The 229,105-nt window shown below is 60.1% G+C and carries 212 protein-coding genes and 3 tRNA genes; 65 read left to right on the plus strand and 150 right to left on the minus strand.

The window, feature by feature from the left end; genetic code table 11:
* Window positions 1-400: 400 nt before the first annotated feature.
* The 5 genes from tyrS to argH form a co-directional block, all read right to left on the minus strand.
* Entirely contained in the window at window positions 401-1,726 is a 1,326-nt protein-coding gene (tyrS, locus tag AB4Y71_RS05410; RefSeq protein ID WP_441718516.1) for a tyrosine--tRNA ligase, read from the minus strand.
* Window positions 1,727-1,927: 201 nt separating this feature from the next.
* Entirely contained in the window at window positions 1,928-4,207 is a 2,280-nt protein-coding gene (locus AB4Y71_RS05415; RefSeq protein ID WP_441718519.1) for a HelD family protein, read from the minus strand.
* A 240-nt stretch (window positions 4,208-4,447) separates the two neighbouring features.
* On the minus strand, window positions 4,448-4,996 hold the full coding sequence (locus AB4Y71_RS05420) for an adenine phosphoribosyltransferase (protein WP_013348509.1): 549 nt from the start codon (window positions 4,994-4,996) through the stop codon (window positions 4,448-4,450).
* A gap of 96 nt (window positions 4,997-5,092) precedes the next feature.
* Entirely contained in the window at window positions 5,093-5,833 is a 741-nt protein-coding gene (locus AB4Y71_RS05425) for a maleylpyruvate isomerase family mycothiol-dependent enzyme (RefSeq protein WP_441718520.1), read from the minus strand.
* Window positions 5,834-5,949: 116 nt separating this feature from the next.
* Window positions 5,950-7,365 (minus strand): argininosuccinate lyase, encoded by a 1,416-nt coding sequence (gene argH, locus AB4Y71_RS05430; RefSeq protein ID WP_134781004.1) that lies wholly within the window; start codon window positions 7,363-7,365, stop codon window positions 5,950-5,952.
* Between the two features lie 254 nt (window positions 7,366-7,619).
* Between argH and AB4Y71_RS05435 the strand changes: the two genes are divergently transcribed.
* On the plus strand, window positions 7,620-8,186 hold the full coding sequence (locus tag AB4Y71_RS05435) for a macro domain-containing protein (RefSeq protein WP_441718523.1): 567 nt from the start codon (window positions 7,620-7,622) through the stop codon (window positions 8,184-8,186).
* Between the two features lie 226 nt (window positions 8,187-8,412).
* Here AB4Y71_RS05435 and AB4Y71_RS05440 read toward each other — a convergent pair whose 3' ends face one another.
* From AB4Y71_RS05440 to argC, 7 genes are all read right to left on the minus strand, one after another.
* On the minus strand, window positions 8,413-10,209 hold the full coding sequence (locus tag AB4Y71_RS05440) for an HNH endonuclease signature motif containing protein (RefSeq protein WP_441718525.1): 1,797 nt from the start codon (window positions 10,207-10,209) through the stop codon (window positions 8,413-8,415).
* 96 nt (window positions 10,210-10,305) lie between these two features.
* Window positions 10,306-10,809 carry an arginine repressor gene (locus tag AB4Y71_RS05445; RefSeq protein WP_013348504.1) on the minus strand — a complete coding sequence of 168 codons (504 nt, stop codon included), beginning with the start codon at window positions 10,807-10,809 and terminating at the stop codon, window positions 10,306-10,308.
* Window position 10,810: 1 nt separating this feature from the next.
* On the minus strand, window positions 10,811-11,770 hold the full coding sequence (gene argF / locus AB4Y71_RS05450) for an ornithine carbamoyltransferase (protein WP_441687571.1): 960 nt from the start codon (window positions 11,768-11,770) through the stop codon (window positions 10,811-10,813).
* Between the two features lie 51 nt (window positions 11,771-11,821).
* Window positions 11,822-13,087, minus strand: coding sequence for an acetylornithine transaminase (locus tag AB4Y71_RS05455; RefSeq protein WP_441718528.1), 1,266 nt, complete (start codon window positions 13,085-13,087; stop codon window positions 11,822-11,824).
* Window positions 13,087-14,040 carry an acetylglutamate kinase gene (argB, locus tag AB4Y71_RS05460; RefSeq protein WP_013348501.1) on the minus strand — a complete coding sequence of 318 codons (954 nt, stop codon included), beginning with the start codon at window positions 14,038-14,040 and terminating at the stop codon, window positions 13,087-13,089. The genes AB4Y71_RS05455 and argB overlap by 1 nt, the downstream gene beginning before the upstream one ends.
* Before the next feature lie 21 nt (window positions 14,041-14,061).
* Window positions 14,062-15,276, minus strand: coding sequence for a bifunctional glutamate N-acetyltransferase/amino-acid acetyltransferase ArgJ (argJ, locus tag AB4Y71_RS05465; protein ID WP_013348500.1), 1,215 nt, complete (start codon window positions 15,274-15,276; stop codon window positions 14,062-14,064).
* Window positions 15,273-16,304 (minus strand): N-acetyl-gamma-glutamyl-phosphate reductase, encoded by a 1,032-nt coding sequence (gene argC, locus AB4Y71_RS05470; RefSeq protein ID WP_013348499.1) that lies wholly within the window; start codon window positions 16,302-16,304, stop codon window positions 15,273-15,275. The genes argJ and argC overlap by 4 nt, the downstream gene beginning before the upstream one ends.
* A 183-nt stretch (window positions 16,305-16,487) precedes the next feature.
* Here argC and AB4Y71_RS05475 point away from each other — a divergent pair, with 183 nt between their 5' ends.
* The 5 genes from AB4Y71_RS05475 to ppk2 all read left to right on the plus strand — a co-directional run bounded on the left by AB4Y71_RS05475 (window position 16,488) and on the right by ppk2 (window position 24,823).
* Complete coding sequence (locus AB4Y71_RS05475) at window positions 16,488-17,456, plus strand: quinone oxidoreductase family protein (protein WP_013348498.1); 969 nt, start codon at window positions 16,488-16,490, stop codon at window positions 17,454-17,456.
* Between the two features lie 2 nt (window positions 17,457-17,458).
* A complete protein-coding gene (locus tag AB4Y71_RS05480; protein ID WP_441718530.1) occupies window positions 17,459-18,379 on the plus strand; it encodes an amidohydrolase family protein in 921 nt (306 codons plus the stop codon).
* A gap of 164 nt (window positions 18,380-18,543) precedes the next feature.
* Complete coding sequence (locus AB4Y71_RS05485) at window positions 18,544-22,479, plus strand: Pls/PosA family non-ribosomal peptide synthetase (RefSeq protein ID WP_441718532.1); 3,936 nt, start codon at window positions 18,544-18,546, stop codon at window positions 22,477-22,479.
* 13 nt (window positions 22,480-22,492) lie between these two features.
* Window positions 22,493-23,794: a M1 family metallopeptidase gene (locus AB4Y71_RS05490; RefSeq protein ID WP_441718535.1), complete on the plus strand. Its 1,302-nt coding sequence runs from the start codon at window positions 22,493-22,495 to the stop codon at window positions 23,792-23,794.
* A 132-nt stretch (window positions 23,795-23,926) separates the two neighbouring features.
* The gene (gene ppk2, locus AB4Y71_RS05495; RefSeq protein ID WP_441718538.1) at window positions 23,927-24,823 is read left to right on the plus strand and encodes a polyphosphate kinase 2; all 897 of its coding nucleotides are present in this window, start codon (window positions 23,927-23,929) and stop codon (window positions 24,821-24,823) included.
* Between the two features lie 23 nt (window positions 24,824-24,846).
* Here ppk2 and AB4Y71_RS05500 read toward each other — a convergent pair whose 3' ends face one another.
* Window positions 24,847-25,485: a 4'-phosphopantetheinyl transferase family protein gene (locus AB4Y71_RS05500; RefSeq protein ID WP_441718540.1), complete on the minus strand. Its 639-nt coding sequence runs from the start codon at window positions 25,483-25,485 to the stop codon at window positions 24,847-24,849.
* 41 nt (window positions 25,486-25,526) lie between these two features.
* Entirely contained in the window at window positions 25,527-27,041 is a 1,515-nt protein-coding gene (locus tag AB4Y71_RS05505; RefSeq protein WP_441718542.1) for a DUF5129 domain-containing protein, read from the minus strand.
* Between the two features lie 294 nt (window positions 27,042-27,335).
* Between AB4Y71_RS05505 and AB4Y71_RS05510 the strand changes: the two genes are divergently transcribed.
* A complete protein-coding gene (locus AB4Y71_RS05510) occupies window positions 27,336-27,857 on the plus strand; it encodes a phosphoribosyltransferase (RefSeq protein WP_134780992.1) in 522 nt (173 codons plus the stop codon).
* Window positions 27,858-27,917: 60 nt separating this feature from the next.
* On the opposite strand, the gene AB4Y71_RS05515 is transcribed toward AB4Y71_RS05510, so the two are convergent.
* Window positions 27,918-28,391, minus strand: coding sequence for a GNAT family N-acetyltransferase (locus AB4Y71_RS05515; RefSeq protein WP_441718545.1), 474 nt, complete (start codon window positions 28,389-28,391; stop codon window positions 27,918-27,920).
* Window positions 28,392-28,869: 478 nt separating this feature from the next.
* Between AB4Y71_RS05515 and AB4Y71_RS05520 the strand changes: the two genes are divergently transcribed.
* Window positions 28,870-29,355, plus strand: a complete 486-nt coding sequence (locus AB4Y71_RS05520) for a GNAT family N-acetyltransferase (protein ID WP_441718547.1) — start codon at window positions 28,870-28,872, stop codon at window positions 29,353-29,355.
* On the opposite strand, the gene AB4Y71_RS05525 is transcribed toward AB4Y71_RS05520, so the two are convergent.
* The 9 genes from AB4Y71_RS05525 to infC form a co-directional block, all read right to left on the minus strand.
* A complete protein-coding gene (locus tag AB4Y71_RS05525) occupies window positions 29,352-29,579 on the minus strand; it encodes a hypothetical protein (RefSeq protein ID WP_441718549.1) in 228 nt (75 codons plus the stop codon). The two genes, AB4Y71_RS05520 and AB4Y71_RS05525, sit on opposite strands and share 4 nt — an antisense overlap.
* A gap of 134 nt (window positions 29,580-29,713) precedes the next feature.
* Window positions 29,714-32,257, minus strand: a complete 2,544-nt coding sequence (gene pheT, locus AB4Y71_RS05530; RefSeq protein ID WP_441718550.1) for a phenylalanine--tRNA ligase subunit beta — start codon at window positions 32,255-32,257, stop codon at window positions 29,714-29,716.
* A gap of 3 nt (window positions 32,258-32,260) precedes the next feature.
* On the minus strand, window positions 32,261-33,340 hold the full coding sequence (pheS, locus tag AB4Y71_RS05535) for a phenylalanine--tRNA ligase subunit alpha (RefSeq protein ID WP_417367519.1): 1,080 nt from the start codon (window positions 33,338-33,340) through the stop codon (window positions 32,261-32,263).
* 142 nt (window positions 33,341-33,482) lie between these two features.
* Window positions 33,483-34,124: an LppM family (lipo)protein gene (locus tag AB4Y71_RS05540; RefSeq protein ID WP_146040944.1), complete on the minus strand. Its 642-nt coding sequence runs from the start codon at window positions 34,122-34,124 to the stop codon at window positions 33,483-33,485.
* A 74-nt stretch (window positions 34,125-34,198) separates the two neighbouring features.
* Complete coding sequence (locus AB4Y71_RS05545; RefSeq protein ID WP_441718553.1) at window positions 34,199-34,639, minus strand: (deoxy)nucleoside triphosphate pyrophosphohydrolase; 441 nt, start codon at window positions 34,637-34,639, stop codon at window positions 34,199-34,201.
* A 25-nt stretch (window positions 34,640-34,664) separates the two neighbouring features.
* The gene (locus AB4Y71_RS05550) at window positions 34,665-35,543 is read right to left on the minus strand and encodes a TrmH family RNA methyltransferase (RefSeq protein WP_441718556.1); all 879 of its coding nucleotides are present in this window, start codon (window positions 35,541-35,543) and stop codon (window positions 34,665-34,667) included.
* Window positions 35,544-35,654: 111 nt separating this feature from the next.
* Complete coding sequence (rplT, locus tag AB4Y71_RS05555; protein ID WP_013348481.1) at window positions 35,655-36,302, minus strand: 50S ribosomal protein L20, sunset domain variant; 648 nt, start codon at window positions 36,300-36,302, stop codon at window positions 35,655-35,657.
* Between the two features lie 104 nt (window positions 36,303-36,406).
* Window positions 36,407-36,601 carry a 50S ribosomal protein L35 gene (rpmI, locus tag AB4Y71_RS05560; protein WP_013348480.1) on the minus strand — a complete coding sequence of 65 codons (195 nt, stop codon included), beginning with the start codon at window positions 36,599-36,601 and terminating at the stop codon, window positions 36,407-36,409.
* A 166-nt stretch (window positions 36,602-36,767) separates the two neighbouring features.
* Window positions 36,768-37,418 carry a translation initiation factor IF-3 gene (gene infC / locus AB4Y71_RS05565; protein ID WP_441718559.1) on the minus strand — a complete coding sequence of 217 codons (651 nt, stop codon included), beginning with the start codon at window positions 37,416-37,418 and terminating at the stop codon, window positions 36,768-36,770.
* Between the two features lie 330 nt (window positions 37,419-37,748).
* Here infC and AB4Y71_RS05570 point away from each other — a divergent pair, with 330 nt between their 5' ends.
* Complete coding sequence (locus AB4Y71_RS05570; RefSeq protein WP_013348478.1) at window positions 37,749-38,114, plus strand: DUF1844 domain-containing protein; 366 nt, start codon at window positions 37,749-37,751, stop codon at window positions 38,112-38,114.
* A gap of 97 nt (window positions 38,115-38,211) precedes the next feature.
* The gene (locus tag AB4Y71_RS05575) at window positions 38,212-38,763 is read left to right on the plus strand and encodes a GNAT family N-acetyltransferase (RefSeq protein WP_441718561.1); all 552 of its coding nucleotides are present in this window, start codon (window positions 38,212-38,214) and stop codon (window positions 38,761-38,763) included.
* Here the strand turns inward: AB4Y71_RS05575 and AB4Y71_RS05580 are convergent.
* The 8 genes from AB4Y71_RS05580 to AB4Y71_RS05615 form a co-directional block, all read right to left on the minus strand.
* Window positions 38,760-40,097, minus strand: a complete 1,338-nt coding sequence (locus AB4Y71_RS05580; protein ID WP_134780984.1) for an MFS transporter — start codon at window positions 40,095-40,097, stop codon at window positions 38,760-38,762. The genes AB4Y71_RS05575 and AB4Y71_RS05580 overlap by 4 nt on opposite strands.
* Before the next feature lie 41 nt (window positions 40,098-40,138).
* A complete protein-coding gene (locus tag AB4Y71_RS05585) occupies window positions 40,139-41,020 on the minus strand; it encodes an SseB family protein (RefSeq protein WP_013348475.1) in 882 nt (293 codons plus the stop codon).
* Between the two features lie 223 nt (window positions 41,021-41,243).
* Window positions 41,244-41,981: a bifunctional 1-(5-phosphoribosyl)-5-((5-phosphoribosylamino)methylideneamino)imidazole-4-carboxamide isomerase/phosphoribosylanthranilate isomerase PriA gene (gene priA, locus AB4Y71_RS05590; protein ID WP_441718565.1), complete on the minus strand. Its 738-nt coding sequence runs from the start codon at window positions 41,979-41,981 to the stop codon at window positions 41,244-41,246.
* A 27-nt stretch (window positions 41,982-42,008) separates the two neighbouring features.
* Entirely contained in the window at window positions 42,009-42,158 is a 150-nt protein-coding gene (locus AB4Y71_RS05595; RefSeq protein ID WP_013348473.1) for a hypothetical protein, read from the minus strand.
* Between the two features lie 2 nt (window positions 42,159-42,160).
* A complete protein-coding gene (gene hisH, locus AB4Y71_RS05600) occupies window positions 42,161-42,796 on the minus strand; it encodes an imidazole glycerol phosphate synthase subunit HisH (RefSeq protein WP_134780983.1) in 636 nt (211 codons plus the stop codon).
* Window positions 42,797-43,417, minus strand: a complete 621-nt coding sequence (gene hisB / locus AB4Y71_RS05605) for an imidazoleglycerol-phosphate dehydratase HisB (protein ID WP_013348471.1) — start codon at window positions 43,415-43,417, stop codon at window positions 42,797-42,799.
* Between the two features lie 22 nt (window positions 43,418-43,439).
* Window positions 43,440-44,546 (minus strand): histidinol-phosphate transaminase, encoded by a 1,107-nt coding sequence (locus tag AB4Y71_RS05610; RefSeq protein WP_013348470.1) that lies wholly within the window; start codon window positions 44,544-44,546, stop codon window positions 43,440-43,442.
* Between the two features lie 81 nt (window positions 44,547-44,627).
* Window positions 44,628-44,981 carry a LysM peptidoglycan-binding domain-containing protein gene (locus AB4Y71_RS05615; protein ID WP_441718568.1) on the minus strand — a complete coding sequence of 118 codons (354 nt, stop codon included), beginning with the start codon at window positions 44,979-44,981 and terminating at the stop codon, window positions 44,628-44,630.
* A gap of 257 nt (window positions 44,982-45,238) precedes the next feature.
* On the opposite strand from AB4Y71_RS05615, the gene lexA reads away from it, so the two are divergent.
* Complete coding sequence (gene lexA / locus AB4Y71_RS05620; protein ID WP_013348468.1) at window positions 45,239-45,958, plus strand: transcriptional repressor LexA; 720 nt, start codon at window positions 45,239-45,241, stop codon at window positions 45,956-45,958.
* 56 nt (window positions 45,959-46,014) lie between these two features.
* Here the strand turns inward: lexA and AB4Y71_RS05625 are convergent, their stop codons facing one another.
* From AB4Y71_RS05625 to hflX, 3 genes are all read right to left on the minus strand, one after another.
* Window positions 46,015-47,070, minus strand: a complete 1,056-nt coding sequence (locus tag AB4Y71_RS05625; protein ID WP_441718571.1) for a glycoside hydrolase family 76 protein — start codon at window positions 47,068-47,070, stop codon at window positions 46,015-46,017.
* 138 nt (window positions 47,071-47,208) lie between these two features.
* Complete coding sequence (locus tag AB4Y71_RS05630) at window positions 47,209-49,203, minus strand: ATP-dependent DNA helicase (protein ID WP_441718574.1); 1,995 nt, start codon at window positions 49,201-49,203, stop codon at window positions 47,209-47,211.
* Window positions 49,196-50,857 (minus strand): GTPase HflX, encoded by a 1,662-nt coding sequence (hflX, locus tag AB4Y71_RS05635; protein WP_396231220.1) that lies wholly within the window; start codon window positions 50,855-50,857, stop codon window positions 49,196-49,198. Before hflX ends, AB4Y71_RS05630 begins: the two co-directional genes overlap by 8 nt.
* A 326-nt stretch (window positions 50,858-51,183) precedes the next feature.
* On the opposite strand from hflX, the gene AB4Y71_RS05640 reads away from it, so the two are divergent.
* Window positions 51,184-51,789: a class I SAM-dependent methyltransferase gene (locus AB4Y71_RS05640; protein WP_441718577.1), complete on the plus strand. Its 606-nt coding sequence runs from the start codon at window positions 51,184-51,186 to the stop codon at window positions 51,787-51,789.
* A gap of 302 nt (window positions 51,790-52,091) precedes the next feature.
* Here the strand turns inward: AB4Y71_RS05640 and dapF are convergent, their stop codons facing one another.
* The 3 genes from dapF to miaB are packed head-to-tail and all read right to left on the minus strand — an operon-like array spanning window position 52,092 to window position 55,496.
* A complete protein-coding gene (dapF, locus tag AB4Y71_RS05645) occupies window positions 52,092-53,027 on the minus strand; it encodes a diaminopimelate epimerase (RefSeq protein WP_441718580.1) in 936 nt (311 codons plus the stop codon).
* 32 nt (window positions 53,028-53,059) lie between these two features.
* Entirely contained in the window at window positions 53,060-53,962 is a 903-nt protein-coding gene (gene miaA, locus AB4Y71_RS05650) for a tRNA (adenosine(37)-N6)-dimethylallyltransferase MiaA (RefSeq protein WP_441718583.1), read from the minus strand.
* A 4-nt stretch (window positions 53,963-53,966) separates the two neighbouring features.
* The gene (gene miaB, locus AB4Y71_RS05655) at window positions 53,967-55,496 is read right to left on the minus strand and encodes a tRNA (N6-isopentenyl adenosine(37)-C2)-methylthiotransferase MiaB (protein ID WP_441718586.1); all 1,530 of its coding nucleotides are present in this window, start codon (window positions 55,494-55,496) and stop codon (window positions 53,967-53,969) included.
* 175 nt (window positions 55,497-55,671) lie between these two features.
* On the opposite strand from miaB, the gene AB4Y71_RS05660 reads away from it, so the two are divergent.
* Window positions 55,672-55,980: a hypothetical protein gene (locus tag AB4Y71_RS05660; RefSeq protein WP_441718589.1), complete on the plus strand. Its 309-nt coding sequence runs from the start codon at window positions 55,672-55,674 to the stop codon at window positions 55,978-55,980.
* On the opposite strand, the gene AB4Y71_RS05665 is transcribed toward AB4Y71_RS05660, so the two are convergent.
* From AB4Y71_RS05665 to dapA, 22 genes are all read right to left on the minus strand, one after another.
* Window positions 55,974-56,861 carry a regulatory protein RecX gene (locus AB4Y71_RS05665; RefSeq protein ID WP_441718592.1) on the minus strand — a complete coding sequence of 296 codons (888 nt, stop codon included), beginning with the start codon at window positions 56,859-56,861 and terminating at the stop codon, window positions 55,974-55,976. The two genes, AB4Y71_RS05660 and AB4Y71_RS05665, sit on opposite strands and share 7 nt — an antisense overlap.
* Window positions 56,861-57,913, minus strand: coding sequence for a recombinase RecA (gene recA / locus AB4Y71_RS05670; protein WP_417367478.1), 1,053 nt, complete (start codon window positions 57,911-57,913; stop codon window positions 56,861-56,863). The genes AB4Y71_RS05665 and recA overlap by 1 nt, the downstream gene beginning before the upstream one ends.
* Before the next feature lie 241 nt (window positions 57,914-58,154).
* Window positions 58,155-58,379, minus strand: a complete 225-nt coding sequence (locus AB4Y71_RS05675; RefSeq protein ID WP_013348454.1) for a DUF3046 domain-containing protein — start codon at window positions 58,377-58,379, stop codon at window positions 58,155-58,157.
* Between the two features lie 110 nt (window positions 58,380-58,489).
* Window positions 58,490-58,903 carry a helix-turn-helix domain-containing protein gene (locus AB4Y71_RS05680; RefSeq protein WP_041649480.1) on the minus strand — a complete coding sequence of 138 codons (414 nt, stop codon included), beginning with the start codon at window positions 58,901-58,903 and terminating at the stop codon, window positions 58,490-58,492.
* A gap of 196 nt (window positions 58,904-59,099) precedes the next feature.
* Window positions 59,100-59,582 (minus strand): CinA family protein, encoded by a 483-nt coding sequence (locus AB4Y71_RS05685; protein ID WP_013348452.1) that lies wholly within the window; start codon window positions 59,580-59,582, stop codon window positions 59,100-59,102.
* A 10-nt stretch (window positions 59,583-59,592) separates the two neighbouring features.
* Window positions 59,593-60,195: a CDP-diacylglycerol--glycerol-3-phosphate 3-phosphatidyltransferase gene (gene pgsA / locus AB4Y71_RS05690; RefSeq protein WP_441718595.1), complete on the minus strand. Its 603-nt coding sequence runs from the start codon at window positions 60,193-60,195 to the stop codon at window positions 59,593-59,595.
* Between the two features lie 5 nt (window positions 60,196-60,200).
* Window positions 60,201-63,182, minus strand: coding sequence for a DNA translocase FtsK 4TM domain-containing protein (locus AB4Y71_RS05695; protein WP_441693589.1), 2,982 nt, complete (start codon window positions 63,180-63,182; stop codon window positions 60,201-60,203).
* A gap of 359 nt (window positions 63,183-63,541) precedes the next feature.
* The gene (locus AB4Y71_RS05700) at window positions 63,542-64,027 is read right to left on the minus strand and encodes a hypothetical protein (protein WP_441718598.1); all 486 of its coding nucleotides are present in this window, start codon (window positions 64,025-64,027) and stop codon (window positions 63,542-63,544) included.
* A gap of 54 nt (window positions 64,028-64,081) precedes the next feature.
* Complete coding sequence (mtr, locus tag AB4Y71_RS05705) at window positions 64,082-65,485, minus strand: mycothione reductase (RefSeq protein WP_441718601.1); 1,404 nt, start codon at window positions 65,483-65,485, stop codon at window positions 64,082-64,084.
* A gap of 87 nt (window positions 65,486-65,572) precedes the next feature.
* Window positions 65,573-66,358 (minus strand): ABC transporter ATP-binding protein, encoded by a 786-nt coding sequence (locus AB4Y71_RS05710; RefSeq protein ID WP_441718604.1) that lies wholly within the window; start codon window positions 66,356-66,358, stop codon window positions 65,573-65,575.
* A 30-nt stretch (window positions 66,359-66,388) separates the two neighbouring features.
* Entirely contained in the window at window positions 66,389-67,495 is a 1,107-nt protein-coding gene (locus tag AB4Y71_RS05715; protein ID WP_441718606.1) for a FecCD family ABC transporter permease, read from the minus strand.
* Window positions 67,492-68,754: an MFS transporter gene (locus AB4Y71_RS05720; protein WP_441718609.1), complete on the minus strand. Its 1,263-nt coding sequence runs from the start codon at window positions 68,752-68,754 to the stop codon at window positions 67,492-67,494. Before AB4Y71_RS05720 ends, AB4Y71_RS05715 begins: the two co-directional genes overlap by 4 nt.
* Window positions 68,751-70,046 (minus strand): opine metallophore biosynthesis dehydrogenase, encoded by a 1,296-nt coding sequence (locus AB4Y71_RS05725; protein WP_441718612.1) that lies wholly within the window; start codon window positions 70,044-70,046, stop codon window positions 68,751-68,753. The genes AB4Y71_RS05720 and AB4Y71_RS05725 overlap by 4 nt, the downstream gene beginning before the upstream one ends.
* A 3-nt stretch (window positions 70,047-70,049) precedes the next feature.
* On the minus strand, window positions 70,050-70,886 hold the full coding sequence (locus AB4Y71_RS05730) for a class I SAM-dependent methyltransferase (protein ID WP_441718613.1): 837 nt from the start codon (window positions 70,884-70,886) through the stop codon (window positions 70,050-70,052).
* A complete protein-coding gene (locus tag AB4Y71_RS05735) occupies window positions 70,879-71,787 on the minus strand; it encodes a hypothetical protein (RefSeq protein WP_441718615.1) in 909 nt (302 codons plus the stop codon). Before AB4Y71_RS05735 ends, AB4Y71_RS05730 begins: the two co-directional genes overlap by 8 nt.
* Window positions 71,784-72,803: an ABC transporter substrate-binding protein gene (locus AB4Y71_RS05740; protein ID WP_441718618.1), complete on the minus strand. Its 1,020-nt coding sequence runs from the start codon at window positions 72,801-72,803 to the stop codon at window positions 71,784-71,786. The genes AB4Y71_RS05735 and AB4Y71_RS05740 overlap by 4 nt, the downstream gene beginning before the upstream one ends.
* Window positions 72,804-73,041: 238 nt before the next feature.
* Complete coding sequence (locus AB4Y71_RS05745) at window positions 73,042-73,944, minus strand: glycine betaine ABC transporter substrate-binding protein (protein WP_441718621.1); 903 nt, start codon at window positions 73,942-73,944, stop codon at window positions 73,042-73,044.
* Window positions 73,941-74,672, minus strand: coding sequence for an ABC transporter permease (locus tag AB4Y71_RS05750; RefSeq protein WP_441718624.1), 732 nt, complete (start codon window positions 74,670-74,672; stop codon window positions 73,941-73,943). The genes AB4Y71_RS05745 and AB4Y71_RS05750 overlap by 4 nt, the downstream gene beginning before the upstream one ends.
* Window positions 74,669-75,355 carry an ABC transporter permease gene (locus AB4Y71_RS05755; RefSeq protein ID WP_441718627.1) on the minus strand — a complete coding sequence of 229 codons (687 nt, stop codon included), beginning with the start codon at window positions 75,353-75,355 and terminating at the stop codon, window positions 74,669-74,671. Before AB4Y71_RS05755 ends, AB4Y71_RS05750 begins: the two co-directional genes overlap by 4 nt.
* Window positions 75,352-76,179 carry an ABC transporter ATP-binding protein gene (locus tag AB4Y71_RS05760; RefSeq protein WP_441718630.1) on the minus strand — a complete coding sequence of 276 codons (828 nt, stop codon included), beginning with the start codon at window positions 76,177-76,179 and terminating at the stop codon, window positions 75,352-75,354. The genes AB4Y71_RS05755 and AB4Y71_RS05760 overlap by 4 nt, the downstream gene beginning before the upstream one ends.
* 531 nt (window positions 76,180-76,710) lie before the next feature.
* Window positions 76,711-78,417, minus strand: a complete 1,707-nt coding sequence (locus AB4Y71_RS05765) for a ribonuclease J (RefSeq protein ID WP_441718633.1) — start codon at window positions 78,415-78,417, stop codon at window positions 76,711-76,713.
* 19 nt (window positions 78,418-78,436) lie between these two features.
* The gene (gene dapA, locus AB4Y71_RS05770) at window positions 78,437-79,348 is read right to left on the minus strand and encodes a 4-hydroxy-tetrahydrodipicolinate synthase (protein ID WP_134780957.1); all 912 of its coding nucleotides are present in this window, start codon (window positions 79,346-79,348) and stop codon (window positions 78,437-78,439) included.
* Between the two features lie 67 nt (window positions 79,349-79,415).
* Here dapA and AB4Y71_RS05775 point away from each other — a divergent pair, with 67 nt between their 5' ends.
* Entirely contained in the window at window positions 79,416-80,588 is a 1,173-nt protein-coding gene (locus tag AB4Y71_RS05775; protein ID WP_441718636.1) for a heparan-alpha-glucosaminide N-acetyltransferase domain-containing protein, read from the plus strand.
* A gap of 54 nt (window positions 80,589-80,642) precedes the next feature.
* Here AB4Y71_RS05775 and AB4Y71_RS05780 read toward each other — a convergent pair whose 3' ends face one another.
* A complete protein-coding gene (locus AB4Y71_RS05780) occupies window positions 80,643-81,098 on the minus strand; it encodes a tetratricopeptide repeat protein (RefSeq protein WP_134780955.1) in 456 nt (151 codons plus the stop codon).
* A complete protein-coding gene (gene dapB, locus AB4Y71_RS05785; RefSeq protein WP_441718640.1) occupies window positions 81,095-81,853 on the minus strand; it encodes a 4-hydroxy-tetrahydrodipicolinate reductase in 759 nt (252 codons plus the stop codon). Before dapB ends, AB4Y71_RS05780 begins: the two co-directional genes overlap by 4 nt.
* A gap of 195 nt (window positions 81,854-82,048) precedes the next feature.
* On the opposite strand from dapB, the gene AB4Y71_RS05790 reads away from it, so the two are divergent.
* On the plus strand, window positions 82,049-82,459 hold the full coding sequence (locus AB4Y71_RS05790) for a hypothetical protein (RefSeq protein ID WP_441718643.1): 411 nt from the start codon (window positions 82,049-82,051) through the stop codon (window positions 82,457-82,459).
* Between the two features lie 173 nt (window positions 82,460-82,632).
* Complete coding sequence (locus tag AB4Y71_RS05795; protein ID WP_441719206.1) at window positions 82,633-83,283, plus strand: alpha/beta fold hydrolase; 651 nt, start codon at window positions 82,633-82,635, stop codon at window positions 83,281-83,283.
* Window positions 83,284-83,353: 70 nt separating this feature from the next.
* On the opposite strand, the gene AB4Y71_RS05800 is transcribed toward AB4Y71_RS05795, so the two are convergent.
* The 3 genes from AB4Y71_RS05800 to AB4Y71_RS05810 all read right to left on the minus strand — a co-directional run bounded on the left by AB4Y71_RS05800 (window position 83,354) and on the right by AB4Y71_RS05810 (window position 85,914).
* On the minus strand, window positions 83,354-84,724 hold the full coding sequence (locus tag AB4Y71_RS05800; RefSeq protein ID WP_441718646.1) for a M16 family metallopeptidase: 1,371 nt from the start codon (window positions 84,722-84,724) through the stop codon (window positions 83,354-83,356).
* Window positions 84,725-84,900: 176 nt separating this feature from the next.
* Window positions 84,901-85,293 carry a hypothetical protein gene (locus AB4Y71_RS05805; RefSeq protein WP_441718649.1) on the minus strand — a complete coding sequence of 131 codons (393 nt, stop codon included), beginning with the start codon at window positions 85,291-85,293 and terminating at the stop codon, window positions 84,901-84,903.
* A gap of 129 nt (window positions 85,294-85,422) precedes the next feature.
* Window positions 85,423-85,914: an S-ribosylhomocysteine lyase gene (locus tag AB4Y71_RS05810; RefSeq protein ID WP_441718652.1), complete on the minus strand. Its 492-nt coding sequence runs from the start codon at window positions 85,912-85,914 to the stop codon at window positions 85,423-85,425.
* 123 nt (window positions 85,915-86,037) lie between these two features.
* Here AB4Y71_RS05810 and AB4Y71_RS05815 point away from each other — a divergent pair, with 123 nt between their 5' ends.
* From AB4Y71_RS05815 to AB4Y71_RS05825, 3 genes are all read left to right on the plus strand, one after another.
* Complete coding sequence (locus AB4Y71_RS05815) at window positions 86,038-86,598, plus strand: phosphorylase family protein (protein ID WP_441718653.1); 561 nt, start codon at window positions 86,038-86,040, stop codon at window positions 86,596-86,598.
* A gap of 241 nt (window positions 86,599-86,839) precedes the next feature.
* A complete protein-coding gene (locus AB4Y71_RS05820) occupies window positions 86,840-88,207 on the plus strand; it encodes a short-chain fatty acid transporter (RefSeq protein WP_441718656.1) in 1,368 nt (455 codons plus the stop codon).
* Between the two features lie 252 nt (window positions 88,208-88,459).
* Entirely contained in the window at window positions 88,460-89,719 is a 1,260-nt protein-coding gene (locus tag AB4Y71_RS05825) for a DUF2254 domain-containing protein (RefSeq protein ID WP_441718659.1), read from the plus strand.
* 72 nt (window positions 89,720-89,791) lie between these two features.
* Here the strand turns inward: AB4Y71_RS05825 and AB4Y71_RS05830 are convergent, their stop codons facing one another.
* Window positions 89,792-92,029, minus strand: a complete 2,238-nt coding sequence (locus AB4Y71_RS05830) for a polyribonucleotide nucleotidyltransferase (RefSeq protein ID WP_441718661.1) — start codon at window positions 92,027-92,029, stop codon at window positions 89,792-89,794.
* A 558-nt stretch (window positions 92,030-92,587) separates the two neighbouring features.
* Here AB4Y71_RS05830 and AB4Y71_RS05835 point away from each other — a divergent pair.
* The gene (locus AB4Y71_RS05835) at window positions 92,588-93,631 is read left to right on the plus strand and encodes an NAD(P)-dependent alcohol dehydrogenase (RefSeq protein ID WP_441718664.1); all 1,044 of its coding nucleotides are present in this window, start codon (window positions 92,588-92,590) and stop codon (window positions 93,629-93,631) included.
* A 95-nt stretch (window positions 93,632-93,726) separates the two neighbouring features.
* Here AB4Y71_RS05835 and AB4Y71_RS05840 read toward each other — a convergent pair whose 3' ends face one another.
* A complete protein-coding gene (locus AB4Y71_RS05840) occupies window positions 93,727-94,329 on the minus strand; it encodes a hypothetical protein (RefSeq protein WP_441718667.1) in 603 nt (200 codons plus the stop codon).
* A 473-nt stretch (window positions 94,330-94,802) separates the two neighbouring features.
* On the opposite strand from AB4Y71_RS05840, the gene AB4Y71_RS05845 reads away from it, so the two are divergent.
* Window positions 94,803-95,114 (plus strand): DUF1883 domain-containing protein, encoded by a 312-nt coding sequence (locus AB4Y71_RS05845; RefSeq protein WP_166650648.1) that lies wholly within the window; start codon window positions 94,803-94,805, stop codon window positions 95,112-95,114.
* A 22-nt stretch (window positions 95,115-95,136) separates the two neighbouring features.
* Here the strand turns inward: AB4Y71_RS05845 and AB4Y71_RS05850 are convergent, their stop codons facing one another.
* Both AB4Y71_RS05850 and AB4Y71_RS05855 read right to left on the minus strand, forming a co-directional pair.
* Window positions 95,137-96,111, minus strand: a complete 975-nt coding sequence (locus tag AB4Y71_RS05850; protein WP_441718669.1) for an ADP-ribosylglycohydrolase family protein — start codon at window positions 96,109-96,111, stop codon at window positions 95,137-95,139.
* An 826-nt stretch (window positions 96,112-96,937) separates the two neighbouring features.
* On the minus strand, window positions 96,938-98,257 hold the full coding sequence (locus tag AB4Y71_RS05855; protein WP_417365987.1) for a YjiH family protein: 1,320 nt from the start codon (window positions 98,255-98,257) through the stop codon (window positions 96,938-96,940).
* Between the two features lie 417 nt (window positions 98,258-98,674).
* Here AB4Y71_RS05855 and AB4Y71_RS05860 point away from each other — a divergent pair, with 417 nt between their 5' ends.
* Genes AB4Y71_RS05860 through AB4Y71_RS05870 form a run of 3 tightly spaced genes read left to right on the plus strand, consistent with a single transcriptional unit; the run spans window position 98,675 to window position 103,292 of the window.
* Window positions 98,675-99,700: a 3-oxoacyl-ACP synthase III gene (locus AB4Y71_RS05860; RefSeq protein WP_013348415.1), complete on the plus strand. Its 1,026-nt coding sequence runs from the start codon at window positions 98,675-98,677 to the stop codon at window positions 99,698-99,700.
* The gene (locus AB4Y71_RS05865) at window positions 99,697-102,285 is read left to right on the plus strand and encodes an alpha/beta fold hydrolase (protein ID WP_441718671.1); all 2,589 of its coding nucleotides are present in this window, start codon (window positions 99,697-99,699) and stop codon (window positions 102,283-102,285) included. The genes AB4Y71_RS05860 and AB4Y71_RS05865 overlap by 4 nt, the downstream gene beginning before the upstream one ends.
* Window positions 102,282-103,292, plus strand: coding sequence for an NAD-dependent epimerase/dehydratase family protein (locus AB4Y71_RS05870; RefSeq protein WP_441718674.1), 1,011 nt, complete (start codon window positions 102,282-102,284; stop codon window positions 103,290-103,292). The genes AB4Y71_RS05865 and AB4Y71_RS05870 overlap by 4 nt, the downstream gene beginning before the upstream one ends.
* A gap of 120 nt (window positions 103,293-103,412) precedes the next feature.
* Here AB4Y71_RS05870 and AB4Y71_RS05875 read toward each other — a convergent pair whose 3' ends face one another.
* The 4 genes from AB4Y71_RS05875 to AB4Y71_RS05890 form a co-directional block, all read right to left on the minus strand.
* Complete coding sequence (locus AB4Y71_RS05875) at window positions 103,413-103,646, minus strand: biotin/lipoyl-containing protein (protein WP_413455865.1); 234 nt, start codon at window positions 103,644-103,646, stop codon at window positions 103,413-103,415.
* Window positions 103,643-104,668, minus strand: a complete 1,026-nt coding sequence (locus AB4Y71_RS05880) for an alpha-ketoacid dehydrogenase subunit beta (RefSeq protein ID WP_417365979.1) — start codon at window positions 104,666-104,668, stop codon at window positions 103,643-103,645. The genes AB4Y71_RS05875 and AB4Y71_RS05880 overlap by 4 nt, the downstream gene beginning before the upstream one ends.
* Window positions 104,669-104,685: 17 nt before the next feature.
* Window positions 104,686-105,660, minus strand: coding sequence for a thiamine pyrophosphate-dependent dehydrogenase E1 component subunit alpha (locus AB4Y71_RS05885; protein WP_441718677.1), 975 nt, complete (start codon window positions 105,658-105,660; stop codon window positions 104,686-104,688).
* Window positions 105,661-105,726: 66 nt separating this feature from the next.
* A complete protein-coding gene (locus tag AB4Y71_RS05890) occupies window positions 105,727-106,443 on the minus strand; it encodes an IclR family transcriptional regulator (protein ID WP_417366035.1) in 717 nt (238 codons plus the stop codon).
* Between the two features lie 217 nt (window positions 106,444-106,660).
* Here AB4Y71_RS05890 and AB4Y71_RS05895 point away from each other — a divergent pair, with 217 nt between their 5' ends.
* Window positions 106,661-107,521 carry a prephenate dehydratase gene (locus tag AB4Y71_RS05895; protein ID WP_441718679.1) on the plus strand — a complete coding sequence of 287 codons (861 nt, stop codon included), beginning with the start codon at window positions 106,661-106,663 and terminating at the stop codon, window positions 107,519-107,521.
* An 81-nt stretch (window positions 107,522-107,602) separates the two neighbouring features.
* Here AB4Y71_RS05895 and AB4Y71_RS05900 read toward each other — a convergent pair whose 3' ends face one another.
* A complete protein-coding gene (locus AB4Y71_RS05900; protein WP_441718681.1) occupies window positions 107,603-108,277 on the minus strand; it encodes a response regulator in 675 nt (224 codons plus the stop codon).
* Between the two features lie 10 nt (window positions 108,278-108,287).
* On the minus strand, window positions 108,288-109,868 hold the full coding sequence (locus AB4Y71_RS05905; RefSeq protein WP_441718683.1) for a sensor histidine kinase: 1,581 nt from the start codon (window positions 109,866-109,868) through the stop codon (window positions 108,288-108,290).
* Between the two features lie 260 nt (window positions 109,869-110,128).
* Between AB4Y71_RS05905 and AB4Y71_RS05910 the strand changes: the two genes are divergently transcribed.
* The 4 genes from AB4Y71_RS05910 to AB4Y71_RS05925 are packed head-to-tail and all read left to right on the plus strand — an operon-like array spanning window position 110,129 to window position 113,675.
* Complete coding sequence (locus tag AB4Y71_RS05910; RefSeq protein WP_441718686.1) at window positions 110,129-111,142, plus strand: Bug family tripartite tricarboxylate transporter substrate binding protein; 1,014 nt, start codon at window positions 110,129-110,131, stop codon at window positions 111,140-111,142.
* A complete protein-coding gene (locus AB4Y71_RS05915; RefSeq protein ID WP_441718689.1) occupies window positions 111,139-111,642 on the plus strand; it encodes a tripartite tricarboxylate transporter TctB family protein in 504 nt (167 codons plus the stop codon). The genes AB4Y71_RS05910 and AB4Y71_RS05915 overlap by 4 nt, the downstream gene beginning before the upstream one ends.
* Window positions 111,643-113,277 carry a tripartite tricarboxylate transporter permease gene (locus AB4Y71_RS05920; RefSeq protein WP_441687552.1) on the plus strand — a complete coding sequence of 545 codons (1,635 nt, stop codon included), beginning with the start codon at window positions 111,643-111,645 and terminating at the stop codon, window positions 113,275-113,277.
* Complete coding sequence (locus AB4Y71_RS05925) at window positions 113,274-113,675, plus strand: universal stress protein (RefSeq protein WP_441718692.1); 402 nt, start codon at window positions 113,274-113,276, stop codon at window positions 113,673-113,675. Before AB4Y71_RS05920 ends, AB4Y71_RS05925 begins: the two co-directional genes overlap by 4 nt.
* A 69-nt stretch (window positions 113,676-113,744) precedes the next feature.
* Here the strand turns inward: AB4Y71_RS05925 and AB4Y71_RS05930 are convergent, their stop codons facing one another.
* Window positions 113,745-114,143 carry a DUF4282 domain-containing protein gene (locus AB4Y71_RS05930; RefSeq protein ID WP_102598039.1) on the minus strand — a complete coding sequence of 133 codons (399 nt, stop codon included), beginning with the start codon at window positions 114,141-114,143 and terminating at the stop codon, window positions 113,745-113,747.
* A 180-nt stretch (window positions 114,144-114,323) separates the two neighbouring features.
* Between AB4Y71_RS05930 and AB4Y71_RS05935 the strand changes: the two genes are divergently transcribed.
* Window positions 114,324-115,340, plus strand: coding sequence for a S66 family peptidase (locus tag AB4Y71_RS05935; protein ID WP_441718694.1), 1,017 nt, complete (start codon window positions 114,324-114,326; stop codon window positions 115,338-115,340).
* 92 nt (window positions 115,341-115,432) lie between these two features.
* Here AB4Y71_RS05935 and AB4Y71_RS05940 read toward each other — a convergent pair whose 3' ends face one another.
* A complete protein-coding gene (locus AB4Y71_RS05940; protein ID WP_441718696.1) occupies window positions 115,433-116,530 on the minus strand; it encodes a pyridoxal-phosphate-dependent aminotransferase family protein in 1,098 nt (365 codons plus the stop codon).
* Between the two features lie 408 nt (window positions 116,531-116,938).
* Here AB4Y71_RS05940 and AB4Y71_RS05945 point away from each other — a divergent pair, with 408 nt between their 5' ends.
* Both AB4Y71_RS05945 and AB4Y71_RS05950 read left to right on the plus strand, forming a co-directional pair.
* On the plus strand, window positions 116,939-118,105 hold the full coding sequence (locus AB4Y71_RS05945; protein WP_441718699.1) for an MFS transporter: 1,167 nt from the start codon (window positions 116,939-116,941) through the stop codon (window positions 118,103-118,105).
* A 105-nt stretch (window positions 118,106-118,210) separates the two neighbouring features.
* The gene (locus AB4Y71_RS05950) at window positions 118,211-118,939 is read left to right on the plus strand and encodes a type 1 glutamine amidotransferase domain-containing protein (protein ID WP_193058422.1); all 729 of its coding nucleotides are present in this window, start codon (window positions 118,211-118,213) and stop codon (window positions 118,937-118,939) included.
* A gap of 803 nt (window positions 118,940-119,742) precedes the next feature.
* On the opposite strand, the gene AB4Y71_RS05955 is transcribed toward AB4Y71_RS05950, so the two are convergent.
* The 8 genes from AB4Y71_RS05955 to truB all read right to left on the minus strand — a co-directional run bounded on the left by AB4Y71_RS05955 (window position 119,743) and on the right by truB (window position 124,880).
* Window positions 119,743-120,300: a hypothetical protein gene (locus AB4Y71_RS05955; protein ID WP_441718701.1), complete on the minus strand. Its 558-nt coding sequence runs from the start codon at window positions 120,298-120,300 to the stop codon at window positions 119,743-119,745.
* A gap of 73 nt (window positions 120,301-120,373) precedes the next feature.
* Window positions 120,374-120,721 (minus strand): hypothetical protein, encoded by a 348-nt coding sequence (locus AB4Y71_RS05960; protein ID WP_441718703.1) that lies wholly within the window; start codon window positions 120,719-120,721, stop codon window positions 120,374-120,376.
* A gap of 193 nt (window positions 120,722-120,914) precedes the next feature.
* Entirely contained in the window at window positions 120,915-121,184 is a 270-nt protein-coding gene (rpsO, locus tag AB4Y71_RS05965; protein WP_013348393.1) for a 30S ribosomal protein S15, read from the minus strand.
* A gap of 107 nt (window positions 121,185-121,291) precedes the next feature.
* Window positions 121,292-122,077 (minus strand): class I SAM-dependent methyltransferase, encoded by a 786-nt coding sequence (locus tag AB4Y71_RS05970; RefSeq protein ID WP_441718706.1) that lies wholly within the window; start codon window positions 122,075-122,077, stop codon window positions 121,292-121,294.
* Between the two features lie 4 nt (window positions 122,078-122,081).
* Window positions 122,082-123,035 (minus strand): bifunctional riboflavin kinase/FAD synthetase, encoded by a 954-nt coding sequence (locus AB4Y71_RS05975; RefSeq protein WP_013348391.1) that lies wholly within the window; start codon window positions 123,033-123,035, stop codon window positions 122,082-122,084.
* A 63-nt stretch (window positions 123,036-123,098) separates the two neighbouring features.
* The gene (locus AB4Y71_RS05980) at window positions 123,099-123,566 is read right to left on the minus strand and encodes a hypothetical protein (protein WP_013348390.1); all 468 of its coding nucleotides are present in this window, start codon (window positions 123,564-123,566) and stop codon (window positions 123,099-123,101) included.
* A 10-nt stretch (window positions 123,567-123,576) separates the two neighbouring features.
* Window positions 123,577-123,939, minus strand: coding sequence for a hypothetical protein (locus tag AB4Y71_RS05985; RefSeq protein WP_441718709.1), 363 nt, complete (start codon window positions 123,937-123,939; stop codon window positions 123,577-123,579).
* A gap of 17 nt (window positions 123,940-123,956) precedes the next feature.
* Entirely contained in the window at window positions 123,957-124,880 is a 924-nt protein-coding gene (gene truB, locus AB4Y71_RS05990; protein ID WP_441718712.1) for a tRNA pseudouridine(55) synthase TruB, read from the minus strand.
* 313 nt (window positions 124,881-125,193) lie between these two features.
* Here truB and AB4Y71_RS05995 point away from each other — a divergent pair, with 313 nt between their 5' ends.
* The 4 genes from AB4Y71_RS05995 (at window position 125,194) to AB4Y71_RS06010 (ending at window position 129,111) form a co-directional block, all read left to right on the plus strand.
* On the plus strand, window positions 125,194-125,856 hold the full coding sequence (locus AB4Y71_RS05995) for a fasciclin domain-containing protein (protein ID WP_441718715.1): 663 nt from the start codon (window positions 125,194-125,196) through the stop codon (window positions 125,854-125,856).
* A gap of 193 nt (window positions 125,857-126,049) precedes the next feature.
* Window positions 126,050-126,607, plus strand: coding sequence for an ECF RNA polymerase sigma factor SigK (gene sigK, locus AB4Y71_RS06000; protein WP_441719209.1), 558 nt, complete (start codon window positions 126,050-126,052; stop codon window positions 126,605-126,607).
* Window positions 126,607-127,428 (plus strand): anti-sigma factor, encoded by an 822-nt coding sequence (locus AB4Y71_RS06005; RefSeq protein WP_441718718.1) that lies wholly within the window; start codon window positions 126,607-126,609, stop codon window positions 127,426-127,428. The genes sigK and AB4Y71_RS06005 overlap by 1 nt, the downstream gene beginning before the upstream one ends.
* A gap of 198 nt (window positions 127,429-127,626) precedes the next feature.
* Complete coding sequence (locus AB4Y71_RS06010) at window positions 127,627-129,111, plus strand: molybdopterin-dependent oxidoreductase (RefSeq protein WP_441719212.1); 1,485 nt, start codon at window positions 127,627-127,629, stop codon at window positions 129,109-129,111.
* Between the two features lie 32 nt (window positions 129,112-129,143).
* Here AB4Y71_RS06010 and AB4Y71_RS06015 read toward each other — a convergent pair whose 3' ends face one another.
* Window positions 129,144-129,701, minus strand: coding sequence for a maleylpyruvate isomerase family mycothiol-dependent enzyme (locus tag AB4Y71_RS06015; RefSeq protein WP_441719214.1), 558 nt, complete (start codon window positions 129,699-129,701; stop codon window positions 129,144-129,146).
* A 161-nt stretch (window positions 129,702-129,862) separates the two neighbouring features.
* Here AB4Y71_RS06015 and AB4Y71_RS06020 point away from each other — a divergent pair, with 161 nt between their 5' ends.
* Window positions 129,863-130,318 carry a MarR family winged helix-turn-helix transcriptional regulator gene (locus AB4Y71_RS06020; protein ID WP_013348383.1) on the plus strand — a complete coding sequence of 152 codons (456 nt, stop codon included), beginning with the start codon at window positions 129,863-129,865 and terminating at the stop codon, window positions 130,316-130,318.
* Between the two features lie 523 nt (window positions 130,319-130,841).
* On the opposite strand, the gene AB4Y71_RS06025 is transcribed toward AB4Y71_RS06020, so the two are convergent.
* The 6 genes from AB4Y71_RS06025 to rimP form a co-directional block, all read right to left on the minus strand.
* Window positions 130,842-131,309 (minus strand): YdeI/OmpD-associated family protein, encoded by a 468-nt coding sequence (locus AB4Y71_RS06025; RefSeq protein WP_013348382.1) that lies wholly within the window; start codon window positions 131,307-131,309, stop codon window positions 130,842-130,844.
* Window positions 131,310-131,498: 189 nt separating this feature from the next.
* Window positions 131,499-131,933: a 30S ribosome-binding factor RbfA gene (gene rbfA / locus AB4Y71_RS06030; protein WP_013348381.1), complete on the minus strand. Its 435-nt coding sequence runs from the start codon at window positions 131,931-131,933 to the stop codon at window positions 131,499-131,501.
* A gap of 101 nt (window positions 131,934-132,034) precedes the next feature.
* The gene (infB, locus tag AB4Y71_RS06035; protein WP_441718721.1) at window positions 132,035-134,989 is read right to left on the minus strand and encodes a translation initiation factor IF-2; all 2,955 of its coding nucleotides are present in this window, start codon (window positions 134,987-134,989) and stop codon (window positions 132,035-132,037) included.
* Window positions 134,990-135,165: 176 nt separating this feature from the next.
* Window positions 135,166-135,486, minus strand: a complete 321-nt coding sequence (locus AB4Y71_RS06040) for a YlxR family protein (protein WP_013348379.1) — start codon at window positions 135,484-135,486, stop codon at window positions 135,166-135,168.
* A gap of 140 nt (window positions 135,487-135,626) precedes the next feature.
* A complete protein-coding gene (gene nusA, locus AB4Y71_RS06045) occupies window positions 135,627-136,610 on the minus strand; it encodes a transcription termination factor NusA (RefSeq protein WP_013348378.1) in 984 nt (327 codons plus the stop codon).
* Window positions 136,611-136,612: 2 nt separating this feature from the next.
* Window positions 136,613-137,179, minus strand: a complete 567-nt coding sequence (rimP, locus tag AB4Y71_RS06050) for a ribosome maturation factor RimP (RefSeq protein WP_013348377.1) — start codon at window positions 137,177-137,179, stop codon at window positions 136,613-136,615.
* A gap of 175 nt (window positions 137,180-137,354) precedes the next feature.
* Between rimP and AB4Y71_RS06055 the strand changes: the two genes are divergently transcribed.
* Together AB4Y71_RS06055 and AB4Y71_RS06060 are read left to right on the plus strand one after the other, a co-directional pair.
* Window positions 137,355-138,428, plus strand: coding sequence for a hypothetical protein (locus AB4Y71_RS06055; RefSeq protein WP_441718724.1), 1,074 nt, complete (start codon window positions 137,355-137,357; stop codon window positions 138,426-138,428).
* 459 nt (window positions 138,429-138,887) lie between these two features.
* Window positions 138,888-139,319, plus strand: a complete 432-nt coding sequence (locus tag AB4Y71_RS06060) for a hypothetical protein (RefSeq protein WP_441718727.1) — start codon at window positions 138,888-138,890, stop codon at window positions 139,317-139,319.
* Here AB4Y71_RS06060 and AB4Y71_RS06065 read toward each other — a convergent pair whose 3' ends face one another.
* From AB4Y71_RS06065 to AB4Y71_RS06135, 15 genes are all read right to left on the minus strand, one after another.
* Complete coding sequence (locus tag AB4Y71_RS06065) at window positions 139,320-140,135, minus strand: TSUP family transporter (RefSeq protein ID WP_013348373.1); 816 nt, start codon at window positions 140,133-140,135, stop codon at window positions 139,320-139,322.
* A 36-nt stretch (window positions 140,136-140,171) separates the two neighbouring features.
* Window positions 140,172-141,959, minus strand: coding sequence for a proline--tRNA ligase (locus AB4Y71_RS06070; protein WP_441718730.1), 1,788 nt, complete (start codon window positions 141,957-141,959; stop codon window positions 140,172-140,174).
* Window positions 141,960-142,777: 818 nt separating this feature from the next.
* Window positions 142,778-144,574 (minus strand): flavin-containing monooxygenase, encoded by a 1,797-nt coding sequence (locus AB4Y71_RS06075; protein ID WP_441718732.1) that lies wholly within the window; start codon window positions 144,572-144,574, stop codon window positions 142,778-142,780.
* Between the two features lie 119 nt (window positions 144,575-144,693).
* Window positions 144,694-145,860 carry a GAF domain-containing protein gene (locus AB4Y71_RS06080; RefSeq protein WP_441718735.1) on the minus strand — a complete coding sequence of 389 codons (1,167 nt, stop codon included), beginning with the start codon at window positions 145,858-145,860 and terminating at the stop codon, window positions 144,694-144,696.
* Window positions 145,861-145,971: 111 nt separating this feature from the next.
* On the minus strand, window positions 145,972-146,712 hold the full coding sequence (locus tag AB4Y71_RS06085; RefSeq protein ID WP_441718738.1) for a hypothetical protein: 741 nt from the start codon (window positions 146,710-146,712) through the stop codon (window positions 145,972-145,974).
* Window positions 146,713-147,047: 335 nt separating this feature from the next.
* Window positions 147,048-147,797, minus strand: coding sequence for a hypothetical protein (locus tag AB4Y71_RS06090; protein WP_441718741.1), 750 nt, complete (start codon window positions 147,795-147,797; stop codon window positions 147,048-147,050).
* 52 nt (window positions 147,798-147,849) lie between these two features.
* The gene (locus AB4Y71_RS06095) at window positions 147,850-148,542 is read right to left on the minus strand and encodes a hypothetical protein (protein WP_441718743.1); all 693 of its coding nucleotides are present in this window, start codon (window positions 148,540-148,542) and stop codon (window positions 147,850-147,852) included.
* A gap of 102 nt (window positions 148,543-148,644) precedes the next feature.
* Entirely contained in the window at window positions 148,645-149,457 is an 813-nt protein-coding gene (locus AB4Y71_RS06100) for a GNAT family N-acetyltransferase (protein ID WP_441718746.1), read from the minus strand.
* 37 nt (window positions 149,458-149,494) lie between these two features.
* A complete protein-coding gene (ispG, locus tag AB4Y71_RS06105) occupies window positions 149,495-150,661 on the minus strand; it encodes a flavodoxin-dependent (E)-4-hydroxy-3-methylbut-2-enyl-diphosphate synthase (protein ID WP_013348362.1) in 1,167 nt (388 codons plus the stop codon).
* Between the two features lie 140 nt (window positions 150,662-150,801).
* Window positions 150,802-151,356: an NAD(P)H-dependent oxidoreductase gene (locus tag AB4Y71_RS06110; RefSeq protein ID WP_441718749.1), complete on the minus strand. Its 555-nt coding sequence runs from the start codon at window positions 151,354-151,356 to the stop codon at window positions 150,802-150,804.
* A 121-nt stretch (window positions 151,357-151,477) separates the two neighbouring features.
* Entirely contained in the window at window positions 151,478-151,900 is a 423-nt protein-coding gene (arfB, locus tag AB4Y71_RS06115; protein ID WP_441719217.1) for an alternative ribosome rescue aminoacyl-tRNA hydrolase ArfB, read from the minus strand.
* Between the two features lie 114 nt (window positions 151,901-152,014).
* Window positions 152,015-152,314: a YciI family protein gene (locus AB4Y71_RS06120; RefSeq protein WP_013348359.1), complete on the minus strand. Its 300-nt coding sequence runs from the start codon at window positions 152,312-152,314 to the stop codon at window positions 152,015-152,017.
* Window positions 152,315-152,337: 23 nt separating this feature from the next.
* Window positions 152,338-153,687, minus strand: coding sequence for a M50 family metallopeptidase (locus tag AB4Y71_RS06125; RefSeq protein WP_441718751.1), 1,350 nt, complete (start codon window positions 153,685-153,687; stop codon window positions 152,338-152,340).
* Window positions 153,684-154,907, minus strand: a complete 1,224-nt coding sequence (gene dxr, locus AB4Y71_RS06130; protein WP_134780908.1) for a 1-deoxy-D-xylulose-5-phosphate reductoisomerase — start codon at window positions 154,905-154,907, stop codon at window positions 153,684-153,686. Before dxr ends, AB4Y71_RS06125 begins: the two co-directional genes overlap by 4 nt.
* Before the next feature lie 81 nt (window positions 154,908-154,988).
* On the minus strand, window positions 154,989-156,143 hold the full coding sequence (locus AB4Y71_RS06135) for an acyl-CoA dehydrogenase family protein (RefSeq protein WP_441718754.1): 1,155 nt from the start codon (window positions 156,141-156,143) through the stop codon (window positions 154,989-154,991).
* Window positions 156,144-156,379: 236 nt separating this feature from the next.
* Between AB4Y71_RS06135 and AB4Y71_RS06140 the strand changes: the two genes are divergently transcribed.
* Window positions 156,380-157,003, plus strand: a complete 624-nt coding sequence (locus tag AB4Y71_RS06140; RefSeq protein WP_134780907.1) for a TetR/AcrR family transcriptional regulator — start codon at window positions 156,380-156,382, stop codon at window positions 157,001-157,003.
* A 69-nt stretch (window positions 157,004-157,072) separates the two neighbouring features.
* Window positions 157,073-157,534: a GNAT family N-acetyltransferase gene (locus AB4Y71_RS06145; RefSeq protein ID WP_134780906.1), complete on the plus strand. Its 462-nt coding sequence runs from the start codon at window positions 157,073-157,075 to the stop codon at window positions 157,532-157,534.
* Window positions 157,535-157,603: 69 nt separating this feature from the next.
* On the opposite strand, the gene AB4Y71_RS06150 is transcribed toward AB4Y71_RS06145, so the two are convergent.
* The 13 genes from AB4Y71_RS06150 to pdhA form a co-directional block, all read right to left on the minus strand.
* Window positions 157,604-157,798, minus strand: coding sequence for a hypothetical protein (locus AB4Y71_RS06150; protein WP_441718757.1), 195 nt, complete (start codon window positions 157,796-157,798; stop codon window positions 157,604-157,606).
* 30 nt (window positions 157,799-157,828) lie between these two features.
* Entirely contained in the window at window positions 157,829-158,320 is a 492-nt protein-coding gene (locus AB4Y71_RS06155; protein WP_441718760.1) for a hemerythrin domain-containing protein, read from the minus strand.
* 132 nt (window positions 158,321-158,452) lie between these two features.
* Complete coding sequence (locus AB4Y71_RS06160; protein WP_134780902.1) at window positions 158,453-160,150, minus strand: ABC transporter ATP-binding protein; 1,698 nt, start codon at window positions 160,148-160,150, stop codon at window positions 158,453-158,455.
* Entirely contained in the window at window positions 160,147-161,217 is a 1,071-nt protein-coding gene (locus tag AB4Y71_RS06165) for an ABC transporter permease (RefSeq protein ID WP_441718762.1), read from the minus strand. Before AB4Y71_RS06165 ends, AB4Y71_RS06160 begins: the two co-directional genes overlap by 4 nt.
* A 51-nt stretch (window positions 161,218-161,268) precedes the next feature.
* Complete coding sequence (locus tag AB4Y71_RS06170) at window positions 161,269-162,786, minus strand: ABC transporter permease subunit (RefSeq protein ID WP_102598059.1); 1,518 nt, start codon at window positions 162,784-162,786, stop codon at window positions 161,269-161,271.
* A 142-nt stretch (window positions 162,787-162,928) separates the two neighbouring features.
* A complete protein-coding gene (locus tag AB4Y71_RS06175; protein ID WP_441718765.1) occupies window positions 162,929-164,731 on the minus strand; it encodes an ABC transporter family substrate-binding protein in 1,803 nt (600 codons plus the stop codon).
* 528 nt (window positions 164,732-165,259) lie between these two features.
* Entirely contained in the window at window positions 165,260-166,810 is a 1,551-nt protein-coding gene (locus AB4Y71_RS06180; protein WP_441718769.1) for an ATP-binding cassette domain-containing protein, read from the minus strand.
* Window positions 166,811-166,813: 3 nt separating this feature from the next.
* The gene (locus tag AB4Y71_RS06185; protein WP_257997941.1) at window positions 166,814-167,836 is read right to left on the minus strand and encodes an ABC transporter permease; all 1,023 of its coding nucleotides are present in this window, start codon (window positions 167,834-167,836) and stop codon (window positions 166,814-166,816) included.
* Complete coding sequence (locus tag AB4Y71_RS06190) at window positions 167,829-168,755, minus strand: ABC transporter permease (protein ID WP_441718772.1); 927 nt, start codon at window positions 168,753-168,755, stop codon at window positions 167,829-167,831. The genes AB4Y71_RS06185 and AB4Y71_RS06190 overlap by 8 nt, the downstream gene beginning before the upstream one ends.
* Before the next feature lie 192 nt (window positions 168,756-168,947).
* The gene (locus tag AB4Y71_RS06195; RefSeq protein ID WP_441718775.1) at window positions 168,948-170,579 is read right to left on the minus strand and encodes a peptide ABC transporter substrate-binding protein; all 1,632 of its coding nucleotides are present in this window, start codon (window positions 170,577-170,579) and stop codon (window positions 168,948-168,950) included.
* A 196-nt stretch (window positions 170,580-170,775) separates the two neighbouring features.
* Complete coding sequence (locus AB4Y71_RS06200) at window positions 170,776-172,125, minus strand: dihydrolipoamide acetyltransferase family protein (protein ID WP_441718778.1); 1,350 nt, start codon at window positions 172,123-172,125, stop codon at window positions 170,776-170,778.
* Window positions 172,125-173,114, minus strand: coding sequence for an alpha-ketoacid dehydrogenase subunit beta (locus AB4Y71_RS06205; RefSeq protein WP_441719220.1), 990 nt, complete (start codon window positions 173,112-173,114; stop codon window positions 172,125-172,127). The genes AB4Y71_RS06200 and AB4Y71_RS06205 overlap by 1 nt, the downstream gene beginning before the upstream one ends.
* Before the next feature lie 14 nt (window positions 173,115-173,128).
* A complete protein-coding gene (gene pdhA, locus AB4Y71_RS06210) occupies window positions 173,129-174,244 on the minus strand; it encodes a pyruvate dehydrogenase (acetyl-transferring) E1 component subunit alpha (protein ID WP_013348340.1) in 1,116 nt (371 codons plus the stop codon).
* A 150-nt stretch (window positions 174,245-174,394) separates the two neighbouring features.
* Here pdhA and AB4Y71_RS06215 point away from each other — a divergent pair, with 150 nt between their 5' ends.
* Entirely contained in the window at window positions 174,395-174,868 is a 474-nt protein-coding gene (locus tag AB4Y71_RS06215) for an Lrp/AsnC family transcriptional regulator (protein WP_441718781.1), read from the plus strand.
* An 84-nt stretch (window positions 174,869-174,952) separates the two neighbouring features.
* On the opposite strand, the gene AB4Y71_RS06220 is transcribed toward AB4Y71_RS06215, so the two are convergent.
* Window positions 174,953-176,578 carry a solute symporter family protein gene (locus AB4Y71_RS06220; protein ID WP_134780895.1) on the minus strand — a complete coding sequence of 542 codons (1,626 nt, stop codon included), beginning with the start codon at window positions 176,576-176,578 and terminating at the stop codon, window positions 174,953-174,955.
* Window positions 176,579-176,923 (minus strand): DUF485 domain-containing protein, encoded by a 345-nt coding sequence (locus AB4Y71_RS06225; protein ID WP_102598065.1) that lies wholly within the window; start codon window positions 176,921-176,923, stop codon window positions 176,579-176,581.
* A 196-nt stretch (window positions 176,924-177,119) separates the two neighbouring features.
* Between AB4Y71_RS06225 and AB4Y71_RS06230 the strand changes: the two genes are divergently transcribed.
* From AB4Y71_RS06230 to AB4Y71_RS06245, 4 genes are read left to right on the plus strand one after another with little or no spacing between them, the layout of a single operon-like run.
* Entirely contained in the window at window positions 177,120-178,301 is a 1,182-nt protein-coding gene (locus AB4Y71_RS06230; protein ID WP_134780894.1) for a sensor histidine kinase, read from the plus strand.
* 29 nt (window positions 178,302-178,330) lie between these two features.
* Window positions 178,331-179,047, plus strand: a complete 717-nt coding sequence (locus AB4Y71_RS06235) for a LytR/AlgR family response regulator transcription factor (protein WP_134780893.1) — start codon at window positions 178,331-178,333, stop codon at window positions 179,045-179,047.
* A gap of 17 nt (window positions 179,048-179,064) precedes the next feature.
* Window positions 179,065-179,472, plus strand: a complete 408-nt coding sequence (locus AB4Y71_RS06240; RefSeq protein WP_102598068.1) for a hypothetical protein — start codon at window positions 179,065-179,067, stop codon at window positions 179,470-179,472.
* Window positions 179,438-180,940 carry a sodium/solute symporter gene (locus AB4Y71_RS06245; RefSeq protein ID WP_441718784.1) on the plus strand — a complete coding sequence of 501 codons (1,503 nt, stop codon included), beginning with the start codon at window positions 179,438-179,440 and terminating at the stop codon, window positions 180,938-180,940. Before AB4Y71_RS06240 ends, AB4Y71_RS06245 begins: the two co-directional genes overlap by 35 nt.
* On the opposite strand, the gene AB4Y71_RS06250 is transcribed toward AB4Y71_RS06245, so the two are convergent.
* Complete coding sequence (locus tag AB4Y71_RS06250; protein ID WP_441718787.1) at window positions 180,937-181,887, minus strand: DMT family transporter; 951 nt, start codon at window positions 181,885-181,887, stop codon at window positions 180,937-180,939. The genes AB4Y71_RS06245 and AB4Y71_RS06250 overlap by 4 nt on opposite strands.
* Before the next feature lie 39 nt (window positions 181,888-181,926).
* Here AB4Y71_RS06250 and AB4Y71_RS06255 point away from each other — a divergent pair, with 39 nt between their 5' ends.
* The gene (locus tag AB4Y71_RS06255) at window positions 181,927-182,430 is read left to right on the plus strand and encodes a MarR family winged helix-turn-helix transcriptional regulator (RefSeq protein ID WP_441718790.1); all 504 of its coding nucleotides are present in this window, start codon (window positions 181,927-181,929) and stop codon (window positions 182,428-182,430) included.
* A 99-nt stretch (window positions 182,431-182,529) separates the two neighbouring features.
* Here AB4Y71_RS06255 and AB4Y71_RS06260 read toward each other — a convergent pair whose 3' ends face one another.
* The 6 genes from AB4Y71_RS06260 to rpsB form a co-directional block, all read right to left on the minus strand.
* Complete coding sequence (locus AB4Y71_RS06260; protein WP_038989718.1) at window positions 182,530-183,102, minus strand: DivIVA domain-containing protein; 573 nt, start codon at window positions 183,100-183,102, stop codon at window positions 182,530-182,532.
* Between the two features lie 159 nt (window positions 183,103-183,261).
* Complete coding sequence (locus AB4Y71_RS06265) at window positions 183,262-184,899, minus strand: phosphatidate cytidylyltransferase (RefSeq protein ID WP_441718793.1); 1,638 nt, start codon at window positions 184,897-184,899, stop codon at window positions 183,262-183,264.
* The gene (gene frr / locus AB4Y71_RS06270) at window positions 184,899-185,456 is read right to left on the minus strand and encodes a ribosome recycling factor (protein ID WP_102598073.1); all 558 of its coding nucleotides are present in this window, start codon (window positions 185,454-185,456) and stop codon (window positions 184,899-184,901) included. The genes AB4Y71_RS06265 and frr overlap by 1 nt, the downstream gene beginning before the upstream one ends.
* A gap of 78 nt (window positions 185,457-185,534) precedes the next feature.
* Window positions 185,535-186,257 carry a UMP kinase gene (gene pyrH / locus AB4Y71_RS06275; protein WP_102598074.1) on the minus strand — a complete coding sequence of 241 codons (723 nt, stop codon included), beginning with the start codon at window positions 186,255-186,257 and terminating at the stop codon, window positions 185,535-185,537.
* Between the two features lie 204 nt (window positions 186,258-186,461).
* Window positions 186,462-187,298 carry a translation elongation factor Ts gene (tsf, locus tag AB4Y71_RS06280; RefSeq protein WP_102598424.1) on the minus strand — a complete coding sequence of 279 codons (837 nt, stop codon included), beginning with the start codon at window positions 187,296-187,298 and terminating at the stop codon, window positions 186,462-186,464.
* Between the two features lie 145 nt (window positions 187,299-187,443).
* Window positions 187,444-188,295: a 30S ribosomal protein S2 gene (gene rpsB / locus AB4Y71_RS06285; RefSeq protein ID WP_102598075.1), complete on the minus strand. Its 852-nt coding sequence runs from the start codon at window positions 188,293-188,295 to the stop codon at window positions 187,444-187,446.
* Between the two features lie 397 nt (window positions 188,296-188,692).
* Here rpsB and AB4Y71_RS06290 point away from each other — a divergent pair, with 397 nt between their 5' ends.
* Window positions 188,693-189,226 (plus strand): M23 family metallopeptidase, encoded by a 534-nt coding sequence (locus AB4Y71_RS06290; protein WP_441718796.1) that lies wholly within the window; start codon window positions 188,693-188,695, stop codon window positions 189,224-189,226.
* A gap of 323 nt (window positions 189,227-189,549) precedes the next feature.
* Window positions 189,550-189,903: a hypothetical protein gene (locus tag AB4Y71_RS06295; protein ID WP_441718799.1), complete on the plus strand. Its 354-nt coding sequence runs from the start codon at window positions 189,550-189,552 to the stop codon at window positions 189,901-189,903.
* A gap of 117 nt (window positions 189,904-190,020) precedes the next feature.
* Here the strand turns inward: AB4Y71_RS06295 and AB4Y71_RS06300 are convergent.
* The 7 genes from AB4Y71_RS06300 to AB4Y71_RS06330 form a co-directional block, all read right to left on the minus strand.
* Window positions 190,021-190,097 (minus strand) — tRNA-Ile (locus tag AB4Y71_RS06300).
* A 100-nt stretch (window positions 190,098-190,197) separates the two neighbouring features.
* Window positions 190,198-191,385 (minus strand): glycosyltransferase, encoded by a 1,188-nt coding sequence (locus tag AB4Y71_RS06305; protein ID WP_441718802.1) that lies wholly within the window; start codon window positions 191,383-191,385, stop codon window positions 190,198-190,200.
* Window positions 191,386-191,437: 52 nt separating this feature from the next.
* Window positions 191,438-192,349 carry a DMT family transporter gene (locus tag AB4Y71_RS06310; protein WP_441718805.1) on the minus strand — a complete coding sequence of 304 codons (912 nt, stop codon included), beginning with the start codon at window positions 192,347-192,349 and terminating at the stop codon, window positions 191,438-191,440.
* A gap of 86 nt (window positions 192,350-192,435) precedes the next feature.
* Window positions 192,436-193,281 carry a phage holin family protein gene (locus AB4Y71_RS06315; RefSeq protein WP_441718808.1) on the minus strand — a complete coding sequence of 282 codons (846 nt, stop codon included), beginning with the start codon at window positions 193,279-193,281 and terminating at the stop codon, window positions 192,436-192,438.
* 272 nt (window positions 193,282-193,553) lie between these two features.
* Window positions 193,554-193,629, minus strand: a tRNA-Asn gene (locus tag AB4Y71_RS06320).
* Window positions 193,630-193,767: 138 nt separating this feature from the next.
* A complete protein-coding gene (locus AB4Y71_RS06325; RefSeq protein WP_441718810.1) occupies window positions 193,768-194,841 on the minus strand; it encodes a glycosyltransferase family 4 protein in 1,074 nt (357 codons plus the stop codon).
* A 42-nt stretch (window positions 194,842-194,883) separates the two neighbouring features.
* Window positions 194,884-196,137 (minus strand): MFS transporter, encoded by a 1,254-nt coding sequence (locus AB4Y71_RS06330; RefSeq protein ID WP_441718812.1) that lies wholly within the window; start codon window positions 196,135-196,137, stop codon window positions 194,884-194,886.
* 328 nt (window positions 196,138-196,465) lie between these two features.
* Here AB4Y71_RS06330 and AB4Y71_RS06335 point away from each other — a divergent pair, with 328 nt between their 5' ends.
* From AB4Y71_RS06335 to AB4Y71_RS06345, 3 genes are read left to right on the plus strand one after another with little or no spacing between them, the layout of a single operon-like run.
* Window positions 196,466-197,986: a pyridoxal phosphate-dependent decarboxylase family protein gene (locus AB4Y71_RS06335; protein ID WP_441718815.1), complete on the plus strand. Its 1,521-nt coding sequence runs from the start codon at window positions 196,466-196,468 to the stop codon at window positions 197,984-197,986.
* Window positions 197,983-199,329, plus strand: a complete 1,347-nt coding sequence (locus AB4Y71_RS06340; RefSeq protein WP_441718817.1) for a lysine N(6)-hydroxylase/L-ornithine N(5)-oxygenase family protein — start codon at window positions 197,983-197,985, stop codon at window positions 199,327-199,329. The genes AB4Y71_RS06335 and AB4Y71_RS06340 overlap by 4 nt, the downstream gene beginning before the upstream one ends.
* Window positions 199,330-199,342: 13 nt before the next feature.
* Entirely contained in the window at window positions 199,343-201,691 is a 2,349-nt protein-coding gene (locus AB4Y71_RS06345; RefSeq protein ID WP_441718820.1) for a GNAT family N-acetyltransferase, read from the plus strand.
* 67 nt (window positions 201,692-201,758) lie between these two features.
* Here the strand turns inward: AB4Y71_RS06345 and AB4Y71_RS06350 are convergent, their stop codons facing one another.
* The gene (locus AB4Y71_RS06350) at window positions 201,759-202,388 is read right to left on the minus strand and encodes a maleylpyruvate isomerase family mycothiol-dependent enzyme (protein WP_441718823.1); all 630 of its coding nucleotides are present in this window, start codon (window positions 202,386-202,388) and stop codon (window positions 201,759-201,761) included.
* A gap of 250 nt (window positions 202,389-202,638) precedes the next feature.
* On the opposite strand from AB4Y71_RS06350, the gene AB4Y71_RS06355 reads away from it, so the two are divergent.
* The 6 genes from AB4Y71_RS06355 to bioD all read left to right on the plus strand — a co-directional run bounded on the left by AB4Y71_RS06355 (window position 202,639) and on the right by bioD (window position 209,023).
* Window positions 202,639-203,211: an NADPH-dependent F420 reductase gene (locus tag AB4Y71_RS06355; RefSeq protein ID WP_441718824.1), complete on the plus strand. Its 573-nt coding sequence runs from the start codon at window positions 202,639-202,641 to the stop codon at window positions 203,209-203,211.
* A gap of 150 nt (window positions 203,212-203,361) precedes the next feature.
* Window positions 203,362-204,594, plus strand: a complete 1,233-nt coding sequence (bioB, locus tag AB4Y71_RS06360) for a biotin synthase BioB (RefSeq protein WP_441718826.1) — start codon at window positions 203,362-203,364, stop codon at window positions 204,592-204,594.
* Window positions 204,591-205,955 carry an adenosylmethionine--8-amino-7-oxononanoate transaminase gene (bioA, locus tag AB4Y71_RS06365; RefSeq protein ID WP_441718828.1) on the plus strand — a complete coding sequence of 455 codons (1,365 nt, stop codon included), beginning with the start codon at window positions 204,591-204,593 and terminating at the stop codon, window positions 205,953-205,955. Before bioB ends, bioA begins: the two co-directional genes overlap by 4 nt.
* Window positions 205,948-207,120, plus strand: coding sequence for an aminotransferase class I/II-fold pyridoxal phosphate-dependent enzyme (locus tag AB4Y71_RS06370; protein WP_441718830.1), 1,173 nt, complete (start codon window positions 205,948-205,950; stop codon window positions 207,118-207,120). The genes bioA and AB4Y71_RS06370 overlap by 8 nt, the downstream gene beginning before the upstream one ends.
* Window positions 207,120-208,298 (plus strand): cytochrome P450, encoded by a 1,179-nt coding sequence (locus AB4Y71_RS06375; RefSeq protein ID WP_441718833.1) that lies wholly within the window; start codon window positions 207,120-207,122, stop codon window positions 208,296-208,298. Before AB4Y71_RS06370 ends, AB4Y71_RS06375 begins: the two co-directional genes overlap by 1 nt.
* The gene (gene bioD, locus AB4Y71_RS06380) at window positions 208,295-209,023 is read left to right on the plus strand and encodes a dethiobiotin synthase (protein ID WP_013348309.1); all 729 of its coding nucleotides are present in this window, start codon (window positions 208,295-208,297) and stop codon (window positions 209,021-209,023) included. The genes AB4Y71_RS06375 and bioD overlap by 4 nt, the downstream gene beginning before the upstream one ends.
* Here bioD and map read toward each other — a convergent pair.
* Entirely contained in the window at window positions 209,020-209,802 is a 783-nt protein-coding gene (gene map / locus AB4Y71_RS06385) for a type I methionyl aminopeptidase (RefSeq protein WP_013348308.1), read from the minus strand. The two genes, bioD and map, sit on opposite strands and share 4 nt — an antisense overlap.
* 46 nt (window positions 209,803-209,848) lie before the next feature.
* Here map and AB4Y71_RS06390 point away from each other — a divergent pair, with 46 nt between their 5' ends.
* From AB4Y71_RS06390 to AB4Y71_RS06400, 3 genes are all read left to right on the plus strand, one after another.
* Window positions 209,849-210,133 (plus strand): helix-turn-helix domain-containing protein, encoded by a 285-nt coding sequence (locus AB4Y71_RS06390; RefSeq protein WP_441718836.1) that lies wholly within the window; start codon window positions 209,849-209,851, stop codon window positions 210,131-210,133.
* A 56-nt stretch (window positions 210,134-210,189) separates the two neighbouring features.
* Complete coding sequence (locus tag AB4Y71_RS06395) at window positions 210,190-211,212, plus strand: LLM class flavin-dependent oxidoreductase (protein WP_441718839.1); 1,023 nt, start codon at window positions 210,190-210,192, stop codon at window positions 211,210-211,212.
* A gap of 111 nt (window positions 211,213-211,323) precedes the next feature.
* Window positions 211,324-211,761 (plus strand): 6,7-dimethyl-8-ribityllumazine synthase, encoded by a 438-nt coding sequence (locus AB4Y71_RS06400; protein WP_441718841.1) that lies wholly within the window; start codon window positions 211,324-211,326, stop codon window positions 211,759-211,761.
* Window positions 211,762-211,857: 96 nt separating this feature from the next.
* Here AB4Y71_RS06400 and AB4Y71_RS06405 read toward each other — a convergent pair whose 3' ends face one another.
* Window positions 211,858-212,514: a DUF6308 family protein gene (locus AB4Y71_RS06405; protein ID WP_134780870.1), complete on the minus strand. Its 657-nt coding sequence runs from the start codon at window positions 212,512-212,514 to the stop codon at window positions 211,858-211,860.
* A 136-nt stretch (window positions 212,515-212,650) separates the two neighbouring features.
* Between AB4Y71_RS06405 and AB4Y71_RS06410 the strand changes: the two genes are divergently transcribed.
* On the plus strand, window positions 212,651-213,025 hold the full coding sequence (locus tag AB4Y71_RS06410; protein ID WP_013348303.1) for a PH domain-containing protein: 375 nt from the start codon (window positions 212,651-212,653) through the stop codon (window positions 213,023-213,025).
* A 44-nt stretch (window positions 213,026-213,069) separates the two neighbouring features.
* Here AB4Y71_RS06410 and AB4Y71_RS06415 read toward each other — a convergent pair whose 3' ends face one another.
* The 5 genes from AB4Y71_RS06415 to AB4Y71_RS06435 all read right to left on the minus strand — a co-directional run bounded on the left by AB4Y71_RS06415 (window position 213,070) and on the right by AB4Y71_RS06435 (window position 218,709).
* Window positions 213,070-214,296 (minus strand): glycerate kinase family protein, encoded by a 1,227-nt coding sequence (locus AB4Y71_RS06415; protein ID WP_441718844.1) that lies wholly within the window; start codon window positions 214,294-214,296, stop codon window positions 213,070-213,072.
* A 58-nt stretch (window positions 214,297-214,354) separates the two neighbouring features.
* Complete coding sequence (locus AB4Y71_RS06420) at window positions 214,355-215,914, minus strand: SLC13 family permease (RefSeq protein ID WP_441718847.1); 1,560 nt, start codon at window positions 215,912-215,914, stop codon at window positions 214,355-214,357.
* On the minus strand, window positions 215,911-217,431 hold the full coding sequence (locus AB4Y71_RS06425; RefSeq protein ID WP_441690671.1) for an ATP-binding protein: 1,521 nt from the start codon (window positions 217,429-217,431) through the stop codon (window positions 215,911-215,913). The genes AB4Y71_RS06420 and AB4Y71_RS06425 overlap by 4 nt, the downstream gene beginning before the upstream one ends.
* Window positions 217,424-217,615, minus strand: coding sequence for a hypothetical protein (locus tag AB4Y71_RS06430; protein WP_133833006.1), 192 nt, complete (start codon window positions 217,613-217,615; stop codon window positions 217,424-217,426). The genes AB4Y71_RS06425 and AB4Y71_RS06430 overlap by 8 nt, the downstream gene beginning before the upstream one ends.
* 284 nt (window positions 217,616-217,899) lie before the next feature.
* Window positions 217,900-218,709 (minus strand): DUF4352 domain-containing protein, encoded by an 810-nt coding sequence (locus tag AB4Y71_RS06435; protein WP_441718850.1) that lies wholly within the window; start codon window positions 218,707-218,709, stop codon window positions 217,900-217,902.
* Between the two features lie 337 nt (window positions 218,710-219,046).
* On the opposite strand from AB4Y71_RS06435, the gene AB4Y71_RS06440 reads away from it, so the two are divergent.
* The gene (locus AB4Y71_RS06440) at window positions 219,047-219,874 is read left to right on the plus strand and encodes a hypothetical protein (protein WP_388024002.1); all 828 of its coding nucleotides are present in this window, start codon (window positions 219,047-219,049) and stop codon (window positions 219,872-219,874) included.
* A gap of 162 nt (window positions 219,875-220,036) precedes the next feature.
* On the opposite strand, the gene AB4Y71_RS06445 is transcribed toward AB4Y71_RS06440, so the two are convergent.
* From AB4Y71_RS06445 to dusB, 4 genes are all read right to left on the minus strand, one after another.
* A tRNA-Asn gene (locus AB4Y71_RS06445) sits at window positions 220,037-220,109 on the minus strand.
* A 53-nt stretch (window positions 220,110-220,162) separates the two neighbouring features.
* The gene (gene dnaG / locus AB4Y71_RS06450; RefSeq protein WP_441690666.1) at window positions 220,163-222,046 is read right to left on the minus strand and encodes a DNA primase; all 1,884 of its coding nucleotides are present in this window, start codon (window positions 222,044-222,046) and stop codon (window positions 220,163-220,165) included.
* Between the two features lie 9 nt (window positions 222,047-222,055).
* Window positions 222,056-223,339: a deoxyguanosinetriphosphate triphosphohydrolase gene (locus AB4Y71_RS06455; RefSeq protein ID WP_013348296.1), complete on the minus strand. Its 1,284-nt coding sequence runs from the start codon at window positions 223,337-223,339 to the stop codon at window positions 222,056-222,058.
* A gap of 77 nt (window positions 223,340-223,416) precedes the next feature.
* Complete coding sequence (dusB, locus tag AB4Y71_RS06460) at window positions 223,417-224,619, minus strand: tRNA dihydrouridine synthase DusB (protein WP_226910902.1); 1,203 nt, start codon at window positions 224,617-224,619, stop codon at window positions 223,417-223,419.
* A gap of 85 nt (window positions 224,620-224,704) precedes the next feature.
* Here dusB and AB4Y71_RS06465 point away from each other — a divergent pair, with 85 nt between their 5' ends.
* Window positions 224,705-225,169 carry a hypothetical protein gene (locus AB4Y71_RS06465; RefSeq protein ID WP_013348294.1) on the plus strand — a complete coding sequence of 155 codons (465 nt, stop codon included), beginning with the start codon at window positions 224,705-224,707 and terminating at the stop codon, window positions 225,167-225,169.
* Window positions 225,169-226,815, plus strand: a complete 1,647-nt coding sequence (locus AB4Y71_RS06470) for a DUF5671 domain-containing protein (RefSeq protein WP_441718854.1) — start codon at window positions 225,169-225,171, stop codon at window positions 226,813-226,815. Before AB4Y71_RS06465 ends, AB4Y71_RS06470 begins: the two co-directional genes overlap by 1 nt.
* On the opposite strand, the gene chrA is transcribed toward AB4Y71_RS06470, so the two are convergent.
* Both chrA and AB4Y71_RS06480 read right to left on the minus strand, forming a co-directional pair.
* Complete coding sequence (gene chrA, locus AB4Y71_RS06475) at window positions 226,812-228,017, minus strand: chromate efflux transporter (RefSeq protein WP_441718857.1); 1,206 nt, start codon at window positions 228,015-228,017, stop codon at window positions 226,812-226,814. The genes AB4Y71_RS06470 and chrA overlap by 4 nt on opposite strands.
* Before the next feature lie 66 nt (window positions 228,018-228,083).
* Window positions 228,084-229,085, minus strand: coding sequence for a DMT family transporter (locus AB4Y71_RS06480; protein ID WP_441718859.1), 1,002 nt, complete (start codon window positions 229,083-229,085; stop codon window positions 228,084-228,086).
* Between the last annotated feature and the right edge of the window lie 20 nt (window positions 229,086-229,105).

A 229,105-nucleotide genomic window follows, 5' to 3' on the forward strand; every position in this document is an offset into this window, starting at 1 on the left:
ACCAAATAAAATAAATATTCGGTATCAACAAACTTGGCACACTATTGAGTTCTCAAACAACAAACACTCTCGACACCACAACCACCAGACCTTCGATGGCTGCTTCGCTCCGGAGCAACTTTACAAGCTTACCACCAAGTTGACCGTTGCCAACTCGACGTTTCCGTCTTGTTCACCCCGCCGACTCCTTCGCGCCTTTTCAGGCCGTCCGGATCAGCGGTGCGAGATAAAACTGTACACGGATTCCAGAGGCACGCAAAATCGGCCAACCAACCTACTTTCTTCCACTAATCATTGGTTGACTAGGCAGTTTTGGATTTAGGTACAACAAAACCGCCAGAAAAGTGTCTTGCTTCACAAGTTTTTCTGGCGGTTTCGTGTATTGGGCAGTGCCCGTGGCTTACTTGGCTAGTTCAACTACTGCCATGTTCTTCTTGCCTCTGCGCAAGATCGCATAACGACCGTGCAGGAAATCTGCCTCGGCCAGTTCGGTGTCGATGCCGGCCACCTTTTCGTTATTCACGTAGGCGCCACCTTCATTCACGGTGCGACGAGCTTCGGACAACGACTTGCTCAAGCCCGAGGCAACCAAGACATTGAGAATGCCCAGGTTATCTGCCTCGACCTTCGCCGTTGGCAGCTCCGCGATTACAGATTCCAGGGTCGGAAGATCGATCGCAGCCAGATCGCCGTTGCCGAAGACTGCAGCCGAAGCGGCAATGACCTGCTCTGTCGCCTGCTGACCATGGACCAGAGAAGTCACTTCCCAAGCCAGGGTGCGCTGGGCGATGCGCTTGAACGGACGCTCGGCAACTTCGGTTTCCAGTTCCGCGATCTGCTTGCGGGTCAGGAAGGTGAAGACCTTCAGGCGGTCGATCACGTCGGCATCCGAAGCGTTCAACCAGAACTGGTAGAAGGTGTACGGGCTGCACATTTCAGCATCCAGCCAAATGGCGTTGCCCTCGGACTTGCCGAACTTGGTGCCATCGGAGTTGGTGATCAGCGGGGTGCCGTAGGCGTGTACCGAGTTGCCCTGGACCTTGCGGATCAGGTCGGTGCCGCTGGTCAGGTTGCCCCACTGGTCCGAACCACCGGTCTGCAGGGTGCAGCCGTACTGGCGGTTCAGCTCCAGGAAGTCGTATCCCTGCAACACCTGGTAGGAGAACTCGGTGTAGCTGATGCCCTCGTCGGAGTTCAGGCGCGCGGCGACGATCTCCTTCTTGACCATGGTGCCCACACGGAAGTACTTCCCCACGTCGCGCAGGAAGTCCAGTGCCGAAAGCTGCTGCGTCCAGTCCAGGTTGTTCACCAGCTGCACCGCGTTCTCGCCCTCATTGGACAAGAAGCGCGAGACCTGTGCTTGGAGCTTGGAGACCCATTCGGTCACCGTCTCCTTGGTATTCAAGGTGCGCTCAGCGGTTTGGCGTGGATCGCCGATCAAACCGGTGGAACCTCCCACCAATGCCAGCGGCTTGTGGCCGGCCAGCTGCAGGCGGCGCATGTTCAGCAACTGCACGAGGTTGCCCAGGTGCAGCGACGGCGCGGTGGGGTCGAACCCGCAATAGTAGGTCACAGTCTCTTCGGACAGGGCACGTTCCAGCTCGGCTTCGTCGGTGGACACGTGCACCAGGCCGCGCCACTTCAATTCTTGCCAGACGTTCTCGAAAGATGCGTCGTTGCCCTGTCCCGCAATCACGGGATTCTGCTTCGTATCAGAGATGCTCACTGTGACCATTTTCTGTCTTCGATCTGCCCCGAGTGCATGGTGCGATGGCACTTGCACCTTAGTTCGCGCCGCTAGTTGGGGTTGCCTACCGGCGCATAGCTTCAAGGTTATCGCTTGGCAGCGGGCAAGTGCTACTCGCCCGGCTTCGCCCTTGGTCACATTGGCAACGCCCCGTAATGGGCGCGGGCCAAAGCGATGAGGCTACTGCTCCAAGCCTTCGGGAAGCTGGCGGGTGTGGACCACGTGCAGGCGCTGGGTAGTACGGGTCATCGCCACGTACAGATCGCCGACACCGCCATCGACCTCGTCCACCAGCTCTGCCGGCTCCAGGATCAGCACGCCGTCGAACTCCAGGCCCTTGGATTCGCGGGCGGTGATCACCACGATGTCCTGGCTCAGTCCGCCCGAACCGGTACCCACCCGATCCCCATGCACTGCGGTGACCGCGGCACGCACCCGGTGCAGGTCCTGCTGCGGAACGATGACCGCCTGCAGCCCCCCGACCGAGTACTCCAGCTCCTGGGCCAAGGCGTCGAGCAAGGTCGCCTCAACCTGCGCTTCGGTGGTCTTGGTCAGGACCGGTGGCCAGTCGCCTTCGCGCACCGCTTGCGGGGTGGTGATGCGCAGGCCAGCGGCCTGGGCAACGCGCACTGCCGCGTCGGCGATCTGTGCCGGGGTGCGGTAGTTGACCGTCAGCTCTTCAAGCTCGAAGCGGTCGCCGAAGAACGGTTCCAAGGCCTGGGACCAGCTGCTGGCCCCCGAAGCGGCCGAGGTCTGCGCGATATCGCCCACGATGGTGAAGGACTTCATCGGGCAGCGGCGCACCAGCAGGCGCCACTGCATCGGCGAGAGCTCCTGGGCTTCATCGACGACGATGTGCCCGTAGGCCCAGGTACGATCCGAAACCGCACGTTCGGCCGCCGTCAAACGCGCCGCGGTCTCCTGGTTCACTCCGGCGACCTGTTCTGCGGTCACTACCCCGTCGATGCCGGCGTTTTCCAGCATGGTGTGCATATTGAGCAGCGCGGCCTTCGCGTTTTCCACGTCGGCTTCGTACTGGGCGGTGTGCGCCCCGGCCAGCGGGTCCGCAAATTCGCCCAGCAGCTGCGCGGCCTCATCAAGCAGCGGCACATCGGCCTCGGTGAACGGCGAGTTGGCCCGGCGGTACAGGGCGTCGCGGTCCTTTTCCTTCAGATGCGGGGCCGCGGCGGCCAAAAGGTGCGGGGTGGCGAAGAGCTCGGCAACCAGCTGCCGCGGGGTCATCGGCATCCAGCACAGGTTCAGCGCCACGCGCACGTCGTGGGACTCGCGTACTTCCTGCGGCAGGTAGGAGCGGTCGGTGGTCGAGGACTGCCCGGCCGATTCCTCCAGCTTGCGGCGCAGCTGTTCAGCCAGGTCCCCCACCAGCACCTTCACGAAGGTCTCGCGGGCCTCGTTGTAGGGCTTGTGGGTGTGGCGGGCCCGTTCGCGCGCATTCTTGACCATTTTCGGGGTCAGCGACAAGCGGGTTCCCTCCACCACCACAGTGCGGGTTTCCGGAATCAGCCGCTGGCGGTTGCGCACGGTATTGGCGATCACCTTGGCCATGGACAGCTGGCCCTTGAGGCGTGCCACGGTGCGGTTGGTTTCCGGCACGGCATGCAGCCCGTGGTACAGCTCGCCCACCGAGGACATGACCACGCCGGTTTCACCCAGCGAAGGCAGCACGCGCTCGATGTAGCGCATGAAGGAGTTCGACGGGCCCACGATCAGCACGCCGGCGTTCTTCAGCCGTTCGCGGTATTCGTAAAGCAGGAAGGCCGCGCGGTGCAGCGCAACGGCGGTCTTGCCGGTGCCCGGACCACCCTGGACGACCACGGCGCCGGGCAGACCGGCACGGATGATCGCGTCCTGCTCGGCCTGGATGGTGCCCACGATGTCGCCCATGCGGCCGGTGCGCTTCTCACGCAGGGCCGCCATCAGCGCGCCTTCGCCGTGGTGGGTGTGGCCCTCATCGAGCCAGGTTTCATCGAGCACGTCGTCTTCGATGCCGGCCACGGTGCGTCCGGAGAGCATCAGGTGGCGGCGGCGGCGCACCCCGCGCGGATTCAGCGCGGTGGCCTGGTAGAACGGAGCAGCCTCGGAAGCGCGCCAGTCGATCATCATCCGGTTCAGCTCGTCATCCGAGAGCCCGATGCGCCCGATGTAGCGCGGGGAGCTGCCGGTTCCAGGATCTTCGGCCTGCTCCTGGCCGTTGCCGGCCATGTCCAGGCGGCCGAAGACCAGGCGGTCCTCGACGGCATCGAGCTGGGCGATCCGGTCCTCATAGAGGGTAGCGAACGAGTCGCGCTCGGACATGTTCTGGAAGGTGCCGATGGCACCCTGTGCCCGGGTACGTTCGAGCTGCTGCACCTTTTCGGCGCGCAGCTCATCAAGCCGTGCGTACAGCCGGCCCACATAATCGGATTCAGCTAACAGATCGGCATGGATCGTATCGGTCAACCTAGATTCCCCTCGCGCTCGAAATGTGCCGCTGCGCAAAGCACCGGACCCTACGAAAAAACGGTTCCCACGTAAAAACACAGGACAGATAATGATACGCGCCTTTAACCCGGCGCAGGTAATCGCGCGCCGGGCTCCCAGCGTTGCCCGGCATGCACCCACCAGCGGTTCGCCAGCTGTTCGCCAGCGGCGTGGAATCATGGCGGATTATTACCGCCACCGATGCGCCAGAAGGCTGGTTTAGGAGTGGACGACCTGCAGCGACACGACGTTCTGCCCTGGCAGCTTGTCCCGGCCGTTCAGGCCATCAAGTTCCAGCACCACGCCGACGCCGGCGATTTTGGCGCCGGTCTGCTCCAGCAGGCGCACCGAGGAGCTGACTGTACCGCCGGTGGCCAGCACATCGTCCAGGATCAGCACGCGGGTGCCCGGGGCGATCTCGTCCTTATGCACTTCAAGGCAGCCGGTGCCGTATTCCAGGGTGTACTCGTCGCGGTAGACCTCGCGCGGCAGCTTGCCGGCCTTGCGGATGGTCAGCATGCCCTTGCCCGAGGCGTAAGCCGCGGCGGCAGCCAGCACGAAGCCGCGCGCTTCGAGGCCAGCGACAATGTCGAACTGCCCTTCGAAGGGAGCGATCAGTGCGTCGACCATGCGGCGCAGGCCACTCGCGTCGGCAAAGACCGGAGTGAGGTCCTTGAAGGAGATGCCCGGCTGCGGGTAGTCGGGAACGATCTCGCACAGTCGGTCCAGCAGGTCGCTAATGCTCTCAGAAGTAGTCACGGCTACCAATTTTAGTCCCTTTGGCCGCGGGAAGTTGCATGATCGTGCATAATCATGAGCACATTTTCGCCGCTTCCCATGCAGCTGCGCTGATAAATTTCCAGCCTAGCGGTTCATCAAGCGGTCACTTGGCCACGGCAGCAGCTTCGGATCCGCTGCTCCGTCGGCGGCCGCGGTGACCTGGACCGGGCCGGATGCCGGACGTCCGGCCATCCAGGCGGCCAGATCGAAGTCGGTCCCGGAGAGCACCCAGGACTTCGCACCTTCGCCCAAGACAATCGGGGTCTTGCCATGCGGCTGAAGCACCAGACGAGTACCCTGCGGCACACGGGCGGACAGCGCACGGAACAGGTGTTCGCTGAAGGCCGGTGGCCAGCTGGCGGCCGGGCGCACGAATTCATCCAAGTCGGTGGCGTGGATCAGCATCTCGCGCCAGGTCGCGTACATCATGTCCGCAGCGGTGGCCGTGGGGCGGTAGCCCACCGGGGCCTCCCATTTGGCTTCCACCCCGGGCAGGGCGGCGCGAAGCTGCGCGAGTGCGTCGGAGGCCAGGGCCCGCAAGGATTCTGGACGCATCAGCGCGGTCATGTTGATCGCCTCGATCCGGCCCTCCGCTCCCCCGTCGTACATGGCAGGAGGCTGCTCAGCGCCGGCATTCTCGAATTGGCGCACCGCGGCCTTGGCGAAAGAAGCCAGATGCGCGATCAGCTGGGCAGTACTCCAGCCCGGCAGCGAACTTGGCTTGGGGTACTGCGTGTCCGGAACGTCGCGAAGCTGTACGGACAGTTCGTCCAATGCGGTGGTGACCTGTGCGATAAGTTCACCCGGCGCCAAAAGTTGTGTCATGAAGCACACTTTATCGCGAACCGGGGATAAAAGCGCAAGGGTCGATTGAACGCCGCTAAAGCGCACAGGGCCACCGGCAAGAGTTCTTGCCGTTGGCCCTGTGAAACTAACTGGTGCTACTTGGCCCAGTCCTTGATCTGCGCCAGCTGGCGCTCGAACTCGACCAGCTGTGCCGCCACGGCACTCGGAGCGGTACCACCCTGGCCGTTGCGGGCGTTCAGCGAGCCCTCGGTGGAGAGCACTTCGCGAACCTGAGGGGTCAGGTGCTCGGAGATGCCGGCGTATTCTTCGTCGGTCAGATCCCACAGCTCCACGCCGCGCGATTCAGCCAGCTGCACGGCAGCGCCGGACAGCTCGTGGGCGTCACGGAAGGGCACTCCCTGGCGGACCAGCCATTCGGCGATGTCGGTGGCCAAGGCGAAGCCCTGTGGCGCCAGTTCGGCCATGCGCTCGGTGTTGAAGGTCAAGGTACCCATCATGCCGGCCATTGCTGGGAGCAGCATTTCCAGGGTGTCCGCGGCATCGAAGACCGGTTCCTTGTCTTCCTGCAGGTCGCGGTTGTAGGCCAGCGGCAGTGCCTTGAGGGTGGCCAGCAGGCCGGTCAAGTCGCCGATCAGGCGTCCTGCCTTGCCACGGGCCAGCTCGGCGATGTCCGGGTTCTTCTTCTGCGGCATGATCGAGGAGCCGGTGGAGAAGGAATCGTGCAGCTTCACAAAGCTGAACTCCTTGGTGGCCCAGAGGATGACTTCTTCCGAGACGCGCGAGAGGTCCACGCCGATCATCGCGGCGATCCAGGAGAACTCGGCGAAGACGTCGCGGGCGGCGGTGCCGTCGATGGAGTTGTGCACGGCCGAGTCGAAGCCCAGTTCAGCGGCGACGAAGTTCGGGTCCAGGCCCAGCGTCTGGCCGGCCAGTGCGCCGGAACCGTATGGGGACACCGCGGCGCGCTTGTCCCAGTCGACCAGGCGCTGCACGTCGCGCAGCAGCGGCCAGGAGTAGGCCAGCAGCAGGTGCGAGAGCAGGATCGGCTGGGCGTGCTGCAGGTGGGTGCGGCCCGGCATCGGTGCGTATGGGTGAGCCTTGACCTGTTCGACCATGGCCTCAAGGGTGTCGATGATGCCACGGGCGATGATCCGGGCGTGATCGCGCAGGAACATACGGCCCAGGGTGGCGATCTGGTCGTTGCGCGAACGGCCGGCGCGCAGCTTGCCACCCAGTGCGGTGCCGGCGCGTTCCAGCAGGCCGCGTTCCAGCGAGCCGTGGACGTCTTCGTCGGTTTCAGCTGCGACGTAGGCTTCGGAAATGACGTCGGCTTCGAGCTGGTCCAGCGCGGTGATCATGTCAGCCAGTTCGGCATCGGTGAGCAGACCGGCACGGTTCAGGACCTTGGCGTGGGCGCGGGAACCGGCAATGTCGTAGCTGGCCAGGCGCCAGTCGAAGTGGGTGGACTTGCTCAGCGCTGCCATTGCATCCGCTGGGCCGCCGGAGAAGCGACCGCCCCAGAGCGATCCTTCATTTGTTGACGAGGCCATGGCCCGTTCCTTTCTGCCGGAGAAAAACTTAAGCTGATCCCTACTCTAGCAAAGCTTTATGCAATGAACCTCATAATTATGCAAACTTGCGCCGATTCATGCATCACAGGCCTTGGCTGGGCCGCCGGCACCCACCGGCAAGCCAGCTGACCGAACACGCAGCAAACCTTAGGTTTTCCCTCTTCCGGTCCGGTGCGCCCCGGCGTATGGTGTGAACTACAGAGCCGATACGGAACGTTCTTCGGAGGTCCCAAATGGAAATCCAGTTGTACCGGGGTGACATCACCACCCTGCATGTTGATGCCATTGTCAATGCCGCCAATCCTTCGCTACTCGGCGGCGGTGGCGTCGATGGGGCCATCCACACCGCCGCTGGCCCTTCTCTGCTGGCTGCCTGTCGAGAAATCCGGGCCAACCGCTACCCCGATGGAATCCCTTCCGGCATAGCCGTGGCTACCAAGGCCGGAAACCTGCACGCCAAGTGGGTCATCCATACGGCTGCACCGAATCTGGCACTGGCCACCGCGAACCCGGTCAAGCCGAACCCGAAGATCCTGGACGACTGCTTCGTGAACTCGTTGTACGTAGCCGCACGCCATGAGGCGCACTCGGTCGCGTTCCCGGCCATCGGTGCCGGAGCATTCGGCTGGGATCCCGGGCAGGTTGCCGATATCGCCCACGTAGCGATCAGCCGGTGGGTCGAGACGAACAAGCATATTTCGCCGATCCACAAGATCATTCTGGTCGCGCATACCGATGAGGTGCAGGCCGCCTTCGAGCGGGCCTTCTCCTTGGCTGCCGTGGAGGACATCGCCGCCTGATCACGCAGCCTGCCTCCAACCACCGCACAACTGCCGCGCTCTCCTAGTGGAGGGCGCGGCAGTGATGCTTGGGTCCTGTTGGTTGGGCAGGCTGGTTTGATTCCCGCTCGAGGGATGGCGCCGGCTAGGCGCGGGCGAAGTAGGTATTGCGCCGAGGCAACTGCTGCGGATCCAAGTGCTTGGGCAAGATGACATAGGGCAGTCCCTTGATCTTGACCAACTTGAGCTAGCCGGCATGGACCATGGTGTGGTGCAGCGAGCACAACGGACAACAGTCCTGGAGCCTGGTTCGGCCTCCCTTGGCCCACGGTTCGAAGTGGTGGAATTCGATCAGGGCCGGATCCATGGTGCAGCCCGGGACCAGGCAGCCGCCGTCGCGGTCGCGGGCGGCCAATTTCATCCAGCGCGGGAAGAGCCTGGAGTCGCGGCCGATATCCATGATGACCCCGTCGGCGTTGTAGATCGGGCTGAGCACTTTGGCTTCGCAGAGCATGGTGCGCAGCTGCGGCGCGGAGAGCTTGATCCCGTGGGCAGTAATTCCGGTGAGCGATCCCAGATCCTGGAGGTCTTCGTATCGCGCGTGCACCACGATTTCCGGGGTGATGCGTTTGCCGCTGCTCCCGGGGCCGATATTCCGCAAGATGGCGTTCAGCGCGTTGAGCCGCCGTTCGGGCACCGTGCAGGTATCCGGCGTGCCCAGGACGGGCGGGGCCAGCAGCTTCGAATCCGGCGGATCCGCGTTCCGCGAATCTTGGGACTGGGCACCGGCCCACGGCGGTGGCGGTTGGTCGCTGCTCCACAGCTCGTCGGTGAGCATTTGCTGCTCCCCTTCGGCTTGTTCGCCGGACTGCTCTTCATCGGGTGATTCCTCGTGCGATGAGTCTTCCTCGGATGCGTGGTTGCTGGCTGCTTCGTCGCCGGCGCAATTGTCATCGCCGTCGAAATTTTCGGGGTGCGGCTGATCTTCCGCAGACTCCTGCTCCTGGCTGCCGGTGCCGGTACCGGTGTCCAAGCCTGCGGCCTTGCGTGCGGCTGCTCCGGCCTGGGTGCGCTTGTTATCGGCCTGGGCAATCAGCGATTCCCAGAGTTCTGCATCAAGTTCGCGGACCCGGATGATGTATTCATGCACGCCGTTGACTACTTTGCCGCGGAACAGCCCCAGCTTGGGAGTCTTGGTCTGCTGATGCGCGTCCTTGTAGTCCTTGATCAATCCATTGATGCGTTTCTGGCGGATGCTGATCTTCTCGTCGCGCAGGTGCGCCGCGGCCTGGTCTTCGAGCAAGCTGCCGTCGGCGGCTTTGGCGGTGGCGTAGCTAGGCAGCCCGTCGAAGGTGGCGTCTTCGGGCTCGAATTTATCCAGCGCGCGGGCAGTTTTGAGCACTTCGCGTGGATCGGGCAGCTGGTGCAGATCCGGCAGGGCCCAGCCGCCAGGTGCGGTGGAGGCTGCGGCGGTTGCCGGGGCATCGTGCGGGGATTGGAGCGGTGAGCCGGCGAAGCATTGGGCCAGCTTGGTGAACCGGGGAGCGCAGGCCGCGCCGGAGATGTCCTTGCGGGCGTAGAGCAGATGGGCGTCCTTGACCCGGCGGTCGGCCTCGAAATAGTTCAAATCCAGCAACGCGGCCAGCACGGTGGGTGCGTCGCGGTAGACGGTGCGGCCCGGGGCAAAACACGGAGGGGCGCTGAAATCAGTGGTGCCTGCGTGCAGGTTCTCGAATTCTTGAAGATCCAGAGCGTGGGCCGCAGTGGTTTCCACGAGGCTGGCGGCGGCGATATTCGCGGCGGTGGCCCGCTGGCCGAAGGCTTGGGCGAAGATTGCATGAGCCAGGGCCAGACGGGGATCGGTGCTCTGTGCGGCCTGGGCGCCCAAGGTTGCGAACAAGTCCAGGCAGGTTCCTTCAGCGCGCAGCAGCTGTTGCGCGCTCAGTGCGGTGCCTGAGCAAAGCTGCTGTGCCACGGTGGCCAGCGCTGTGCCAAGGTCCACCAGGCTAGCTGGCTGGATGCGGGCGCTGCGTGCTTGTTCCATGCATCGAGAATGGTGCTGATCGTGCGTGGAGACGGCGAAACCGCCACGGACTGTGGATAAGTGCGTAGCGGTTTCGATTGCTGCAGGCCGGGGCGGCTAGCGCGGTTCGGCCAGCTGCAGGAAGCGGGCGGCAACATCCGCGCCGCCGTCCACCGCACGGGTGGTCACCATGATGGTGTCATCCCCGGCGATGCAGCCCAGGATCGAGGGCATCTGCGAGTGGTCGATGGCCAGGGCCAGCAGGTTGGCGGCCCCTGGCGGGGTGCGCAGCACCACGATGTTCCCGGAGGCTTCGGCGGTGACCAGCTGCTCGGCGCAGATCTTGGCCAGGCGCGCGTCGAGCACTTCCTGGGTGATGGCGGTCTTCGGGGAACGGTCCCCGCCTTCCTGGCGCACCGCGTAGATCAGCTGCCCGGAATTGTCGCGGATGCGCACCGCCCCGATTTCCACCAGGTCGCGCGAGAGCGTGGCCTGGGTGACTTCCAGCCCGTCGTCCTTGAGCAGCCCGAGCAGTTCGGCCTGGGATTTGACCGAGTTGTTGCCTAGGAAGGCTCGGATGCGGGCCTGGCGGGCGGTTTTCGTGCTGGGTTGGGAGGACATGCTAGAGCTCCACTCGTGGGTCTTCGGCAAGGCCGGAGGCGACCATCAGCCAGGTCATCACGGCCTTCTGCGCGTGCACGCGGTTTTCGGCTTCGTCGAACACTACTGATTGCGGGCCGTCGATCACCTCGGCGTCGATTTCGTAGCCGCGGTAGGCAGGCAGGCAGTGCAGCACGATCGCGTCGTCCTTGGCTAGCTTCATCGCTTCGGCGGTCACCGAGTAGTCGGTGAACAGCTTCAGGCGTGCTTCCTTCTCGTCTTCCTGGCCCATCGACACCCAGGTGTCGGTGACCACGACGTCGGCATCAGCCAGTGCGGCGGCGGCATCGGTGGTGATCATGATCGACGCGCCGGTGGTTTCGGCGCGGATTTCTGCGGCGGCGATGATTGCGGCGTCCGGCAGGTAGCCTTCGGGGCCGGCGATGCGCACGTGCATGCCGGCGGTGACTCCAGCCAGCAGGTAGGAGTTGGCCATGTTATTCGCCGCGTCGCCCAGGTAGGCCATGGTCAGGCCCTGCGTTTTGCCCTTGTGCTCGCGCACGGTGAGTAGGTCGGCGATCAGCTGGCAGGGGTGGTAGTCGTCGCTCAGCGCATTGATCACCGGCACCGCCGAATTCGCGGCCATTTCTTCCAGGCCCGACTGCGCAAAGGTGCGCCACACGATGGTGGAGACCATGCGCGCAAGGACCTTGGCCGAGTCGGAGATGGACTCCTTGTGGCCCAGCTGCGAGTCCAGCGAGTTGATGATCAGCGGGGAGCCGCCCAGCTCGGAGATGCCGGCGTGGAAGGAGACACGGGTGCGCGTGGAGGTCTTGTCGAAGAAGACCGCGACGGACTGCGGGCCGGCGTAGGGCTTGAAGCCGTACTTGTCGGCCTTCATCTTGGCAGCCAGGTCCAGGACCTTGGACTGCTCGTCGGGGGTGAAATCAAGGTCGGTCAAGAAGTGGCGGGTTGCGCTCATGTTGTTAATCCTTAGGGGTCGCAGGGGTGACGCGAAAGTTCTCGGGGGCCTCTAGCTGGCGGCGCTGATCAGCTGCGGGAGGGCGGTGACCAGGGTGGCCAGCTGCTCGGTGGTGATCACCAGCGGCGGGGCCAGGCGGATGGTCTTCTCATCGGTGGCGTTCACTATGAATCCGGCATCCAGTGCGGCGGTGACCAGCTTCGGGGCGTTGGCGCTTTTCAGTTCGAAGGCGGTGAGCAGCCCGGCACCGCGTACCGCGCCGATGCCCTGGATGCCGGCCAGCTGCTCGCGCAGCCAGTCACCGGTGGCGCGCACATGGGCCAGCAGGTTTTCCTTCTCGATGGTGTGGATGACCGCCAGGCCGGCGGCGCAGGCCACCGGGTTCCCGCCGAAGGTGGTGCCATGATCGCCCGGGGTCAGCCAGGCAGTGTTTTCCTGGCCGAAGACGATCATCGCGCCGATCGGGAAGCCGCCGCCCAGGCCCTTGGCCAGGGTCATGACATCCGGGATCACCGGTGCCGAGGCGAAGAATTGGCCGGTGCGGCCCATGCCGGTCTGCACCTCGTCCAAGACCAGCAGGGCGCCGGAGTCGCGGGTGATCTCGCGGGCGGCCTGCAGGTATTCGGTGCTCAGTTCCAGCACGCCGGCTTCGCCTTGGATTGGCTCGATGAAGACTGCGGACACGGTCTCGTCTACCGCAGCACGCAGCGCCTCGATGTCCCCGGCCGGGATCCAGCTGACATTCTCAGGCAGCGGGGCGAAGGGTGCGCGGTACTTTTCCTTGTAGGTCAGCGACAGTGCGCCCAGGGTGCGGCCGTGGAAGGAGTGTTCCAGGGCGATCACCTTGGTGCGCGGGGCAGCTTCGGTGCCGGCGTTGCGGCGGGTGAGCTTCAGTGCTGCCTCATTGGCTTCGGTGCCGGAGTTGGCGAAGAAGACCTTGGAGCCAGCCGGTGCGGCGGAGATTTCCAGCAGCTTTTCGGCCAGTGCGATCTGGCTGGGGCTGGTGAAGAAGTTCGACACGTGCCCCAGGGTGGCCAGCTGGCTGGTGATCACAGAAGTGAGCAGCGGGTGCCCGTGGCCCAGGGTGTTCACCGCGATGCCGCCGAGCAGATCCAGGTACTGGTTGCCATCCGCGTCCCAGACGTGGCAGCCGGCCCCGCGCACCAGCACGCGCTGCGGGGTGCCGAAGACACCCAGCAGCGACTTGGAGTAGCGTTCCGACAGCGCCTTAGAGGAGAGCCCGGTCAGTTCGGTGACTTCCGGGGCCGGGTTGGCGGCCAGCTGTGCGGCGGTGGTTTCAGCGGCGTTCTGGCTCACTATGCATCCTTCTTTGCGGTGTTCGCAGCGCAGTTCGGTTTTCCGGCGGGCAGCACCTGGGTGCCCACGCCGGCGGTGGTGAAGATTTCCAGCAGCATCGAGTGCGGGGCGCGGCCATCGACGATGTGGGCCTGGCCCACGCCTTCGTCCACGGCCTTGAGGCACGCACCCATTTTCGGGATCATGCCCGATTCCAGCGATGGCAGCATCTGCCGCAGCTCGTCGTTGGTGATCGAGCTGATCAGCGAGGACTTGTCCGGCCAGGCCGCGTACAGGCCCTCCACGTCGGTGAGGATCACCAGCTTGGTGGCGCCCAGCGCGCTGGCCAGGGCCGCGGCGGCGGTGTCCGCGTTGACGTTGAGCACCGCACCGGTCGGTTCGCCGTGCTCGTCGAATTCCGGGGCGACGGTGGAGATGACCGGGATCATCCCGGCATCCACCAGCGAATCCACCTGGTCGGTGCGCACGGTGGTGACTTCGCCAACCAGTCCCAGGTCCACCGGCAGCCCGTCGACGATGGTACCGGTGCGCACTGCCTGCAAGGTGGCGCCGTCCTCGCCGGACATGCCCACCGAGTAGGGGCCGTGCGAGTTGATCAGGCCCACCAGATCGCGCTGCACCTGGCCGGTGAGCACCATCCGCACCACGTCCATGGCCTCGGGGGTGGTCACGCGCAGCCCGCCGCGGAATTCTGATTCGATCCCCAAGGTGTCGAGCATCTTGTTGATCTGCGGGCCGCCGCCGTGCACTACGACCGGGTTGACCCCGGCGTGGCGCAGGAACACGATGTCTTCGGCGAAGGCGCGGCGCAGCTGGTCATTGACCATTGCGTTGCCACCGTACTTGATGACCATCGTGGTCCCGGCGAAGCGCTGGATCCAGGGCAGCGCCTCGATGAGCGCTTCGGCCTTGGACTGGGCGATATCCAGGTTGGTGCGAATGGTTTGGGCCATGGGAGTGTTCCTTGTTTCTGCCTAGGAAGAGTAGGCGGAGTTCTCGTGGACGTAGTCGTGGGTCAAATCGTTGGTCAGCACGGTGGCTTGCTCGGTGCCCGCATTCAGGTCGATCTCGATGGATACGTTGCGCTCATCGAGGTTGACCAGGTTGCGGTCTTCGCCGACCCCGCCGTTCTTGCAGACCATGACGCCGTTGATCGACACGTTCAGCTCATCGGGTTCGAAAGCGGCTTTGGTGGTGCCGACCTCGGAGAGCACTCGGCCCCAGTTCGGGTCCTTGCCGAAGACCGCGGTCTTGACCAGGTTGGAGCGCGAGACGGCCTTGGAGACTTCCAGGGCGTCGGCTTCGGTGGCGGCGTTGTAGGTGCGGATCGCGATGGTGTGATCGGCGCCCTCGGCGTCCTCGATCAGCTTCGCGGCCAGCTCGCAGCAGGCATCGGTCAGCGCGGCGGTGAATTCTTCCATCACCGGGGCGGCTCCCGAGGCGCCGGAGGCCAGCAGCAGCACGGTGTCGTTGGTGGACATGCAGCCATCGGAGTCCGCGCGGTCGAAGCTCATCGCGGTGGCCGCGCGCAGTGCGTCATCGGCCTGTTGACTGGTGAGCACCGCGTCGGTGGTGAGCACTACCAGCATGGTGGCCAGTGCCGGGGCGAGCATTCCCGCGCCCTTGGCCATGCCGCCGATGATGACCTGGCCGGAGCCGGACTCGCCGACGATGCGCGAGACCAGCTTGGGCACGGTGTCGGTGGTCATGATGCCGGCGGCAGCCTGGTCCGAAGCGTTCTGGTCATCGGCCAGCGTATCGGCAGCGGCCTTCACGCCGGGAAGCAGCTTGTCCATGGGCAGCTGTTCGCCGATCAGGCCGGTGGAAGCCACGGCCACGTCACCTGCGGACACTTCGAGCAGCTGCGCCACGTATTCGGCGGTCTTGTGGGTGTTGGCGAAGCCTTCGGCGCCGGTGCAGGCGTTGGCTCCCCCGGAGTTGAGCACTACGGCGTCGATGCGGCCATCGGCGAGCACCTGCTTGGACCAGTGCACCGGAGCGGCGGCCACGCGGTTGGAGGTGAAGACACCGGCGGCGGTGAATTCCGGTCCGTGGTTCTTGACCACGACCACGTCGTTCTTGCCGGTGGACTTCAGGCCCGCTGGCACGCCGGCGGCGCTGAAGCCTGCCGGGGCGGTGACGCCGGTGGCGGCGGCCGATGGGTGGGTGTTGGTGTGGGCAAGACTCACGGTGCAACTCCTTGCATGAGCAATCCGGTGTTTTCTTCCAGGCCCAAGGCGATGTTCATCGACTGGACGGCGGCACCTGCGGTGCCCTTGGTGAGGTTATCCAGTGCGGCGGTGACGATCACGCGGTTGGCGTGGGTGTCGAAGGCCAGCTGCAGCTGGACATGGTTGGAGGCCTGCACCGCTCCGGTGGTGGGCCACTGGCCTTCGGGCAGCAAGTGCACGAACAGCTCGCCGGCGTAGGCCTCGGTCCAGGCCTCGCGCAGCATCGCTTCGGTGACTCCTGCCTTGACCTTGGCGGTGGCGGTGGTCAGGATGCCGCGCGGCATCGGGGCCAGAGTCGGGGTGAAGGAGACGGTGACCGGTTCGCCGGCCAGCTTGGAGAAGCCCTGCTCCATTTCCGGGATGTGGCGGTGGGAGCCGCCCACGCCGTAGGTGCTCATCGAGCCCATGACTTCACTGCCCAGCAGGTTGGGCTTCAGCGACTTGCCCGCGCCCGAGGTGCCCGAGGCCGAGACGATCACTACGTCGTCGGACTCCAGCAGTCCTGCTCCAAAACCCGGGGCCAGGGCCAGCTGCGCGCCGGTCGGGTAGCAGCCGGGAACCGCAACGCGCTTGGTGCCGACCAGCTTTTCGCGCTGCCCGGGAAGTTCAGGCAGGCCATAGGGCCAGAAGCCGGCATGCTCGGAGCCATAGAATTTCTTCCACGCAACGGCTGATTCCAGGCGGTGGTCCGCACCGGCGTCGATGACCAGGGTGGATTCGGGAAGGGCTGCGGCCACGGCGGCCGAGGCTCCGTGCGGCAGGGCCAGGAACACGACGTCGTGCCCGGCGAGGTTTTCCACGGTGGTGTCCACCAGTACGCGATCGGCGAGCGCATGCAGGTGCGGTGCGATCGAGCCGAGTCGCTGCCCGGCCTGTGAATGGGCGGTGATCGCGCCAATCTCTACTTCGGGGTGGGCCGCGAGGATGCGCAGCACCTCGCCACCGGCGTATCCGCTGGCGCCGGAAACAGCTACTGAAATCGTCATGACCAGATTCTACCGCGAAATATTCACGCGCGCTAATAAATATTCATAAAATTATTTGTCACGTAACCCGACATCCAGCCCAGGTGGCCCCGTGCAACAACGCAAAGTCCTACACTTGCCGTAGAGACCAACCCGGGAACCGTTCCCCCGGATCCCCCGCACGCACGCCAGGAGTACCGCGCCATGCAGCAGCAAGCCATTGTGGTTAATGAACCAGCAGATGCCAACGGATTGGAACTGGGCCAGGTGCCCGTTCCCGCCCCGGGACCCGGCCAATTGCTGGTGAAGGTCGCCGCCACCGGAGTGAACTTCATCGAGACCTACCAGCGCAGCGGCGTCTACAAGGTGGATTACCCCTTCACCCCGGGCAGCGAATTCTCCGGCGTAGTGGAGCAGATCGGCGACGGGGTGCAGAACTACAAGATCGGCGACCGGGTGGCCACTGCCTCGGGCACCGCCGGCTACGCACAGTATGCGCTGGTTGAGGCCAAGCGTGCGGGCAAGGTCCCGAATGCGGTGGACCTGCGCATTGCCGCTGCCCTGCCGCTGCAGGGCATGACCGCGCACTACCTGGTGCATTCGAGCTACATGGTGCACTCCGGAGATGTCGTGCTGACCTACGCCGGCGCCGGCGGCGTGGGGCTGATCCTCACCCAGCTGCTCAAGCTCAAGGGCGCCACGGTAATCACCACCGCCTCCACCCAGCAGAAAAAGGACCTGGCCAAGGCTGCCGGCGCCGACTACGTGGTGGACTACGACCAGGTCGCCGCCACCGTCGAGCAGGTCACCGGCGGGGCCGGCGTGCATGCGGTGTACGACGGCATCGGCAAGGACACCTTCGAAACCTCGCTGGCCGCCCTGCGCCGCCGCGGCACCCTGGTGCTCTTTGGCGGAGCCAGCGGCCAGGTCCCGGATTTCAACCTGCAGCGGCTGAACGCCGGCGGGTCGCTGAGCGTGACCCGTCCGAAGCTCGATGACTTCCTGGCGACCGAAGAAGAGATGCACTGGCGCTTCGGCGATATCTTCGGCTGGGTGGCCGCCGGGGACATCGATGTGCGCATCGGCGCGCAGTTCGAGCTGGCCGAGGCCGCCAAGGCGCACGCCGCACTGGAATCGCGGGCCACCACCGGCAAGGTCATCCTGGTTCCTTGATCATGGCTGACCTGTTGAGCGGGCATGCCGGCACCGGCCCCCAGAATGATGCGGCCCTGCCGGCCTATCTGCAGGCGCTGGGCATTCCCGGGCTGATCGACCTGCATGTGCACTTCATGCCGCAGAACGTGCTGGACAAGGTCTGGGCGTTCTTCGATTCCGCGGGCGAACGCAGCGGTGCGCCCTGGCCGATCAACTACCGGCTGGGCGAAGCGCAGCGCGTGGCGACGCTGCGCGAGCTGGGCGTGATCGCCTACGGCACGCTGAACTATGCACACCGCCCTTCAATGGCGGCCTGGCTCAATGCCTATTCGCGGGATTTTGCCGCCGGACATCCCGAGGCGATTCGTTCGGGCACCTTCTACCCGGAACCCGGGGTCACACAATTGGTGCGCGAAGCGATCGCCGACGGGGTGGAAATTTTCAAGGTGCATGTGCAGGTGGGCGGGTTTACCCCGCTGGATCCGCAGCTGGATCAGGCGTGGGAGCTGCTCGCCGAAGCCCGCACGCCGGTGGTGATCCATTGCGGCAACGGGCCGCATCGCGGTGAATTCACCGGGATCGAACCGATCCGGGAGTTGATTGCCCGGCACCCTTCGCTGGTGCTGGTGATCGCCCATGCCGGATTGCCCGACTACCTCGATTTCGCGCAGCTGGCCGCCGAGCACCCGAATGTGTATCTGGATACCACCATGGTGGGCACCGAATTCATGAACCGCATCGCCCCGCTGCCAGCGGACTATCCGCAGGTCGTGGCCGGGCTGGGGCACAAGATCGTGCTCGGCTCCGACTTCCCCAATATTCCCTACTCCTACAGCCACCAGATCCAGGCCTTGGCGGCATGGGGCCTGGGCGGGCAGTGGATGCGCGAGGTCCTGCACGACACCCCGCTCAAATTGCTGCAGGCGGTGCGCAACCGGTGAGATACATGACACTTCAACCATAATTTTGACCGCAACGGCAGGCGGCACGCTTTAATGGTTGCAGGAGCCTTGAGCTCCTACCCCTCCAGGATCCACTTCACGTCAAGGATGCACTCCCCCAGCATCCCGGCACGCTCTTTAGTGAAGGGACGGATCCGAACAGCATGGATACCGAACAGGCTCCTACCCCGGATGCACCGATCCACCAGCCGCAGTTCCCCTCCGGAGACCGGGCACCAAATGCACGCACCCTGATGGACATCGTGCAGGCCACCGCGCTGGCACACCCCGACGCACCGGCCATCGACGACGGCGAACGCATCGAAAGCTACGCCGAGCTGATCGAAGAGGTCAAGGCCAAAGCCCTCCGCCTGCATGAACAGGGACTGGGCGCCGGCGACCGGATCGGCCTGCGCGTCGAATCAGGCACCCGGCACCTGTACGAATGGATCCTGGCGATCATGTGGGTGGGCGCCGCCTACGTACCGGTGGATGCCGATGACCCCGATGAACGCGCCAAGACCGTATTCACCGAAGCCCAAGTCGCCGGCATCATCAAGGGCCGGGACACCATCGTTGCCGATGCGCAGCGCCCCAAGCCCTTCGCCAACCCGCGCATGCCTTCGCTGCAAGACGACGCGTGGATCATCTTCACCTCCGGATCCACCGGCAAGCCCAAGGGCGTGGCGGTCACCCATCGTTCGGCAGCCGCCTTCGTGGACGCCGAAGCAAAGATGTTCCTTCCCGGAAACCCCCTGAACACCTCCGACCGCGTGCTGGCCGGACTCTCGGTAGCCTTCGACGCCTCCTGCGAGGAAATGTGGATCGCCTGGCGCAATGGCTCCTGCCTGGTCCCGGCCCCGCGCGCCTTGGTGCGCAGCGGCATGGACCTGGGACCCTGGCTGATCTCGCGCTCCATCACCGCGGTCTCCACTGTGCCCACCCTGGCCGCGCTGTGGCCGGCCCAGGCCCTGGATTCGGTACGCCTGCTGATCTTCGGCGGCGAAGCCTGCCCGCCAGAACTGGCCCGGCGCCTGGCCACCGAAGGCCGTGAAGTCTGGAACACCTACGGTCCTACCGAGGCAACCGTGGTCGCCTGCGGCGCCACCATGGACGGCAGCGTGCCGGTGCGCATCGGATTGCCGCTGGATGGCTGGGATTTGGCCGTGGTGGACCCCGACGGGATCCCGGTGGCCGAGGGGGAATCCGGGGAGCTGATCATCGGCGGCGTGGGCCTGGCCCGCTACCTGGATCCGGAAAAGGACGCCGAGAAGTACGCGCCGATGCCCACCCTGGGCTGGGAACGCGCCTACCGCTCGGGCGATATGGTCATCAACGATCACTTGGGCCTGATCTTCGTGGGCCGCGTGGATGACCAGGTGAAAATCGGCGGACGGCGCATCGAACTGGGTGAAATCGATGCGGCGCTGAACTCGCTGCCCGAGGTGTCCGCTGCCGCGGTGGCGGTGCGCGAAACCGCCACCGGAAACAAGATCCTGGTCGGCTACCTGCAGGTCGACCCCGGCTACGACCTGGCTGCCGCGCGCACCGCGCTGCTGGCGGACCTGCCGGCCCCGATGGTGCCGATCCTGGCGGTGATGGACAGCTTGCCGATGAAGACCAGCGGCAAGGTGGACCGCAACGCGCTGCCGTGGCCGCTGCCCGGCGCCGCGCAGGATGCCGACGCCTCCGATCTGCCCCAGCTCGATGGCACCGGCCAGTTCATCGCCGATTGCTGGAAGGGCGCGCTCGGCGCCACGGCCGCCGGATGGGATGCGGACTTCTTCGCTTCCGGCGGCGGATCGCTGGCCGCCGCGCAGCTGGTCTCCGCACTGCGTGCCCGCTACCCGGATCTGACCGTCGCCGAACTCTACGACTACCCGCGCTTCGGCGCCCTGGTCGAATACCTGGGCGGACAGCAGCAGTCCGCCGCCCCGGCGCAGCCGCGCACCGTGGTGCGCACCCAGCGCGGAACCCAATGGGTCCAGAGCCTGCTGGCCGTTGCGCTGTTCATCCTCTCCGGGTTGCGCTGGTTCACCTATCTGATGTTCGGGCACCTGTTCATGGTGGCATTGGGCGTCTTCGACGCACCGCTGCCAGCCCCTTGGTACGTGCTGGGCGGATTGTGGCTGCTGTTCGTCACCCCGCTGGGACGCATGTCGCTATCCATCGCGGCCAACAAGCTGCTGCTGCGCGGGCTGCAACCGGGCACCTACCCGCGTTCCGGATCGCTGCACCTGCGGTTGTGGCTGGCCCAGCACATCGCCGACGTGGTGGATCCCATCTCGCTGGCCTCCGCTCCCCTGCTGCCTTGGTATGCGCGGATGCTCGGAGCGAGAATCGATGCCACCGCCACCTTGCACACCCTGCCACCGGTCACCGGTCTGCTCACCGTCGGCCCCGGTGCCACCATTGAACCCGAGGTCGACATTTCGGGCTACTGGATCGACGGCGACAAGCTGCATGTGGGCGCCATCGAAGTCGGGGCGCACGCCTCGGTCGGCGCACGCAGCACCCTGGCCCCCGGTGCGGTCATCGGCGAGCGCACCATCGTAGAGGCCGGTTCGGCTCTCTACGGCCAGGCGCGCAGCCATTCGCGCTATGCAGGCTCCCCCGCCCAGCGCGAAGGCCGGGCGAAGCCGAAATGGCCGGAGCACGAACCCGAGCACAAGCTGCTGCCCCGGTTCCTGGGCGCCGTGGGTTCCATCGCGTTGAACCTCGCGCAGTGGATCCCGGTGATCGCGGCTTTGCTGGCCATCGCCCCGGTGCTTGGCACCGTGCAATCGCTGACCGGCATCGGCTGGCGTTTCATCCCCGCCGTGCTGCTGGGTGCCACCGTATGGTTCCTTTCCACCATGGTGCTGACCATCGCGGTAGTCCGGTTGCTATCCATTGGACTGGTCGAAGGCTGGCATCCGGTGACTTCCCGGGTGGGCTGGCAGGCGTGGGCTACCGAACGCGTGCTGGATACCGCCCGCGATCTGCTCTTCCCGCTCTATGCTTCGCTGTTCACCCCGATCTGGCTGCGCCTGCTGGGCGCCAAGGTGGGCCGAGATGTGGAGATCTCCACGGTGCTGCTGATCCCGAAGATGACCACTATTTCCTCCGGCGCATTCCTTGCTGACGACACCATGGTCGCCTCCTATGAGCTGGGCGGCGGCTGGATGCACATCGCCCCGGTCCGCGTGGGCAAGAAGGCGTTCTTGGGCAACTCCGGGATCCTGCATGCCGGACGCCGGGTACCCAAGCGCTCGCTGATCGCGGTGCTCTCGGCGACCCCCAAGAAGATGAAGGCCGGCACCTCGTGGATCGGCTCGCCTCCGCACATGCTGCGCCGCACCACGGTGGAAGGCGAATCGGATCTGACCTATCGCCCTACCCTCAAGCTCAAGATGCTGCGCGCCGGGTGGGAGCTGACCCGCGCGTTGGCCGTGTTCACCACGGTGGGAATTGCCGGCGGCGTGCTCTGGACGCTGTCCGCGCTGACCACCTACTTCAGCCCATTGGCTGCGATCCTGCTCTCCGGCGCGGTGCTGGTGGCTGCCGGTGCGATCGCCGCGCTGGTGGCGGTGGCCGCCAAGTGGCTGGTGATCGGAGTGATCCGCCCGGGCGAGCACGCGCTGTGGAGCTCGTTCATCTGGCGCACCGAAATGGTGGATTCCTTCACCGAGCTGGTGTGCGCGCAGTGGTTCGCCCGCTTGGCCTCGGGCACCCCGGCTCTGGTCTGGTTCCTGCGTGCCCAGGGCGCGCGGATCGGCCATGGCGTTTGGTGCGAAAGCTACTGGTTCCCGGAAGCGGATCTGGTGACTTTGGAAGACCATGCCACGGTGAACCGCGGCTGCGTTTTGCAGACCCACCTGTTCCACGACCGCATCATGTCCATCGATGCGGTCACCCTCGGTGCTGGCGCAACCCTGGGCCCGCACAGCGTGATCCTTCCCGCTGCGCGGATCTCGGAAGGCACCACCACCGGACCTGCCAGCCTGGTGCTGCGCGGCGAGGTGCTGCCGGCCAATACCTACTGGCGGGGCAATCCGGCGGTACGCTGGAACATCGAAGAAGAGCCCGAATCCGAACTGCCAGTTGACCAACAAGCCTGAGGAATCCCCACCGATGCCCCACACCATACTCGACGAGTACACCAAGCACCATGGGTCCCCGAAGTACACGGTGGAGCACTATGACCTGGCGCTGGTGATCAAGCTAGCCAGCAATCTGCTCGATGGCCGGGCCACGCTGCGTATCCGCGCGCTGGAGGATCTCCACGAAGTGGCGCTGAACCTCAGCGGCTTGAAGATCATCAAGGCCACCTGCCAAGGACGCAAGGTGCAGGTGTCCAAGAAGCACCACCGCATGGTCATCTCCCTGCCCACTCCGGTGCCAGCCGGGGAGCATGTGGAGCTGAACCTGCGCTATGCAGGCAGCCCGCAAGCTGAAGACGGGCTGTGGGGCGAGCTTGGCTGGGAGGAGCTCACCGACGGCATCTTGGTGTCGGGCCAACCGGTGGGCGCTTCCACCTGGTACCCGTGCAATGACCACCCGAGCCACAAGTCCACCTACCGTTTCGAAATCTCCACGGATGCCGGCTATCGGGTGGTGGCTAATGGCCAGCTGGTGGATCATCGACGTTCAGCCAGCCGCGAGACCTGGGTCTACGAGCAGCGCGAACCGATGGCCAGCTACCTGGCGACCTTGCAGATCGGCCGCTACCAGGAGATCCCCTTCGACCAGGGCGGGCATTTGCTGGCCTATGCCGTGCCGGGCAGCGATCTGCCGGTGCGTGGCGCGTTCGCGAAACAGGCCGCCATGGCGCAGCTGTTCGAGCGGAAGTTCGGGCCCTACCCGTTTGAGAGCTACAAGATTGTTGTGGTCGATGACGAGCTGGAGATCCCGCTCGAAGCCCAGGGGCTGAGCATCTTCGGCAAAAACCACCTGTCCCTCCATTGGGAGGCGCAGCGCTTGATCGCGCACGAGCTCGCGCATCAGTGGTTCGGCAATTCGCTGACTCCTGGACGCTGGAAAGATATCTGGCTCAACGAGGGCTTCGCCTGCTTCAGCGAATGGGTCTACTCCCAGGAAGCTGGCTTGATGCCGCTGGCCGAACGCGCCCGCACCGCGTGGCAAATGCTCAAGGACCTGCCGCAAGACATTGTGGTTGGCGACCCGGGACCCGCGGACATGTTCGATGACCGGGTGTACAAGCGCGGTGCACTGGCGCTATATGCGCTGATGGTGCAGCTCGGTGAAGCGCAGTTCTATGCGATGCTTCGCGAATGGACGGCAACGCATAAGCATTCAACGGTCAGCACGCAGATGTTCGCCGAATTGCTCTGCCGCTACGCCCCGGAAAGCCAAATCCAGCCGATCTTGGACGCTTGGCTGTTTGCTGAAGACCTTCCGCCGTTCCCCGGCTAATCTTTGCACGGCCTGTTCCGTGGCCGGCGCAGCTCGGGTGCTTTGTTGCTCTTGGTCACAAATAGCCGTGAGTCCGCGCCATGTTCAGCTGTTGTTCATGTGCTGTTCATCGGATAATTCTACGGTCAATGCATGACTGTAGAGACCCCGCTGCTCGATGAATCCTTCCTCGGCTACTCCGTCCTGGACAACGACGATGACGACCCGGTGCTGGTCCGCGCCGATGGAAGCATCGTGGATACCTGGCGGGAGAACTACCCCTACACTGAAAAGCTCGACCGGGCCACCTATGAGCTCCAGAAGCTGGCGTTGCAGATCGAGCTGCTGAAACTGCAGAAGTGGGCCAAGGCGAACGGCCGCCGCATCATGATCGTCTTTGAAGGCCGTGACGCCGCCGGCAAGGGCGGCACGATCAAGCGTTTCACCGAGCACCTGAATCCGCGCGGCGCCCGGGTAGTGGCCTTGGAGAAGCCCAGCGAACGCGAGTCGACGCAGTGGTACTACCAGCGCTACGTGCAGCATTTCCCTTCGGCGGGCGAGATCGTGCTCTTCGACCGGTCTTGGTACAACCGTGCCGGGGTCGAACGGGCCATGGGATTTTGCACCCAAGAGCAGGTAGCGCATTTCCTTGACCAGACGCCGGCCTTTGAGAAGATGGTAGTCGATGAGGGGATCGATCTAATTAAGTTCTGGTTCTCGGTTTCCGCCAGCGAGCAATTGACTCGTTTCACGATTCGCCGCATCGATCCGGTGCGCCAGTGGAAGCTCTCCCCCATGGATCTTGAGTCCCTGGATAAATGGGACAAGTACACCGAAGCCAAAAAGGAAATGTTCCTCAAGACCGACACGGAGCATGCCCCGTGGACCGTGGTGAAATCAAATGACAAGAAGCGCGCCCGGTTGCAAGCGATGCGCCACGTCCTGAATCTTTTCGATTACAAGGGCAAGGACCACGAGCTGGTGGGATCGCCAGATCCGAAGATCGTCGGCCGTGCAGCCAACGTGATTACCCACGGCGAGGAATTCTAAGCGCCACTGGTGATGAATCGCGGTTAGGGAACGGTGATGCAGGTCCCCAGCAGCGCCTGGCCGCTGGGGCCGTCTGCTTTCCAGGCGCCGTTCATCACCGAAAGGCCATGTTTTGCAGCCATTGCCTGCTCGTCGCGGATGCTTGCTTGGAAACGCTGCGTGGGGATGTCGATGGAAATCCGGCATTCCAAGAAATCCAGCCATTGCCGGGTCAGCGGGAACCAGGCTTTAAAGACACTTTCCTTGGCGCTGAAAATCAGCCGATCCCACGCAATGCCCGGATGGGACGCAGCCAGGTCCTGGACCAGTTGCTGTTCCTCGGCAAGCAGTACGATCCCATGGATTTCTTCAGGCAGGGGCATGTGCAGTTCAGCATCGATGCCAATCGAGCGAAGGTCCGCGCTTGAAGCAACCGCGGCGGCCCTGAAGCCAGCGCAATGGGTCATGCTACCCACAACACCTTCTGGCCAAATAGGGGCCCGTTTGCCATCTGGAACCAAGGCAAAGTCTGCAAAACCCAATGGTGCCAACGCACGGCGAGCGCAGACACGGACAGTATGGAACTCTTGTTGCCGCTGCGGCACCGCCCCTAAGATGTAGCGTTCTTCTTGCCAATAGCGTGGCCCGTCGTCAAGTTCGGTGCGGGTTTGAACCACGTGCACGGCAGATGGCAAGAGCTCTGCGAAGATGACGTTGCCTTTCGTTAGAAACGGGAAGATCCACCAGCCCCGGAGAAGCTTCCACCTCCAGAATAGCCGCTGGATATTCCGCCAGATGAGCTCGCTGCTTCACGCGACGCGGTCACTGCACTGACCCCTGCGGTATATCCGTGGTGGTAGCTGCCCACGCGCCAGTACATCGAAGATGGATTCAAGACATCCAGGATGGTGCCGACAGAATTCTGGTTGGTTCTGGATTCGTAACGGGACTTCTTCAGTTCCGATTGCATATCGGCTTTTTCTTCTGCACTTTCGGCATACACTTCGATTTGCGCCTGGGCGAAGATATCCAGCTTCTCGGTCAATTCGGCACGCAGTGCCGATAATGAGTCGAGCGCTTGGTCCACGGTGATCGACTCTTCCTCCAGCTGCACCGACAGTTCTCTCAGCTGCTCTGTTGCCACTTCCCGATAGGAAGCCAACGCAGCAGCGCTGCCCATCAACTCCGGTTCAACGTCCTGGAGCAGCTCCCTAATCTCAGCCAGGTCATCTTCCAGCGGCTTGGTCTGCGCGTGCCAAGCATCTTTCCAAGAAGCTGAGCGGGTATACAGCGCCGACGCGGCAATGATGGCGTCATCGGTCAGGTCCAAGGACTGCGCTGATTCTCTGAATTCTTTGGCAAATCGAACCCCTTCATAGCCGGAGCGCTCCTTCTTGCCCGAACTTTCCAGTGCTTGCTGCGCTTCGAAACAGGCACGGTATTTGGTCATGAACTTGGCGAAGCGCTGTTCCAATTCGATCGCGTGCTGCGAGGTGGCCGGCAGCGTCCTGGCCGCTAGTTCAGTTTCATCCAGGTCCATGGTGACGTTGGTCAGATGCGATCCGCCCTGGCGCAGTTCTTCGGCAAAAGTTTCCCGTCGTTTTGACCGGGTGTGCATCACGGCGCCGCCAACGATGGCACCGACCACTCCGGCGCTTCCGCCGGCGATCCACAACGCCGGATGCTCGTACCAGGGTCGATTCATGATCACGGCCGCCTGGTCTGCTACGGCAATCACGCCGTCGGTCCACCGCGAAAGGTTGAAGTCATCATAGCCAGCCTCATGGATACTCTCCATTGCACTCTCGGAGACTTTGCGGTCTTCACCGAAATACGTGCCGATCTGCCCATCCCCGCGGCCTTCAATGGACAGCGTGATGATGAACATCCCATCGGTCCAATAGTCCCCGTAGTCTTCCGGCTTGGCAGATATCCATTCCGGATGCGACGACTTGGCGAATTCCAAGGTCTTGGTATTGATGTCATCGGAATACTCGCCGTTGCGGGCGTAGACGGCTACGTCCGTGGGCTCATTGAAGTCGAGTTCCTCCAGTGCATCACGCAGCCGCTGCTCATTGAGCTTGCCAGTGGAGTCCTCGATGGTGACCGATTCCAGGTTCTGTCCGGCAGCGAGCTGTATTGAATTGCCTGCCTGCGCGGCAGGGATCGCACTGGCCACACCGATGGCAAGTACCGCGGCAGTGCTGGCGATTCGAATGCTCCAGGTTCGCAGGCTCACGATGCCTCTCCTTCATTGGACAAACTGATTATCTCCGACTGATAGCCTTTCTCCTATCCTAGCTAGTCGGGCTTCGGCATTGGTCATCCTTAAGACGGTTTTTGGCGCACCAAGGGCACAAGGACACTGCAACCAGCCGGATTTTCCGAAAAGTGATGGATTCCTCAAGCAAGTGCATGGCCTGCCTATTCTTGCCTGATCAACGGATGGGAACCCTCCGGGCATGGGAGGAAAAAGTGAACGATTGGTTTCAACCGTGCAACACCGCGCCAAATTCGGGGCTAAAATTGCAGAATGACTAGCATTGACGATTCCGGGGCATCCGTCCTTTCAGAGCCAGAGCGCGAGATCCTCACCTGGGACACCTTCGGTGAAGCTTCCCGTGAGCTCGCACAGACCATTGTCGACGATGGCTTCGAGCCAGATATCGTTCTGGCAGTTGCACGAGGCGGCTTGCTGCTAGCCGGATCGATTTCCTACGCTCTGGGCGTCAAGGCCTGCGGTGCGCTGAACGTCGAGTTCTACACCGGCATCGGCACTGTCTTGCCTGAGCCAGTGGTCCTTCCTCCAATGCTGGACGATGGCCACCTGCGCGACAAGAAGATCCTGATCGTTGACGACGTCTCCGACTCCGGCCGCACCCTGGAAAAGGTTGTCGACTTGGTCTCCGCTTGGGGCGCCGAGGTCAAGACCGTGTGCTTGTACACCAAGCCACGCACCATCATGGTTCCGGATTACGAATGGCGCCGTACCGACAAATGGATCACCTTCCCATGGTCGGATCTGCCACCAGTTACCGCCAGCGCAGCCAAGTAAAGATTTTCACTATCAGCGGGGAACGATGACTTTTCATCGTTCCCCGCTTTTGTGCAATTACTAGGTCTTTGGACGCAGATCGAGCGTGAATCCCGGGCACTGCGGAAAGTCTCCGACAAAGTCTGCTTCCAATCCAAAGGACGCGTAGAAGGAAATCGATTCCTCGGTGGCCTGCCAGTCCAAGATCATTGGCATTGAACTCTGCCTGGCCCAACGGAATACTTCTTCAACCATCTTCTTCCCCAAGCCGGTTCGTCTCGTGCCAGGTTCCACGAACAAATCGTGCAGGCGCCCGACAGTGAACGGGGTACGCAGTCCTGGCCCGTAATCCTGCGCCGCGGCATAGCCGGATAGCCCACGGCCAGATTCAGCAACGCAAATGAACCAGTTGGAATCATTGACCAGCATCTGGAAATTCTCTTCGAAGTCTTCTGCACCCAACCCCAGATCAGGTGTAAACATGCGCGCCAATCGGTAGACCTCGGCGCTATCCCCCGCTCGGGCCTGACGAATATTTTCCGAAACACTACTCATGTTTTGATCCTAGAAGCGTTGTCAATAAAGCTCGTGCAAACATGGTGCCTCTTGATTCCCCGCCGGCAGGCCGGTTCCGGCGGCGTGCAGATGCTTGGAGCCATAGGATGCTGCTATGAGAATTGACAGCCTCGATGTTTTTGACGACGCGCTGCTCCGGGCTGCTTGCCAGCTAGAAGCCGCCGCCAATGCAAAAGCGTCTCCGGGCTGGCAAAGGCATCGGAACCGAACCTTGAACCTGCAACTTCACGGCGAGCCGTATTTCGGCCAAAGCTTGTTCGGCCAAGCGTTGGACTGTTTCCGCAGATCGCTATCCATCAGGCAATCGCTAAACCGCCCTGAAGACCAGATCACATCCTCGCGCTTGGCGGTCGCGGCAGCTGAATCCCGACTCTAGGCCTGAGGTTTCCCCTGTCAAGAAAGCTGATGCAAAGGAAACAGAGTTTGCATGCAGTTCGGCCCGTCATAGTCTAAAGCCATGGGTCCTTCACTAGTGCTAACGGCTATGACCAAGGCAGATGCCGAATTCGTTGCACGCCTTGCAGCAGATGAACGGGTGACAGCTTATATCGGAGATGGGCACACCTGGAGCCATGAGTACACCGCGCAGCGCGTGGATCATGCGCTATTGAATGCCGGGATCTGCTGGTACATCGCCCGCCGCCAAAATTCTCCGGTTGGCCTTTTCACTGCAACTGAACGGCCGGCTGCCACTGAAATCGGATATTGGATCGACCCGGAATTCTGGGGCCAGGGTCTGGCTAAGTCATTGGTCGGCGAGGGGCTGGCGACGTTGCAAGCTGAGGGCCGAAGCACATTGATCGCTCGGGTCGATAGCGCGAATATTGCGTCGTTGAAGGTTTTGAAACGACATGGGTTCATCGCCCAGGCCAAGGAAGGTCCCGGGCTCATCACGCTGACGCGGGCAATGCCTGCCGAGCCGATCCCTGCTAGCGGCGGCTAAGGCGCGAAAGTTTCGGAAGGACGCAGGCTATCGGGTGTTTGTTGCTCAAGCGTAGCGCTGGGAGTGGATGGCTCCTCCAGATGCGTCCCGGCACCTCGCTGGATAAAGAGCACGGCAGCCCAGCCTGCGGCGATGAGTACGGCGACGGCGGCGATTCCCAGCAGGAACACCAGCAGCACAGCACCGCAAGAACGCAATCCCTTCACTGCAACCCCATCCGGCATCTCGTTTTCTTTACACTTATCCCAGAGCAAGTGTAGTCCTCAAGCGGCCCAACCCATGGCAAGGCAGTACGCAAGATGCCCTGCCGCTTCCCGATAATCAGGAAAGCAACAGGGCATTAGCGAAGCCAGAAAGCCTAGCGCTGGGTGGCGCCGAACTTCTTGGCAGCGGCATCAACTGCAGCGGCACGAGCTTCGGAAGCCTCGTCCGCGGTCAGGGTGCGGTCAGCGGCACGGAAGCGCAGGCCGAAGGCCAACGACTTCTTGCCTTCTTCGATGCCCTGGCCCTGATACACGTCGAACAGCGCGATGTCTTCGAGCAGTTCTCCGGCACCTTCACGCAAGGTTGCGAGCACGTCGCCAGCGACAACGTCCTGGTCTACGACCAGTGCGACATCCTGGGTTGCCAGCGGCTGGCTGGAGAGGTGCTGCTGGGCGACGACCACTGCCGGAGCAGCAGACATCAGTGCCGCAGCGTCCAGTTCCATGGCCACGGTGCGTGCTGGCAGGTCCTGGTCCTTGAGCAGCTGCGGATGCAGTTCGCCGGCGTAGCCAACAACCTCGCCGGCGAGCTTCAGCGCTGCCACGCGGCCCGGGTGGAAGGCCTGGTGGCTGCCCTGGGCAACATCCAGCTCAACGCCGAGGATATCCGCCACGGTGTGCGCGGCATCCAGTGCGTCGGCCCAGTCCCAGGCACGCGGTGCGAAGCCGGCGGAAGCCGATGCTTCATGGCCGGTGAACACGGCAGCAAGGTGCCATGGCTGGTTCGGCACGCCGTTGAACAGTTCGGCCAGTACTTCATCGCTTGGCTTGGCGCCCAGCGGAGGAAGCACCGAGGAGCCCAGCTGCTGCCCTGGCAGGAAGACCAGTCCGCCTTCATACAGCGCCAGGTCGCGGAAGCCACGGCCGATGTTGCGGCGAGCGGTTTCCAGCAGGCCCGGCAGCAGCGAGGTGCGCAGGAAGCGGAATTCCTTGGAGATCGGGTTGGCCAGCGAAACGGCCTTGACCTCGGTACCGGCCTGTGCGGCGCCGAAGGTGGCGTTCTGCGCCTGGGAAACGAACGGGTAGTTCAGCACCTCGGTCAGCCCGGCGTCTGCCAAGCCTTGGAGCAGGCGGCGGCGCTGGGACTGGGTGCGGGTCAACCCGCGGCCCGGAGGCGCTACCGGCAAGGTGGCTGGAATCTTGTCGTAGCCGATAACGCGGGCTACTTCTTCAACCAGGTCTTCCTTGATGTCCAGGTCCGGGCGCCAGCTTGGCGCGGTCACCAGGAAGCCCTCGGCGTTCTGCTGGACAGCTGCGCCGATGCCTTCCAGCGCGGAGATGGTCTGCTCATCGGTGTAGTCCACGCCGATCAGCGCACCGGCGAAACCTGCCGGCAGCTGGATCTGGGTGTCGGCAGGGACCGCGCCGGCGTCGGTGGCCTTGGCGGTTTCGGTGCCGCCAGCCAGCTCGACCAGCAGGTTGACCGCGCGCTGGGCGGCGATCTGCATGATGCGTGGGTCCACGCCGCGTTCGAAGCGCTTGGAGGCTTCGGATGGCAGCTTGTGGCGGCGGCGCGAGCGGCCGATGGACACGGTGTCGAAGTGCGCGGCTTCGATCAGCACGCGGCTGGTCGAATCCGATACCTCGGTGGCTGCCCCGCCCATGACGCCGGCAATGCCGATGGCGCCGGATTCATCGGTGATCAGCAGGTCTTCGACGGACAGCTCGCGTTCCTTGTCGTCCAAGGTGGTGAGCTTTTCGCCGGAGTTGGCGCGGCGCACGGTGATCGCGCCGGTCAGCTTGTCAGCGTCGTAGAAGTGCAGCGGGGCACCGAGCTCGAGCATGACGTAGTTGGAGATGTCCACGACCAGCGAAATCGAGCGCATGCCTGCCAGCTGCAGGCGCGAAGCCATCCAGCGCGGGGTCGGGCGGGTTGGATCGATGCCGGTGACTTCGCGGGTCACGAAGCGGGTGCAGCCTGGCACGCCGTAGATCGGCGCCGCGTCGGCCAAGACCACCTCGTGTCCGGCTTCAGAAGCGTCCGAAACGGTGACGATCGATGCTGGATCGGTGAAGGAGGTACCGGTGGCCAGCGCGTATTCGCGGGCTACGCCGCGGATGGAGAAGCAGTAGCCGCGGTCCGGGGTCACGTTGATTTCCGCAGCCTGGTCATCGAGTCCGAAGAGCGCGAAGACGTCGGTGCCTACCTCCGGGTCCAGCCCGTAGTTGGAGAGCACCATGATGCCGTCGTGGTCTTCGCCGATGCCCAGCTCGCGGGAGGAGGCGATCATGCCGGCCGAGGTGTGGCCGTAGGTCTTGCGCGGGGAGATCTTGAAATCTCCGGGCAGCACCGCTCCGGGCAGGGTGACAACAACCTTGTCGCCCTCAACGAAGTTGTGCGCACCGCACACGATGCCCTGCACACCCGTCGGGTCGATGCCCTTGCCGGTCAGGGTCTGCTCGGTGCCTTCTGGAACCACGCGGACCTGGCACCAGTTGATGGTCTTGCCGTTGGAGGCGACTTCCTTTTCCAAGGAGAGCACCTGGCCGACCACGATCGGGCCGGAGAGCTCGTCGGAGGGACGGTGCACGTCTTCTTCTTCGAGGCCGACCTTGACCAGGTCTGCCATGACGTCTTCAGCCGAGGCGTCGGCTGGTACCTGCGCGTACTCGCGCAGCCAAGATAGTGGAATACGCATTGCTTAGATCTCCATCCCGAAGTGCTGGCTGAAACGGATGTCGCCCTCGATCATGTCGTGCATGTCGGGCACATCGTTGCGGAACATGAGCGTGCGCTCGATGCCCATGCCGAAGGCAAACCCGGAGTACTCCTCCGGATCAATGCCCGCAGCGCGCAGCACGTTCGGGTTGATCATGCCGCAGCCGCCCCACTCGATCCAGCGCGGGCCGCCCTTGGCACCTGGGTGCCAGATGTCCAGCTCGGCCGATGGCTCGGTGAATGGGAAGTAGGCCGGGCGCAGGCGGATCTGTGCTTCGGCGCCGAACATCTGCCGGGCGAAGTGCTCCAGGGTGCCGCGCAAATCGGCCATGGTCAGGCCCTTGTCTACGGCCAGGCCTTCGAACTGGTGGAAGACCGGGGTGTGGGTGGCATCGAGTTCATCGGTGCGGAAGGTGCGTCCTGGGCACAGCACGTAGACCGGCACCTCGCGCTCGAGCATCGAGCGGACCTGTACCGGGGAGGTGTGGGTGCGCAGCACCAGGTGCGCGTCGGCAGGTTCCACGAAGAAGGTGTCCTGCATTTCGCGGGCCGGGTGGTCCGGCTTGAAGTTCAGCGCATCGAAGTTGAACCATTCGGATTCAACTTCCGGGCCTTCGGCGATTTCCCAACCCATGCCGACGAAGATGTCGGCGACGCGGTCCTGCAGGACCGAGAGCGGGTGGCGGGCGCCCACGCTGCGGCGGCGCGCTGCCGCGGTCACGTCCACGGTTTCCTCTAGGAGGATGCGGGCGGCTTCAGCTTCTTCAAGCACCACGGTGCGGGCGGCCAGGGCCTTGTTGACTCGTCCGCGGGCCGAACCCACGAGCTTGCCGGCCACGGCCTTTTCCGACTTGTCCAGCTTGCCGATCTGGCGGTTAGCCAGGGATAGCGCGGACTTCTCGCCGGTGTGCGCCAGGCGGGCTTCCTTCAGCTCGTTCAGGTCGCCTGCGGCTTCGATGGCGGCCAGGGCCGCATCTACCGCATTGGCAATGCCTGCTTCATCGGTCGGGTGCGGAACGTTGGACTCCCCGTCGGGAGCTTGTCCAGTTGTCTGATCAGACATGGGATCGATCGATCCTTACTCTTATCTTGTACTTACGCGTAGAACACTTTGCTTCCATTCTATGGCTAAGGGCCCGTGATCGTTTCACCGATGACGGGCCCTTAGCGTGAAGCTTCTTACCTTGAAGCAGGAATCCTACGAATTAATGCGCTTCCTTGGAAGCTTTCGGTGCGAAGGCACCAACGAAGACGAAGGTCAGCACCAGCAGCGCTCCGCCGAATACGGCGGCATAGAACATGGTGTGGTCGACCTTGCCGGTGGCCTGGTAGGAGGCGGCACCCTGGATCATGTCGAAGGTGACGGTATGGTGCTGCGCGGTGCCCGGGGAGTGCGAGGTGACCGCGCCCGGGAAGGTCACGTGCAGGTTCGCTTCGGTGAACGAAGAATCCACTGCGGCCTTGTCCCCTGGCATCGAGAAGGTGTATTCCTTCCCGTCATCGCTCAGGTTGATTTCGAAGCCGAAGAGGCTGAAAGCATCTGCCAGCTGGACGTAGGTCATCGGGCTGGTGGTTTCGAAGCGCAAGCCGACATTTTCGCCATCGTCGACTTTGCTGTAGCTCCACTGATCCCCCAGCTGCTCTTCCATGGCCGCGACGTCGATCTGGCTGTTGAGGACTTCTTCAAAGGTGACGCCGTTGAGCGTCGACTTGTGCAGGGTCAGCTGCATGGCCCCGGCAACCTTGTCCTTGCCCAGGACGTTGACTTCTGCGTTCATGTTGACGCAGCCAGAAAGTGCTAGGACGGCGGCGAAGGCCAGAGCGATAACGCTCATAAATCGCTTCACGAAAAAGTGCTCCTCAAAAATATCGACTACAAGCAAAGTGCCAGAAGATGGCGTGGTAATAAGCTTACGGGTGATTACTGCTGTGACCCGGAACGTGCCTGGGCCAGGCATGCCGCCACGATGGGAGCATCAGCGGGAATCCAGTCAACGACCTCGCCCACCTGGTCATCGAGTTCCAACCATGACAGCTGGTCGTGCCCATCCAGGGTCGCTGGTTCACCGTCGGTGATCTGGGCGAACCACATGCGCATGGCCGCTTTCTCATTCAGCTGCCAGCCTTGTGGATGCGGACCGGGGATCGGCGCGCCCAAGCGCAGCTGAACACCCAGTTCCTCGCGCAGTTCCCGGCGCACGGCCTCGACTTCGCTCTCCCCCGGTTCCACTTTTCCACCGGGAAATTCCCAGAGCCCGGCCAGGGCTTCTGGTCGATTGCGGCGGGCGGCGAGCAGTTTGGTCGGCTGGGCCAGGTCATCGACGATGGCCACAGCTACAATTTGCTTCAGTTCTGCATGCATAAAGTCTCAGTTCTATCCGATTCGCTTAGCGCTGGGCACGGGCCGATGCGTACAGGCACACGGTTGATGCGGTGCCCACGTTCAGCGATTCGGCAACACCGTACAGCGGCACAGCGACCCGGTAATCGGCGGCTTCCTTCTCATGCTCATCCAAGCCCTGGCCTTCATTGCCGAACAGCCACAGGGTGGGTGCTTCGAGTACCGGCTGGCCTTCGGGGGCTTCGGTACCGGGCTGGTTGGCACGCAGCACCGCGGCATCCTGCAGGGTGTCCAGGTTGTGGGCGGCGTAGCCGTCGGCTGCCAGCACCTGGCTTCCGGTGGTCTTCGCGGCGGCGATCAGGTGGTCGAATTCGACGTTGTTCAGGACTGGCAGGTGGAACAGCGAGCCGACGGTGGAGCGTACGGCCTTCGGGTTGTAGATATCCACGCTGCCCTTGGTCAAGATGACCGCGTCGGCTCCGGCGGCGTCGGCTGCACGCAGGATCGTGCCGGCGTTGCCCGGGTCTTGGATGCGGCATAGCACGGCGATCAGCTTCGGCTTGGTGTCCAGCACTTCGCTCAGCTGCGGCTGGGACATGGCGACGACCGCGAGGATGCCCTGCGGGGTCTGGGTGTCCGCCATGGCGTGCAGCACTTCGCCGGTGACAATGCGCGGTTGGATCTTGGCATCTTCCAGCAGTGTTTCGAATTCTTCGTGGCTTTCAAGGAATCCGCCAACGACGTAGACGTTCTGGACCAGGTTGTCGTCCTCCAGATGCGCTTTGAGTGCTTCGCGTACGGCCTGCGGGCCTTCAACGAGGTACTCGCCGGTGGCTTCACGGCCCTTGCTCTTGGCCAGACGCGCGATGGCCTTGACCCGTTCAGCACGTGGATTGGACATCACTTCTGGAGGAAAACTGCTCATATATCGAGAATACCGGTAGAAACACACAAAGGGCGGGTCCGCGCAGTACGCGGGACCCACCCTTTGGTGTGATCTGTCCTACCTGAGCTTTAGCTCAAAGGGAGAAAAGATTTACTTCATCTGCTGACGGGATTCGCCGCCAGCTGGTTCGAAGCCTGCAGCCTTAGCAGCATCGATGGAGTTGAACCAGAACTCAGCTTCAGTCTGGTCGTACCAGGTCGAGCCTGGAACGTGGTACTTGTTCGAGCCAGCGTTGCCCTTGATAACGAAGCCCTCAGGTGCAGCTTCGCCTTCAACAGCCTTGACTACGCCTTCGCCCTCAACGGACTTTGCAGCAGCCTTTGGAGCCTTAGCAGCCTTTGGTGCAGCAACCTCAGCAGCAGCCTTTGGGGCGTTGACGTCAGCTGGAAGAGCGTCCTTTGCAACCTTTACCAAGGTAGCGAAAGCGTTCGAGTCCGAAACAGCCAGCTCTGCGAGCATACGACGGTCAACCTCGATCTGAGCAGCCTTCAGGCCCTGGATCAGACGGTTGTAGGTCATGCCGTTGGCGCGGGATGCAGCGTTGATGCGCTGGATCCACAGGCGGCGGAAGTCGCCCTTGCGCTTACGGCGGTCGTTGAAGCTGTAAACGAACGAGTGGAGCAGCTGCTCCTTGGCCTTACGGTACAGGCGCGAACGCTGACCGCGGTAGCCCTTTGCGCGTTCCAGAACGACGCGACGCTTCTTATGGGCGTTTACTGCCCGCTTCACACGTGCCACGTGTGTACTCCTTCAAGTCAGTTCCCCAGTGCCCGCGATTGTGCGGGATGGGTGAAATCTATGGGTGGTGGGGTATTGCTTCCCCGTATTGCGAAAGGGGGAGCTTAGAGGCCCAGCATCCGCTTGATGGTCTTAACATCGGCCTTAGCAACGATCTGGTCAGAAGCCAGGCGGCGGGTAACGCGCGAGGACTTGTGCTCCAGGTAGTGGCGACGGTTGGCCTGCTGGCGAGCGAGCTTACCGCTACCGGTCAGCTTGAAGCGCTTCTTGGCGCCACTGTGAGTCTTGAACTTCGGCATAGCTGCCGTTCTCCTTACGTGCTCCATCCGGTAAAGCACCGGGTGGGGATCATCCGAAGCGGGCCCCGATAAAGGTGACCGCTGTTGTTCTCTTGTAGTTGGACCTTCCTAAGAGGAAGATCCTTCACCGTGAACGGTGACGGGCTCGAAAGCCCAACAGGCTTGGCTAGGCGTCGCCTCCAGCTGCCTGACGTGCCTGCTCCAACTTGGCGCGGGCTTCATCATCCATGGAAGCTGCGACATTCTGGCCCTCGGTCTCAGCTGGAGCGTCGGTGCGAATCTTTCGCTTAGCCGAGTTACGGCCACCGGACTTCTGCTGCTGTTCGCGGCGAGCCTCTGCCTTGTTCTTCAGCGGACCAACAACCATGACCATGTTTCGGCCATCGATGCGTGGGCTGGACTCAATGATTCCAACCTCGGCGACGTCTGCTGCAAACTTTTCAAGCAAGCGAATGCCCATCTCTGGACGCTGCTGCTCACGACCACGGAACTGGATCATGGCCTTGACCTTGTCACCGGCGCCCAGGAAGCGCAGTGCGTGGCCGACCTTGGTCTCGTAGTCATGGGTATCAATCTTCAGGCGGAAGCGAACTTCCTTCAAGACCGTGTTGGTCTGGTTCTTACGAGCTTCGCGAGCCTTGACAGCGGCTTCGTACTTGTACTTGCCGAAATCCATCAATTTGCACACTGGAGGCTTGGCGCTGGGTGCCACCTCGACCAAGTCCAGATCGGACTCGAGAGCCAGGCGAAGCGCGTCCTCAATACGGACGATGCCTACCTGCTCACCATTGGGGCCGACGAGACGTACCTCTGGCACGCGAATGCGCTCATTAATGCGTGGATCGCTGATGTGTCACTCCTGAAATTCGTAATCCATGACCGCAAACAAAGAAGGCCTCCGTCTGCGATTGCAGGCGAAGGCCAAAAGGAACGACACAGCTGAGTTCAGGAAAATTCCTGCGTCAAAGCTTGGGGATTGCATTGCTGCGATCCTGCCGAATTACCCGGAAGCCTGGAAACGGCGACAGCGGGTGGGAGTTGGCCTCCACTTGCATGGCTCAATACTAGTACGAATCCCTCGTCCAGGGCTAACTGGAGAACTGTGAGAAGTACCGGCATCGAGTCGGTCTGTGACAAGCTTAGCAGTATGACTAACGAAGACACCAACTCGCACCAGCACGCTGTCGATCAGCAGGTGCGCGATATCGCTGAAGTTGCAGCCGTAGAAATCATCACCACGGCCGCTGTCCACCTGATGAGTGCAGCCGCAGTTAAGTGCGGCCTCGCCGAGGGCGAAGATGCCAATGAGCTGAAGGATCTCGATGAGGCCCGCAAGCTGATCACCGCTCTGGCAGGCCTAGTCACCGCCGGTGCGCCTGAGATTGGCTCGCAGCACGCAGCACCGTTGCGCGATGGACTGCGCAGCTTGCAGCTGGCCTTCCGTGAGGCTTCGATCATCCCGGATGCACCAGGCAAGGGTCCGGGCGAAAAGTTCACCGGACCGGTCAACTAAGTAATAATCGCTAAATTTAAAGAGATTAACATCATGGACTCGTTTTCTTCGGGAAACGGGTCCTTTGTTGTTTAGATCACCATGGTAGCTTGCAAGCATGCAACTACTCGAACAACCGGTGATCGATGCTGGCGCCTACCGGCTCCGGCCGTTCCAGCACAGCGATATCCCCACGGTTCGGCAGGCATCGGCGGATAGCTACATCACGCAAATCACTACCGTCCCGGTTCAGGGAACCGAAGCTGAGTACGCGGACTTCATCGAACGACAGCACCGCAGGGTCGCTGAAGGCAGCGGGTACTCATTTGCCATCGCAGAAGCCACCACAGATCGCGCCGTGGGCCAGATCGGCTTCTGGCTGCGCAATGCCAACCACGGGAGAGCCAGCATCGGATACTGGACCGCACCGGAGTACCGCAGGCGCTCGGTTGCCAAGCACGCATTGGAAGCTCTGGCCCGCTGGGGCTTGGAACATCCTGGAATCGAGCGGGTTGAGCTCTATATTGAGCCGTGGAACGAGGGGTCTTGGCGGACCGCTGAGGCTTGCGGCTTCGAACGCGAAGGGCTGATGCGCAGCTGGGAACAGGTAGGCGCCGCCCGCAGGGACATGTACATGTACTCGCGGCTGAAGGATACGGCCAGCGCCTAGGCGATAGTTTCCAGTCGCTGGCGCCGCGCACGACGTACCCGTCGGCGGATCTGCTGGGCAATCAGCGCAACCACCACTACGAAGCTGGCCATGGCGCCGATCCCGATAAATGCTGGAGCGGCTCCGAAGGTGTCCACGAAGATGCCGGTGATCGGCGAACCCAATGCGGTACCAGCGGTCATTGCCGAGCCGTACCAGCCCATCGCCTCGCCACGGCGCTTCTCGGCCACGAGATCGGTGAGCCATTCCGAAGCCGCCGACAAGGTTGGCGCGCAGAGGAAGCCTGGCAAGGCTGAGAACAATGCCAACGACCAGGTATCCCAAGCGAAGTACATCGGAATGGTCAGAATTGCCATGCTCAGCAGCAGGACCAGTGGTGAAATGACCCGCTTCATCGAACCGTAGATCAAGCCGCCAATCAGCGAAGCACCGCACCAGAATAGGAACACCAGGCCCAGCTGGTGGCTTTCCTGCGAGGCATCCAATTCAGCCACAATGGCTACCTCGGTGCCGGTCAACAGCATGCCGGCTCCCGCCGAAGCGATGAAGACCGCCAGCACCGAAGCACTGACCCAGTTGAAGCGATTCTTGAAAGCACGGCCCCGCTGCTTGATTCTCGCGCGGGCAGACTTCATGCCCGCCGCGATCAGCTCGCCCTCCACTTCATGCACGCCCATGGGCGCTGCGGCGATGAAGCTGGCTTCGGCGCCCAAGCGTTCTTCGTGGACATTGGCCCGAGTGGCAAGCGCCTTGGGGTCATCACTGCGCGTGGGCGGATTGAGGATCATGAGCGCCAGTCCCGCAACCGTAGAGGTCACACCGATCACGCTCAGGCCAATCACGCTGCTGATCTGCGTGGCCACAATGCCTGCACTGGCCGGTCCAACAATGAAGACCAATTCGGTGGCGGTCGCATCCAAGGCAAAGGCGGTACGGCGTTGCTCGCCGGTAGTCATGATGCCAAGTGCGGTACGCACTACCGAGAAAACCGGCAGAGCGAAAAGGCCGCCGATGAACGCCAGCGGGTAGACCCAGACCAGCGGAACATGCGGCACCGTGCACCACACGAGGGTTTCCACGATGACCGACGGGATCATCGCCCGACGCAGTCCCCAGATATCTACCCGGGCACCGCGCCACGGAGCACCAATGGCGATGCCCAGCGTCATTACCGCGGTGACCAGGCCAGCTGATACCCACGATTGGTCGAGGTTGTTCACCAGGTGCAGGAGCAGCAGCATGCTCAATGCAGAGTGCGGAAGGCGGGCAATCATGCCGATCAGCAACAACAATGAGATCTGCGGTTGACGCAAAATCTGCCAATAGCTTTTCATGCCCGGAAAGTTCCTTACCTAATCACAAGGAGCCCGCCGGCTTAGTTCGGCGCGCTGTGCAAACTGAGTTCAAGAGAATCCACTGCTTCAGCGAATTCGGTGTTTTGGGACAATCGTCCGTGTAGTGCGCGAGTAGTTTCGCGTGCATCGTCCTGACTCGTGCCAGGAGCGAAAATAAGCTGCAGGTTCAGCTCCGGGCCAGGACCTCCCCCAAGGACGACCTGGCCGTCCTTGCTTCGGGAGCCTACTCCCTTGCCCGGGGCCACCTTGACGGTCCGCAACTGGTTGAAATCCTCAATTGCATTTTGGACCAGGCTAGCGACCTGCTGGCTTTGATAGCTCGGAATCCAGTCCACCTGCTTGGCCAGGGTCCAAAGCCCCGGTCGTCGCAGCACGAATGTGAAATCGCTTCCCGGATCAAGGACTAGCAGCTGGCATTCTTCGCTCACTGCAGACAGCGCGGCGCGTGGGGCATACACTGCTACCGGCCGCGCTTCCTTATGCCAAGCCTGCAAACGTTCCACAGTGGTGAAGATTGGCAGAGCCATACGGCCATCTGGAGCCTTGATCTTCACCAGGGCCATGTCCGCTTCCTTATCGGATGCGAAACCGTGCTCCGTCATGGCTTCTTCACCGAGCTGAGCTACCACTGCGACGAAAACCCTGGCGTTGGCCAGTGATTTATGCACTTCGCTCTCCCCCGCGCTGCCTTCACGCAGGGCGGTGAGTGCGGCGAGGACATTTGCGTCGGCTTTGCCGTCGTCCTTGTCGAAGTTATGCAGTGGGTTGCCTTCGCCGCTGAGGTCTCGGCCTTCCCAGTCCTGACCGGCTGAGTCGGTTTGAGAGCCTGCCTGTGCCAGCGCGGCAACGATATGTCCCGGCAGATGGCGTTTAGGTGCAGATGGCGGTTGCTCAGTACTCATAGGATCCATGCTATCTGTGGTTTCAAGGTTGGTGCAGTGAAGTTCTAAAACTGTGTTCATGAGGTTGGACACCCCGCCGTCGGCACTTCAGATTTCCATTCGCTGCTCACGCGTGAGGATATTTGCCTAGGTGGCAGAGCACGGCGATTCTGCTTCGCATAGAGGAAAAGGCGATTCAAAAGCGTGAGCTTCTGAATCGCCTTTTCCAAAGACTGCGTGGAGCCTAGCGGTGCCCGGCAACATCCAACGCTTCTTGCAGCGTGAACTGGCCCGAGTACAGGGCCTTGCCCATGATGGCACCTTCGATGCCTTCTGGAACGAGTTCGCGCAGAACGCGCAGGTCCTCCAGCGAGGAGATGCCTCCCGAAGCAACGATTGGCTTGCTCGTCTTAGTTGCGATCTCCCGCAACAATTCAACGTTCGGTCCGCGCAGGGTGCCATCCTTGGTCACGTCGGTCACGACGTAGCGGGCACAGCCGGCATCTTCAAGGCGTGCCAGCACGTCCCAGAGGTCGCCGCCGTCCTTGGTCCAGCCGTGGCCGGACAAAGTGGTGCCGCGAACGTCCATGCCCACCGCGATCTTGTCGCCGTGGCGTGCAATGGCCTGCTTGGTCCATTCAGGGTTTTCCAGTGCTGCGGTACCAAGGTTGACTCGGGTTGCGCCGAATTCAAGTGCCCGATCCAAAGAAGCATCGTCGCGGATGCCGCCGGAGAGCTCGACCTTGATGTTCAGTTCCTTGGCGATGCGCTGGACAATGTCCACGTTGCTGCCACGGTCAAAGGCCGCGTCCAGGTCAACCAGATGCAGCCATTCTGCTCCGGCGTTCTGCCACGAAAGCGCCGCTTCCAGCGGATCGCCGTATCCGGTTTCCGAACCGGCTTCGCCCTGAACCAGGCGTACTGCCTGGCCGCCAGCGATATCTACAGCAGGCAAAAGCTCGAGAATTGGTTGCTCGCTCATGATGTCCTTTGTGAAGAAGTAATGAATTTAGTAGGTCAAGGTCCAGGCGGCGATGAGGCTCAGGCCTGCAAGCACCCACAACGCGATGATCCATGAGATGTGGGCTTTCTGGCTCTTAAGCGAGATCGCTCCACCTGCGAGGAAGGCACCGACAACGCCCAGAATTAGGGTCCACATCTTTAGAGCGTCCCCAACCAGTTGCGAAGCAGCTGAGCTCCAGCATCGCCGGACTTCTCAGGGTGGAACTGCACCGCCGAAAGCGGGCCGTTCTCAACGGCTGCCACGAACGGCGTGCCATGCGTTGACCAGGTCACCTGCGGTGGGGTCATCGCTGGCTGGGTGACATCGAATGCCCACTGCAGCACGGCGTAGGAGTGCACGAAATAGAATCGTTCATCTTCGATGCCAGCAAAGAGCTTGGAGCCTTCGGGAGGGCGTACGGTGTTCCAGCCCATGTGCGGGATGACCTCGGACTGCAGTCGTTCGACTTTGCCTGGCCATTCTCCAATGCCCTCGGTTTTCACACCGTGCTCCACGCCTTCTTCGAAAAAGACCTGGTGGCCGACGCAAATGCCCAGTACCGGCAAGCCGCCAGCGATACGGCGGCCAATCCAGCGCAGCGCACCGGTTTCTGTCAGCTGTTCCATCACCGAGGCGTACGCGCCCACGCCGGGAACGACCAGCCCGTCGGCAGCCACAATCTTCTTTGGATCAGCGGTCAATTCCACTTCGGCACCGGCAGCTTCCAAAGCGCGCACGGCCGAGCGCACGTTGCCTGAGCCGTAGTCCAGAACAACTACAGTTTTCTTTTCCACTTACAGGGCACCCTTCGTGGATGGGATCTTGTCGCCCATGCGCTCATCGCGCTCTACTGCTTCGCGCAGGGCGCGGGCAAAGGACTTGAACTGCGCTTCGACGATATGGTGCGGATCGCGACCCGAGAGCACCTCGATGTGCGCGCAGATCTGCGCGTGGAAGGTGATGGCTTCAAAGACGTGACGGGTCATCGAACCAGTGAAGTGACCGCCGATCAGGTGATATTCCTGGCCTGCTGGTTCACCGGAGTGCACCAGGTATGGGCGGCCCGACACGTCGACGACCGAGCGGGACAGTGCTTCATCCAGTGGCGCATAGGAGGTGCCGAAGCGGCGGATGCCGGCCTTATTGCCAAGTGCAACGCGCAATACTTCACCAATGGTGATGGCAGTGTCTTCAACCGTGTGGTGAACATCGATATGGGTATCACCGGTGGCGCGCACGGTGAGGTCGATGAGCGAATGCTTGGATAGCGCAGTCAGCATGTGGTCATAGAACGGCACCGAGGTGCTGATCTCAGAGACACCGGTACCATCGAGGTCCAGTTCAACGAATACGGACGATTCGCTGGTGACGCGTTCCATGCGGGCGCGGCGTGCACCAATCAATTCGGCAGACATGTCTTCCTTCGCTTGTCTTGGATTACTTCTGTGAGCCGAGCAGTTCGGCAAGCCGTTCTAAGAAGGCTGTGGTTTCGGATTCGGTTCCTGCAGTGACGCGCAGGGTTCCCGGGATTCCATTGTCGCGGATGATGATGCCGGCTTCCAACAGCCCTTCCCAAATAGCATGGGGATCTTCAACACCACCAAAGAACACGAAATTGGAATCGGAGACCGAAGGCTTGAGGCCAAGTTCCTTCAGTCGGGTGACAATACGGTCGCGTTGCGACTTGATGTCTTCAACTTGGGCCAGCAACAGCTCAATGTTCTTCAACGCGGCAATGGCGGTCGCTTGGGTAACTGCCGAGAGGTGGTACGGCAACCGCACCAACCGGATCGCGTCAGTAACTTCAGGAGCTGCAGCCAAATAGCCTACGCGTGCGCCGGCCAGCCCGAAGGCTTTGGACATGGTGCGCGAGACGATCAAACGCTGGCGGCCATCGAGCAAGGTCAGTGCGGATTTGGTGCTGGCCAATGAGAACTCTGCGTAGGCTTCGTCGACGATCAGCACGCCGTCATGCTCGCTCAGGGCTTCATACACTTCGGTGATGACGTCCAGGCCAAGCGCCGTGCCGGTGGGGTTGTTGGGCGAGCAGAGAAATACGATATTCGGCTTGTGCTCGCGCACCTGTGCGGCCGCGGATTCAGCGGACAGGGTGAAATCTGCAGCGCGCGTTCCGGCAATGTAAGACGTGTCTGTTCCACTAGCAAGCAGTGGGTACATGGAGTAGGTAGGAGCGAAGCTCATCAGCGAACGGCCAGGACCGCCAAAGGCTTGCAGGATTTGCTGAAGGATTTCATTGGAGCCGTTAGCAGCCCAGATATTTTCCTTGGTCAGCGAATGCCCCAGGTAATCGGCGAGCAATTCACGCAGTTCGGTGAATTCGCGGTCCGGGTAGCGGTTCAACGTTGCCGCAGCCTTGGCCACTTCTTGGGAAATGGCGTCTACGACTGTTGGTGGCAACGGATGGGTGTTCTCGTTGACGTTCAGCTGAATGGGCACATCAATTTGTGGTGCGCCATAAGGGGATAGCCCGCGGAGATTCTCACGCAAGGGCAGCTGACTCAAAAGTTCACTGCGGTCATTCACGCATCAAGTCTACGTGCGCAGTGTGCCTGCAGGTGAATCCGCTACGAGGGCAGGTAACAAACCTGAGGCAGGTGGTGCAAGCTAGCCAGCGAGGACCGGAATGGACAAGGTCTCGCCGATCTGGATTTCGCTGCTGTTCAACGCGTTCAATTCTGCGATGTGGTCGACCGCGGAGGTTATGTCATAGCCAGTGGCGTATTCCCGGGCCAGACTCCACAGGGTATCTCCTGGAATAACGGTGACGTCCACGGTTTCGATTCCCGCCGGAGTGTTCGCTGCAGCATGCGCGTCGGAAGAAAACATTGCGATGAAGAACGCTGCTGCGACGGTGAGTGCAAAAATAGGCAGTCCAACCAGCACGGCCCATCCGCGGCGGTTGATGCGGATCTTTAGTGGCGTCTGGGTCTGATTTGAGTCAAGTGCGACGGTTGCCATGACTTTGTCTCCTCAAAAATTCAAGTGATGCGAATGTGTATTCGAAACTATCGATTCGAAAACTTGTTCTAACTTCGTATATCTGTTCTAACAGAGGTTTGCAGAACTTGTCCAGAAGTTTTCGAACAAATCTTTGAAAGAAGCTCGCTTATCTACTAAGATTTCGAAGTAGACGAGCAATGAAAACATCACACCATCTAGCTCCGACAGTTTGGACTTACGAACTTTCGAATATTTGCTAGGGAAGGCAAAATCTCATGTCAGCTTCACAACGCACTCCCCGATCGAATGCACGTTCGCTGACGATTCGCCAAAAGAAGATCCTGGAGACGATCCAGCGGTCTATCGGCAAGAACGGCTATCCACCATCGATGCGTGAGATTGGCGACGCAGTTGGCCTCAAGAGCCTTTCGAGCGTGACTCACCAGCTGAGCCAGTTGGAAAAGCTGGGCTACATCCGTCGCGATCCACGCCGTCCGCGCGCCATGGAAATCCTGCTCCCGCTGCAGCTGGCCGAAGATTCAGAGGCTGCTGAAGCTTCGAAACCAGCAGAGCCAGTCATCAACGAAGACGCCAAGATCATTGAGCTGAGCACTTCCGCTGACACCACCATGGTCCCGCTGGTAGGTCGCATTGCCGCTGGTGGCCCAATCCTGGCCGAACAATCCGTCGAAGATGTTTTCTCGTTGCCTCGTCAGCTCGTTGGACATGGCGAATTGTTCATGCTCAAGGTATCCGGCGATTCAATGGTTGACGCTGCGATTTGCGATGGCGACTGGGTAGTTGTCCGTCGCCAGCAGACGGCAGACAACGGGGATATCGTCGCAGCACTGCTCGACGAAGAAGCCACGGTCAAGACGTTCCGCCAGCGCGATGGGCATACGTGGTTGCTTCCGCAAAACTCGCGCTACGAACCAATTTTGGGCGATGCAGCAACCATCATGGGACGTGTAGTCTCCGTCATGCGCTCACTCTAATAGTTGCCCCTCGATTGCGCTGGTGCTTGGCACCAGCGCAATCTTCGTTTAATGCGCTAGCGCCCAGTGCTTGATTCGAGGCCGGCCGCGGCGCAGAAGATCATCCAACGCTGCACTGCTGCTGAAAGCCGGCGTGGCTCTTGGTCTTTTAGATGATGCGCGGTCGCCATGACCAGCGTCTTGGCGGTGTCTCGGCTAGAGGCCTCCAACCGCTCATCGGTGGCGGCAAGAGCCAGATAGCGGCAGAGGATCCCCGCAAACAGGTTGCCATCTCCTCCATGGTTGAATGCCAGCACCCCTGATTCCGAGGCCAGGGACTGCGCGGTCGCTTTGATCAGCACCTGGGCATGAGCCAGGTCCGCAGGTTCGCCGAGCTCAAGCAATGCACCAAGGACGGTTCCCTGGTTATAACTGTAGACCGCTGGTTCCAGCCGGTGTCCGCGTTCATTTATCCGCAGTCCGTCCAAGTACAGTCCGTGTTCAGAGCTGAACAGCTTAGCTTCCAGCCATTGCAGAAGCTCACGCGAGATTTCCTTCTGTCCAGTACGGGCGAAGAACAATGCCGCTGGCGCGTTAGCGGGCGTGTTTTTGAAGTCCCGCTTCCTGGACCAGTACAGGCCACCGTCCAGTACATCATCCTTGCCTTGATGAAGCTGCTTGCCCAGCACTCGCACTGCCAGCTGTGCATGCTTGTTCTTCTTACCGGACGCCTCATGGGTGAACCGAACCAAGCGTTCGCTGGCCAGGGCCAGCCATGCCATATCGTCGAAAAAATAGTTGGGCAGGACCCCGAAGTTCCGCAGGTGGATGCCACGCAATAAGGCGTTGGCCAGGGCCAGTGCTTCGCCAGCCAGCTTGTCGTTGCCTTCATTCAGGTACGCGTAACCATCATCGATGATGGCATCCAGGTAATGAGCTTGCCACCAGTAGTTCCATTCACTGAAGGGATGCGAGAGCCCGTTGAGGTCGCTGAGCATGCTTCCATCGAGCAATCGTTGCGCTGTGCTGTAGCTGCGTCCAATCCACGTTCCAGGCAACCCCATGAGGCGATACCCAAAGCGAGCGTGGGTATCGATCGCGGTTTGATGTGCCAATACCTGCATGGAATCCATGGCGCCTTTCCGACTCAAGAATTATCGCTTCTAATGCCGACATTAGCGCATCAGGAAACCTTCAAGCCGCTGGCGGTTAAATGACTTGAGCTGCCCCTTATCCAGGGGCAGCTCAGAATCATATGTTGGCAATGGCTGTTATTCGCCCGGGTTCAGACGCTTGAGAACACCGGAGATGACCTTCTTATCAACCGTTGGCCACATCGGTGGCAAGGTAGCTTTCAAGAAGCTTCCGTACCGTGCCGTGGCCATCCGCGAATCAAGGATCGCTACAACGCCCTTGTCCCCAACCGAGCGGATCAAGCGCCCAGCACCCTGGGCCAGGCGGATCGCCGCGTGCGTCGCGGCAACCTGCATGAACCCATTGCCACCGTGTTTGGCTACGTCCTCAGAACGGGCCTTGGAGATAGGATCATCGGGGCGCGGGAAAGGGATCTTGTCGATGATCACCAGGCGGCACGAATCACCGGGCACGTCCACGCCCTGCCACAGGGTCATGGTTCCAAAGAGGCAGGTGTCCCGTTCGCTGCTGAATTGCTCGACCAATGATTTCATGCTGGCTTCGCCCTGGCACAAGATTTCGACGTCCAGGCGCTCGCGCAAGATGCTGGCTGCTTCTTCTGCAGAACGCTTGGAAGTGAACAACGCCAAGGCGCCGCCACCCGAGGACTTGATCAGGTCTTCAATCTCATCCAAGGTCTCGGCCGCTAGCTGACGGCCGGGCTTCGGCAGGTGCTTAGCGACATAGAGGATGCCCTGCTTCGGGTAATCGAAGGGACTGCCCACGTCCACGCCGGTCCAAGAGGGTGCGCCAGCACCCATCAAGCCCAGGGAACCTGCGACTGAATCAAACTGCGATCCGATGGCCAACGTGGCGCTGGTCAAGATGACCGTGCGTCCGTCGAACAGGCCTTCGCGCAACTTGCCGGCTACCGACAGTGGCGCCACGTTCAAGGTGGCCGGCTGAGTTTCATCAGCCTCGACGTAGCCTCGGCCTTCGACGAATTCGCGTGGACGGGTGGTGTAGAGGACCTCGCGCCGCTCTTCGCATTCGAGCATGCGAATCGCATCATCCATAACGGCTTGCAGCTGGGAGCGTGCGGTCTGCCGACCGCCATCGGCCGGCGCATTGGCTTCCGGCTTGGACAATGCCAGCGCCAAGCGGGCCTGCTCCACAATGTCGTTCAGGGCAATGCCCATATCTTCGCGCAGGCCCTGTTCCAGCAAGCCTGTGGGCACGCCGGTCAGCGCTTTCTCCAAACGGTTGGCGGCCTTGACCATTTCATCGACGTTGACACCGCAATGGCGCTTGGCTCCACCAGCAGCGGTCAGCACCATGCGCGAAGAAAGCGCACCAGAAACCGAACTGGTGACACGATCTTGCAGTTCGTGGGCCTCATCGATGATCGCGACTTCAAAGTCCGGCAGGACCGAAAGCCCTTCAAAGGCCGAAACTGCCAGCAGCGCATGGTTGGTGATCACCACATCGGATTCGGCCGCGCGAGCGCGCGCCATTTCCGAGAAGCACTCGCCGGCCATCGGGCACTTCTGCGAGCCGAGGCATTCCATGGCCGAGACCGAGACCTGTTTCCAAGCCTTGTCGCTGACGCCGGGCACCAGCTCATCGCGGTCACCGGTTTCGGTCTCTTCAGCCCATTCGCGAAGTTTCATCACTTCGCTGGCCAGTGGAGAGTAGGTGGTGCCAGCAGGTACTGCTGGCTCATCCATGGAGAACAAGGTGCCCTCGTCATCCGGGTACCCGCCACCGAGCTTATACTGGCACAGGTAATTGGAGCGGCCCTTGAGCAGGGCCACATCCATTGGGCGCGAGAGCTTGCCCTTGAGCGATTCAAGCAATCGCGGTACGTCACGGCCAACAATCTGCGATTGCAGCGCCAACGTCGCGGTGGAGACAATCACTGGCTTGGCGCTGGTCTGCGCATGAGCCAGTGCCGGAATCAGGTAGCCCATCGACTTACCTGTTCCGGTACCGGCCTGCACCAGCAGATGCTTCTCGTCTTCCAACGCGCTGACAACGTGCTTGACCATTTCCTGCTGGCCGGTGCGCATGGCACCGCCCATGGAAGTGACCGCGGCCTCTAGAAGTCCCAGGGCCTGCTCTTGCTTATCCATGAAGGTTGAAAGTCTCCAACTCTGCAGCAAAGGAATCTCGCACCTTGACGATCAGTCGGGTGCCGTTCTCCAGATGTTCGCTTTCCAAGATCTCAGATTCACTCTGATGCAGCTTGGCGATCAAATCCCCACGGTTATAGGGAATGAGCACCTCAAGCTGGATGCCTGGTCGTGGAATCGAGGAGCTGATCTTTTCCAGCAGCTCTTCGATGCCTTCACCGGTGTGCGCAGAAACGACGGCGGTGTTCGACTCCCGGTTGCGGATGCGTTCGATGACAAACGGATCAGCCACGTCAGCCTTGTTCACCACGATGATCTCGGGGATGTTCAACGCGTCGACTTCGCCCAGCACAGTGCGTACTGCTTGAATCTGCCCTTCAGGGTCCGGGTGGGACCCGTCTACGACGTGCAAGATCAAATCCGAATCGGCGATTTCCTCCAGGGTGGAGCGGAAGGCTTCCACCAACTGAGTCGGCAAGTTGGATACGAATCCAACGGTGTCGGCCAGGGTGTAGGTCAATCCGTCCTCGGTCGCGGACTGGCGAACGGTTGGATCAAGGGTGGCGAACAACGCGTTCTCCACCAGCACCCCGGCGTTGGTCAGCCGGTTCAGCAGCGAAGACTTGCCAGCGTTGGTGTAGCCGGCAATGGCTACCGCTGGAACCGCATTGCGCTTTCGATTGGCGCGCTTGGCTTCGCGTGCAGGCTTCATGGCCTTGATCTCGCGGCGCAGCTTGGCCATGCGGTCGCGAATGCGACGGCGGTCCATTTCAATCTTGGTTTCACCCGGCCCGCGCGAACCGATGCCGCCACCGGCGGCACCCACTCGGCCACCGGCCTGGCGGGACATCGATTCACCCCAGCCACGCAGGCGTGGCAGCAGGTATTCGAGCTGGGCCAGTTCAACCTGGGCCTTGCCTTCACGCGACTGGGCGTGCTGGGCAAAGATGTCCAGGATCAGGCTGGTGCGGTCGATGACTTTGACCTTGACGATATCTTCCAAGGCACGGCGCTGCGAAGGAGCCAATTCTGCATCGACAACCACGGTATCGGCACCGGATGAGGCGACGATTGCGCGCAGCTCTTCGGCCTTGCCCGAGCCCAGGAAGGTCGATGGGTCTGGCTTGCTGCGACGCTGAACCAGTCCGTCTAGAACTTCGGAGCCAGCGGTCTCTGCCAAAGCGGCGAGCTCACGCAAGGAGTTCTCGGCGTCGGTGACAGTTCCTTCGCTCCAGATCCCGGCCAGCACGACGCGCTCAAGGCGAAGCTGGCGGTATTCGACTTCGGTGACGTCTTCCAACTCGGTGGACAGGCCTGCGACGCGGCGCAGGGCGCGGCGATCATCCAGGTCTTCCTGGTCCCCGTCAAAGTGCGACAGGCCGGAGGAAAAACGGTTCAGTGCCGTAGCTTGGCCGGCGAAGATTGAGCTCTCTTCTTCACCGAAGTGCTGGATCTGCGGGCTCTGCGCATCATCGGCTTCGAGAATTCGATCGATGGCGGCCTGAATCTGGGCATCGTCCATCGATGCCGAATCGTGTTCGTGTGACTCGGAGTTAGTCATGGTCTCCTTAGAAGTACTTCGCTTTCCAGAATAGTGCCGGTGGGCCCCACTTTGCGACGTGGCGCGTTCAGTTTCGGATGGTTCATCAAACATTCGTGGTCCTTTGCAAGGAGTAAAGGTCTATGAGCAGACAGGTGAATGCATGGTTACCGGTAAGCAAAGGCGAATGCGAGGTACTGGAAAGAAGACCCGCGAAGAAAAGAAAATGACCTTGCCGTCTGCCGAAGCATGCAGGTGGGCGCACAAAAACAGTGCCGCCGGCTGCGCGGATCGGAGGTAACCAAGAGGGTTACGTATTAGACGAAAATGAAAGTCATGGAGAAAACTCTATCAGTGAACCGGCTTGGTGCCCATATTGCTTTGCTCACGTTGCCGGCGCTGTTCTTTGGGGTATCCGAACTGGGCGATAAACTTTGCCTATGACCTCGGATCACTACTTCACCGCCAGCCCGGCCTCAGCAGACGAACGTCGCACCATCGAAGTTGAGCTCAATGGCTCGCTGCGCAAAGTACAGACTGCTTCGGGAATTTTCTCCCCTGCCGGGTTGGACAAGGGCACTGCGGTACTGCTGCAGTACGTGCCGACCCCTCACGGACGCATCCTGGATATCGGATGCGGCTGGGGACCTATTACCTTGACTGCTGCCGAGCAGTCCCCCGATTCCGAGGTCTACGGCGTTGACGTCAATGAACGTTCCATCGACCTTGCTCGGCTGAATGCTGCGGCGTTCGGCTTGTCGAACGTTGTCGTGGGCACCCCGGATTCCATAGATCCAAGCCTGCAGTTCGACACCATCTGGTCCAACCCGCCGATTCGCATCGGCAAGGATGCCCTGCATGAGCTGCTGATGCTGTGGCTGCCTCGATTGGCACCAGGTGGCGAAGCGTGGATGGTGGTCCAGAAGAATCTGGGCAGTGATTCGTTGCAGAAGTGGCTGGTAGCTCAGCTTCCTTCCGATTGGAAGGTCACCCGCGAGGCAACTTCCAAGGCGTTCCGGGTTTTGAAAGTCTCCCGCCCTGCCTAGGTCCAAGGACTAGGGCCAGCAGAATCTTCTTGGCCACGAGCTTGGACTCCAGGCAGTTCGTATCCTCGAACCATCGAGCCATGCCCCGTGGACAGGTTCGCGGGGCAAGAGCAGCGGTTCCCGATCATCACGGCGGGGCCAACCGATCATCGCGCCCGTGCCGCAGCATCAAGCATGCCAGCAGCGTGGATGGGTTTAACGCTAAAAAAATTCGCGTGGCGGAGCACCAGATCGCTGGCGCTCCGCCACGCGTGTTTAGAAACGCTGTGTTTGGCGTCATTCGCTTGCGTGCTGCGAAAAAGCTACTCCGCCCCGATGACTCCGCGGGCAACCAGATCCGCCGGCCCGCTGAGGATCGTGTCTTCGCCACCAGCATCATTGCTGCGGAATTCAACTCCCACGACACCGCCTGGCACTGAGACAGCCCACTGATTGATCAGTGCGGTGCTGCGAGCCCAGTATCGTACGGCAGCAGCTGCTGCGCATGCTCCGGTACCGCAGGAAAGGGTCTCCCCTACCCCGCGCTCGTAAACACGCATCTGCACTTGGGCCACTCCGTCTTCTTCAATGAGCGGCTCGGATGGAACTACGAATTCCACGTTGGTGCCGTTGACCGGAACCGGAGAGACCTCTGGTGCTTGGAAGAGGTCCAGCTCTTCGAGCATTTGGGCATCGGGCAGGGCCACGACGGTATGGGGGTTTCCCATAGTGATGCTCAAAGCAGGCAGCGCCTGCTCCCATCCACGTGGCTTGACCATGGAGTCAATTGACTTTTCGGTCGCTTCCTGCTCGAAGATCAATCCCCAAGGACCCAGATTCACCGCATAGCCATCGGCGAGCCGGGTAATTTCCTTGACTCCTGCACGGCTGCCGATCTGGAAGCTTTGCCCAACCTGCAGGCTGATCAGACCTTCGGCGATCAGGTAGTGCGCGAAGGCGCGCACACCATTGCCGCACATTTCGGCGATGGAACCGTCGTTGTTCCGGTAATCCATGAACCAGTAGGCCTTGGGATTATCGAGGAACTGTTCTTCATATCCTGGGACGAGGGAGGTTGGCACGGCGCGGATCAGCCCGTCTGCCCCAATGCCGAAGCGGCGGTGGCACACGGCCGCTACCTGTTCCGGGCTGAGCTCGAGCTTGGCTTCGGGGTCTGCAACCAGTACGAAGTCATTGCCGGTGGCATGGCCTTTGGCAAAACGTTGTCCAGCCAGCTGTCCTAATTCGGTGCGGTACATCAATGCTCCTAGAGTTTTCGTACTTACGTTAGCTAGCCAACAATCTTTAGTGCTTTTTCCAGCAGATCTGGTTCGGTCGGATCCAACCAGCTGACCCGCGCATCTGCGTTGAACCAGGTGATCTGCCGCCGGGCGAATTTCCGAGTCGCAATGACCGTTTGCTCGATGGCTTCTGTCCTGGTGATTTGGGAATCCAAATAGTCGATGTACTGCTGGTACCCAATGGCGCGTGAAGCGGTTTTGCCTTCGCGCAATCCCTGCTCAAGCAATCCGGCAACTTCTTCGGCCAATCCCATGGAATCCATTTTGTGCACACGATTTTCCAAGGCCGCATGCAAGGCTTGGCGTTCATAGTTCAAACCAATTTGGATGGCTGGTGCAAAGTACTCGCGTTGGGGCATGAAAGAACTGAAAGCCCGCCCCGAGATCTCATAGACTTCCAAGGCCCTGATGGCTCGGCGCAGATCCAGATTGCGTCCGGCCGATACCGGATCCACTTCAGCTAGCCGGCGACGCAAGTTCCCATCGCCTTCAGCCTCAACTTCTGCTTCCAGCCTGCGCCTGGTATCCGGGTCTGTGGGTGGGAAGTCAATGACGTCCAACGCCGCACGCACGTACAGTCCCGAACCGCCGACCATCACCGGGACCTTGCCGCGGGCACGTATTTGAGCGAATTGCTCTCGCGCTTGCGCTTGGAAAGCAGCAACTGAGGCTTCCTCGCGGATCGACATGGTGTCCAGCAGATGGTGTGCGATTCCACCGCGTTCGTTGATCGGCAGCTTGGCGGTGCCGATGTCCATGCCGCGGTAGAACTGCAGTGCATCAGAATTGACGATTTCTCCACCCAGTTCTTGGGCCAGAGAAATCGCTAAATCTGACTTGCCGGTCCCGGTGGGGCCAACGACGGCAATTACCGGCAGGTTCGAATTGGTCATGTACTTAGCTGCGCACCTTCAAAGTTGGCATGCCCAAATTCGTAGCGCCGGTGGAGGAGGCTGCACCGGGACTCGGCACACCACAGCTTTCGGCTTGGGCGCGGTCCCATGCATCCCCAGCGCGTGAGCGGCGCAAGGAATACTGGCTAGCGGATGGATCAGAGATCAAGTGGAATGCTGCCACTTCGGTAATAGGAAGGGTCGCAAGATCGCCTGGACGCGGTGTTTCAGCGCCGTCTGGTACGGAGAAGTGCACCAGGCGCTGGTCCTGTGCGCGTCCGGTCAAACGGTGGGTTTCGGCAGATTTACGGCCGGTCTGCTCGGTGACCATGACTTCTACCGTCCTGCCCAGCTGCTTTGCATTCTCTTCCTTGGCGATGCGGTCTTGGAGCTGCGTCAAACGCTCATAGCGTTCCTGAACCACGGCTTTGGGAAGCTGCTCTTTCAATTCAGCAGCCGGAGTGCCAGGTCGCTTGGAATATTGGAAGGTGAATGCGGAGGAGAATCGCGATGCTTCAACTACGTCGAGCGTCGCTTGGAAGTCTTCCTCAGTTTCACCAGGGAAGCCGACAATGATGTCGGTGGTGATTGCTGCATGCGGGATGCGTTCCCTGACCTTATCCAAAATGCCAAGGAACTTCTTCGAACGGTAGGAACGGCGCATGTCCTTGAGGACCTTGTCCGAGCCGGACTGCAGGGGCATGTGCAGCTGCGGCATGACATTAGGTGTTTCGGCCATGGCCTCAATGACGTCATCGGTGAACGCAGCCGGATGCGGACTGGTGAATCGCACGCGTTCCAGTCCCTCGATTTCACCGCAGGCGCGCAGCAGCTTGCCGAAGGCCAACCGGTCTCCGAATTCCACTCCGTAGGAGTTTACGTTTTGACCCAGCAGGGTTACTTCAATGGCGCCGTCCTCAACCAGTGCTTGGATCTCGGCGAGAATTTCGCCTGGTCGGCGGTCGCGTTCCTTGCCGCGCAGCGAAGGCACGATGCAGAAGGTGCAGGTATTGTTGCAGCCCACGGAGATCGAAACCCAACCTGCGTACACCGCTTCGCGGCGGGTAGGCAAGGTCGAGGGGAAGACATCCAAAGATTCAAGGATCTCCAGCTGTGCTTTCTTGTTGTGGGTCGCACGATCCAGCAGCGCAGGCAATGAGCCGATATTGTGCGTACCGAATACCACGTCTACCCATGGAGCTTTTTTGACGATGGTATCGCGGTCCTTCTGAGCTAGGCAGCCGCCTACTGCAATCTGCATCCCTGGACGTTCGGCCTTGAGATTCTTCAGCAGGCCAAGATGCCCATAAAGTTTGTTGTCCGCGTTTTCGCGCACGGCGCAGGTGTTGAAGACGACAACGTCAGCTACTTCTTCGGCCTGCTCTTCGGGTTTGCGGGATAGTCCTGCATTTTCGAGGAGTCCGGAGAGGCGTTCGGAGTCATGGACGTTCATTTGGCAGCCGAAGGTACGTACTTCATAGGTACGGGGATGGTCTTCACTGCCGATTCTGCTCAGGGGTTCTAGCTCAGTCACCCTTCAAGATTACCGAATATCGTGTACTGCTGAAATATAGGTGACCCTAGGGTGAATTACTGCACTCCACTGGGCGCGAAGTCCGGCAAGCGGTCGGCTTCGCTACATGCGTGCCCGAGGGTTAGCATGGAATTAGACTATCGGCTAGCTATTTCGTCCTATCAGAGGGATCCTCGTGGAAAACCATTCGCAACTGCCGCCATCGGAACCCAAGAAGAACCATGCGCTGCCTTTGAGCCATGGCATGAAGGTTTTCCATTGGTGGATGGCCAGTTTGTCCGTGCTATTCCTCTTCGCTGTCCCAATCAGCATCCGCCTCATTCCACCAATTGACTACAAAATCGATGAGTTGCTGTTCAACATCGGTGTTGGCTCAGTGCTCGCCGGCTTCGGCGCCCTGTATTTGTGGGGCTATCAGAGCCTGGATGATTGGCTTGACCGCCGCGGCAAGGAACGAATTCGAAAATCAAAGCGCAATCAGTAGCGATTGCCGAATCGCTCTTCCCATTCCTCGCGCGCAACTTTAAAGGCCATTCCGCCGTGGTAACCCTTGCGGCCCAGCATCCCGACGAGTCGGCGCAATGCCCTGTCGCGATCTGCTCCCATTGATTCTGGACGCAGCTTTGCCCGCACAAGTTCACGGGCTCGTTGCTCCTCGGATTCATCGTCTATTTGCTCAAGTGCTTCGGCAGCCGATTCGTCATCAATGCCTTTGGAACGCAGCTCGTGCTTGATTGCGCCGCGGGCCAGTCCACGTGAGCGAGCACGGGCAACTACCCAGGACTTGGCAAAGCGTTGATCATCAACGAGATTAATCTCGACATAACGGTCAATGACTTCATCGGCTATGTCTTCAGGGCATTCCTTTTCAAGGAGCTTGTCCTTGAGCTGTTTGGCCGTCTTATCACTGGCCGTGAGCTGGCGCAGCAAAATGCTCCGCGCTTTTTCACGCCATTGATCATCGCTGAGCTGCTCAGGCTCCCCCGCTTCGCGCGCCACTTGCCGTGCTTGGCGCGCTTCACGCCGTTCTTTCTTCGAAGGCTGAGCTACGGCCGGAGCCGCAACAATCTGCTCCATAGCAGCTCGCAGCTCTTCAATGCTGTCCGGCGCTTTGGATTCATTCGCGAGGCTGGCAATGGTGCGTGAGGTACTGCCCGCTGGCATGCTTGGGGCAGCGGCGCGTGCCGCAGCACGTTCTTGCCTGGTTGCTTCTTCAGCCGCTTGCTTTTCCAATTCTTCCGGGCTGGGTTTGGCCCAGTCTGGCATATCGTCCAGATCGCCCTGGAACTCTTTGGAAACGGACGTAGCGTCCGCCCCGGATTTTTTTCCGGGGCGGACGCTACGTCGTTGAAAGCCTGAGGCCACTACTTATCGCCCTCGACGACTCGCAGTTCTGTTTCGTCTTCTTCAACCTCTTCCATTGGCATAACGCCAAGCTTCTGCAGGATCTGGCGTTCGAGCTCATTGGCCAGGTCCGGGTTATCGCGCAGGAAGCGGCGGGCGTTTTCCTTGCCCTGGCCCAGCTGGTCTCCGTCGTAGGTGAACCAAGCGCCGGACTTCTTGACCAGGTTGTGCTCAACACCCATGTCGATGAGCGAACCTTCACGAGAAATACCGTGGCCGTAAAGGATATCGAATTCAGCCTGCTTGAATGGCGGGGCCATCTTGTTCTTGACAATCTTGCAGCGGGTACGGTTACCGACCGCGTTGGTGCCCTCTTTCAAGGTCTCGATGCGTCGAATATCAATACGTACCGAAGCGTAGAACTTCAGCGCCTTGCCACCGGTGGTGGTTTCCGGGCTGCCGAAGAAGACACCGATCTTTTCACGCAGCTGGTTGATGAAGATCGCGGTGGTCTTCGAGGCGGAGAGGCGACCGGTAATCTTACGCAGGGCCTGGGACATCAGTCGGGCCTGAAGGCCAACGTGGCTGTCGCCCATCTCGCCTTCGATTTCGGCACGTGGAACCAAAGCCGCCACGGAGTCGATGACGATGATGTCCAGTGCGCCGGAGCCCACGAGCATATCCATGATTTCCAGCGCCTGCTCACCGGTATCTGGCTGGGAGACCAGCAGTGCATCGGTGTCGACGCCCAGCTTCTTCGCATATTCCGGATCCAATGCGTGCTCAGCATCGATGAACGCTGCGACGCCGCCAGCCTTCTGTGCGCTGGCAACAGCGTGCAGGGCCACAGTGGTTTTACCCGATGATTCAGGACCGTAGATCTCCACCACGCGGCCGCGTGGCAGTCCGCCAATGCCAAGTGCGACATCCAAGGCGACCGAGCCGGTAGGAATTACTTCAATGGGTGCGCGGGTTTCATCGCCCAGGCGCATGACCGAGCCCTTGCCGTAGGCCTTGTCGATTTGGCCAAGGACAGCCTCTAGCGCCTTTTCCCGATCATTTTTTGCTGCCATGGTTCACCTTTGCTCTTGCAAGCCTGCTACGTACTTGCTCATGAATTTTGTCCTGCAATAGACAGTATGCTCGTCCACCGACACTTTGGACTCCGATAGCCCTCAAGTGTGGACAATCTCAGTGCTTAAGTTTTCGTCGCAGTTTCCTGCGCCGTTTCTAGGATAACCCTATCCGAACAGATGTTCGAAATTCAACACGGCGTGTTCGAAGATTCGAAGTCGTTGTTTTCGAACGGGATATTCAGGAGTCCTTTGGCTCGATATCTACGCCGAGCCAGCGTTCAGCCGGAACATCTTGTGCCCGGCAGATGGCTTCCCAGATCATTTTCGGCTTGACGCCCTTATTCAGCGCTTCGGCTGCGGTGAGGCTATCAAGTTCGGTTAGGGACATGGAGTCGGCCAGCACGTGGGAGTACCTCGAGCCAAACTCGTTTTCCATGTTGCGCCAGAAATCGCTGTTTTTCACCTAGTTATTCTCCCACGCATAGGCAAGGAGCCCACGCATTTCGCGTAGGCTCCTTGCTCGGCCGCCGGCAGTCTCGATTACTGAGTAGCGGTAGCCTTGAAAATTTGGCGTTAGACCGAAGCCAGCGGCTTGTTACTGCCCTTAGCCGCGAACTCGTTGGCCATATCCGTTGGTACGGTATCCGGGATTGCGATGCCTTCGGCCAGCGCAACGCGCTCGGATACTTCGCGGAGCATCACAGATAGTGGGATTTCCAGTGCGACGCAGATCGAAGAGAGCAGCTCAGAAGAGGCTTCCTTCTGACCGCGCTCAACCTCGGACAGGTATCCGAGGGAGACTCGTGCACTATGCGAAACCTCGCGCAGGGTGCGGCCCTGGCGCTGGCGGACGTCACGCAGGACGTCGCCGATTTCATGACGGAGTACTACCATTTTGTGCTCCTCCTTCTCGGGCTGGACCATATGGGCTTCTCCCATATCGCGCCAACGGACGACACCATTGACAGTTACGGGTTGCTTGACCATGAATTTAGCCTCTGCTCCTAGGTCCATCTCGAAGATCTAATCAAATACGGGGGCCATCCTTGCGGCCCTACAGTTCGTACAACGACGGGTCATACGAATTTGTTCCCGTGCATTCACCCTAATCACATAATTGCGACCTACGCCACATTGGAGGTGATTTTTGCGTAACATCTCGGGAAAAAGAGTATTTCGCGTCTTACTGTGAAGAAGCTTTATCCAAGATGGCAATGAACTGGTGAAGTGCTGCCTGGGTGCTCTGTTCACGAATCTGCGCTCGGTCTCCCACAAAATGGTGGACCTCGGATCCGGACTCAGTGCCCATGGCCCACCCAATATACACGGTCCCCACGGCCTTGCCGTCATGTGGTTCAGGTCCAGCGACGCCGGTGGCAGAAACCGCTGCTTCTGCTCCGCAGGCACGTTGTGCGCCTACGGCCATTTGCCGGGCAACTTCCGGATCCACCGAGCCATGAGCTTCAAGCAGTTGAGCATCGACACCCAGCAAGGATGCCTTGACCTCAGAGGAATAGCTGACTACTCCCCCGCGCAGCACCGCTGAAGCCCCTGGCACCTCAGCCAGGCGCGCGGCGATCATGCCAGCAGTCAGTGACTCAGCGGTAGCCAACTGCACTGCGCTGTCAATGGCTTTGGCGATCACCTCAGGTGCTTTGGGCTTCATGGCGCTGATCCTACTTCTGTTTCTTGGCAGTGGCCACCAGCTGGCCTGCCTTGACCAGGTATTCCAGCCCCGTCACCACGGTGACTGCCAGAGTCAGCAGCATCAGGTACCAGGCCACTGTGCCCAGCCATTCAATGGTGTGGGTGTACGGCAGCAGGTACAGGCCGATCACTACCGCCTGCATCACGGTCTTGATCTTCCCGCCCATATTCGCGGCAATCACGCCGTAGCGGATGACCACCAAGCGCAGCAAGGTGATACCCCATTCGCGTACCAGGATCACAATGGTGACCCACCATGGCAGCTCGGCCAGGATAGAGAAGCACACCAAGGCGGCACCGGTGAGCAGCTTGTCGGCGATCGGGTCCGCGATCTTGCCGAAGTTGGTGATCAGTCCGCGGCTGCGGGCCAGATCCCCGTCCAGCTTGTCGGTGTACATGGCAACCACGAACAGGGCCAGTGCGACCCAGCGCCACAGTCCCTGCTCATGGTTATCAGCCATCAGGGCCCACACGACGAACGGCACCATGATGATGCGGATGGTAGTGAGCACGTTGGCGATATTCAGCGTCGGTACCGGCTGCTGGGCACTGCTGCCTGCTTGCTCGCTCATGGGTATCAGTTTCTTCCTGTCAGGTCCCAGGCGTCTTCGCCGGGTTCGTCGGAGCCATCAAAGTAGTCAACGGCTTGCGGGCGATCGTCCAGATCCTTGGCAACCAGGTCCTCGGCATACTCAGTGACCGGCTCAGCGTGGTTCACGTTGGCCTCTTGGACCAGTGCCGCCTCGGTGGCCGATGGCGCAGTGGTTGAGGGGTCATCGCCGCGCATGGCGGCCAGCACCATCGGCAGCTCATCGGGCTGGATCAGCACATCTCGGGCCTTGGAGCCCTCGGAAGGACCGACCACGCCGCGCGATTCCATCAGGTCCATCAGGCGTCCAGCCTTGGCGAAGCCTACGCGCAGCTTGCGCTGCAGCATCGAGGTGGAACCGAATTGGCTGGTGACCACGAGCTCGGTCGCCTGCAGCAGCAGATCCAGATCGTCTCCGATATCCTCGTCGATCTGCTTCTTCTTCTCGGCGGCCGGAATGACGTCGTCGCGGTATTCAGGAGCCAGCTGGCTCTTGACGTGCTCGACCACCCGATGGATCTCGGATTCGGTCACCCAGGCGCCCTGCACGCGCATCGGCTTGGAAGTGCCCATCGGCAGGAACAGGGCGTCACCCTGGCCCAGCAGCTTTTCGGCTCCTGGCTGGTCCAGCACCACACGGGAGTCGGTGACCGAAGAGGTCGCGAAGGCCATGCGCGAAGGCACGTTGGCCTTGATCAATCCGGTGACCACGTCCACCGACGGGCGCTGGGTGGCCAGCACCAGGTGGATGCCGGCGGCACGGGCCAGCTGGGTGATGCGCACAATCGACTCCTCGACGTCGCGCGGGGCGACCATCATCAGGTCGGCGAGCTCATCGACGATGACCAGCAGGTACGGGTAGGGCTTGAGCACCCGCTTGGATCCCTCGGGAGGGTGCACCTTGCCGGCCTTGACCGCCTTGTTGAAGTCGTCGATGTGCTTGAAGCCGAAGTTCGCCAGATCGTCGTAGCGGGTGTCCATTTCGCGCACTACCCAGCCCAGCGCTTCGGCGGCCTTCTTCGGGTTGGTGATGATCGGGGTAATCAGGTGCGGCACGCCCTCGTAGGCGGTGAGCTCCACGCGCTTGGGGTCGACCATGACCATGCGCACTTCATCCGGGGTGGAGCGCATCAGGATCGAGGTGATCATCGAGTTCACGAACGAGGACTTGCCGGCGCCGGTGGCGCCTGCCACCAGCAGGTGCGGCATCTTGGCCAGATTGGCGACAACGAAGCCGCCTTCCACGTCCTTGCCCACGCCCATGACCATCGGGTGCTCGGACTTGCGGGCGTTGGAGCTGCGCAGCACGTCGCCCAGGGCGACGACTTCCTTATCCGTATTCGGGATTTCGATGCCGATGGCGGACTTGCCGGGGATTGGCGAAAGGATGCGCACATCCGAGGAAGCTACGGCGTAGGAGATGTTCTTGGACAGCGCGGTGACCTTCTCCACCTTGGTGCCCGGGGACAGCTCGATCTCGTAGCGGGTCACCGTTGGGCCGCGGGAGAATCCGGTGACCTGGGCATCGACCTTGAACTGCTGCAAGGTGTTGGTCAGCGCATCTACCACTACCTGGTTGGCTTCGGAAGCTTCCTTGGCCGGAGGGCCGGCAGGAAGGAAGTGCTCTTCTGGCAGGGTGTAGGTGACGTCCCCGGAGAGCTGCAGCTGTTCGCTGCGGGCCGGAATTGGCGCCTGCGGGGAGGCGGAGAGCCCGGCGGCACGCGAGGAGACCTGGTCCATGGCGGAGGTAGTGGCCTCCGGTTCGGACTGCAAACCGATGTTGGCCATGATCTCGGCCATTTCAGCTTCAGCCTTGGTGGGGCGCTTGACCCCCGGTGGCGGTCCTGAAGGCTTCGGAATGGCAACGGTGGCCGAGTCATCCTGCGAGCTGCTGGACTCCTCGGTGAAGTCAGGGCGGGCAATGGCCTGGGTGGCTGCCTCATCGGCGTCGAAAATCTTGCCCGAATTGCGGTTGATGGCCGGCAGCGCGTCGGTGGAAGGTTCGTTCGGGTCGATGACCGCGGTGTCGTAGGCGACGTCGCCAGGACGTTCGGAGGTTTCTGTGCCATCCACGTCGTAGACCTCGGTGACCTGGCGGGCCGCTGCTGCACGGCGTTCGAAGAAGCCGGGCTTCTTCTTTTTCGGTGCGGGCGCGGGAGCGTCCTCCTCCGGGTAGAGGTAGGACTGGTCATGATCTTCGCGCGTCGGATCAAGTTCCATGGTGGAACGTGCACTGCTGGCACGCGGCGCATCGGGATCCTGTCCCAGCAACCGGTTGTAGCCAGCACGCAAGCGAGAAGGGATCTGGGTGAACGGCGTCGCGGTGACGATCAGGATCGACATGAAGACCAGGAAAATGAACACAGCCATGGCCCCGGGAACCGAGATCAGCAGGCCCAACGGGGTGCCCAGGATGGAACCGGCCATGCCGCCGGCATTCCAGAGCGTCTCGAACTCATCGGAAACCGCAGGAGATCCATTGGCCAGCGAGGCAATGGAAGAACCGGAGAGCGTCATGATCAGCAGCCCGATGCCAATGCGGTTGTTGGAGGTGACTTCTTCCGGGTAGCGGAAGAGCCGGAACGCACCGATGAACAAGATGATCGGCAGCAGCACGGCCATGAAGCCAAGGGTGCCGCCGGCAACGGCGTGCACGCCAACGCCGAACCATCCTGCTTCGCGCAGGCCCCACCACTCGATAATCGCCACGGTGATGGAGATCAGCGCGAGGAAGAGTCCGGTGCCGTCGCGGCGGACTTCGAAATCAGGCTTGACGGTTCCGCCGATTCGGCGGAATGCTCCGCCGAAGATCCGGGCAACGCCCATCCACACGCTGCGTATAGCGCGCAACGGCAGGGCGAGTTCCGCTTCCGGGTTCTCGGGCGTTTTCTTGGAGGACGAAGAGCTGGACGCCTTGGGTTTGCGCGTCGTGGGCTTCTTCGCCCCCTGAGACTGGGTACGTGGGGCCATACTCCAAGGGTATCGCCATTAGCTTGATGCACCCCGAATTTACACGTCTGCTCAGGGTTTGGCGAGGGCTAGAGAATGATCACGTACCCAGTTAGGGGATCAACTTATCGTCTGCGGTTGATGATCAGCATGGATCAGCGGCCAAGGCGCGGGCCCGATGCGAATCGACGTTTCGAGCTCATCAAGTCTCCTGTGGGATTTCGGTGACTCTGGCATCGCACGGGCACGGCCGCACTGAAACTGCCGGATCCAAGAGGTTGCGTCGAAGTCCGGCAAACGCATTGGTCCTGTACGCGCGGATGCCGTTTTTGGTTTCCAAGTCATCCGGTGCAGCGCTTGGATCATTAGACGGTTGCGGTTCAGAAGCCCATGGATCGCTGATGCTGGCAGTTCAGGCCAGCGGTAATGAGGTACCCGGCAACACTGCAAACAGCCAGGAATCCCAAGGCGATCAAGCTCAGCAATCCCCACTGGCCCTCGGAACCGCCGATCAGCATCAGAATCGACGCTGGCAGCAGACCGCCAATGCCTGCGCCAAGTGCCGCGCAAGCTGCTTGCCGGGCTGGGCTGTCACCCTCATTGCGCACTGCGCGGATTTCCAGGGCGACGTACATTCCTGAAGCGCACAGCAACCCCACTGCCAGTCCAATGCCGCAGGCGATCGCGATGAACTGCAAAGCTGCAGCAACCGTGCCTGGCTGGAATCCTCCGGCAAATCCGCTGGCAACCACTTCCCAGAAGAGCGCTAGCAACGCGAGCACGCCGAATAGCGCTCCTGCCGCACCGGCGATCAAGAAGATCTGCAAAGCGATCGATGACACTGGTGCGGCAGTTTTTGCGTTCATGGCTCAAGCGTACGGCGGCTTGGCCTTATTTCACATAGGGATTAGCTTGAATCCTTAAGAGAAGTCCAAGCCCAGCAGGGCGTTTTCGGTGACTTCCGGAAGCGCTGGATGGATCCAGTACTGGTTGGTCGCCACCTCGCGCACATCCAGCCCGAAGGCCATGACGGTGATCATCTGCTGGATCAAGGTCGAGGCCTGCGGTCCCATGTAGTGAGCGCCGAGCAGCTTGCCGCTCTGCCTATCGGCAATGAGCTTGGCGATCCCGGTGGAATCCTCCATGGCCCAGCCGTAGGCCACGTCCCCGTACTTCTGGACCTTGACAGTGATGTCGTGTCCAGCCTCGCGGGCTACTTCTTCGGTCAGGCCCACGTTGGCGATCTGCGGGTGGGTGAAGACGGCTGCCGGCACATGTTCATGCGGCATCTTCTTCAGGTCCTCAGCATGCAGCAGGTTATGGCGCACCGCGCGCATTTCCGCATTGGCCACGTGCTTGAGCATGTACGGCGACGAGATGTCGCCCAAGGCCCAGATCCCCTGAGCGGAGGTGGAACGCCCGAATTCATCGACGCTGATACTGCCGTTTTCGGCTTCAATGCCGGCCTTGTCCAAGTCCAGCTGGTCCCCGTTCGGGATGCGGCCGGTGGCCACGAGCAATACCTCCGCGTTGACGGTGGACCCGTCATCGAGGGTCAGGGTGATGCCTTGCTCATCTTCGGTCGCGCTGGCCATGGTGCGCCCGGCCCGCACGTCAAAGCGTGCCGCTGCCAGTTCGTTGAACGGTTCGCGCAGGTCCGCATCCAGATGGCGCAGCAGTTCCGAGCGCGAGAGGATGGTGACCTTGGTGCCCAGGGCATCGAAGACATGGGCGAATTCCATGGCGATGTATCCCCCGCCGACGATCACCATGGATTCGGGCTGGCGCTCCAAACGCATGATGTCTTCATTGGTGTGGAAGGTGACCTTAGAGTCAATGATGTCCTGCGGGATGAATGGACGGGAGCCGGCGGCAATGACGATCTGGTCGGCGCTGATGGTCGCGACCTGCTCCCCCTGCCCGGTACGCAAGGTACGCTCGGCGACGAAGCGGGCATGCTGGTCGTAGACATCGATATTCGGGGTTTGTTCACCGCGGCGGTACTCTTCCCCGCCTTGGGCGATCGGATCAATGCGCTTCTCGAAGACACGGCGCACAATGTCCTGCCAATGCACGGAATTCACCTGCGCATCAAGCCCCAGCCGGGCCGATTCCTTGGTTTCCAGAGCCACATCGGCGGCGTAGACATACATCTTGGTGGGGATGCAGCCCACGTTCAGGCAGGTGCCGCCGAAAGTACCCTTTTCAATGATGGCAATGGCCTTGCCATCGAATTCCGGGCCCGGGATGGAGTTGCCCGAACCGGTGCCGAGGATGATCAGATCGTAGTGCTTGTCTACCTGAAAAGCAGCGGGAGAGATCATAGGTGGTTCCTTTTCACGGTTACGGCTAGGCCCGGCAGACAGGACAATTGCCAAGTCCGCCTACCGGGCAGGCTACCACCTGTGCTGTCAACTAGCGGCATGTTGCGCCAAGGGCTCATCGGCCATGCTGAAGACCAGCTGCAGTGTGCCATTGACTTGGACTGCTTCGGCGTGAATTCCGTAGACCTGCAGCAACAGATCCGGATCGAGTACCTGCTCGGCACTGCCGGCCGCGACGACGCCACCGCCATCGAGCATCACCAGTTTGGTGCAGTAGCGGGCGGCCAAGTTCAAGTCGTGCAGCACGATGACGGTGGTCGTTCCCAAGCTCCGGAGCATGCGCAGCAGTTCGTGCTGATAGCGGATATCCAAGTGGTTGGTGGGCTCATCGAGCAGCAGGTGATCGGCTTGCTGGGCCAGGCTGCGGGCCACCAAGACGCGTTGCTTCTCGCCACCGGAGAGGGTCGAATAGCGTCGATCTGCCAACGAGCGCGCGCCGACCCTGCTCAGTGCCGCCGCGACGGCCTGGTGGTCCTCGCGGGTGAAGGATGCCAGCGCCGTGCGGTGCGGGGTACGGCCCAGCAAGACCATCTCGGCCACGCTGACTGGAAGATCGGTCGGGGTTTCCTGCGCCACCACGGCGATCCGCCGCGCCAGTTCGTTGCCGCGCAGCGCGCTGACCGGCTGTCCGTCCAGGCTGACCTGTCCGGTTTGCGGGCGCAGTGCCGAGTACAGCGTGTGCAAGAATGAGGATTTGCCGCTGCCGTTGGGCCCGATCAGCCCCACGACCTCGCCGGGGCCAGCGGACAGGCCCACGGACTCAATGACCAGCTTGCCTCCGTACCCCACGGAAATATCGGTTGCGGTAATCATGGTTTTTCCCTGCCTTTCACAAAACGTTGGTCATTGGGCGGAGTTCAGCCGGCGCACGAGGACGAACAGCAGCGGGGCGCCGAGCAATGCGGTGACGATGCCCAACGGCAGTTCCTGCGGCGCCAGCGCGGTGCGGGCCAGCACATCTGCCCAGACCAGGAAGAGCGCTCCGAGCAGCGCCGCCACTGGGAGCAGCTTTCGATGGGTAGAGCCTACGCACAGCCGGGCCACATGCGGGATCACCAATCCGACGAATCCGATGCCGCCGGAGGAAGCTACCAAGGCACCGACGCACAGTGCGGTGACGATCATGACGGCGGCGCGCAGCTTGGCCGGGGAAATGCCCAGCGTTTGCGCGGTGCCATCGCCGATGGCCAGCGCGTCCAGCGGCCGCGACCAGTACACCAGCAGCGCGAGGGTTCCGAGCACCACCACCCAGGTGATCAGCACCGACTGCCCGGTGGCCTGCGCTAGCGAGCCCAGGGTCCAGAAGAGCACCGAGCGACCGGCATTCGGGTCATCCGAAGCAAAGATCAGCAGCGAGGTCAGTGCGTGCAGCACGTACCCCACGGATACGCCGGCCAGCACGAGCCGGGTGGAGGTCATTTCATTGCCGACGCGAGCCAGCAGGTAGACGCCGATTCCGGCGATCAGGGCCCCGGCGAAGGCGCTGGTGGCCAGCGAGGCCGAGCCGATCCCGGCGGTGGCACCGAAAAGAATCGACGCCGCCGAAAGGGTCGAGGCTCCGGAGGTCACGCCCAGCAGGTACGGTTCAGCCAGGATGTTGCGGGTCAGCGCCTGCAAGGCCACGCCGGCCAGTGCCAGCCCGGCACCGACGGCGGCTCCCAGCAGCACCCGGGGCACGCGCAGCAACAGGACGATCGATTCATCCGAAGCGCTCCAGGAGGCCAGAGCAGGATCATCCCACCACTGCGATTTGAGGATGCCCACCACGGCGCCCGGCTCGATGGAAACCGGCCCTAGCCCGATGGCCATCGGCAAGGACACCAGCACAGCGGCCAGCAGCCCGGCGACCCACCACCAGGTCTGCCGGGAGCGTTGGCGGTGCTCCAAATCATCGGCGGAGAACACCAATGCGGCGGGTGCCGCCTCCAGTACGGGTCCTGGTTGCCTCATGATTGGCCTTCCAATATTTCATCGGTGGTTGCGGTGCGCAGGTTCAATGCGGCGAGCAACGCGATCCCGGTCAAGATGCCAAGTACCGCAGCGGCGGCCAAGTATCCGGCCGCGGCCATCGCCGCTCCGGAAGCCGCAGTGCCTAAGAACAAGCCCAGCGACATCCCGGCGGCGTTCAAGCTCAGCGCGGTGCCGCGCACCTGCGTGCAGCGGGCCACCAGCAGGCTCATTACCGCGGCCGAGACGACCGCATGGCTGGCTGAGAGCATCGCGGTACCGGCGACGGCCAGCGGCAGTACAGGTGCCAGGTAGACGCCGAAGAGCGCCACCAGAGCGGTGGCTAAGCAGATGATCATCACCGTGCGGGTGCGGCGTTGGGAATCTTCGGCGTTCAGCATCCGTCCGGCCTGCAGGTGTCCGAGGAAGAAGGCTCCGCCACTGACCGACCAGACCCAGGCGAACCAGCTGGCATCCAGTGCGAACTTGTGCGCGTACAGCGGAGCCAGGAAGGCCAGATGCCCCATGAATGCTCCGGCCCTCCCGAAGGAGACCAAGAGCAGCGCCCGGGCGCCGGGCACCTGCGACAGCAACTTGAAGGCCGCCAGGTATCCCGCTCGGGCCGGTGGCTTAGCCGGCGCGATTTGGGCTGGATCGGCCTGCACGGCGCCGCGGCGGCCGTAGCGCAGGACCGCCGGGATCAACGCGATGCTGATGATGCCGATGGCGATCAGGTTGCCCTGCCAGCCCCAGAACATGGCCGGCAGGATCAGCAGCGGCGCACCTAGCGTGGAGGCCAAGGTCTGGGCGGTCATCACCAAGGTGGCGGCCCGGCCGGCAGCCGGGGTGGTGCCGAATCGATCCGCGGCCGCGGTGGATAGCGCCGGGTAGAGCAGCGCATTGGATACGCCGGTGGCCAGGCAGAAGATGGCCAGCGCGGCGAGACCCGAAAAGGTTCCCACGATGGCGGCGGCGCCCATCAGCCCCAGCGCTGCGGCGGCCACCGTGCCCGGGGCAATGCGTCCGATCAGCGGGGCCAGCCCGATGCCGGCGAGCACCGCACCGACTCCGGCCAGCCCGCGCAGGGTCCCGGTTTCGGCGTAGCCGGCTCCGGCCCAGTCGGCGATGGGCACCAAGAAGGTGCTCAGCACGGTGAAGGGCAGCAGACCCAGCACGGAGGCCAGCAGTGCCGGCCAGATCTCTGCGATGATCCGCCGCTCGCTGGGCAGTGCTTGGATGGTTTCTGCTTCTGGCTGGCTCATACCGCGCTCCCGATGCCGGCGCTGATCATGTCCAAGTCCGCAGCGAAGTCCTGCACGGCAAAAGCCGGCGCGCGGCGTTGGCCCGCCAGCTCGTGTGCAGCCTGCTCCAGAGCCGTTTCGTAGGCGGCCAGCAGCGAGTCAATCATCGGGCAGGGCACGGCCAGCTTCCGGGCGAGCCCGGCAATGATCTTGGTGCGGTAGTAGTCTTCCTTGGGCATCCGCGGCACATCCCACTGGCCCAGCTCGTTTGTGATGACCGGGCGGAAGGCGATGGCCGAGAAGTCGAAGTAGCGTCCTTGGTCATCGGGCTGCGAGAACGGGTCGATCAGCAGCGATGCATAGCGCACGTAGAGCAGGTACTCCTGCTCGATGGGCGGCAGCTGTTCGAAGCTGGCGGCCTGCGCCGGGCTGATGCTCTGCGGGTGCAGCGGGTAGCCGTCCTGGAGCATGAAGGCCAACAGGTTCATGCCCTTCCCGCCCAGCGCGGTGGTGATCGCGGTCAGTTCCCGCCAGGTCTGTGCCAGCGCGTGGATCAGCGCCGGGGTGACCGGACCTTCAGGATAGAGCTTGTAGACGTATTGGATCGGCGGCGCCGGCGCAAAGACTGCACGCAACGCGACCTCGTTGAAGAACAGGGCCGGGTGAACATACAAGGACATGTTCCGGGCTTCGGCTTCCAGAGGCTGGTCCATCAGCTGCACTTGCGTGCCCGCCGCGGCATGGATCGCGCACAGCGCCTGCAGTGCCGGGGTGTACCCGTCAGTGGATCCGGCATAGATGCGGGCCTTGACCCCGGCGGTCAGCACCAGCGCCCCGCCGGTCCCCTCCAACGGGCGGGTGTCCCCCAGATAGCTGGAGAAGCTGATGATTTCCAGGTCCGCCGCCTGTCCGCCAGCGAATTCACGCACCAAGGCGGCCGAACCCAGCGTGGGCGAGAGCAGCACGACGCGCCGCAGCGAGACGAGCACCTCGGGTGCCAGCTCGCGCAGCACGGCAAGATAGGCGTCGGCGGTCACGGCCAGCACCAGGGTGTCCCACCGGCCGGCGACCTGCTGGTATCCGCGATAGCGGTGCGCGAAGCGCACGGTTCCGGCCAGTGCGCCGTGGGCTGGGTTTTGCACCGTGCTCTGCGCGGTTCCGGCGGTGGCGTCCAGCGCGTCGAAGAAGGCGTTCGCGCGTTGCGAGTCGCGTCCTGCGATGCCCCGTTCTCCGGGTAACGTCCCGAGCAGCACGGCGCTTTGCACCGCGACCGGCCCGGTTCCGGCGATGAGGATATTTCCTAGTTCATCCATCGGCTAATTGCTTTCCATTCTCGTGCGCGTCTTGGTGTACAGCGCGATGTCAAAGACCTGTTCGGGTTGGCGGATCATTGCCGAGCAGTGCCACAAGTCCGGGTCCACCGGCTGCAGCGGGTAGTTGAACAGCGATTTCAATCCGTCGCCGAAGCGCATCGCCACCACCACGTCGTCTCGGGTCAGCGCATGCAGCTGGTGCAGCAGCTCGTACTTCACGGACACCGTCGAGCTGAAAACGATGTGGGTGATCTCAGCCAGGAAGTCCAGCTGCTCGATCCGTTCGCCGAGCAGCTCGATATCCAGGGATTCTCCGAGCTGCGCCACGACCTTGCGGCCCAGTTCGAGTGCTTCAGGGTCGATGTCGATGCCCCGTGCGCTGGCCCCGGTGCGTGCGGCGAGGTTCAGCAGGGTCATCGGGAAGGATCCCGAGCCGACCAGCAGCACCGTGCTGCTGGCATCCGGGGCGACCGCTCCGAATTCCTCAGCGATGCAGGATTCAATATTGGCGAAGTAGCCTTCGGCGCCGCCGCCTCCTTCCAGCAGGCGCAGCGCCCGGTACTTCTCGATGATTGCGACGCAGCGGGCGGATTCGCTGCGCAACTGAGCGATGAGTTCCGTTCCGGTGCCGGTGGCGGCCAGCTGTTCGTAGCCCGCTTCATTCGCCGGGTTGGTGACCAGCTGCGAATAGCTGGCCAGCAGCTCTTCGAGCTCTGCGGCGTGGCCTGTGGACCCGTCATAGCTGGCTACTGCCGCGGTGAAGCACTCCAGGTAGCCGCGCAGCGCTCCGGCTAGCTCCCAGGTGCTGCCGTTGAGGGTGATCAGTGGTGTTTCAGTCATGGATATATGCCGTCCCTTCGGCCACGATGTTCACTTCAGTGCAGATCCGCAGCGCGGTGGCCTCGGCGCGGCTGCTGTCTGCGAAGACCTGGGTGGTTCCGCCAGGTTGCTTAACGCTGGCGTTGATGGGGGTGCCGGTGGCGGCAGCCAGGTACGCGCCGACTGCGGCGGTTCCCGATCCGCAGCTGCCTTCCCAGATCATGCTGCCCAGCGCCGGGACGCTGACCAGTGGGGCCAGTTCCTGGCGGTGCCGGTCATAGAGCATGATGCCCACTACGCAGACCGCTTCGCGTGCGCCCAGTTCCATGGCCAGCTGCTGCGCACGTTCACGCAGCAGCGGATCGGATCCATCGCCTTCTGCCACCAGATGCACGGCGCCGGGGTAGCGAACCAATCCGGCGCGCTCGATGCCCGGAACCTTATAGGGCTCGATGCTCTGCGGCCACGGGATCGACAGCTCGCAGCGGTAGCCAGCCTCCGAGGGCTCAACCCGGCAGTGCAATGCCTGCCGGGCCCCGCTGGTTTCAATGAGCAGCTCGGCCCGGTCGGTCCCGGGCCTGGTTGCGGCGTGCCATGCGGCCAGGGACAAGGTGGCATTGGCACAGAATTCGTCCCCGGCCATGTGCAGCCGGGTGTGGGCCTGCCGCTTGCGCGGAGGCAGGATGAATCCGACCTGCTCGGCGTGCACATGCTCGGCGCGCAGCAGCCGGTCCGCGATGGCCAGATACTGCGTCTCGGGATGTCTGCTAGTCACCAGCACGGTCGTGTTCGAGGCCGGACTGAGCTTCACGAAGTCGACAGCGGTGGCATTGCGGACCTGGCATCGGGTGCTCCGCGGAGCACGCGCTGTTCTGCTTGCTGCTGGAGTACTCCGGCGCAGCACCGCAGGCCGGTTGCTCACCGGGTAAGCCGGTCGGCGATCAGTTCCACCCCGTCCACGGCCAGCGGTCCGGGCGAAGAGTAGTAGTAGTTCAGCGGCACGATGCCGTCTTCATCTTCAATGGCAGGCAGGCCCTTGAGCTCGGTACGCTGGCGCAGCTCATCGATCACTTGCTGGTCGGTTTCCAAGTTTGAGGAACCGGTGGGCAGGTACATGGCGAAGACCCTGTCCGCGGCGCTGTCGACCAGCTCTTCGTTGGAAGGTTCGAAATAGCGCTTGGGCACGTTGTTGAATACGTTCTCCATGCCCAGCACTTCCATCTGCTCGGCAACCAGGGATTCGTGGCCGTAGGATCCCAGGGTTCCGGCGGTCGGGACATACAGCGGCAGGCCGCGCTGTTCCTCCTGCTGCGCAACACGCTTCGCTGCGGCATCTACCCGGGCTCGCATGTCCTTGACCGATTGCGCGGCGTGGTCTTCGGTGCCGAATAGCTCCCCGTAGGATTCAACATCCTTGTAGACCTGGTCGAAGCCGCTCACCCCCGAGGTTGAGCGGTCTTCAAAGCCAGCGCAGTATCCGCTGACGGTCAGCATCTTCACTCCAGCCCTTTCCAGCCGCTGGGCCAGTGCGTTCAGGTCGATCCCGGCGGCGATGTCGGTACCGATAACCACATCCACTCCGGAGTCCAGGATCATTTCGTAGGAAACGTCATGCGAATCCTCGATGACCCGCTGTGCGTTGCGCACTGCTTTCTCGGTTTCCTCATCGAAAGGTACTTGGTACCTGCCGGCGTAGTGGGTGATCTTCTCCCCTGCCCCGGCTGCGGTCAGCAGGGCAGGTGCCTCAGATCCGATGGCCAGGACGCTTTGCGGCTCCTGATCGAATACGACTTCCCGGCCGCAGCTGTCCAGGACGGTCTTTTCCGTCTCGTTGCCAGGGACATTCTCATTGGCTGTTCCTGCAGGGGTGCTGCATCCGGTGGCGGTTGCCAAGATGATAGCTGGCACGGCCAGCATCCAGGGGTTAATTCTCTTCATTGATCCTTATTTCCGTTTCTAGCGGCCGGTGGCGGGCTGCCGGTGCTCGGCGCCTCAATAGGCCAACGTTGCTAAACACTAATGAGAATCATTATCAATTGTCAAAACGAAAACGCCCCCGGCGTCCGCCTGGATCGGCAAGGCGGGTGCGTGGTACGGCAAATGCGGCCGCCCTGCCCGGAATTCTCCGGGCGGGACGGCCGCATTCAAAAGTTGCTAACGCACGAGAACTCGCGTGTCAGAGGTCCTGGGCTTCAAGCCATGCCGAGGCGATATCGGCCGCAGATTGTTGCCCTACCGTGCTTTGCACATTCAGTTCTACCAACGTCTGTGCGCTGAGCTTCTGGCTTACCGGGTCAAGCACCGCGGCCAATTTTTCGGACTGCTCCGCCGAGACCAGCGGAACCACGTTCGAGGCCAGGAACAAGGACTTCGGATCTTCAAGGACCACAAGCTGTTCGGTCTTGATTCGCGGATCAGCGGTGAACACATTAGCCACGTTCACCGTACCGGCCACGAGATCTTCCACCGTCGTATCACCTGTCGCAGAGAAGCCGGCCTTCACCCCGTAGGTGCTTTCCAGGCCCTTCGGACCATAGGGACGCTGCTCCAGTTCCGGCGGTCCGCCCACGGTCAGCTTCTTGTCTACATCAGCCAGGTCCTCGATGCTGGTGACCTTGTTCTCTTCGGCAAACTTCTTGGTCACCGTGTAGGAGTCCTGATCCGAAGCTTGAGCCGCTTCCAAGACGGCTAACGAGTCAGGAAGCGCCTTCTCCAGCTCGGAATACACCTCATCGCCGGAACGCGCTTCGGTGTCCTTCTTGTAGAACTGCAGCAAGTTGCCGGTGTACTCCGGGAAGACATCGATGCTGCCGTCTTCGAGCTGCGGCATGTACGCATCGCGCTGGCCGATGTTGAATTTGCGCTCAACTTCCATGCCTGCGGCCTCCAACGCCTGTGCATAGATCTCGGCAACGATTTCATTGGAATAGTAGGCCTGCGAGCCAACCACAATGGTTTCATTGCCGCTGTCGCCCGAGCTGCTTTCTCCAGCCAACGGGTCCGAGCTTGAACAGCCCGCTAGGACCAGCCCGCTGGCCAGCACCAACGCGGTGGCCGGGAGAATTTTCTTCAATATCATGACGGTTCCCTTTCTAAGGTTTTTCGGTATGCAGAGTCTTCAGGCTGAGGCTTCTTTTTTGAGGAATGAAGCCCGCGCGGTTCAGCGGCTTTCTGGGCCAAAGCCAGCACCAGGTCCAGCAAGAGCGCGAGCGCCGCGACCAGCAGCGCTCCACCTAGTACCATGTCGAAGCGGCGCAGGTTCAGACCGCTGATAATTGGCAGGCCCAGTCCCCCGAGGTTCACGTAGGCGGCAATGGTCACCGTTGCCACCACTTGCAGAACCGCTGAGCGGATGCCGCCAACCAGCAAGCCCAGTCCCAAGGGGATTTCGACCTTGAACAGGATCTGCCATTCGGTCATGCCCATGGCCCGGGCCGCGTCGATGGTCTTGCGGTCGATAGCTTCGAAACCGGTATAAGCTCCTGCCAGCAGCGATGGGATCGCCAAGACGACAAAGGTCACCAGCGCCGCTTCGGGCTTGTGCAAGACCCCGAACAGCAGCACCAGCAGGATCAGCAGGCCGAAGGATGGCACGGCGCGGGCAATCCCGGCGGTGGCCACCGCGATTTCCCGGCCCTTGCCGGTATGCCCGATGGCCCAACCAGCCGGGATGGCCACCAGCGAAGCGAGCAGGACAGCAAGCGCGGTGTACAGCAGATGCTGTCCAAGCAGCACCTGCAGTCCCGAATCGCCGTTCCACTGCTCGGCGTCGAAAATCCATTCAAGGGCTTTGGCAATCAGGTTCATGCGTCCACCTGCTCCCCGCTGGCTTGCTGCACGGAGCGCTTGGTTTTGGAACCGCTGGAGTTCCACGGCATCAGCCAGCGTCCTGCCAGGAGCAAGAGCAGGTCGATGACCAAGGCAATCAGTGCCACTGCCAGGATGCCGGCGAAGACCTCGGCGATGATGCGCCGCTGCAGTCCATTGGTGAATAGGTAGCCCAGATTGGTCACGCCAACCAGGATGCCCACCGTAGCCAGGGAAATCGTGCTGACCGCTGTCACTCGTAGGCCGGCAAGGATCACCGGGCCGGCCAGAGGCAGATCCACCGCGAAGAAGCGGCGTGCTGGACCGTACCCCATTGCCGTTGCCGCGGAGCGGGTGGCGGGGTCTACCGAGTTCAGCCCGTCAACGACGCCGCGGACCATGATGGCCACCGCGTAGATCGACAGTGCCACAACCAGGTTTGCTTCGCTGATGGCGCTCATGCCGGTAATTACCGGCAGGATCATCAGCAAAGCAAGCGAAGGAATCGTATAGAGCAATCCGGTCAGGGTCACCAGCGGTCCGCGCACCAGCTTGTACCGCCAGGCAACCCATCCCAGCGGAATTGAGAGGACGAAGCCGATGAGGATCGCCATTGCCGACTGGCGCAGGTGCTCCACCGACAGCGATCCGATCAGGCCCAGGTTCTCCATGATCCAATTCACTGGCTGTCCCCGCCATCCACCAGCCGGCCCTGGGTCCGGCCTTGGCCATCGACCAGCACCGCACCATGTTCGGTGTGCTTCACGCGCAGCGCGCGGGCGCCGCGCTGGGCCCCGATGAATGAAGCCACGAAATCATCGGCGGGGTGCTCGATGATTTCGCTCGGGCTACCGACTTGGAGCTTCTGCGCTCCGGCAGCCAGGATCACTACTTGGTCGCCAAGCAGGAACGCTTCATCAATATCGTGGGTGACAAAGACGATGGTCTTGCCAAGTTCCTTTTGGAGCCGGATCAGTTCTTCTTGCAGTTCGGCACGGACAATCGGATCCACGGCTCCGAAAGGCTCATCCATGAGCAGGATATTCGGGTCCGCTGCCAGTCCGCGGGCAACACCCACGCGCTGCTGCTGGCCGCCGGAGAGCTGATGAGGGTAACGCTGCGCCATGGAGGCGGGCAGCCCCACGGTCTCCATCAATTCCAGCGCCCGCTTGTGTGAATCCTGGCGCGTACTCCCCATGAGCCGTGGCACGGTGGCGATGTTCTCAGCCACCGTGAAATGTGGCAGCAGGCCCGAATTCTGCATGACGTATCCGATGCTGCGGCGCAGCTGCACGGCTGGTTTGGACTCGATGTCTTCACCGTCGATCCGTACCGTTCCTTGGCTCAGCTCCACCATGCGGTTGATCATCCGCAGCAGAGTGGTCTTGCCGCAACCCGATGACCCGACGAAGACTGTGGTCTGATGCGCGGGAATCTGCAGGCTGAAATCATCGACCGCTACGGTGCCATCGGGATACCGCTTGGAGATGTTTTCGAACTCAATCATGCGCACCTCGGCTCGGTTGCTTCGCTCCGAATCGTTGGGCAATGCCTTGGCATAAGTCGTCTCCTTGAGGTGGCGTTGAGCCTAATTCTGCCTCAAAAGTGCCCTGACAGCATCCAATGCCAGCGATTACCCATGTCGGTAATTTCACTGCCTCCCCTGGTTCCGGGAAGCTTGCGCATAGGATCGAATGGAACTTTACTATCTACTTTGGAGGAAAACATTGCGCAAACGAATACTGGGCCTAGCCGCCGCCCCGGTGATTCTGGGATGCTTAGCACTTTCAACGCCAGCTACCGCCGGCCAGCATGCGCCCGCACCATCTGGTGAGTGGAATTCCGTGATCTTGATGGACGCTGAAACCGGAGAAGTGCTGAATTACGAGAATTCTCCAGCCGTAGAGGACTCGACGACTGCGGCACACCCATACCTTCAATTCGTCGGTTGGCACTAAAGGACTTCTGTGTCCTTGCCTGCTGGCAGACGCAAAAATGCCCCGGACCATAAATGGCCCGGGGCATTTCCGGTAAGAGCTTAGGCTTCGAGAACGACCGGAACGATCATTGGGCGGCGGCGCAACTTGCGCGAAACCCACGAGCCGATCACACGGCGGGTGATCTGCTGCAGCTGGTGCGTGGAGTGGTTCGGGTTATTGCTAACCGCTTCCACAATCGCAGCTGCGATCTTCGGCTTGATCTCGTTGAACACCGAGTCCTCTTCGGCCACGCCGCGGGCGTGGATATCCGGACCGGAGATGATGGTGCCGTTCTGGCGGTTGATCACGGTGATGACCGAGATGAAGCCTTCTTCGCCCAGGGTGACGCGGTCCTTGAGGTCATCATCGGTGATGGTGCCGACCTTGGAACCGTCAACGTAGACGTAGCCGCATTCGACCTGTCCAACCAGCTGAGCGACGCCGTCCTTCAGGTCGATGACCGAGCCGTCTTCTGCCAGCAGCACGTTTTCCTCGGGAACACCGGACTGCGCAGCCAGGCGGCCGTTGGCGATCAGGTGGCGGGTTTCGCCGTGCACTGGAAGCACGTTCTTCGGGCGCAGGATGTTGTAGCAGTACAGCAACTCGCCGGCCGAAGCGTGGCCCGAAACGTGGACCTTGGCCATGCCCTTGTGGATGACCTCGGCGCCCAAGCGCATCAAGCCATTGATCACGCGGAAGACCGAGTTCTCGTTGCCTGGAATCAGGCTGGAGGCCAAGATGACGGTGTCGCCCGGGTTGATCTGCACCTTGTGCTCGCCGTTGGCCATGCGCGACAGTGCTGCCATCGGTTCGCCCTGCGAACCGGTGGACATCAGCACGACCTTGTGGTCTGGCAGCGAGTCGATCTGCTTGAGGTCAACCAGCACGCCCTGCGGCACTTCGAGGTAGCCCAGGCGTTCGGCGATGCCCATATTGCGCACCATCGAGCGGCCGATGAAGGCCACCTTGCGACCGTGCACTGCAGCGGCATCCAGCACCTGCTGCACGCGGTGAACGTGCGAGGAGAAGGAAGCGACGATGATGCGGCGGCGGGCTCGGGCGAACTTCGCTTCCAGGACCGGGCCGATTTCGCGTTCTGCCACGGTGAACCCTGGCACCTCGGCGTTGGTGGAGTCCGGCAGGAACAGGTCCACGCCTTCCTCGCCCAAGCGTGCGAAGTGGCGCAGGTCGGTGATGCGGCCATCCAGTGGCAGCTGGTCCATCTTGAAGTCGCCAGTGTGCAGCACGGTGCCGGCTTCGGTGCGCAGGAATACTGCCAGTGCGTCCGGGATCGAGTGGTTCACAGCAACGAATTCGCATTCGAAGTTCCCGATCTGCGCGACTTCGCCTTCAACAACGATGTTGCTGTTGGCCTTGATGCGATGTTCTGCCAGCTTTGCTTCAACGAAGGCCAGGGTCAGCTTCGACCCGTACAGTGGGATGTCTTCGCGCAGGCGCAGCAGGTACGGAACAGCGCCGATGTGGTCCTCGTGGCCGTGGGTCAGCACAACGCCAACCACATCGTCCAAGCGGTCCTTGATGTAAGAGAAGTCCGGCAGGATCAGATCCACGCCAGGCTGGTGCTCTTCCGGGAAGAGCACGCCGCAGTCAATGATCAACAGTTTCCCGTTGAGCTCGAAGACGGTCATGTTTCGGCCGACCTCGCCCAAGCCGCCGAGGGGAACGATGCGCATCGTTCCCTTCTTCAGCTTGGCCGGAGTCTGCATGCGTGCAGCGTCGGCCTTGCCTACTGAACTCTCAGTCATAAGTGGTTAGTCCCTTTCGTTACAGATCCCATCCACCTTCACGTAAGTCCGCGCGGATGGCATCGAGCTCTGCGTCCGACGGTGCCAACAGCGGCAGTCGGACGACGGTGTTCGGCAGGACACCCTGCCAGTGAAGTCCATATTTTGCGGCCACGGCGCCCTGAATGTGGCCCATGATGCCGCGCTGGATCGCGTCCAGCTCAAAGTGTGTGGTGCGTGCAGTCGCCAAATCTCCTGCATGCATTGCATTAACTAGCGTACGGTACTTAGCCGCTGCAACGTGAGCGGTTACCGAAACCACGCCGACAGCACCTGCGGCCATCAGTGGCAAAGTCAGCCCGTCATCGCCCGAGTAGACGTGCAGGTCGGTGTTGGCCAGCACGGTGGTGGTGGACTGGTAGTCGGCCTTGGCATCCTTCAGGGCAATGACCTGAGGAATCTTGGAGAGCTCAATGATGGTCTCCGGTGCCAGCGAGATGCCCGCGCGCCCTGGGATGTCGTAAAGCATGATTGGCAGTTCAACTGCTTCGGCGATGGCTTTCACGTGCGCAATGACGCCAGCCTGGCTTGGCTTGTTGTAGTAAGGAGTGGTCAACAGCACACCGTCGACCCCTGCTTCCTTGGCGGCCAGCGACAGCTTGATCGAGTGCCGGGTGTCATTGGTCGTGGAACCGGCCAATACCGCAGCACGATCTCCGACTGCGTTGACGACGGTACGGAACATTTCAATGTTCTCTTCATCGGTCAGCGTCGAGGTCTCGCCGGTGGTGCCGGTAACAACCAGTCCGTCGCAGCCATCGTCAACCAGCTTTGTGGCCAGCTTCGCCGCCAACGCGTAATCGACTTCACCCGCTTCGTCGAAGGGCGTGACCATGGCGGTCAACACGGTGCCGAACGGGTATGCCTGATTATCAATTGCACTTGTAGCCATGGGTTTAAATCTACACTCGCGCATGTTGCAATGGCATCCTTGGTGCAATTCGTGGTGCGATGTTTTCATGAACGAAACGCGTAGTTCCCGGCGGCTGCTGGGCGTGGATGCAGCCCGGCTTGTTGCGATCCTCGGGATGTTCGCGGCGCATATTTTTCCACTGTACGAAACCAGTGGCATACCCGCCTACTCCCCAACGTTTACCGGGACTTTCGCCTCTGGCCGAGCATCAGTTTTGTTCATGGTTCTAGCTGGTTTATCGCTGACTTTGTTGTCAACTTCTTTGACTCGGAAGAGGTTTTCCCACCCTAAGGTTTACTCAGTCCTCGTCTTGAGAGCATTAATTATTGCCGTGCTCGGAATGGCGATTGGGTCAATAAATGAAGACATTGCGATCATACTTGTCCACTATGGGCTACTTTTTCTATTGCTTCCACTAGTTCTAAAGCTCCCAAGGATAACCATTTGGGTAGTCTCAGCCCTTTGGCTGGTCTTGACGCCAATTCTTTGGCGGCCGCTGGCAGCAGCCGCTTTGGGACAGTCGCTGGGACACAATCCAAGTTTCGGCGACCTGCTCAATCCCCAACTGCTGTTCAAGGACCTCACCGTCACCGGGTATTACCCCTTGCTTGTTTGGTTAGGCTTTGGCTTGCTCGGGGTCGCCCTGGGAAGCTGCAACTTGCGCAGCAAGAAGACGGCGGGACTGCTCGCCTTAGTCGGATCACTCATTGCGATTCTGACCTACATCGGTTCTCGTCTTATCAGCCTGCAGAACGCAGAGCTCATTGCTCGCGAATTGAACCTCAAAGCATCCTTGGTTCCCACCATGATCACCACCGGCCGCCTGCCCGGCATGAATCTAGAACCTCTGCTCGACCACAGTGCCTACCTCTGGCTGCCTACTGGCCACAGCAATTCGTTGCTTTCCACACTGCACAATGCTGCCTGCGCTGTGGCGATCATTGGACTGCTCCTGCTGATCATTGGCTATCTCGGTCCACTGGGACGGATTGTGGCCGGAGCGGGCAGAGCACCGCTAACGCTGTACGTCGGGCATCTCATCTTGTTGCCGGCAATGCAGGACTATCTGGAGCCTTCGACCATCTGGTGGATCTTGGTGGCAGCCACAGCCATATTCGGGATATGGCTTGGCTTCAGCAAAGCATCTGGACCGCTTGAATATGGCGTTCGAGTGCTCAGCGGAGCAGATGTCGACGCCGCGGCAAAGAACAAACTTTAAAACGATAGTCCGGGCTCTGATGAGCCCGGACTATCGTTATGTTCTTGGTATGCGCTACCGCTGGTTAACGTTTTGGTCGTTACGCCAGAAACCGATCGCGGTACGCAGCGATTTGCGCGCACGTGGCTTGTCGCCGCAAGCCTCATAAGCCAGCGCCAGCCTGTACCAGGATTTCCAAGATTCTGGATTTTCTTCGACGTCTAGCTGATGCCTTGGGAAATCAGCATCAGCAGCCGAGCGAATGAACCGGCCCGATGGCATCCGAGGCAGGTCCTCTGGCAATTCGCCGGAGGCAGCCAATGACTTGCCCATCTTCTCGGTGCGCAGGCCGAAAAGCACTTCACGGATGAGAATCCAGACGCACAATGCAGGAATAACCAAAATGGCGATGCCCATGATCTGTGCGACCAGTTCCCCGGTTTTCAGCAGGCGGATTGCTTGGGTAAAGGTCATGCCGATGTACAGCGTGAACAGCAGCAGAATGCCGCCTACCCACAGTTTGGTTTTCACTGGCCCAGCTCCAAGTATCCGTCAAGGCCATAAGTCAGCCCAGGGCGCGAGGCTACGGTGCGCAGGCCCAAGAGCACTCCTGGCATGAACGAAGCACGGTCATAGGAATCATGGCGCAAGGTCAGCTGCTCGCCTGGTCCGCCAAACAGGACTTCCTGGTGAGCTACGAGGCCACGAAGACGTACCGAGTGCACGTTGATGCCATCTACCACGGCCCCTCGTGCGCCATCTAGCTGGGTTTCCGTAGCATCCGGGCTGGCAGGCAACCCTGCGGCTTCACGCGACTTGGCAATCAGCTCTGCGGTACGCACCGCGGTGCCGCTGGGTGCATCGACCTTGTTCGGGTGATGGAGTTCAATGATTTCCACGGATTCGAAGTACTTTGCGGCCGTGGCGGCGAAAGCGCTGGCGAGCACGGAGCCAAGGGCGAAATTCGGTGCAATCAGCACGCCTGCTTCCGGGTGCTCAGCGAGCAGCGCTTCCAGATTTGCACGGCGTTCATCGTCCCAGCCGGTCGTACCGACAACAGCATGAAGTCCGTTCTCAACGGCGAATCGAACGTTGGAAACGGTTGATGCTGGAACGGACAGATCAACGATGTGGGTTGCTCCGGATTCGAGGATCTGAGACAGGTCATCGCCTCGTCCCAGCTCTGCTACCAATTCCATATCTGCAGCCTCAGTCACGGCTTTGACCGCTTCTGAGCCCATTCGTCCGGCCGCGCCGAGCACGGCTACCTTGATCTGTGCACTCATAGGCTTAAGCCTATCGCCATGACACCATCAGCCTTACCAACGGTTACGTGATCTGCCCCGAGTTTTGCAACGGGCAAACTGCAGCCAGTTGCCAGTTGCTGATATCGGCTCGTGCCTTACGGCCAGTCCGACTTGTTTTGCCCAGCTAATAGGGGAAAAATATGTTTCAGTAGTCGCCAAGTAGTAAGCAGGGCCATGGGACAGAAAATTAAGCGTACTGGTTTCGGTGTGGGCACAGCGCTCACCGTAGCCTTCGCGATCACGTCATGCGGTTTAGCCAGCGAACCGACCGCCCTGTCCGACGAAGACCAGGCCTCGATTGTTGAACTCGTCCAGGAGCAAGGAACAGTCATCGAAGCACCGACCTGTAGCGTCGAGGTTTTCCGTATTGAGGATTCCACGACTTACGGCTGGGCTAGTTGCGCGCCATCCAGCAACGAATCGGCCGATGCCATGGCACAAGTTGATGCCTTCCCGTTCCGCATCGACGGGCAAGATCTTCGCCGTCCGGACGACGGGTCCAAATTTGATGAAGACGTCAAAGAGCTCTTCCCCGAAGATCTTCGGTCTGCAATCAATCAGCATGCCACCGGAGCACGCAGCTAATTTTCCGCTCCGGCACACCATTTGTGGTGCGCCGGCTCGTTACCCTAACCAGTAGCTTGTGCGCGCTAATCGCACGATGAAAGGCCGGCGTGCGGCATAAATACTTCGGGAAACTGCCCGAGACCCTGAAGACCAGGCTCTCAGTACGAATAGCTGGCCGGGGTCCTGACGTGGTGCTCATTCACGGTCTGGGAGCATCTAGCCGGTATTTCACTCCCCTAGCCAACATCGTGGCAAAAAAGTATCGTGTCATCGTCCCCGAGCTTCCAGGACACGGCAAGAATCTCGACGACGGCCGTCCCGTAACGGTGGAGCGATTTGCCCATGAAATAGCGCTGGCAATGCGTGAGTTGGAAGTTGAGAACGCTATTGTTCTGGGGCATTCCATGGGAGCGCAGGTTGCTATCGAGCTGGCACGCGCGTGGCCAGACTTGGTCAAGCATCTGATAATTGCAGCTCCGGCAGTCAATGACCGGGAAGCTACGCTCGTCAGGCAAGCACGACGGATCATTGAAGATTTCCAGCACGAATTAAACTCTGTGAAAGCAATTCTTCTGGTCGATTACCTGCGTTGCGGGATCCCCTGGTGGGCTAAGAGCTGCGCACAGATGCTGGAGTACTCCACTATCGAAATGCTGAGGACAGTGCGCTGTTCGATAGATGTTGTGTGCGGAACCCGAGATCCTTTATCTCCCCCAGAATTCGGTCTTCGCCTTGTTGCTAAAGCACCGCAATCCAACCTCACCGTCATGCGCCAGGGAGCACATGGCTTCAACTTCTCCCATGCACCCGAGCTTGCGGACCTCATCGACGCAGTGCCCTAAGCCGCTACCAACGAAGTTGCCCCTGGTATCCAACTGAGACAGTCAGATGCCAGGGGCAAAAAAGCGTGTTCTAGAGGCCTAGTGCAGCTTCATTTTCAAATGGTCCCACCACGGTAATGACGCGGTCCTTAGCGGCCAATTCGCGAGCGAGCTCTTGCACATCCTGGGCGGAAACCGCATTGACGCGAGCCAGGGCTTCGTCGATGTCTTGGAATTCGCCGGTGATCATTTCTGCGCGGCCCAAACGCGACATGCGGCTTCCTGGATCTTCCAAAGCCAAAACCGTTCCACCAGAGAGCTGGCCCTTGGCCTGTGCCAATTCGCTTTCAGTGATCCCGTCTTTGGCCAGTCGATCAAGTTCGGCGCCCAACAGCCCAATAACCTTGGCGGCCTTAGCCGGGGCGCAACCTGCGTACATGCCGAAGTAGCCGGCGTCGGTGTAGGCCGCTGAGAAGGAATAGGTCGAGTAGACCAGACCGCGCTTCTCGCGAATTTCTTGGAACAAGCGCGAGCTCATGCCGCCACCAAGCACAGCGTTGAGCACTGCGAGTACCTGACGTCGGTCATCATGACCGGTGATGCCTGCGCAGCCAATGATGATATTGGCTTGTTCGCCGGGGCGGTTGATAACTTCCAGACCAGCCTTCGAATTAATCTTCGCTGGTTCGCCCATCCGGCGCGGTTCTGGAACGGCCATTGGGTCCAGTTCCCAACCGGCTTCAGTCAGTGCCTTGAGTACAAGTTCGCAGAGTTTGTCGTGTTCCAGAGAACCGGCAGCGGTAATGATCAGTTCGCTTGGACGGTAGTGGGCACGGTAGTGCTCCATGACTGCCTCACGGGAGATTTCCATGATTTCTTCAGGAGTGCCCCCGATGGGGCGTCCCAACGGATGGTCGCCCAGCACGTTGGCTACGAAGCGTTCGTGGGCGACATCCATCGCGTCATCGGCGTCCATAGCCAGTTCTTCAATGATCACCCCACGTTCTTGCTCCAGTTCCTCCGGGTCGATCACGGCAGAAGTAACCATGTCGGCAATGACATCCAGTGCCATTGGCAGGTCGGTGTCTAGCACGCGAGCGTAATAGCAGGTCGATTCCTTGGCCGTAGCTGCGTTGGATTCGCCGCCAACGGCGTCAAAGGACTGCGCGATTTCCAGCGCGGTGCGCTTGGCAGTGCCTTTGAACAGCAGGTGCTCGAGGAAATGCGTGGAGCCGTAGTGGCCATCTTCCTCGTCGCGGGAGCCCACGGGCACCCAGAAGCCCACGGTGGTTGACCGCTGCCCGGGCATTGCCTCGGTCAGTACTCGTACGCCGCCTGGCAAGATGCTGCGCCGGACTTCAGAGCCGCCTTCGCCGCGGTGGACCAGGGTTGGGTCCGCGGGGTCAATCGGGGAAAACTGGGTGGTCTCCACCGAATGCAACGGCAATGGAATCATGGCCACGTAGATACGTCCTTAAATCATTGAGAAGAGCCTTTCAGGCTCAGTGCACTGTCTTTCATTCTCCCATAGTGGCGCGGAGATAAAGCAATAGCTCAGCGGTGACGGAGCCATCACATTCTGCTCCGCTACGAGTTCGAAGCGTTGTCCCGGCCGTGCTTGTCGAACCCGCGGGCTAACTATGATGCGTCAAGGTATCCACGTTGCGCGGCATCGGCGCATACAGGGGTCTGGCGCGCTGGATCATTAGAGGCACAGGAAAGGTAAACGGTATTCGCTGCTGCTTCTGTATCTAGTTCTTGATATCCCATTGATCCGGGGTTGGAGGAGACAGCACTGCTCCACTCATCGAGGTTTTTGCATGCACCCAGAGAGGCCTGTTCAGCTTCCTTGATCTGCTTTTCCGGTGTTTCAGGATCAGACCAGGCTTCGTTCTGCTTTTGAATTGCACTCTGGCATTCCTCGCTGATGGTCGATGTTCTTACTGCATCGAAATTTGCACAACCACTGATGGATATTGCTATGGCGGCTAGTACTGCTGCTAAGGAATGAACTTTGCGCATGCTATTCATGCTACCGATGTAATCCGTTGAATCGCTGACTCGGCCGCTTTCGGTTCCTCTGTCCGTTAAGCCAACGAGACAAGGAAATCCCGCACGCTCCAAACGGAACGCACGGGACTCTCGACTTTCAGCTAGCGCCTAGGCAAGCTTGGAACGATCAAATGCATCAAGGCTGATGCCCTGCTCCAAGATAACCTTGGCCCATTCACGAGCCGAGTGCAGGGAGTGGTCGCGGTAGTTGCCGCAGCTGACCGCTTCGGTTCCAGGAACATCTTCCCAAGTAACCTTCTCAGCGATGTCTTCCAGCGAGCTCTTGATGGCAGCGGCGACGACCTCCGGGGTTGGCTCGCCCCACAGGATCATGTGGAAGCCGGTGCGGCAGCCGAATGGCGAGAAATCGATGAGGCCTTCCATGCGGGTACGCAGCAATCCAGCCATGGTGTGCTCGATCGTGTGCAGGCCGGCAGTCGGGATCTCACCGTGGTTTGGCTGCACAAAACGGATGTCATAGTTGGTGATGGCATCGCCCTTAGGCCCATGCTCCACAGCGATCCTGCGCACGTACGGTGCCTTGACCTTGGTGTGGTCAAGGGCAAAACTTTCAACTTCAGCAAGTTCAATATCACTCATGCATAGAGTCTATCTGCTCACCGTAGAGCGAATCGAGGGCTGCAGGCGAGTCGTAACCGATAGACTTCTGAGGATGTTCGGGACAGTGCAACGCCCGGACTGATTTCTTCAGAGGGGAATTTCATGTCGGACCAGAAGTCCTTGCTCGTCTTTGCACACGCAGACGAAGCCGTAGCATTCGCAGATGTCGAGCACCTGATCTCTGGTGTCGGGAAGGTCAATGCCTCGGTAGCGTTGGCTGGCGCTCTCGCCAGCGGGGATATCAAGAACGTAGTTGTTCTTGGTACTGCTGGCGTGGTTGGCCATGCCGATGAAGACCGCCCCAGCCTGGATACCATTTACCAGATCACCAAGCTCATTCAGCATGACTTCCCGTTGCCTTCGGCCGATGTCGACCCAACTGGTGAAGTATTACTTCCAGATAACAAGGTCACCATGGCTACCGGTGATGTTTTCGTTTCCGATGACGAGCAGCGCATCCACATCAAGTCGCTGGGCGCCTCGCTGGTCGATATGGAAGGCTATGCCTACGGGAGCATCTGCCAGCGCTTCAACGTGCCATTGCAGATCTTCAAGATCCCTTCCGACTACGCCGATGATTCGGCGTCGATCGACGAGTGGGATGAGATTGCCAAGCAGAAGAGCGTTCAGCTGCGCGAGTTCTACGACAAGCACCTGAGCTAAGCATCAGCATATGGCGTTAAGGCCATGCGCAAGCTTTGCTGGGCACCCGGTTGAATCCAACCGGGTGCCCAGTTTTTTAGGCCTCTTGTCTTGATGATGCCCTGTTCTGGCGTCCATCGCGCTTGAGGCACAGTATCCCCAATATGACGCACCTCACTAGGTATTGTGAAGCACGCAACATAGAAGTTCACAACGAACCATCAGCGCTCCGGCCTTCACCTAGACACGAGGTACCGTACTAATGAGCACAGCTCCCTCAAAACGAAGCGGCACCACAGCTTCACGGGCAATGCGCCCGGTCAATAATTTGGTAGAAAAGTTCATTCCGTCGGCACTGGTTTTCGCCATCGTGCTGACGTTCATCGTCGCACTCATGGCATTCTTTGCCACGGGCTCCGGTCCAGTTCTCATCGTTCAAAGCTGGGGCGATGGCTTGGCAGGTTTGCTCAGCTTCATGACCCAAATGGCCTTGGTTCTGATGCTCGGGTTCATGCTCGCCAACACTCGCCCGGTCCGCAAGCTCCTGCGCGCGTTGAGCAGCCTGCCTAAGTCTGCATTGTCCAGCTATCCCTTTGTCTTCTCAGTTTCTGCGGTCGCATCGTTGATCACGTGGGGTTTGGGTTTGGTCGTAGGAGGTCTGCTCGCCCGCGAAATCGCTGCCCAGGCCCGGGAACGTGGATACCGCGTGCATTTTCCGATGCTGGTTGCTTCCGGCTTCGCAGGCTTTGTCATTTGGCATATGGGTTATTCGGGATCAGGGCCGCTTACCGCTGCGACCCCTGATTCCTTTATCTCCAAGCAGCTAGGTGCTCCTCTACCGATCTCGGAAACCACATTCTCCACCTGGAATCTCATCGCAATCGTCGCAACTATCGTTGTGGTGGGCTTGGCGCTATACCTGGTGGCACCTCGCGGAGATGACAAGATTTTCGAACTGGCTACTGATGCTCGTGAAAAGCTCATCGAATTAGACGATGAGGTCAGCACGCCTGCGGACCGTGTCGACGCGAGCCGCATTCCAACGTTGCTACTGGGCCTGAAGCTGCTGGCCTACTTGATCATTCATTTCACCAAGGACGGCACGCTGACCTTGGACGTGGTCAATTGGTCCTTCTTATGCTTGATTCTGCTCTCGGTCCGCAATCCATTCGAACTGATGGCGCTAACGAAGAATGCGGCATCTAACGTCGGTGAGATATTGCTGCAGTTCCCGCTCTACGCAGGCATTTTGGGCATCATGACCGGAACCGGACTCATCGAGGTTATTTCTGAAGTCATGATTTCCATTTCCACTCCGCAGACTTTTGGCTTGCTGGCCTTCCTCTCTGCCGGTGTCGTAAATTTCTTCGTTCCCTCCGGTGGTGGGCAGTTCGCCGTACAGGCACCGATCATGCTCTCGGCTGGTTCTCAGCTTGGAGTAGATCCGTCCATTCCCATCATGGCCATCGCGTACGGGGACCAGTGGACCAATATGATCCAGCCGTTCTGGGCTTTGCCCCTTTTGGCGATCGCTGGACTCAAAATGCGCGATATCCTCGGCTACACCACAATCGTGCTCATTGCTTCAGGGTTGGTCTTTGGAGCGACCATGCTGATCATTTCGATGTAGTAGTTCCGAGCGATTATCCACGAGGCAGGCGCGGATCAATGACCGTCCAATTGAAACACTTAGCTGGACGGCTTTTGTCCGGAGAAATACAGGGGACCCTTGCCTGCCCGAAGGTCTCAGGGACCTGGACGCTTGACGTAAACTCAGCTCAGGTACTTTTTTCCTAGCTGGTAAGCGACGTTGATCAGTCTGGGAATTAGAAAAGACTCCGACTGCGACAGTGGAGTATGAGGGGGATGCATGGTTCATTTGATGACTTACGTGCGGGAGTCGCTTCGCGGCATATGGTTCCGTGCCACTGTTTTCACCATTGCGGGCATTGTCCTAGCCATGTCCGCACCGCTGCTCAGCGGTCTCATTCCCGAGGGGCTCTCCAATGCATTCGGAAATGATGCAGCCGGGACGCTCTTGCAGATTCTGGCGTCCTCGATGCTTGCGGTTACCACGTTCTCGCTTACCACCATGGTCTCGGCCTACTCTACTGCGACGCAGATTGGCACTCCACGTTCCATTCAGCTGCTGATTGCGGACCGGACTTCGCAAAATGCCCTATCGACATACGTCGGCGCCTTCGCATTCTCCATCGTGGGAATCATCGCGTTGTCCATTGGAGTCTATTCAGATTCCGAGCGGGCGTTTTTGCTCTTAGGCACCATCTTGGTCATCGCCATGGTCTTGGTGACGCTTCTGCGTTGGATATCGTTCCTCACGATTTTTGGCCGGATGTCGGACATTATCGACCGCGTCGGCAAGGCGTCTTCCAAAGCCATGCAGGAATACGCGAGCCAGCCACTGCTCGGTGGACAGCACTGGGTGCAGCCTCCGGCCAGTGCGATCCCCGTGGAAGGTACTGGCTCTGGATTCATCGTCAAAGTGCACGTGGCCGAACTGCAGCGTATCGCGGAATCAGAAGGCTGCCAGATCTGGGTTGAGCGCCGTACCGGTTCCAGGATCTTCGCCCAGCACCCTGTGGCGTACCTGAGCAAGCCCGTGTCGCAAGAAAGCCACCAGGCGGTGCAGCGCGCGTTCACCATTGCTGCGCACCGGACCTTTGAGCAGGACCCTCGTCTGGGACTGACGTCATTGTCAGAAATTTCCAGCAAGGCTCTCTCGCCGGGCATTAATGATCCTGGAACAGTGATCGAAGTGCTGGCCGCCACTCATAAAGTTTTGGACATCGCGCTCACCGCGATGGCCACTGAAACACCTTCGGCTCCCCTGGTCCATGTTCGCCAATTGGACCCGCGTGATCTACTGGAGGATGCATTCCGCGCTACTTCTCGTGACGGTGCAGCGAACGTTGAAGTCATGATGCGGATCCAAAAGGAGTTAGGGGCATTGATCGCAATTGCCGATTCTTCCTGGGACGAGGCGTTGAAAGCTCTAGCCGTTGATTCTCTACGCCGGGCTGAACTCTGCTTGGAACTAGAAGAAGATCTGCGCGAGGTCCGGCTCATGCATCGTCAGGCATTGTCCTCGAACGGGATCAGCAAAGACGCTGGGCAGGGCTAGCTGCCTGCAGGAGATTAAGCGAAAGCCCCGGTTCACTGAGGTGAACCGGGGCTTTCTGCAAGAATCTAAAGACTACTCAGCAACAACTGCTTCTTCGGCTTCTTCTTCATCTTCTACGACTGGTGCCAGCGACAGCTTGCCACGGTCATCAATCTTGGTGATCTCCACCTGCAGCTTCTGGCCAACGCCGACGACGTCTTCAACGTCTTCAACGCGCTTGCCACCGTTGATCTTGCGCAGCTCGGAGATGTGCAGCAGACCATCCTTGCCCGGGGTCAGCGAAACGAACGCACCGAAGGTGGTCAGCTTCACGACGGTGCCCAGGTAACGCTCGCCGACCTCAGGAACCTGAGGGTTGGCAATAGCGTTGATGGCCGAACGGGCAGCTTCAGCGGACTCGCCGTTGGTTGCGCCGATCAGCACGGTGCCGTCATCTTCGATCGAGATGTCAGCGCCGGTGTCTTCCTGGATCTGGTTGATCATCTTGCCCTTAGGGCCGATGACCTCGCCGATCTTATCCACTGGAATCTTCACCGAGATGATGCGTGGAGCGTTGACGTTCAGCTCATCTGGGGTGTCGATAGCCTGGTTCAGCACGTTCAGGATGTGCAGGCGAGCTTCACGAGCCTGGGTCAGCGCAGCGGCCAGAACCGAAGCTGGAATACCATCCAGCTTGGTGTCCAACTGGATCGCGGTAACGAACTCGGAGGTACCGGCAACCTTGAAGTCCATGTCACCCATGGCATCTTCGGCACCGAGGATATCGGTCAGGGCAGCGTAACGGGTTTCGCCGTCAACGGTGTCCGAAACCAGACCCATGGCGATACCTGCAACGGCTGCCTTCAACGGCACGCCAGCGTTCAGCAGCGACAGGGTCGAAGCGCAAACCGAACCCATGGAGGTCGAGCCATTGGAGCCCAATGCCTCGGAGACCTGGCGGATTGCGTATGGGAATTCCTCGCGGCTTGGCAGCACTGGAACCAGTGCGCGCTCAGCCAGTGCGCCGTGGCCGATTTCGCGGCGCTTAGGCGAACCAACACGGCCGGTTTCACCGGTCGAGTATGGAGGGAAGTTGTAGTTGTGCATGTAGCGCTTGGACTTCACTGGGGACAGCGAGTCGATCTGCTGCTCCATCTTCAGCATGTTCAAGGTGGTTACGCCCATGATCTGGGTTTCGCCACGCTCGAAGATTGCCGAACCGTGAACGCGAGGCAGGACCTCGACCTCGGCGGAGAGCTGACGGATGTCAGCCAGGCCGCGGCCGTCGATGCGGACCTGCTCGGTCAGGATGCGCTGGCGCACGATGTGCTTGGTGACAGCACCGAAGGCCTTGGAGATCTCGCCGGCACGCTCGGCGAAGGCAGAGCCTTCGGCGGTGAGCTGAGCGACGATCTCGTCCTTGAATTCGCCTGCAGCGCTGTCGCGCTCCTGCTTGTCAGCGATGGTGTAGATCTCTGCCAGGCGGGTCGAAGCAGCAGCTTCAACGGCGGTGTAGGCATCTTCTTCGTAATCGCGGAAGACTGGGAACTCAACGGTTTCCTTGGCAGCGCGTGCAGCCAGGTCAGCCTGGGCCTCGCACAGAACCTTGATGAATGGCTTGGCAGCCTCAAGGCCTTCAGCCACAACCTCTTCGGTTGGAGCCTGGGCGCCGCGTTCCTTGATCAGTTCCCAAGCGTTGTCGGTAGCTTCAGCTTCCACCATCATGATGGCAACGTCGTCGCCAGCGATGCGGCCGGCAACAACCATGTTGAAGACAGCATTCTTCAGCTCGGAGTGCTTAGGGAAAGCAACCCACTGCGCGCCGTTTCCGTCGTCAACCAGTGCAACGCGAACGCCGCCGATTGGGCCGGAGAATGGCAGGCCCGACAGCTGGGTGGACATCGACGAAGCGTTGATCGCTACGACGTCGTACAGCTCATCTGGCTCGATGGACAGAACGGTGACAACAACCTGAACCTCGTTGCGCAGGCCCTTGACGAAGGCTGGGCGCAGTGGGCGGTCCATCAGTCGGCAAGCCAGGATGGCTTCGGTCGATGGGCGGCCTTCGCGGCGGAAGAAGCTGCCTGGGATGCGTCCGGCTGCGTACATGCGCTCTTCAACGTCCACGGTCAGTGGGAAGAAGTCGAAGCCTTCGCGTGGGTGCTTGCCAGCGGTGGTTGCCGAGAGCAGTGCGGTCTCGTCATCGATGTAGACCATTGCCGAACCTGCAGCCTGCTTGGCAATGCGGCCGGTCTCGAAGCGAATGGTGCGGGTGCCGTAGCGACCGTTGTCGATCTGTGCTTCGGCGAATTGGATTTCTGGACCCTCCATTAAGGGGGTGCTCCTTTCGATCGCTCCCACGTGGTGGATGAGCGAACCGTGTGGCCCTACCCAGATCTGGTCTTCGATCGAGACCCGCGCTGGGACGCAAATCCGTCCTAGCGAAAGCCACTACCGAGGACCGCGAAACTGGCGGTCGGGACCAACGGTCAGTCAGCCCTGGGAGTTATTTTCTGTCGGGGCCCGCATAGAATATGCAGACCCAAGTACTAGCCTACCGGGAATTGGCAAAAGACGCAGTTCTTGGGCGATAGGCGCGTGCCAGCCACTTGCGTCGCTGCCATTCATCGTTTGAGAGCGGCCTTGCAGCCTGGGCAACCAGCGAAGATCATGCGGCGCTGCTGCCCTGGCGATCCCCGGGCGCAACCAGCACGGTGCGCGTTGATCCTCATTTAGGCAGGGAAACCTGCGGAAGGAAATTTTCTCCAGCCGGGATTATTCATAGCCTGTCGATTGTTGTTCTCCATGGGCTTTGCCCTGACGGACCGCGGCAATCGCCGCAGTCCAGAACATTTCCAGTCGTAACCCGCAAGACAAAGGAAAAACCTGATGGCAACTATGGTCAATGCATACGCAGCGCACTCTGCGACTGATGGACTCATTCCGACGCAGATTGAACGTCGTGCAGTAGGTCCGCACGATGTCTTGATTGATATCAAGTTCTCCGGCATCTGCCACTCCGACATCCACACGGTGCGCGGAGAATGGGGAAACCAGAACTATCCGCTGGTCCCGGGCCACGAAATTGCCGGCATCGTTGCCGAAGCCGGGCCAGAGGTAACCAAGCACAAGGTGGGCGACCGCGTTGGCGTGGGCTGCATGGTCAATTCCTGCATGGAATGCGAGAACTGCCTTGCCGGAGACCAGCAATTCTGCGAGCAGAGTGTTGGTACCTACGGTGCTCGTGATCGTGATGGCAGCATGACCCAAGGTGGCTACGCCACGCATGTCGTGGTTACCGAGAACTTCGCCCTGAACATTCCTGAAGGCATCGATCTGGATGTTGCCGCGCCCCTGCTTTGCGCCGGCATCACCACCTTCTCCCCGCTGAGGCACTGGGGTGCAGGGCCGGGCAAGAAGATTGCCGTCGTGGGACTCGGCGGCCTGGGCCACATGGCGGTCAAGATCGCCAGCGCCATGGGCGCTGAGGTCACCGTTCTGTCGCAGTCGCTGAAGAAGAAGGATGATGGACTGAAGCTGGGCGCAACCGACTACCGGGCCACCAGCGATGAGAACACCTTCAAGGATCTGCAGAAGAACTTCGACCTGATCATCAACACCGTCAGTGCTTCCATCGACGTCAGCGCCTACCTCGGACTGCTGCGCGTGAACGGCACCATGGTCAACGTTGGTGCTCCGGCAGAACCGTTGCCTGTCAATGCCTTCGCACTGATCGGGGGACGCCGTTCCTTCGCAGGTTCGCAGATCGGCGGCATCGAGGAAACCCAGGAGATGCTGGATTTCTGTGCCCAGCATGGCATTGGCGCAGAGATCGAGGTCATCGGTGCCACGCAGATCAATGAGGCTTACGAGCGCGTGCTGGCATCCGATGTCCGCTACCGCTTCGTAATCGATACCGCGACGTTGGCCTAGTTACCCCAGCTCACTCGGGTCGCAGAGAACGGTGCCGGTCTTGTCCAGCAGTGCAGGACAGATCCGGCGCCGTTTCGCGTCTGGCTAATTAACGTTCATTCGCCCCGGCGCGATCTACGAGTGCCTGCGTTCTCCCGTTGGCTGCCCTGTTCTGGAGCCTCGGCCGCAGTGCCCTGCTCAGACAAATTCCCCTTGATCGCGGCAAGCTCGGATTGGAGTTGCGCCACGGCACCACTGAGGTTCTTCAGTTCCTGCCTGCGGAGGCTGGCAGCCCTGAAAGTCTTGATCATCATGGCGATGATCAGCGGAATGGCCGCGAGCAGGGCCCAGCCGCTGCGTTCAAAGAAGTCGAGGGCCACCGGCAGGGCCTGATTGAATTCCCAGAAGGAATTCACTCCCCCGGCAATCGATTCCAATGCAGATTCCACGGGAGCCAGTTGCTTGCCCACAACTGGTATTCCGGAAAGATCAGGAGCATTCACCGGAGGCTCGCCCATGGTCCATCGCGGATCACCTGGCCGCTTCAGGATATAGATCCCGGCACCGGCGCTGGCAGCGGCGAATAAGAGCACCGAGGCCAGGGCGACCGCCACTAGCTGGTGCCGCCGCCATAGCCCCGCCGCCACGGCAAAACCAATCACCAGAATCCAAATCCACATTCGCAGTTGTTCCAGGCCAATGCCCGTCAGTAAATCCATGAACTTTGCCTCATTGCTCTGGGCCGCCATGACCCAAGTTGTGCGTTACTTCATCCCACTTAGGTACGCTATCGCGAGCAGCGGATTAATTGCCGCCTAGCACGTCAATCTGGTTGAGATCGAATCGTTCGAGTCGTCATATTGCTTCCTTGCCCCGGTATCCGGGACCCAATAGCCGATGGCTTCCGGCTCGTCCAATGCAGCGATCGGCTCATGCCACCTGCCGGCAGCTCGAATGGTAATTGCCACTAGCCCGCTTGCGATCGCGGATCTGGCATCGGTTGAGGTGGCAACGCGACGCACCCCAAAGACCAGAAGGCCTCGTTCTCCAGACTCCTGCAGCTTTGCCGTTGCAAATGCCCAAACCGGTACAGTGCTCTTGCCTTGGGTGCGTTGGCGACACTGGCCTGAATTTGAGTTAATGGGTCTGGGTCCGCTGCTCGGCGGATCACCTGGGATCGAGGAGGCTGGCATTGGCGGAGCCTAATTTTGCTGAACATTATTGGGATTTCATTGAGCGGGGAAGCATCTTGGTAGTGACTCTCAGTGGACCGGCTCATCTGCGGTTGATGGATCCGGAAAATTTCGCGGCATTCCAGGACGGAGAAGAATTCGAAGCATACGGTGGACTGGCACGCCGTGCTCCATACCGAATCAAGGTGCCCCATTCCGGACCCTGGTTTCTAGCGATTGATCTGACTGGCCTCGGTGCGCGTGGGGTGCGCCACGAAGTCAGCATCGTGCTGCCACAGAAGCTGGAAGCTCGACGACCAGCCCGGGACTAGAAGCAAGATCCCGCAGGAGAACTTAGCCCGCGAGCTCACTCGAAATATCGACAAGCTGTTGCATCCTCATTCCGGGCCAACCGTGGACCATATCCACCCACTGCGCCGGAACACTCGAGAACCCTGAAGCTGCGCCAATGAGCGATCCGGCGATGGCTGCCACAGTGTCGGTATCCACGCCTCCGCGAACAGCCGCTTCCAGCACCGGAACCAAGCGAGCGTTCCCGTCTTCCGGTTCGGCGGTGGCGATCGCGCTCCAAGCACCTTGGAACGCTTCAACGACCCAACCGTTATTTGTGAAGTCCCGAGGTCGATGGTTTTCGGCCTGGTGGATGCGCTCCTCCCATGCTTGTGCGCGTTCTGGTTCAAGCATCGCAAGACCTCTGCGAATATCTAGTTCGCCGGTGAGCACAGAGTGGTGAATGGCTACTGTCCAAAGCCCGCAGGCCTCAGCGGCTTCATCATCAAAATGGGTCAGCTTGCTGATAGCTGCCGCAGCTTCGAATGCGGCAGCAGGCGGTTCAGACAGATAAGCCAGCGCCACGGGCGGTGTGCGCATGAGACTGCCGTTCCCGCCGGAGCGGCCAGTTCTCCGGTGAATCTGTTCAGAACCAGCTAGCGCATCATCAGCGGTCGGCTCGGCTCTTCCGTCAGCAGACGCAACATGCTGGGCGTGGGCAAGGACAGCCCGCGTCTGGTTGCCGACGTCCGGTGCGTTCGTGGCCCATTTGGCCCATTCCCGAACCATGTAGTTGCTCGCGTCACCATCAAGCTTGCCGTTGGAATCCAGCAGGCCCTTGGCAACGACTATGGCCATTGAGGTGTCGTCGGTCCACTCCCCGGGCGCAAAATCGCCCAACCCGCCACCAATCATGGAGATTTTGGCGGATTCGGGCAACGGTGCGTTGAATTCGTAGCCCGCGCCCAGGGCATCTCCGGCAGCCATCCCGGTCAGGACTCCACGAATTCGATCTTTCACCTGTACTGAATGTGCCATTTGCGCCTTTCACAGGGTGGTCGCCAATGCAGAGTACTACTGCTTGGATCCACTGTACTGATCCGCGGCGACAGTAAAGCTACCTGAGCGGCCCCGGTAGCGTTCCCACGGTTGATTTGCGTCCTTGCGTCGTCGACCGGAATAGCGAACGAGGACATTGATGCGGTCACGATAACTGTTCCGCTTCTACCTGCGATCCCGACTTCGGTAAATAGCTCACCCGGTTGGCTTCGTCGCTGTCCGGGCTTGCTGCAAGCGCGCTCACGGGCATCGCCGAGCGGAGGCAGATCTCCTTGATCTCGATAGGCGTTTGACCCAACTTCTTGCAGTTATGGCCAATGCCCTGCAGGAACCAGGTTCCTGCAGGGCATTGGTTGTCGCCAGCCTCGGTCGTTGTGCCTAGGCGAATGCAGGCGGTGGCGGAGTCGTGGGGTCAGTTGGGTGCCCCGGCGCCGGCTCCGTGGGATCCTGCGGGCCCGGGGGCGGGATCGGTCCATCCGGATGCGAAGGGCTTGGTGGTACGTCCGGCTGCGCCGGGCTTGGCGGAGCATCTGGTGTCGGCGGTTGCGCTGGCGGTTCTGGCTGGTCGGGAATACTCGGATCACCCTGCATCGGAGCACCTGATTCGTGTAAGTGATTCATTGGAACCTGCTTTCCGTCGTATCGGTTCGACCATTCAACGACGGATCGTCTCCGCCTTGCAACGGCATTCAGGAATCGCAAAGCTGCAACAGTGCCGCGATATGGCGTGGTCGCGTCGAATCGGAAAGCATCACTCGGTTCAACCCATTGGCTTCGCAAGCTGCCGTGCGCCAGCGCAGCCGGCCTATAGCAGCATGCGCACGATTGGTGTCGCGATGAGGATGGTCAGGACAACGCGCACGAACCAGATAGCTACCATCTGCGGGATGTTCAGCGGAATCTGCGTCGCCAGGACGCATGGCACCAATGCTGAAAAGAAGATAATTGCAGAGACGCAAACGATGGCGATCACCATGCGCAGCTCGATGGATTCGTGTCCCGCAATGAGGGTTGCGGGAAGGAACATTTCAGCAATGCCGGTAGCCGAAGCCTTGCCAGCCAGCAACGGGTCATCCAGCCCGACGATCCAGGCAAATGGGACAAACAGGTAGCCTAGCCAGTCGAAAACTGGAGTGAAGCGGGCAACCACCAGTCCGAGCAATCCGACAGAGAGAATGGACGGCAAAATTGCCATGGCCATTTTCAGCCCATCCCATACGTTGGCGCCGACATTCTTGACCAGCGATGGCGCTCGCCGCGAGGCTCCCATGGCTTCGCTCCAGGCAACGCGTGCACGATTGCCCGTGACCAGTTTTTCCTTGTCATGTTCCTTGCCCAGGTACGTCGTGTCTGGAATCCGGCTCAGAGGCGGAATACGCACCGAAATGGCGGTCACCGCAAAGGTGACTACCAGCGACAGCCAGAAGTACAGGCTCCAGTGGTCCATCAGGTCCAGTGCCTTGGCAACAATAACCATGAAGCTGGCTGACACCGTGGAAAAACCGGTAGCGATGATGGCAGCTTCGCGACCCGTATAGCGGCCGCCGCGGTACATGCGGTCGGTGATCAGCAGACCCAGCGAGTAGCTTCCCACGAAGGACGCCACGGCATCCACGGCCGAACGTCCCGGGGTGCGCCAAATTGGACGCATGACCGGTTGGCAGAAGACACCAAGGAACTCCATCAGCCCGTAGCCAACTAGCAAGGCCAAGAAGATGGCACCTACTGGAACGATCAAGCCAACGGGAATGACCAATTTGTCCAGCAGAAAAGGACCCATATCCGGATCGCTGAGCCACGCCGGGGCAAAGTTGAAGAGCAGCGAGCAGCCGACAGCCAGCCCGAAGATGTTCAAGAATGCGAATATGCCACGTACCTTGGATGCCTTCCATCCTCCGGTGACGAAGGGAATAACTGTCCCGCAGATGAGCATCAGCAAGATAATGTACGGAACGACCGGTGCCGCGGCAGTTTGAATCCACGTCACCAAGTGATCCAACGGGATGGTGCTCTTGCCGTTGATGGTGATGGGGAGGAAGAAGAACAAGATACCGATAAGGCTATAGATCACGAATCGCAGAACGACCGGAAGAGTGCTTTGCGCTTCAACGCTTGAAGTTGTCATTGGATACCGCCTTGTCGATGAGGGCGAGGGCATCAGCGTGATTTGATGCGATATCCATACAACGCGACTCCGGCCCAGCAATGTGACGGGGATCGCTTTTCTTGTCCGGAGTTTCAGACTTCGCGTAGATGAGCGCTTCTGCGCGCTTCCTGTGGCTGCGCATATGGAAGCAGGCCCACAGAACGATCGCCCCCACTTGCCATGATTCTCATAGGACTAGTCTGTAGGATCGATATAGTCTGCATAGGCACTGATTCCAGCTTTCGGCTGAAAACACGCGCTCAAATAGGTCTTGGCGTCATGCAGGGAATAACCTAGGGAGAACACATACGCAACCGATGGCGCACACCCATCGGCCACGACGTTTCAATGCAGCACGCAGCACATAGATAGTCCAGCAGAAACGAAGGCACCATTTTGAACGGCAATGCCACCTTTAAGCACCACAACGTTGCGCTTTTATCAGTGAACAGCGTCCTCGCGCCCGAGGTGGTGAGCTCTGCAGAATTCGACGAGCGACTTGCTCCTAGCCTGAAACGTCTTCGCCTGTCCAAGAAGCTTCTGGAACGAGTTTCCGGGGTCAAGGAACGCCGCTGGTGGTCCGATGGCGTTGAATTCGACGACGCTGCAATTCTTGCCGGCAAGAAGGCGCTGGCCCAGGCCGGTGTCGATGCCAGCGAAATCGGCCTGCTGATCAACACTTCGGTCACCCGCCGCAACTTGGAGCCATCGGTGGCTTCCAAGGTGCACAACGGCTTGGGCTTGCCATCCTCCGCCATGAATTTCGACGTAGCCAATGCCTGCCTCGGTTTCGTCAACGGCATGAGCCTGGCCGCGAACATGATCGATTCGGGCCAGATCAAGTACGCCCTGATTGTTGCCGGCGAAGACGCCAAGCCAACGCAGGAAACCACTTTCCAGCGGCTGAACGCTGAAACATCCACGCGCGATGACTACATGCGTGAATTCGCCACGCTGACCTTGGGTTCCGGCGCCGCCGCTGCGGTCATTGGCCCAGCGGATGCGCACCCGGAAGCGCACCGCATCGTCGGCGGCGTATCGCGTGCCGGCACCGAGCACCACGAGCTGTGTGTCGGCGGACCCTCGGGCATGTACACGGACACGAAGGGCTTGCTGGATAACGGCCTCGAACTGGTCGTGGATGCCTGGGATGAAGCCCATCAATCCGGATGGAACTGGAAGTCCATGGATCGCTATGTGACCCACCAGGTCTCCAAGTCCTACACCAACGCCATTATCAAGGCCGTGGGCCTGGTCAAGGACCGCGTGCCGATCACGTTCTCCAAATGGGGCAACGTTGGCCCTGCATCCTTGCCGATGACCCTGTCCCAGGAAGCCGATTCGCTGAAGAAGGGCGATCGGGTGCTGTGCATGGGCGTCGGCTCGGGCCTGAACACCGCGATGATGGAGATTGCCTGGTGACCGAACTTTTCCCCGGTGTAAATGCAATTTATTCAAAGTTTCTGGACGTGCCGTCCACTTCCCAGGTGGACAGCCCGGGCACCGAGCACCGGTGGCACTTCCTGGATAACAACGAAGAACTTGAACAACGCGGAATAAAGCCGGTAGGCACCTTGGTGTGCGTACATGGCAACCCCACCTGGTCCTACCTCTGGCGCAGCCTGCTGAACCATGTCTCCGAGCACCAGCTGCCGTGGCGCGTAGTGGCCGTGGACCAGCTGGATATGGGCTTCTCGGAGAGGACCGGCAAGTTCCGCCGCTTGGCTGACCGGGTCAATGATCTCAACGACCTGACCCAAGCCCTGGACCTGACCGGCAAGATCACCACCGTGGGCCACGACTGGGGCGGGATCATCTCCTTGGGCTGGGCTGTCGCCCACCCGGACCAGTTGGAAAACGTGGTTCTGACCAACACCGCAATCCATCCGGCAGGCTTTGAGCTTCCAGCCGCCCTGAAACTCGCCTCGCACCCTGCCGTGCATGGCTGGGGCACAAAGACTTCTCCCGCCTTCTTGCAGGTGACCCATGCATTGGCGCAGCCTGCGCTGGCTCCGGCAGTGCGCAAGGCTTTCATGGCTCCCTACACGAGCGCTGACAAGCGTGAGGGCGTCGCCAACTTCGTTGCCGACATCCCGTTCTCCCCAGAGCACCCGAGCCGTCCGGCATTGGATGAGATCTCCGAAGCAGTGCGCTCCTTGAAGGTCCCGGCACTGATGCTCTGGGGACCGAAGGACCCGGTCTTCTCCGACCGCTACCTGCGCGATTTGATGTCCCGGCTGCCACACGCCCAGGTGCACCGCTTCGAAGGCTCCAGCCACCTGGTAGGCGAAGACAACGACATCGCCACCCCGATCTTCCAGTGGCTCGCCGGCGAGCAGAATTCCAAGAACATCTCGCGCGCCGAAGCCTTGGGTGAATACCGCCCAATGCTTGCCGAGCTGGACTCGCGCACCGAAGACCAAACAACTGCGGTCGTGGACATCAACCCCGCACGCTCGCTGTCATGGGCCGAGCTTGGCGAACGCGTGAACGCACTGGCAGCAGGCCTGCAGCAGATCGGCGTGAAGGCCGGGGACCGAGTGAACCTGCTGGTTCCGCCGGGCATCGAACTGACCACGCTGATCTACGCCTGCCTGCGCTTGGGCGCAGTGATCGTGGTGGCCGATGCGGGTCTTGGCACCAAGGGCATGGGACGAGCCATCAAGGGCGCTGGACCAAGCTACCTGGTTGGCATCGACCGCGCCCTGACCGGAGCCCGGCTCTTTGGCTGGCCCGGAATCAAGATTGCTGCCGAAGACCTGCCAACTGCCAAGCGCAAGCTGCTGGGTGTCGCCCATACCTTGCCCGAACTCTACGCAGCTGGCGGCAAGGCATCTGCGCAGGAACTGGCCTTTGAACCGGCCAACCCGGATGCAGACGCTGCGGTACTGTTCACTTCCGGCTCCACTGGCCCGGCCAAGGGCGTGGTGTACACGCACCGCGAACTGGCTGCAATGCGCGATACCCTGCGCGAAACCTACAACCTCAAGGCCGGTTCCGCGCTGGTGGCGGGCTTTGCCCCGTTCGCGCTGCTGGGCCCCGCCCTGGGCGCCACCTCGGTCACCCCCGATATGGATGTGACCGCTCCGCGCACGCTAACTGCTGCTGCACTGGCCGATGCCGCTCTCGCGGTGGACGCAACCACGGTCTTCGCCTCCCCTGCCGCGCTGGCTAACGTGCTGGAAACCCAGGATGCGCTGAACCCAGCCCAGCGAGAGACCTTGGAAGGGGTCTCGCTGATGCTCTCGGCCGGCGCCCCGATTCCCGAGCACTTGCTGGCCAAGGTCCAGGATCTGGTTCCCAACGCCCGGGTCCATACCCCCTACGGAATGACCGAAGCACTGCCGGTCACCGATATCGACTTGCCCGGGATCCGCGCTGCCGGAGCGGGCAATGGAGTGTGCGTGGGCACCGCCGTGGCCGGGGCCACTGTTGCCATCGCACCGATTGACGCCTTGGGCGTGGCCGGCGATCAGCCGGAATACACCCCGAATGCCACCGGTGAAATCCTGGTTCGCGCTCCCCACGTCAAGGACCGCTATGACCGCTTGTGGATTACCGAGCAGCTCAGTACCTCCATCCCCGGCTGGCACCGCACCGGCGACGTCGGGCATCTGGATGAGGCCGGACGCCTGTGGGTCGAGGGCCGCCTTGGCCACGTGCTGCGCACCTCCAAGGGAGCCATTACCCCGGTAGCTGCCGAGCATGCGGTTGAATCGGTTGCCGGCGCTGGCCGTGCCGCATTGGTCGGGGTCGGTCCTGCCGGTACCCAGGCTGCAGTGGTGGTCATGGAAACCGTGCCCCCTGCCCGCAAGCCGGGCCCGGCCGCCAATGATCTGGCCCGCCAGGTACGCGCCGCGGTCGGTGCCACCGGCACCGAGGTGGCCGCCGTCCTGGTGGTGCCCAACCTGCCAACGGATATCCGCCATAATTCCAAGATTGACCGGGCCGCGCTCGCCGACTGGGCTACCGCGACCCTCGCTGGTGGAAGGATCCGCAAGCCATGAATTCATCGGAAAATACTGGCACTGCCCGTCGTGTTCTGGTCACCGGCGCCAGCGGCATGCTCGGCGGCGCTGTGGCCCAGCTGTTGCGCGACAAGGGCCACCATGTGCGCACCTTCCAGCGTGGAGCTTCCGCCTCAGACACCGATGAAGTCCGCGGCTCGCTGACCGATCAGCAAGCTGTAGCCGCCGCAGTTGAATCCATGGACGCGGTCATCCATCTGGCGGCCAAGGTCTCCTTCACCGGTGCGTGGGAAGACTTCGTCGCCACAAATATCACGGGTACCAGCAACCTGCTCGAAGCGTCCAAGGATGCAGGGGTCAAGGATTTCGTCTTCGTCTCTTCGCCTTCCGTGGCCCACTTTGGCGATTCGCTGGCCGGCGCCGGTGCGGGCCAAGCTGATCCGGATAAGGCACATGGATCCTATGCGCGATCCAAGGCCGCCGCTGAGTTGCAGGCGCTGGGCGCGGATTCGCCAGCGTTTCGCGTGACCGCGATCCGTCCGCACGTGGTGTGGGGTCCGGGCGACACCCAGCTGGTGGAACGTGTCATCCAGCGAGCCAAAGCCGGACGGCTGCCGTTGCTGGATCAGGGTGCGGCACTGATCGACACCACCTATATCGACAATGCCGCTGCAGCAATTGTCCGCGGACTGGAACGCATGGATCACGCCCATGGGCGGGCCCTGGTAGTTACCAACGGCGAACCGCGACCAGTGGGCGAGCTGATCGACGGCATCTGCCAAGCAGGCGGCGCCCCGGCTCCCAAGCTGAACGTTCCAGGCTGGCTGGCCCGCGGCGCCGGCTCGGTCATCGAGAAGCTGTGGCTTGCCGCCGGTTCGCGCAACCTGGTGCACGATGAACCTCCGATGACCCGCTTCCTAGCCGAGCAGCTGTCCACCGCGCATTGGTTCGACCAGCGCGAAACCCACGAGGTTCTCGATTGGAAACCTGAAGTGGGCATCGATGAAGGCTTGCAGAAGCTGGCGGAGCATTACCGCGCATCCTGACACCGCTTAGCGACCAGCGCGATGCAGCCCCGAAGCCTTGGGGGAAGCTTCGGGGCTGCATTCCTGCTTAGCTGACGTTTCTCCGTTTTTGGGGAACGGGTGAAAAGCCTGCAGGTCTTTTCAGGCGATGTTGGCAATCGCCGAGTTCTGGATAACGACGGCACCCTCCTCGACTAGGTGAGTCAAGACGCCGGCGGCCGGTGCGTTGATTTCCATGTCAATCTTGTCCACGGCAACTTCTGCAATCAGTTCACCTTCGGCCACGGTGGCTCCGCTATCCACAAACCAGGTGGCAACGGTGCCTTCAGCATCGGGGTCTTTCTCGGAAAGTACGGGGAATAGTACCTGGCTCATCGTCCCACCTGCTTCAATACTGCTTCCTTAATTCGTGCCGGCGTCGGCAATACCGTGTATTCCAGCGTCCGAGCGTATGGGATTGGAAGATCTGGATTGGCCACGCGGCCAATCGGCGCCTTCAAGATGGTTGGATCATGCTCCGCGATCCGGGCAGCGATCTCACCGGAAAGGCCAAAGGATTGGTAGTCCTCGTCTACGATGACCAGGTGTCCGGTCTTGGTTACCGAGTCGATAATCGCCTGGGTATCCATGGGAACTATGCTGCGCAGGTCGATGACCTCGACATCCACGCCCTCACCGGCCAACTCCTCGGCCACGTCCAGTGAGTGGTGCACCGAAAGCGAAAGCGTCACGATGGTGACATCCTTGCCGCTACGCGGTACCGCGGCCTTGCCGATCTCCACGACGTGGTCCCCTCCAGGAACCGGGCCAATCGAACGTCGGTTCTTCTTCATCCACGCCAAGCCTTGGATGCCCTTGTGGTACATGAACACCACTGGGTTGTCGTCGCGGATCGCCGCGGTCATCAGTCCAGCTGCATCCGCTGGGTTGCTGGGCACCACGACCTTCATTCCCGGCAGGTGGGCGAAAGTGCCCCACAGGCATTGTGAGTGCTGCGCGCCGTCGGAGTAGCCGCCGCCCACTGCGGTGGTCAGCACCAGCGGAACCTTGACGTTGCCGCCGGATTCATAGTGGATCTTGGCCATGTGGTTGTAGATCTGATCCATGCAGACTCCGAAGAAGTCCACGAACATCAATTCCACAATCGGGCGCATGCCCTCGGTGGCAGCACCGATCGCAGCGCCGATGAAGCCTGTTTCGGAGATGGGCGTATCGATGATCCGCTCTGGCCCGAAACGCTCCAGCAAGCCGGTAGTCGAGGAGAAGATGCCGCCGTAGGGTCCCACATCCTCACCCATGACGAACACGTTTTCATCGCGTTCCATTTCCCGGGCGATCGCCTCAACGGTGGCCTTGGCAGTATTCAGGCGGCGAGTGCCTGTCGCATCCGTAGTCATTTCATGCTCCTTATTCGCTATGCGAAAACGTAGTCGCCGGCGGTGGATGGATCAGGTTCAGGGCTGGATTTGGCGAATTCCACTGCTGCTTCCACCCGCTTGACCGCTTCACTGCGGGTTTGCTCAACGAAGGAATCGTCAATGACCCGTGCATCGCGCAAGGTCTGCTCGTAGGTCGGAATCGGGTCGCGGCCCGGAACTCCTTCCAGATCGGAGCGGTATCCCTGGGCATCGCCTTCGAAGTGGCCCCACAGGCGCAGCGTGCTCACTTCCAGCAAGCTCGGTCCCCCGCCATTACGCGCCCGTTCAAATGCCTTGCCGGCTTCTTCGTAGACGGATTCAACAGCGTTGTCTTCAACCCGGACTCCGGGAATGCCGTAGGCGGCTGCTCGCACCGCGTTGGATGGCACCGAGGTGGACTGCGAGCGCGGAACCGAGATTCCCCAATCATTGTCTTCCACCACGAAGATCACTGGCAGCTTCCATAGGGCCGCAAGGTTCAGCGATTCGTGGAAGGCACCCTGGTTGGCGGCGCCTTCGCCGGCTACCGCGATGGCTACATTATTGGCGCCTCGGCGCTTCATGGCCAGGGCCTGGCCGACGGCTACTGGCAAGCCTTCGCCGATGATTCCGGAACAGGAGAATTTGGCTTTCGGATCAAACAGGTGCATGTGTCCGCCTCGACCGCGGCCCAGCCCGTCAACCCTGCCGAAGATCTCGGCGGTCATCGCATTGATCTCCACACCGTGGGCCAGTGCGAAGTGATGCGGACGGTGCGTCGCGGTGACGGAGTCGCCTTCGGTTGCATGCGCGCAGACTCCGGCGGCTACTGGTTCCTGTCCTGCGGCCAGGTGCATTTCGCCGGGAATGAGGCCAGCGCCAATATCGAATACCGGCTTTTTATCGGCGTGATACTCACGCAAGATCGTCTCTTCGTATGTCCTGATCATTACCATCTGCTGGTAAAGCTCACGTTGAGTGTTCGAGTCCATGTCCCCTCCTTGGGCCGAGGACTCAATCATGTAACCCACGTCATATGCTCAACAAGAGGAGGAATTTCAAATGGTGATAAGAGGTGTCCCCATGGCCAATCCCAACCTGCGGGCGGCGCGCTTCAGGCTCACCGTTTCTTCCGCAGCCAACGTGCGCTGCGAGGGTAGTGAAACAGCAACAGCACCAACCAAGCCATTGGAACGGATCGGGGCGGCATGGCAGCTGATCCCCAGCAGGTACTCTTCCTTATCCGACCAGATGGGAACATTCTCGGCCAGGCTGCGCTCCAGGTTGCCCTTGCTGGTGATGGTGTTGGGCGTCAGGTCATGCAGGTCATGGCTGTTGATGTAGGCATCGCGCAATTCCTCGCTCAAGTTGGCCAGGATCGCCTTGCCAAATGCCGTGGCATGGCCCGATTCATGGATGCCCACCCACAGATCCACACTGCGACCTTCAGGCCCTTCGACCATGGCGAGCAAATGGATTTCGCCTTCTTGGTAGGTAGTCAAATAGGTGGCCGCACCCAGCTCGGCGCTAAGTGAGCGCAAAACTGGCCTTATCCGAGGAAGGAATTCTTGCACGGTCTCGTTCTGGACGGTCAGCGCTGAGGCGCCTATCGCATACCCGCCGTCTACCTTGGACAGATACCCCTCGAACTCCAAAGTTCGCAGCAGATGATAAGTGGTCGGCAAAGGAAGCTCTGTCATGCGTGCCAACTTTTTCGCAGGCAACGGCATAGCGCTGGATGCCACAGCTTCAAGCAGGCGAAGCGCCTTTTGCACCGAACCAATCAAGGTAGGTTCCGCCAACTTGCACCCCCAAGAATAGAAGAAGTCCCCACTGCTTCATCAGTGATCCACATCATACCCCAGTGATGTTGCTGCCCAACAGGGAGCCGATTTAACGTCCATCGCGCTCCAGAAGCACTTTCCCGATACGCGTACGAAACCTTGGTACTTGCTTTTCTGCCCTCCGGTAGCGCTGGGCTATGTTGTTTTAATGAGCAACAAGATTTCCTATCAGGGCGAAGCCGGTTCCAACTCGAATATGGCTTGCACAGAACTTTTCCCCGATATGGAAGCGGTGCCCTGCGCCAGCTTTGAAGATGCTTTCTCCATGGTGGAAAACGGCGAAGCGGACTTGGCCATGATTCCTATCGAGAATTCGCTGGCCGGACGCGTTGCCGATATCCATGTCTTGCTGCCCGAATCGGATCTGCAAATCGTTGGCGAGCATTATCTGCGGATCCGCTTCGACCTGCTGGGACTTCCCGGTTCCACTATCGAAGGCGCAAGTGAAGTCCACAGTCACATTCATGCTTTGGGACAGTGCCGCAAGATCATCCGCGAGCACCAGCTGACCCCGGTCATTGCCGGTGACACGGCGGGCTCTGCGCGAGAAGTACGCGATTGGAACGATCCCACCAAGCTGTCCTTGGCCCCTCCCCTGGCCGCTGCTCTTTATGGCTTGGAAGCACTGGCCATTGGCGTAGAAGATGACCAGACCAATACAACACGATTTGTCGTGCTTGCGCGCAAGCAGGACATTCCAGCCCGATCCAGCATGCCAGCATCGTTGGTCACCACTTTGGTCTTCCAGGCTCGCAACGTACCCAGCGCCCTATACAAAGCCCTGGGCGGTTTCGCGACCAACGGCGTGAACCTCACCCGCCTGGAAAGCTACATGGTGGGCTCCGGGTTTGCCGCTACGACATTCATGGTGGATATCGAAGGCCACCCCGATGACCTCCCGGTACGCCGAGCACTGGAGGAGCTGGACTTCTTCACCTGGGAAATCAAGATCCTAGGCACCTACCCGGCCAGCGAGCATCGGCAAAATGCCGTAGCCTCGTTCGTCTAGCCGGGCAGTTTTGAACCGGGTGGCTTCTTGACATGGCGTCTTTGACGGACCCCTACTAGGCGGATCTGTCCAAGCCGCCAGCTAGCTGTTCCACGAATAGCGGCGTTCTGGACGCCCTACTCCCCCATAGCGCAGATTCACCTGGGCCAGGTTTTCTTCTGCCAGGTACTCCAAATACCGGCGAGCGCTGACCCGGGAAGTTCCTAGCTTCTCGGCTGTTTCCGTGGCCGATATGGGCTCTGCAGCGTCTTTGACGATGTTCTCGACCAGTTCCATGGTTTCGGCACTGCAGCCTTTGGGAAGCGGCCGGCGCTTGTTCCCGCCAAGTCCGAACAGCCTGTTCACATCGGCTTGCTGCAATTCCTTGTCTGCGGCATCGCCAATCGGCTGGTAGGTCTTCGCGTAGTGCTCCAGCCGCTCGCGCAGATCTTCGCGTGAGAAGGGCTTCATCAGATAGTGGACTATGCCGCCTCGAAGCGCACGGCGCACGGTATCCATTTCCCGCGCCGCACTGATCACCAGCACATCCAGATCCGGCTGGACTTCGCGCAGCCGCTGCAGCAGGTCCAGTCCGTTCATATCCGGCAGATGGATATCGAGCAAGATGAGATCCGGGGACATGGCGGTGACGGCCTTGAGCGCGTCCCCGGCCGAGTGCGCGACGCCAACCACGGTGAACTCCGGCTCGCTGTTGACGAAACCTGCGTGCACCTTGGCAACCATGAAGTCATCGTCGATCACTAGTACTTTGATCACTTCTTGCGTCCTACTTCCTGAGCGTAGCGGTAAACCGGGCGCCGCTGGCATTGGCAGCTGCGAGCTCCCCGCCGCGGCGTCGGCAAACCAGGCGGCTGATGGCAAGTCCAAAGCCCCTGCCGCCGGAGACAGCGCTGTCCTTGGTGGAGAAGCCCTGGGTGAAGATCTCATCGATGGCATCCTCGGCGATCCCTTCACCATTGTCACTCACGACGATCCGCACCATGTCATTGGTGTCTTCGATACCGACTTGGATCTCTGGATTCGGGACTGAAGCGGCCGCGTCCATCGCATTATCGACCAGGTTGCCGATCACGGTCGTCAAATCCCGTGCCAGTTGGTCGTTGCATCTGCCCAGCGTTGAATTCGGCGCCATCTGCAGGTGCACCCCGCGTTCGGTGGCCACACTGGACTTGGCAATCAGCAATGCGGCAATCGTGGGTTCTGCAATCCGGGCGGAGACATCCTCGAAGATCCTGCTGCGGCTGAAGCTGACCCCATCGATGAACCCCACGACTTCGTCGTACTCCTCAAGCTGGATCAACCCTGAAATGGCGTGCAGCTGGTTGGCGAATTCGTGGGTCTGCGCCCGGAGCATGTCAGCGGTGGCCTTGCTGTCTCCAAGCTCTTGTTCCAGCAGGGTCAGTTCAGTCTTGTCGCGGAAGGTCGTGACCGATCCCAGGTCCTTCCTGGCTGTCTTGACCGGCATGCGGTTGAAGACCAATACGCGCTCGCCGACAAGGAATTGCCGGTCCGGCTGTTCCTGGCTGGTGGTCAGCGCGTGCCGCACCTGTGGAACGACGTCCAGTTCATCCAAGGTCTTGCCGACGCAGTGGGCCGGCAGCTGCAGCAGTTCAATGGCCACATCGTTGGCCAGCATCACCCGGTAGTCCGGCGAGATGGAGATGATTCCCTCTTTGACTCCGTGCAGCAGAGCTTCGCGATGCTCGAAGAGCTCTGCGATTTCCCGTGGTTCCATTCCACGGGTCTGGTGCTTGACCCGTCGGGCCAGCAGCACCGAGCCGGTTGTTCCCAGCAGCAGGGAAATGACCAAGGTGATCAAGGCGCTGGGCGCGATCTCCTGGATCATCTCGGTGGTGCTGGGATAGCCTTGCCCGGCGCTGATGATCCCCACCATCTTGCCTTCATCATCCAGCACCGGAACCTGGGCAATCAGCACGTGGTTGCCGTTGCGCCAGATCTCCCCGGTCCATCCGCGGCCCTGTGTGACAACGGATTCAGGGTGCAGTATCGAGGTTCCTACTTCATCTGGGAAGCTTGAAGTTATGACGGTGCCTCGCGGATCGGCGATGATCACGAATTGGAGTCCCGAGGTGCTGCGCACGGATTCGCCCATGGCCGGCAGCGCCGAGCCCATTTCGGGTTCCGCTTCCGGCAGGAGAACGCGCAACAGCGGGTTGGCGGCCAGCGATTCTGCGGCGGAGAGGCTGCGGCGGCCCTCGATTTTTTCGAAGTTATTGGTGGCTTGGGTCAGCGATACGGTAATGACCCCGGCCAGCACCACTGCGATGATCAGCAATTGCAATACGAGATACTGCCCAGCAAGGGTGATCTTGCGTCGCGTGTGCATTTTAGTGAGCCAATCGCGCACGGCGCCCATTGCTTCGCCCCCAATATTCCATAATTCCGCCCTTGGACTGGGCCGGCCATGCGTCCGGCGATTCACGGGCACTGTGCTACTTTACCGAAGATTCCAATGGTTCAGATCACATTTTCCGGTTACACAATGAACAGTATTTTCTTTGCGTACGCAAGAGTGACGTGGCTTCGTACCGCGCATAAGTTGTTATCACTGGCAAACCCCGATGAAAGCAAAGAGGCTGAATTCCCATGAAACCCTTCAAATCCTTCCGTGTGCTGACTGCGTTGGCAGCCACCGCCGCTCTGGCCCTGACCGCCACTGGCTGCGGCGTGACCTCAGAATCCTCCAGCAGCGATGCTGCAGAATCCAAGGGACCTATCGCGAACCTCCGCATCATGGTGCCTAACACTCCAGGTGGAGGTTACGACACCACCGCTCGCGTGGCCGCAAAGGTCATGGATGATGCGTCGCTGGCCAGCAACCCAGAGGTCTTCAACCTTGCAGGTGCCGGCGGCACCGTCGGCTTGGCCCGCATGATCAATGAAAAGGGCAATGGCGACCTGGCCATGCTCATGGGCCTGGGCGTCGTGGGCGCCAGCTACACCAACGAGACCGAAGCCAAGCTGACCGAAACCACGCCGATCGCCAAGCTCATCGAAGAGCCAGGAGCGATCATGGTTTCCAAGGATTCTCCGTACAAGACCATTGACGACTTAGTCAAGGCTTGGAAGGAAGACCCGAGCAAGCTCTCGGTCGGTGGCGGCTCGTCCCCAGGCGGTCCGGACCACCTGCTGCCAATGCAGCTGGCCGAAGCTGTGGGCGTTGATCCCAAGGACGTGAACTTCGTATCCTACGACGGCGGTGGCGATCTGCTGCCAGCCATCCTGGGCAACAAGCTGGCGTTCGCGGCATCCGGCGCCGGCGAATACATGCAGCAGATCGAAGAGGGCTCGGTTCGCGTACTGGCCACCAGTGGTGAAGAACGCTTGGAGGGCGTGGATGCCCCAACCCTGACCGAGTCTGATATCGATCTGGTCTTCTCCAACTGGCGTGGCTTGGTCGCACCACCTGAGATCTCCGAAGAAGACAAGGCCAAGTGGGTCAAGCTGATCACCGAAATGCATGACTCGGCCGAATGGAAGGAAGCATTGGCCACCAACGGCTGGAGCGATGCCTTCATGACCGGTGAAGAGTTCTCTACGTTCCTCACTGAGCAGGATGAGCGCGTAGCCAGCGTTCTGAAGACCCTGGGTCTGGCGTGAGCGAAGTAAGCACCGCAAAGATGAAACGCGTCGAACTCCTGTTCGCCGCGTTTCTTCTTATCGTCGGCATCATTGTGTTTGTTGATGCGTCGCAGCTCCATGTGACGTACTCCCAGGCAGACGTTGTAGGCCCCAAGGCCCTGCCTTACGTCGTGTCGGGCATTCTGGTTCTTTCGGCCATTGCCTTGGCTATCACCGTGCTGCGAGGAAACCTCGCGACGGGCGAAGAAGGCGAGGATGTGGATCTGAGCCAGCCTTCGGATTGGAAAGTCCTGATTCCGCTGATCGGCATCTTCATGCTGAACCTGCTGATTGTGAACTGGGCTGGTTGGGTTATCTCCGGAACGATCATGTTCTTTGGGACAGCCACCTGCCTGGGTGCCCGGCGCTGGGTTTTGACGCTGGTCATTTCCCTGGCGCTGGCTTTCGGTTCTTTCTACGGCTTCTATCTAGGTCTGGGCATCAAGCTTCCAGCCGGAATACTCTCGGGTGTGCTCTAAATGGAAACTCTAGATTTACTGATGGGCGGATTCGCTTCGGCGCTGACCCCTGTCAACTTGCTTTTCGCTTTCGCCGGCGTGATCTTGGGAACCGCCGTTGGCGTGTTGCCTGGCATCGGACCTGCCATGGCTGTGGCACTGCTGCTGCCTTTGACCTTCGGCATGGAAACATCCAGCGCGCTGATCATGTTTGCCGGCATTTACTATGGCGGCATGTACGGCGGGTCAACCACTTCGATTCTGCTAAATACCCCCGGTGAATCTGCCACGGTGATCACGGCTATTGAAGGCCATAAAATGGCCAAAGCTGGACGTGCAGCTCAGGCACTGGCCACTGCTGCCATTGGTTCCTTCGTCGCCGGCACTATCGGCACTGCCTTGCTGGTAACGGTCGCGCCGATCGTGGTGAAGTTCGCGGTGAGCCTTGGCGCACCGAGCTACTTTGCCATCATGGTCTTGGCTTTGGTGACCGTGACTGCTGTTTTGGGTTCCTCCAAGATCCGCGGCTTTGCAGCCCTTGGCTTGGGGTTGGCCCTTGGCCTGGTCGGCATGGATCCGGTCTCCGGGCAGCAGCGCCTGACCTTTGGATTCGCACCACTGGTAGATGGTTTGGACATCGTGGTGGTGGCCGTCGCAATCTTCGCCATCGGTGAAGCATTGTGGATTGCCGCCCACCTGCGTACCAGCCCGGCACGTACCATCCCCGTAGGAGCCCCCTGGATGGGCAAAGAGGATTGGAAGCGTTCGTGGAAGCCGTGGCTTCGCGGCACCGCGTTCGGTTTCCCCTTTGGTGCCTTGCCGGCCGGCGGCGCAGAAGTTCCGACTTTCCTTTCCTACGTCACGGAAAAGAAGCTGTCCAAGCATCCTGAAGAGTTCGGCCACGGCGCCATTGAGGGCGTTGCAGGACCTGAAGCGGCCAACAACGCTTCGGCCGCTGGCACCTTGACTCCAATGCTGGCCTTGGGCCTGCCGACCAACGCTACTGCTGCGGTCATGCTGGCTTTCTTGACCATGAAAGGAATCCAGCCCGGTCCTCTGTTGTTCGAAAATGAGCCAGATTTGGTGTGGGCGTTGATTGCCAGCTTGTTCATCGGCAACACCTTGCTGTTGCTGATCAACTTGCCGTTGGCGCCGCTGTGGGCCAAGCTGCTGAAGATTCCTCGCCCGTATCTGTACGCCGGGATCTTGTTCTTCGCAACACTGGGTGCATTCTCCGTGAACATGCAGGTCGCGGATCTCTGGTTGCTGCTGCTAATCGGTTTGCTGGGCTTTGCCCTGCGCCGCTTCGGGCTTCCAGTGCTGCCACTGATCTTGGGTGTCATTATTGGCCCCATGGCCGAGGAACAGTTGCGCAAGTCGTTCCAGCTTTCCGCCGGTGAAGTTTCTGGGTTGTGGAGCGAGCCGCTTGCAGTTGGCATCTATGTGCTCATTGCAATCCTGTTGCTTTTGCCTGTCGTGATTTCCAGTATTCGACGCAAGCGCGGCACTGGCACCGCAGACAGCGACGCACTGTTGGCAGGCACTGCGGCAGAGACTGCGAAACCAGTCTTGCACGGTACCGGTTCTGCATCGGAGCAGGAGCCATCAGCAAAGAGAACAGAGCATACCAACGCTGCTGAAAGTGATGAATCATGACGGTCGTAGTGGGTTACATTCCCTCGCCTGAAGGTGAAAGCGCCCTAGCCCGGGCCATTCTCGAAGCTAAATGCCGTGAATCCCGACTCATCGTGGTGAACACGTCAAAAGGCGACCAGCTCATTGATGACAAGCTCATTGATGCGAAACAATTCCACGATTTGGAAGCTCGGCTTTCCGAAGCCGGTATCGATTTCTGGATTGAACGCCATCCGCAAGGTGCCGATGCAGCTGATCAGATTCTCGATATAGCTCGCGCTCAACGAGCGGAGCTCATCGTAATCGGCATGCGCAAGCGGACCCCCATGGGCAAATTCCTCATGGGAAGCAACGCCCAACGGATTCTGCTCCAGGCCTCTTGTCCTGTGCTGTCCTTGAAGGCGTCCAGCAACTGGTAAATCTTTGTTCTACCGGACTGCACATAAAAGACTGGCCCGCACCTTGGTGCGGGCCAGTCTTTGTTGGGATTACTTCTGGTATGGATTAGCCGGTGGCGTGTTGCCGCCATTGGCGGTTGGATCCTGAGGCTGCTGTGGAGCTGGAGGATTACCTGGGAATGGGCGCGGGCCGCCGTCTGCTGGCGGGGTGCCACCAGCCAAGCGAACAAGCTCAGCGGTGTTCTCCGCGGTACGAATCTGCGCAATCAAGGACTCGAGTCCTGCACGAACCATCACCAAGTAGATCAGGACGAACAGCGGTCCCACGATTAAGAACATCAAGAAGCCGAGCAAGGCATCAGCTTGGAAGGACGTAACGACAAGTCCAATGTATCCGATGGCCAGCAAGATCATGACCAGGATGTAAACGATCTTGATGATCGACGGAGTAATGAAGCGCTTGAATTCCAAGTCGAAGAGAGACTTCACTTGATTTCCAACTTTCCTTAGAGAAATAGATCTATCCCGCCCCACGTTAGCGAATTCTTCACAGATCTCCCAGTCCTTGACGCGGAATACTATTAATCTTTGCGAAAAGTTCTTCAGTTCAGCGCCTATTAATTTGCACTTACCATTTTCATGAACCATGTCAACGCCTAAACTAAATGCATGCAAACTCAAGTGGCACCGTCGATAGTTCCTGCTCGACTGCGCACCGGAGACACCCTCCGGGCCATCGCACCATCTTGCTCCCGCACGTTTGTGCTGGAGTTCGACAACAGGAAGTGGATCAATGAACGCTTCGCTGCCATGGGAGTCAAGCAGGAATTCGGCAAGCACGTTGATGAGAATGATAGTTTCGACAGCTCGCCAATCTCTTCTCGCATAGCCGACATGCACGCGGCCTTTGCCGATCCATCGGTGGCTGGAATCATCTCGGTGATTGGAGGCTTCAATTCAAACGAACTGCTCCCCCACCTCGACTGGGAGCTGATCGCAGCGAACCCCAAGGTCTTCTGCGGATATTCCGATTTCACCGCTCTAGCTAATGCGGTGCACGCCAAAACTGGATTGGTCACCTACGTCGGTGCGCATTGGTCATCTTTTGGCATGCGCGATCATTTTGAACCAACTGGACAATGGTTCCAAACCGCAACCCACGAGCATTCATGGTCAATTGAGCACACTAGCGAGTTCACCGATGACTTGTGGTTCATGGATCAAGACCACAGGACTGTACACACGACCGAAGGTCCATGGGTCCTCACCCCGGGAACGGCAACCGGCAAGGTCATTGGCGGAAACCTGGGAACCCTCCATCTGCTGCAGGGCACCGAATTCATGCCGTCCTTGGACGGAACGATACTGTTCATCGAAGAAGATAGCTCAGAAGACATCCACGAAGTCGCTCGGAAGCTTGCTTCCATTCTGCAATCGCCTGCTGGCGCCCTCATCACCGGGCTGGCAATTGGACGTTTCCAGTTGGAATCCGGCATTACCCGCAGTCTTTTGGAGCAAGTTATCGCTAAGCACCCGATTCTGCAGCGCATCCCGGTCGTGGCCAACCTCGATTTCGGGCACACCTCGCCCATGTTCACATTGCCAATCGGCGGATACGCCGCACTGTCATCCAATAATGGTTCAGTGCAGTTGCGTTTTGCCCATGAGCAGGAGCAGTTGGGCTGAGCTGACCACAAAAAACACGAGGCGGGGCCAACCAGGAATTCCTGGTCGGTCCCGCCTCGATTCATGTCAAAGGATCGCAGGCCCTAAAACGCTCAGGCCTTGTCGATCGCTTCCTTAAGCGCAGTCAGCAACAGTGCTACCGATCCCGGATTCGCATTAGGCCCCATCATGCCGATGCGCCATACGGTGCTGGCATACTTGCCGACGCCACCTCCAATTTCAATGTTGAAGCGATCCAGCAGGTACCCACGGACCTTTGCCGAGTCAACACCTTCAGGAACGTTGACCGTAGTCAGCTGCGGCAGACGGAAGCCTTCCTGGGCGAAAAGCTCCAGCCCCATTTCCTGCAGGCCCTCCTGCAGCAAGGTGCCAGCTTCCTGGTGGCGTGTGGTCACAGCATCCAGGCCTTCAGCCAAGATACGGTCAATACCGGCTTCCAGCGAAGCCACCATCGATACCGGCGCGGTGTGGTGGTAGGTGCGCTGGCCTCCGGTAGCACCGGTGGCATAGCCGCCGAGCAGCCCTAGATCCAAGTACCAGGACTGCGGCTTTTCGACACGGCGCTCGAAAGCCCGATCCGAAATGGTGAACGGTGCCAGACCAGGGGCAACGCCAATGCACTTCTGCGTGCCGGCATAGCCAATGTCAATACCCCATTCATCGGCCAGCACTGGCATGCCGCCGATGGAGGTCACTGCATCGGTAATCAGCAAGGCATCGCCCTTGATTGCACCCAGCGCGGCAATGTCTGAAACCACACCGGTGCTGGTTTCTGCGTGGACGCCGGCGATGACAGCTGGGTTCGGGTGCGCTTCGGCAACGCGCTGGGCATCAATCGGGGTGCCGTACTCATGGTCTACACGGACCACTTCGGCTCCGACGCGGGATGCAACTTCGCACATGCGCTCGCCGAACAGGCCGTTGATCGCAATGACAGCGACATCGCCAGGGTTGATGGTGTTGACGAAAGCCGCCTCCATGCCGGCCGAGCCGGTGGCACTCAACGGCAAGGTACGCGAGTTCTCGGTGCCCCAGAGAGTGCGCAAGCCATTGGCGACGCGATCCATGCGTGCAATGAATTCCGGATCCAGGTGTCCCAGCAATGGCAGGCCGAGAGCCGCCGTTGCTTCTGGATAGGGATTGCATGGACCTGGTCCGAACAGGTGGCGCTGAAGAACAGTCTTGCTCATGACGACTCTCTTTCATCTCAATGGGATGTTCCAACTAGACCTCAGCATATCCTCTCAATAGGAGGAAAACGAAAGATTAGTTCCGCATGACAGAATTTTTCATCGCGACGTCAGGGGAATTTCACTTCCGGATTCGCTTACACTTTTCATTCCTAGGAGCTGGCTGAAATTGAAACTTTCGCTTGTCTGATCTTTCACCGCAGCGCTTCTCACTGTGCCTTCCCTGCTGGCATTCCTGTTTCGAGATAACTTCCAAAAAATGTCGATGCAAGTCACGGATCTTCCACCAAGGCTAAACAGCTGTTAAGTTCTATTCGTGACTGACATTTCTTCATCACCGACAACACCACAGACCTTGTCCTGTACCCGGGACGGCGCCTCGCTCGGTGAGTCAGGACGACATTTCATATGAGCACTCCCGCGTTGAAGAAAACCACGGTCGCTCCCCTATATGCAGCCGGCTTCACCACGGCTTTCGGCGCCCATAGCATCGCGGCAGGCCTCGGTTCCGAATTCGGTTCTCTGGGCACCAGTTTGCTCACCTTGGGAATTTTGCTGGCCGTATATGATCTCGCCGAAGTCATCCTCAAACCGATCTTCGGTACGCTCAGCGACCAGATCGGCTCCAAACCAGTCATCATCGGTGGGCTGATCGTCTTCACCCTGATGTCGTCCATCGGTATCTTCGCGCAGACGCCACTGGCTTTGGGGCTGGTAAGACTCGGGCAAGGAGCCGCGGCCTCGGCCTTCTCACCAGCCGCGTCGGCCGCTGTTGCACGAATGTCGGGAAAGAACACCGGTCGTTACTTCGGACGCTACGGGGCTTGGAAAACCCTGGGATACGTCACTGGCCCGCTGCTTGGCGCACTGCTAATCCACTTCGGCGGTTTCCCTGCCCTGTTCGCGGCCATGGCCGTAATCTCTCTTGTTGCCTCACTGTGGGTATGGCGCAGCATGCCGGCGCTCCCGGTTCTTCCCAAGACCCGCTACACCATCAAGGATCTTGCCCGCCAAACGATGGAACCGGGTTTTCTCATGCCCACCCTCGTCCTTGCAGCGGCCACCGGCGCGCTGGGAACAGCTGTCGGATTCCTGCCCTTGCTGGGCACCGAGTTGGGTCTGGACAATGGGCTGAGCATGGGCATCGTTTCGGTCTTGGCATTGAGCTCCGCAGCGATCCAGCCTTGGGCTGGAAAGCTGAAGGATGAGGCCCTGATTTCCTCACATGCCGGCATGGTCGGCGGGCTGTTGCTCATCGCTGCGGGCTTGTCTGTTGCCGCTGCGTGGCCAAGCACGTCGGCGCTCTTTGCCTGCGCGGTTTTAGCGGGCCTCGGCATCGGTATCGCCACCCCTCTGGGCTTCGCGCATCTAGCCGCGTCAACGGCCCCGGAACGCATGGGACGCACCATGGGATCTGCCGAGCTGGGCCGCGAAATGGGCGATGCCGGTGGTCCGTTGCTGGTCGGATCCATTGCTGCTGCGGCCAGTCTCGCGACGGGGCTTTGGGTTCTTTCCGTACTCGTTGTGGTGATTGCCGCTTTGGCCTTTGTGTTTCTGCGCCGACGCCGAACTTAGCACGCGCTGGAACTTCGATAAGGAATTCTGGGAACTGGCGTGCAACCCTTGCGACGGCCCGCCCTTTGTACAAGGGTGGAGGTACGAATGCGAAAGGAGCACGCCTTGAAGAAAATCCTCATGGTCCTGACCAGCGTTTCCGAAATCGGTGAGGACAAGGAGCCCACCGGATACAACGTCGCAGAAGCCGCCCATCCTTGGAAGGTGTTCCGGGATTCCGGTCACTTCGTCGACTTCGCATCAATCAAGGGTGGACAGCCGCCACGCGACACCGTGGATCAGGATGACCCGATCCAGGTGCAATTCACCCAAGACGAAACGACCCGAGCCGGCCTGTACAACACCGCCCGGGTGGGAGTCGTCGATCCCGAACAGTATGACGCGGTGTATCTCGTTGGAGGCCACGGCACCATGTGGGACTTCCCGGACAATGAAGGACTGCAAAAGCTGGTCGGCGCCATCTACAACAAGGGCGGCGTTGTCGGTGCGGTCTGCCACGGCCCGGCCGGTCTGCTTGATGTCGAACTGCATCATGGTTTGAAGCTCTTGAGTGGCAAAACCGTTGCGGCATTCACCAACGATGAAGAGGTCGCCGTAGGCAAGGACAAGATCATTCCGTTCTTCTTGGCCGACAAGCTCACCGAGCAAGGCGCCACGCATATTGCCGCCGATAACTTCGAAGAGAATGTCCAAGTCTCCGAACGCCTGGTCACCGGACAGAACCCGGCCTCCGCGGCCGGTGTCGCCAAGGAAATGGAAAAGCTCTTGGCCGAAGTGATCCACCAAGAGAAGGCCGCTGAAGCCGAAGCAGCCGCTCAAGACGAAGCCGAATAAGCAAAAATGTAATGCAGCCTGAAGATTCATAAAGAACTCTTGGATCCGCGTAATTTCGCGGATCCAAGAGTTTTTAACTTCCACTGGCCTTGATATGACGCATCCCGTAGCTGAAGCAATACTGACCGGGCGCATCAAGGTACAAGCAGATTTGAGCCCAGCCATCTGGAAGGCTGAACCGGGAGGTATAGAAGCGGGCTACCGCTGAACGAAGACCTGCAGTCCGCTTCCTCGTGTGAACCCCAGTTTTTCGTATCGCATCGCCATGGTTTCATCCGCAGCTATGGCTGCCACCACGGACTTAGACGGCAAGACCGAAATGGCTGAGCGAAGATCGGCTAACACTCCGGAGGTTGAACCTGGTATTTGAGCAAGCGAAGAGAGAATGTAGAGCTCCCCTACAGGTAGACCACGGATGTCCAGAGCTACTTCTCCTTGACGCGCCATGGTTGCCATGCCTGCAGCCAACCAGATCATCAGCAAAGCGCTGATGCCGAATCCTGCTATTTGCACCCAGGCACTTCCAACCTGCAGGAAACGAACGGCTAGAGCCAGCAAAGCTGGAACGCATAATGCTACGAGGAACAAGCACAATCGGAGCAGAGCCGGCACCGGTCTGTTGCGCAGCAGCACGAAAACGCCCAACCTGTTACTGGTCAGGTGTATATGACGGCTCCCGGCGGACACGAGCGAAAGCAGCTGCGCAAGGAAAATAAATGCGGCACTAGCTGTGCCCTTACCGAAGGCAAGACTGGTGATGCGAGCAGCTTGGCAGGTGTCTCGTATGAGCCCGATAATGCTCGTCAATCGATTGGGTCTGGTTCGCAACCTGGCCGTCCATGCAACGCAAAAGCCTTCTCATACAGAGTAGCGCTCTCATCTGGTCCGCCTGGATCTCGCGGAACAACACCGGTAGCGGCCCAGAGAGTTTCACGAAGCCACTGGGCGAATCCCACAACACGGAAGTTTCCTACTGCCTGTGGGTCTCCTTCAGCCTCCTCCAGCAAGACAATTGCTCGTCTCATGCCGCTGAGCTCATCCTGAATCGTGTTCCACAGCTCCTCGTCCTTAGTGAACACAACGTCGTAGATGTCTTCATCTTCTTCGGGAGGCCATTCCATCATTTCGCGTTCAATAGGCAAGGACCGGGAAGCGAGGAGCTCTGGGTCGGAAATGTCGTAAGCTGCAACTACGTACGTTGGGTCCACGTATTCATCGATGAGACCGTCCGCAAATCTGGCGAAATCAAATGTCTTGCCACCCAACGAAGCGAGAAGTGCTGCAGCTTCTGACACGCGTGGAGCAGCACAAACCCCGTAGTGCGCACGAGCGGCTTGCAGGAGTTCTTGGTAGTCAGTCATAGTTTCATAATTGAAACACGATTAGTGCCGCCAACAGTAGCTGGCGACACCAGTGCTTCGTGCAGGTTATTTCTTAGGTCGAGATTCCGTAGAAGAGATGAACGCTAGTATTCCGCTTGTTCGGGTGGTAGCGCCACCTGCACCCCTTCTTGCCGCGGGTGACATCCTTGATTTTGGTCAGGCCCTTGGCGCTGATGAAGATCATATTGCCCTTGCACGTTGCCAGGTAGCAGTCGCGCTTCTTCGGCTTGCTCTTCTTGCTGTTCTCCTTGATGGTCTTGGAGATAGCCCTACCGGCTACGAGAACTAGGGCTCCTCCGAGAACTAGTGCTCCTCCGATAACAAAGGCAGCACCGACCAGCCAGGTAATAAATTGCGGTGTTAACCTTTCGAGTAGCTTCAGGGCCCTTTCGGAAGCCAACTCCGTCTTTTTCCTGCCGGCAATGCCGTATCTGGAGTGCAGAGATCTATGCGAATGCTGTTTTGGAGATCATTATTCGAGATTCGTGCCGACGACTCAGAAGCCGATGACGCGGTCCCACGGCCTGGAGGTTAAGAAAAATCCCCGTCTCCTGAAGCGGAGACGGGGATTTTTCTTGCTCTGAAGCAGAGGACTACTTGCGCAGGCCCAGACGCTCGATCAGCGAACGGTAACGCTCGATGTCGGTGTTCTTCAGGTAGCCGAGCATACGACGACGACGACCAACCAGAGCCATCAGGCCACGGCGGGTGTGGTGATCATGCTTGTGCATCTTCAGGTGCTCGGTCAGGTCCGAAATACGGCGGGACATGACGGCAATCTGAACCTCAGGCGAACCGGTGTCACCCTCGTGGGTAGCGTAAGCCTTGATGATTTCGTTCTTGATAGTGGCATCCAATGCCATAACAAACTCCTAGAGTTGGACCGCGTTCATAAGTCAGTGCGAACGCCAAAACGTTCGCGGTGGAAACTCGCAACCGCGGACTGCAGCGAGAACCATCGTCAATCATATCACCGACGTGTGCGCCGGCGGGACCTCCAGGCATGGGTGAGATACGGCACCTGCACCTTTTCACCTTGCTCATGTCCCAGATGCTCGTGCCAATACCAATCCAAATTTGCTTCCACTTTGGCGCGGGTAGCCTCCGACGACCTGCGATAGTAGCTGCGGGACTTGGTCAGTTCAATAATTTCTTGGAATTCCAGCGGCATGGACCAGTGCCAGATGCCATGTTCCGGTTTCTGGAACTGCGCACCCAGCGGTGGTTCCAGCTCTGGCCGGTGCACATCCCCTGCATGCATGATGCGAGCCAGACGGTGCACCCACGGAATGGAAACATCCAGCTGGTTCCACAACAGGGTCAGCCAGCCGCCATCGTGAAGCAAGCGGGCGGCCTCAGCGCTGGCTTTCGGGTGGTCCACCCAATGCCAAGCCTGCGCATAGGTCACCAGATCCGCGCTGTCGCTAGCCAGCCCGGTGTCCTCGCCCGGAGCACAAGTGACCTGGATTTGGGGCAGGCGCTGGGAAAGCACCGAGAGCATTTCTGCCGATGGATCTACAGCCCTGACCTCCAGCCCTGCGCTGACCAGTTGTTCGGTGAAAATCCCCGAACCGCAACCGATATCAATCGCCGTGGACGGCTGGTGCTGCAACGTGAAGTCCAAGGCTTCCTGCGGGTAGGAAGGCCGGATCTTGTCGTAGCTTTCGGCATCTGTTTGGAACGCAGAAGCTAGTTCAGTGCGACGCTGCGCGCCCACCACGAAAGCCCGCTGCGGCAACGAAGGTATTTCAGCCATGAATTCAGTGGCGTTCGGTAGCTAAGACCGCGCGTGCCTGGTCAACGTCCTCAGTCATCTGTTCAATCAAGGCTTCGATGCCCCGGTAAGCCACCATGGGACGCAAATGGGAAATGAACTCCACAACAATCTGCTGCCCGTATAGGTCGAAGTCTTCCACGCCTTCTTCCGGGCGATCAATCACATGGGCTTCAACCACACGCTTCACGCCTTCAAAGGTCGGGTTTGAGCCCACGGAAATTGCCGCTGGCCACCGCACTTCGGCCTCGTCGATGACCCAACCGGCGTACACGCCATCGGCAGGGATAATGCCTGTGGCTTCGGGATCAAGATTCGCGGTAGGGAATCCAAGCTCGCGACCCCGGGCATGCCCATGCACTACTTCCCCGCGCATGCGGTGCGGGCGGCCAAGGATTGCGGCGGCGGCTTCGACATTGCCGGCTGCCAGTTCTTCGCGAACCCAGGTCGAAGACAAGCGGCGCTTGTCCCCCACGTCTTCCACGCCAATTACGTCGAAACCGTATTTGGTTCCCAGCTCCTGCATGTAGCTGAAGTCCCCGGAATTGCCATGTCCAAAACGCACATCGTGTCCGACAACTACGGCTACGGCATTGAGCTTTTCCACAATGATCGAGCGCACGAAATCTTCAGCGCTTTGATCAGCGAATTCCAGCGTGTAGTGGATCATCAGCGTGGCATCCAAGCCAACGCTGGCCAAGGTATCCACGCGATCTGCGATGCCCATGATCAGCTCGGGAGCATCGTCGGGACGGTGCACTAAGGCCGGATGCGGGTCAAAAGTGATCGCCACCGATTGAGCAGAGCGTGCTTTGGCCTGCGTGACAGCTGCGTCCAGCACTTCGCAGTGCCCAAGGTGGACGCCATCAAAGTTGCCAATGGTCACGACAGTGGGAGCCATATCCGCGGGGACGGCATCCAAGCCCTTCCAATAGTGCACTTTGCTCCTTACACAAAACTCTTGTGGTGAATGAAAACCCACCGAAGTAATTCTTGCACGTCTTTAAGCGTGACGCTCACTACGGTTACGGTACAACCACCACAAACCAACAATCGGCAAGACTAGTGGGATGTATCCATAGCCCTCGCCAAAGCCGCTCCATACCGATGGATGCGCGAAAACTTCGGGATGGGTCAGCGACAAGATGCCCACCACGATAACGCCAACCAATTCAATGCCCACCGCGTACAGCGAGACCAGCCAGGCGCCACGCTTGGCTGAAGACAGTGAGAACGTGGCAACGATATAGATCAATCCGGAAATCAGGGACAAGCTGTAGGCTACCTGCGCCTCATCGAATTTGCTCATGATCTGGTACACCGCCCGCACGGTGGCGGCCAGCGCGAGGATGCCATAGACGGCAATGATCACTCGCCCCAGGCCAGTAGTCCGGCTCGGTTTCGGAGCTTTATCGGCGTTCCGATTCTGCGCGGCCTGCATGATCCGTGAGTTGCGTGGCTTCTCGCCCATCAAAGTACTCCTACTGCCAGATCTGTTCCATGCGGAACAGCATTACGAAGGTGACGGCGGCTGATGCGGCCAGCACAGAGTTGGACCAGCGGCTCTTCTCGCTGATAGCCCAGAAGAAGGCCACCGGCGGCATGACCAACGCCGTGATCAGATACCCCCAGAATTCCACCGGATCGCCCTGGACCTGATTACCGCCAATTTGGCGGATGGCAGCCGAGATCCCATAGATAACCAGGAAAAGCTCGGTGGCAGCCGCACCGATGAGCGCCCAGTCATCGGGGTGCTTTCGAATGGCGGTAGCGATAACCGCCACCACCAGTGCCAGCGCGCAGATCACCGCACCGGCGATGAAGAATCCATTCAAGGAAATCAAGCTAGGTCCTTTCAGGATTACTTGGCGGTGAAGACCAAGGCGGTGCGCGCTTTCTCGCCCTTGTCTTCCAACAGGGCAACCAGCACGCCGTTGGGAGCGAAAGCGGCAACGGTCTGGCCTTCAGCAACATCCATGCTCAGGTGCGAGGCAGGGATCGTACGACCGAAGGACAGCTCCACTGCTTCATCGACGCTGACCGTGCGGTTGGGGAACAGCGCAGCTGCGGCCTTTTCAATCGGGAGAATCTCGAATTTCCGAGCCAGCTGCTCCAAGGTACGGGTGAGTTCGATCTTGTACGGACCGACCTCGGTACGGCGCAGGGCGGTGAGGTGTCCGCCAACATTCAACGCCTCGCCCAGATCGCGGGCCAGTGCACGGATGTAGGTTCCCGACGTGCAGGAAACGGTGACATCCACGTCCAGGATCTTGCCGCCGTTTTCGCGGCGCACTTCATGGATCTCGAATCGCGAAATGGTTACCGGCCGGGCCTTGAGCTCCACTTGTTCGCCAGCGCGCACGCGGGCGTACGAGCGCTTGCCATCAACCTTGATCGCCGAGACCGAGCTGGGGATCTGCTCGATGTCGCCGCGCAGCTTTGCTACTTCGCGTTCGATGTCTTCGTCGCTGACCGCAGCAGCAATGCGCTCGGAAATGATCTCGCCTTCGGCATCATCGGTGACGGTGTTCTGTCCCAGACGGATGGTGGCGGTGTAGGTCTTGTCGTGTCCGACGATGTAGGTAAGGAGCCGGGTTGCCTTGTTTACGCCGATAACCAGCACGCCGGTGGCCATCGGGTCCAGGGTACCTGCGTGGCCCACTTTTCGGGTCCCGGCAAGCCTGCGGATGCGGCCCACCACATCGTGGGACGTCATTCCCTGGTCTTTGTCGACTAATACGAGGCCTGAGGCCTGCTCTTCAGTGTTCTGCCCGGCTTTACTCACGCCTTCCAGTATATGGGCTGTACCGGAAATTAGCCTGCCCGCTGGAACAAGCGTGGCAGATCCCACTCGCTGCCCATTCCCACCGGCCGGCAACGCTCCGGCCTTCGCCCAGAATGCGGGCTTCAAGTGCCCGAGACCCGGTTCGCCAGCAAGCAGTTCCTGCGGTTTTCTCGGGTTTTCGGCAGGAAGCAAAAATATTTTCAAAAGAATCCAATCCGTGGAGCATCCAGCCCCGAATGCTCATTGACAACCTGATCCGCACGGACAGGAAAAGGACCGACGACATCAGTCGCGGCGAAGCAAGGAGAAAATCATGAAGCGCACATACAGCAAAGTCGCTGGAGCATTCGGGCTCATCGCAGTCGCCGCCATGGGACTGAGCGCCTGCTCGACCGGTTCGGAAACCATGGAATCACCCACCGCCTCCGCATCGGAAAGCAGCTCGCCGATGGCAAGCAAATCTGCAATGGATCCGGCAAGCAATCTCGTGGGCAGCGGCTGCGCCGCCTACGCCGAAGCAGTGCCAACCGGTGAGGGTTCGGTAGCAGGCATGGCCAAGGATCCAGTGGCCGTTGCAGCTTCCAACAACCCGCTGCTCACCACGCTGACTTCCGCAGTTTCCGGAAAGCTGAACCCGGACGTTGACCTGGTCGACACCCTCAATGGCGACGAATTCACCGTCTTCGCTCCGGTTGATGACGCATTCGCCGCAATCCCGAAGGATGACCTGGCCGCTGTGGCCAAGGATGCGGACACCCTGAGCAGCATCCTGACCTACCATGTGATTCCCGGCCAGATCGCACCAGATGATCTTCCCGGAACCCATGCAACCGTCCAGGGCGAGGATGTAGAAGTCACCGGCAGCGGCGACGACCTCGAGGTCAATGGCGCTTCGGTCATCTGCGGTGGCGTGCAGACCGCCAACGCTACCGTGTACCTGGTGGACACCGTCCTGATGCCGCCAGCCAAGAAGTAGCATCAGCAGAATCGCAAGGCCGCCGGCATGAAGGTGATGCGTGGAGTCTAATCCAGGCATCACCTTCGCTGGTGCAATGAGTGATTGATTCCCGAGGCTGGACTTTTCGCGAAACGCCACGCCTGAGCAAACAACCCGATTGACACCGATGCGTGAGACTCTAGGATTCATGAGTTCAAATAGACTCGACGCCATGGAAGACGATTCCGTTCGAACACCAGACGCCCTGATGCAACAGGTCGCGTTGGGAGAAGAGTCTGCCTTCGAATTGCTCTACGATGCCATGGCTTCCCGAGTTTTCGGACTCGTGCTACGGGTGCTTCGCGACAGGGCACAGAGTGAAGAAGTCACCCAGGAAGTTTTCGTCGAAGCCTGGCAACAGGCCCGGCGATTTGATCCGGCAAGAGGCACCGCCGCTTCGTGGCTACTGACCATTGCCCACCGCCGGGCCGTGGACCGGGTGCGTTCGAGCCAAGCAAGCCAGGCACGGGATTTGCGCATTGGAATCAAGGACTTCGAAGACAGTTACGATGACGTGGAAGAAAACGCCATCCTGCAAGATGAAGCCCAGCGCGTCTCCCAAGCACTGCAACGGCTCACCGTACCGCAGCGCGAGGCCATACACCTGGCTTACTTTGGCGGATATACCCACCTGGAAGTCGCCGAGATGCTGAAAATACCGGTGGGAACCGCCAAAACGCGAATACGCGATGGAATGAGCAAACTTCGAGACCTGATGGGAGTGGCGTAATGGACAAGCATGAGAACGAGCGGACCGATACCTTCGCCCTGGATGCTTTGGGAGAACATGAACGCGAAGAGCTGAACCAGTATCCTGATTCCGCCCCGGCTCGCCACGAGCTCGATGCCCTGCAGGAAACTGCTGGGCTGCTAGGCCTTGATGCACAGCCGATCGCTCCTCCGGCACGGCTGAAGAGCAGCGTTATGGCCGCCATCCGCACCACCGAGCAGTTGCCTCCCGCTGAGGACCAGGAGCCTGCCACGGACAGCGCCCCCGTGAGCGCTCCAACTAGTGACGCTGAAATTGAATCCGGTTCCCCGGTGCAACCTCCGGCCCCGCAGGCAGGATCAGGACGCGGTACGCAACGCTTCTTCGCCTTGGCAGCAGGCGTGCTGCTGCTAGCAGCGGTGGCCTTGGGCGGATTAGCTATTAACCAAACCTCCCAGCAGCGCGAGCTTGAAAACAAGTTGGCTGCCATGGCCTCGCATCAAGAAGAGCTCACCAAGATCCTCAGCGCTCCCGATGCCAAGTCGAAAACCCAGACACTGGATGACGGGGCTCGCATCACATTGTCCTACTCCGCTGCTGAGGGCCTGATGGCAGTATCCACTTCTGGCATGCCCGAGCTGTCGAGCGACAAAGGCTACGAGCTGTGGCTGATTTCGTCCGATGGGGCGATTCCTGCGGGTATGCTCGCTGGTGGCGATGCCGACGGCATGATCATGCTTTCAGATCCCATGCAGGGAGTCACGCACTTCGGGATCACTGTCGAGCCGGCCACCGGCTCCCCTGCCCCGACAACAGATCCCATCATGGTCCAGTCGCTGTAAATCTGCACAATTTCTTGTAGCCCATTCCAATCCGCAGCGCTGCCTGTTCCGAAAACACTATGAGTGGTTGTTCCCCTGTATTCCGCAGGGGAACATGGATCGCAACGCATGAGGTGAGTGGCAGTGGGCATTTCCAAGAAACGCAACAGCAGAGTTCTCGTATTCCACGCGGTGGCTGGATTCTGTGCAGCGGCAGTCATGTTCGCTGTCGCCCAATTCGCCTCGGCATTTTTCAACAGCGCCTCATCACCATTTTTCGCCCTCGGCTCGGCCATCATCGATCTGACTCCTCCATGGCTCAAGGACTTCGCCATTGCAACTTTCGGCACCAACGACAAGCTGGCGCTGTTCATTTCCATAGGTGTGGTGGCAACGGTACTGTCCGTGTTGGTCGGGCTTCTGGCCAAGCGAAGTTTCGCATTGGCCTGCGCCGCCATTATCGGTCTAGCCGTGGTAATGGCAAGCGCTGTGGTCGCTCGTGCCTCCACCAGCCTGATCGATGTCCTGCCGACGGTGCTCGGCGCGGTTGCCGGCATGGGTGTTCTGCAGTGGCTCAACCGGATGGCCTCAGCCACTGCAGCACGTCCAGGCGAAGATGCCGGCAGCCACGGCCCTAGCCGCAGAACTTTCTTGCTCAGCTCAGCCTTGTCGCTGGCTGCCGCTGCCATTGCTACCGGCGTTTCGACATCCCTCTCCGCTTCGCGCAACATGGCCGATGCTGCACGAAAGGCATTACGCTTGCCTGCAGCCCGAACCAAGGCAAAGGCCCTGCCCGCTGGGGTTCAGATTGATGAGGCAAATATGCCCCGATTCGTGACTCCGAACCAGAATTTCTACCGAATCGATACCGCCCTTTCGGTACCGCAAATCGACCCGGCACAGTGGTCCTTGCGAATTCACGGCATGGTGGAGAACGAATTCACCATGAGCTTCGACGAACTGCTGAACCAAGAGCTGGTGGAAACCTATCTGACGCTGACTTGCGTCTCGAATCCTGTTGGCGGCGATCTAGTAGGCAATGCCAAGTGGCTGGGCTATCCGTTGCGCAAATTGCTTGAGCGTGCGGTGCCGCAGGACGGGGCTGACATGGTTCTCTCGACCTCGCATGACGGCTTCAGTGCTTCCACTCCGATCCAGGCCCTGACCGATGACCGGATGGCGCTGCTGGCCATCGGCATGAACGGCGAACCGTTGCCCTTTGAGCACGGGTTCCCGGTGCGCATGGTGGTTCCGGGCCTGTATGGCTATGTTTCGGCCACCAAATGGGTGGTGGATTTGGAAGTCACCCGATTCCAGGACAAGGCTGCCTACTGGACTACCCGTGGCTGGTCCGAGCGCGGTCCAATCAAGATGTCCTCCCGGATCGACACGCCCCGCCCGTTCGCCAAGGTCCCTGCCGGCGAGGTGGTGCTGGGCGGAACCGCGTGGGCGCAGACCCGGGGCATCTCGCGCGTTCAGGTGCAGATCGATGACTCTCCGTGGGAAGATGCCGAGCTGGCAGCCGAGGCCTCGGTGGATACCTGGCGGCAGTGGCGGTTCGCGTGGAAAGATGCTGCCCCCGGCATGCATTCAGCCACAGTGCGGGCCTATGACGCGCAAGGACAGCTGCAGACCAGCGAAAAAGCCAACCCGGTACCCAATGGCGCCAGCGGCTGGCAGCGTCTGCAGTTCACGGTGCAGTGAGCATACCGGCAACTCGTTCCACTGCCGTTGCGCTAGGCAGAATGCCGCTGGCGTTTAAGCCACATCTGCCGGGCCAGCTCCACGCCGGCTCCTTCCAGCTGGTCCCAGCGAGGTGCTCTTCCAGCGCGCAGCATGACCAGTTCAGCAATCGGCCCGGAGATTTCTTCACCGGTGCCCTGGCTGTATTGGACGTCAGTTGCGCTCATGCGCACCCTCTTGAGGATTGCTCGGCTGCCCAGCATTATTCCGGTGCGGGCAAGCCGGTGGGCCACTTCGGTGGCTGCCTCCGGTGGCATGCTGTGCTCGATTGACAGCGGACGCACGATGTCCTGGATATGCACCAGCGTATCGGTCAGGGTCTCCCGTGAACCCACCATGGCCGGCCCGCGCGCAATGCTTGCAAAGCGGTCGAACTGCTCAAGGATGGATGGCACACCTGCTTGTCCCCTGCGCTGCCCATCGCGCAAGGTCATTCCGTTGTATCCATGGCGCAGCAACGCTGGCATCAGTTTCAGCATGGCACCGCCGGTTAGCTGCGGGGAACTGATGACATGTGCCGCAATGTCTTGCACCGTCCACCCATCGCACAGCGATGGACTTCCCTATTGTTCCGGACCCAGCGTCCGCAGTATTTCTGCCAGCTGCAGGCGCTGCTCAATAATGGCCTCCCAGATCTGTTCTTCGTTCATCGCCCACACATCCTCCAAAGCAGTCAGTGACTCTGACTAAATAGTCAGGTATTCTGACTACTATGTCAATGGATCCCCCTCAACAACTTTCGGTCGGAACTTTGTTGTTCATTGCCCAGCGTGCTTTCGAAGAGGAAATCGCCACAGCCCTGCACGAACAAGGCTTCCAATTCACCTTGGCGCAGGGCCGACTGGCAGCGCGCATTGCCCAGCAGGGCAGCCGGCTCACGGAACTGGCAGACGCCGCTGGAATCACGAAGCAAAGCGCGGCCTATCTGCTCAAGGAGCTCGAAAGATCCGGCCTGGTGCTGCGGCAGCCGGACCCCAGCGATGCGCGCGCCCAACGCGTACTGCTGACTACTCGAGGACTGGCCGCCCAGCAGGCCGCTCGCGGTATTGAACAGGGCATCGAACGCCGCTGGGCGCAGTTGATCGGCGCCGCAAATTTCGCGCGGCTTAAAAGCGCCCTGGAAGACCTGCGTCCGCATCTGGATCGGCATCAGGGCGATTCAGACTAGGCATCTGCGTGTTCCACGGGATTAGCTCTGGTACCGCCTGCAGCTCACGATGCCACCGACGCTGACCCAACGCGACAGCGCTGTCTTCGTTCTCCCCTTGAGATAGTTCTGTCCGGTGAGTTTTGAGCAAAACTTAGTCCACAGAAAACTGATATCTCGCTAACGCCATGAGACAGCACGAACGCTCAACTGCTAAGTGAACCCAATTATGATCCTTCGGTTCGGTCGTATACCCGCACTTCGAACGGAACGTACCTCACTTCAATCAACGAGGGTCAGAGGTGGTCCTAGCCAGGCTGTTCCCCGATTACTGACCGTGGCAGGGCGCAGCAATGCCCCGCTAGGCGAACCTGGCAGGGCTTTGCTGTTGCCTATGCGGCGTCTTCCAAATCTGGTTGTGTAATTCAATATCCGGAAGCTTCTTCATTTTCAAAGCGGGCAGTTCAATCAGCCAGCTTCAAGTCGCATTCTCACCAGCGACAGAACCCATTATTGAGGGCAGCGGCTTCTTTACCGCTGCTTACTAATCTCGTGTATCTTCCCCTATATTCGTGCGAAGCGTCTTGATGACTTTCTCCACCCGGCGCGTTCTGGTGTCCTCGCCACGGGCCGAAATGATGGGATCCACATGGCCTCGCTGCTTGCTGTAGGACAGCTGGTTCCACGCATCGAGCAGTTCCGGCTCGGCGGCGAGCAGCACCGCTAGCGGTTCGGGCACTTCGACGGTGCGCGGCTCTTCGTCCAGTTCGAGTTTCACACTGATTTCATCGCCGGCGCCCTTGCCGGTGGCCGTCCGCGTCTCGGCGTTGAATGAAATCAGAAACTGCCCGTGCATGGAAGAAATGGTGTTGCGGTAGGTGTAGTCCCCGTCGATGCAGACCGTGACCGGCACGCGCTTGCCGCGGCCAAACCCGAACACGATGTCATCAGGAACGATGATGCCCACGTTGTTCCCGACAACAGCGCTGAGCGTGGTGGTGAATTCTGGCATTGACTGCACCTTTGATCGGATCCGATGGTTTCTGCTCACGCTATCCCACCGTGGACGCGGCGACCAGAGTACGGCAAGGATTAGCGCTTCGCTGTGAGGGGAACCGGGATTAATGTACAACGCCCCGGCCAGCACGCAGTGCGTGCTGGCCGGGGCGTAGTTCCAGGCAGAGGCCGGCTTCACAAGCCCTTAGGCTTCTTCGGCGTCCTCGTCCTTCTTGTACGGGTCCTGGTCACCGGCGAAGTCCTTGCCTTCGCGTAGGGCTGCAACCTCGGCGTCCTTCTCACGGGCCTTGGCCAGCAGTTCCTCCAGGTGCGATGCACCCTCTGGGATCTCATCGGCTACGAAAGCCAACGTCGGGGTCAGGCGGATGGTCAAGTTGCGGCCCAATTCCTTGCGCAGGGCACCGCCACGCTTTTCCAGCATGGTTGCGATGTCCTTCTTCATCTCGTCATCGCCAAAGACGGTGTAGTACACCGTAGCGTGCTGCAGGTCGTTGGTGACGCGGGCGTCGGTCACGGTGACGTTGTCGATGCGCTCGTCCTTGATGACGGTGCGCAACGACTGGGCCATGAGGACCTGTACGCGCTTAGCCAGGCGTGCGGCGCGGGCTGAATCAGCCATGGTTTTCTCCTAATGGTTCAAAATTCGTGGGCGCTTGACCAAAGCTTATCGGTCAAACGCCCACGAATCAGTGAGTCACACTGCTAATTGCTTGTCGGCAATTAGTCGCGTGGCTTTTCGCGCATCTCGAAGGTCTCGATGATGTCGCCTTCCTTGATGTCGTTGAACGACCCCAGGCCGATACCACATTCGAAGCCTTCGCGGACCTCGGTGACATCGTCCTTTTCGCGGCGTAGCGAGTCGATCGCCAGGTTGTCGCCCACGACGTTGCCGTCGCGTACCAGGCGAGCCTTGGTGTTGCGCTTGATGGTGCCCGAGCGGATGATCGAGCCGGCAATGTTGCCGAACTTCGACGAGCGGAAGACCATGCGGATCTCGGCGGTGCCGAGGGCCACTTCTTCGTACTCTGGCTTGAGCATGCCCTTGAGCGCATTCTCGATGTCGTCGATGGCGGAGTAGATGACCGAGTAGAAGCGCATGTCAACGCCTTCCTTATCGGCCAGTTCTGCCACACGCTCGGCTGGGCGGACGTTGAAGCCAATGATGATGGCGTTGTCCACGGTAGCCAAGTTGACGTCGTTCTGGGTGATCGCACCGACACCGCGGTGGATCACGCGCAGCTGCACGTCGTCGCCAACCTCGATCTTCATCAGCGAGTCTTCCAGTGCCTCGACAGCACCGGAAGCGTCACCCTTGAGGATCAGGTTCAGGGTATCGATCTTGCCGTCTGCAACTGCCTTATCGAAGTCTTCCAGCGTGATGCGCTTACGGCGCTTGGCCAGCATTGCATTGCGCTCTGCGGTTTCGCGCTTGTCAGCGATCTGACGAGCGGTGCGCTCGTCTTCGGTGATCAAGAAGCCGTCGCCTGCACGTGGGACCGAGGACATGCCCAGGACCTGTACCGGACGCGATGGCAGTGCCACGTCGAGGTTTTCGCCGTTCTCGTTGAACATTGCACGCACGCGGCCGTGGGCGGTGCCCACAACCATGGTGTCGCCAACGCAGAGGGTACCGGACTGGACCAGGACGGTAACAACCGAACCGCGGCCCTTATCCAGGTTCGCTTCAATGGCAACGCCGCGAGCGGACTTGTCTGGGTTGGCCTTCAGCTCCAGGACGTCGGAGGTCAGCAGGACAGCGTCCAGCAGCTCGTCGATACCCAGCTTCTGCAGTGCCGAAACCTTCACGAACATGGTGTCGCCACCGTATTCCTCGGGAACCAAGCCGTATTCGGTCAGCTGGCCCATGACCTTGTCAGGGTTGGCGCCTTCCTTATCGACCTTGTTCACTGCGACGATGATTGGCACGCCAGCAGCCTGAGCGTGGTTCAGTGCTTCCACGGTCTGTGGCATGACGCCATCATCGGCTGCAACAACCAGCACGGCCACGTCGGTGACCTCGGCACCACGGGCACGCATGGCGGTGAACGCCTCGTGGCCCGGGGTATCGATGAAGGTCATTGCGCGTTCGCGGCCTTCGTGCTCGTGGGTGATCTGGTAAGCACCGATGTGCTGGGTGATGCCGCCGTGCTCGCCCTCGATAACGTTCGACTTGCGGATAGCATCCAGCAGTCGGGTCTTACCGTGGTCAACGTGGCCCATGATGGTGATCACTGGGGCGCGCTCTTCAAGCACATCTTCGCCTTCAGCCTCAAGTTCGGCTTCCAGGTCCAGGCCGAAGCCTTCGAGCAGTTCCTTGTCTTCGTCCTCTGGGGAGACGACAAGTACCTTGTAGCCCAGCTCTTCGCCCAGGACCTCGAAGGTTGCCTCGTCAAGCGACTGGGTAGCGGTAGCCATTTCACCAAGGTGGAACAGTACGGTTACCAGTGCTGCCGGGTTGGCACCAATCTTGTCAGCGAAGTCGGTGATCGACGCGCCACGGCGCAGACGGATCTCGGTGTCACCGGTGCCGCGTGGAACATTCACGCCGCCCAATGACGGAGCACTCATCTGCTCCAATTCCTGGCGCTTTGCGCGCTTGGACTTGCGCTGCTTGCCGCGACCGGCGCCTCCCTTGCCGAAAGCACCGCCAACGCCACCGCGACCGCGTGGTGCACCTGGGCGGAAGCCGCCACCGGTACCGCCGCCGTTGCCGCCACCTGGGCGTCCACGGCCACCGGCACCTGCACCTGGACGTCCGCCACCTGCTGGCGCTGGACGATCGGTGCGGTTAGGCATCATGCGTGGGGTTGCAGTGGTTCCTGCACCGGCACCTGGGCGTGGACCGCCGGCACCAGCTGGACGTGGGCCGCCTGCGCCGGCTGGGCGTGGTGCGCCCTGGCCTGCTGGACGTGGGCCACCTGCACCTGCTGGGCGTGGACCGCGCTGGCCGTCACGTGGTGGGCGTGGACCGCCCTGGCCGTCACGTGCTGGACGTGGGCCGCCTGCGCCGGCTGGGCGTGGGCTGCGCTGGCCGTCGCGTGGTGGGCGAGGACCGCCCTGGCCACCTTCGCCGCGCATGCCCTGCTGCGATGAGAATGGGTTGTTGCCCGGGCGTGGACCGCCTGGACGTGGTGCGCCTGGACGTGGGGCACGACCGCCTTCGCGGTTGCCTCCGCCACGGCGTTCGCCGGACTCAGCGCCGCGCATGCCCTGCTGGGACGAGAACGGGCTGTTGCCTGGGCGTGGTGCACCTGGCTTTGGAGCTGGCTTGGCGCCTGGCTTCGGTGCTGGGGCTGCGCCCGGCAATGGTGCACCGGGGGTTGCCTTCGCGGTTGGAGCTGCTGGAGCAGCTGGCGCAGCTGGAGCTGGTGCTGCAGGGGCTGCTGGCGCGGCCGGAGCTGGCTTGGAGCCAGGCTTCGGAGCCGAGGCAGCTGGCTTGGAAGCAGGCTTTGGTGCTCCAGGGGTTGCTGGCTTGGCAGCGGCTGGCTTCGCAGCTGCTGGCTTAGCGGCGCCGTTGGAACCTGGGAATGCATCGCGCAGCTTGCGCGCTACTGGTGGTTCAACGGTCGAGGATGCCGAGCGAACGAATTCGCCCATGTCCTGCAGTTTGGTTAGTGCTTCTTTTGAAGTGATTCCGAGCTCTTTCGCGAGCTCGTGAACGCGGGGTTTAGCCACATCTCTCCTGTGTCGATGTGATCTGCTCAAACCCCGGTATCAAAAGATAAATCTTAGGATCAGCGGTCTGGCAGATCAGCTGTGTAATTCGTGAAATTCTTCCGTCGCACGGTGGATCACGCAGAACTGATTGTTCATCGTTGTGCGCTCAGCATTGCCGACTCATCGGGTTGCCATCAGATTTCTGACCCGCTTTCATCATGTTTGCCAGATAGCTGGTTTCCTGCCAGCTGATCTTCGTATGCAGTGAATTCCTGCAGTACCTGCGAATCGTCTACCGCGGACCTGAAAGCCCGCGCGAACGCTCGACGCTGCACTGCTTGCTGCACACACTTTTGTGTTCCATGGGTCCAAGTGCCCCGCCCGGAGGCGGAACCTTGTTGGTCCAGGCTCACCGCGCGCAGCGGTGCACCTTCTTTCAAGACCCAACGGATCAGCTCATTTTTACTGGTTACGGTTCGACAGCCAATGCACGTGCGTTGCTGATGCAGCTTCATGCGAGCGCCGTCCCCACCTTCCCAAGTTATTACGAGCCAACTACTAGTCTAGCGCGTTTGAACGCCATAGCACGCATGAGTTGTGGCTCACACGAAGCTAGGCGTCCAATACGCTGAACTGGATTTATACCACGAGCTCCTTAGAGCTGTGGTTCCTTGCCGCCGGACGCAGCGAGAATGTCGATGCGCCAGCCGGTGAGCTTCGCGGCCAGGCGGGCGTTCTGCCCTTCCTTGCCGATGGCCAGCGAGAGCTGGGAGTCAGGAACAACCACGCGGGCACGGCGTTCTTCTGCATCCAGGATCTCTACCGAGATGACCTTCGATGGGGACAAGGCAGCTGCGATGAACTTCGCTGGATCCTCGTTGTAGTCAACGATGTCGATCTTCTCGTCGTTCAGTTCATTCATCACTGCACGAACTCGGGTTCCCATTTCGCCAATGCAAGCGCCCTTGGCGTTAACGCCGGCCTTGGTTGCATGCACGGCAATCTTGGTACGGTGGCCAGCTTCGCGTGCCAGTGCTTCAACTGCAACGGTGCCGTCAGCAATTTCTGGAACTTCCATTTCGAAGAGCAGGCGAACCAGGTTCGGGTGCGAGCGGGACAGGGTCACTGCCGGGCCCTTGTTGCCGCGTTCTGCGGACACAACGTAGGCGCGCAGGCGGTTGCCGTGCTGGTACTTCTCACCCGGGGACTGCTCCACTGGTGGCAGCAGTGCTTCCAGATCACCGATTTTGACCTGCACCATGTGCGAAGAGTAGCCCTGCTGGATTACACCGGAAATCAAGGTGCCAACGCGGGCTGCGTATTCGCCAACAACCTGTGCGTCTTCTGCTTCACGCAAACGCTGCATGATTACCTGGCGGGCGGTCGATGCCGCGATACGGCCAAAGCCGTGCGGGGTGTCGTCGAATTCGCCCAGCAGCACGCCTGCATTGTCACGGTCCTCAACCAGGATCGCTACGTGTCCGTTGCTGCGCTCAATGTGTGCGCGGGCACCGGGCATTGCACCTTCGGTTTTGTTGTAAGCCAGCAGCAGGGCCGACTCGATGGTTGGAATCAGGACATCCATTGGGATGTCTCGGTCTTTTTCCAGGATGCGCAGCGCATTCAGATCAATATCCACGCTTAGCCCTCCAAATCTTCAGTATCGATGGTGTCTAATAGTGCGTCATCGAAGTTCAGTTCTGGATCGACAACAGCTTTACGGATATTTTCAAAGGCATGGGTGGCAGGATCAAGCACCTTGACCTTCATGCCCTTTTTGGCCGGCTCGCGGTGTTCAGCAACCAAAACGTCGCTGTCGTTGACCTCAAGCAGGCGTCCACGAAGCTTCGTGCCGTCGGCCAGCGAAATCTTGACCATGCGGTTGATGGCGCGGATCCAGTGGCGCTGGGCGGTCAACGGGCGGGAAAGACCTGGGGAACTAACTTCGAGCTCATATGGAGCGGCCGACGCGTAGACGGCATCCTTGTCCAGGGCGTTGGAGATGGTGGTGGTAACTTCACCGAGTTCATCGAGGTTCAGCGATTCATGTCCGTCGGCCTTGTCGACAATGATCTGCACGATCATCTGCTTGCCGGAGGGACGCAGGCTCACTTCTTCTAAGAGAAGCCCGTGGGATTCTACTTCCTTGGAGAGCAATGCAGTCAGGCGCTGCGCTTCCTGTTCGGTATCGGCCGGCATTCCGGTCATGGATATCCTCCCACGCTATTCGATGTTGTCCGTTAAGCCTATATTGCGTTGCGCTCATTGAGAACATCTAAACGGTCTCAGGTGAAGGAACTCACGCCCAATTTCCCTTCATCGTGGCGCGCAGCACCGTACTTGCCCCATTTCTGCGCATTGAGCATGGCATGATCGAATCGCTATGACTGAAAAATCGCCGCATTCGCCTTCTCGCACCACAACGTCTGTACGCCGCGCTCCAGGCTGGATCGCTCCAGTTTTGTCCGGGGTGCTAGTCGTGGCAGTGACTTGGGGCATCGGCAGCACAGTCTTTCGCGGTGCGTTGGTTGAGCGTGGACTGCCCGAGACTGTCAACGAGGCCAGCGACGATGAACGCACGATGTGGGAGCTGGGCGCACAGCTGGAGGATCTGGCTTCCCAAGCCCGGAAATTAGCCGAATTGGCTCCGGGGGAATCCGCGTCGAGCGTGGCTGCGTTGGCAAGTTCCCTATCTCAGGGTTCGGCTCTGCTGGGCCAGTTGCGCTTCGATGATCAGCAGCCCGTGGCACTTGCGCAAAGCTACTCCCCCGAAGCAGTGGTTGAGCTTGCTTCGAAGGTCAGTGCCGTGTCCGCTTCGATGCCTGATTTTTCCCAGGCCGAGCTTGGCAGGGACTCGATGCTGGCTCAGATAGCTTTCCAAATCAATCTCGATGCGCGCGGCACCGTCGCCGCCCTTGGCGAAGAACAGGATCTCGGCTTGGCCTTGCCGCTGAGCGAGGTCTCGGGTGAAGCAGATCAGAATGATCAACCGGTAGCATGCCTGCCCGATGCCGCTTTGCTGGATCCGGCGAAGAAGATCACCGAAGCGCAGAACATCGAGCCAACGGCAGTAGCCCGGGCTTTGGATCGTGGCTACGCACTTGATTTCCTGTTGCAGCTCAAGGCCGCCCGCGGGGCGGATGCAGCCAAGGATGCCATTGAGGCTCGACGTAGTGAATTGGGCCGGCAGCTTCACGCTCTGCGTAGCATTGTTGATGGACAGTGCGCGGATCTACGTGAACCTGCCTATGCCCTGCCGGAAGATGGTTTAGCCAATTTAGCTGCGCTAGCCCAGGGCGCCGAGCAGGATTTCGCTGATGCGCTGGTCATCGCGGCAGGAAATACCGATGGAGAGGCCGGAACACAGATCTCCGCTACAGCCTTTAGCGTCATTCAAGCTCTGCACAGCTCCGATCCAGCGAACCGCATACTGGAAAACGCCGCCGCCGGAGAATAAACCCGAAGCGACCGGCCTTGAATGCTTAGTGGTCACAGAAAATTATTACAAAATAATCACAAGGACTATTTATCCACCGGGGAATCAGTCCAATTTTCAAAGCTGCCACGAAGTTCCAAGGTCCATGGGATGCTTTTCCTGCTCATGCAGTCCCATCTCCGAAGATTCGTAAAACTGGTATTTCACATGCGTATATTAGGATTCGGAAACGAACTTAAATTTTAGGGGATAAATTTCCACTCCTTATTTCAATGACTGCAGCGATAAATGAATGACGCTCCAATTTCCCTGCCCTCGAAATTCTCAGGGAAAAGGTTTATCGTGAATTACAAGTGCTCGAGGTTTGGTTTTCAATCCGAAGATTCGGATTGCAATTCTCCGCTTCCCGCCACTTTATTGAGGAACTATCAATATGCAGCTAGGTCGTCAATTGGAGGTTGGATAATGCCAGGTCGATTCATGCGTTCGAAGATAGCTGAACTGGTTAGCGAAGCAATCGGTTCGCGCCAGGGCCGCGAGCAACTCAGCGCGCACGGGTGGGTACAGGGAATGCCGATTGTGATCGCGCAACCCGAAGAAATCGTCAAAGATGTGATGTCGCTTGTGGCCGCACACCAGCCACCGGTGCTTGTTGCTACGTTCAATCCCGAAGACAACGAGTTGTGGTTCTTGTACGTTGCCATTGGTTGCACGGCGTTGAAGGTCGAAGATCCGCTAGAAGAGCACACCAGCATCGGAGAACTCTATAAAATGGCCGTGGGCTCCAGCTTCTTGGCCTTCAGGATTGCCCAGATGCCAACAAGTTCAGTGGTCCATGCAATGGAACCGCAGCGGGTCAGGCACCATGCCGGTTACCGGCCCGTCAATATTTCCGCAGTCAACGGCCGCTAGCTACGCGCGGCCGGCCAGAATCAAGTCCGAGCCGAGTTTGAGGATCAGACCGGAAACGACAATTACAAAGACTATGCGGATGAAGGCGCTGCCCTTGGAAATTGCCATGCGTGCGCCCAGATAGCCGCCGAGCATGTTCATCACGCCCATGGCAAGCCCCAGCCCCACCAGCACGTGCCCCGTCGGGACAAAGAGCAGCAGCGCACCCATATTGGTGCACAGATTCACGATCTTGGCCTTGGCTGAGGACTGCAGGAAGTTGTACCCCAGTACGGTGACCATCGCGATGATCAAGAATGAACCGGTGCCCGGTCCGATCATGCCGTCGTATCCGCCGATGACCAGGCCAATCATGATCGCCCGCAGGTAATGCGCACGGCCGGTGTAGCGCAGCCGGGACAGCTCCCCCGCCTTGGGCTTGAGAATGGTGAAAAGCAGCACCGCGATCAATGCCGCGATGATAATCGGCTGGATGGCTTCAGCCGGCAGGATCGTGGCCAACGCGGCTCCGCCGAAGGCTCCTGCCATCGCAGTTATGGCCATTGGGATAGCGGTCTTCAGATCCGGACTGGTGCGCCGATAGTAGGTCACGGCACTGGTCGTGGTGCCGAAAATGGACCCCAGCTTATTGGTTGCCAACGCCTGGACCGGGGTAACACCGGGAAATAGAAGCAGCGCGGGCAATTGGATCAGGCCGCCTCCGCCAACCACCGCGTCGATCCATCCCGCACCCAAGGCCGCCAAAAGCAGGAGGACCAAGGGCCAGATGGAGACGGGTTCGCCGTTGACGGAGAGGAATTCCAAGATCTCTTGCACCGCGCTGCTCCCTATTCAGTTGTGTGCTGTTTCGGCCTAGGCGGTCAGTTCAGCAACGACGTTCTCGACGTTGACGTCACGGCGTTCGCCGGTGGCGCGGTCCTTGACCTCGACGACACCGTCAGCCAGGCCGCGGCCCACAACGACAATAGTTGGAATACCGATCAGTTCTGCGTCTGAGAACTTCACGCCGGCCGAGACCTTCGGACGGTCATCGAGGATGACTTCCCTGCCGGCGGCTTCGAACTGGCCAGCCAGCTTCTCGGCAGCTTCCAGCAGCTCCGGGCCCTTGCCGGTAACCACGATGTGGATGTCGGCAGGGGCGACCTGCTTTGGCCAGGCCAGGCCGTTCTCGTCGTGGTATGCCTCAGCCAGCGCTGCGACCGCACGGGTTACGCCAATGCCGTAGGAGCCCATGGTCACCACGGTCTGCTTGCCGTTCTGATCCAGGACCTTCAGGTTCAGCGCTTCAGCGTACTTGCGTCCAAGCTGGAAGATGTGTCCCATCTCGATGCCGCGCTCGGTGCGCAGCGGGCCGGAACCATCCGGTGCTGGATCGCCAGCAACCACGTTGACCGACTCGATGGTGCCATCGAAGCTGAAGTCGCGTTCTGCCACCAGACCGAAGACGTGCTTGCCCTTTTCGTTGGCGCCGGTGATCCACGAGCTGCCCGAAACCACGCGAGGATCAACCAGGTAGGTGATGCCGCTGGTGCCTTCGGTACCCAGGACAGCGTTATCCAGGCCGTTGCCTGGGCCGATGTACCCGGCAACCAGTTCTGGGTGCTTGGCCAGATCTGCGGCGTTCGCTGCCTCGACGATGACTTCACCGGTGATGTCCAGTGCAATGCCAACCGTTGCTTCAACGCGCTTGAGGTCGACCTGGCGGTCACCTGGTACACCGATAACGGCCAGCTGGCGGTTGCCTTCTGGATCGATGACAGCCAGAACCACGTTCTTCAAGGTGTCCTTGGCTTCCCAAGCACCGGATTCGCGTGGACGCAGCGAATTGGCTGCTGCGACCAGGGTCTCGATGGTTGGGGTATCAGGGGTATCGAGTACCTCAAACGCCGGTGCGCTGGTGTAGTCGATAGCCTCTGGCACCACGGTGGTGACGGCTTCCACGTTGGCAGCATAGCCGCCTGGCGAACGCACGAATGTGTCCTCGCCGATAGCGGTAGGGTGCAGGAATTCTTCGGACTTGGATCCTCCCATGGCACCTGCCTGAGCGAACACTGGAACAACTTCCAGGCCCAAGCGCTCGAAGATCTTCAGGTACGCACCGCGGTGGGCCATGTAGGCCTCATCCAGACCTTCATCATCGATGTTAAAGGAGTAGGAATCCTTCATGATGAATTCACGGCCGCGCAGCAGGCCAGCGCGTGGGCGTGCTTCGTCGCGGTACTTGTTCTGGATCTGGTACAGGTAAACCGGCAGGTCCTTGTACGAGTTGTACAGGTCCTTAACCAGCAGCGTGAACATTTCCTCGTGGGTTGGAGCCAGGAGGTAGTCCGCATCCTTGCGGTCCTTGAGGCGGAACAGGCCATCGCCGTATTCAGCCCAACGTCCGGTCTGCTCATAAGGTTCACGTGGCAGCAGTGCCGGGAAGTGAACTTCCTGTGCACCAATAGCGTTCATTTCCTCGCGAACGATAGCTTCAACTCGCGCAAGGACCTTCAAACCCAACGGCAACCAGGTATAAATACCCGGGGCCGCACGACGGATGTAACCAGCGCGTACCAGCAACTTATGGCTGGCGACTTCGGCGTCAACCGGATCTTCACGCAAGGTGCGCAAGAAGGTAGTGGAAAGCTTCAAAACCACTCGGGGTGTCCTTTTCCGTCCGTCGACTCCCGAATCGTTTTCGGGTGCCGACTAGCTATGCAAAATCAAATGGGTTTTGGCCGCAAAGCCGGCCTGGATCAATGCTACCGCTTCCCACGACTTCCCAATAAATTCAAGGGCATTAGCGGGATCGTGTTGCGATAGTTCAGGTGCTTTCGCAACGTGGAATTCGTGGCCTTGGCTACATGGAGGCCGCCCTGAATCCCGCTACCACAGGGAGTCTCTTCGTGCATTGCTGCCCCAGCGACGCGGTTTCTTCCTGTTCAGCCCCGGGATTGCAACAGATATGGCTGATATTCCGGTCTCTGGGATTCGAGCCAATGCGACTGATCCTGCAGCCTCTCGGGGTGCTGGCCGTTGAGACGGATTCAACAAAAAGCTGATCGCATGATGTGGAATTTTCCCGCCCACTTGGCCGAAACCCGATTCCTTGCTCCCCATGCAGCCGGTGCACGCGCGCTGTCCGCGAGGGATCGCGCCGCCCACGGCGTGATCAACCGATGACCTTGGAGCGCAGGGAGCCTTTGGAGCAGAAGTCAGAGCAGGCCGAACATTGCCGGCCGGAGCATCCGCCCCAAGGCTGAAGGCAACGATCGCTGAATTCACCGGCAGTGCGCGCATTTTCATTGAATTCATTTCAAGTTGGGAGAGGTATTCAGGCCACTCTATTTCAAAAGAATTTCGAGATAAAGCCTTGTGGCCACCACGCGGCTGATGCACAGCGGACCCGGAGGATCTGCAAAGTTGCATGATCTTCCGGGTCCGCTAGTGCCATTGCTCGCCAAGCAGCGGCCTGGTTAGGCGCGATGGTGGGTTTCGGCGAGCGCGTAGACCGGTGTCGGGACTCCTTCAAACCGGGCTTTGAGCTGCAGCCCCAAATACTTGGAATAGTGCCGGGACTGGTGCAGGTTCCCTCCGTGGAACCACAGGTTCTTGACCTTGGTGGGCTTCCACATGTTGCGCAGTTCACCTTGCCATGGGCCGGGGTCCTTGGCGGTGTCAGATCCCAAGCCCCAGCATTTGCCCACTTCGTCTGCGACTTCTTGCGAAATCAGCTTCGCAGCCCATCCGTTCATCGACCCATAGCCGGTCGCGTAGACCACCGCATCGGCCGGCAGCTGCGTGCCATTTGCCAGGACGACGGAGCTCTCGGTCAAATGGGAGACCTCGCCCTTGGCCAGGGCGATGGATCCGTCGGCTACCAGCTCGCTGGCTCCGATATTGATGTAGTAGCCCGAGCCTCTGCGCAGGTACTTGAGGAACAGCCCGGAGTCGTCGTCTCCAAAGTCCAGGTCGAATCCTGCATTCTCCAAGGACTGATAGAACCCAGCGTCTTGCTCGCGGATCTGTGCAAAGGCGGGTTTGTGGAACTCGGGCAGGACTTTGTACGGGATCGACGCGAAGATCAAATCTGCCTTGTTGTGGTCGATTCCGGAGGCGAGCGCTTCTTCGGAATACAGTCCGCCAAGCACGTGCTTCATCAGCGATTCAGAACGCACAATGTGCGTGCTGGAGCGCTGGACCATGGTGGGATGGGCCCCGTTTTGCACCAGGTCGGCGCAAATGTCGTGTGCGGAATTGTTTGCGCCGATCACCACGACGTTCTTGCCTGCGTAGCGTTCACCGCCCGGATGCGTCGAAGAGTGGTTCTGCTCCCCGGTGAACTGTTCGGCACCGGGGTACTGCGGGATGTTGGGAATTCCGGACATGCCGGTGGCGAGGACCAATTGCGTAGGGCGCAGGGTCAACGGGACGCCATCTCGTTGAACCTCAACGATCCACCCGTCGCTTTCTGGATCCTGGCGGGCGCTGGTAGCCTCGGTCAGCGGCCAATAGTCCAGCTCCATGAGCTTGGTGTAGCTTTCGAGCCAATCCCCCATTTTGTCCTTGGGCGTGAAGACTGGCCAGTGGTCGGGAAATTCGATGTACGGCATATGGTCGTACCAGACCGGATCGTGCAGGGCCAGGGAGTGGTAGCGCGAACGCCATTGGTCGCCCGGGCGCGGATGCTTGTCAATGACCAGCGCGGGCACTCCCATGCGCTTGAGCCGAGCCGCCAGACCGATGCCGCCTTGACCGCCGCCGATAATCAGCGTGTAGGGCTGCTCGGTAATGCCCAACGATTGCTGCTGCGCAATGCGCCGGTCCAGCCAGTTTTCCTTGCTCATTGACGAACCGTGCTCCGCGCCGAGTTCGCGCCGGGGCCCGGCTGGTTCCGGGAACTCGCGCAGCCCTTGTGCGGTACTGAGCAGGGTCCAGCACTTGTTATCGCGCAGCCGGAAGAGCCCTAGCCCTTCCATCCGGTCGTTTTCGAAACTAAACCAGGCCTCAATGACCCCGTCAGCATCTGCCGCGCCGGTCACCTGGATGTTCCTGGGCCAAGCGCCCCGCTCTATGCCCAGAAGCATCTTGGCAATGTCCTCTTTGCCTTCGCTGGTGTGCAAGTTCCATGTCAGTGCGGTCAGATCCCGCCAATAGCATTCATCACCAAAGAGCTCGGTTGCACTTTGCACGTCACCCACCTCCAAGGCTTGCTGCAACTGGGTGGCCCATGCTTGGGCATGGGCTTGTGCTTGTAGTTCATTGCTGGACATGCTCATCACTTCACTTCATCGCCGGAGGAGAATCTATGCGACGGTAGGCCGCCTGAAAGCAATACTATGATCCACGCCACAAATAAGAAGCGTTGCAAAACGTTGCACTCCAGATGGGATTAAGTCACCACCGGCACAACCAGACGATAGGGGCGGGAAGCGATCAGCCCATGGAGTTTAGAGCGCAGCCGGGAGATCTCAGCGCGAATGGTGACGTTGGGCGTTCCAGCTGGCCACAGCTGTTGCAATTCCTGCAGCGCTACCCCAGACGGGCAGGAAGCGAGCAAAGCCAGGATCTGCCAATGCTTTGCACTGAGCGGAATGCGAGTTGTCCCGCTGGGCGAATGCACCACGGCCTGCGGATTTGTTCCAGCGATCAATTCCAAACTGGCATCCTCTTGGGTTCGCAGCAGCACCCAGCCTCCAGCGGTGCTGCGCGCATCGACCAGTCCCACTCCTGGGATCCAGTTCTGCCCTTCGCTCATGGACCGCGGCAAGCTAACGCGGGAACCGACGCTATACCCATGGGCAGCGGCCACTGATCCCTGTGCATCGACCAGCAGGTATTCGCCCTTCGGCACTGCGGTATTCAGCTCCAGAAGCTGCATTTTCAATGCATGTGCGGCGCGCAGCATGGATTCGGCCTCTCGGGCCACGGATGTGGCCAGGGCCAGCGAATGCGGGTGCGCTGTGCGGAAAGATCCTGCCAGGGTAATCGTGCCAACCAAGCCCGTCGTGCAAGGATTGATGACCGGCGCAGAGGTGCAGACCCATGAATGCTGTTCTTCGCGGGCATGTTCGGGACCAAAGATCTGGACTGGCGCCCTTTCGGCCATGGCGGCACCGATTCCATTGGTTCCAACATCGGCTTCGCGCCATCGGGCCCCGGGAATGAATCCAATGCCGTCGCTGCGGCGCCGTACCGTCGAGGGGCCATGGACCCACAGCACATAGCCCTGCTGGTCAGATATCACCAGTTGGTTTCCGGCTTGCGTGGCCAAGGAGAGCAAACGGTCCCGGAAGAGCCCTACCAGTCCGTTGAGTTCTTGATTGGACTCCCTGCGTTGGCCGATGGCCGCAGAGTCCAGCGGCACGATGCCTTTTCCTAGCGAACCTGCACGCGACCATGAGCGGGCCACTACGGGCCGTACCAGTTCCGGGATGCTAGCGCCCTGAGCCCAATGCTGATACAGGTTCCTGAGACTGCGCGCTTTGCTTGCCGGGTCTTCGCCGGCGGTCAAGGCAGCTTGTATGGGCTCGCGCGTTATCCCATGTTCCAGAGTCATTTACTGAGAATGCCACGGCTTGCGCTTCTTTGGGAAGCGTTCTGCTGTTCAAAGACGTCAAAGCCCTTCCGGTTCTGCGAACAGGAAGGGCTTTGATTGACTATTGAGTTCTTACTTGGCCGCGGCTTTGACCTCTTCAACAGCCTTATTCAGTTTTTCAACGAGAGTCTTCACGGCTTCATCGTCGCCTTGTTCGGCAGTTATGGTCTGCGAAACGGAAACTACGTTCTCGCCTACAACACCCTGAATCTGGTACGAACCACCAGGCACTTCAGTTCCGTTCATCACCACAGCCGTGTGCGTCGCGATGGTCGAGTCAGCATCGGAGTCGGCCTCAAGGATCTGGGCGGAAGCGGAAACCTCTTGGCCCGCAACGCTCATCGCGAACTCATCGCACCCCTGCAAGTCCTTGGCATCAATCATCTTCTTGACCGTATCCAACTTGGAAGCATCCTCGTAGCCGGCCACGGAGTAGCTGTTGCTCTCACCAGTTGCATTCACCTCGATCGCTACAGCCATGTTGATACCCTCAAGATCCTGGGTTCCTTGCTGGGAGACGTACTCAGCGCATTTTTCAGGCTTGATCTCCATCTGATCAATCAGGCCCTTGGCACTTTCTAACGAGCCGCTGAGCGCTTCGCTATCCAATACCTGTACATTCTCGCCCTCGCCGCCCAAAGTCTTGGCAACTGCAGCGGCCTGCTCAGCGCTCAATGCCGGGAGGCCAGTGCTTTCCTGCTGCTGAGGAGCTTCGGACGAGCCGGTTTCTGCTTCGGTTCCTGCGTTAGAGCCGCAACCGGCCAAGACAAAGGCAGCTGCAACAGGCAGCACCCAGAATGAACGCTTCTTCATGGTGTTTTCCTCACGTTGTGGTTGGATAGCCAGTTATAGCATTTCACAATATGTTGGAAATAAAAGCACTACCAAGGAGTGTTACAGCGAATTGAATAGTACCAACTTTAAATTTGAAGGGTCAAAAGTTTAGCCCCTTGTACAGAGCCCCAGAAATCCACCAGTCAAACGAGATTCTTCCCCCTGCGCGCAGAAAAATCCCCGACGGGTTGGAAATGATTCCATCGCCGGGGATTTTATTATGGCTAGAAGAGCCTTGATTCGAATGGCCGCGGTACTGCTACCTGTTGCTAAACCACCGCGTACTCAGGGGAACTGCTGTCATCGGATAGAAGCTACTGTGCCGCTTCAAGCTCAGCGAATGCCTGATCAGTCAGCTGAACTGCCTGGGCGGCCAGCTCGGCTGCTTGCTGTGTTCCGGTCTGCAAGGTAACCAACACGAATTTGTCACCCTTCAAGGCCTGCACAGCTACCGAAGTCAAAGTTTGTCCACCGCCTGCATCCATCGAGGTAGACATGGTCAACGACTGGTCGGCTTTGACATCCAGTGGCAGGATCTGTCGTTCAGCTTCGATCTGCTCGCCACCGAGCTGCAACTTAACTTTTTCACAGCCCTCCAGATCATCAAGCTTCAAGGCCTTCGAGATGTTGTGGCGGGTAGCTTCATCGGTCAAAGCGAATATCTGCACAACTTTACCGACGGCTTGCGAGGAACTGGTTGCCGTTGCCGATACCGATGCAGTCAAATCGGTCACCGTGTACTTGGCGTTCAGCTCAGCACATTTTTCCGGCTTGATTCCGCTGGGCTGATCCGCTTCCTTGGCGATTTTCAGTTGTTGCTGCATTTGCGCGTTGCCAATGACCTGTACTGCTTGGTCTCCGTCGAGAAGATTTTTGGCGATGGCTTCAATCTGCTCCCCCGACAATTTTCCGGCCTTGCCTTCTCTCTCCGGTGGGGATGCTTTTTGCGACTGTGCTTGCCCGCTTGCACTATCAGTGCTTTCCGAACTTTGTTCTGCAGAGCAGCCGGTTACAGCCAGCATGAAGGCAATCGGCAAAGCCCATAGGGTCAAACGCTTAGTCATATCGGTCTTTCTGTTGTTTTCTCCGGGGCTTACATTGGGAGGTTGGCGCCGGTCACCGATTGAGTTGGCCCAGGAGAGTTTGCACCGCCACGGTTGCTGATGAAACTTGTTCGGCAGCTGTCCCGGATTTCCGCTTCTCTTGCAGCCCGATAAGAACGTTCGAGTTGGCCGAACGAACGATAAGTTGCTGTTCTGTAGTTGAGCCGTCGCTGCTGGTCACTACATAGCTTTCGTTCAGCGCGGCCTGGGTATCTACAGGTTGCTTAGCCAGGTGGTAGGCGCGGGATTCATCTCCGGATTTCACCGTATAGCGGGAGCAGCCTGAACTTTCTTCGCTCTTTGCCTGCCATTGTTCCTTCAGGACTTCTTCGTCCTTGAATAGGGCAACGGTCAGGTAACCGCCGGGATATTCAATAGCGCCCATGGTGGCATTTTCCAGTTGCTCGGCAATAGGCGCGGCAAAAGTAACGCCGCATTTGCTGGGATTCACTTCAATGTTTTCCATCCAGTCCTGTGCAGCTGGAATGCTGGAACGCAACGCTTTGTCCCCGAATACCTTGGCCTCAGGCATGGATTCAGCGAACTCCTGCAATTCAGTCTCCAACTGCTTTGCATCCAGCACTACCGCCGTGGAATTACTGTTGTTGCCTTTGATGGGACCATCTTCTGAGCAGGAAGCCAAGAGCAGTACGGAGAATACGCAGGACACCGCCATGATCTTCTTGCCGGTAAATACTGCTGGCACAATTCTCCCTGCCTGTGGTTGCAATACCTACGAGTCTAAGAGATCCTGACGCACTTCACGCAAATTAAGAAAACTTCGAGACAATCACCCGGAGGGCAAGTGCTAGAACAGGATCGTGGCGAAGGTGCCGACCTGCTCGAAACCGATGCGCTGATAAGTCTTGATTGCCGCGGTATTGTAATCGTTGACGTACAGGCTCACAATTGGGGCGAACTGCTTGGCATAGTCCACGGTGGCAGCCATATAGCCGGCGGCGAGGCCCTGCCGGCGGTATTTCGGGTTAACCCAGACACCCTGGATCTGGACTGCTTTGTCAGTGACAGTGCCTAGATCAGCCTTGAAAATAATGTTGCCCCGCTGATCGCAGTCGATCAGGGTATGCCCATCACGGATGAGCTGCCGGACTCGGTTTCGGTAAAAGCTTCCGCCGTTTTCCAACGGCGAGTAGCCAAGTTCTTCTTCAAACATCGCAGCACTGGCCGGCAGCACCAGATCGAATTCTTGAACTTGCGCTGGGCGAAGCTGGTTACGGCGAATACTCGCCGGGCATTCCGTGATCGCCATCAACGGCTGATTATCACGGACGTCGAAAATTTCTAGCTGACCGCCTTGCAAAACGTCATGCATCGCCAAAACGGTTTCTGCCGGCCCGAAGACCGAGGCGAAACGCTGCCGGGATTCAAGGGCATGCGCCGCATACCTCTTGGCGTCTTCGGCCGGCATGGCGGTGGGCGCCAAATTGGCGCCCACCCAGCATGCCGATTCAAGACCATCATCGCCGTCTAGCCCAATGATGTGGGAGAACCCATCTGGTACGGCTGAACGGTGCAGGCTCACCTGGGAACGGGTGAAGATATTGGCGACGGGGTCGCGATCGAGCAGCTCAATGAGGGCTGTCGTATCACGACGGCTCAAGGTGCGCGGCTCCCCCTCGGCGCTTCGCCGGCTGATTCTAGCTGACGGAGACCACGGGAGAACCCGAGGAAGGATTCTCGTCATTGTCCAGTCCCATTTCTGCTGCCAAACGGTTGGCTTCTTCAATCAAAGTCTCGACAATCTGGTCTTCGGGAACAGTCTTGATGACTTCACCCTTGACGAAGATCTGTCCCTTGCCGTTGCCCGAGGCGACGCCGAGGTCGGCATCGCGTGCTTCGCCCGGACCATTGACAACGCAACCCATGACGGCCACGCGCAGTGGTGCCTTCATCCCTTCCAGACCAGCGGTGACCTGCTCGGCCAACGTGTACACATCAACCTGGGCACGACCGCATGACGGGCAGGAAACGATGTCCAGCTTGCGCGGACGCAGGTTCAGCGACTCCAGAATCTGGTTGCCGACCTTGACCTCTTCAACCGGAGGAGCCGACAGCGATACGCGGATGGTGTCGCCGATGCCCTTGGAGAGCAAAGCGCCGAATGCGGTAGCTGACTTGATGGTGCCCTGGAATGCTGGACCAGCTTCGGTCACGCCCAGGTGCAGTGGCCAGTCGCCACGTTCTGCGAGCATCTCATATGCGCGAACCATGATCACCGGATCATTGTGCTTCACCGAGATCTTGAAGTCATGGAAGCCATGCTCTTCAAACAGGGAGGCTTCCCAAACGGCTGATTCAACCAGCGCTTCAGGAGTGGCCTTGCCGTACTTGGCCAGCAGGCGGCGGTCCAGCGAACCGGCGTTAACGCCGATCCGGATGGAAGTGCCATGATCCTTGGCAGCCTGGGCGATTTCCTTGACCTGGTCATCGAACTGGCGGATATTGCCCGGGTTCACGCGCACCGCGCCACAGCCGGCCTCGATGGCGGCGTAGACGTACTTTGGTTGGAAATGGATATCGGCAATGACCGGGATCTGCGACTTCATCGCAATGATCTTCAGCGCTTCCGCATCCTTATCAGTTGGGCACGCAACACGAACAATGTCGCAGCCTGCAGCGGTCAGCTCAGCGATCTGCTGCAAGGTGGCGTTGATGTCGTAGGTCTTGGTGGTAGTCATCGACTGAACCGAAATCGGCGAGTCGGAGCCGACACCTACGGATCCAACCTGGAACTGGCGAGTCTTACGACGTGGTGCGAGTACCGGCGGTGGGCCTGCCGGCATGCCTAGGCTGACCGAAGTCAATGGACGCCTCCGAATAGATTGTGGGTATTTCTCTAGTCCAAGTATGTCACCGTATCGCGGTGAGCGGGTACTCATGCGAGATAGGCCACGGGGTTACCGTGGCCTATCTCGCACTATTTAGCAGTTGGTGCCGCCAAAGCCTAGTTGGCTTCCGCGATTTCCTGGATGCTCTTGAGCACGCCAGAAACCTGCTCAACAACCTCAGCGTCATCCTTTGGGTGCAGTTCGGCGAAGCGCACTACCGAGTTAGGGATGGCCAGCTTGACGTTTTCCAGCACGTTTGCGCCGGCGATGTTCAGGGCCTTGCGGGCTTCATCCTGGGCCCAGACGCCGCCATACTGGCCGAAAGCGGTGCCGACAACTACGGTTGGCATGTCCTTCAGCGCGCCAGCGCCGAAAGGACGGGACAGCCAGTCGATGGCGTTCTTCAAGACGGCCGGCATGGTGCCGTTGTACTCAGGGGTGACCAACATCAATGCGTCGGCGTCGCCAGCTGCATCGCGCAGGGCCTGGGCGGCAGCAGGTACGCCGCCCTCAACGTCATGGTCCTCGTTGTAGAAAGGAATGTTCTCCAGCCCGCTGAACACGGCCACCTCAACACCTTCAGGTGCGTTACGGGAGCCGGCCTCTGCCAGCTGCTGGTTAGTCGATCCCTCGCGCAGGGAACCGACGAGAGTGAGGACCTTGGTGGCCATTGGCGTTCTCCTAAGATTAGAAAGCATAGAAAGCTGACGCTTCACCTACTTTCAACCACCATGCCAGTCCAATGCATTCCACCATTTCAAGTGACATGGGACACGGTGGGGTGCTAGGAGTTTATTCCATCCCGGGCTTGCGGCGCAGTGCCTTCGTAGCCGAGCGATTGGCCTTGGAGCTCAACCGCCGCCGTTGCGAACCGCGTGTAGGCTTCGTCGCCTTGCGCACCGGCGCATCAGAGGCCAGCGCCCGCTGGATGAGGTGCGCCAATTTTTCTTGGGCGATCTGGCGGTTGCGCCATTGCGATCGTTCTTCAGCCGCGGTTACGACGAGCGCTCCGGCCACCAGCTTGGAGCCGAGCATGCTCAGTAGCCGCTGGCGCTGCCAGTCAGACAGGACCCGTGAAGCGCCAATGACCCAGGAAAGCTCCACACGGGAGTCAGTAGTATTCACATGCTGCCCGCCGGGGCCGGAGGAACGGGAGAACTGCCAGTTCAGCTCTGCCGCAGGGATCGCCAGCGTAGCGGTGATCTGAACATCCATGGTGTTTCCCACTTCCTCTCCCCTATCATTCTGAGCCATGAACGCTGGTTAACGCAGCTGGCCTCCGTTGTTCTCCCGGGAGAACAACGAAGGCCAGCGCACCGCACTGAGCTTTTAGGAAGCGAATTCGTTCAGCAAGCCCATCACTGGGTTCCATTCGGTGACAGTAGCCTTGCCGACACCGCCAACCTTCTTGAATGGATCGTTCAGGAGCACTTCGTTCAGCGCTTCTGGTGATTCTGCCGCAAAGATCAGCAGTGCGCCGTCATTGACCGGGGTTGGACCCGAAGCCAGCAGGCGTACAGCGCCTTCGCCCAAGAAGCCGCCGAGGTATTCCCGGTGCGCTGGACGATGTTCGTTGCGCAGCTCGGTCGAGTTCTCAGCGTATGCGTATTCAACAGCAAAAACAGTCATGCCTACATGATATTTCTCTACGCTTAGAACAGCTGTATTGGCTTGAAGATATCTGCATATATTAAGAGCCCGCCCATGACCAGCATTGCCACCACGACCACGTAAGTCAGCGGCAAGAGCTTGACCGTATCAACGGGTTTGATCTTCTTGATCTTGAAAATCCTCGCGACCATGCGCTTGAGTCCTTCATAGAGCGCGCCTACGACGTGGCCGCCATCAAGTGGCAAGAGCGGAATCAAGTTGAAAGCGAACAGGGCCAGGTTCAACCCGCCGACCAGTGAAAGCAAGGTTGCGAACTTGTCGGCGACCGAAATGGACCCCTCGGCGCTGATCTCGCCTGCGATGCGTCCTACGCCCACAATGGACACCGGACCGTTGGGGTCGCGTTCCTCGCTGCCAAACGCGGCTTGGGCGACATCCACCATGCGCTGCGGCAGATGCAAGATGACATCGCCAATTTTCAGCAGCTGATCCCCAATCACTCCGGGAACCGCGCTCAAGGGCTGGGTCAGGTCCTGCTGCAAGGATCCCATGCCAACGAAACCGACCTTGGTCATAATGTACTCGCCCTGCTCATCGAGCAGTGCGTAACCATTTTCGTCAGTGGCCGGGCGCTCGGTCAGATACGGAGTCAGCTCTGTAGAGTGGCTCTGCCCGTCGCGGACGTAGTCAAGGGTGATGGGTTCTCCAGGATGATCCCGGATGACGTCGGTGAGCTTGTTCCATTCAGCCTGTGCGACGGCGGCGCCGTTTACGGCGGTGATCGTATCTCCCGGCAGCAATCCAGCTTCATAGGCTGGTGCCGTGACATCCTCATCGGTGCATTCGGTCTGATTCGCGTTCTGCGCACTGGCGATGCACTGATACACCTCGGCGACCGTGGTGGTCGGCGTAGCCTGGCCAAAGCTTGTCAGCACAATGGCGATGACCACGAACCCGATGATCAGGTTCATGATGGGCCCGCCGAGCATGATGATGATGCGCTTGTAGATTGGCAGCTGGTAGAACAACCGGCCTTCGTCGCTGGGCAGGACGTTTTCATTGGCCTGCGAGCGCGCATCATCAACCATCTGGCCGAAGACCTTTTGGAAGAGGTTCGGCTTCTTGCCCGGTTTCTCGGCGGCTACCTGCTCACGTGGCGGGTACATGCCCACCATCGAAATGTAGCCGCCCAGGGGCAAGGCCTTGATGCCGTATTGGGTTTCTCCGCGCTTGAATGAAACCAGCGTCTTGCCGAAGCCGATCATGTATTGCGGCACGCGCAGCTTGAACAGTTTCGCGGGGACCAAGTGGCCGATCTCGTGCAGGGCAATGGATAGGCCTACGGCCACGACCATGAACAAGACCCCGCCAATGAATAGCAGTGCGCTCACGCCTTGGCCTCCACGATCTTTGCGGCATGGGCTCGGGCCCAACGGTCCGTGTCCATCACCGTTGCTACCGATAGCTCATCGCTGGCCGGAGTGTATTCGTTCAGTACGCGTTCAATGGTTTCCACGATGTCGGTGAAGCCGATCTTTCCGTCATGGAACGCATCCACGGCAACTTCGTTGGCTGCGTTGTAGACGGCCATGTGAGTACCGGAAGCAGAGGCGGCCTGCTTAGCCAGTTTGACGGCGGTGAAGACTTCCTCATCCAACGGTTCGAAAGTCCAGCTTGCCGCGGTGGAGAAATCGCAGGCCTTGGCAGCCCCGGGCACACGGTGGGGCCAATTGATGCCCAAGGCGATTGGCAGGCGCATATCCGGCGGCGAGGCCTGCGCGATGACCGATCCGTCGATGAACTCCACCATGGAATGGATGATGGATTGGCGGTGCACAACAGGTTCAATCTTTTCCAGCGGCACGTCAAAGAGCAGGTGGGCTTCGATGACTTCCAGTGCCTTATTGACCATCGTGGCCGAGTTAGTGGTCACCATGCGTCCCATGTCCCAAGTAGGGTGAGCCAGTGCCTGCGCTGGGGTGACGTTGCGCAGCTGCTCGTAGCTGTAGCCGAAGAACGGGCCACCGGAGGCGGTGACCAGCAACTTGGCTACTTCTTCAGGAGCACCAGAACGCAGCGCCTGGGCCAACGCCGAATGCTCCGAATCCACCGGTGAGATCTGGCCGGGGGCCGCGATCTGCTTGACTACCTGTCCGCCGATAATCAGGGATTCCTTGTTGGCCAGGGCCAGCAAATGCCCTGCTTCCAAAGCTGCGATGGTCGGAGCCAGTCCAATGGCACCGGTAATTCCGTTGAGCACCACATCGGCTTCGGTGTACGCCGCCACCTCTGTGGCAGCGAGCTCGCCGACCGCCAGTTCCGGTGCATAGCCGCTCACGGAAGCCTGTTCTGCAGCCTGCTGGATTGCTCTTGCGAGCTCTTCCTTGGATTCAACAGCACTGCCAACCAAGGCGGGACGGTGCTTGACTGCCTGCTGCGCGAGCAGTTCAAGGTTGTAGCCACCACTGATGGCAGCCACCGTGAAGAGTTCTGGGGCGCCGTCAATGACGTCCAACCCTTGGGTGCCAATGGAACCGGTGGAACCGATCAGGCTGACCCGGCGTGGGTGTCCGGCTGGAATGAAAGTTTTCTGGGAGCTCACCCAATCCATTATGGGCCGTTTTACTGTGAGCGCCCAAAGAGCGCCACGCCCCTAGCCAAAGGGGGATGGCGCTCTTTGAACGGATGGGTCCTAGAGACCCAAGCCGCGGGCGATCAGCATCTGCTGAACCTGTGTGGTGCCTTCGCCAATTTCCAGGATCTTCGAGTCGCGGTAGTGCCGCGCCACCAGCGTTTCGTTCATGAAACCATAGCCGCCAAAGATCTGGGTCGCTTCGCGTGCGTTATCCATGGCCGCTTCGCTGGCGATGAGCTTGGCATGCGCGGCCTCGATCTTGAAATCCTTGCCAGCGACCATCTTTGCTGCAGCGGCGTAGTAGGCCAAACGGGCGGCGTGAGCACGGGACTGCATGCGGGCGATCATGAAGGAGATGCTCTGGTACTGGCCAATGGTCTTGCCGAAGGAAGTACGGGTCTTTGCGTACTTCACCGATTCGTCCACGCAGCCTTGGGCTGCACCTGTTGCCAGGGCGGCGATGGCAATACGTCCCTCATCAAGAATTTCCAGGAAGTAGGCGTAGCCGCGGCCTCGCTCTCCAAGCAGGTTATCCTCGGGAACGCGCGCACCATTGAAACTCAGTGGATGAGTATCGCTGGCATGCCAGCCCACTTTGTTATAGGCCTTTTCAGCAGTGAACCCCTCGGTGCCGGTTGGCACGATAATCGCCGAGATTTCCTTCTTGCCGGTAGCTTCGTCCACTCCGGTCACTGCCGTGGCGGTGACATGGGAAGTGATATCGGTTCCGGAGTTGGTGATGAATTCCTTGGCTCCGTCGATGACCCAATGGCCATCTTCAAGCTTTGCCTTGGTCAAGGCCGCTGAGGCATCAGAACCCGCGCCGGGTTCGGTCAGGCCGAAACCAGCCAAACGTTCACCGGTTGCCAATGCCGGCAGCCACTTCTGCTTCTGCGCTTCATTGCCAAAACGATAGATCGGCATGGCCCCGAGGGACACACCGGCTTCTAAGGTGATGGCCACGGACTGATCTACCTTGCCCAGTTCTTCCAGGGCCAGCGCCAAGTGGAAGTAGTCTCCGCCGGATCCGCCGTGTTCTTCAGAGATCGGCAGGCCGAAGAGACCCATCTGCCCCATCTGCTTGACGATGTCGTAGGGGAAAGTATGGTCTGCATCGTGCTGCGCACTTTGCGGCGCAACAACTTCCTGGGCGAATTCGCGGACCATGTCGACCAGGTCTTGGTGCTGATCATCGAGTTCGAGGTCAATCATGAGGCTCTCTCTTTGTTGATGGACAAACCAACACCCTGCAACTGTTTCTTGGAGATTCCGGTGTAGGTCATTTAAGTCTCGGGACACGTGCTTTTCTTGGAAGCACGGTGCCTGACGAGTATGGTTAATATTTATTAACTGGCTTCTGTTTGCGCGTCTGCAAACAGCTGCATTTTTGACACTAGTGGCAGCCGTCACAGTTGTCCAGAGCAGTGCTTGGCAAACGTAAGGAGATGATGGTGTTGGCGAGTAAATATCAGTCGCTCAACGAACCAACTGATCGTGAGCGCGCCAAAGCTGAACGACGTGAAGCCCTCTTGCGCGAAGCCACTCGGTTGTTCGCTTTGAACGGCTATGCCGGGGTTTCTCTCGAAGATCTGGGCGCTGCGTGCGGTATCTCAGGTCCAGCGGTATACAGGCATTTTGCCGGCAAGCAGGCAGTGCTCATCGCACTGTTAGTGGATATGTCTAAAGACATCTATGCTGGCGGTTGCGCGGCGACCGAAGCTGGCGGCACTCCCTTGGAAATTCTTTCGCGCCTAGTTGATTTCCATACTGATTTCTCGCTGTCCCGCCCGGATATCTTGCAGGTCCAAGACCGCGATTTGAAATCATTGCCGAAGGCCGAATTGGCTTTGGTTCGTAAACTACAGAACTCCTACATTGGGCTCTGGACTACCGAACTGGCCAAATTGCATCCCAGCGGAAGCAAGCAGTCCCACCGATTCCGCGCCCATGCTGTTTTCGGATTGCTGAACTCAACCGCTCATTCCGCCCACTCGCCGAGGACCAAAAAGTCCGGGCTGAAGCCGTTATTGTCCAACATGGCACTCGCGGCGCTCACTTCCCCGGTAGTGTAGGTTTCAAGCCATTGTTTATTGGCGTGCCGAAACCGGCACGCTGCCCCATCAGACTGAAAGGCCTTTATCGTGCAGCTACGTGAAGTCCGCCCTTCCGACTTGGACGCATTCTTCGCTCACCAGCAAGAACCTGAGGCGAACCTCATGGCCGCTTATCAGGCGCGTAACCCAGCCGACCGCGCGGTATTCGACCACCATTGGAATTCGATTCTGAACGATCCAAATATTCTGGTTCGCACCATTGAGCATGAAGGCGATGTTGTTGGCTCCATTTTGGTCTTCGACGGAGACATGCCTGAGATCAATTTCTGGACATCCACCAAGTACTGGGGCAAGGGTCTGACCACCAGCGCCGTAGATGCATTCCTCGCTGAGTACACCAAGCGTCCGCTGACTGCGCACGTGGTCCAGGACAACCTTGGCTCCATCAAGGTACTGGAACGCCGCGGATTCAAAACCGTCGGTACCGAGCAGATTTTCTCCAACGCCCGTGCAGAGGTCGTTACCGAGAACATCATGCAGCTGGACTAGTTTCCAACGAAAAACACCAAGAGCTGGCCCTCAATGAAGAGGGCCAGCTCTTGGTGCGTTAACGCCGAATTATTGTCTTGGGCCGTAGTACCCCTTGCCGTGATCTATATCCTTGAGGGCCTTGCGCAGCGCCCGGGCGGTCTGAGGATCGCGGCCTTCCAAGTCATCTGCGGTGCGATCCAATCCCCTGAATGAGCCGAAGATGAATGGAAGTGCACACAACACGATAATTGCCAGCACAATGAGAATCGAGGCAAGGTCCATTGGCGTTTACTCGCTTTCAGTTCCGTGAGTTCATGCAGCTTTGCAAACCCAGCCCTCGGGCAGCCCTCCACCGTCGAGCAAGCTTTCAAGATGGCTTTGCTCCTCGGGACTCAGGGCGGTATCCATATACGGATAGATAATCGGCTCTTCTTTGGAATTGTGCTGTTCCAGAACGGACAGCAGCTCTTGGCAGCTGGTTTCCAGCTGTTCCGGTGCCGTAGTGGCCTTGAGGGAAGCTTCCAAGGCATTCATCCTGCGCCACAGCTCGCCGTGCTCCCGGTGCATCACCATCAGTGGCATCATCAGCGTATCCTGCGGCAAATGCGGGAAGACGATGGCTTCCTCAAGATAGATATGCCGGCGCAGCGCATCGATGCCGGAGAGAAGGGATTGTGCCCGGGCGTGAGGATCTGCGCTCGCATTCGCGATGTAATTCTCGATGCCCTCATCAATTTGATGATGCTCGCGGGTGAACGCCTGGGCGAGCGGGCCAGCAGCAGTACCGGAGTTCGGTGCGGACATGTCATTCTCTTTTCCCTTGTTGGCTGGCGCCTTCACCCAGCCTCATTTTCAGCTTAGCCCTCGGTAGCCGGAAAATGGAAGGAGCCGTGTATTCGCAGATGATCCTGCGAATACCCGGCTCCTTGGCGACTGCTACTTGGTGCTGTTCAGCACGCGCCAAGCTTCGCGGCGCAATGCCTGCTCATGCGGGTCCGGAACTGGAGCCGCTGCCAACAGGCGCCTGGTGTAGTCGTGCGTTGGTGCGTGCAGCACCGACTCAACCATGCCCTGTTCCACTGCCTTGCCGGACTGCATTACTACGACCGCGTCAGCGAGCATGTCCACCACAGCCAAGTCGTGGCTGACGAACAAGCACGCGAAGTTGAAGTCGCGCTGGAGGTCCTGGAGCATTTCCAAGACAACTGCCTGAACCGAAACGTCCAAAGCACTGGTGGGCTCATCAGCGATCAGCAGCTCCGGATTCAAGGTCAATGCACGCGCAATGCAAACGCGCTGGCGCTGGCCGCCGGAGAGCTCGTGCGGGTAGCGGTTGATCACGTTGCGCGGGAGCTTGACGGCATCAAGCAACTCTTCGGCGCGCTTGATGCGTTCGGCCTTTGTGCCCACCTTATGAACCACCATGGGCTCGGTGATGCAATCGCCAATAGGGAAACGCGGGTTCAGCGATGCGGCAGGGTCCTGGAAGATCACACCGATCTGCTTGCGGACCTTGCGTGCTTCCTTCGGCGAGAGCTTGGGAAGATCATGCCCCTTCACCGACAAGGTACCGCTGGCTACCGGCAGCAGGCCGAGCACGGCTTTGGCGATGGTGGATTTGCCCGAACCGGATTCACCGACAATGCCCAGAACCTCGCCCTTGGCAACATCAAAGCTGACGTTTTCAACGGCACGGAAGATCTTTCCCCGCATGTCGTATTCCAACACCAGGTCCTTGGCTTCCAACACCAATTCCCGTCCTGCCGGTGCAGTTTCGGAGCTGTGCGTTCCTTGCACGGAGGTCACTGCCGGAGCAGATAAGCGCGGAACCGACGACAGCAGTCGCTGGGTGTATGGATGCTCTGGATGCAGCAGCACCTGCTCCACGGTCCCGGTCTCCACGAGGTTTCCCTGGAACATCACCGCGACTTCATCAGCCATATCCGCAACCACACCCATGTTGTGGGTGATCAGCAAGATACCGGTGTTCAAGCGGTCTTTCAGCTCACGCAGCAGGTCAAGGATCTCGGCCTGAACCGTCACGTCCAGTGCGGTGGTCGGCTCATCGGCGATGATCACCTTCGGATCGCAGGAGATCGCCATGGCAATAACGATGCGCTGGCGCTGTCCACCGGAGAACTGGTGCGGATACTGCTTAATGCGCTTGGCCGGATCTGGGATGCCAACCATCTCAAGCAGTTGCACTGCTCGATCGGTTGCCTCTTTGCCGTAGGCGATGTCGTGCAGTTCCAGTGCTTCGGTCAGCTGGCGCTCAATGGTCAGCACCGGATTCAGTGCGGTCATCGGTTCCTGGAAGACCATTGCAATGTCGGTGGCGCGCATCTTGCGCAACTTGCCTTCATCCAGGCCCACCACGTTGACATTGCCGACCTTGGCCACACCCGTAACGTTGGCGTTGCCTGGCAGCAAGCCCATCGCCGCGGTGGAGGTAACCGACTTGCCCGAACCGGACTCGCCTACCAGCGCCACCACCTGTCCGGGGCGCACGGCCAGGGACAAGCCCTTGACGGCGTGGACTTCCGGACCGGAGGTTTCAAAAACAACGTTGAGGTCATCGAAGCTCAGCGCGAAGTCTTCGGAGCCTTGTTCATTCATTGGTGCTGCGTGGCTCATGGCTTCTCCTTGCGGGTTGGCAGGGCAAACATCCCTGCACGACGACGGCGCTTCTTTCCAACCTGGCGCGGGTCAAACGCATCGCGCAGGCCATCGCCTAAGAAGTTCACCGACAGTGCGATCGTAACGATGATCATGCCCGGCCACCAGAACAGGTACGGACGGGTGGTGAAGGCATTCTGGTACTGGCTGATCAGCAGTCCCAGCGAGGACTCTGGTGGTTTCACACCGAAGCCCAGGTAGGACAGCGAGGATTCGAGCAGGATCGCGCCGGCGATTGCGAAGGTCGCGTTCACGATGATCACGCCCATGGTGTTCGGGATCAGGTGCTTGAAAATCACACGGCTCGTTTTCGAACCCATGGCCTGGGCGGCAGCAACGTATTCGCGTTCGCGCAGCGAGAGGATCTCACCGCGCACCAATCGGGCGAGACCGGTCCAGGTGACCAGGCCCAGGACAAGGGCCAGGATGATGATGGAACCGGTGGAAGCGCCGGCCATCTTACCGAGGACAGCTGCCAGAACCAGCAGTGGGATCACGATGAACAGGTCGGTGATGCGCATCAGGATTTCATCAACCCAGCCGCGGAAGTAGCCGGAAACTGCACCGATAACGGTTCCCAGGAAGGTGGCGACCAAGCCGACGACCACACCGATGATGATGGACTTCTGCGTCCCGTTCATGACCAGTGCGAAGTAGTCCTTGCCTACCGAGTCCTGCCCGAAGGGGTGCTCGCCGATGCGGATGCCTTCCCCGCCCAGCCAGGTAGGGACCAGGCTCAAAGTCGGCTTGCCACCGTCAATGACGGCGCCTGCCTGGTAGAAGTTCTGCCCCCACCAGCCCGGTAGCGGCCCCCAGCCGATCGAGCTGAAGGCAAAAACGGTGATGAAGATCAGGATGACCGAGGAAACCATCGCCGGCTTGTGGCTGACAAAGCGCTCAAGAACAATGCGTCCCTGGCTCTTGGGCTTTTCGTGGATCCGGGCGAGCTTGGCGTCTTCCACCTCGGCCACAGATGTCAGGTTCTGCGGCTCGCGCTCGTTCAAGTTCTTATTCGTAGTGCTCATCGCTGGTCCTTAGGGTTGCAGGCATGAAGGAAGTTCATCAGTTCATGCCTCCTAGACTCGGATTCGTGGGTCAAGCAGGGCGTAAACGATATCCGCCAGCAAGTTGAAGAGGATCGCGGCGGTACCGGTAACCAGGAAGAATGCCATCACCGGTGCCGGGTCGACGTGGTCCAGTCCGGTGGCGAACATTTCGCCCATCCCCTTCCAGCCGAAGACGCGCTCGGTGATCACCGCACCGCCGATCAGGCCGGCGAAGTCGAAAGCGGCAATGGTGGCGATGGGGATCATCGCGTTGCGGAATGCGTGGCGGAAGATCACGGTGCGTTCGCTCAGGCCCTTGGAGCGTGCAGTGCGGATGTAGTCCTGGCGTTGCACTTCCAGCATGGAGGAACGGGTGTAGCGGGAGTAGCTGGCTAACGAGATCACTGCGAGCAGGATGGTGGGCATCAGCAGCTGGGTGCCGTTATCCAGGAAGTGATCCCAGAATCCGCCTTCGAGGTTCGCGGTGGAGGAACCGATGGTTGCGATGGGGCGGCCCTTGACATCGAGGAATCCTGGCCAGGCGCGGAACATGTGGTCGATGATGGTCAGGCCTGCACCGACGACGCCGGTGGCGATGGAGACCGACATGGCGGCCTTGCGCAGGCGTCCACCCATGAAGCGGCCGATAGCTGCCGGGATGAGAACTGCAAGGATCAGTCCGAACAGCAGGATCCAGGAGTTCGGTTCCAGAAGCATGTAGAAGGTTGCGTAGTACATGGCCAGGACCAGCACGACGGTGATCAGTGCCGGGTACAGCACGCGCTTTTCCTTCAGGCCAACGCTCATGGTGGTGGCGCTCAGTGCTACCAAAGCGGTCAGTACCACGATGATTGCCGGTCCCATTTGCGGGTAGCGGTAGAAGTTCAGCCACAGGCTGTACTGCAGCACCAGCGGAACAAACACGGCGGCGGCAATGAAGGTGATGCCACGGCGCTTGAGCGAGCCGCCGAGGAACATCTGCAGGGCGAGACCGACAACTATGCCTATGGCTATTGACGTCCCCACCGAAATTTGCGGATCAGCTAACCAGTCGTTGTAGCTGATGGCCAGGTATTCCTTGAGCAGGACTGCTGCCCAGAAAACCGGAAGTGAGAAGAAGAGGAAGGTCATGAACGTCACGATGTAATCTAGGCCAGAGTACTGGCGGATTGCAGTCAAGACACCGATGGCGATACCTAGAACCGCAGCGATGACCGTCGCGAGGACGACCAGGCGCAAAGTGGAGGAAGCGGCGTTGGCCAGCAGCCCGGAGACTTCAACGCCGTTGATATTGCGCCCGAGGTCGCATTGGCCAATCAGGCATTTGCTGGCACCGGTCAGCCAGTCCCAGTAGCGCCCGTACCAAGGCTCGTCCAGGTTCATGTATTCCATACGCTGGGCCATCAGGTACTCGCGGTTATCTGCGTTGCTTTCACGCAGGTCCTTGAGCGGGTCACCTGAATTGATCACCAGTACATAGAGCAAGAGCGAGGCGGCAAACAGCACGGCAATGGCTGAGCCTAATCTCTTGGCGATAAATTTCCACACGGTTCTAATGTCCTACTTTCATCTCACGGAGGTGAGCAGGTCCTTGAGGTTGGGGACCTTTGAACACACTGCGGGGCCCGATTTTTTGATCGGGCCCCACGAGTGCTCACTCACATTGTGCTGGTACGTTGCCTAGTGGCAACTACTCTGCACGTACCCACTGCTCGGCGTTCCAGACGATCTGGTCCTGGGCGGCGGTGTGACGGACATTTTGGATATCCGAACCCGAGGCGCTCAGGCCTGGGTGGGCGAATACCGGGATACCGAACAGGTCATCCCACAGCAGCTTCTCGATCTTCTTGGTTTGCTCTGCGTGGACCGCTGGGTCCAGCGAGGTTGCCAGGGTGTTCCAAGCAGCGTCAACTTCTTCGTTCGAGTACTTGCCGAAGTTCTGCGGCTTGCCCGTTGCGTAGATGTTCTGGCCAGAAGTGATCTGGCCCGAACCTGCCCAAGCGAACAGTGCTACTTCGTAGTCGCCACGATCCTGTGCACCGTTTGGCGAGAAGAAGTCAGATGAGCCTTCGTCGGAGATCTTGAAGCCAGCCTCGTCGCAGGAGGACTTGATCGTTGCGACCTCGTTGGCGCGGCGTTCGTTAGGTGCCGAGTAGCCGATGCGTACTTCGGTGCCAACAGCATCCTGCTCTTCGAGGATCTTCTTGGCGCCTTCGATGTCTACCTCGTCGTAGCGGCCGTCATAGGCTGCATCGACGATTTCCTGGTAGTTTTCCTGGAATGGGAAGACTTCGCGGGCGTTCATCACAACGGCGTCAGGGTTCAGCGGCTTGACCAGGTTGTCCACAATCTGCTGGCGAGGAACACACATGGCGAAGGCCTTGCGCAGTTCCAGGTTGGTCATGGCGTTGCCTTCTGCAAAGTTGAAGTCCAGGTGCTCCCAGGTCAGGGTGTCACCCTTCTGGATTGCTACCGCGTCGCCAAGGTTCTCCAGCTGTGCCAGGGTATCCACCGTTGGCTGCGGGTTGATGACGTCGACGTCCTTGTTCTGCAATGCCTGGACCATGCTTGCGTCTTCAATGAAGCGGAAGGTCAGTTCCTTGGTTGCAGGTGGGGTGCCGTAGTAGTTCTCGTTGGCGACCAGGGTTACCGATTCGCCGGCCTTCCAGCTACCCAGCTTGTATGGGCCGGAAACTGGGGCGATCTTCTCGTCTGGCAAGGTACCTGGATCAGTCATCCAGCCTTCGTTCCAGAACTTGGCAGCCTTCTTCAGCTTCTTGGAATCGCCTTCACGAATCGCGGTGACGAGTTCTTCGGTGCTCAGGCCGCCTTCTTCAGCGACGACGTGCGCAGGATGAAGCATCCAGGACTGCAATGCCCAGTCAGGATCTGGATCGGTGAACTCAACGGTGAATTCCTTGCCATCCCAGTCGCCCTGCGGACCTTCAGGAACGGTGTCGCCCAGGTCAACGGAGACAGAGTTGAACAGTGGCTTATCCTTGGAACCTTCGTTGAGGTTCAGGTTCTGCACAGCCCAAGCCAGTACCGAGTCCGCAACGGTGATCGGAGTGCCATCGGACCACTTGGCTTCTTCGTTGATGGTGTACTTGATGGTCAGAGGATCGTCGCTGATCTTCTCGTAGCTGCCCATGTCTTCATTCGGGTACAGCTTTCCATCGGTGCCGGTGTAGGCGAAGCCGCTGAACATGCGGTCAACGATTGCCGAGTTGTACGTGGAGTAAGTGTTTGGAGTGAAGCCGTTGTAGCTGATGAACTCCACGGCGCCTACGGTGACATTGATGTTGTCTTCAGCAGTTTTGATATCACCGAGATCGGCCTTGCCGCTGTTTGCTGCTTCTGCTGAGCCGTTGCCGGCACCAGCATCCTTGGATGCATCGGCGCCAGTGTCCCCGCCGCCTGGTGCACAGGCCGAAAGGGCCAGGGCCAGAGCGGCGCCTACAGCTACTGCTTTCGAAACGCGCTGAAACCGCATTTCGCCTCCTTGAGTTCTTGAATGATACGAGTTGTGGATCAGAAGATCCTTTGTGGATCAGATCACAGGATCAATCCATTGAGCAATAGACTAACCCGAATTTTCTGGCTTGGATATAGAAAGAAGCGCTTCAGATATTGGGATGTCGACATCCTTGAGAGTCATTCGCAACGCGCTTGTTACCCACCAGTTCACGAGATGTAGCTCACACCCCCGAGATTTCAAGGATTTCTTTCAGATTGGGAAAAATCAATCGGATCCATGTTTCGCGCACGTTGACACGAAGGGTGGTTTATAACATTTTTGCAACGTTTGTTTCAGATTGATTAAATCTGAAATATTCGTTGAATATGACGATCGTTCAACGGAGGTTAAGCGCAAAACGGGCTGGTGGAACCTTTCGGTTCCACCAGCCCATTGCTGGTAATCGCCGGATGCTAGATCAGCGAAGCACCTGGAATCGCAGCCAGCAGATTGCGGGTGTAGGCGCTCTTCGGCGAAGCGAAAATCTCATCCGCCGTTCCCTGCTCAACGATCTTGCCTCGTTCCATCACGCAAACGTTGTCTGCGATCTGGCGTACGACAGCCAAGTCGTGGGTAATGAACAGGTAGGTCAAGCCCATCTCGCGCTGCAGCTCGTCGAGCAGCTCCAGCACCTGGGCCTGCACCAGCACGTCCAGCGCCGAAACCGCCTCGTCGCAAACGATCATTTCCGGCTGCAAAGCCAGAGCGCGCGATGGCGATGCGCTGGCGCTGGCCACCGGAGAGCTCGTTCGGGAAGCGGTGCATGGTTGAAGCCGGCATGGCGACCTGTTCCAGCAGCTCCTTGACCTTCTTCTCGCGCGAAGCTGCGTTGCCAATGCCGTGGATGCGCAGCGGTTCTTCAATGGTGCGGAAGATCGAGTACATCGGATCCAGGGAACCATATGGATCCTGGAAGATCGGTTGCACGCGTCGGCGGTACTTGAACAAGTGCTTCTCGTTCAGATTGCCGATTTGTTCGCCATCGAAAATGATCTCGCCCGCGGTCTTGTCCAGCAGGTTCAGCACCATCTGGGCGATGGTCGACTTGCCCGAACCGGACTCTCCCACCACAGCGGTAGTGGTGCCCTTGGGGATCTCGAAGGAAACGTTGTCCACCGCAGTGAACTTCTCCTTCTTCCCGAAGCCCTTGCGGATGTCGAAGACCTTGGTCAGATTGCTGATCTTCAGCAGGGGCTCGGCCTTGCCAGGCACTACCTCGTCAACGATCGCCTCATGCTTGTCCCCGCGCTGTGCAGAGAGCGAAGGGGCGGAATTGATCAGGCGCTTGGTGTACGGGTGCTGCGGGTTGCGCAGGATTTCCAAGGCCGGGCCGTATTCGACAACGCGTCCCTTGTACATTACGACAACCTTCTCGGCGCGCTCTGCTGCCAAGCCCAGGTCGTGGGTGATCAGCAGCACCGCGGTGCCCAGCTCACTGGTCATGGTGTCCAAGTGATCCAGGATCTGTTGCTGCACGGTGACGTCCAGGGCGCTGGTTGGCTCATCGGCAATCAGCAAGCGCGGACGGCAAGCAAGACCGATGGCGATCAGCGCACGCTGGCGCATGCCGCCGGAGAACTCGTGCGGGTACTGGCGTGCACGCGTCTCAGGATCAGGCAAACCTGCGTCTGCCAGGACCTGGGCCACGCGCTTGTTCGGGTTGTCCCCCGCCAAGCCGTTTGCCTTCAGAGTTTCCTTGACTTGGAAACCGATCTTCCAAACCGGGTTCAGGTTGGACATCGGGTCCTGCGGCACCATGCCGATGTGGTTGCCGCGCAGCTCAACGAAGCGCTTTTCGCTGGCCTTGGAAATGTCTTCGCCGTCAAAGAGGATCTGTCCGGAGGAAACCCTGCCGTTGCCTGCCAGCAATCCGATAGCAGCCAACGCCGAAGTCGACTTGCCCGAGCCGGATTCGCCCACGATGGCCACGGTCTCGCCAGGCATCACGGTGAAGTTGGCGTCGCGCACTGCATGGACCGGGCCGTCAGGAGTGGAGAAGGTAATCGCCAGATCCTTGGCTTCCAGCAGCGGTTTTGGAGTTGCAGTTTCAGTCATTGCTTAGGCTCCCTTCCGGGCCTTGGGATCCAGCGCATCACGCACTGCATCGCCAAGCATGATGAAGCTCAGGACTGTTATCGAAAGGAACAGCGCTGGCCACATCAGCATCGTCGGGTTGTTACGCAGCTGGGTTTGCGCCGAGGAAATATCATTGCCCCAGCTCATGACGTCAGGTGGAAGTCCGACACCGAGGAAGGACAGCGTAGCCTCAGCCACGATGTACACGCCCAGGTTCACGGTGGCAACCACGATGATCGGGGCCAGCGAATTCGGGATGACGTGCTTGACCAGTGCGCTGAACTTGGACAGCCCCAGCGCGCGCGAGGCCTTCACGAAGTCCGCATTGCGGGCCTCGATCACAGCGCCACGGGTAATGCGAGCCAGCTGCGGCCAGCCGAAGATCGACAGCGTGACGATCACAGTCCATACGCTGCGGTTCTCGCGGAATGCAGGAAGCTGCATCACGATGATGGCACCAAGGATGAGAGGCAAAGCGAAGAAGATATCGCCCAGGCGAGCCAGGATGATATCGATCCAGCCGCCGTAGTAGCCGGCCAAGGCGCCGATCGCACCGCCGAGGAGCACCACAATGATGGTGGTGAACAGGCCTACGAGCAGCGAAGCACGCGTGCCGTAGATCGTACGGGCGTAAATGTCGCAGCCTTGCAGGTTGAAGCCCATGAAGTGCCCGGCACGCCCGGGCTCATTGGAGTTTTCCAGCAGGCAGGCCTGATTGCCATTCGGGTCGATGGAGGTGAACAGCTGCGGGAAAGCGGCAACGATGACGACCGCAAGGATCATAACCGTGGAAATGATGAACAGCGGCTGCTTGCGCAGGGAGCGCCATGCTTCGGCCCACATGGACAGCGGCTTGCCGGTTTCCTTCACCGAGTCCACTGCCTGCAGCGGAGTCTCATCCAGCGGAGCAACATAGTGCTCGATCTTGTACTTGGAAACCTTGCCGGCGCGGTTGCTGCGGATGGGCAGACCGTCTTCTGGGTTAAAATTCTGGTTCTCAGGCATAACGGATCCTTGGGTCAAGCAGTGCGTACAGCATATCCACGATGAGGTTGGCGAGCACGAAGACGATCACCAGAACGCCTACGACCGCGACCACCGTAGGGGTTTCGCCCTTTTGGATTGCTTGGTAGAGAAGATGTCCGACGCCAGGGACGTTGAAAATGCCTTCGGTGACGATGGCGCCTCCCATCAACGCGCCCAAGTCTGCACCTAGATAGGTTACGACTGGGATCAATGAGTTGCGCAGGATGTGCACGGTAACGACGCGGTTGCGGCTAAGGCCCTTGGCAGTGGCGGTGCGCACGTAGTCAGCTGTCTTATTCTCGATGACCGAAGTGCGCGTCAGGCGCAAAACGTAGGCCAGCGACACGAGTCCCAGTACCAACGCAGGCAAGATGAGCTCGCCCCAGGTCGCAGCGCCGGAAACGGTGGGCTTGGCCCATTCGAGCTTGACGCCGACAACGAACTGCAGCAAGAAGCCAAGTACGAAGGTTGGAACTGCGATTACCAGCAGCGATGCAACTAACACAGTGGAATCAAACAGCTTGCCCTTGCGCATACCGGCAATAACACCGAAAAGGATACCGAAAACCGATTCGATCAGCAGAGCAAGAATTGCCAGACGAGCGGTTACGGGGAAGGCGCGAGCCAGCAGGTCGCGGACTTCTTGGCCGGAGAACGAGGTTCCCAGGTCCAACGTCACCAGGTTCTTCAGGTAGAGGCCATACTGAACCCAGAATGGCTTATCCAAGTTATATTGCGCGGTCAGTGCGGCCTCGGTTGCCGGACTCATCGGCTTGCCGCCTGACAAGGCGGCAATCGGATTGCCAGGGGTTGCGAAAACCAGGAAGTACACCAGCAATGTTGCGCCGAGGAATACCGGGAACAACTGCACGATTCGCTTCAGGGTAAAACTTAACATGCTTGCATCTCACCTCGAGATACGTGAGGGCACAGGGCCATAATTATCCTCTTTCCGTCGAATAATTAATCGACGTTTATTATTGCGAGGCAGGACAAACACGCCAAAGGGAGACCCTGAGGTGCTCGGGTCTCCCTTGACATGTTTTCAGCCCATTCCCCACCCAGTGAGCAGGGGAGAACCGAAAGAAACTTACTTGCCAGTGATCTCGTTGTACAACGGAACGCCGTTCCAGCCGAACTCGACGTTATCCACGTTTTCGCTCCAACCACCCTGGACCGCCTGGTACCACAGTGGAATAGCTGGCAGATCCTTGAACAGGATCTCCTGGGCTTCGTTGAAGATCTTCGCGCCTTCAGCTGGATCGGTAGCCGCAAGGCCCTCGCTCAGCTTGTTGTCGAATTCTTCGCTGGAGTACTGGCCGTCGTTGGAACCTGCACCGGTGCCGAACAGCGGGCCCAGGAAGTTGTACAGCGATGGGTAGTCAGCCTGCCAACCGGTACGGAACGCACCGGTCATCTTGTGGCTGGTGACCTTCTCGCGCAGTTCCTTGAAGGAAGAGAATGGCTTTGCCACGGCGTTGATGCCGAGGTTGCTCTTCAGCTGGTTCACGACGGCTTCGACGTATTCCTTGTTGCCGGCGCCATCTACGTTGTAGCCGATAGAGAATTCATCGCCGGACTTCCACTCGCTGATTGCGTCTGCTTCGTCCCACAGCTTCTTCGCTGCATCCGCGTCGAAGTCCGTGACTTCCTTGCCTGGGATGTCGGCTTTGTAGCCTTCAAGCACCGGCGCGGTGAAGTCATCAGCCTTGACCTTGCCACCGCTGTACACCTTATCGATGATCAGCTGGCGGTCGATGGCACGGGAGATCGCTGCACGGCGGAGGTTGCCCTCTTCGCCTTGCTTGAAATGATCAAGGTAACCCGGGATGGTGATGGTCGCGTTACCGGCGTAAGGCGAGTTGACGGAGCGATCGCCCAGATCCGTGGCATAGGAAGCCAGCGAGCTAGGCGGGATTTGATCCAGCACGTCGAGGTTATTCGAGAGTAGATCGTTGTATGCCGAATCGGTGGACTGGTAGACCTTGAAGTCGATGCCGCCGTTGGCTGCCTTTCGAGGACCGTCATAGCTCTCGTTGACATCCAGCTTCAGATTGACGTCGTGGTTCCACTCGGTCAGCTTGTATGGTCCGTTACCCACTGGCTTTTCGCCGAAGGCCTTTGGATCCTCGAATGCAGCTTCAGGCAGTGGCATGAAGGCGGTGTAGCCCAGACGCAGCGGGAAGTCCGATTCCGGCTGGGACAGCTCGACGGTGAAGGTGGTGTCATCCACGACCTTCAGGCCTTCCATCTCTTCCTTCTTGGAGCCTTCCTTATTGACCTCGTCGAAGCCCTTGACGGACTCGAAGAAGTACGAGTTCAGCTGTGCGTTCTTCGCGGCTGCACCGAAGTTCCAGGCGTCTACGAACGAAGCAGCGGTTACTGGAGAACCATCGGAGAAGGTCTGATCGGCCTTCAGCTTGATGGTGTAGTTCTGGGAGTCTTCAGTCTCAATGGACTCAGCGAGTTCATTGACTGGTGCACCGTTTGCGTCGTAGCTAACCAGACCGGTGAAGATCAGGTCCATGACACGTCCGCCACCAACTTCGTTGGTGTTAGCCGGCAGAAGGCCATTCTGCGGCTCAGTGGTGTTTGCGGTAACGACGTACGAGCCGTCACCTTCGCCGCCAGCGGTTTCATTGGAACCGCCGCCGCAAGCCGACAGGGTCAACGCCAAGGCTGCGGATAATACGACAGCCTTAGATGCGTGCGAGTATCGCATCCTATTTCTCCTCAACAGATCGTTGCTGCTTCTGCATTTCGCAGAGCCGTGCGTTCAGGCGTGAGCCAGGGCACGTAGTGAATGAGATTACATCAAACAATGCGAAACAACCAATGAATAGTCATGAAAGCAATGCTTGAAATTGGTTTTCTAACCCGACTGAATATATTCCAGCCGGGCCAGCTAGTTGTTATCGTCAAATAAAAATATTCATCATTCTGGGGTCTTCCAGAACGCTCCCGACACCTGCGAGGAACTCGCTTGCTTCCTTCCCGTCGACCACTCTGTGATCGAAAGATAGAGCCAGTGTCATGGTATGGCGAAGAGCCACTTGGTCTTGGTATTCCCAAGGCCTGCGTTTGACTTGGCCTAGAGCCAAGATGCCGGATTGCCCAGGAGGAAGAATTGGAGTTCCGGCATCAACGCCGAAGACTCCCACGTTGGTAATAGAGAAGGTGCCGCCTGTCAGCTGCGCTGGAGACAGAGTCCCTTCACGGCCCTGCAGGATAATCTCGCTCAGTTCCGCTACCAGCACCGGCAACGTCTTGGCCTGAGCATTTTTCAGCACCGGAACCAGCAGGCCGCGGTCACTTGCCACAGCCATGCCCAAATTAACTGACCCGAACTCAATGATTTCGTCAGCTTTTTCATCCCACGTCGAGTTCAACGCCGGATAGGTCTTCAACAACCGCGTCACCACCAAGGCGGCAAACGTAGTGATATTCAGCTTCACGTCCTTGAGCAAGCGGTGCGCGCGCATCCGCTCAACCAAGTCCATGGAGTCGGTAACATCCACGGTCAAGAATTCTGTGGCGTGCGGCGCAGTGAAGGCTGACTGCACCATGGCTTTGGCGGTGGCTCGTCGAACTGCGGTGATCTTCACATGGCGATCGACTTCTTGTGCAGCCAGCGCTGGGGCGGTTGAAGCCGACGAGGCCGGCGCAGCAGCACCGCCTGATTCAATAGCCTGCTCCACGTCGCGCCGCAGAACCAATCCATCTTCACCGCTACCGGACAACGACGAAATATCAATGCCGTGATCACGAGCCAGCTTGCGAACCGGTGGCGTGCAGCGCGTGACAGCACCTCCTGCGGCCTTATGAGCCGCTGGCATCTTCGTTGCTGGTGCCGGGCTTGCTGCCGGAACTGGTGTCGATACCGGGGCCGGGCGCGCGGCTGGCGCGGTACGGGATTTGCGCGTTGGGCGATTCCCGGTGGCCGCAGGTGCACCGTAGCCCACGAGGGTCGGGGTGCGTTCAGCGGTTTTCTGGCCTTCGCCCGGGCTTTGGCTCTCGGCTCCCCCAGGTGCATCATCAAAGGTCACCAGTGCACCGCCAACCTGCACGGTTTCACCTTCGGTGGCGTGCAGCGCCTGGACGAATCCAGCGAAAGGCGAGGGCAGCTCCACCACTGCCTTGGCGGTTTCCACCTCGGCGATGATCTGGTTCAGCGCCACATGCTCGCCAACCTTGATTTTCCAATTCAGCACCTCGGACTCGGTCAACCCTTCGCCGAGGTCTGGGAGTTTGAACGTTTGGGCGGTCATCACTTGGCAGCTCCTTCGGTTGCCTCGTGGTGGCGCATCACGGTGTCCACCGCGTGCATCACTCGATCAAGATCGGGAAGATGATGGCTTTCGAGCCGCGATGGCGGATACGGGATGTCGAATCCGGTCACGCGCAGCGGTGCATGCTCCAGATAGTCGAAGCAGCGTTCGGTGATCTCGGCACAGATTTCGGCGCCAATGCCACTGGTGCGGCTGGCTTCATGGACCACCACCAGCTTGCCGGTGCGCTGCACCGAAGCGGCGACGGTATCAATATCCAGCGGGTCCAGGGTCCGCAGGTCGATGACTTCCATGCTGATCCCCTCATCTTCAGCCGCCATAGCGGCGTCGATCAGGGTGTAGGTGGTCGGACCGTAGCCAACCACGGTGACATCTTCACCTGAACGGATGACCCTGGCCTTGGGCGAACCATCGGGGGCCGGGGCTGCAAGTTCCGCGTCGGTCTTCTCGTGATAGCGGCGCTTGGGCTCGAAGAAGATGACCGGGTCATTGCAGTCGATGGCCTGGCGCAGCATGGTGTAGGCGTCTTCAACGCTGGAGGGCGCGAAAACACGCAGTCCGGCGGTGTGCGCGAAGTAGGCTTCCGGGGATTCAGAGTGGTGTTCAGGCGAACCGATGCCACCGCCATAAGGAATACGTACGGTCACCGGCATCTTTACCCGGCCCTTGGACCGGTAGTGCATCTTGGCCAGCTGGGATACCAGCTGATCGAAGGCAGGGTAGGTGAACCCGTCGAACTGGATCTCCACCACCGGGCGGTAGCCACGGTAGGCCAGGCCAATGGCGCTGCCGACAATGCCGGATTCGGCCAGCGGGGTATCCACGACCCGGTGCTCGCCGAACTTGTTCTTCAGCCCGTCGGTCACGCGGAAGACTCCGCCAAGCGTGCCGATATCCTCGCCGAGCAGGATGACCTTTTCATCCTCGGCCAGTGCGTCATGCAGCGACTTGTTCAGCGCTTTGAGCATGGTGGTTGCCACGGTTATTCTCCACCTTCAAATTCTGCCAAGTAGCCAAGGTAATCCCGGGCTGCGCGTTCGGTTGGTTCATGCTTCTCGGAATAGACGTTGGTAAACAGCTCTTCCACCTTGGGGTCTTCCATGGTGGTGATTGCAGCCCGGAGCTTCGCGGCCAGTTCATCGGCTGCATTCTGTGCCCGCTGCTCGTAGGACTGCACATCGGCACCCATCTCGTGCAGGTATTTCACCAGACGGTCAATGGGGTCCTTGGCCTTCCACTCTTCGAGCTGTTCGTTCTTCCGGTAGCGGGTCGGATCATCGGCGGTAGTGTGCGAACCCATGCGGTAGGTGACCGCCTCGATGAAGGTCGGACCCAAGCCATTGCGGGCGTGATTCAGCGCCGCCTTGGTTGCCGCGTAGACGGCGAGGATGTCATTGCCATCCACTCGCCAGGTCTTCAGCCCGAAACCGTGGGCACGGTCAGCAATCTGAGTGCGGCTTTGCAGGTGCACAGGCTCGGAAATGGCCCACTGGTTGTTCTGGCAGAAGAACAGCACCGGCGCCTGGTAGCTGGCGGCGAAGACCATCGCCTCATTCACATCACCCTGGCTGGTGGCACCGTCGCCGAAGTAGGCCACGGAGACCTGCTTGCCGCCGTCGAATTTGATGCCCATGCCGTAGCCGGCTGCGTGCAGCGCTTGGGAACCAATCACAATTTGCTGGCAGGCGATGTTGACTTCGTTGGGATCCCAACCACTGGCCTGGGCTCCGCGCCAGACGCTGAGCAGGTCCTCGGCCTTCACTCCCCTGGCCCAGGCAACGCCGTGCTCACGATAGGAAGGGAAGATGAAGTCATCATCCTCGGTGGCGCGGACCGAGCCGATTTGCGCGGCTTCCTGTCCCAATAGCGGAGCCCATAGGCCCAGCTGGCCCTGTCGCTGCAGGGCGGTGGCTTCATTATCCATGCGACGCAGGACAACCATGTCGCGCAGGAAATCTGCAAGGTCCGCCTCTTTGAGGTCCTTGAGATAGTGGTCAAGTTCTTCGTCCGGGATTCGTTTCCCGTCGACGTTCAGCAGCTGATGCGTGGGTAGGCATCCGGCGGCTACGTCAATGTGTTGTGTGGACACGATCGGCATCCTTACTCTCACGTAGTCGGTTGCGGGTTTTTATTCACAAACACCGCTTAATGTGATGCTACTCACGCTAGGCAGGATGCACAATGGTGTTTTTAAAATTAGAGCAAAACGCACTGTTTCTGTGGCCCAACCAGTGCTAACGTGCACATTATGCAACTCTTGGACAGTACCGACCGGCGCATCCTGCTCACCCTATCCACGACGGCCAAGCGTACCGGTTCAGCAATCGCCACCGCGTTGAACCTTGGACGCAACACCGTGCAGACACGCATGACCCGTCTGGAGAATGAAGTCCTGGATTCGGTGGACCGCCGCATCCCGCCCGAAGCACTGGGCTATGGGCTGCTTTCCTTTGTCGAGCTGCACGTTGAACAACGCTGCCTCGAAGAGATAGCGGCCAAACTGGAATCCATCCCCGAGGTGCTTGAAGCCCACGGCTTGACCGGCTCGGCCGACATCTTGGTGCGCGTTGCCGCCAAGGACGCCGAGGAGCTGTTCCGGGTTCACGGCCAGCTGCTGCACATTGAAGGGGTGAACCGTGCCGACTCGGCACTGTCCATGGCCGAACTGGTCCCCTACCGCACCACCGCGTTAATCAAGCACTCGCTGTCCACTGACGCCTGATTGGCAGCACAGCACAAAGTCCCGGGAACCAGCCTGATGGCTGGTTCCCGGGACTTTTGCTATGCAGTTTCTGGATTTATCCGCTTAGTGATCGACTGCCTTTTCAGCGCCGACACCGGTGAGCGAACGAACTTCCATTTCCGCCTGCTTGGTGACATCTTCGATGCCCTTATCGGTAACCGAACCCAACCAGCCCAGGAAGAAGGCCAGCGGGATCGAGACGATGCCCGGGTTAGCCAGCGGGAAGATGACCATATCGACGCTCGGGATCATCGCGGTCTCGGAACCGGAGAACACTGGCGAGAAGATGATCAGCAGCAGTGCCGAACCAAGGCCGCCATACATGGACCAGACTGCACCGCGGGTCTTGAAGCCCTTCCAGAACAGCGAGTACAAGATGGTTGGCAGGTTGGCCGATGCGGCCACTGCGAAGGCCAGTGCTACCAGGAAGGCCACGTTCTGGCCCTGGGCACCAATGCCGCCGGCGATAGCGAAGACGCCGATGACCAGTACCGTACGGCGGGCCACCTTCATTTCCTTCTCCGGGGTGGACTTGCCCTTGGCAATCACCGAAGCGTAGACATCGTGTGCGAACGAAGCCGCCGCGGTGATGGTCAAGCCTGCCACCACAGCAAGGATCGTTGCGAAGGCTACTGCCGAGATCAGACCCAGCAGGACGGTGCCGCCCAGTTCGTAGGCCAGCAGTGGTGCAGCCGAGTTCACGCCACCCGGTGCAGCCGCGATCCGGTCTGGACCGATCAGTGCGCCAGCGCCGAAGCCCAGGACCAGGGTGAACAGGTAGAAAGCGCCGATCAGCCAGATGGCCCAGACTACGGACTTGCGGGCTTCCTTCGCGGTAGGCACGGTGTAGAAGCGCATCAGCACGTGCGGCAGGCCTGCGGTACCAAGAACCAGGGCCAACGCCAGCGAGATGAAGTCCAGCTTCGAAGTATCCGAAGCACCGTACTTCATGCCCGGGTTCAGGATCTCAGGGTTGCCGGCAACTTCAGCTGCCTTGCCCAGCAGCTCGGAGAAGTTGAAGCCGAACAGCGCCAGGGTCCACACGGTCATGATCAGCGCGCCGGCGATCAGCAGGCAGGCCTTGATGATCTGCACCCAGGTGGTGCCCTTCATGCCGCCAACCAGTACGTAGAGGATCATCAGCGCACCGACGATCACGATGACCAGCGACTGGCCCAGCTTCTCGTCGATGCCCAGCAGCAGCGAAACCAGCGCACCAGCACCAGCCATCTGCGCCAGCAGGTAGAAGACGCAAACTGCCAGGGTGGAGATTGCCGCCGCGATGCGCACCGGGCGCTGCTTGAGGCGGAAGGAGAGCACATCGGCCATGGTGAACTTGCCGGTGTTGCGCAACAGCTCAGCAACCAGCAGCAGTGCGACCAGCCAAGCGACCAGGAAGCCGATGGAGTACAGGAAGCCGTCGTAGCCGTTGATGGCGATAGCGCCGACAATGCCCAAGAAGGAAGCTGCCGAGAGGTAGTCGCCGGCAATTGCAGTGCCGTTCTGCGTTCCGGTGAAGGAACGGCCGCCAGCGTAGTAGTCCGCTGCGGTCTTGTTGTTCTTTGAAGCGCGGAGCACGATCACCAAGGTGACGCCCACGAAGGCCACGAAGATGGCGATATTCACCAGCGGGTTGCCGACCTGGGTCGATTCGCCGGCAGCCTGGGCCAGGATACTGAGCTGGTTCATCTAGTTCACTCCCTCGCGCTCAAGGCGTTCGCGGATCTTACTCGCCTTGGGGTCGAGCTTCTTATTTGAAAAACTAACGTAGGCCGCGGTGATCGCGAAGGTCGACACGAACTGCAGCAACCCGAGAACAATGCCCATGTTGATGTTGCCCAGGACCTTGATGGACATGAAGTCGTGGGCGTAGTCGGCTAGCAGCACATAGGCGAAATACCAGACGAGGAAGAAGACTGCCATCGGGAAAACGAAGCTGCGATGCGTCTTGCGCAGTTCTTGGAATTCCTCGGATTGGCTCTCCTTGACGAAATCAACGTCAGCTGCGACGTCGTGTTCCGGGTTGGCACTCATGATGCCCTCCTTGAGCGAGTTGTTGGCGTGACTAAACGCACACCGATTTTGTGACTAAGTTCACTATTGGCGATAAATCCATCGGCGACTAGGGGGCATGAACCGTTCATGGCTCAACGGACTACTTTCTGCGCCCAACGGCATTCACTGGCGCGCTGAGCGGTCAGCGGATTTTCCGGGCTCTAAGATGGAGTACATGTCTCCAGCGCTGCAAATCACCTTGATCGCCGCCATTGTGGTGGTCGGTATCGCTCTTGTGGGCTACTTCGGTTTCAAGATCTCCCGTTCTACCAAGGAGATGGGAACGGATATCGAGGAAGCTACCTACAAGACGCTGCACCACATGTCCGTTGCGGTCCCCCACTTGGAACGCGGGCTGACCGAAGACGGTGCGGCAAAGAGCGCCAAGGCGCTGCGCCGGCTGCTGAACTGCCAGGCCTTGCTGATCAGCGACACCACCCATGCACTGGCAACGGATGCAGGGGTCGAGTTCACCGCCGAGTGGGAGGAAGAGGCCACCAAGGTTTCCAAGAGCGCACTGGCCACTGGCAAGACCCAGGTGGAACGTTCTTCGGGGATGGACTTCGTCTCCGCTCCGATCACCGTGGGTGATCAAAGCGTGGGAACGGTAACAGCCCTTTCACGCCGGGCCGGGGCCAGCTTTGTGCGGGCAGTTTCCGAGGTCGCGGTTTTTGTTTCCGCGCAGGTGTCCACCGCGCAGCTCGATGAATCCAAGGCCATGCTGCTCGAAGCGCAGATGCGCGCCCTGCGTGCCCAGATCTCCCCGCACTTCATCTACAACTCGCTGAACGCGATCGCGTCCTTCATCAACACGGATCCGGCTCGCGCCCGGGAACTGGTCATCGAGTTCGCCGACTTCACCCGCTACTCCTTCCGCCGACGCGGAGAATTCACCACGCTGGCCGAAGAGCTGGAAGCCATCGACCGCTACCTGCTACTGGAAAAGGCCCGCTTCGGGGAGCGCATCAAGGTCTCATTGCAGATCGCACCCGAGGTGCTTCCCACCCAAATTCCGTTCCTTGCCTTGCAGCCGCTGGTTGAGAATGCGGTGCGCCATGGGCTGGAGGCACGGCCAGATGGAGGGGTCATCTCCATAACCGCCACCGAAGACGGATTGCACGCAATTATCAGCGTGGAAGATGACGGCATGGGCATGGATCCCGAGCAGCTAGCCAGCGTCCTTGCTGGCAACACCCCAAATATGCACGTTGGCTTGCGCAACGTCGACTTGCGCATGCGCCAGCTCTACGGCAACTCCAATGGGTTGGTCATAGACACCGCCCCGGGGGCCGGAATGCTGATCACTTTGCGGGTTCCAAAGTTCCGGCCTCCCAGCACAATCACCTCGGATGTTTAGAAAATCCCAGTAAACGGTAGAATTTTCGCATGATTAACGTGGTGGTCGCCGATGATGAACTTCCAGCAGTAGAAGAAATCGCTTTTCTGCTCAGCCAGGATTCCCGTATCGGGAAAATTCACCGCGCCACCTCTGGTGCCGCGGCGTTGAAGGCCCTGGAGGAGAATGCGGTTGACGCGCTGTTCCTGGACATCCACATGCCTGCCTTGTCAGGATTGGACATCGCCCGCGTCATCTCCCGATTCACCAATCCCCCGCTGATTGTCTTTGTCACGGCCGATGAAGACCAAGCCTTGCAGGCTTTCGAGCTAGCCGCCATCGACTACGTGCTCAAGCCCATTCGCCCGCAGCGCTTGGCTGAATCGGTCCGCCGTATCTGCGAGCTGGTCGAGGAGTCTCCGGCCAAGCCGGAAATGATCACGGTAGACCAAGGCGGGATCACCAAGCTGATTCCCCGCGCTGACATCGCCTACGTTCAGGCCCAGGGCGACTACGCCCGGCTGCATACCAAGGATTCGAGCTACCTGATCCGGGTTCCGCTCAACGATCTGGAACAGCAGTGGGGCGAGTCCGGGTTCGTCCGGATCCATCGTTCCTACCTGGTTTGCATGGAGAAGATCGAGACGGTCCGCCTGCAGACCGGCAAGGCCGCAGTGGTAGTCAACGGCACCGAGCTTCCAATTTCACGTCGTGCCTTGCCCTACCTGCGCGAACGTCTGGCCGCTAACCGCGTCCGCCCGCTGTAGGAAGCAACTGGACTTCCATGGAGCAACTACCCCAAAGCGAGAGCCTGCACGATCCGCAGGTGCCCGGCCGATTCGCTGAACAGCGTCCGCAACGGGTGCGCGTCCAGGCTCCCCAGGACGCGTCTCTAACAGTCTCCCCTGACCGTCCCGAGCACACGGCCGAGGAATTCTATGTGCGCCAGCTGATCCGTTCCCAGCTGCGCCTGGCCTGTGCCGTCGCAGCGGGCCTGCTGGCACTGCTGGTAGGCATCAGTGCGCTGCTGGTCTTCTGGCCGGTTTTCGAGGACATCCATCTGCTGGGCCTGCCCCTGCCGTGGTGGGTTTTGGGGGTAGGCATGTATCCACTGATCATCGTGGCCGGCATGCTCTACAACAAGGCCGCCGAACGCAATGAAGAACGGTATCGGAGCATCAGCCGTGGCTAACCTGCTTTCCGTCTCCTCGCTGGTCTTGGTCTGCGTGACGACCATGCTGATTGCCTTCCATGGGCTGCGCCTGTCCCGCACCACCTCGGACTTCTACGTTGCCTCGCGCACCGTGCGCCCATGGTGGAACGCCTCGGCGATCGGAGGCGAATACCTCTCGGCAGCCTCCTTTCTGGGTGTTGCCGGGCTGATTGTTTTATCCGGGCAGTCGGGATTGTGGTTCCCCATCGGCTACACCGCAGGCTATTTGATGCTGCTGTTGTTTGTGGCCGCTCCGCTTCGTCGCTCGCGCGCCTATACAATTCCCGATTTCGCGCAGATCCGCTTCGAGGGCTCCACGACGTTGCGGAAAATCACTACCTACCTGGTGGTGGTCATCTGCTGGTTGTATATCGTCCCGCAGATGCACGGTGCTGCGCTCACGCTGTCCATTGCTACCGGCTTCCCCAGCTGGGTTGGTCCGGTCATTGTCGCCTCGGTGGTGTGCGTGACCGTGCTGTCCGGTGGCATGCGCTCGGTAACCTTCGTTCAGGCCTTCCAATACTGGTTCAAGCTTGCGGCGCTGGTGATCCCCACGATCTTCTTGCTCTCCCGGGCCATTCCCGAGCATTCGGCCGCAGAACGTACGCAGTCCTTGTACACGCAGTTGGAGTCCGTCAATGCGATGAACCTCTACGAGACGGTCTCCATCATCCTGGCCCTGCTCTTCGGCACCCTGGGCCTGCCCCATGTGCTGGTGCGCTTCTACACCAATCCCACGGGTCAGGCAGCGCGTACCACCACGGTGATTGTGCTGTGCCTGCTCTCCGCTTTCTACCTTTTGCCGACAACGCTGGGTGTCCTTGGCTTGCTCTATACTCCGGACCTGGGGGCCACCAACGAAACCGACGCCACGATCTTGCTCTTGCCCGCACGGCTCTTCGACGGTTTCCTGGGTGATGCCTTGACCGCCATCGTGGTCGGTGGCGCCTTTGCAGCATTCCTCTCGACCACTTCCGGGTTGGTCGTCTCCCTGGCCGGGGCACTCTCGCAGGAGTTCTTCTCAGGCACTGTGCGGGGCTTCAGGATCTCGACCGTGCTGGCTACCGCACTGCCGGTCTTTGTCGCTGTGGTCACCAACTCACTGGCGTTGGCAGGGGCCATTGGCAATGTCTTTGCTTTCACGGCATCAACGATCTGCCCGCTGCTGCTGCTGGGCATCTGGTGGCGTTCGCTGACCGCACGCGGAGCCATCGCTGGCCTGCTGGCCGGTGGCATCTCCTGCGGACTAGCCCTGATGATCGGGGCTTTCTTGCCGCGCGAGGATGAGATGTGGATCCACCTGCTGCGCCAGCCCGCGGCTTGGACCGTGCCGCTGGCTTTCATGGTGATGATCTTCGTTTCCCGGCGTACCAATCGAAGCGTTCCGGCGAACGTAGAACGGGTCATGGCCTTGCTCCATGTCCCGGATTGGCGCGCAAAGCTCTAGCAAGAGTTCATCGGCTGCCCTGCCGGATCTTTGGCTTCCGCTGCTACGCGTCTGGCCTTAGTGCTGGGCACGGAACGCTTGGTAATCCCCAGCACTACTCCCCCAAGCACAAGACCCATGCCCACCAAGCTTGGGAAGCCGAATCTCTCTGCAGCCAAGAGTGTCCCGAGCAGGACTCCGGTCACTGGATTGAGTAAACCGATAAGGCCCACTGACGCTCCGGGGAGATGACGCAAGCCGGTAAACCATGCAAGGTAGGCAATGGCCGTGGCAACCTGGCTGACATAGCCGAAACCCGCGACTTCCTGCATCTGGAGCATTGGAGGCGCCCCGTGCACGAGCCATGCGCAGGGAACCAGTACCGCACCTCCGACCACCAGCTGCCAGGCCGTCACGTGAACAAGCGGCACTCCCGCAGACCATCGCTTGGTCAAGATGAAGCCGGCGCTTGAGAGGACCATGGCCACCAGTGACCAGGCAATGCCGGATAGCTCCACACCGCCCTGAGGGTCGAACACCATGATGCCTACACCAGCGAATCCCAGCAGTGCTCCGAACAGAGGCCCACGCGTTGGACGCTCGCCGAGCAGCGGCCAGGCCAAGAGCATCAGCACACCGGCCGAAAGTGCCATGGTGGTCGAGGCAATTCCGGATGGCAGCAGCTGCGCTACGACATAGATCAGGGCAAAGAAGGCCGAGATATTCATAATTCCCAAGACCGCAGACTTCCACCACCAGCTGCCGCGCGGCAACTTCCTGGCGATCGCCAGCAACACCAATCCCGCGGGCAATGCACGGATTGCAGCGCCCCACAACGCCACGTCCGCGGGAAGAAATTCCTTGGTGACGTAGTAATTAGAACCCCACGCGATCGGGGCGAGCGCGGTCAGTGCCATCCAGCCCCAGATCTGAAGCCGGGGTCTGCTGAATTCCAATTTATCTTCCATGGAAACTACTTTAGCTTCCATGGAAGATATAATATAGGCATGGAGCCAAAAGACCACGTATCGCGCATTCAGCAGCAATGGGCAAAGCAGCGCCCCGATCTGGACTCATCGCCCCAGGGAATCATCGGCAGGCTGCATCGATTGGCAAATTATCTGACCGAAGAACTTTGCATGGTCTATGCGGCCCACGGACTGACCGAAGCCGAATTTGATGTCCTGGCAACCTTACGACGTGCAGGCCACCCATTTTCGCTCCCCCCAGGCGAACTCGCACTGCAGACAATGGTGACCACCGGTGCCATGACCAAGCGGATCGACAAGCTCGTAGCCAACGGCTGGGTCACCCGTGAGCAGTCGGGCGACGACCGGCGCGGACGGCGCATCAGCTTGACCGCAAGCGGCCGGGAGAAAATCGATCAGGCGTTCACTGCCCACATGGACAATGAAAAGCGCTTGGTCTCCCAGCTCCCAGCGGCCGACCGTCCAGTCATCGAAGCCTTGCTGAAAAACTGGTTGGCGCACTACGAACAGCCGGGCTCTTGAGCTTTAAGCCCGTGACTTCTTCTAAACTAGAAAGCGGATGGCCAAGGGAAATCATTCCCTCGGACATCCGCTTTAAAGCTTGTGTGCTTGCGATATTTGCTAGTCGATGGAAGCCATCAACTCGACCACGCGGTCGAGGAAGGCATCAACCTGCGACTCTTCATAGCCGTCGGTTCCCTGCGCAGAGCGGAACTCCACACGGCGTACGGTGTCCACGGCCATTGGCACATCGTTCTCGAAGTAATCAATGAGCTGGTCGCACAGGCGATCGACGTCTTCGATGTTGTAGCTGGAGGCGTTGGAACGCGAAGGACGGCGGAAACGTTCGCCCTTGGCACGGTGCAGGCGTCCGCGCAAGATGGCAGCCAGACGGCCCACCTGCTGCAGCCAGACTTCCTCACCCTGATGAGCGATCAGGTCATCGCGCTCGCGCTTGGCAAAGACATCTTCCAAGCGATCCAGCGCGCCGTCTACTTCACGAGCTTGGTATCCGCCCTTCTGCGGTGCAAACGTGGTGCGGCGGATCAGGTGGCTGGTGACCACACTGTCGTCGTTTCCTCCGCCGTTGAAGGTGGCTCGGGCACGGCTCAAGAACGCATCAACTTGCTTTGCGTTGTAGCCGAATTCCGAGTCCGGCACGCGGGAAAACGGAGCATCTTGCTGCTGCGACACGACAGTTCCTTTTTCTCTAGAGAGATGTCAGTTGGGCACCGCTGTTAAGCGCTGCTCCTCATATTCTATTGGCTTGAGCCAAAAGTTGGCTTAATGGCCACACCAGCGAGCGTATGCCGGTAAAGGATCACACCCGCTGGCAGGCTATCAAAGTCATTGTCAGAAGACTGCCACTGACCAGGCCAGCACATGGGAAATCATGTAGCCCAGCGGAATCACGAACACGATCGAATCCAATCGGTCCATAATGCCGCCATGGCCTGGCAACAGGTTACTCATGTCCTTGATGCCGAGTTCACGCTTGACCATAGATTCCGAGAAGTCGCCAGTCGTGGCTGCAATGGTGGTGAAGAAGGCCAAGATGACACCGGTCCACCATGGCATATCCATCCAGAAGTGCATTGCACAAGCACCGATAGCCATGGAACCAACCATTGAGCCAGCGAAACCTTCCCAGGACTTCTTCGGGGAGATCTTCGGCGCCATTGGATGCTTGCCGATGAGCACGCCCACGATATAGCCGAAAGTGTCATTGGCGACGGCCAGCAACAACAGCGTGGCAATAAGCCACTGTCCATTCTCGGAATCGAGAATCAACAGGGCGAAGGAAAGCAGCAATGGCACCCAGCTGATGATGAACACACTGCTCATCACCGATGCGACGGCCCCCTTGAGCCCTTCCATGAGCCGGAAGAGCAAAGCTATCAGGATACAGGCGATGTAGCTGAATCCGAGAGCTTCAACCCCGCCCCAGATGGCACTGATGGGGAGCAATGCCGAAGCCAGGTACAACGGCAGCTGCGGCACCGAAGTTTTAGCGTGGGTGGTGGCTCGTGCCACTTCCCAGCAGCCGATCCCGCTGAGCACGATGATCGCGATAACCAGCAAGGGCTGCGACCAAAGCAGGCCAACCAGCACGACGCCCAGCATCAGCAATCCGACACCGATAGCCGCAGGCAGGTTGCGGCCAGCGCGTGACTTCTTAGGTTCCGGAGCTCCTACCAGCAGTTCGACTGGAATATCGGCTTCGGAAGCATCCGGCTCGCCGGTTTCAGCCAAGTCAGAGGAATCAGATACCGGTGGAGCTGGTTCCTGATCTTCTGCCGCTACTGGCTTTGGAGTCGCGGGATCCTTGGCTTGGGCCTGTGGCTCTTTTGTGGAGGCAGCAGCAGGAGCAGATGATTTCTGCGCAGTCTTGGCCTCCGGCTTTGCAGCTTCGTCCTTCGCCGGCGCAGCGGTGCGGCCAGCTACAAGGCTAGGCTTCTTCGCCGTCTGAGGTTCAGCTACCTGTCCTGGCTCAGCTTTCTGCTGGGTCGTGTCGGGTGCGGACGTTGGAACGGCTACAGGCTTGGATGCATCTGCCTTGAACGCTGCCTTGGCGCGCTCTTTGGCTTGTCCAGAATCAACCTTGGTGGTGGCATCCTGCTTGGCTGCAGCTGGCGTTGCCGGACTCGGGTCCGCAGCGGGCACCGTTTGCTTGGATCCGTCGGCTGGCAGAGGAGTCGGCAAAGCATCTGGTGTGCTGGCAGCAGCCTTCGCGTCCGATGCCATCGTTGGCGCTGGTGCTGGAGCAGTGGCAGGCTGTGCCGAAGGGACTTTGGTCTCTTCTTGTATTCCAGTGGCAGGTTCTGGAGTTTCCTTGGCCGCGCGGTTTTTCAGGAAACCGCGTTTTTTCCCCTTGCCGGAAGCCTCGCGCAGGGCGCGAGCTTCGCGTCGGGTCATCGGCTGGGATTCTCCGGATGCCACTGAGGGCACCGCCGAAGCGTTGCCCTCAGTGTTGTCTGTCGAGCCGGGCATTAGACTTCCAGCAGCTCTGCTTCTTTTTTCTTCACGATCTCTTCGACCGAATCAACATGCTTCTTGGTCAGTGCGTCGAGGTCCTTTTCTGCACGGGTACCCTCGTCTTCACCGATTTCGCCATCCTTGACCAGCTTGTCGATGGTGTCCTTGGCCTTGCGGCGGTGGTTGCGCAGTGCGACGCGAGCGTCTTCACCCTTGGCCTTGGCCAGCTTGACGTATTCCTTGCGGCGCTCTTCGGTCAGAACCGGAAGGGTCACGCGGATCATCTTGCCATCCGAGGAAGGATTAGCGCCAACCTCTGGATCGCCCAATGCCTTTTCGATTTCACGCATTGCGGTCACATCGAATGGGGTGATGGTGATGGTGCGTGCTTCTGGCACTGCGAAGGAAGCCAGCTGCTGCAGTGGGGTCGGTGAACCGTAGTAGTCCACCATGACCTTCGCGTACATGCCTGGGTGCGCGCGACCGGTACGGATCGTCGCGAAGTCCTCCTTGGCGGCCTCAATGGTGCGTTCCATCTTTTCGGCGGTTTCCGCCAGCGTTTCGTCAATCACCGGTACTCCTCAAGTACTTCATCTGTGTTTCCGCTACGGGAAATTAAATCTACTTCAATCCTATGCCACGTTCACCGTTTAGACGGTGACGGTGGTGCCAATCCGCTCGCCGCGAATTGCGGCGGATACATTTCCTTCGCCTTCCATGCCGAAGACGAGCATATCGAGCTTGTTGTCCTGGCACATGGTCATGGCGGTCTGGTCCATCACGCGGATGTCGTTGACCAGTGCCTCGCTGTAGGTCAGGGTGTCCAGCTTTTTCGCGGTTGGGTCCTTCTTCGGATCGGCGGTGTATACGCCGTCCACGCCCGACTTGGCCATCAGCACCTCGTCAGCGTCGACTTCCAAGGCACGCTGAGCGGCCACGGTGTCGGTGGAGAAGTACGGCAGGCCGGCGCCGGCGCCGAAGATGACCACGCGGTCCTTTTCCATGTGGCGGATGGCGCGACGTGGAATGTAGTTTTCTGCAACCTGGGCCATGGCGATGGCCGACTGCACGCGGGTTTCGACGCCGCACTGTTCCAGGAAGTCCTGCAGCGCCAAGCAGTTCATGACGGTGCCCAGCATGCCCATGTAGTCCGCACGGGAGCGGTCCATGCCCGAGGCCGAGAGTTCAGCACCGCGGAAGAAGTTGCCGCCGCCGACCACGATTGCGACCTCTACTTCGCCAACGGTTTCAGCGATCTGCTTGGCGATACCGCGGACGGTATCCGGGTCAACGCCGATCTTGCCGCCGCCGAATACTTCACCGGAGAGCTTGAGCAGTACGCGGCGTCGTTTTGTTTCTGGGGTGCTTGGCATGAGGTGTTTTACTCCTGGAGGTCGGAATCAAGCTGTGGGTTGTTCTTCCCAGATCCCAAGTTATCGTGAGATCAGGGCTCAAGAAAAGGGAGGCGAGCCACCGAGTTTTCTCTCGGTGCTCACCTCCCTTTGGTCTTGTGCGCCCAGGTTGCCCTGGATGCGGTTCGCTTAATGCGTACGGCTAGTGCTTAGAGCTTTGAAAGCTTAGGCACCAACGCGGAAGCGTGCGAAAGCAACTGGCTTGGTGCCAGCTTCTTCGAAGACCTTGCCTACGGACTTCTTTGCGTCCTTGGCGAAAGCCTGGTCAACCAGCACGATCTCCTTGAAGAAACCGGTCAGGCGGCCTTCAACGATCTTGGTGAGGGCAGCTTCTGGCTTGCCTTCAGCGCGAGCGGTTTCGTCAGCGATGCGGCGCTCGTCGGCAACCTTGTCAGCTGGAACCTCTTCGCGGCTCAGGTAGGTAGGAGCCATAGCAGCGGTGTGCACTGCAACGTCGTGTGCGACGGTTGCGGCAGCTTCGCTGTCGGCGTCTACAGCCATCAGAACGCCAACCTGTGCAGGCAGGTCCTTGCTGGTCTTGTGCAGGTACGAAGCAACCTTGGCACCCTCGATGCGTGCAACACGGCGGACAACAACCTTTTCGCCGAGGATTGCGCCCTCTTCGATTACGGTGTCGCCAACGGTCTTGCCGTCCAGCTCGTAAGCCAGCAGTGCTTCTGCATCTGCAGCGCCGGAAGCCACAGCGGCATCCAGAACCTTGTTAGCCAGTGCGATGAACTTCTCGTTCTTTGCAACGAAGTCAGTTTCGCAGTTGATCTCGATCATGACGCCGACGTTGCCTTCAACCTTGGCAGCAACCAGGCCTTCAGCGGTCGAACGGCCTTCGCGCTTGGTAGCGCCCTTCAGGCCCTTGACGCGGATGATCTCGATGGCCTTCTCGGCGTCGCCGTTAGCCTCGTCCAGTGCCTTCTTAACGTCCATCATGCCGGCGCCAGTGCGCTCGCGCAGTGCCTTGATATCAGCAGCGGTGTAGTTTGCCACGTGCAATCCCATTCAGCTAGGAGTTTCAAGTTTATTTTGCTTATGGGACGGGTCGGATTCCCGGCCCGTCCCACAAGACTTGGTGAAGCTTGCCTCGCTCAACACGCTAGTGCGTCAAGGCAAACTTCTGGAGTCACGGAAGTGACTACTTGGCTTCTGGAGCCTCAGTTGCAGCATCTGCAGCTGGAGCTTCGGTTGCAGCTTCTGCAGCAGGAGCTTCAGCCTTAGCCTTCTCGCCCTCAAGCAGTTCGCGCTCCCACTCAGCCATTGGCTCAGCAGCACCCTCGGTCTTGCCTGCAGCCTTGTTGTTCTTGGCGATGAGGCCTTCGGCCACAGCGTCAGCAACAACGCGGGTCAGCAGGTTGACGGAGCGGATAGCGTCGTCGTTGCCTGGGATTGGGTAGGTAACCTCATCTGGATCGCAGTTGGTGTCCAAGATGGCCACAACTGGGATACCCAGCTTCTGAGCTTCGTCGATAGCCAAGTGTTCCTTCTTGGTGTCAACGATCCAGATAGCCGATGGGGTGCGGGTCAGGTTGCGGATACCACCGAGGTTGTTCTGCAGCTTGGTCAGCTCGCGCTTCAGCAGCAGCAGTTCCTTCTTGGTGTGGCCCGAACCGGCTACGTCCTCGAAGTTGATCTCTTCCAGTTCCTTCATGCGCTGAACGCGCTTGGAGACGGTCTGGAAGTTGGTCAGCATACCGCCGAGCCAGCGCTGGTTCACGTATGGCTGGCCAACGCGGTTAGCCTGCTCAGCAATGGATTCCTGAGCCTGCTTCTTGGTACCGACGAACAGTACGGTGCCGCCGTGAGCAACAGTCTGCTTCACGAACTCGTAGGCGCGGTCGATGAACGACAGCGACTGCTGCAGGTCGATGATGTAGATGCCGTTGCGCTCGGTGAAGATGAAGCGCTTCATCTTTGGGTTCCAGCGACGGGTCTGGTGGCCGAAGTGGACGCCGCTGTCAAGCAGCTCTCGCATGGTTACGACTGGCATGTCGCAACTCCTTTCAGCAGTGGCGGACCGGGCACAGATGCGCCCGCGGTAACTGCTCTTAGTTGTTCGGGTTGATGCAGATAGCCATTGTGGTCATCTGCCCTAGCATGAGTGCCGAAGATGCTTGGCATCTCGCCTTCGGTCCACCGATTCTCTCGGACCACTGGAACCTCAGGCCACAGCCTTGTTTGGCTGTGGAAGCTCATGCGCGAAGTCAATCTCTTGCCTTGATGCGTCCAATTTTGGACACACCTGTGACAGGAAACTGCTGTTTCAAGTGTACTACAGAGAACTAGAGGCCTAGCACGGCTGATTTGGTGATCTGCAGCCTAATTGCTTACCCACAATTCGCTATTTCATCGCCTTGACTCATCCCCTTTCGGCCCAACCTGATGGAATGAATCTAAAGTTCACTATTGCGACACTGCAGGTCCTCCTTTTGGGCTTGGGCCTGCCCGGGGCTACTGCGCTCGAACGGACACATGCCCGAGTTGAAATGCGTACCGCGCTGACAACCGCCGATGGATGGCAATGGCCTCTAGCCGGCGTTCCGGAGATTCAGGAACCATTCGATAGACCTGCCGAAAAGTGGCTCTCAGGGCATCGCGGCATAGACCTGGCCGCAAGTGCCGGGGACACAGTCCATGCACCGCAGCGCGGACGGGTTTCTTTTGCCTCGGTGATCGTGGATAGGCCGGTTCTCGTAATTGATCACGGCCATGGATTCATAACTAGCCTTGAGCCCGTTGCCGCGGACGTATCCGTAGGAGACTGGGTAGAAACCGGGGCGGTTGTGGGAGAGGTAGCCAGCGGGGCTCACTGTGCAGACCGGTGCATCCACTGGGGTGTGCGTTTGGACGGCGAGTACATCGATCCAGCATTGCTGATCCGCGATATGCGCCCCTCGATTCTCCTGCCGCTGCGCGGCTGAAACCGCCCAAAGGTCCAGTTGCCTCACGCCGCTTGCTTCGAATGCTGCGATACGTCGGAATTAGCAATAACCTCCAGGCAAAGGGGTTCACTTTGGGGAGTTGATTCTCGTGTTCAGTTCCAGAGCCTTGGTTGCGCCAACAGATTGTCCGCTGGGATCCGGTGGTCTCTCCTACGAGGTCATTTGTCTAACTTGTCCAGTGCGTTGCCGTGGACCTTCCCCCTGGGAATCCCAGCCCTAGACTAACTAGGATTAAAGCCTAGGATGGAGCAACTAGGGGCCTGCTGGTTCTGTGTGGCGGCACTAACCGAAATGGGTGAGAAATGAAGAAGGCGTTGGTATTCTCCTGTTGCGTACTGGCTGTAGTCCTGGGCATGGCCTATACGCTCTGGCAGGACGGAACTAAATTTAACTACGGCCTCGTCGCCTATATTCTGTTTGGCCTCGCGCTAGCAATCTGGTTCACCAGACGCTTGTTCCTCGCCCGCAGGGCAGGCCACTCCAGAAATGCATTGACACCACTTCGTGATGCAGGCACTACCTACGAGCGTCTCATTCTCGGTCGGCCCGAAGCGGCACCGACCGAAATAGTTCAAGAAGTTGAGCACTCGCTTCTCTTGGATCCCTTTGCCACCGAAGCCAGTGCCAATCGCCACGGTCCTCGGCGGGCCGGCTAGCCACCCGGTAAGTGCGGAGACCTAGCCATTTAGTAGGACGAGGGTCAGTTCTTGGCCTTTGGAGCCAAATGAGAAAGCCCGGTAACTTGTTCACACAAGTCACCGGGCTATCCAGGTTGGTAGGGAGTATGGGACTTGAACCCATGACCAAGGGATTATGAGTCCCCTGCTCTAACCAACTGAGCTAACTCCCCACATGGGTCATCCACCGCAGCGGAAGTAACCACACTCGAAATATTCTAGGGCATCACTAACCAAAACATCGATTTGACGCACCTTAGGATGACGAAGCGGCTAATGGGTTGAGACTTCTTGGCCGCGGTAAAGGGCCTCGAATGAGTTCATCGTCTTTTCCTGTGCATGGTTCTTCACCTTGTTATGCCCCGCTTCACCCATCTTGGCGCGCTCTTGTTCCTCCATGGACAGAATCCGGTCCAGCTTGTCGGCCAGGTCTTGCCTGTCCCCGGGAGTGAACAAGTACCCGTTGACGCCTTCATCCACCAGATGAGGCAGCGCCATCGCATTAGCAAGGACGACGGGCTTGGAAGCGGAAAGGGCTTCGAGTGTCACCAAGGACTGCAATTCTGCGGTGCCCGGTTGGCAGAACACATCGCAGCGCAGGTAGGCCTGGCGCAACTGCTCATCGCTGACATGTCCAAGGAAACGAACCCGATCGCGCAGTTGCAAATCGTCGGCAATCTTTTCCAGATGCGTGCGTTGCTCTCCCCCACCGACAATTTCGATGATGGCGTTGGGCACCTTGCTCATTAAAGGCAATGCCTCGATGAGTTCGTTGATGTTCTTTTCAACGGCGAGACGGCCGGCGAACAATATCGTGGGGAACTCATTTTTAGTGATTACTTCACCCGCAGCCAGCTCGTAGTTGCCGACCTCGATTCCGTTGGACAGCGGAAGCACTTTGCTTAGCTTGGCACGTTCGCGCATGGCTTTGGCCGCCAGCGGGGTTGGAGTCGTGACAAAGTCCGCACGTCCAAAAATTTTCCCCATGTCTTTCCACGAATTGTGGGCGACAATTCGCTTGAACCATCGCGGGAACGGTAGGAAAGGATCGAGGTTCTCTGGCATGAAGTGATTCGTGGCAACGGACCGCACCTTGTTTTTGCGGGCCCACCCAAGGGTTCGCTGGCCGATCATGTAGTGGCTCTGCGCATGCACGACATCGGGTTTGATATCAGCCAAGAGCTTGTCGATCTGTTGGTTGACTTCCCATGGGAAGACGATGCGGAAGTATTCATGCGTAGGTACCGAATGCGATTCAAGGCGGTGCACCATAGCTTCGTCACAGACCTCGGTATACGTCTTGCCCTTGTCCCCACGTACTGCCAGCACATGCACGCGGTGGCCACGAGCGTGCATCTCAGTGGCCAACCGGTAGCAAAACATCGCCGCACCGTTCACGTCTGGCGGATAGGTGTCAGCAGCAATGACGATGGTCAGCGGTTTTTCCTTGGCCACGGGCATCCTTCGGCGTTCACACGCGTTGTAGTTTTGATAGGAATTCTGAATCTTCAGTTTATTTGGATTCAGGCATGATTTTTCCAGCTTCAGTCTGGTTCCGGCGTTCAATCACGTCCGGGTGATGCCTGGATAATGCGGTCACGCCCACGATGGCCAAGATTGCAGCCACCAGCATCAGCACGGTAACCATCATTGGGACATCAGGACGAAGTTCTCCAAGGATGCCGATTCCAATGGCAATGCCAACAATCGGATCAATCACCGTCAGACCGGCAATCACCAGATCAGGAGGACCCTTTGAGTAGGCCTTCTGGACAAAATACGAACCAAGCAGGCCTGCAACGACAACTGCCAGTCCAGCGAGCCAAGGCAGCTGCATGAAGCTGCTGTCTCCAAGGCCGAGTACGGCAATTGCAATGGTTCGCACCAGCACGGCGACGAACCCGAAAAGCACGCCGGCGCTGAGGATGTAGAAGAAGGCACCCAGCTTCTTATGGAAGAAAATCGTGGCCAATCCCACGATGCCAACGACCACTGCCAGGATCATTTCGATCAAGTGCGCTTCAGCCTCGGACACCGACTGATTGCCGTTGGTCACCGTTACAGCCAAAAGCACRAATCCCACGGAACCGATCATGCAGCTGATGATCGCAAAAACCGTAGGCCGATTCATCGTCAGGTCAGTTTCCTTGGCATTAACCATCGCGGTGATCACCAGCGCAATAGCACCAATTGGCTGCACCACCGTTAATGGGGCGCTGGCCAAGGCAAAAACATTCAAGGCCATCCCCAGGCCCATCAGTCCCAGACCGCTCATCCAGCGTTTGTTGCTAGCTAGTTTCCCGACATTCTTGATTGTCAGGTCCAGGCCACCAACGGCGCTGCGTACGGCTTGCGACTGGAAGTGCGCGCCAAAGGCAAGACAAAAGGCACTGCATAGTGCCGCTGCAATAGCGATCCAAACCATGTCAGTGCCTTTCTAGCCTAAATTTTCATGACGACGGGGCGGGTGCACGCTGGTCTTGGCCAGCGCACCGCCCCGTCGGCAAAAACCTAGGAGCGCTTGAACAATGCGCGGAGAACAGCCGCCAGCGCTACCCCGGAACCGGCCATCACGATATACGGACGGACCTGTTCTAAACGGTTTGAGCCGACTCTGTCAGCCTCCGATTGGTCTTCGGACGACGAAGAGGATGACGGGCGGACAAATCCCTTGGCCTTGGCCGCAGCTCCGGAGAATTTTTCCCCAGCACTCTGGGTGAAGGAACGAACCTTGTCGATCTTGGCCAGCGGTGCCTGGACGCTCTCGCCCAGGTTGTCGCGCAGAGCCTGGATCTGACGACGACGGCGCTTGGTACGCAGCAGCAGTTCGTCAGCGCTTGGTGCCGGTGGCTTCGGTTCCTTCTTCGTATCAGCCTCGTCTTCGTCCTCAGCGGACTTCTTCTTCAGCGGCTCATCAAGAGTGCTGACGTCGAAGGCGCTGCCATCCTTGAGCACGCCCAAGTCGTGGCGCAGGCCACGAATAGCTGCTTCCGGCTTCAACGGCAGTGCCTTCTTGACCTTGGCGTATCCAACTAATCCCAAAATGACAGCAATCAGCAAGAAGAATCCTGCAACGATCAATGCAGCTGCCCAACCTGGCAGCCAAAGAGCCAAAACATTGACCAGTGTTACTACAACGGCAATTACGAAGAGCAGCACTACCAGCAGTGCGGCACCGGCAAGCGCCGCCGCCATGCCAATGCTGATCCCCTTGCCTTTGAGTACAGTAGTCGCGAGTTTGATCTCATCCGAGAGCTGTTGAGGAACAAGCTCCTTGAGTCCATCAACCTGCGCCTTAGCACTCTTGACGCTCGACTTAAGGCTTTCGTCAGCTTGCGTCGATTCAGCTTCAGACATGGTTTCTCCATATTCTCGATCGCTCAGCAACCGGTACATCAAACGCTAACACCCCGGTTGCCGTGGACGACTCAGTCTTCAGGCGTAAAACCCACGGCCTTATCTCATGCTGTGGGTGTATCTGTTCACGGTTCGAAAGTCTATCGTCTAATCACCTGTGGTTATAGGAGATTCGGGCGTTGGTGGGTTTTCGCTTCATTTTTTCCAACAGCGACGATCGTTTTCGGGTAAAACAAAACCTCCCAGCTGCTAATGCAGCTGGGAGGTTTCCTTGGCTCCTCCAACTGGACTTGAACCAGTAACCCTTCGATTAACAGTCGAATGCTCTGCCAATTGAGCTATGGAGGAATGCAACGAGTAATACTTTAGCACTGGCCAAGTCCGGTTTTCAAATCGGGACCAGCACCGCAGAACACCCGTCCCATCCCTTGATTTTCCGCCCTTATCCAGCAGAAACCCGGACCTTGCCAACCAGGCAGCATCGAACTACTTTTTGTGATCTGCCGCATATCTGGCCAAGTCCAGCAGCTGCTGCGCTGACCGCTGCCAGGAGTAGCTCCCGGCTCGTTCTACGGCGCGTTGCGAATACTCCTGCCACGTAGCCTGCTCATCCAAAATGCGTACTTGGTCCGCAAAGCCCTTCGCGTCATCAGCCGATGCATACAGGGCCGCATCCTGGGCAACCTCTTTGAAGATCGGCATGTCGGTGACTACCACCGGGGTGCCCATGCTCATGGCTTCCACCAAAGGCAGCCCATAGCCTTCTTCGCGGGACAGCGTGACCAGTGCAGTGCACTCGCTGAGCAAGTGTTCGTACTCTGCGTCGCTGACACCATTGTGGAAATGGACGCGGTCTGGGGCCGGGACGAGCGCGGCCAACTCGGCATAACGCTGCTCATTGATACCGCTGAGCAGATGCAGCTCATAGTCCGGCAGGTATTCCATGGCACGGATCAAAGTTTCCACATTCTTGTATTCCATGAAGGAGCCCATGTACAGCAGTGTTTTCTTGGGTTTCTTCGCCACATCGCGGCGGGCGAAGTGTCCGGTTGGAGCATTGGACACCAGGCCAATATGCTTCTTGGTCAGTCGATGCTTGCGCATCAAATCTGCGGTGGTGTTGGAAACGGTGGCGACCGCATCGGCACGGTTCAGCAGCAGGCGCTGTGGCCAGTACACCTGGTGGAAGAGGAACCAGCCGGCCCTGATCGGGGCAGGAAGGAATTTCGGCGCATGCGGGTGCGAGTAGTAGATCAAATCGTGCAGCGTCAGGATGACCGGGTACTTGCGTCCCAACGTTCCGATGGTCTGCATCGGCGAGAACACGACATCGGGGTTGAGCTTGTTGATCTGCAAGGCCACCAGCGGTTCCAGCACGCTGGTTGGGCCTGAAATCTTCAGATACGGCACTTCGGGCAGCATCGCCAATTGACGAGCGTCATTGATCAGCATGGTGACATCGGCAAGTTTGCTTGTGGCCTCGATCAGGCCTGCGGTGTAGCGGCTGATTCCATCATGGTGGGTGATGCGGGTGTATCGGGCATCGATAACGAGTTTCACGTGCGCAGTTGCCTTTGGTTCGTCGGGCTTACGCTTTCCAGCCTAGCGGGTCGCAGAGCTGCGCATCAGCAGGAAGCAGAGCACCGCCAAGCTGGTGGCGCAAACCCACCCGATGAGCCCTGCGGTAGTTCCAAAGCTGGATCCCAGCCATCCGCCCAGCAGGCCGCCAAGGGGTACTGCGCCGAAAGTGAATAGCCGCCGGGCGCTGAGCACCCGCCCGAGCAACTCCTCCGGGACAATGTCCACCACCCACGAGGAAGAGGCAATGTTGAACATCAAAGCAGCCACGCCCCAACCCAAAGCTTGGACGATGAGCAGGATCAGGGAGATGGCTTCGGTAGTGAAGGCTGCCAGCAGGACGCAGCCGGCCAGCAGTGCCTGGGCGCTTCCGGTGAATACCAGCAATTTCGCCGGAGAGTAGGCACCGGAAATTCTCCCGGCGAGCGCAGCACCTACAAGGCCGCCGGCGCCGCCAACGGAGGCGAGCAGGCCGTATCCGAGTTCACCGAAACCCAGATCCTTGATGATGAAGATTGCTTCTACCGCGGAGCCGATGGCCAGCCCGAAGTTTGCCAGCGCTACTGCGAGGGTGATTGCCATCAGCGTGCGGTGCTTGGCCAGATATTGCAGTCCGGAGAGTACCTTTGCTTTTTTATTTGGTGCCGCATCGCTTGGTCCAGCACCCAGTTGCTGCCGATAGCTGCGAACCCGCAAGGCCAGCAACAGGCCGAGCACGGCCAGGCCTGCGGCCAGGCCCAGCATTGCGGGGGCTCCCAGGAGCGTAAACCCGGTGCCAGCTACCGCGGGGATGACCACGGTCATGGTCTGGTCTGCGGCACTCAATCGGGCAATGAGCTTGCTGATGCTCGAAGTCCGATGAGCTGGATCTTCTTCGATCAATTGTGGCACTGCGGTGGTTTGCGAGGTTTCGGAGAAGACATTGCAGATACCCAGCAAGGTGCACAGCAGCATTCCCAGCGGGATCGACAGTGTCCCGGTGAACGCCAGCAGTGCCAGACAGATCAACAGCGCAAATTTTGCGCCCAGTCCGATACGCAAGACACGCAGCGCCGAGTACTTGTCCACCAAATGTCCGGCAGGAAGGCTGGCAATGACGAAAGCAAGTGAGCTGAGCATATTGAGCAGCCCCATATGCATGGCGGTGGCGCCCAAGGTGCCGACGAACACGAGGTCAACGGTGATGTCCACCAGTGAGCGTCCCGCGGCATCAATCGCGTTGGACCCCAGCAGTAGGCGCCGGGCACGCTGAATTTTCCCCTGACTTTCGGTGGTCACGTGTCACTCCTTGCTCCAACCGTTTGAGCATACCTTTTTCGAGAGAAAAATCAATCAAACGATTAGCGATAGCTGAAAGCGCCAATAGACGGCGGATCGAACTCCGCTTGAGTAGGCAGTGCGGCACGCTTGTCAACTATCAATGAACAGGTCAGCGCACAATCTACCACAACATTTCCCTGCGTCAGTGGAAAATGGCGAAACTTTTCCATCTTCGGCAGAACCCGGATTACTCGGCTTGCATTAACTAACTTACCTGTGATGTTAATAGATCCTTGTTAGGTGAGCCTGACCAAATTTCAATCGTCTCTATCTGAGGAGCATGCTCATGGGTACCTCACTGCCTACCCTGCAAGTCCCTGATCTCCCCCTTCCGCTTTACGACGATGCCTTGCTGTGTGCAGACACCGCCCGAAGCTACGAAACCGCATCCCATCTGGCGGCATCCCGTGTAGCCCAGCAATTCGCCGCAGTTACTTCGCCAACTACCGGCCCGACCCCGCAACAGCTCGCAGCCAAGATCGACCGAGTCGATCTGCATCAGCCCCTGAGATCCAGCGAAGAGTCTTTTTCCGAATTGCATGAGCTGTATTTCAAGGACGCGGTCTACTTCCACGATCCGAAGTACGCAGCCCACCTCAATTGCCCTGTGGCCATCCCGGCTGTTGTCGCCGAAAACTTCGTCACCAGCATCAACACCTCGATGGACACCTTCGACCAGAGCGCCGGCGCCACCCTGATTGAACGCAAGCTCATCGCCTTCACTGCCGGGCTCATTGGCTTCGATGCCGAACAAGCCGACGGCGTCTTCACCTCGGGCGGAACGCAGTCCAATCTGCAGGCCATGCTCATAGCCCGGAACACCGCCACTGCGAAGCTGCAGGGCTCGCTGCCCGAACGCCTGGCGAACCTGCGCATCTACTGCTCGCAGGATGCCCACTTCTCGATCCGCAATGCCGCCATGCTGCTTGGTTTGGGCTACGACGCCGCCGTCGCCATCCCCACCGACGCACAGCACCGCATGGATGCGCAAGCACTGCGCGACCGCTTGGCCAAAGACCTTGCCGCCGGCCTGGTACCGATGGCCATCTCCGCCACCAGCGGCAATACCGACTTTGGCGCCATTGACCCGCTGCCTGAATTGCGTGCGATCGCCACCGAAGCCGGTGCCTGGTTCCACGTCGATGCCGCCTATGGCTGCGGGCTGCTGATCTCCAACAAGCACCGCCACCGGCTGGACGGCATCGAGCAGGCTGATTCGGTCACCGTGGACTATCACAAGTCCTTCTTCCAGCCCATCGGCTCCAGCTCCCTGGTGGTCCGCAACGCTCCAACCCTTGAATCCATCGCGCACTACGCGGAGTATCTCAACCCGCGTGCCGAGGCCGAAGCCGTCCCCAACCAGGTGGCCAAGTCGTTGCAGACCACCAGGCGCTTCGATGCGCTCAAGCTCTGGGTCACTCTGCGTTCCCTGGGCGCCACCCGGCTCGGCGACATGTTCGATAAGGTCATTGCCCTAGCCGAGGACGCCCAGCAGGAAGTCGCCATGCGCACCCAGCTGCATATGGCCGCCGATGTCCAGCTCAGCACTTTGGTCTTCTCCTTCGGAGATCCGCAGCACCCGCTGGAGCTGGCCGAGCACAATGCGCTGGCCAACCAGATCCGCCATCGCCTGTATGCCAGCGGCGAAGCAATGATTGCCGCCACCACCGTCGCCGGCAAGCGCATGCTCAAGCTCACCTTGCTCAATCCCAACACCACCTTGGCCGATATCAGCCAGATCCTCGACGCGATCTGCCGTATCGGCACCAGCATCTTGGCCGAACGCACCCTTGGAGAGAAGAAATGAATCAACCAGCCGAACACTTCGATGCCATCGCCATCGGCGCGGGTCCCTTCAACCTTGGCTTCGCCGCCCTCACCGACGGTCTCGAAGATCTCAAGGTCGCGATCCTGGATGCCAGCGAGAAGTTCGTCTGGCACCCGGGCATGATGCTGCCCGGAACCCACCTGCAGGTTCCGTTCATGGCTGATCTGGTCACCATGGCCGATCCGACCAGCAAGCACTCATTTTTGAACTACTTGAAGGAACAGGGACGGATCTACCCGTTCTACATCCGCGAGAACTTCTACGCGCTGCGTGAGGAATATTCCAGCTATCTGGCGTGGGCCGCAACGAACATCGACAGCGTGCGCTTCGGGCACCGCGTGCTGGAAGCCGAATACCGCGAGGGCCGCTACCACTTATCGGTGCTCACCGCTTCGGGGCTGAGCAGCTTCAGCGCGGACAAGCTGGTGCTTGGTACCGGCACCCAGCCTTATCTGCCGCCGGTGGTCAGCGACGCAGCTCGCGGCACGGGCAAAGTGGTGCATTCCAGCGACTACATGTTCCACCGCGAGCAGCTGCTGGCCTCACGCGCAGCCGAATCTCGCCCGCAGGTGACCTGTGTAGTGGGCAGCGGCCAGAGCGCCGCGGAAATCTTCCTCGACCTGCTGCGCTGCCTGCCCGACGACGACCACCTGATTTGGGCCACCCGCTCGGAACGCTACTTCCCGCTGGAATACACCAAGCTCACCTTGGAAATGACCTCGCCGGAATACATTGACCATTTCCATGGCCTATCCATGGAACAGCGCGACGTGCTCTCTGCGGAGCAAAAGGGCCTGTACAAGGGCATCAATGCGGATCTGATCAATGAAATCCATGAAGAGCTGTACCAGCGCAGTGTCAACGGAGCGGCCAATGTCCACCTGCGCACCGGGTGCACGGCGACCAGCATCGAGGCCGCAGCCGAACAGCTGGCCGTGACCCTGCGCCATGAACGCACCGCGCAGGATCTGGAATTCGTCACCGACAATCTGGTGATGGCCACCGGCTACCGTGCCGGAACCCCCGACTTCCTGGACGGCATCACCGAGCGCATCAACTACCTGGACGACGGGCGCTTGAACGTGGATCGGGAATACTCCATCGGGCTGGACGAAGACATTTTCGTGCAGAACGCCGAACTGCACACCCACGGCTTCACCGCTCCGGATCTGGGAATGGGAGCCTACCGCAATTCGGTGATCATCAACCGCGTGGCCGGACGCACGGTCTACCCGGTGGAAGCACAAATTGCCTTCCAGCGCTTCGGCGCCGCCGAACTCGCCGGCCTGCCAACCGCCGACACTGCCAACTCCCGCGCCTAAGGATCAAAGCCCAATGACCGATTACACCTTCCGCACCATCTCCCTGCCCGAAGACACCGCGCTGCTGCATTCCTGGATCGCCACCGAGCACGCAGCATTCTGGGGCATGCCCACCGCCAGCGAAACCGATATTGCCGCCGAATACCGTTCACTGCTGGAGACCGATGACTACGAAGTGCTGCTGGGCTTGGACGGCGCCGGCAGCGCGCGCTTCCTCGTGGAGCTCTACAACCCGGCGACCTCTGCCCTCGCTGAAGCCTACAATTACGTGCGCGGCGATCGCGGACTGCACTTCCTGGCCCCTGCCGCCAGCGACCCGCAGCCTGGATTCACCCTCGATGCGCTGAGCGCTGCGGTGCAGCAGGCCTTTTCCCGCCCGGGCACCGAACGCATCATTGTGGAACCTGACCAGCGCAATAAGGCGATTCACGCTCTGAACGCCCGGGTCGGTTTCCGCCCGGTGCGCCCGGTACAGCTGGCTGAACCAGATGGTTCCACCAAGCAGGCTCTGCTCTCGATCTGCACCCGCAACGACTTTGAAACCGCAACCGGTCGCAGCCTGGATTCTTCCTTCCTCAGCCCGGAACGCTGGGAGCGCGCCAACCGCCATGTCTTGGCCAAGGCCTTGGGCGAGTTCTCCCACGAGCGCCTGCTGGAACCGGCCGATCACGGCGAGAACCGCTACTCGGTGCAGAAGGACGGACACCGCTACAGCTTCACCGCCCGCCGCTACCAGTTGAATCACTGGCTGGTTGATCCGCAGTCGCTGGAACACCAGCAGTTCGCCGACGGGATCTGGCACCAAGCCGAAGTTGATGCCATTGATTTCATCACTCTCTTCTACCGGGAGCTGACGCTCTCCGAAGCCCAGCTGCCCACCTACCTCGAAGAGCTCTCCTCTACCCTGTCCAGCCACTGCTACAAGCAGGTCCACGCCACCCATGATGCCGCGCAGCTCGCGCAATTCCCCGGCGATGCAGTGCAGTCCTTCCAGCTCATTGAATCCTCCATGACCGAGGGCCATCCATGCTTCGTTGCGAATAATGGCCGCATGGGCGTGGGCCGCAGCGACTACCTGCGCTATGCACCGGAAACCGGTGCTGCCCTGCGCCTCGGCTGGGCCGCGGCCCACAAGTCCCGGGCGCAGTTCGATGCCATCGACTCCATGGACTACGAATCACTGCTCTCCGGCGAGCTGCACCCGGCAGAACGCCAGCGCCTGGACGACGCGCTGGAGGCTGCCCTGTTCGGCACCGGATTATCTGCAGAAGACTACATCTTCATGCCGGTGCACCCTTGGCAGTGGGAAAACCGCCTCTCGATTACCTTCGCCAACGACATTGCCCGCAAGCAGCTGATCTGGCTGGGCACCAGCGAAGACGAATACCAGGCACAACAATCGATCCGCACCTTCTTCAACCTCTCCAATCCCACCCGGAACTACGTGAAGACCGCCATGTCCATCTTGAACATGGGCTTCATGCGCGGCTTGAGCGCGGAATACATGAAGGTCACACCGGCCATCAACCAATGGCTGGGCGAGCTATTCGAGAATGATCCGGTGCTCTCCAGCCAGCCTGTGGCCTTGCTGCGAGAAATCGCGGCGGTGGGCTACCGGAACCCGCAGTTCGAAGCCGCCACGGACAAGAGCGCGCCGCAGCGAAAGATGTTCGCTGCCCTGTGGCGCGAATCCCCGATCAGCATGCTGGGCAACAACGAGAAGCTGGCCACCATGGCGAGCTTGCTGCATGTCGATGTCCACGGCAAGTCCTTCGCCGGAGCGCTGATCCGGCGCAGTGGCCTGGACCCGCAGACGTGGCTCAACCAATATCTGGATGCCTATCTAATCCCGTTGGTGCATTGCCTGGCAGCATACGATTTGGTGTTCATGCCGCACGGGGAGAACGTCATCATGGTGTTGGAAAACGGTGCCGTCAAGAAGGTGCTGCTCAAGGATCTGGGAGAAGAGATTGCGGTGCTTTCGGACCGGGTGGAACTGCCCGAAGAAATCCGCCGCGTGCGCACCGGCGGCGACCCGGTGCTCTCGGTCTTCACAGATGTCTTCGATTCCTTCTTCCGCTTCCTTGCGCCGCTGCTGGATGCCGAGGGCCTGATAAGCGAGGAAGATTTCTGGAAGTCCGTCGTTGGCCGCTTGCTGGATTACCGTGACCGGCATCCAGAATTCACCGAGCGCTTCGATGAGCTGGGCCTGTTTGCCCAGAGCTTCCCCCTGTCCTGCCTGAACCGCTTGCAGCTGCGCAATAACCAGCAGATGCTTGACCTCACTGACCAGTCCGGCGGACTGCTCTACGCCGGTGATTTGGAGAATCCACTGGCTAGCGCGCTAGCCCCGCTGGGCTAGCCCCTGACAGATCCGCATCGCGCCGCACGGTATTCGTGCGGCGCGATGCTTCTATCTGATGCGTCTCTCAGCCAAGCCGGCGTTGCAGCTCCTGAACGCCGTCACCTTCCAGCTGCGGCAAGCCGTGCCTCCGTCCAGCCAGGACCATGACAATATCCAGCAGCTTGCCACGCACCTCAGGACCGGTTCCAACGGCAAATTCCTGATCGACCGCAACGATTTTCAGACCCTTGGCCAAAGTTTTGCTGTTGACCGCGAAATTATCGGATACGAAGAATTCGGCCACTTCCCTTACTGATTCGGCTCCCGGCTGCAGTGTGATCCCCAGGGGAACCGCGATGTCCTGGCTGTGGACCACCACTTCCCCCAGCAGTGCCGGAACCGAGTTCAGTGCCGCTATGGAGTTGCCGCAAGAATTCTGGAAATTATCGAAGGTCTGGTCAGGGGAGTCGCCAAGGAACTTCTCCAGCAGCCGCGCATTGTGCCGATCGGTATTGAAGCCGCTGCGGAGCATATTGGCCAGCCAGGCCCCGGTGGCCGTAGACCCCGCGGCTGCTATATGGGCAACGATGTGGCGTACCGTCCATGGCGGGCACAGAGATTCTTGCTGCCAGTGGCTCTGGTCCAGGTTTCCCAAGAATTCGCATAGCGTCTCGCGTTCGGCGCGTACCAGCGACCACAGCTGCGTTGTGTCCATCGAGTTACTCGCTTTCCCACTCTTCTCGTTGTTTCTGCCAACCTACCCTCATTCGATTTCTCGGGGCCTCACGTCGCTTCTGATCATTATGTTTCTGCTCAGGATCTGTTGTTCCTCGACCCTGTTTCAGCGCCGGCACGAGGGCACTTGCGGAAAGGTAAAAAGAATTTTCCCAAATATACTTGACGCTTCAACTTTAGTAGGTTTAGTATTTGATTAAAGCTTCAACTAATCAACTCAGGGAGTCCTCATGGTCAACGTCAGCATCATCGGTACCGGCAATATGGGCCAGGCAATTTCATCGGTCCTCAACAAGGGCGGTGCCACCATCCAGATGCTCGGCTCGGGCGACTCGGCTACCGCAGCCTACGGCGACATCATCGTCCTGGCCGTGCCGTACCCAGCTATCGAAAGCATCATCGCCGAACGCGGCGACCAGTTCGCAGGGAAGGTTGTCGTGGACATCACCAACCCGCTGAACTTCGAGACCTTTGACTCGCTCACCGTGCCAGCTGACAGCTCAGCCACGGCCGAAATCGCCAAGGCGCTACCGGAAGCTACGGTCATCAAGGCCTTCAACACCAACTTCGCCGCAACCATCGCCGAAGGCCAGGTCGGTGGCACCCAGACCGCCGTGCTGATCGCCGGTGACGACGAAACGGCCAAGGGCGAGCTGTCCGCACTGGTCACTGCCGGCGGACTGCGCGCCATCGATGCCGGCGCCACCCAGCGCGCTCGCGAACTGGAGGGCATCGGCTTCATGCAGATCTCGCTGGCCGCAGGCGAGAAGATCGAATGGACCGGCGGCTTCGGAATCAACTAGCACCACCCGCGGTACGCGACTCGACTCAAGCCCCTGCATTGAACAATGTTCAATGCAGGGGCTTTTTCGTGTACATTAGTGCCTTAATTGAACACCGTTCAAGTCGAAGTCGCGTCACCTTAGCGGCCAAGGAACCAGGCGAAGGAACCCATGAGCATCTCCCCGCAGCGCAGCACCACGATTGATTGCACCGAACTGGCCACCCGCATCGAGCAGGGCCATGAGCTCAACGCCGAGGAGGCGCTGGAATTATTGTCAATGGATGACGCAGAGGTCTTCCGGCTCGTCGCTGCCGCCGGCATCTTGCGACGCAAGCACTTCGGCAACACCGTCAAGGTCAATTACCTGGTCAATTTGAAATCCGGTCTCTGCCCGGAAGACTGCACCTATTGTTCGCAGCGTTTGGGCTCCAAGGCCGAAATCCTGAAATACACCTGGCTCAAGCCCGAAGAGGCGGTGCACCAGGCCGGCTTGGGCATCGCCGGCGGAGCGTCACGGGTCTGCATGGTCGCCTCGGGCAAAGGCCCGACCGACCGGGATGTCGACCGCGTCGCCGCGATGATCGGAAGCCTGAAGGAAGAACACCCGCAGGTGGAAGTCTGCGCCTGCATCGGCATCCTCAAAGAGGGCCAAGCGCAGCGGCTCAAGGCCGCCGGCGCCGATGCCTACAACCACAATCTGAACACCGCAGAGTCCCTCTACCCGGACATCTGCAGCACCCACAGCTACGCCGAGCGCGTCTCCACCGTGGAAGAATCCAAGTCTGCTGGTCTCTCCCCCTGCTCCGGACTCATCGTCGGGCTAGGCGAAACCGCTGAGCAGCTGGTTGAGGGGATTTTCGCCCTGCGCGCATTGGACGCCGATTCCATCCCGGTCAACTTCCTGATGCCCTTCGACGGCACCCCGCTTCAAGGCACCTGGAACCTGACCCCGTTGGCGTGCCTGCGCATCCTCGCCGTGGTGCGCATGGCCTGCCCGGACAAGGAGATCCGGATGGCAGGCGGACGCGAAATGCACCTGCGTTCCTTGCAGGCCAATGCGCTGGAAGTTGCCAATTCGCTGTTCCTCGGCGATTACCTGACCAGCGAAGGGCAGGATGCGAAAACCGATCTGGCCATGATTGCCGATGCCGGATTCGTTGTGCTGGGCCAAGAGGACCAGGACCCAGCCAGCATCGCCCGCGCCCTGGGCGAAGCCGCCGCGCATGCCGCGCGCCAGCCGGAAGATGCGGGCAACGCCGGGGCCAATGGATGCAGCGGATCGTGCTGCTCTTCGGATGCTTCCCCTGCCTGCGGCAGCGGGTCCTCGGGCTGCGGCCCCGCCGCCTCCCAGCCGCTTCTGCGCCGTCGCGGCGCCGGGACCCGGGAAACCCCCAACGCATGATCGCCACCGGTTCGAAGCTGCTCGCCCGGGATGCCGGGCTGCTCTGGCACCCCTATGCACCGCTGGATGACGGGGCCCGCTACGCGGTCACCGCAGCACGCGGTACCCGGCTGTCCCTGGAAGACGCCGGGGGCGAACGCCACGAGGTCTTCGATGGCATGTCCTCATGGTGGTCCGCGGTGCACGGATACCGCCATCCTGCGCTGGATGCCGCCGCGCGTGGCCAGCTGGAGCGCTTCAGCCACGTGATGTTCGGCGGGCTGACCCACCGCTCGGCGATCGAGCTGGCCGAACGACTGGTCACCCTGGCCCCCGAGGGGTTGAGCCATGTGTTCCTGGCCGATTCCGGGTCGATCAGCGTCGAAGTGGCGCTCAAGCTCGCTTTGCAATACCAGGATGCCAAGGGCCGGACCGGACGCAGCCGTTTCGCGGCGCTGCGCGGCGGCTACCACGGGGACACCTTCGCCACCATGGGCATCTGCGACCCGGTGGATGGCATGCATTCAGCTTTCGCGCCGCTGTCCGCCGCACAGGTGTTCTTGCCCAAGCCTCCTGTGGCACGCCGCACCGAGCAAGGTAGCTGGGAGCAGAGCGAATCCGGGATGCAGCAGTGGGAGCAGGCAACCCGCCGGCTGCTGGCGGCGCACGCACCTGAATTAGCCGGGATCGTGTGCGAGCCCGTGCTCCAGGGCGCGGGCGGCATGCACGTCTACCCACCGGAGGTGCTGCGGATCCTGCGCGAGCTGGCCGATGACTACGACCTGGTGCTGATCGCCGACGAGATCGCCACCGGTTTCGGGCGCACCGGGGAACTGTTCGCGGTGCAACATGCCGGGATCGTTCCGGACATCATGTGCGTGGGCAAGGCACTGACTGGAGGCTACCTCACGCTGGCCGCGATGCTCTGCACCACCAGAATCGCCTCGGCCCTGGCCAGCGGCCGCGGTGGGACCGGGTCCGCTCTGTTGCATGGTCCCACCTTCATGGGCAACCCGCTGGCCTGCGCGGTGGCCTGCGCCTCGCTCGATCTGCTCACCGGCGCTCCCGGGACCGGTTCCCCAGCCCAGTGGCCGTGGCGCGCTCAAGTCTCCGCCCTGGAAGCCGGGTTGCGCGCCGCACTGGCACCCGCCGCGCAGCTTGGCCGCGTTATCGATGTGCGGGTACTCGGCGGGGTGGGGGCCATCGAACTCGACGGACCGGTGGACGTAACGGCGCTAACCCGGGCCGCGGTGGACCGCGGGCTGTGGGTGCGGCCCTTCCGGAACCTGGCCTATGTCATGCCTCCGTATACCAGCACCCCCAGCGACATCGCCGCCCTGGGCCAGAGCCTGGTCGGCGCGTTGGAGCAAGTTCATGGCTGAGCCCGCTCCACGCTGGGAGACCTGGCTGGGCACCCGCGCCCGGGTGCGCGAACTGCGCGGCTTGCAGCGCAACGATGCGCCCAGGGGCCGGGTCTTCGATCTGGCATCCAACGACTATCTGGGCTTGGCCGGACACCGGCAGGTACGCCGAGCCGCGGCCGATGCGGCGCTGGAGCACGGCGCGGGAGCCGGTGCCAGCCGGGTGGCCGGCGGGACCTTCGCAGTGCACCGGGAGCTGGAAGCCGGGCTCTGCAGCTACGCCCACCGGCAGTCGGCGCTGGTCTTCTCCAGCGGTTACACCGCCAATCTGGGGGTGCTCGGCGCCCTAGGCGGTCCGGGCAGCCTGTTCATCATCGATGCCCATGCCCACGCCAGCCTGATCGATGGGGCCAAGCTTTCGGCATCCGCGGTGGCTACCGCGGCGCACAATGATCTGGAGGATGTCGCCCGCCTGCTGCATGCCAACCGCGAAGATCCGCAGGGCAAGCCGCGGGTGCTGGTGGTGGTCGAATCCATCTATTCGGTCTTCGGGGATGCCGCGGCGCTGCCGAAGCTGGCAGCATTGTGCGCGCAGTACGGGGCGCTGCTGCTGGTGGACGAAGCCCATTCGCTGGGTGCCGTGCCCCGGGGTTCGGCGGTGCATGCGGCCGGGCTGGCCGGTGCTTCGCATGTGCTGTCTACCGCCACGTTGTCCAAGGCGCTGGGTTCCCAGGGCGGTGCCGTGCTCCTGGGCGGATCCGGCGCCCAGGCGCTGCGTGAGCAGCTGGTCAACGCGTCACGCACCTTCATCTTCGACACGGGGCTGTCCCCTGTGGCCGCGGTCGCGGCACTGGCCGCACTGCGCTTGGCCACCCCGGAGCGGCTAGCTGCCCTGCAGTCCAATGCGCGGCTGGTTTTCGAGCAGTTGCGCAGTTATTCGCATCTGGCTGACCGCGTAGACGCCGGGGCTGGAGCGGTCCACTCGGTGCGGATGTCCAGTTCCGCCGCGGCATTCAGGGCAACGGCCAAGCTGGCGGCCGCGGGCATTGCTGTGGCCTGCTTCCGCCCGCCCAGCGTGCCCGACTCGATTTCCCGGTTGAGGCTCACGGCCCATGCCCAGCACCAGGGACCGGAACTTGAAATTGCCATCCATACGGTGGCCCGAACCATCGCCGAGGAGGATTGATGAACTGCCCCTATGCCGCCACGGCGAGCGCCCTGGACCAGGCCCCGCTGGCAGGTGACTTGCCGGCCGCCTACCCGGCCGCCATCAACCGGCGCTACCGGAGTATCGAGGACCCTGCGACGGTGCGCGCCATCCTGGCCCGACCCGAGCACTTCTCCCCCGCCAATGCGCTGGCCACCGCGGTGCCCCTTGCCCCGGCGGCACTGCGCATCCTGAGCCGGGTGAAATTCGCGTTGCCCGAGGTGCTGGCCAGTGCCTCGGGACCGGAGCATCTGGCGGTGCGGCGGATTACCGCCGGGTTCTTCAGCCCGGCCAAGGTCCGCGCCCAACGCGAGCAGGTCCGGGCCCGGGTGCGCGAAATCTGCGCAGGCTTGGATACCCGGCTGCGCCGAGGCGAGGTACTGGACCTGGGCACCGAGCTGGCAGCGGTGGTCCCGGTAGAAATCATGGCGCGGATGACCGGCTTCCCGGTGCCGCCGCGCAGCAGCCTGAAGGCCTGGAGCCAGAATTCGCTGGAGCTGTTCTGGGGCTGGCCCGATGAGCCTCGACAGCTGGAGCTGGCCCGCAGCGCAGCCCAATACTATGCCTGGCTGGACGGTGCCGTGCATGAGGCGGTGCATCGCGATGACGAAAATCTCTGCGTTCAGCTGCACCGGGCCGGGATTGGCGAGCGGCAATTGCGCTCCCTGGCCTATTTCCTGGGCATCGCCGGGCAGGAAACCACTTCCATGCTCATTTCCACCGCGTTGCACGCAGGCCTTCGCGATCATCGATGGAGCGCCTTGGCCCACCGGGACACGGGTATGGCTGCCGCACGGCAGCTGGTGGGCGAAGTGCTTTCCCGCGCTTCCTCGGTGCCGACCTGGCGGCGGATTGCCACTAGCGCCATCCGGCTCGGTGACCAGGAGTTCCAGGCCGGGGACGAACTGGTCTTGCGCCTGTCCGGAGGAGAGCTGGGCACTGCCGCTGATGCCTCGCTGGCCTTCGGACACGGCATCCACCGTTGCCTGGGCGCGGGGTTGGCACGGATGGAAGCTGAACTGGTCCTCGCCGAAACTGCTCGGCTGCTGCCGACGCTGGCAGCCGACCCGAAAGCCGTGCGTTTCGGCTACTCGTTATCTTTCCAAGCCCCGGATGCGGTGTTCTGCCGCTACCAGAATGAATCGAGGCACCCATGATCCACGTCATCACCGGAACCGACACCGAAGTCGGCAAAACCGTATCCACCGCCGTGCTGGCCGCCAGGGCGCTGCAGTTGGGACAAAGCGTGGCCATCTACAAGCCGGCCCAAACAGGGGTGCAGGGCCAAGAACCCGGCGATGCGCAGGATGCGGCCCGCTGGCTGGGGCATCCCGAGAGGCTGACGGCTTCCGAGGGCGTGCGCCTAGCCGAACCCATGGCACCGGCGGACGCGGCCCTATGCGCCGGATTGGATCCTGTTCTAGCCCTGCCGAGTCTGGACAACCATGTGCAGCGGATCCGCGAATTGGCCGCAAGGCACGATGCGGTGCTCGTCGAGGGTGCCGGCGGGCTGCTGGTGGAGCTGACCGCGCAGGGGCAGAACATTGCGGATCTCGCCGCAACGCTCAGTGCCGAGCTGGTGGTGGTGGCCCGGCCGGATCTGGGTACATTGAACCACAGCGCGCTCACTTTGGAGGCCTGCCTTGCGCGCGGCTTTGATCGCGGGACACTGCTGCTGGGCAGCTATCCGGCACAGCCCTCGGTCCTGCATGCCCGGAATCTGGATAACTTGCGGCAGCTGGCGGCAGGCCGAGGCTGGCACTTCGCCGGGGCGCTGCCCGCGAACCTGGTGGCGGATCCCGCCGGCAGCCGCGGCGCATTGCACCGGGCCGCCGGCTCCTTGGAATGGCGGCAAGCAGCCGCCCCGGTCACCGCGACTTAGGCCAACGGGCCACTGGGCAGGGTGAGAATCTCCGCTCCGGTCTCGGTGATCGCAATGGTGTGCTCGGTGTGTGCGGTGCGGCAGCCGGTGGCGCTGCGCAGGGTCCAACCGTCGCCGTCGGTCACCAGCTTGTTGGTATCGGCCATGACCCATGGTTCGATAGCCAGCAGCAGACCAGGGCGCAGCGTGTAGCCTCGGCCCTGGCGCCCATCGTTGGAGACATGCGGGTCCTGATGCATGGTGCTGCCGATGCCGTGGCCACCGAATTCCATGTTGACCTTGTATCCTTCGGCGGTGAGCACCGACCCGATGGCGAAGGACAGGTCACCGACCTTGGCTCCGGGACGCGCCTGGGCAATGGCCGCATCCAAGGCGCGCTGAGTGGTTTCGATCATTTTCAGGTCTTCTGCACGCGCAGCGGTGCCAACGATGAAGCTGATGGCCGCATCGGAGGCGATGCCCTTCAAGGTGACGGCCAGATCCAGGGTAAGCAGGTCGCCATCGGCCAGCTGGTAGTCGCGAGGCAAGCCATGAAGTACGGCATCATTGACGCCGGTGCAGATGTAATGGCCAAAGGGCCCGCTGCCGAAAGACGGGGCGTAGTCGACATAGCAGGATTCCGCTCCTGCTTCTTCGATCATTTCCTTGGTCCAGGCGTCGATCTCCAGAAGGTTGGTGCCGACCTGCACGCGGTGCTTGAGCGTATTGAGGATGTTTCCGACAAGGCGTCCGGTCTCGCGGGCGCGCTCTACTTCGCTGGCTGTGAGAATCTCAATCATTCCAATTACTATACCGGTATTTTAATACCGGTATAATGGTCTCATTATGGTTAGACTGCCGCTTACCGCCCGGGAAATCGAACAGGGCAAGAACCTCGGCGCGTTGCTTCGAGAGGCACGCGGCGAACGAACCATCCTTGATGTCGCGATCCAAGCCGGCCTCTCCCCCGAAACCCTGCGGAAAATAGAGACCGGACGTGTAGCCACTCCCGCTTTTTCCACCATCGCCGCCGTCGCGGCCGTACTCGGCCTCTCCCTTGACGCGATCTGGTCCGCACTGGACGAGACCAAAGAGTCGAACCGGCCCGAAAGCCCCATCCTGTCGCATTGATTGCCTGAAATCCCTGGCGGCGGAATATCCTCCCGAGATTACTTGTTGCCTCAAGCATGAAGAACATCGGATTTTTGTCCTTCGGCCATTGGACCGACCACCCCCAGTCAGGCACCCGCAGCGCGTCGGACGCCCTGCTGCAGGCCATCGACCTGGCGGTCGCCGCCGAGGAGCTCGGCGCGGACGGCGCCTACTTCCGCGTTCACCATTTCGCCCAGCAGTACGCCTCCCCCTTCCCCCTTTTGGCTGCCATCGGCGCGCGAACCAGCCGCATCGAGATCGGCACCGGCGTGATCGACATGCGCTACGAGAACCCGCTGTACATGGCTGAGGATGCAGGCTCCGCCGACCTGATTTCCAATCGCCGCCTGCAGCTGGGCATCAGCCGTGGTTCGCCCGAGCAGGTCATTGACGGCTGGCGCCACTTCGGCTTCGAGCCGCGCGAGGGCGAATCGGATGCCGATATGGGCCGCCGGCATACCGAGCGCCTGCTCGAGGTGCTCTCCGGAGAGGGCTTCGCCGAGCCTAGCCCGAACCCGATGTTCCCCAATCCCCCGGGCCTGCTGCGCGTCGAGCCGCATTCGGACACCTTGCGCGAACGCATCTGGTGGGGTTCCGGATCCAATGCCACGGCCGTGTGGGCCGCGAAGCTGGGCATGAACCTGCAGAGCTCCACGCTCAAGGACGACGAATCGGGCAAGCCCTTCCACGTACAGCAGGCCGAACAGATCCAGCTCTACCGCGATGCATGGAAGGAAGCAGGCCACGCGCGCGAACCACGCGTCTCGGTCAGCCGCAGTATCTTCGCGCTGACCGACGAGCGCGACTGGCAGTACTTCGGACGCGACCGCTACAGCTCGGACCAGGTCGGCAACATCGATGCCAAGACCCGTGCGGTCTTCGGCAAGTCCTATGCCGGGGAGCCAGATGAACTAGCCAAGAAACTCGCCGAGGACGAGGCCATCGCCGCGGCGGATACGTTGCTGCTGACTGTCCCGAACCAACTCGGCGTGGACTACAACGCCCACGTCATCGAATCAGTGCTCAAGCACGTGGCCCCGCTGATGGGCTGGCGCTGAACCGGCTCATTCGTTACGCGGATCCCTTCCCCCATTTATTCCATTGAGACCCACGCCACTAGGCTGGATCAAAAGACTTAGACATTTGCACGCAGAATCAGGGAGCAACTCATGAGCAAGCCATTGAACGTCGCCTTCATCAAGGCCAGCTGGCATGCGGATATCGTCGACCAGGCCCTGGCCGGCTTCAAGGCCGAGATGGATTCTTCCGGGCAGGAATACACCATCAATGTCGTCAGCGTACCCGGCGCCTACGAAATGCCGTTGCAGGCCCAGCGCCTGGCGAAGACCGGCAAGTACGATGCCGTGGTAGCCGCAGCTCTCGTGGTTGACGGCGGCATCTACCGCCACGACTTCGTTGCCCAGGCGGTAGTAGACGGCTTGATGCGGGTCCAGCTGGATACCGAAGTACCTACTTTCTCGGTCAGCCTGACCCCGCACCACTTCCACTCGAACGACGAGCACCAGGGCTTCTACTTCGAGCATTTCCTCAAGAAGGGCGCCGAGGCTGCCCGCGCGGTTCAGGCCGTAGCAGCTATCGAGCTCTAGGGAATACGCGAAAAACAGGCGTGCCGCCGTGAACGCCGTTGTCAACGGCCAAGGCAGCACGCCTGTTCCTATTCAGGGCCAAGCCCTAGGCGCGATCTACAAATGCCTTATTTCGCGCTTTCCTTGCTTCCATAATGCAATATCCAAAATTCGTAATAACGACAAATGAGGTTGGCCGGCCTCAGCCCTGATCGCTCTGAGCTTGTCTACAAATTCCGCGGCCTCGGAAGAACCGTCGTGGAAGGCGGAGTACCAAACGATCCATTGTTCTCCACTGCCTTCGATCCCGGCAACTGCTTTGACAACCGAATCGTAAACCGGAATCAAGTCCGGCCGCTTGCGAGCCATGATCTTGCTTGCCGTGGTTTGGCCGACCTTCCAAGGGTCTTCATGTTGCCGTAGAAGCGACCACAATTTATCCGCAGGCGATCCCTCATCGAGATATTTCTCGAATAATTCTGGCGTCAAATTCTCGAACTTCAAGTCCTGCGGAATCTGGGACAGCAATTCGCTGATTTGCTCGGCTAGCGTTTCGAGGATTCCCAAGGAAGCCTGCGCTGGCACGTCAACGGAGAGCATCGATACCGCCACCAAGTCGGTCGCAGTGATTCGATGTGGATCAGTATCGACACCTTCACCAAGAGTTTCAAAGCGCGATCCAGAATACTTGGGCCGACCGTTTCCCATGGTCCCGAAATAGTCCCTTACATCTTCTACCGCAGTGCTGAAGTCTACTTTTGATCGAAGTTGCATTTACGCTGACCCCCATTGTTGGTTGAAGATTTGATTATTTCACCGTACCTGAAAGTACCGACAAGTTGGGCTCTCAGCCATGATTCGGGAAATCAGTCGTCGCCTATTTGTCCCTCATCCTTCGTACGCTCTTTACATGATTGATTTCAATAATTCCTCTGTCTTCAAATTGGGCCCATGGGACCTTTCACAAGTCGCACCGGAGATCGTACCCATGATGGTCACTGGCGAAGAGCTACTAAGCGCTTTCAAGGGTGCACGCGACTACGTGGTCTTCAGCAACAAGAGACTCATCGCCGTCAATGTGCAAGGCATGACCGGCAAAAAGCGGGATTACACCTCGTTACCGTATTCGAAAGTCCAGTCGTTCTCCGTTGAAACAGCTGGAACCTTCGATCTGGATGCGGAGCTGGACCTGTGGTTCAGCGGGTTGGGCAAAGTTCGTCTGGAGTTCAAGGGCAAAGTTGATGTCCGGGCCCTCTCTCAGCTCATCGCCTCCTACGTGCTCTAGCAAGACAGCACGCCTGTTCCTATTCAGGGCGAGTCCGCTGGCTGCTACCAAGCCTCGCGCGGGCTGAGCCGGGCTGCTGCCATTGATGCACCCAGAATGATGGTGCGCATGAAGCGTTCGGCCGCTTCGATCAGCAGCCGTTCCCCGTCATCCACTGCTTCTTGCAGCGTCATCGGGATCGGCATGATCGAGGCAATGGCGTCAATTCCGATATCGTGCACGTCTCGGCAGCCGCGGCCCAGAGTTCCTGCCAGGGCCACTACCGGCACCCCATGCAGCGCCGCGCGCCGCGCTACCTCCGCCGGCACCTTGCCCTTGGGCGTCTGGAAGTCGATGGCGCCTTCTGCGGTGATGACCAGATCCGCTCCGCGCAGCATCGAGTCCAGATCGATGCCGGCCAAGCCCGAGTCCAGGATCGCCTGGAAGCGAGGCAAGAGCACCGCCCCCACCGCCGCCAAGCCAGCGCCCAGCCCGCCCGAAGCACCCGTCCCCGGGGCCAAAGCGAAATCCGTGGAGCGCGAGGACTCCAGCGCATCGCGCCGCAGGATCGAGGCCCAGCGTTCGAAACCTGCTGACATGATTTCGACCTGTTCCGGAGTTGCCCCCTTCTGCGGACCGAAAACGCGGGCCACTCCGCGCGGGCCGGTCAGCACATTGTGCGGGTTCAGCGCCATGGTGATCCGGACATTCCCGGCAGCCAGGGCCGGGTGCAGGCCGGACAGATCCAACCGGTCCACCGATCCGAGGTAGTTGCCGCCGGCCTTGACCTCATGGCCGTTGGCATCAAGGATTCGTGCACCCAGCGCCTGCAATGCCCCCATGCCGCCATCCGAGGTACCCGAATCGCCGCAGCCCACGAGGATCTTGGAGGCCCCGGCATCAATGGCGGCCGCGATCAGCTCGCCCACACCGTAGCTGGTGGTGGTTCCCGGATCCCGCTGGTCGCGGGGAACCAGCCGCAGGCCCGCAGCGGCGGCCATTTCGACGACTGCCGTTCCGGCCGCTTCGCCACCGAGCATGGCGTAGTGGGACTCGACTTGCTGTCCGACCGGACCGGTGACTGCCATTGGCACCAGGTGGCCGCCGGTAGCGCACGCCAAGGTTTCTGCGGTGCCTTCGCCGCCATCGGCGATGGGCACTGCCTTGACCGTGGCTCCGGGCAAGGCCCGGCGAACCCCGGCGCCGATGGCCGCCGCGACTGCCGCCGCGTCGAGGGATTCCTTGAATCCGGAAGGGGCGACCAGGATGCGTTGTGGAAGTGCGTGTGCCATGATTCGTTGTCCTTTTCAGTGAGGATGAATGCGATGAGATGTGAAGCTACGAGGTGGTTCAGAGAAACAGCGGCAGTCCCATGGCCGGCCAGATCCAGAAGGCGAAGACCAGGACCAGCAGGACCATGAGCGGTCCGAGCACCGCGCTCAGGCGCAGCAGGTCTGCCGGCTTATAGGTTTCGATGCCCTCGATCTCGGAGAACAGGTTCACCGGCTTCGAGCTGCTGGTCAGTGTGTGGCAGAAACCGGCAGCGGCGGTGGAAGCCAGGGCAATGGCTACCGCGTTGACCCCGACGCCCGGGGCCAGCGAGACCACCAGCGGAATCAGCACCGCTGAGCGGGCCGAACGGGACTGGATGACCAGATGCGCCGCGGCAGAGACCACCACCACGAGGACGGTGAAGACCCAGGGTGCGGCAGCGCCGAGCTGCTCGACGGGGCCAAGCACCTTGCGGGCCAGCCATTCGGCGGCTCCGCTTCCGGCGAGCGCCGTGCCCAGGGTGAGGGTCGCGGCCATGAAGATGAGCATCGACCACGGCACCGCCTTCAATGCCTTGGCCAGGCCTACAGAGCCATATCCCGGGCTGGCTACCAGCAATGAACCAAGCAGGGCCACGATGGCGGGATGGAGCTGGTGCAGGGGCTCGGTGCACCAGAGCACCACCACAGCCGAGACCAGCAGCGCTGCCCTGGATTGCCCCACCGTGAGCGGGCCCGAGAGCGGCACCGGCGAATACTGCTGCAGCCGCTCGATGCCCACCGCCAGCGGTTCTGCGCGGTCCTCCTTGCGGGTGAACATCCACAGCACCAGCTCGGCGCACAGATGGGAGGAAACGAAAGCCAGCGGCAATCCGTAGACCAGCCAGCCGGCGAAGGAGAATCCTTCATGGCCCGCGGTGGCGAGGATCTGGCTGGTGATCAGGTGCGCTCCGGCGCCCAGATAGGATGCCACTGCCGAAAGCAGGATAACCGAGGGGAAAACCAGGGACAGGGCCAGGACGATGCGGCGGCGATCCGCCAGCGCCTTGGCCAGGGCAAGGAAGACCGGAATGGCCAGGGCCGCGCGCCCGGAAGTGGACGGCACCGCGAATGCGGTAGCCACCAGCACGCCGGTAGTCAGGTGGATCAGCTGCCGCGGGGTGTTCGCCCCTGCGGCTATCCATGCTGCGGCGCGGGTAGCCAGTCCCGTGGCGGTGATCCCCGCCGCGATCACGAAGGCGGCCAGCAAGAGCCAAATGGTGTCTTCTCCCAGCGAGGAGAACAGGTCGGCTTCGGGCAGCACGCCCATGAGCACCAGCACCACTGCTGCGCCCAAGGCGATAAAGGTATCGCCTACTGGCGAGAAGACCCAGAGCCAGATGGCCAAGGCGAAGACCGCCAGGGTCAGGGCCCCTTGGGCTGGCAATGCCTGCACTGTCCCCGCATCTGGGCCGAAGGCTCCATAGGCGCACCAGCCGAGAAAGCCCAGTAAGACCAGTGCGGCGATGATTCGCGCTGCGTTCTGCTTGCTCCAGCGGCTTCGTGCCGCACCGGCGTTGCCCTGTTCCGCGGCCTGGTCCATGGACCGCTGGGCGGTGTAGCGGAATCCCGAGCGTGGCGCAGTTGGCTTGATGCTCATGACTCACCGCCCAGGCTGCTGGCCATGGATTGGGCGAATTCTTCTTCGCAGCGGATGCCTTGTCCGGCATCAGCTTGCGGGAGGGAAAATCCGAAACTGGTCCCGTTGCCGTTTCCGGATTCCACCCAGGCCGTGCCGCCGTGGGCTTGCGCGACCGCTTTCACCACGGCCAAGCCCAAGCCCATGCCGGATCCCTGCTGGCCGGCTTCCGGGGCACTGCGATAGTTTTCCAGCAGGGCACGGGCCTGGTCCGGGTCCAACGCCGGTCCATCGTTGGCAACCCAGAAGCTGGCCATGCCCTTTGCTGCGGCAGAACCGATCCGGATGCTTTCTCCATCCTCGGTATGCGCGACGGCATTTTGGATCAGTTGGTGCATGGCCTGGGCAACGCGCAGCGGATCAAGCCACGCCTGGGCCTTGGCAGACTCGGCTATGCGGAATCGGCGGTCCGGGTAGGCGCCCGGGCGGGCGGCTGCCGCGGCAACGTCCGCCGTGACTTCGCCGACGGGCACCATTCGGCGCTGGATGAAGTCCGGGTCCGAGCTTTGCGCCAGCAATTCCAGGTCGGCAAGCGTCTGCCCCATCAGTGAAATGTGCGCCTGCGCGGTGCTGATGATCCTGCCGCGTTGCTTCCGGGGCACCTCTTCCTCGTTGAGCTTCTGCAAGGCAGCTGCCATCTTGCGTTGCGGGCTTCCCAGGTGCTCTCGTGCTTCGGCGATGAAGTGGCGTTGGGCCAGATGCGAAGCTTCAACCCGGTCAAGCATCGCATTCAGTGTCCTGGCCAGCTGCGCCAAGTCGTCGCGTCCTTCGACCGGAATGCGGGCCGAGAGGTCATTGGCGCTAATCGAAGCGGCGGTTTCGCTCATGGTGCGGATGGGACGCATGATCTGCCCAGCTGCCAACCAGGCGATTCCCGCGGTCAAGGCCAGTCCCCCGGCGGCCACGCCGAAGAGCATGGTTGCCTGCCGGTTGGCTTCTTCCTGGGCCCCGCCAATGAAGTGCGCGACGACCAGATGGGCTTGGTGCCCCGCCCCGCTGGCTCCGGAGGCATCCTTGGCCTCGGCCTTCGCCCAGCGAACCGTCCCGTGGTTGCTCTCCAGGATTCCGGAGGTCTTCGCGTCATCGAGAATACGGCCCAGGAGCACGGGATCATCAGCCAGCCAGGTCCCGGCCTGGTTGGCTGCGGTGCCTGCGGTGAGCACCCGTCCATTGGCCTGCGCGAGAATCGCTTCGCCGGCCATCGGCTGCTGGCGGGCCAGATAGCGTTCCATCAATTCACCGATTGAGGAAAACGGGCGAGCTGTCTTCGGGTCCAGTCCCTCGGCGGCGAAGGTCCGGAACTCCTCGATTTCCTGCGCGATGCCCACGTTGGCAGCTTCGGCTACTTGGCCGGACATGATCGAACGCATCGAAACCGTTACGGCCAGCAGGGCCAGTGCAGTAGTGAGCACGATCCACCCGACAATGCGCAACCGTGCCGACACCGTTGATCCCTGGTGCTCATGGATATCAGCCATTGGCGATCAGCTCCTCAGCTTGCGCTTGTGCAGCAGCGGGCTCGGGAGCCGGTGAGAGCTGGACAATGATTGGCTGCTGATGCGGGATGGGCGGATTGGCCTTGTCGGCAAGTGCCTGGCTGGCGCCGGCCAGTCCCGCTGGCACGGCCAACACCATGAGGATGAGAAGTATGCGGCGATTCATGCTTTGAACATTAAAAGACCCTTGTGAGGAGCGCATTAGGCGGTGGTGAGAGGATTATGGCGCGTCCATGAGAAGCAAATGAGAGCGAGCGAATTGCCCCGGGTTCTCGCGTATTTCCGAGATCCGGCAGCGCGGGGAATTCCTTGAAAATTTTCCCGATCTTCCTATTTTCGGTGTTCATGTTGTGGTCGCAATCCGCGAGCTGCGGGCTTCCTCGCCGCCAGGGCAAAAGAAAAGAGGTTCCGCCACCCCTGATGGGATAGCGGAACCTCTGCGAATTCGAGCTACTTCGCAGCCCAGAGCACCGAGTCGTCAGTGAACGAGAGCGTTTCGCTCATGCGGATTTTCGCGTCTGCCACGGCCTCGGCCGGCACGTCGAAGACCACCTGGTAGCTTCCCTTCCCGCCCTTGGCCAAGGTAGGAACGTGCATGCCCGGCTTGGCGGTGATCGCAGTCGCGCTGCTGGTGCTGTAGATGCTTGCATCCGAGCCCACCAGCTCTGGATTAAGGTCCAGCCATGCGTCGCCTTCTTCTTCTCCGTTGTAGACAACAGAAAGGTCCACGAGGACATACTGGCCTTCGGCCTCCTGGTTGAACTCATTTGCCTTGGCGATCTGTGCGCCGGCATCCAGGTTCACCGCACTGACGTTGACCGAATACTCGCCAACAGCAGCGGCCTGCCCCAAGGCCAATACCTGTGTTTCGTCTTCGGCTTGCTCGATGATCTCAGCCGGTGCCGCCACTTCGCCGTCGGAAGCGTCGGCAATGCCGTTGGCGACCTCGTCGATCGCCTTCACATAGGCTGCCTGGGTGGCGAACACAAGAACGATGGCTACGATGGCGATGATGCTCGATGCAACGCCCAAGCCCTTGCTGCCACGGCGCTTGGAAGCGACAATGAGCGAGACGATGCCCAGTACCAGAGCAATGAAACCGAGCACGGCGGCAAAGTTGTTGACGTTCGGTACCCAGCACAGGGCCAATGCAACGATGGCCACGACCAGGGCCGCAATGCCCAGGCCCTTGCCAGCTGAGCTCTTGGCAGGCGGTGCCGGTGGCACCATGTTCGGATCGACCGGATTTTGTACAGACATGAAAGCTTCCTTCGAGTGAAGACGGCGCCACGCTGGCGCCGAGGCGGATATCAGCCCAAGCGGATGAGGACTTCGGCCGAAAAGAGTCTTTGCTGACTCTTCAAGAATCAGGCCAGTGCCTACCGACAATTTAGCTTGCCCCGGATTCGGCTCCAGCCGAGCTGCCCAAGGCAGCTGCAGTTTCCGGAAGCCAAGTGCGGGCGATTGACGTGCGCCATTCAGGTGTTCCAGCAGGTGCATCTGGCCCGCGGACCGATGCCTGCGATTCTCCCGGGAATTTCCCTGCGCTAGGCGGGCCCGTTGGCAAAACCTGGGCGATTCATTACAGAATGCACTTATGGCCACTTCCCTTGAACACTCCCCGGGCCGCAGTACATTGCGCTATGTGCGCCTCATGCTGCTCGCGGTGCCCCTGCTCCTTGTCGTTGCCATCGTCATCTATGGCATTGCCAACCAGCGCATTGAAGACTCCCTGAGTTCCTATTACCTGGGTCCGGCACGGGACTTGTTCGTTGCGATGCTGGTGACTACCGGGGTACTGCTGGTGGTTTACACCGGAGACGAGCTGGAGGACTATGCACTGAATTTGGCCGGCTTCTACGCCATGTTCGTCGCCTTGGTTCCCACCAAGCTGGGTGAAACGCTGGCGCAGCTGCACCTGGGCGAGCAGAGGCGGCTCATCTTCTCCGTGCAGGTATCGGTTATTGCGGTTCTCGTCGTCAGCTCGGTATTCATCTGGCTGGGAATCAGGACTAGCCGCGCTCCGCATCGCGCGCTGTTCCACAGCACCGCGACCAAAGCGCTCGGTTTGCTGAGCACCCTGCTCCTGGTCGGCTTTGTCCTGCTGCTGCTGTGGCGAACCGTGGAAGGCAAGCAGTTCGCGGGCGTGCATGCCAGCGCAGCATTCCTGCTGATCTTCTCCATGGGCATCGCCATTGCCAGCCATCTGGACCACAAGCCGCTGTGCGCGATGGACACCAGCGGAGGCAAGAAGCTGCACTACGCAATCATCCTGGTGCTGATGCTCATTGGATTGATTGCCTGGCCGATCCTGCTGGCCGCGGGCATCCAGGAGGCCCTATTCATTGTCGAATGGTTCGAGATCAGCCTTTTCTCGTACTTCTGGTATCTGGAATCCCGGCGCTTGTGGAACCCTGCTGCCTGAATCCGCTAGGCAAAATACCCGCCGCTGGTCCGGCAACTGGCCCCTGCTACCTAACTCGGCTTTTTCCTGGCGAGGCTAGTCAGGGCTAGGTGCCAGAATTCCGGTTTCAGGCGAAAATAAAAGGTTCCGACTCGCGAATGCGAGCCGGAACCTTCTTGCGAGCTCCTCCAACTGGACTTGAACCAGTAACCCTTCGATTAACAGTCGAATGCTCTGCCAATTGAGCTATGGAGGATTGCAACGAGATATAACTTTACCCAAGATTCCCGCGAATGCAAAATCGGGATCCTAGGTTCCGCGAAGGATCCTCCGGCGCATCTCCAGTTCCATCAGTTCCCGGTTGATCTGGGCATATTCTTCGCCTTCTGGTGCCATTTCAGCACGCTGCAAGCGGCCGATCAGCTCAGCCTTGCGGTGTGTGATTTGAAGCTCAATCAAGCCGTTGATGATGTCGGCGCAGTAGCGGTTCAGGCTGTGTTCGTCAGATGCCGGAATGCTGGTCACTGCGAGTTCTGAAACGAAGCTGCGCAACTGCTCGGGGACTTCGTCGCGAATGACTTCAACCCAGGAGGTCGCGGACGCGCCTGCGCTGGACGCGGCCACGATGCCATCATGGACAGCAGAGTGCGCCGGGGCCAGGAAGCGAGCCTCGTAGAATGCCTGCCACTGCTCGCCCTTCAACCGCTGGGGCTGCTGGATCACTACCTCCAGGGCTTGGCGTTCAAGTCGCATTACCGGGTCGCGGTGATCCGGACGCTCGAATGCCGGTGCAGCCGGGAGCGCCTGCTCAGCCTCTCCAGGCTGCGGGCGCTGTGCCTGCGCTTCAGCGTTCTTCGGCAGCCGGGCGCGTTTGATGGAGGCGCCCACCGAGCGGTTGACGTCCTCGTTGTTCATTCCGAGCCAGCCAGCCAATTCACGGGCATAGGCCGGGCGGATGGCCGAGTCCTTGATCTGGGCGACGATCGGGGCGGTCTGGCGCAGTGCCTGCACTCGACCCTCAACGGTGTTCAGATTGAATTTCTTCAGCTCTGCACGAATGGCGAATTCAAACAGTGGCCGCTTGAGTTCGATCAGTTCGCGGACCGCTTCATCTCCACGATGCAGCCGCAGATCGCAAGGGTCAGCGCCGCTTGGTTCAACACAGACATAGGTCTGGGCAATAAAGCGCTGGTCCTCTTCGAAGGCGCGCAGCGCGGCTTTCTGGCCTGCAGCATCGCCGTCGAAGGTGAAAATCACTTCTCCCCCGGTGCCATCATCTTGCAGCAGCCGTCGGGCGATCTTGATGTGGTCGGTACCGAAGGCGGTGCCGCAGGTCGCCACCGCAGTGGTGATGCCGGCCAAATGGCAGGCCATCACGTCGGTGTAGCCTTCCACCACGACAATCTGGCGGTTCTTGGAGATCTGCTTCTTGGCCAGGTCCAGGCCGTAGAGCACCTGCGATTTCTTGTACAAGGAGGTCTCGGGGGTGTTCAGGTACTTCGGGCCCTGGTCATCTTCGTAGAGCTTGCGTGCACCGAAACCGATGGTGGCACCGGACAGGTCGCGGATCGGCCACATCACTCGTCCGCGGAAGCGGTCATAGATTCCCCGGTTGCCCTCGGAGAACATGCCGGTCAGCTTCAACTCATCATCGGCAAAGCCCTTGGACCGCAGGTGCTTGAGCAGCGCGTCCCAGCCCTTGGGTGCATAGCCCACGGAGAATTGGGCGGTCACTTCCGGGTCGAAACCGCGGCCGGCCAAAAACTCGCGTCCAGCGGATCCTTCCTCGGTAGCCAGCTGGGCGCGGAAGAATTCCTCGGCGACCTTGTGCGCATCGACCAGACGCTGGCGCTTGCCGTAGTCCTCGCGGCGCGGGCCCGGTCCCCCATCCTCATAATGCAGTTCGTAGTTGATGCGTGCGGCCAGCAGTTCCACGGTCTCGGTGAATGAGGAGTGGTCCATTTTCTGGATGAAGGCGATCACGTCGCCGGACTCGCCGCAGCCGAAGCAGTGGAAGGTTCCCAGCTGCGGACGGATGTGGAAAGAAGGACTGCGCTCATCATGGAAAGGGCACAGGCCTTTATACGAGCCGATGCCCGCGGATTTGAGCGTGACATAGGATTCGACGACCTCGCGCAGGTCTACCCGGTTGCGCACCTCGTCGATGTCTTCACGCTTGATCAGCCCTGCCATGATTCCCTTCTAGAACAACTTGGTCTCTGGGGCTTCGCCCTTGACCAGATACGAATGCCATTCGGTGGCTGAAATGTCAGTCAGCGAGGCGACCTGGTCGATCACCACGCGAAGCTGGGCGGCCTCATCGGCTGCGTCATCCCAATCCGCGGCGAAGATCGGCTCCAGATTGTCCCTGCCGGTCTCGAAGAGCAGCTCTACCAGTTCAGCCAGCAGCGTGCGCTGATCCGCGTAGAGAGGCTGGCGCACCTCGTCGGTCATCACATAGCTGGCCGCGATGCCCTTCATCACTGCAATCTCATGCTCGGTCTCTTCGGGCACGATCAGGCTCGCGTTGTACCTGGTCAGATTCCCTTCGCCAAAGCGCGCCCGCGTGGCATCCATTGCCGCCGAGGCGAACCGGCCAATGAATTGGCTGGTCATGTCCTTCAGGGCCGCCATCGACCGGCGCGACCCGTCGTAATGCGCCACCCATTCTTCGCTGGCTTCCAGCCGGCGCAAGGCAGCGTCGATATCTGCCTCGTCGATGCCGGGCAGGTACCACTCCTGGGTGACCTGCACCGCGCGTTCGCGCTGCAGCTGCTGGTTGAGCCAGCGCAGCTGCAGCTTGCCTCCGACAATTGCATCTTCCACGTCGTGAACCGAGTAGGAAATATCATCAGCCAAGTCCATGACCTGGCCTTCCATGCAAACAGTCCCGGCGGTGGCTTCAGGAACATTGCGCAGCCAGTTGAAGACGATCGCGTCATCTTCATAGACACCGAACTTCTTGGTTTTCTTGCCGTTGACCTCTGGCGCATCGGCTTTGAGCCACGGGTACTTGCACGCTGCATCCAGTGAAGCGCGCGAGAGGTTCAGCCCGGCAGAATGCCCGTTATGCCGGAAGGTCTTGGTTTCCAAGCGAGTGAGCAAACGCAGGGTCTGCGCATTTCCCTCAAACCCGCCAATGTCCTTGGCGGCCTTGTCCAATGCCTTCTCGCCATTGTGGCCAAAGGGCGGATGACCCAGGTCGTGCGCCAAGCAGGCGGTGTCGACAACATCCGGATCACAGCCAAGTGCCGCACCGAGCTCGCGGCCCACCTGGGCCACTTCCAAGGAGTGGGTGAGCCGGTTGCGCACGAAGTCATTCTGGTTCGGCGCCACAACCTGGGTCTTGGCACTCAAACGGCGCAAGGCCGAAGAGTGCAGCACGCGGGCGCGGTCACGCTCAAAGGCAGTACGGTAAGACTTCTTTGCTGGTTCAGGCACCCACCGCTGCTGGTCGGCTTCGGTATATCCGGGGATCTGAGTCATAGTTCCTAGTCTAGTAACTCTTTGCCAGCATTGAGGAGTTATCCACTAGTGGCGTAGCCGTGATTATCCGGCGTTGGCTAGCCGCCGGAGATATCCAGCTCGGCGGCCTTGATCATTTCACGGTGGGCATCGGACATCACGCGGTTATCCAGCCAGCCATCGGGCACGTGGGTCTTCTTCGGATGCCCGGCACGGCCACGGGTGCCTTCAGCGGCTTCGCCCGGGTACGGCAGGTCCAAGTCGAGCTGGTCCAGCAGCTCGCGCAGGACGGCCAAGGATGGGACCTGGGCCAGCTGCGAGCGGATTTCGCCGCCTACCGGGTAGCCCTTGAAGTACCAGGCGATGTGCTTGCGGATATCGCGCATGCCCTTGCCCTCGTCTTCGAAGAACTCGGTGAGCAGTTCGCCGTGGCGGTAGACGGTATCGGCGACCTTGCGCACGCCCGGGCGGAAACGGTCCTCGCGGCCCTCGAAGGCGGCCTGCAGATCGCCGAAGATCCATGGGCGGCCCTGGCAGCCGCGGCCCACCATGACCCCGGCGGCACCGGTCTGCTCCACCATTTCAATGGCGTCCTCGGCGCTGAAGATATCGCCGTTGCCCAGCACCGGCATGTCATCCATGGCCTCGCGCAGAGTCGTGATGGCGTCCCAGTCGGAGTGTCCCGCGTAGTACTGCCCGGCGGTGCGCGCATGCAAGGTAACTGCCGCGGCGCCGTGGTCGCGGGCAATCTTGGCGGACTCCAAGTAGGTCAGGTGGTCCTTGTCGATGCCGATGCGCATCTTCACGGTCAGCGGGATATCGCCCTTGGCCGCCTCTGAGGTCGCTGCCTCGATGATCGAGGTGTACAGGTCTGATTTCCAAGGCAGGGCCGAGCCGCCGCCCTTGCGGGTGACCTTGGGGACCGGACAGCCGAAGTTCAAGTCAACGTGGTCGGCAAGGTTCTCATCAACCACCATGCGTACCGCAGCGCGCACAGTTCCAGGATCCACGCCGTAGATCTGGATGGAGCGGATTTCCTCGTCGGGATCGTGCGAGATGATGCGCAATGATTCAGGGTTGCGTTCCACCAGCGCGCGGGCGGTGACCATTTCGGTCACGTACAGCCCGCCGCCGTATTCGCGGCACAGGCGGCGGAAGGCGCGGTTGGTCACCCCAGCCATCGGAGCAAGAACCACCGGGGTATCAATGGTCAGCTTGCCCAGCTGCAACGGTGGCAGCTTGAGGGTCGGAGTGTTGGTTGGCGCATCAGTCAGGGTCGTCACCCATCCATTATCCCGCATGAACGCAAATCAGTAACTGAGATCTTCATCAAACCTTGATGTCCCGGCACTGGATTATTATCCTCCGGTGGCTCAAAATAGTGCAATGACAAGTAAATTTTCGGCGGCTCGGGCTGTCCTGCTCGCCCTGGCTGCCGCCATTGTGGCTTTGGTTATAGCCGCGTTGCTCGTAGTGTCCCTGCGCTCTGCCCCGCAGCCCTACGAGGAAAGCACCCCCGAAGGAGTGGTGCAAAGATATCTAATTGCCTTTGAGGCCGAGAATATGCAGACTATGCAGGACTACACCATTGATGGCCAGTCCCGGTCCTTATGCAATCCAGAACCCTACAACACCCAGCCCCTTGACGTGCAGCTGCTGCGCAGCTCGGTCGGGACGAACAGCGCAACCGTCCATGTACGGTTCGATACCCGGGACAGCCAATTCCTTCCCTTGCCGGATCTGTCCGCCTACGACGATGTCTTCGAACTGCGCAAGATTAATGGAACTTGGTTGATTGAGCGCATGCCGTGGCAGGTCGGGCTGTGCACCGAGAAGGAGATGGGTTACTGATGGCCACCAACGCCCCGGTACTTAACGCGCAAAGCAGCAGCATGCTGCGTCCGGTAATCCTGCACAGCTTGCTGTTCGTGCTGCTCATGGTCACAGCCACCGGTCTATCCGCCCTCTTCACTGCTGTCTTCCATGGGTTCAATGCGCAACAGGTGAGCACCGATCAGCTGGCGATGGCCCTCACCTTCGCCCTGGTCGGCATCCCGTTGGCATGGCTGTTGTGGCGTTCTGTCCGCAAGCGGTTGGCCCGGCCAACGGCCTTCGATTCAGCCATCTGGTCTTTGCAGGCTTCGGCCGTCTATCTTGTCACTCTGGCCGCCAGCAGCTGCGCCCTACTGGGATTGCTGGCGGGATTTGTTTCTTCTTCTCCCAACTATGCGTGGCAGTCGACGCTGGCTGTGGCCTTGGGCTGGGGTGCGGTGTGCCTGTGGCAGCACCGCCAGATCGCTTCTGCGCGAACCGCACCACGGCAGTTCGCGCAGCTGGCGGCCACTGTTGGAAATTACTTCAGCCTGGTGCTCTTTGCGTTGTCGCTGGTGGCGACGCTGAAGGCCTCGCTGGAAATCTTGATCCGGCCGGAAGGCACTCTGGCGGGCCCCACCGGCATGCCGAATCTGCTGGCTGCGCTGATCTGGCTGGCAGGTTCCCTGGGCTTGTGGGTTTGGCATTGGAAGCTGCGCCGAGTCCAGCAGATGGCCGATCTCCTGAACAATATTCTGCTGGTTGTTCTGGGTCTGGCCGCACCGGCCTTGGCATTCTTGCTGATGATCGCGGAGCTGTTTTCCTGGGTCTGGCCGCAAGCGTGGACCGCGCAGGAACGCGCCGGCCTTTTCCACGAGGGCGGCCCCAACCTCTTGGCAATTCTCATAGCCAGCGCGGTTGTATGGATCTACCACCAATCCCAGCTTCATACGGGTTTGCGTTCGCGCGCGGTAATCAGTGCTGCGCGGCTGGCGCTGAGTGCCGTCAGCTTGGCCGTGCTGGCCACCGGCTTGGGCATGGTGGTCAATGCGCTCTTCGCAGCAATCGGGTCCACCGTCTCGGTGAGCTACTCCGCGGACCTGCTAGGCCATGGCCTCGGATTGCTCGGGTTCGGAACCGCGGCCTGGCTCTGGCATTTCAAGCCTTGGAAACCCTCCCCTGCAGAATCACGCAGCGCCTACCTGGTCCTGTTTTTCGGAGCCAGTTCCCTCGTTGCCCTGATTTCCCTGCTGGTCTTCGGGTACCGGATTTTCGAGTTCTATCTGGAACCCGAATCGCGTCTTGATTCGCTGCTGAACACGGTACGCGCGCCGCTGGGCTGGCTGGTAGCGACCGCAGCCGTGGCCAGCTACCACTTTGCGCTGTGGCGCACGGACAAGGATGCGAAGGCAGGGTCTTCCGGAAAGTCCACCACCACCCGGGACGCTGTAACGCGCCGGGCAGTGGTCATTGTTGCTCCCGCGGCTTCCGAACCGATGGCCGCACAGCTCAAAGCACGCCGAGAGCTGTCGTTAATATGGATTGCTTCGGCCGGCTCCGCGTTGGATGACCGGGCCGAGGTATCGGTGCTGGCCCGAATCGATGAATATCTGGCGTGCGAATCCGGCCCGGTACTGGCCATCGCCAACGAGGACGGGACGGTGCAGTTCACCGAGCTGGCCTAGGCAACCACACCCAGCAGCATTCCCCCGAGCGCCCCGATGGCGACGACAATCCATGGGGCCATCTTCCACGCGGTGAGCAGCACAAAGCAGGCCAAGGCCAGCACGAAGGCGGAAGCGGAAGTAATCGCTGAGGTGAAGACCGGGTTGTACAGCGCGGCAGCGAGCACCCCGACCACTGCCGCATTCGCGCCGCGCATGATGGCCCGCGCTGCAGGCCAGTGGCTCACCCGATTCCAATAAGGCAGAACGCCAAGCAGCAGGAGGAAACCGGGCAGGAAGATCGCCAGCAGGGCAATCAGTGCACCGAGCGCTCCGCCCGGTCCGGATTCGACCAGGACACCGAGGAACGCGGCAAAGGTGAACAGCGGTCCGGGCACAGCCTGGGCTGCACCATATCCGGTGAGGAATTCTTGGGAACTGATCAGCCCGGGATCGACAACTGCACTTTCGAGCAGCGGCAGGACCACGTGCCCGCCGCCAAAGACCAGGGCGCCGGAACGGTAGAACGCGTCAATGAAGGCCACCAGGTCCCAGCCGGTGGCCAAGGCGAGCACCGGCAACCCAAAGAGCAAGACTGCAAACAGCAGCAAGCAGCTGATGCCCAAGGCCTTTGATACTGGAAAGTGCAACGCCGTGGCAGAAGTATTCTCCAAGTCGCGGCACCAGAAATATCCGGCCAGCGCGCCGAGAACAATGGCCAGGATCTGCCCGAAAGTCCCGGCCAAGAGCAGCGCCGATCCGGCGGCCACAACAGCGATGGCAGCGCGTGTGCGATCCGGGGTCAGGTTCTTCGCCATGCCCAATACCGCCTGGGCGATGATGGCAACGGCAACGATCTTCAATCCGGACAGCAGCCCGGTTCCAACGGGTCCGGAAAACAGCGACGCGCCGACAGCAAAGACCGCCAGGACTACCGCTGAAGGCAGGGTGAAGGCCAGGAACGCCGCGAGTGCTCCACGCATTCCGGCTCGATGCAGCCCCAGGCCAAAACCGACCTGGCTGGATGCGGGGCCGGGCAGGAACTGGCTTAGCGCGACCAGCTGGCCGTACTGCTGGTCGTCAAGCCAGCGACGGCGGTCAACCAGTTCGGTGCGGAAGTAACCCAGGTGGGCTATGGGACCGCCAAAAGAGGTCAGGCCGAGCTTGAGGAAGACTTTGAAGACTTCACCGGCCGAGCCCTTTTCCAAGTGCTGTGAGTTCATGGATTCCAGCATAGGTCGCCGAGGAAAACGGAGGGTAAACGGCGAGATCGCGGTGCGCTCTTCGCGTCACGCAGCTGAGCTTTGGGAGTGCACTTTCTTCGCGTTCCGCGCCCCGGAAACCGACGCCAGGCCGACGGCGAGCAACGTCAGCAAGGTGCCCATGACCGTGGCCGTGGTGATGACCGAACCCGGGGCCGGGAAGAACGCGTCCAGCAGCAGCGAACCCACCAGCTGGCCGCCCACGGCAGCCAGGCTGGTGACCAGCACGCCGAGCCGCTTGACCACCATCGCCGTGATGCCAACGAACAGGCAGCCAAGCAGCCCTCCGATGTAGTGCAACCAGGTACTGGGCAGCGGATGCAGCTCTACGCCAGCGGGCAGCCGCACGATCATCACGAGAACCAGGACCACGAAGCCGACCGCGAAGTTCACCAAGGTGGCCGCGGTTGCGCTGCCATAGGCTGCCGCTTGCACGCCATTGGCCGCTCCTTGGAAGCCCATGAGCATCCCGACCGCCATCGACAACGCCATTGGCAGCAGCAACGTGGAAAGCTGGGCATCTGCGCCACGCGGGCTCACAGCCCAAATCACTCCGAGAATGGTCAGCACCACGCCCAGCAGGCGCAAGGCATTGATTTTGCGCGGCGTGGCTCCGCCGAATCCTACTCGGTCCATGAACATGGAACCGATGGACTGGCCGGTGACCAGGCAGACGGTGAACAGCGCGACGCCGATCAGCGGAACTGCTGCGGCCTGGCTGAAGACAATCAAGGCGCCCACCGCTCCGGCCACCAGATACCAGCGCGGGAACCTGCCTTGGGCCAAGGCACGGGGCACTTGCCGTACCGAGCTGCGCACTGCGGGAACAAGGAGGGCCAGCAGGATCAATGCCGCCAGCCCCACACCGAAGCTGATGGTTGAGGCCGCGATGGGATCGCCTAGTTTCGCGCCCAGCGCTCCGTTGATGCGCGACTGCACGCACAGCAGCAAGCCCGAGGCGATTGCCAGCACGGTGAACAGGAACTTTCCGCCGGTACGTACCTGCGCGGTCATGGTGGTGGTAGTCAACGGCGTTCTTTCAAGAAGAG

It is taken from the genome of Glutamicibacter sp. MCAF14 (assembly GCF_052114325.1).
In the GTDB taxonomy this organism is placed as follows: Bacteria; Actinomycetota; Actinomycetes; order Actinomycetales; family Micrococcaceae; genus Glutamicibacter; species Glutamicibacter arilaitensis.

Coding starts and splice junctions, on each gene's coding strand:
- AB4Y71_RS05425 (WP_441718520.1), bottom strand. CDS start 5,833: ATGACACAACTTTTGGCGCCGGGTGAACTTATCGCACAGGTCACCACC.
- argH (WP_134781004.1), bottom strand. CDS start 7,365: ATGGCCTCGTCAACAAATGAAGGATCGCTCTGGGGCGGTCGCTTCTCC.
- AB4Y71_RS05435 (WP_441718523.1), top strand. CDS start 7,620: ATGGAAATCCAGTTGTACCGGGGTGACATCACCACCCTGCATGTTGAT.
- AB4Y71_RS05440 (WP_441718525.1), bottom strand. CDS start 10,209: ATGGAACAAGCACGCAGCGCCCGCATCCAGCCAGCTAGCCTGGTGGAC.
- AB4Y71_RS05445 (WP_013348504.1), bottom strand. CDS start 10,809: ATGTCCTCCCAACCCAGCACGAAAACCGCCCGCCAGGCCCGCATCCGA.
- argF (WP_441687571.1), bottom strand. CDS start 11,770: ATGAGCGCAACCCGCCACTTCTTGACCGACCTTGATTTCACCCCCGAC.
- argB (WP_013348501.1), bottom strand. CDS start 14,040: ATGGCCCAAACCATTCGCACCAACCTGGATATCGCCCAGTCCAAGGCC.
- argC (WP_013348499.1), bottom strand. CDS start 16,304: ATGACGATTTCAGTAGCTGTTTCCGGCGCCAGCGGATACGCCGGTGGC.
- AB4Y71_RS05475 (WP_013348498.1), top strand. CDS start 16,488: ATGCAGCAGCAAGCCATTGTGGTTAATGAACCAGCAGATGCCAACGGA.
- AB4Y71_RS05480 (WP_441718530.1), top strand. CDS start 17,459: ATGGCTGACCTGTTGAGCGGGCATGCCGGCACCGGCCCCCAGAATGAT.
- AB4Y71_RS05485 (WP_441718532.1), top strand. CDS start 18,544: ATGGATACCGAACAGGCTCCTACCCCGGATGCACCGATCCACCAGCCG.
- AB4Y71_RS05490 (WP_441718535.1), top strand. CDS start 22,493: ATGCCCCACACCATACTCGACGAGTACACCAAGCACCATGGGTCCCCG.
- ppk2 (WP_441718538.1), top strand. CDS start 23,927: ATGACTGTAGAGACCCCGCTGCTCGATGAATCCTTCCTCGGCTACTCC.
- AB4Y71_RS05510 (WP_134780992.1), top strand. CDS start 27,336: ATGACTAGCATTGACGATTCCGGGGCATCCGTCCTTTCAGAGCCAGAG.
- AB4Y71_RS05515 (WP_441718545.1), bottom strand. CDS start 28,391: ATGAGTAGTGTTTCGGAAAATATTCGTCAGGCCCGAGCGGGGGATAGC.
- AB4Y71_RS05520 (WP_441718547.1), top strand. CDS start 28,870: ATGGGTCCTTCACTAGTGCTAACGGCTATGACCAAGGCAGATGCCGAA.
- AB4Y71_RS05525 (WP_441718549.1), bottom strand. CDS start 29,579: ATGCCGGATGGGGTTGCAGTGAAGGGATTGCGTTCTTGCGGTGCTGTG.
- pheT (WP_441718550.1), bottom strand. CDS start 32,257: ATGCGTATTCCACTATCTTGGCTGCGCGAGTACGCGCAGGTACCAGCC.
- pheS (WP_417367519.1), bottom strand. CDS start 33,340: ATGTCTGATCAGACAACTGGACAAGCTCCCGACGGGGAGTCCAACGTT.
- AB4Y71_RS05545 (WP_441718553.1), bottom strand. CDS start 34,639: ATGCATGCAGAACTGAAGCAAATTGTAGCTGTGGCCATCGTCGATGAC.
- AB4Y71_RS05550 (WP_441718556.1), bottom strand. CDS start 35,543: ATGAGCAGTTTTCCTCCAGAAGTGATGTCCAATCCACGTGCTGAACGG.
- rpmI (WP_013348480.1), bottom strand. CDS start 36,601: ATGCCGAAGTTCAAGACTCACAGTGGCGCCAAGAAGCGCTTCAAGCTG.
- AB4Y71_RS05570 (WP_013348478.1), top strand. CDS start 37,749: ATGACTAACGAAGACACCAACTCGCACCAGCACGCTGTCGATCAGCAG.
- AB4Y71_RS05575 (WP_441718561.1), top strand. CDS start 38,212: ATGCAACTACTCGAACAACCGGTGATCGATGCTGGCGCCTACCGGCTC.
- AB4Y71_RS05580 (WP_134780984.1), bottom strand. CDS start 40,097: ATGAAAAGCTATTGGCAGATTTTGCGTCAACCGCAGATCTCATTGTTG.
- AB4Y71_RS05585 (WP_013348475.1), bottom strand. CDS start 41,020: ATGAGTACTGAGCAACCGCCATCTGCACCTAAACGCCATCTGCCGGGA.
- priA (WP_441718565.1), bottom strand. CDS start 41,981: ATGAGCGAGCAACCAATTCTCGAGCTTTTGCCTGCTGTAGATATCGCT.
- AB4Y71_RS05595 (WP_013348473.1), bottom strand. CDS start 42,158: ATGTGGACCCTAATTCTGGGCGTTGTCGGTGCCTTCCTCGCAGGTGGA.
- hisB (WP_013348471.1), bottom strand. CDS start 43,417: ATGTCTGCCGAATTGATTGGTGCACGCCGCGCCCGCATGGAACGCGTC.
- AB4Y71_RS05615 (WP_441718568.1), bottom strand. CDS start 44,981: ATGGCAACCGTCGCACTTGACTCAAATCAGACCCAGACGCCACTAAAG.
- lexA (WP_013348468.1), top strand. CDS start 45,239: ATGTCAGCTTCACAACGCACTCCCCGATCGAATGCACGTTCGCTGACG.
- AB4Y71_RS05625 (WP_441718571.1), bottom strand. CDS start 47,070: ATGGATTCCATGCAGGTATTGGCACATCAAACCGCGATCGATACCCAC.
- AB4Y71_RS05630 (WP_441718574.1), bottom strand. CDS start 49,203: ATGGATAAGCAAGAGCAGGCCCTGGGACTTCTAGAGGCCGCGGTCACT.
- hflX (WP_396231220.1), bottom strand. CDS start 50,857: ATGTTTGATGAACCATCCGAAACTGAACGCGCCACGTCGCAAAGTGGG.
- AB4Y71_RS05640 (WP_441718577.1), top strand. CDS start 51,184: ATGACCTCGGATCACTACTTCACCGCCAGCCCGGCCTCAGCAGACGAA.
- dapF (WP_441718580.1), bottom strand. CDS start 53,027: ATGTACCGCACCGAATTAGGACAGCTGGCTGGACAACGTTTTGCCAAA.
- miaA (WP_441718583.1), bottom strand. CDS start 53,962: ATGACCAATTCGAACCTGCCGGTAATTGCCGTCGTTGGCCCCACCGGG.
- recA (WP_417367478.1), bottom strand. CDS start 57,913: ATGGCAGCAAAAAATGATCGGGAAAAGGCGCTAGAGGCTGTCCTTGGC.
- AB4Y71_RS05680 (WP_041649480.1), bottom strand. CDS start 58,903: ATGGTCAAGCAACCCGTAACTGTCAATGGTGTCGTCCGTTGGCGCGAT.
- AB4Y71_RS05685 (WP_013348452.1), bottom strand. CDS start 59,582: ATGAAGCCCAAAGCACCTGAGGTGATCGCCAAAGCCATTGACAGCGCA.
- pgsA (WP_441718595.1), bottom strand. CDS start 60,195: ATGAGCGAGCAAGCAGGCAGCAGTGCCCAGCAGCCGGTACCGACGCTG.
- AB4Y71_RS05695 (WP_441693589.1), bottom strand. CDS start 63,182: ATGGCCCCACGTACCCAGTCTCAGGGGGCGAAGAAGCCCACGACGCGC.
- AB4Y71_RS05700 (WP_441718598.1), bottom strand. CDS start 64,027: ATGAACGCAAAAACTGCCGCACCAGTGTCATCGATCGCTTTGCAGATC.
- mtr (WP_441718601.1), bottom strand. CDS start 65,485: ATGATCTCTCCCGCTGCTTTTCAGGTAGACAAGCACTACGATCTGATC.
- AB4Y71_RS05710 (WP_441718604.1), bottom strand. CDS start 66,358: ATGATTACCGCAACCGATATTTCCGTGGGGTACGGAGGCAAGCTGGTC.
- AB4Y71_RS05715 (WP_441718606.1), bottom strand. CDS start 67,495: ATGAGGCAACCAGGACCCGTACTGGAGGCGGCACCCGCCGCATTGGTG.
- AB4Y71_RS05720 (WP_441718609.1), bottom strand. CDS start 68,754: ATGAGCCAGCCAGAAGCAGAAACCATCCAAGCACTGCCCAGCGAGCGG.
- AB4Y71_RS05725 (WP_441718612.1), bottom strand. CDS start 70,046: ATGGATGAACTAGGAAATATCCTCATCGCCGGAACCGGGCCGGTCGCG.
- AB4Y71_RS05730 (WP_441718613.1), bottom strand. CDS start 70,886: ATGACTGAAACACCACTGATCACCCTCAACGGCAGCACCTGGGAGCTA.
- AB4Y71_RS05740 (WP_441718618.1), bottom strand. CDS start 72,803: ATGAAGAGAATTAACCCCTGGATGCTGGCCGTGCCAGCTATCATCTTG.
- AB4Y71_RS05745 (WP_441718621.1), bottom strand. CDS start 73,944: ATGATATTGAAGAAAATTCTCCCGGCCACCGCGTTGGTGCTGGCCAGC.
- AB4Y71_RS05750 (WP_441718624.1), bottom strand. CDS start 74,672: ATGAACCTGATTGCCAAAGCCCTTGAATGGATTTTCGACGCCGAGCAG.
- AB4Y71_RS05760 (WP_441718630.1), bottom strand. CDS start 76,179: ATGATTGAGTTCGAAAACATCTCCAAGCGGTATCCCGATGGCACCGTA.
- AB4Y71_RS05765 (WP_441718633.1), bottom strand. CDS start 78,417: ATGACTGAGAGTTCAGTAGGCAAGGCCGACGCTGCACGCATGCAGACT.
- dapA (WP_134780957.1), bottom strand. CDS start 79,348: ATGGCTACAAGTGCAATTGATAATCAGGCATACCCGTTCGGCACCGTG.
- AB4Y71_RS05775 (WP_441718636.1), top strand. CDS start 79,416: ATGAACGAAACGCGTAGTTCCCGGCGGCTGCTGGGCGTGGATGCAGCC.
- dapB (WP_441718640.1), bottom strand. CDS start 81,853: ATGAGTGCACAGATCAAGGTAGCCGTGCTCGGCGCGGCCGGACGAATG.
- AB4Y71_RS05790 (WP_441718643.1), top strand. CDS start 82,049: ATGGGACAGAAAATTAAGCGTACTGGTTTCGGTGTGGGCACAGCGCTC.
- AB4Y71_RS05805 (WP_441718649.1), bottom strand. CDS start 85,293: ATGAATAGCATGCGCAAAGTTCATTCCTTAGCAGCAGTACTAGCCGCC.
- AB4Y71_RS05810 (WP_441718652.1), bottom strand. CDS start 85,914: ATGAGTGATATTGAACTTGCTGAAGTTGAAAGTTTTGCCCTTGACCAC.
- AB4Y71_RS05815 (WP_441718653.1), top strand. CDS start 86,038: ATGTCGGACCAGAAGTCCTTGCTCGTCTTTGCACACGCAGACGAAGCC.
- AB4Y71_RS05820 (WP_441718656.1), top strand. CDS start 86,840: ATGAGCACAGCTCCCTCAAAACGAAGCGGCACCACAGCTTCACGGGCA.
- AB4Y71_RS05825 (WP_441718659.1), top strand. CDS start 88,460: ATGACTTACGTGCGGGAGTCGCTTCGCGGCATATGGTTCCGTGCCACT.
- AB4Y71_RS05830 (WP_441718661.1), bottom strand. CDS start 92,029: ATGGAGGGTCCAGAAATCCAATTCGCCGAAGCACAGATCGACAACGGT.
- AB4Y71_RS05835 (WP_441718664.1), top strand. CDS start 92,588: ATGGCAACTATGGTCAATGCATACGCAGCGCACTCTGCGACTGATGGA.
- AB4Y71_RS05840 (WP_441718667.1), bottom strand. CDS start 94,329: ATGGATTTACTGACGGGCATTGGCCTGGAACAACTGCGAATGTGGATT.
- AB4Y71_RS05850 (WP_441718669.1), bottom strand. CDS start 96,111: ATGGCACATTCAGTACAGGTGAAAGATCGAATTCGTGGAGTCCTGACC.
- AB4Y71_RS05855 (WP_417365987.1), bottom strand. CDS start 98,257: ATGACAACTTCAAGCGTTGAAGCGCAAAGCACTCTTCCGGTCGTTCTG.
- AB4Y71_RS05870 (WP_441718674.1), top strand. CDS start 102,282: ATGAATTCATCGGAAAATACTGGCACTGCCCGTCGTGTTCTGGTCACC.
- AB4Y71_RS05875 (WP_413455865.1), bottom strand. CDS start 103,646: ATGAGCCAGGTACTATTCCCCGTACTTTCCGAGAAAGACCCCGATGCT.
- AB4Y71_RS05880 (WP_417365979.1), bottom strand. CDS start 104,668: ATGACTACGGATGCGACAGGCACTCGCCGCCTGAATACTGCCAAGGCC.
- AB4Y71_RS05885 (WP_441718677.1), bottom strand. CDS start 105,660: ATGGACTCGAACACTCAACGTGAGCTTTACCAGCAGATGGTAATGATC.
- AB4Y71_RS05895 (WP_441718679.1), top strand. CDS start 106,661: ATGAGCAACAAGATTTCCTATCAGGGCGAAGCCGGTTCCAACTCGAAT.
- AB4Y71_RS05905 (WP_441718683.1), bottom strand. CDS start 109,868: ATGCACACGCGACGCAAGATCACCCTTGCTGGGCAGTATCTCGTATTG.
- AB4Y71_RS05910 (WP_441718686.1), top strand. CDS start 110,129: ATGAAACCCTTCAAATCCTTCCGTGTGCTGACTGCGTTGGCAGCCACC.
- AB4Y71_RS05920 (WP_441687552.1), top strand. CDS start 111,643: ATGGAAACTCTAGATTTACTGATGGGCGGATTCGCTTCGGCGCTGACC.
- AB4Y71_RS05925 (WP_441718692.1), top strand. CDS start 113,274: ATGACGGTCGTAGTGGGTTACATTCCCTCGCCTGAAGGTGAAAGCGCC.
- AB4Y71_RS05935 (WP_441718694.1), top strand. CDS start 114,324: ATGCAAACTCAAGTGGCACCGTCGATAGTTCCTGCTCGACTGCGCACC.
- AB4Y71_RS05940 (WP_441718696.1), bottom strand. CDS start 116,530: ATGAGCAAGACTGTTCTTCAGCGCCACCTGTTCGGACCAGGTCCATGC.
- AB4Y71_RS05945 (WP_441718699.1), top strand. CDS start 116,939: ATGAGCACTCCCGCGTTGAAGAAAACCACGGTCGCTCCCCTATATGCA.
- AB4Y71_RS05955 (WP_441718701.1), bottom strand. CDS start 120,300: ATGACTGACTACCAAGAACTCCTGCAAGCCGCTCGTGCGCACTACGGG.
- rpsO (WP_013348393.1), bottom strand. CDS start 121,184: ATGGCATTGGATGCCACTATCAAGAACGAAATCATCAAGGCTTACGCT.
- AB4Y71_RS05970 (WP_441718706.1), bottom strand. CDS start 122,077: ATGGCTGAAATACCTTCGTTGCCGCAGCGGGCTTTCGTGGTGGGCGCG.
- AB4Y71_RS05980 (WP_013348390.1), bottom strand. CDS start 123,566: ATGGGCGAGAAGCCACGCAACTCACGGATCATGCAGGCCGCGCAGAAT.
- AB4Y71_RS05995 (WP_441718715.1), top strand. CDS start 125,194: ATGAAGCGCACATACAGCAAAGTCGCTGGAGCATTCGGGCTCATCGCA.
- sigK (WP_441719209.1), top strand. CDS start 126,050: ATGGAAGACGATTCCGTTCGAACACCAGACGCCCTGATGCAACAGGTC.
- AB4Y71_RS06005 (WP_441718718.1), top strand. CDS start 126,607: ATGGACAAGCATGAGAACGAGCGGACCGATACCTTCGCCCTGGATGCT.
- AB4Y71_RS06010 (WP_441719212.1), top strand. CDS start 127,627: ATGTTCGCTGTCGCCCAATTCGCCTCGGCATTTTTCAACAGCGCCTCA.
- AB4Y71_RS06020 (WP_013348383.1), top strand. CDS start 129,863: ATGTCAATGGATCCCCCTCAACAACTTTCGGTCGGAACTTTGTTGTTC.
- AB4Y71_RS06025 (WP_013348382.1), bottom strand. CDS start 131,309: ATGCCAGAATTCACCACCACGCTCAGCGCTGTTGTCGGGAACAACGTG.
- rbfA (WP_013348381.1), bottom strand. CDS start 131,933: ATGGCTGATTCAGCCCGCGCCGCACGCCTGGCTAAGCGCGTACAGGTC.
- AB4Y71_RS06040 (WP_013348379.1), bottom strand. CDS start 135,486: ATGAAGCTGCATCAGCAACGCACGTGCATTGGCTGTCGAACCGTAACC.
- rimP (WP_013348377.1), bottom strand. CDS start 137,179: ATGACCGGAATGCCGGCCGATACCGAACAGGAAGCGCAGCGCCTGACT.
- AB4Y71_RS06055 (WP_441718724.1), top strand. CDS start 137,355: ATGACTGAAAAATCGCCGCATTCGCCTTCTCGCACCACAACGTCTGTA.
- AB4Y71_RS06060 (WP_441718727.1), top strand. CDS start 138,888: ATGCGTTCGAAGATAGCTGAACTGGTTAGCGAAGCAATCGGTTCGCGC.
- AB4Y71_RS06075 (WP_441718732.1), bottom strand. CDS start 144,574: ATGTCCAGCAATGAACTACAAGCACAAGCCCATGCCCAAGCATGGGCC.
- AB4Y71_RS06080 (WP_441718735.1), bottom strand. CDS start 145,860: ATGACTCTGGAACATGGGATAACGCGCGAGCCCATACAAGCTGCCTTG.
- AB4Y71_RS06085 (WP_441718738.1), bottom strand. CDS start 146,712: ATGAAGAAGCGTTCATTCTGGGTGCTGCCTGTTGCAGCTGCCTTTGTC.
- AB4Y71_RS06090 (WP_441718741.1), bottom strand. CDS start 147,797: ATGACTAAGCGTTTGACCCTATGGGCTTTGCCGATTGCCTTCATGCTG.
- AB4Y71_RS06110 (WP_441718749.1), bottom strand. CDS start 151,356: ATGGCCACCAAGGTCCTCACTCTCGTCGGTTCCCTGCGCGAGGGATCG.
- arfB (WP_441719217.1), bottom strand. CDS start 151,900: ATGGATGTTCAGATCACCGCTACGCTGGCGATCCCTGCGGCAGAGCTG.
- AB4Y71_RS06120 (WP_013348359.1), bottom strand. CDS start 152,314: ATGACTGTTTTTGCTGTTGAATACGCATACGCTGAGAACTCGACCGAG.
- dxr (WP_134780908.1), bottom strand. CDS start 154,907: ATGGATTGGGTGAGCTCCCAGAAAACTTTCATTCCAGCCGGACACCCA.
- AB4Y71_RS06135 (WP_441718754.1), bottom strand. CDS start 156,143: ATGATTGACCTCGAACTCGATGATCAGCACCAAGACCTGGTCGACATG.
- AB4Y71_RS06140 (WP_134780907.1), top strand. CDS start 156,380: ATGGTGTTGGCGAGTAAATATCAGTCGCTCAACGAACCAACTGATCGT.
- AB4Y71_RS06150 (WP_441718757.1), bottom strand. CDS start 157,798: ATGGACCTTGCCTCGATTCTCATTGTGCTGGCAATTATCGTGTTGTGT.
- AB4Y71_RS06155 (WP_441718760.1), bottom strand. CDS start 158,320: ATGTCCGCACCGAACTCCGGTACTGCTGCTGGCCCGCTCGCCCAGGCG.
- AB4Y71_RS06160 (WP_134780902.1), bottom strand. CDS start 160,150: ATGAGCCACGCAGCACCAATGAATGAACAAGGCTCCGAAGACTTCGCG.
- AB4Y71_RS06165 (WP_441718762.1), bottom strand. CDS start 161,217: ATGAGCACTACGAATAAGAACTTGAACGAGCGCGAGCCGCAGAACCTG.
- AB4Y71_RS06175 (WP_441718765.1), bottom strand. CDS start 164,731: ATGCGGTTTCAGCGCGTTTCGAAAGCAGTAGCTGTAGGCGCCGCTCTG.
- AB4Y71_RS06180 (WP_441718769.1), bottom strand. CDS start 166,810: ATGACTGAAACTGCAACTCCAAAACCGCTGCTGGAAGCCAAGGATCTG.
- AB4Y71_RS06185 (WP_257997941.1), bottom strand. CDS start 167,836: ATGCCTGAGAACCAGAATTTTAACCCAGAAGACGGTCTGCCCATCCGC.
- AB4Y71_RS06190 (WP_441718772.1), bottom strand. CDS start 168,755: ATGTTAAGTTTTACCCTGAAGCGAATCGTGCAGTTGTTCCCGGTATTC.
- AB4Y71_RS06195 (WP_441718775.1), bottom strand. CDS start 170,579: ATGCGATACTCGCACGCATCTAAGGCTGTCGTATTATCCGCAGCCTTG.
- AB4Y71_RS06200 (WP_441718778.1), bottom strand. CDS start 172,125: ATGACCGCCCAAACGTTCAAACTCCCAGACCTCGGCGAAGGGTTGACC.
- AB4Y71_RS06205 (WP_441719220.1), bottom strand. CDS start 173,114: ATGCTCAAAGCGCTGAACAAGTCGCTGCATGACGCACTGGCCGAGGAT.
- pdhA (WP_013348340.1), bottom strand. CDS start 174,244: ATGCCGATCGTGTCCACACAACACATTGACGTAGCCGCCGGATGCCTA.
- AB4Y71_RS06215 (WP_441718781.1), top strand. CDS start 174,395: ATGCAACTCTTGGACAGTACCGACCGGCGCATCCTGCTCACCCTATCC.
- AB4Y71_RS06220 (WP_134780895.1), bottom strand. CDS start 176,578: ATGAACCAGCTCAGTATCCTGGCCCAGGCTGCCGGCGAATCGACCCAG.
- AB4Y71_RS06225 (WP_102598065.1), bottom strand. CDS start 176,923: ATGAGTGCCAACCCGGAACACGACGTCGCAGCTGACGTTGATTTCGTC.
- AB4Y71_RS06230 (WP_134780894.1), top strand. CDS start 177,120: ATGTCTCCAGCGCTGCAAATCACCTTGATCGCCGCCATTGTGGTGGTC.
- AB4Y71_RS06235 (WP_134780893.1), top strand. CDS start 178,331: ATGATTAACGTGGTGGTCGCCGATGATGAACTTCCAGCAGTAGAAGAA.
- AB4Y71_RS06240 (WP_102598068.1), top strand. CDS start 179,065: ATGGAGCAACTACCCCAAAGCGAGAGCCTGCACGATCCGCAGGTGCCC.
- AB4Y71_RS06245 (WP_441718784.1), top strand. CDS start 179,438: ATGAAGAACGGTATCGGAGCATCAGCCGTGGCTAACCTGCTTTCCGTC.
- AB4Y71_RS06250 (WP_441718787.1), bottom strand. CDS start 181,887: ATGGAAGATAAATTGGAATTCAGCAGACCCCGGCTTCAGATCTGGGGC.
- AB4Y71_RS06255 (WP_441718790.1), top strand. CDS start 181,927: ATGGAGCCAAAAGACCACGTATCGCGCATTCAGCAGCAATGGGCAAAG.
- AB4Y71_RS06265 (WP_441718793.1), bottom strand. CDS start 184,899: ATGCCCGGCTCGACAGACAACACTGAGGGCAACGCTTCGGCGGTGCCC.
- pyrH (WP_102598074.1), bottom strand. CDS start 186,257: ATGCCAAGCACCCCAGAAACAAAACGACGCCGCGTACTGCTCAAGCTC.
- rpsB (WP_102598075.1), bottom strand. CDS start 188,295: ATGCCAGTCGTAACCATGCGAGAGCTGCTTGACAGCGGCGTCCACTTC.
- AB4Y71_RS06290 (WP_441718796.1), top strand. CDS start 188,693: ATGAATCTAAAGTTCACTATTGCGACACTGCAGGTCCTCCTTTTGGGC.
- AB4Y71_RS06295 (WP_441718799.1), top strand. CDS start 189,550: ATGAAGAAGGCGTTGGTATTCTCCTGTTGCGTACTGGCTGTAGTCCTG.
- AB4Y71_RS06305 (WP_441718802.1), bottom strand. CDS start 191,385: ATGCCCGTGGCCAAGGAAAAACCGCTGACCATCGTCATTGCTGCTGAC.
- AB4Y71_RS06315 (WP_441718808.1), bottom strand. CDS start 193,281: ATGTCTGAAGCTGAATCGACGCAAGCTGACGAAAGCCTTAAGTCGAGC.
- AB4Y71_RS06335 (WP_441718815.1), top strand. CDS start 196,466: ATGGGTACCTCACTGCCTACCCTGCAAGTCCCTGATCTCCCCCTTCCG.
- AB4Y71_RS06340 (WP_441718817.1), top strand. CDS start 197,983: ATGAATCAACCAGCCGAACACTTCGATGCCATCGCCATCGGCGCGGGT.
- AB4Y71_RS06345 (WP_441718820.1), top strand. CDS start 199,343: ATGACCGATTACACCTTCCGCACCATCTCCCTGCCCGAAGACACCGCG.
- AB4Y71_RS06350 (WP_441718823.1), bottom strand. CDS start 202,388: ATGGACACAACGCAGCTGTGGTCGCTGGTACGCGCCGAACGCGAGACG.
- AB4Y71_RS06355 (WP_441718824.1), top strand. CDS start 202,639: ATGGTCAACGTCAGCATCATCGGTACCGGCAATATGGGCCAGGCAATT.
- bioB (WP_441718826.1), top strand. CDS start 203,362: ATGAGCATCTCCCCGCAGCGCAGCACCACGATTGATTGCACCGAACTG.
- bioA (WP_441718828.1), top strand. CDS start 204,591: ATGATCGCCACCGGTTCGAAGCTGCTCGCCCGGGATGCCGGGCTGCTC.
- AB4Y71_RS06370 (WP_441718830.1), top strand. CDS start 205,948: ATGGCTGAGCCCGCTCCACGCTGGGAGACCTGGCTGGGCACCCGCGCC.
- AB4Y71_RS06375 (WP_441718833.1), top strand. CDS start 207,120: ATGAACTGCCCCTATGCCGCCACGGCGAGCGCCCTGGACCAGGCCCCG.
- bioD (WP_013348309.1), top strand. CDS start 208,295: ATGATCCACGTCATCACCGGAACCGACACCGAAGTCGGCAAAACCGTA.
- map (WP_013348308.1), bottom strand. CDS start 209,802: ATGATTGAGATTCTCACAGCCAGCGAAGTAGAGCGCGCCCGCGAGACC.
- AB4Y71_RS06390 (WP_441718836.1), top strand. CDS start 209,849: ATGGTTAGACTGCCGCTTACCGCCCGGGAAATCGAACAGGGCAAGAAC.
- AB4Y71_RS06395 (WP_441718839.1), top strand. CDS start 210,190: ATGAAGAACATCGGATTTTTGTCCTTCGGCCATTGGACCGACCACCCC.
- AB4Y71_RS06400 (WP_441718841.1), top strand. CDS start 211,324: ATGAGCAAGCCATTGAACGTCGCCTTCATCAAGGCCAGCTGGCATGCG.
- AB4Y71_RS06405 (WP_134780870.1), bottom strand. CDS start 212,514: ATGCAACTTCGATCAAAAGTAGACTTCAGCACTGCGGTAGAAGATGTA.
- AB4Y71_RS06410 (WP_013348303.1), top strand. CDS start 212,651: ATGATTGATTTCAATAATTCCTCTGTCTTCAAATTGGGCCCATGGGAC.
- AB4Y71_RS06415 (WP_441718844.1), bottom strand. CDS start 214,296: ATGGCACACGCACTTCCACAACGCATCCTGGTCGCCCCTTCCGGATTC.
- AB4Y71_RS06420 (WP_441718847.1), bottom strand. CDS start 215,914: ATGAGCATCAAGCCAACTGCGCCACGCTCGGGATTCCGCTACACCGCC.
- AB4Y71_RS06425 (WP_441690671.1), bottom strand. CDS start 217,431: ATGGCTGATATCCATGAGCACCAGGGATCAACGGTGTCGGCACGGTTG.
- AB4Y71_RS06430 (WP_133833006.1), bottom strand. CDS start 217,615: ATGAATCGCCGCATACTTCTCATCCTCATGGTGTTGGCCGTGCCAGCG.
- AB4Y71_RS06435 (WP_441718850.1), bottom strand. CDS start 218,709: ATGTCTGTACAAAATCCGGTCGATCCGAACATGGTGCCACCGGCACCG.
- AB4Y71_RS06440 (WP_388024002.1), top strand. CDS start 219,047: ATGGCCACTTCCCTTGAACACTCCCCGGGCCGCAGTACATTGCGCTAT.
- dnaG (WP_441690666.1), bottom strand. CDS start 222,046: ATGGCAGGGCTGATCAAGCGTGAAGACATCGACGAGGTGCGCAACCGG.
- AB4Y71_RS06455 (WP_013348296.1), bottom strand. CDS start 223,339: ATGACTCAGATCCCCGGATATACCGAAGCCGACCAGCAGCGGTGGGTG.
- dusB (WP_226910902.1), bottom strand. CDS start 224,619: ATGCGGGATAATGGATGGGTGACGACCCTGACTGATGCGCCAACCAAC.
- AB4Y71_RS06465 (WP_013348294.1), top strand. CDS start 224,705: ATGACAAGTAAATTTTCGGCGGCTCGGGCTGTCCTGCTCGCCCTGGCT.
- AB4Y71_RS06470 (WP_441718854.1), top strand. CDS start 225,169: ATGGCCACCAACGCCCCGGTACTTAACGCGCAAAGCAGCAGCATGCTG.
- chrA (WP_441718857.1), bottom strand. CDS start 228,017: ATGAACTCACAGCACTTGGAAAAGGGCTCGGCCGGTGAAGTCTTCAAA.